At 45.2% G+C, this 230,686-nt stretch carries 170 protein-coding genes, 4 tRNA genes and 1 rRNA gene (1 of these 175 cut by a window edge); 67 read left to right on the forward strand and 108 right to left on the reverse strand.

The genetic code is table 11. The features are described 5' to 3' along the window. The 3 genes from glmS to K1X61_07190 form a co-directional block, all read right to left on the reverse strand. Positions 1-15, reverse strand: partial view of a glutamine--fructose-6-phosphate transaminase (isomerizing) gene (glmS, locus tag K1X61_07180; GenBank protein ID MBX7108410.1) — the 5' portion only. It extends 1,824 nt beyond the left edge of the window; 15 of the gene's 1,839 nt are visible here — the first part of the coding sequence; its start codon is at positions 13-15; its stop codon lies beyond the left edge, outside the window. A gap of 26 nt (positions 16-41) precedes the next feature. Further along, on the reverse strand, positions 42-1,385 hold the full coding sequence (locus tag K1X61_07185; GenBank protein MBX7108411.1) for a DUF4270 domain-containing protein: 1,344 nt from the start codon (positions 1,383-1,385) through the stop codon (positions 42-44). 96 nt (positions 1,386-1,481) lie between these two features. Then, positions 1,482-2,297, reverse strand: coding sequence for a glycogen/starch synthase (locus tag K1X61_07190; GenBank protein MBX7108412.1), 816 nt, complete (start codon positions 2,295-2,297; stop codon positions 1,482-1,484). A 241-nt stretch (positions 2,298-2,538) separates the two neighbouring features. On the opposite strand from K1X61_07190, the gene panC reads away from it, so the two are divergent. Beyond that, positions 2,539-3,384: a pantoate--beta-alanine ligase gene (gene panC, locus K1X61_07195; GenBank protein ID MBX7108413.1), complete on the forward strand. Its 846-nt coding sequence runs from the start codon at positions 2,539-2,541 to the stop codon at positions 3,382-3,384. Positions 3,385-3,513: 129 nt separating this feature from the next. On the opposite strand, the gene K1X61_07200 is transcribed toward panC, so the two are convergent. Then, positions 3,514-5,382, reverse strand: coding sequence for a T9SS type A sorting domain-containing protein (locus K1X61_07200; GenBank protein MBX7108414.1), 1,869 nt, complete (start codon positions 5,380-5,382; stop codon positions 3,514-3,516). A 754-nt stretch (positions 5,383-6,136) separates the two neighbouring features. Between K1X61_07200 and K1X61_07205 the strand changes: the two genes are divergently transcribed. Genes K1X61_07205 through rfaE2 form a run of 3 tightly spaced genes read left to right on the forward strand, consistent with a single transcriptional unit; the run spans position 6,137 to position 7,985 of the window. Continuing rightward, on the forward strand, positions 6,137-6,487 hold the full coding sequence (locus tag K1X61_07205) for an aspartate 1-decarboxylase (protein ID MBX7108415.1): 351 nt from the start codon (positions 6,137-6,139) through the stop codon (positions 6,485-6,487). Then, positions 6,487-7,497, forward strand: a complete 1,011-nt coding sequence (locus K1X61_07210; GenBank protein ID MBX7108416.1) for a flippase-like domain-containing protein — start codon at positions 6,487-6,489, stop codon at positions 7,495-7,497. Before K1X61_07205 ends, K1X61_07210 begins: the two co-directional genes overlap by 1 nt. Next, entirely contained in the window at positions 7,494-7,985 is a 492-nt protein-coding gene (rfaE2, locus tag K1X61_07215; protein MBX7108417.1) for a D-glycero-beta-D-manno-heptose 1-phosphate adenylyltransferase, read from the forward strand. Before K1X61_07210 ends, rfaE2 begins: the two co-directional genes overlap by 4 nt. A 71-nt stretch (positions 7,986-8,056) precedes the next feature. Here rfaE2 and dtd read toward each other — a convergent pair whose 3' ends face one another. From dtd to K1X61_07230, 3 genes are all read right to left on the reverse strand, one after another. Next, the gene (dtd, locus tag K1X61_07220) at positions 8,057-8,509 is read right to left on the reverse strand and encodes a D-tyrosyl-tRNA(Tyr) deacylase (protein ID MBX7108418.1); all 453 of its coding nucleotides are present in this window, start codon (positions 8,507-8,509) and stop codon (positions 8,057-8,059) included. Between the two features lie 98 nt (positions 8,510-8,607). Continuing rightward, the gene (rsgA, locus tag K1X61_07225; GenBank protein MBX7108419.1) at positions 8,608-9,534 is read right to left on the reverse strand and encodes a ribosome small subunit-dependent GTPase A; all 927 of its coding nucleotides are present in this window, start codon (positions 9,532-9,534) and stop codon (positions 8,608-8,610) included. A 128-nt stretch (positions 9,535-9,662) separates the two neighbouring features. Further along, on the reverse strand, positions 9,663-10,496 hold the full coding sequence (locus tag K1X61_07230) for a geranylgeranylglyceryl/heptaprenylglyceryl phosphate synthase (GenBank protein MBX7108420.1): 834 nt from the start codon (positions 10,494-10,496) through the stop codon (positions 9,663-9,665). 163 nt (positions 10,497-10,659) lie between these two features. On the opposite strand from K1X61_07230, the gene K1X61_07235 reads away from it, so the two are divergent. Further along, on the forward strand, positions 10,660-11,205 hold the full coding sequence (locus K1X61_07235; GenBank protein ID MBX7108421.1) for a TetR/AcrR family transcriptional regulator: 546 nt from the start codon (positions 10,660-10,662) through the stop codon (positions 11,203-11,205). Here the strand turns inward: K1X61_07235 and K1X61_07240 are convergent, their stop codons facing one another. The 16 genes from K1X61_07240 to K1X61_07315 form a co-directional block, all read right to left on the reverse strand. Continuing rightward, entirely contained in the window at positions 11,206-12,801 is a 1,596-nt protein-coding gene (locus K1X61_07240) for an amidohydrolase (protein ID MBX7108422.1), read from the reverse strand. Positions 12,802-12,836: 35 nt separating this feature from the next. Then, a complete protein-coding gene (locus K1X61_07245) occupies positions 12,837-14,405 on the reverse strand; it encodes a hypothetical protein (protein ID MBX7108423.1) in 1,569 nt (522 codons plus the stop codon). 68 nt (positions 14,406-14,473) lie between these two features. Continuing rightward, positions 14,474-15,766 (reverse strand): aspartate aminotransferase family protein, encoded by a 1,293-nt coding sequence (locus K1X61_07250; protein ID MBX7108424.1) that lies wholly within the window; start codon positions 15,764-15,766, stop codon positions 14,474-14,476. 108 nt (positions 15,767-15,874) lie between these two features. After that, on the reverse strand, positions 15,875-16,525 hold the full coding sequence (locus tag K1X61_07255; protein MBX7108425.1) for a GNAT family N-acetyltransferase: 651 nt from the start codon (positions 16,523-16,525) through the stop codon (positions 15,875-15,877). A 221-nt stretch (positions 16,526-16,746) separates the two neighbouring features. Further along, positions 16,747-18,105 carry a hypothetical protein gene (locus K1X61_07260; GenBank protein MBX7108426.1) on the reverse strand — a complete coding sequence of 453 codons (1,359 nt, stop codon included), beginning with the start codon at positions 18,103-18,105 and terminating at the stop codon, positions 16,747-16,749. A 75-nt stretch (positions 18,106-18,180) separates the two neighbouring features. Continuing rightward, the gene (locus K1X61_07265; GenBank protein MBX7108427.1) at positions 18,181-19,602 is read right to left on the reverse strand and encodes an NAD-dependent succinate-semialdehyde dehydrogenase; all 1,422 of its coding nucleotides are present in this window, start codon (positions 19,600-19,602) and stop codon (positions 18,181-18,183) included. Between the two features lie 509 nt (positions 19,603-20,111). After that, positions 20,112-20,279, reverse strand: coding sequence for a hypothetical protein (locus K1X61_07270; protein ID MBX7108428.1), 168 nt, complete (start codon positions 20,277-20,279; stop codon positions 20,112-20,114). Positions 20,280-20,328: 49 nt separating this feature from the next. Next, positions 20,329-21,762: a spore maturation protein gene (locus K1X61_07275; GenBank protein MBX7108429.1), complete on the reverse strand. Its 1,434-nt coding sequence runs from the start codon at positions 21,760-21,762 to the stop codon at positions 20,329-20,331. Between the two features lie 104 nt (positions 21,763-21,866). After that, entirely contained in the window at positions 21,867-22,244 is a 378-nt protein-coding gene (locus K1X61_07280) for a nucleotidyltransferase substrate binding protein (GenBank protein MBX7108430.1), read from the reverse strand. Positions 22,245-22,251: 7 nt separating this feature from the next. Next, positions 22,252-22,536: a nucleotidyltransferase domain-containing protein gene (locus K1X61_07285; GenBank protein ID MBX7108431.1), complete on the reverse strand. Its 285-nt coding sequence runs from the start codon at positions 22,534-22,536 to the stop codon at positions 22,252-22,254. 231 nt (positions 22,537-22,767) lie between these two features. After that, the gene (locus K1X61_07290) at positions 22,768-24,123 is read right to left on the reverse strand and encodes an aspartate aminotransferase family protein (GenBank protein ID MBX7108432.1); all 1,356 of its coding nucleotides are present in this window, start codon (positions 24,121-24,123) and stop codon (positions 22,768-22,770) included. A gap of 157 nt (positions 24,124-24,280) precedes the next feature. Further along, entirely contained in the window at positions 24,281-25,642 is a 1,362-nt protein-coding gene (locus tag K1X61_07295; protein MBX7108433.1) for an NAD-dependent succinate-semialdehyde dehydrogenase, read from the reverse strand. A 2-nt stretch (positions 25,643-25,644) separates the two neighbouring features. Beyond that, positions 25,645-27,069: a RagB/SusD family nutrient uptake outer membrane protein gene (locus K1X61_07300; protein MBX7108434.1), complete on the reverse strand. Its 1,425-nt coding sequence runs from the start codon at positions 27,067-27,069 to the stop codon at positions 25,645-25,647. A gap of 45 nt (positions 27,070-27,114) precedes the next feature. Beyond that, positions 27,115-30,213 (reverse strand): TonB-dependent receptor, encoded by a 3,099-nt coding sequence (locus K1X61_07305; protein ID MBX7108435.1) that lies wholly within the window; start codon positions 30,211-30,213, stop codon positions 27,115-27,117. 14 nt (positions 30,214-30,227) lie between these two features. Then, a complete protein-coding gene (locus K1X61_07310; GenBank protein ID MBX7108436.1) occupies positions 30,228-30,719 on the reverse strand; it encodes an Lrp/AsnC family transcriptional regulator in 492 nt (163 codons plus the stop codon). Between the two features lie 545 nt (positions 30,720-31,264). Further along, on the reverse strand, positions 31,265-31,657 hold the full coding sequence (locus K1X61_07315; GenBank protein MBX7108437.1) for a DoxX family protein: 393 nt from the start codon (positions 31,655-31,657) through the stop codon (positions 31,265-31,267). A gap of 384 nt (positions 31,658-32,041) precedes the next feature. Between K1X61_07315 and K1X61_07320 the strand changes: the two genes are divergently transcribed. Further along, positions 32,042-32,115: transfer RNA gene (locus K1X61_07320), tRNA-Ile, on the forward strand. A 111-nt stretch (positions 32,116-32,226) separates the two neighbouring features. After that, on the forward strand, positions 32,227-32,868 hold the full coding sequence (locus tag K1X61_07325; protein ID MBX7108438.1) for an HAD family phosphatase: 642 nt from the start codon (positions 32,227-32,229) through the stop codon (positions 32,866-32,868). 24 nt (positions 32,869-32,892) lie between these two features. Here K1X61_07325 and metF read toward each other — a convergent pair whose 3' ends face one another. From metF to K1X61_07340, 3 genes are all read right to left on the reverse strand, one after another. Next, positions 32,893-33,846 carry a methylenetetrahydrofolate reductase [NAD(P)H] gene (gene metF, locus K1X61_07330; protein ID MBX7108439.1) on the reverse strand — a complete coding sequence of 318 codons (954 nt, stop codon included), beginning with the start codon at positions 33,844-33,846 and terminating at the stop codon, positions 32,893-32,895. Between the two features lie 77 nt (positions 33,847-33,923). Beyond that, positions 33,924-34,310 (reverse strand): Co2+/Mg2+ efflux protein ApaG, encoded by a 387-nt coding sequence (gene apaG / locus K1X61_07335; GenBank protein ID MBX7108440.1) that lies wholly within the window; start codon positions 34,308-34,310, stop codon positions 33,924-33,926. 232 nt (positions 34,311-34,542) lie between these two features. After that, positions 34,543-34,890: a hypothetical protein gene (locus tag K1X61_07340; protein ID MBX7108441.1), complete on the reverse strand. Its 348-nt coding sequence runs from the start codon at positions 34,888-34,890 to the stop codon at positions 34,543-34,545. Positions 34,891-35,011: 121 nt separating this feature from the next. On the opposite strand from K1X61_07340, the gene K1X61_07345 reads away from it, so the two are divergent. Next, positions 35,012-35,890, forward strand: coding sequence for a pyridoxal-phosphate dependent enzyme (locus K1X61_07345; GenBank protein MBX7108442.1), 879 nt, complete (start codon positions 35,012-35,014; stop codon positions 35,888-35,890). A 14-nt stretch (positions 35,891-35,904) separates the two neighbouring features. On the opposite strand, the gene K1X61_07350 is transcribed toward K1X61_07345, so the two are convergent. The 5 genes from K1X61_07350 to K1X61_07370 form a co-directional block, all read right to left on the reverse strand. Beyond that, the gene (locus tag K1X61_07350; GenBank protein ID MBX7108443.1) at positions 35,905-36,549 is read right to left on the reverse strand and encodes a hypothetical protein; all 645 of its coding nucleotides are present in this window, start codon (positions 36,547-36,549) and stop codon (positions 35,905-35,907) included. Between the two features lie 88 nt (positions 36,550-36,637). Continuing rightward, positions 36,638-38,218, reverse strand: a complete 1,581-nt coding sequence (locus K1X61_07355) for a T9SS type A sorting domain-containing protein (protein ID MBX7108444.1) — start codon at positions 38,216-38,218, stop codon at positions 36,638-36,640. A gap of 221 nt (positions 38,219-38,439) precedes the next feature. Continuing rightward, complete coding sequence (locus tag K1X61_07360) at positions 38,440-39,693, reverse strand: OprO/OprP family phosphate-selective porin (protein ID MBX7108445.1); 1,254 nt, start codon at positions 39,691-39,693, stop codon at positions 38,440-38,442. After that, a complete protein-coding gene (locus K1X61_07365; protein MBX7108446.1) occupies positions 39,690-40,088 on the reverse strand; it encodes a Rieske (2Fe-2S) protein in 399 nt (132 codons plus the stop codon). The genes K1X61_07360 and K1X61_07365 overlap by 4 nt, the downstream gene beginning before the upstream one ends. A 44-nt stretch (positions 40,089-40,132) precedes the next feature. Further along, the gene (locus K1X61_07370) at positions 40,133-41,350 is read right to left on the reverse strand and encodes a thiol oxidoreductase (protein MBX7108447.1); all 1,218 of its coding nucleotides are present in this window, start codon (positions 41,348-41,350) and stop codon (positions 40,133-40,135) included. On the opposite strand from K1X61_07370, the gene K1X61_07375 reads away from it, so the two are divergent. Continuing rightward, entirely contained in the window at positions 41,349-41,492 is a 144-nt protein-coding gene (locus K1X61_07375) for a hypothetical protein (protein MBX7108448.1), read from the forward strand. The two genes, K1X61_07370 and K1X61_07375, sit on opposite strands and share 2 nt — an antisense overlap. Here K1X61_07375 and K1X61_07380 read toward each other — a convergent pair. Both K1X61_07380 and thiL read right to left on the reverse strand, forming a co-directional pair. Then, positions 41,476-42,144 (reverse strand): FMN-binding negative transcriptional regulator, encoded by a 669-nt coding sequence (locus K1X61_07380; GenBank protein MBX7108449.1) that lies wholly within the window; start codon positions 42,142-42,144, stop codon positions 41,476-41,478. The two genes, K1X61_07375 and K1X61_07380, sit on opposite strands and share 17 nt — an antisense overlap. 194 nt (positions 42,145-42,338) lie before the next feature. Then, a complete protein-coding gene (gene thiL, locus K1X61_07385; protein MBX7108450.1) occupies positions 42,339-43,382 on the reverse strand; it encodes a thiamine-phosphate kinase in 1,044 nt (347 codons plus the stop codon). 234 nt (positions 43,383-43,616) lie between these two features. Here thiL and K1X61_07390 point away from each other — a divergent pair, with 234 nt between their 5' ends. Next, positions 43,617-44,117 (forward strand): YcxB family protein, encoded by a 501-nt coding sequence (locus K1X61_07390; protein ID MBX7108451.1) that lies wholly within the window; start codon positions 43,617-43,619, stop codon positions 44,115-44,117. 96 nt (positions 44,118-44,213) lie between these two features. Next, positions 44,214-50,270, forward strand: a complete 6,057-nt coding sequence (locus K1X61_07395) for an alpha-2-macroglobulin (protein ID MBX7108452.1) — start codon at positions 44,214-44,216, stop codon at positions 50,268-50,270. A 175-nt stretch (positions 50,271-50,445) separates the two neighbouring features. On the opposite strand, the gene K1X61_07400 is transcribed toward K1X61_07395, so the two are convergent. Continuing rightward, positions 50,446-52,125 carry a peptide MFS transporter gene (locus K1X61_07400; GenBank protein MBX7108453.1) on the reverse strand — a complete coding sequence of 560 codons (1,680 nt, stop codon included), beginning with the start codon at positions 52,123-52,125 and terminating at the stop codon, positions 50,446-50,448. 406 nt (positions 52,126-52,531) lie between these two features. Here K1X61_07400 and K1X61_07405 point away from each other — a divergent pair, with 406 nt between their 5' ends. The 4 genes from K1X61_07405 to K1X61_07420 all read left to right on the forward strand — a co-directional run bounded on the left by K1X61_07405 (position 52,532) and on the right by K1X61_07420 (position 58,124). Next, the gene (locus tag K1X61_07405) at positions 52,532-56,068 is read left to right on the forward strand and encodes a PKD domain-containing protein (protein MBX7108454.1); all 3,537 of its coding nucleotides are present in this window, start codon (positions 52,532-52,534) and stop codon (positions 56,066-56,068) included. 49 nt (positions 56,069-56,117) lie between these two features. Next, positions 56,118-57,131: a PorP/SprF family type IX secretion system membrane protein gene (locus K1X61_07410; GenBank protein ID MBX7108455.1), complete on the forward strand. Its 1,014-nt coding sequence runs from the start codon at positions 56,118-56,120 to the stop codon at positions 57,129-57,131. A gap of 97 nt (positions 57,132-57,228) precedes the next feature. Beyond that, positions 57,229-57,603, forward strand: coding sequence for a hypothetical protein (locus tag K1X61_07415; GenBank protein ID MBX7108456.1), 375 nt, complete (start codon positions 57,229-57,231; stop codon positions 57,601-57,603). Positions 57,604-57,653: 50 nt separating this feature from the next. Further along, positions 57,654-58,124, forward strand: coding sequence for a hypothetical protein (locus tag K1X61_07420; GenBank protein ID MBX7108457.1), 471 nt, complete (start codon positions 57,654-57,656; stop codon positions 58,122-58,124). Between the two features lie 266 nt (positions 58,125-58,390). Here K1X61_07420 and K1X61_07425 read toward each other — a convergent pair whose 3' ends face one another. Both K1X61_07425 and K1X61_07430 read right to left on the reverse strand, forming a co-directional pair. Continuing rightward, positions 58,391-60,847: a ribonucleoside-diphosphate reductase subunit alpha gene (locus tag K1X61_07425; protein ID MBX7108458.1), complete on the reverse strand. Its 2,457-nt coding sequence runs from the start codon at positions 60,845-60,847 to the stop codon at positions 58,391-58,393. Positions 60,848-60,920: 73 nt separating this feature from the next. Beyond that, positions 60,921-61,913: a ribonucleoside-diphosphate reductase small subunit gene (locus tag K1X61_07430; protein MBX7108459.1), complete on the reverse strand. Its 993-nt coding sequence runs from the start codon at positions 61,911-61,913 to the stop codon at positions 60,921-60,923. 694 nt (positions 61,914-62,607) lie between these two features. On the opposite strand from K1X61_07430, the gene gldC reads away from it, so the two are divergent. From gldC to K1X61_07445, 3 genes are all read left to right on the forward strand, one after another. Next, complete coding sequence (gldC, locus tag K1X61_07435; protein ID MBX7108460.1) at positions 62,608-62,973, forward strand: gliding motility protein GldC; 366 nt, start codon at positions 62,608-62,610, stop codon at positions 62,971-62,973. A gap of 99 nt (positions 62,974-63,072) precedes the next feature. Next, positions 63,073-63,336: a hypothetical protein gene (locus tag K1X61_07440; protein ID MBX7108461.1), complete on the forward strand. Its 264-nt coding sequence runs from the start codon at positions 63,073-63,075 to the stop codon at positions 63,334-63,336. Positions 63,337-63,388: 52 nt separating this feature from the next. Further along, complete coding sequence (locus K1X61_07445) at positions 63,389-63,733, forward strand: type II toxin-antitoxin system VapC family toxin (GenBank protein ID MBX7108462.1); 345 nt, start codon at positions 63,389-63,391, stop codon at positions 63,731-63,733. Between the two features lie 63 nt (positions 63,734-63,796). Here the strand turns inward: K1X61_07445 and K1X61_07450 are convergent, their stop codons facing one another. Both K1X61_07450 and nhaD read right to left on the reverse strand, forming a co-directional pair. Next, entirely contained in the window at positions 63,797-64,699 is a 903-nt protein-coding gene (locus K1X61_07450) for a histone deacetylase (protein ID MBX7108463.1), read from the reverse strand. Positions 64,700-64,743: 44 nt separating this feature from the next. Continuing rightward, positions 64,744-66,015: a sodium:proton antiporter NhaD gene (gene nhaD, locus K1X61_07455; protein MBX7108464.1), complete on the reverse strand. Its 1,272-nt coding sequence runs from the start codon at positions 66,013-66,015 to the stop codon at positions 64,744-64,746. Between the two features lie 155 nt (positions 66,016-66,170). Between nhaD and K1X61_07460 the strand changes: the two genes are divergently transcribed. The 4 genes from K1X61_07460 to K1X61_07475 all read left to right on the forward strand — a co-directional run bounded on the left by K1X61_07460 (position 66,171) and on the right by K1X61_07475 (position 71,195). Continuing rightward, positions 66,171-66,911 (forward strand): pirin family protein, encoded by a 741-nt coding sequence (locus K1X61_07460; protein MBX7108465.1) that lies wholly within the window; start codon positions 66,171-66,173, stop codon positions 66,909-66,911. Between the two features lie 181 nt (positions 66,912-67,092). Next, positions 67,093-67,662 carry a sigma-70 family RNA polymerase sigma factor gene (locus K1X61_07465; protein MBX7108466.1) on the forward strand — a complete coding sequence of 190 codons (570 nt, stop codon included), beginning with the start codon at positions 67,093-67,095 and terminating at the stop codon, positions 67,660-67,662. After that, on the forward strand, positions 67,637-69,040 hold the full coding sequence (locus K1X61_07470; GenBank protein ID MBX7108467.1) for a hypothetical protein: 1,404 nt from the start codon (positions 67,637-67,639) through the stop codon (positions 69,038-69,040). The genes K1X61_07465 and K1X61_07470 overlap by 26 nt, the downstream gene beginning before the upstream one ends. A 208-nt stretch (positions 69,041-69,248) precedes the next feature. Continuing rightward, positions 69,249-71,195, forward strand: coding sequence for a KUP/HAK/KT family potassium transporter (locus tag K1X61_07475; GenBank protein ID MBX7108468.1), 1,947 nt, complete (start codon positions 69,249-69,251; stop codon positions 71,193-71,195). A 91-nt stretch (positions 71,196-71,286) separates the two neighbouring features. On the opposite strand, the gene K1X61_07480 is transcribed toward K1X61_07475, so the two are convergent. The 3 genes from K1X61_07480 to K1X61_07490 all read right to left on the reverse strand — a co-directional run bounded on the left by K1X61_07480 (position 71,287) and on the right by K1X61_07490 (position 74,406). Continuing rightward, a complete protein-coding gene (locus tag K1X61_07480) occupies positions 71,287-73,392 on the reverse strand; it encodes a PKD domain-containing protein (protein MBX7108469.1) in 2,106 nt (701 codons plus the stop codon). A 218-nt stretch (positions 73,393-73,610) separates the two neighbouring features. Beyond that, positions 73,611-73,850, reverse strand: coding sequence for a 4a-hydroxytetrahydrobiopterin dehydratase (locus K1X61_07485; protein ID MBX7108470.1), 240 nt, complete (start codon positions 73,848-73,850; stop codon positions 73,611-73,613). Positions 73,851-73,926: 76 nt separating this feature from the next. Continuing rightward, entirely contained in the window at positions 73,927-74,406 is a 480-nt protein-coding gene (locus tag K1X61_07490; protein MBX7108471.1) for an IPExxxVDY family protein, read from the reverse strand. Positions 74,407-74,565: 159 nt separating this feature from the next. On the opposite strand from K1X61_07490, the gene K1X61_07495 reads away from it, so the two are divergent. From K1X61_07495 to rnc, 3 genes are all read left to right on the forward strand, one after another. Further along, entirely contained in the window at positions 74,566-74,805 is a 240-nt protein-coding gene (locus K1X61_07495) for an acyl carrier protein (GenBank protein ID MBX7108472.1), read from the forward strand. A gap of 12 nt (positions 74,806-74,817) precedes the next feature. After that, entirely contained in the window at positions 74,818-76,074 is a 1,257-nt protein-coding gene (gene fabF, locus K1X61_07500; GenBank protein ID MBX7108473.1) for a beta-ketoacyl-ACP synthase II, read from the forward strand. Between the two features lie 72 nt (positions 76,075-76,146). After that, entirely contained in the window at positions 76,147-76,860 is a 714-nt protein-coding gene (gene rnc / locus K1X61_07505; protein MBX7108474.1) for a ribonuclease III, read from the forward strand. Positions 76,861-77,064: 204 nt separating this feature from the next. Here rnc and K1X61_07510 read toward each other — a convergent pair whose 3' ends face one another. The 11 genes from K1X61_07510 to K1X61_07560 all read right to left on the reverse strand — a co-directional run bounded on the left by K1X61_07510 (position 77,065) and on the right by K1X61_07560 (position 85,082). Next, the gene (locus K1X61_07510) at positions 77,065-77,388 is read right to left on the reverse strand and encodes a hypothetical protein (GenBank protein MBX7108475.1); all 324 of its coding nucleotides are present in this window, start codon (positions 77,386-77,388) and stop codon (positions 77,065-77,067) included. 459 nt (positions 77,389-77,847) lie between these two features. Beyond that, complete coding sequence (locus K1X61_07515; protein MBX7108476.1) at positions 77,848-79,911, reverse strand: TIR domain-containing protein; 2,064 nt, start codon at positions 79,909-79,911, stop codon at positions 77,848-77,850. A 377-nt stretch (positions 79,912-80,288) separates the two neighbouring features. Beyond that, entirely contained in the window at positions 80,289-80,741 is a 453-nt protein-coding gene (locus K1X61_07520; protein MBX7108477.1) for an OsmC family protein, read from the reverse strand. 7 nt (positions 80,742-80,748) lie between these two features. Continuing rightward, on the reverse strand, positions 80,749-81,018 hold the full coding sequence (locus K1X61_07525) for a hypothetical protein (protein ID MBX7108478.1): 270 nt from the start codon (positions 81,016-81,018) through the stop codon (positions 80,749-80,751). Then, entirely contained in the window at positions 80,985-81,305 is a 321-nt protein-coding gene (locus K1X61_07530; GenBank protein MBX7108479.1) for a rhodanese-like domain-containing protein, read from the reverse strand. Before K1X61_07530 ends, K1X61_07525 begins: the two co-directional genes overlap by 34 nt. A gap of 10 nt (positions 81,306-81,315) precedes the next feature. Then, positions 81,316-82,014, reverse strand: a complete 699-nt coding sequence (locus tag K1X61_07535) for a peroxiredoxin (GenBank protein MBX7108480.1) — start codon at positions 82,012-82,014, stop codon at positions 81,316-81,318. Between the two features lies 1 nt (position 82,015). Further along, positions 82,016-82,309, reverse strand: coding sequence for a rhodanese-like domain-containing protein (locus K1X61_07540; protein ID MBX7108481.1), 294 nt, complete (start codon positions 82,307-82,309; stop codon positions 82,016-82,018). Positions 82,310-82,337: 28 nt separating this feature from the next. Then, the gene (locus tag K1X61_07545) at positions 82,338-83,714 is read right to left on the reverse strand and encodes an MBL fold metallo-hydrolase (protein ID MBX7108482.1); all 1,377 of its coding nucleotides are present in this window, start codon (positions 83,712-83,714) and stop codon (positions 82,338-82,340) included. 87 nt (positions 83,715-83,801) lie between these two features. Next, the gene (locus K1X61_07550; GenBank protein MBX7108483.1) at positions 83,802-84,176 is read right to left on the reverse strand and encodes a sulfite exporter TauE/SafE family protein; all 375 of its coding nucleotides are present in this window, start codon (positions 84,174-84,176) and stop codon (positions 83,802-83,804) included. Position 84,177: 1 nt separating this feature from the next. Continuing rightward, positions 84,178-84,384, reverse strand: coding sequence for a DUF2892 domain-containing protein (locus tag K1X61_07555; protein MBX7108484.1), 207 nt, complete (start codon positions 84,382-84,384; stop codon positions 84,178-84,180). A gap of 77 nt (positions 84,385-84,461) precedes the next feature. Then, entirely contained in the window at positions 84,462-85,082 is a 621-nt protein-coding gene (locus tag K1X61_07560; protein ID MBX7108485.1) for a Crp/Fnr family transcriptional regulator, read from the reverse strand. Between the two features lie 287 nt (positions 85,083-85,369). Here K1X61_07560 and K1X61_07565 point away from each other — a divergent pair, with 287 nt between their 5' ends. From K1X61_07565 to K1X61_07575, 3 genes are read left to right on the forward strand one after another with little or no spacing between them, the layout of a single operon-like run. Beyond that, entirely contained in the window at positions 85,370-86,449 is a 1,080-nt protein-coding gene (locus tag K1X61_07565) for an efflux RND transporter periplasmic adaptor subunit (protein ID MBX7108486.1), read from the forward strand. Next, positions 86,446-87,705, forward strand: coding sequence for an ABC transporter permease (locus K1X61_07570; GenBank protein MBX7108487.1), 1,260 nt, complete (start codon positions 86,446-86,448; stop codon positions 87,703-87,705). Before K1X61_07565 ends, K1X61_07570 begins: the two co-directional genes overlap by 4 nt. A 1-nt stretch (position 87,706) precedes the next feature. Beyond that, on the forward strand, positions 87,707-88,390 hold the full coding sequence (locus K1X61_07575) for an ABC transporter ATP-binding protein (protein ID MBX7108488.1): 684 nt from the start codon (positions 87,707-87,709) through the stop codon (positions 88,388-88,390). 9 nt (positions 88,391-88,399) lie between these two features. On the opposite strand, the gene K1X61_07580 is transcribed toward K1X61_07575, so the two are convergent. The 14 genes from K1X61_07580 to K1X61_07645 form a co-directional block, all read right to left on the reverse strand. Then, the gene (locus K1X61_07580) at positions 88,400-90,919 is read right to left on the reverse strand and encodes a cation-translocating P-type ATPase (protein MBX7108489.1); all 2,520 of its coding nucleotides are present in this window, start codon (positions 90,917-90,919) and stop codon (positions 88,400-88,402) included. A gap of 336 nt (positions 90,920-91,255) precedes the next feature. Further along, positions 91,256-91,882: a ribonuclease HII gene (locus tag K1X61_07585; GenBank protein ID MBX7108490.1), complete on the reverse strand. Its 627-nt coding sequence runs from the start codon at positions 91,880-91,882 to the stop codon at positions 91,256-91,258. Between the two features lie 281 nt (positions 91,883-92,163). Then, a complete protein-coding gene (locus tag K1X61_07590) occupies positions 92,164-93,111 on the reverse strand; it encodes a lytic transglycosylase domain-containing protein (GenBank protein ID MBX7108491.1) in 948 nt (315 codons plus the stop codon). Beyond that, positions 93,111-93,641, reverse strand: coding sequence for a DUF2480 family protein (locus tag K1X61_07595; protein MBX7108492.1), 531 nt, complete (start codon positions 93,639-93,641; stop codon positions 93,111-93,113). Before K1X61_07595 ends, K1X61_07590 begins: the two co-directional genes overlap by 1 nt. A 91-nt stretch (positions 93,642-93,732) precedes the next feature. Further along, complete coding sequence (locus K1X61_07600) at positions 93,733-95,856, reverse strand: SurA N-terminal domain-containing protein (protein ID MBX7108493.1); 2,124 nt, start codon at positions 95,854-95,856, stop codon at positions 93,733-93,735. A 443-nt stretch (positions 95,857-96,299) separates the two neighbouring features. Continuing rightward, positions 96,300-96,863 carry an LPS export ABC transporter periplasmic protein LptC gene (gene lptC / locus K1X61_07605; protein MBX7108494.1) on the reverse strand — a complete coding sequence of 188 codons (564 nt, stop codon included), beginning with the start codon at positions 96,861-96,863 and terminating at the stop codon, positions 96,300-96,302. A gap of 99 nt (positions 96,864-96,962) precedes the next feature. After that, the gene (locus tag K1X61_07610; protein ID MBX7108495.1) at positions 96,963-98,252 is read right to left on the reverse strand and encodes a hypothetical protein; all 1,290 of its coding nucleotides are present in this window, start codon (positions 98,250-98,252) and stop codon (positions 96,963-96,965) included. Further along, positions 98,239-98,964, reverse strand: a complete 726-nt coding sequence (locus tag K1X61_07615; protein ID MBX7108496.1) for a type III pantothenate kinase — start codon at positions 98,962-98,964, stop codon at positions 98,239-98,241. Before K1X61_07615 ends, K1X61_07610 begins: the two co-directional genes overlap by 14 nt. 220 nt (positions 98,965-99,184) lie before the next feature. Next, on the reverse strand, positions 99,185-100,546 hold the full coding sequence (locus tag K1X61_07620) for a SusD/RagB family nutrient-binding outer membrane lipoprotein (GenBank protein ID MBX7108497.1): 1,362 nt from the start codon (positions 100,544-100,546) through the stop codon (positions 99,185-99,187). Between the two features lie 32 nt (positions 100,547-100,578). Then, positions 100,579-103,842, reverse strand: coding sequence for a SusC/RagA family TonB-linked outer membrane protein (locus K1X61_07625; GenBank protein MBX7108498.1), 3,264 nt, complete (start codon positions 103,840-103,842; stop codon positions 100,579-100,581). 228 nt (positions 103,843-104,070) lie between these two features. Next, entirely contained in the window at positions 104,071-106,176 is a 2,106-nt protein-coding gene (locus tag K1X61_07630) for a thioredoxin family protein (GenBank protein MBX7108499.1), read from the reverse strand. A gap of 96 nt (positions 106,177-106,272) precedes the next feature. Next, positions 106,273-107,007 (reverse strand): phosphoribosylformylglycinamidine synthase subunit PurQ, encoded by a 735-nt coding sequence (gene purQ / locus K1X61_07635; protein MBX7108500.1) that lies wholly within the window; start codon positions 107,005-107,007, stop codon positions 106,273-106,275. Between the two features lie 5 nt (positions 107,008-107,012). Beyond that, positions 107,013-108,020 (reverse strand): hypothetical protein, encoded by a 1,008-nt coding sequence (locus tag K1X61_07640; protein MBX7108501.1) that lies wholly within the window; start codon positions 108,018-108,020, stop codon positions 107,013-107,015. Between the two features lie 12 nt (positions 108,021-108,032). After that, a complete protein-coding gene (locus tag K1X61_07645) occupies positions 108,033-109,493 on the reverse strand; it encodes a hypothetical protein (protein MBX7108502.1) in 1,461 nt (486 codons plus the stop codon). Positions 109,494-109,740: 247 nt separating this feature from the next. Between K1X61_07645 and K1X61_07650 the strand changes: the two genes are divergently transcribed. Continuing rightward, on the forward strand, positions 109,741-110,889 hold the full coding sequence (locus tag K1X61_07650) for an acyloxyacyl hydrolase (GenBank protein MBX7108503.1): 1,149 nt from the start codon (positions 109,741-109,743) through the stop codon (positions 110,887-110,889). Between the two features lie 156 nt (positions 110,890-111,045). Here K1X61_07650 and K1X61_07655 read toward each other — a convergent pair whose 3' ends face one another. Continuing rightward, positions 111,046-111,525: an SRPBCC family protein gene (locus K1X61_07655; GenBank protein MBX7108504.1), complete on the reverse strand. Its 480-nt coding sequence runs from the start codon at positions 111,523-111,525 to the stop codon at positions 111,046-111,048. 388 nt (positions 111,526-111,913) lie between these two features. Continuing rightward, complete coding sequence (locus tag K1X61_07660; protein ID MBX7108505.1) at positions 111,914-114,829, reverse strand: hypothetical protein; 2,916 nt, start codon at positions 114,827-114,829, stop codon at positions 111,914-111,916. Positions 114,830-115,248: 419 nt separating this feature from the next. On the opposite strand from K1X61_07660, the gene modA reads away from it, so the two are divergent. The 6 genes from modA to priA all read left to right on the forward strand — a co-directional run bounded on the left by modA (position 115,249) and on the right by priA (position 121,769). Beyond that, positions 115,249-115,989, forward strand: coding sequence for a molybdate ABC transporter substrate-binding protein (gene modA / locus K1X61_07665; protein MBX7108506.1), 741 nt, complete (start codon positions 115,249-115,251; stop codon positions 115,987-115,989). Between the two features lie 34 nt (positions 115,990-116,023). Beyond that, a complete protein-coding gene (gene modB / locus K1X61_07670; protein ID MBX7108507.1) occupies positions 116,024-116,701 on the forward strand; it encodes a molybdate ABC transporter permease subunit in 678 nt (225 codons plus the stop codon). Beyond that, complete coding sequence (locus tag K1X61_07675; GenBank protein MBX7108508.1) at positions 116,698-117,537, forward strand: ABC transporter ATP-binding protein; 840 nt, start codon at positions 116,698-116,700, stop codon at positions 117,535-117,537. The genes modB and K1X61_07675 overlap by 4 nt, the downstream gene beginning before the upstream one ends. Before the next feature lie 157 nt (positions 117,538-117,694). Further along, a complete protein-coding gene (locus K1X61_07680; protein ID MBX7108509.1) occupies positions 117,695-118,063 on the forward strand; it encodes a diacylglycerol kinase family protein in 369 nt (122 codons plus the stop codon). A 6-nt stretch (positions 118,064-118,069) separates the two neighbouring features. After that, on the forward strand, positions 118,070-119,230 hold the full coding sequence (locus K1X61_07685) for a hypothetical protein (GenBank protein MBX7108510.1): 1,161 nt from the start codon (positions 118,070-118,072) through the stop codon (positions 119,228-119,230). 55 nt (positions 119,231-119,285) lie between these two features. Further along, positions 119,286-121,769 carry a primosomal protein N' gene (gene priA / locus K1X61_07690; GenBank protein MBX7108511.1) on the forward strand — a complete coding sequence of 828 codons (2,484 nt, stop codon included), beginning with the start codon at positions 119,286-119,288 and terminating at the stop codon, positions 121,767-121,769. A 21-nt stretch (positions 121,770-121,790) separates the two neighbouring features. On the opposite strand, the gene K1X61_07695 is transcribed toward priA, so the two are convergent. Together K1X61_07695 and K1X61_07700 are read right to left on the reverse strand one after the other, a co-directional pair. Then, entirely contained in the window at positions 121,791-123,179 is a 1,389-nt protein-coding gene (locus tag K1X61_07695) for a B12-binding domain-containing radical SAM protein (protein ID MBX7108512.1), read from the reverse strand. A 46-nt stretch (positions 123,180-123,225) separates the two neighbouring features. Further along, on the reverse strand, positions 123,226-124,092 hold the full coding sequence (locus K1X61_07700) for a class I SAM-dependent methyltransferase (GenBank protein ID MBX7108513.1): 867 nt from the start codon (positions 124,090-124,092) through the stop codon (positions 123,226-123,228). Between the two features lie 69 nt (positions 124,093-124,161). On the opposite strand from K1X61_07700, the gene prfA reads away from it, so the two are divergent. Next, a complete protein-coding gene (gene prfA, locus K1X61_07705) occupies positions 124,162-125,238 on the forward strand; it encodes a peptide chain release factor 1 (GenBank protein MBX7108514.1) in 1,077 nt (358 codons plus the stop codon). A 330-nt stretch (positions 125,239-125,568) separates the two neighbouring features. On the opposite strand, the gene K1X61_07710 is transcribed toward prfA, so the two are convergent. Beyond that, the gene (locus tag K1X61_07710) at positions 125,569-126,918 is read right to left on the reverse strand and encodes a hypothetical protein (protein ID MBX7108515.1); all 1,350 of its coding nucleotides are present in this window, start codon (positions 126,916-126,918) and stop codon (positions 125,569-125,571) included. Between the two features lie 477 nt (positions 126,919-127,395). Between K1X61_07710 and K1X61_07715 the strand changes: the two genes are divergently transcribed. From K1X61_07715 to K1X61_07730, 4 genes are all read left to right on the forward strand, one after another. Further along, positions 127,396-130,434: a tail fiber domain-containing protein gene (locus K1X61_07715; protein MBX7108516.1), complete on the forward strand. Its 3,039-nt coding sequence runs from the start codon at positions 127,396-127,398 to the stop codon at positions 130,432-130,434. A 62-nt stretch (positions 130,435-130,496) separates the two neighbouring features. Next, positions 130,497-133,964 carry a hypothetical protein gene (locus tag K1X61_07720; protein ID MBX7108517.1) on the forward strand — a complete coding sequence of 1,156 codons (3,468 nt, stop codon included), beginning with the start codon at positions 130,497-130,499 and terminating at the stop codon, positions 133,962-133,964. A gap of 34 nt (positions 133,965-133,998) precedes the next feature. Next, complete coding sequence (locus K1X61_07725) at positions 133,999-135,495, forward strand: T9SS type A sorting domain-containing protein (GenBank protein ID MBX7108518.1); 1,497 nt, start codon at positions 133,999-134,001, stop codon at positions 135,493-135,495. A gap of 2 nt (positions 135,496-135,497) precedes the next feature. Next, entirely contained in the window at positions 135,498-135,755 is a 258-nt protein-coding gene (locus tag K1X61_07730; protein ID MBX7108519.1) for a hypothetical protein, read from the forward strand. Between the two features lie 310 nt (positions 135,756-136,065). On the opposite strand, the gene K1X61_07735 is transcribed toward K1X61_07730, so the two are convergent. Then, positions 136,066-137,238 (reverse strand): T9SS type A sorting domain-containing protein, encoded by a 1,173-nt coding sequence (locus tag K1X61_07735; protein ID MBX7108520.1) that lies wholly within the window; start codon positions 137,236-137,238, stop codon positions 136,066-136,068. Between the two features lie 563 nt (positions 137,239-137,801). Between K1X61_07735 and K1X61_07740 the strand changes: the two genes are divergently transcribed. Continuing rightward, a complete protein-coding gene (locus K1X61_07740) occupies positions 137,802-138,953 on the forward strand; it encodes a P1 family peptidase (GenBank protein ID MBX7108521.1) in 1,152 nt (383 codons plus the stop codon). 115 nt (positions 138,954-139,068) lie between these two features. Next, the gene (locus K1X61_07745) at positions 139,069-141,072 is read left to right on the forward strand and encodes an amidohydrolase family protein (protein MBX7108522.1); all 2,004 of its coding nucleotides are present in this window, start codon (positions 139,069-139,071) and stop codon (positions 141,070-141,072) included. 17 nt (positions 141,073-141,089) lie between these two features. Here the strand turns inward: K1X61_07745 and K1X61_07750 are convergent, their stop codons facing one another. The 3 genes from K1X61_07750 to K1X61_07760 form a co-directional block, all read right to left on the reverse strand. Further along, complete coding sequence (locus tag K1X61_07750; protein MBX7108523.1) at positions 141,090-142,157, reverse strand: ketoacyl-ACP synthase III; 1,068 nt, start codon at positions 142,155-142,157, stop codon at positions 141,090-141,092. A gap of 63 nt (positions 142,158-142,220) precedes the next feature. Next, entirely contained in the window at positions 142,221-143,504 is a 1,284-nt protein-coding gene (locus K1X61_07755; GenBank protein ID MBX7108524.1) for a UDP-N-acetylmuramoyl-tripeptide--D-alanyl-D-alanine ligase, read from the reverse strand. 90 nt (positions 143,505-143,594) lie between these two features. Beyond that, a complete protein-coding gene (locus tag K1X61_07760; GenBank protein ID MBX7108525.1) occupies positions 143,595-145,961 on the reverse strand; it encodes a T9SS type A sorting domain-containing protein in 2,367 nt (788 codons plus the stop codon). Positions 145,962-146,264: 303 nt separating this feature from the next. Between K1X61_07760 and xseA the strand changes: the two genes are divergently transcribed. The 3 genes from xseA to K1X61_07775 all read left to right on the forward strand — a co-directional run bounded on the left by xseA (position 146,265) and on the right by K1X61_07775 (position 167,169). Continuing rightward, complete coding sequence (xseA, locus tag K1X61_07765; GenBank protein ID MBX7108526.1) at positions 146,265-147,488, forward strand: exodeoxyribonuclease VII large subunit; 1,224 nt, start codon at positions 146,265-146,267, stop codon at positions 147,486-147,488. After that, positions 147,466-147,657: an exodeoxyribonuclease VII small subunit gene (gene xseB, locus K1X61_07770; protein MBX7108527.1), complete on the forward strand. Its 192-nt coding sequence runs from the start codon at positions 147,466-147,468 to the stop codon at positions 147,655-147,657. Before xseA ends, xseB begins: the two co-directional genes overlap by 23 nt. A 342-nt stretch (positions 147,658-147,999) precedes the next feature. Further along, positions 148,000-167,169, forward strand: coding sequence for a putative metal-binding motif-containing protein (locus K1X61_07775; GenBank protein ID MBX7108528.1), 19,170 nt, complete (start codon positions 148,000-148,002; stop codon positions 167,167-167,169). Between the two features lie 223 nt (positions 167,170-167,392). Here K1X61_07775 and K1X61_07780 read toward each other — a convergent pair whose 3' ends face one another. From K1X61_07780 to K1X61_07800, 5 genes are all read right to left on the reverse strand, one after another. Continuing rightward, positions 167,393-168,331, reverse strand: a complete 939-nt coding sequence (locus K1X61_07780; protein ID MBX7108529.1) for a hypothetical protein — start codon at positions 168,329-168,331, stop codon at positions 167,393-167,395. 6 nt (positions 168,332-168,337) lie between these two features. Then, complete coding sequence (locus tag K1X61_07785; protein MBX7108530.1) at positions 168,338-169,807, reverse strand: MBOAT family protein; 1,470 nt, start codon at positions 169,805-169,807, stop codon at positions 168,338-168,340. Positions 169,808-169,945: 138 nt separating this feature from the next. Next, entirely contained in the window at positions 169,946-170,035 is a 90-nt protein-coding gene (locus K1X61_07790) for a hypothetical protein (protein MBX7108531.1), read from the reverse strand. 459 nt (positions 170,036-170,494) lie between these two features. After that, positions 170,495-172,921, reverse strand: a complete 2,427-nt coding sequence (locus K1X61_07795; protein ID MBX7108532.1) for a T9SS type A sorting domain-containing protein — start codon at positions 172,919-172,921, stop codon at positions 170,495-170,497. A 699-nt stretch (positions 172,922-173,620) separates the two neighbouring features. Beyond that, positions 173,621-175,147 (reverse strand): 16S ribosomal RNA (locus tag K1X61_07800). A 1,066-nt stretch (positions 175,148-176,213) separates the two neighbouring features. Here K1X61_07800 and K1X61_07805 point away from each other — a divergent pair. Next, positions 176,214-177,449, forward strand: a complete 1,236-nt coding sequence (locus K1X61_07805; GenBank protein MBX7108533.1) for an outer membrane protein assembly factor — start codon at positions 176,214-176,216, stop codon at positions 177,447-177,449. Positions 177,450-177,892: 443 nt separating this feature from the next. Here K1X61_07805 and K1X61_07810 read toward each other — a convergent pair whose 3' ends face one another. The 5 genes from K1X61_07810 to K1X61_07830 form a co-directional block, all read right to left on the reverse strand. Beyond that, positions 177,893-178,354, reverse strand: a complete 462-nt coding sequence (locus K1X61_07810; GenBank protein ID MBX7108534.1) for a hypothetical protein — start codon at positions 178,352-178,354, stop codon at positions 177,893-177,895. 261 nt (positions 178,355-178,615) lie between these two features. Then, positions 178,616-179,422 (reverse strand): hypothetical protein, encoded by an 807-nt coding sequence (locus K1X61_07815; protein MBX7108535.1) that lies wholly within the window; start codon positions 179,420-179,422, stop codon positions 178,616-178,618. Between the two features lie 330 nt (positions 179,423-179,752). Further along, positions 179,753-180,358 (reverse strand): porin family protein, encoded by a 606-nt coding sequence (locus K1X61_07820; GenBank protein MBX7108536.1) that lies wholly within the window; start codon positions 180,356-180,358, stop codon positions 179,753-179,755. A gap of 25 nt (positions 180,359-180,383) precedes the next feature. Next, complete coding sequence (locus tag K1X61_07825; protein MBX7108537.1) at positions 180,384-181,019, reverse strand: DUF4136 domain-containing protein; 636 nt, start codon at positions 181,017-181,019, stop codon at positions 180,384-180,386. 237 nt (positions 181,020-181,256) lie between these two features. Beyond that, positions 181,257-182,066, reverse strand: coding sequence for a hypothetical protein (locus K1X61_07830; GenBank protein ID MBX7108538.1), 810 nt, complete (start codon positions 182,064-182,066; stop codon positions 181,257-181,259). Between the two features lie 230 nt (positions 182,067-182,296). On the opposite strand from K1X61_07830, the gene K1X61_07835 reads away from it, so the two are divergent. Continuing rightward, on the forward strand, positions 182,297-184,723 hold the full coding sequence (locus tag K1X61_07835) for a TonB-dependent receptor (protein ID MBX7108539.1): 2,427 nt from the start codon (positions 182,297-182,299) through the stop codon (positions 184,721-184,723). Between the two features lie 37 nt (positions 184,724-184,760). Here K1X61_07835 and K1X61_07840 read toward each other — a convergent pair whose 3' ends face one another. Continuing rightward, a complete protein-coding gene (locus K1X61_07840) occupies positions 184,761-185,954 on the reverse strand; it encodes a metallophosphoesterase (protein MBX7108540.1) in 1,194 nt (397 codons plus the stop codon). A 261-nt stretch (positions 185,955-186,215) separates the two neighbouring features. On the opposite strand from K1X61_07840, the gene K1X61_07845 reads away from it, so the two are divergent. Further along, positions 186,216-189,491, forward strand: coding sequence for a PDZ domain-containing protein (locus K1X61_07845; protein ID MBX7108541.1), 3,276 nt, complete (start codon positions 186,216-186,218; stop codon positions 189,489-189,491). A 237-nt stretch (positions 189,492-189,728) separates the two neighbouring features. Here K1X61_07845 and K1X61_07850 read toward each other — a convergent pair whose 3' ends face one another. Together K1X61_07850 and K1X61_07855 are read right to left on the reverse strand one after the other, a co-directional pair. Next, the gene (locus K1X61_07850; protein MBX7108542.1) at positions 189,729-190,679 is read right to left on the reverse strand and encodes an EamA family transporter; all 951 of its coding nucleotides are present in this window, start codon (positions 190,677-190,679) and stop codon (positions 189,729-189,731) included. A 71-nt stretch (positions 190,680-190,750) separates the two neighbouring features. Beyond that, entirely contained in the window at positions 190,751-191,083 is a 333-nt protein-coding gene (locus K1X61_07855; GenBank protein MBX7108543.1) for a hypothetical protein, read from the reverse strand. 86 nt (positions 191,084-191,169) lie between these two features. Between K1X61_07855 and K1X61_07860 the strand changes: the two genes are divergently transcribed. From K1X61_07860 to accC, 3 genes are all read left to right on the forward strand, one after another. After that, complete coding sequence (locus tag K1X61_07860) at positions 191,170-192,648, forward strand: PLP-dependent aminotransferase family protein (GenBank protein MBX7108544.1); 1,479 nt, start codon at positions 191,170-191,172, stop codon at positions 192,646-192,648. Between the two features lie 181 nt (positions 192,649-192,829). Next, positions 192,830-193,318, forward strand: a complete 489-nt coding sequence (accB, locus tag K1X61_07865) for an acetyl-CoA carboxylase biotin carboxyl carrier protein (protein ID MBX7108545.1) — start codon at positions 192,830-192,832, stop codon at positions 193,316-193,318. 59 nt (positions 193,319-193,377) lie between these two features. Next, a complete protein-coding gene (gene accC, locus K1X61_07870; protein MBX7108546.1) occupies positions 193,378-194,727 on the forward strand; it encodes an acetyl-CoA carboxylase biotin carboxylase subunit in 1,350 nt (449 codons plus the stop codon). 141 nt (positions 194,728-194,868) lie between these two features. Here the strand turns inward: accC and K1X61_07875 are convergent, their stop codons facing one another. Next, positions 194,869-197,667, reverse strand: coding sequence for an insulinase family protein (locus tag K1X61_07875; GenBank protein MBX7108547.1), 2,799 nt, complete (start codon positions 197,665-197,667; stop codon positions 194,869-194,871). Positions 197,668-197,768: 101 nt separating this feature from the next. On the opposite strand from K1X61_07875, the gene K1X61_07880 reads away from it, so the two are divergent. Next, positions 197,769-199,034 carry a T9SS type A sorting domain-containing protein gene (locus tag K1X61_07880; protein MBX7108548.1) on the forward strand — a complete coding sequence of 422 codons (1,266 nt, stop codon included), beginning with the start codon at positions 197,769-197,771 and terminating at the stop codon, positions 199,032-199,034. Positions 199,035-199,205: 171 nt separating this feature from the next. On the opposite strand, the gene K1X61_07885 is transcribed toward K1X61_07880, so the two are convergent. The 3 genes from K1X61_07885 to K1X61_07895 form a co-directional block, all read right to left on the reverse strand. After that, positions 199,206-200,096: a flavin reductase family protein gene (locus K1X61_07885; protein MBX7108549.1), complete on the reverse strand. Its 891-nt coding sequence runs from the start codon at positions 200,094-200,096 to the stop codon at positions 199,206-199,208. 99 nt (positions 200,097-200,195) lie between these two features. Next, positions 200,196-201,176: a hypothetical protein gene (locus K1X61_07890; GenBank protein MBX7108550.1), complete on the reverse strand. Its 981-nt coding sequence runs from the start codon at positions 201,174-201,176 to the stop codon at positions 200,196-200,198. A 12-nt stretch (positions 201,177-201,188) separates the two neighbouring features. Then, entirely contained in the window at positions 201,189-202,385 is a 1,197-nt protein-coding gene (locus K1X61_07895) for an aspartate aminotransferase family protein (GenBank protein MBX7108551.1), read from the reverse strand. A gap of 163 nt (positions 202,386-202,548) precedes the next feature. Between K1X61_07895 and K1X61_07900 the strand changes: the two genes are divergently transcribed. Further along, the gene (locus K1X61_07900; protein ID MBX7108552.1) at positions 202,549-202,974 is read left to right on the forward strand and encodes a hypothetical protein; all 426 of its coding nucleotides are present in this window, start codon (positions 202,549-202,551) and stop codon (positions 202,972-202,974) included. Between the two features lie 121 nt (positions 202,975-203,095). Further along, positions 203,096-203,168, forward strand: a tRNA-Phe gene (locus K1X61_07905). 279 nt (positions 203,169-203,447) lie between these two features. Here K1X61_07905 and nth read toward each other — a convergent pair. The 3 genes from nth to K1X61_07920 all read right to left on the reverse strand — a co-directional run bounded on the left by nth (position 203,448) and on the right by K1X61_07920 (position 205,357). Beyond that, positions 203,448-204,110, reverse strand: a complete 663-nt coding sequence (gene nth / locus K1X61_07910; protein MBX7108553.1) for an endonuclease III — start codon at positions 204,108-204,110, stop codon at positions 203,448-203,450. A 270-nt stretch (positions 204,111-204,380) separates the two neighbouring features. Next, entirely contained in the window at positions 204,381-204,620 is a 240-nt protein-coding gene (locus K1X61_07915) for a hypothetical protein (GenBank protein MBX7108554.1), read from the reverse strand. A gap of 158 nt (positions 204,621-204,778) precedes the next feature. Next, positions 204,779-205,357 (reverse strand): sigma-70 family RNA polymerase sigma factor, encoded by a 579-nt coding sequence (locus tag K1X61_07920; protein MBX7108555.1) that lies wholly within the window; start codon positions 205,355-205,357, stop codon positions 204,779-204,781. A 419-nt stretch (positions 205,358-205,776) separates the two neighbouring features. Between K1X61_07920 and uvrA the strand changes: the two genes are divergently transcribed. After that, a complete protein-coding gene (gene uvrA / locus K1X61_07925) occupies positions 205,777-208,602 on the forward strand; it encodes an excinuclease ABC subunit UvrA (protein ID MBX7108556.1) in 2,826 nt (941 codons plus the stop codon). A gap of 11 nt (positions 208,603-208,613) precedes the next feature. Here the strand turns inward: uvrA and K1X61_07930 are convergent, their stop codons facing one another. The 5 genes from K1X61_07930 to gltX all read right to left on the reverse strand — a co-directional run bounded on the left by K1X61_07930 (position 208,614) and on the right by gltX (position 212,640). Further along, the gene (locus K1X61_07930; protein MBX7108557.1) at positions 208,614-209,450 is read right to left on the reverse strand and encodes a deoxyribonuclease IV; all 837 of its coding nucleotides are present in this window, start codon (positions 209,448-209,450) and stop codon (positions 208,614-208,616) included. A 53-nt stretch (positions 209,451-209,503) separates the two neighbouring features. After that, positions 209,504-210,283, reverse strand: coding sequence for an enoyl-CoA hydratase/isomerase family protein (locus K1X61_07935; protein MBX7108558.1), 780 nt, complete (start codon positions 210,281-210,283; stop codon positions 209,504-209,506). Between the two features lie 105 nt (positions 210,284-210,388). Then, positions 210,389-210,811 (reverse strand): cobalamin B12-binding domain-containing protein, encoded by a 423-nt coding sequence (locus K1X61_07940; protein MBX7108559.1) that lies wholly within the window; start codon positions 210,809-210,811, stop codon positions 210,389-210,391. A gap of 12 nt (positions 210,812-210,823) precedes the next feature. After that, a complete protein-coding gene (locus K1X61_07945) occupies positions 210,824-211,048 on the reverse strand; it encodes a hypothetical protein (GenBank protein MBX7108560.1) in 225 nt (74 codons plus the stop codon). Positions 211,049-211,101: 53 nt separating this feature from the next. Further along, positions 211,102-212,640: a glutamate--tRNA ligase gene (gltX, locus tag K1X61_07950; protein ID MBX7108561.1), complete on the reverse strand. Its 1,539-nt coding sequence runs from the start codon at positions 212,638-212,640 to the stop codon at positions 211,102-211,104. 288 nt (positions 212,641-212,928) lie between these two features. Here gltX and K1X61_07955 point away from each other — a divergent pair, with 288 nt between their 5' ends. Continuing rightward, on the forward strand, positions 212,929-213,546 hold the full coding sequence (locus K1X61_07955) for a polysaccharide deacetylase family protein (protein ID MBX7108562.1): 618 nt from the start codon (positions 212,929-212,931) through the stop codon (positions 213,544-213,546). On the opposite strand, the gene K1X61_07960 is transcribed toward K1X61_07955, so the two are convergent. After that, complete coding sequence (locus K1X61_07960; GenBank protein MBX7108563.1) at positions 213,547-214,212, reverse strand: DUF3575 domain-containing protein; 666 nt, start codon at positions 214,210-214,212, stop codon at positions 213,547-213,549. Positions 214,213-214,332: 120 nt separating this feature from the next. On the opposite strand from K1X61_07960, the gene K1X61_07965 reads away from it, so the two are divergent. The 8 genes from K1X61_07965 (at position 214,333) to K1X61_08000 (ending at position 220,372) form a co-directional block, all read left to right on the forward strand. Beyond that, entirely contained in the window at positions 214,333-215,103 is a 771-nt protein-coding gene (locus tag K1X61_07965; protein MBX7108564.1) for a TatD family hydrolase, read from the forward strand. A 50-nt stretch (positions 215,104-215,153) separates the two neighbouring features. Next, positions 215,154-215,241 (forward strand) — tRNA-Ser (locus K1X61_07970). 434 nt (positions 215,242-215,675) lie between these two features. Continuing rightward, positions 215,676-217,049, forward strand: coding sequence for a tryptophanase (locus K1X61_07975; protein ID MBX7108565.1), 1,374 nt, complete (start codon positions 215,676-215,678; stop codon positions 217,047-217,049). 158 nt (positions 217,050-217,207) lie between these two features. Next, positions 217,208-217,711, forward strand: a complete 504-nt coding sequence (locus K1X61_07980; GenBank protein ID MBX7108566.1) for a VCBS repeat-containing protein — start codon at positions 217,208-217,210, stop codon at positions 217,709-217,711. Positions 217,712-217,914: 203 nt separating this feature from the next. Next, a tRNA-Ser gene (locus K1X61_07985) sits at positions 217,915-218,001 on the forward strand. A gap of 66 nt (positions 218,002-218,067) precedes the next feature. Continuing rightward, positions 218,068-218,961: an AraC family transcriptional regulator gene (locus K1X61_07990; protein ID MBX7108567.1), complete on the forward strand. Its 894-nt coding sequence runs from the start codon at positions 218,068-218,070 to the stop codon at positions 218,959-218,961. A gap of 88 nt (positions 218,962-219,049) precedes the next feature. Beyond that, a complete protein-coding gene (locus K1X61_07995) occupies positions 219,050-219,766 on the forward strand; it encodes a pirin family protein (GenBank protein MBX7108568.1) in 717 nt (238 codons plus the stop codon). A 66-nt stretch (positions 219,767-219,832) separates the two neighbouring features. Continuing rightward, positions 219,833-220,372, forward strand: coding sequence for a YceI family protein (locus tag K1X61_08000; protein ID MBX7108569.1), 540 nt, complete (start codon positions 219,833-219,835; stop codon positions 220,370-220,372). Positions 220,373-220,572: 200 nt separating this feature from the next. Here K1X61_08000 and K1X61_08005 read toward each other — a convergent pair whose 3' ends face one another. From K1X61_08005 to K1X61_08015, 3 genes are all read right to left on the reverse strand, one after another. Beyond that, complete coding sequence (locus K1X61_08005) at positions 220,573-221,277, reverse strand: hypothetical protein (protein MBX7108570.1); 705 nt, start codon at positions 221,275-221,277, stop codon at positions 220,573-220,575. Between the two features lie 58 nt (positions 221,278-221,335). Beyond that, positions 221,336-222,292 (reverse strand): S1/P1 Nuclease, encoded by a 957-nt coding sequence (locus tag K1X61_08010; GenBank protein ID MBX7108571.1) that lies wholly within the window; start codon positions 222,290-222,292, stop codon positions 221,336-221,338. A gap of 143 nt (positions 222,293-222,435) precedes the next feature. Beyond that, a complete protein-coding gene (locus K1X61_08015; protein MBX7108572.1) occupies positions 222,436-223,035 on the reverse strand; it encodes a DUF502 domain-containing protein in 600 nt (199 codons plus the stop codon). Between the two features lie 272 nt (positions 223,036-223,307). Between K1X61_08015 and K1X61_08020 the strand changes: the two genes are divergently transcribed. Then, positions 223,308-224,462: an acyl-CoA dehydrogenase gene (locus K1X61_08020; protein MBX7108573.1), complete on the forward strand. Its 1,155-nt coding sequence runs from the start codon at positions 223,308-223,310 to the stop codon at positions 224,460-224,462. Positions 224,463-224,474: 12 nt separating this feature from the next. Here K1X61_08020 and radC read toward each other — a convergent pair whose 3' ends face one another. Continuing rightward, positions 224,475-225,185 (reverse strand): DNA repair protein RadC, encoded by a 711-nt coding sequence (gene radC, locus K1X61_08025; GenBank protein MBX7108574.1) that lies wholly within the window; start codon positions 225,183-225,185, stop codon positions 224,475-224,477. Between the two features lie 291 nt (positions 225,186-225,476). After that, positions 225,477-225,731, reverse strand: a complete 255-nt coding sequence (gene rpsT / locus K1X61_08030; protein MBX7108575.1) for a 30S ribosomal protein S20 — start codon at positions 225,729-225,731, stop codon at positions 225,477-225,479. A 133-nt stretch (positions 225,732-225,864) separates the two neighbouring features. Between rpsT and K1X61_08035 the strand changes: the two genes are divergently transcribed. Next, a complete protein-coding gene (locus tag K1X61_08035; GenBank protein ID MBX7108576.1) occupies positions 225,865-226,314 on the forward strand; it encodes a DUF5606 domain-containing protein in 450 nt (149 codons plus the stop codon). Between the two features lie 75 nt (positions 226,315-226,389). Here the strand turns inward: K1X61_08035 and dnaN are convergent, their stop codons facing one another. Further along, a complete protein-coding gene (dnaN, locus tag K1X61_08040) occupies positions 226,390-227,508 on the reverse strand; it encodes a DNA polymerase III subunit beta (protein MBX7108577.1) in 1,119 nt (372 codons plus the stop codon). Positions 227,509-227,672: 164 nt separating this feature from the next. Between dnaN and K1X61_08045 the strand changes: the two genes are divergently transcribed. Beyond that, complete coding sequence (locus K1X61_08045; protein MBX7108578.1) at positions 227,673-229,424, forward strand: amino acid permease; 1,752 nt, start codon at positions 227,673-227,675, stop codon at positions 229,422-229,424. A gap of 141 nt (positions 229,425-229,565) precedes the next feature. On the opposite strand, the gene rlmN is transcribed toward K1X61_08045, so the two are convergent. Continuing rightward, on the reverse strand, positions 229,566-230,606 hold the full coding sequence (gene rlmN / locus K1X61_08050; GenBank protein ID MBX7108579.1) for a 23S rRNA (adenine(2503)-C(2))-methyltransferase RlmN: 1,041 nt from the start codon (positions 230,604-230,606) through the stop codon (positions 229,566-229,568). Positions 230,607-230,686: the final 80 nt, after the last annotated feature.

Raw genomic sequence — 230,686 nt, forward strand, 5'->3', positions numbered from 1 at the left:
GACGATTCCACACATGCTGAGTGAATTTATTTTAAAGGTAGTTATTCGATGGGAGTGTAAATGATATTGAGTTTGGTCTTATACACATCATCCCGGTTGCCGCCGCCCGCCATCAGGCGGTCGGCCGTTTCCTGCGCACTGTTATTAATGAGGAATAGCCCATAATCGGTGATTTTACCATCGATCAGCAATTGTACCTGCTGCGAAATGTTAAACTTGTATTGTGCCACCGTATCGCCGGGCAGGATGCCAAACTCCACCCTATTGCCACCATAGGATGGAAATGCATGATTCACATCATCATTATCCGGAATAGCTTTGATTTTACCCGCACTGTCGAGCGTCACAATCAACAACTGCACCGGCGGTTTGAATACGCTATCGGCCCTGTTGGGATCCAAACGCTGAGAAATCACCAGTTCAGCTTTATTAATGATCACATCATGCAGGTTCAGCAAATTCGGTATGCTCACCCTCGTTCTGATACCTGCCATGGATTGAATAAAAAGAAGACTGTCGCCATCTTGTGTCTCAACCTGCAGATGACTCGCCACCACGGTGCCGGCATAGGCGTGACGGAAATAATTTGTTTTTACTTCACTGGTGCTTACCGGGAAATTGATATTCAGCTTACTCTTGGCCGGTGTGTGCCAGTAGATGCGCAGACCACTCACCGAAGACAGCATGGCCAGATAAAGCATGCTTGCCGCATACGGTGTGGCAACGGTGTCGGGTTGAATGAGCAAACCATGAAAATATTCCTTGAATGCGGAATCAGTGGCCAGGCTGGCCTGCCCTGACTGATCAAGCAGATCCTGTCCGAACCTGTCGGAAAGCCGGATACGAAGGTGTGGAGGGAAGGTTACGCCCAGCACTTCAATACTGTCATTCAATGCCGGCACCAGCAACTGCTTCCTGCCGAGTACTTCCGCACCGGTGGCAAATGATTTATTGGAAAAATAACCGTCATCAGGTTTTGGGCTCATCTTTTCCGTCACTTCATGAACGGTAAATGATTGTGGAACATCAGCATAGCCATAGGTTTTAAAGTAACCCATGGTAAGTACCACTGAATCAATGAACAAAGTATCTGGATTACCAAGGTCAATAGCCGTTGTCGGCAACTGGAATTCGGTGAAGATGGCGGCGTATGATTTTCCAAAGATGGGGTCATACATATTACCAAGCAGGCTGTAAAACTGGCTGCTTGTCACCAGCGAATCCTGGCGCATTGGCGTGGTAACCACTTTAAATGTATCCGTAAAAGTGGCATTGATATCAGAGGAAGGAGGCAGAATGCCCACCCCGATTTCTGTAGTTTTATTGCAGGAAAAGAGTGCAACAGCCGCCAAAAGCAACCAACCCGCTACATTCCTTAACATCATATTCTCGTCCGGTGTCTGTTGGTGATTTGCATAGTAAAGATCAAAGCTATAAGCGCCCAAGAGCGATGCAGTGCAGATAGTGATTATTCAGGACACTCATTTTTTTGTAAGCGATGCATAAAATTCCTGGTAGGCGGCAGGAAATGATTCGCCGTTCATGAACTCCATGACCGGTTTATTTTTCTGTGCTTTCATGAAAGTCTTCAGCGTCTTATCTATCTTTTGATCGCCCAGGATGATGGCATCAGCATGTGCAATGCCGCCCTTATTAAGCCCGGTGAAATCGCCTTTCTTATAAAAGTCAAAGTCTGTCTCCTTAATATCCTTATGTATCAATGCTTTGGTGTTAAACGATTTGCCGAGTGATCCCTCAAAAGGATTATCGTAAACGGAATAAACCACTTTTGAATTGTGAAAGACAGGTTCTTTCTTGTAAACGGTTTTTATATACATAGGAACAAGGCTTGTCATCCAGCCGTGGCAATGAATAATATCAGGCGGCCATCCCCACTTTTTTACGGTTTCCAGCGCACCCTTACAGAAGAAAATCATCCGTTCGGCGTTATCATCATAGAATTTATGATGTTCGTCGGTAAAGTCGTATTTGCGTTTAAAAAAGTCTTCATTATCAAGAAAATACACCTGAAGGCGGGCGCCGGGTAATGAAGCAACTTTGATAATCAGCGGAAAATCATCATCGTCAATAATGATGTTCATACCGGAAAGCCTTACAACTTCATGCAGACGGTGCCTCCTTTCATTAATACTGCCAAATCTGGGCATCAGTACACGCACTTCCATTCCCTGGTTGAGCAGGTGAACAGGTAACTGGTTTGTAATGCGGGCCATCTCTGATAACACCAGGTATGGTTTCATTTCCTGCGTGATGATCAGTACTCTTTTTTTAGTCATCTGGGAATTTTCAATTTGGAAGGAGGTTTCAAGGTTAACCTCTGAAAAACAGTGGGCAAAGATACTAAAAAAAAGCCTGAACTTTTCCAAAAGAGCAGACAAAGGAACGTAAGCACAGTGCCTTGCCGATTAGGAACGAGATCCTTTGCAGTTGTTCATTTGCTGAATGCCGGCACACTGCCCATAAAGATCAGTTGCCTTTAAATGCTATCTTTCGCGCCATCTTCAAAAACTTTAATGCGTGATTCAGTTTAAGACAACGGCTATCTCCGAATATCTGACTTTAGCAAAATCAGCGGGTAAATCAATTGGATTTGTACCTACGATGGGAGCCCTTCATGCCGGTCACCTGTCGCTGATAACACGGGCCAAAGCGGAAAACGACCTGGTAGTATGCAGCATCTTCGTCAATCCCGCGCAGTTTAATGATCCAAAAGACCTTGAAAAATATCCCCGCCCGATTGAAACCGACATTGAGCAGCTTATTAATTCCGGCTGTGACATCCTGTTTCTGCCAGATGTAACCGATGTTTATCCGGATGGCCCCGGCCAACTGATACAATATGACCTTGGCCACCTGGAATCGTTTCTTGAAGGGGCCTCGCGACCCGGACATTTCAATGGGGTGGCCAATGTGGTTGACCGCTTTCTGACAATCGTGCAGCCCGACCGATTGTATCTCGGCCAAAAGGACTTTCAGCAGGTTAAGGTGATTGAGCGGTTGTGCGATGTAAGAGGCTATGCCACGCATATCATCATCTGCCCGACCTTCCGGGAAGAAAACGGGCTGGCCATGAGTTCAAGAAATATCCGGCTCACTCCACAGCAGCGTGATGCAGCATCCATTATCTATCAGACTTTGGTATTTGCTACTGAAAACTACAGGGCCTACACACCGGAATCATTAAAGCAGGCATCGGTCAGCCGCATGCAAGACATGCCAGATACCGATGTAGATTATTTTGAATTCTGTGACAGCCGTTCCTTCCGTATTGTCAACGACTGGAACAATGCACAACATATTGTGGCCGTGACTGCGGTTTTAATCGGCAATGTTCGTTTGCTTGATAATATGATGCTGCAGTAATCAAACGTTCGCTTTCATGACACGCTCGCAGGTTTAACATAACTTACCCATAAATTATCCGCCTGAATGGGGCCTGTTTCCTTTCTGCTGAAAGCAAAAAAATTAGATGGAATGATCTGACTCCGGGCTTTATTTTACGAGCTGTAACTTCCTGGTAAGATATTGCATGCCTGCTGAAAGGCGAAGCATGTAAACGGCGGCCGGCTGATCCGACAAATCAATAATCGCCGTGCTTTGCATTGAAGAATCAGCTTCTCTGCGAAAGACTACCTGGCCAAGAGCATTTACTACTTCTATCGTATAACTGAATGTTAAGAGATTATCCGTCTGAACATGGAAGATCCCAGCTGAAGGATTCGGATAGATATGGATGCCACCATCAGCCATGACATCTTCACTACCCGTTAATGTGACGATTACTGTCGCCGAATTTTTGCAACCGTGCTCTTCGAAGACTATTACCGTATAGTATCCGCTCTGAGTAACTGTGTAGGTCTGACCGGTGGCTCCGGGAATGTCCGTACCGTTAAATTGCCACTGATACGCAGCTGCCGGGCTGCAAGTCAGCAAAGAACCATCCTGTGTTATTATCGGAAAGGGCGGCGTGGCATAAACGGTGATGTAGTCGCTGAGCAGCAGTGTATCTTCTCCGTCGGTATTGGTAGTGACAAGCAATACATCATAACTGCCCGGTGTATCATAACAGATATTGTCAGGGTTTTGCTGGGATGATGTGGGCGGCGATGCTCCCTGAAATTCCCAGTACCATGCTGTTGGGCTATTCAATGACTGATCATAGAAGTTGATGCAGAATTTTTCACAGATATCCGTATCGCTGGCAGCAACGAAGACTTGTTGTACTGGTTCAGTGCCGAAAACATTTTCAATAAATGCGGGAAGCCCGTAAACACAGGTTGCCTGAACGAGATAAAAACCGTAATCGACAAAATTGCAGCCTGTGCCGGCTACATCAGGATCGTTGACGACGGCGAGACTGGAGGAACCGTTTCGGCAGATATAGAGTCTTTTGTCGGGGCCAAGCTGCATCGTCTGCATAGCCGATGAAGAAGAAGTGCCTACTATCGTTTTGCTTGCAATGATTTCAGCCAGTGAACCGGCATCAAGGTCGAACTGAAACAGATTGGAATTATTTTCTTCATCGACGTACAACCGTTTTCCGTTGGGTGAAAAAGCTATGCCATAGACATAAGGAAAGCTGTTGGTGATTGTTCCCAGGTTCATCGCATCCGACACGGTTCCGGTGGAAGCATCAAAATTATAGACTTCGGCCTGATCGAGCCCTGAAAGCACGGTAGCAAGCCGCGATCCGTCAGGCGAAAATTTCATGCAGCCGATGCGGTTGTAGTTGCTGTAAGCTGTGCCCGCAGCTGAATAGACGGGTGATGAAATTCCTGTTTCCGTCAATTCATAACAAACGAAATTTGCACCGTTCCATTCATGTGTGGTAATCCAATAGCCTGTGCCGGCACTGTTTTTTATCACTGCCAGTTTCTCACAGGCCGGAGCATAGAGCAGAATATTTTTTACGGCTGTAACCGCACCAAGGCCTCCATTCTGACTCATATCCACAATGCTGTAACGATAACCATCACTTCCACCACTGAAATATTCACCGGCAGTAAAAATATAATACTGATCACTGTTACCCGGATCCGGAACGATGACAGCGGCTTGGGCACTGGAGGAGGCACCGGTGAGTCCTGTGCCGTTGGCCATCAGTTGATGATCGGCATTCCACACCTTTGCTCCATTGGTATACATAAGGATGCTGCCTGTATTTTTATCGCTGATGGAGGCACAACCTTCCGTTGCATTCATCACTCCATCCGTAAGTGAAACGGCTGCTCCGCTGTTGAAATCAATACCGGCAAAATTTCCGAAATACCAGGTGTTGGCCTCATTTTGCGCCAGGCCGGCAGTATTAATTGCGAGCATGCCAAGCATCATGCTACAAATCATGATCAGTATCCGCTTCATATCGTTGATTGTTTCATGAAAGCTATTTTACAGGGTAATCTGATTAATCCGTATTGAACACCATCACATAGTTGACTGCTGATGCCTCACTTAATGAAAATGCAGTCCGAAGATTTCTAACAGATGGTTTGAAGGGAAAATAAACATTCAGCTCTATATAAGCAACCGTTATCGGAAAAGCCCAACCGGTAATTGCGGTGCCTACAATAGCTCTTTCAAACCAACCTGTCGAATCACGATAAATGATGCCACCAACTCGTGAATCCTATGCATGTTATTTTTCATGGGATCCAACACAGTGAGCTTGCATTTACGTTTTGCTTCAGTCATTTAATTGAATGGCTGACTGCTTGAAACTGCATTGTGATGCTCTTTTTTCATCATGGTGAATGAATAATATTCAATTGCTGTTCACCCGTGAAGGAATCCAGATCAAGGTAATAAATAACATTAAGAGAAAGGCTGAACTTATGCTAAATGTTCAGCCAATCAAAAAAACAGCCCCGGCTCCAAATAAACTTCCATACATAAACAGTTTAGTCATCGACAAAACAAGCACTAAAAAAACTGCAGCGGAGCAATAATGCAAAGAGTGCCATAAAATATGCCTTGCGGACGAAGAGCATGAACTGCTTCAACACTGCCTTATGCAACTGCATCATTGTGCATTTACATGGCAGTTAACAGTGTATCTACGGTAAGCCGATTGCATTGTCCGGCCGTTCGCTGATCAATTTATATCTTTGCACGCGCTATGACCATTGAAGTTGTCAAATCAAAAATTCACCGGGTAAGGGTTACCGAAGCAAATATTGATTATGTAGGCAGCATCACCATAGACGAAGACCTGATGGATGCCAGTAACCTGATAGAGAATGAAAAGGTGCAGGTGGTAAACGTAAACAATGGAGAACGGATAGAAACTTATGTGATAAAGGGTAAACGCGGCTCAGGAACCATTTGTCTCAACGGGCCTGCTGCCAGGAAAGCCATCGTCGGCGACATCGTTATCATCATTTCCTATGGAACCCTTGATTGGGAAGAAGCCAGGTTATTCAAACCATCTATCATTTTTCCTAATGAACAGAACTTATTAAGCCGTTAGTGAAACAGAAATTATTTTCCGCCTTCCGTATCCTTCTTTTCGCAGCCATTGGGGGTTTTCTTTTTTGGCTGGTGATCCGCAATCAGAACCTGGAAGAGATCAGGTTAAAACTGGAGTCAGCCAACTGGTGGTGGCCATTGCTTGCATTAGTGTTTGGATTAGTCAGCAACATCTTCCGTTCTCTTCGATGGAATATGCTGATACATCCGTTGGGCTACAGGCCGAGGCTTGTCAACACCTTCTTTTCACTGATGGCAGGCTACATGGCCAACCTGGCTATTCCGCGTATGGGAGAAGTAACACGCAGCGCCATGCTGAGCAACTATGGTAAAATGCCGATGAATAAATTATTCGGAACGGTAGTGGTTGAACGCGTCATTGATGTGCTTACCATCTTCCTGTTGCTGTTCCTGATCCTGCTCATCGAATTTGAAAAAATGAGCAGTATGGCAACACAATATGTTTTCGGACCTATTGGCGACAAGGTGAATCTGCTGCTTTCACAGGGAATCATCTTCTACCTGCTGGTGGCAGGCATCTTTGCTTTGGTGCTTTTTGTCTCGTGGTTTTATATCGTGCGCATCAAACGGTCGAGGTATTACCTCAAGCTGAAAGATATGATGCGTGGTTTCGCCGACGGCATTAAGACGATAGGCAACCTGAAAAACAGGAACCTATTCCTGTTGTATACCTTCCTCATCTGGTTGATGTACCTATTGATGTCTTATGTGACATTCTTCAGCTTTCCGGCCACAACAACCTTAGGCTGGCTCGCCGCGCTGGCCGTGATGGTATTCGGTGCCTTCGGTTGGGCTGCACCTGTTCAGGGCGGATTCGGCACTTTTCATGTAATTGTAACGCAGACACTCGTACTTTATGGCATCTCCAATAATGATGCATTGGCATACGCCATTCTCAGTCATGCCACACAGGTATTTGGCATGCTGGCTTTTGGATTGCTCGCTTTGGTAATTCTTCCCATCATTAACCGTAAATCTCCCGCCGCATGAATTACCTTCCCGTGATTCAAGAAAAAATTGTCACCATACCCGTGTTAAAGCGGCAAATTGCCGCCTGGCATCTGAAAAGCAAGAAAGTGGTTTTCACCAACGGCTGTTTTGACATCATTCATGCCGGGCATATTCACCTGCTTACCACAGCGCGCACTTATGGAGATATCCTGATTGCAGCGCTGAACAGCGATGCCTCGGTAAGCAAGCTGAAACCCGGACGGCCGGTACAGGATGCGCAATCGCGTGCTCTCATCATGGCATCCTTTGATTTTATAGATGCGGTTATCTTCTTTGATGAAGACACACCTTATGAACTGATTAAAGCACTCGCGCCGGATGTGATTGTGAAAGGTGGTGACTATACTGCCGATACTGTTGTAGGTAAAGATATTGTGGAACAATATGGCGGCCGCGTTGAAATAGTGCCATTCGCAAATGGCTTTTCAACCTCTGCGATTATTACCAGGATAAAAAACCAAAAATAAAACTATTGCCAAAGGTTTAAAACCGGTCTTCAGTAAAATGCCCGATGTGCGGAAGGTGCTGTTGCAGCCATTCAGCTTTTATCGTTCGTATCTATCCAGATAGTAACGGGTCCGTCATTTACCAGTTCAATCTTCATCATGGCACCGAATACGCCTGTTGCTATTTCTTTGCCAAGATCCTTTGCAAACTGCTGCGCTAATTTTTCATAAAGCGGATATGCCTGTTCTGGCCGCGCCGCTTTAATATAGGAAGGCCGGCTACCCTTCTTAACAGCTGCATGCAACGTAAACTGGCTAACCAGCATCAGTGCACCACCGGTTTCCTTCAGGGAAAGATTCATGACACCATGCTCATCATCAAAGATGCGCAGGTTGGTGATTTTCGCTGACAGCCAATTGATCGCTTCATCGCCGTCTGCTGTTTCAATCCCTAATAAAACAAGCAACCCTCCTCCTATTTGTGAATGGATGTTTCCATCAATGTAAACCGTTGCAGCAGCGACACGTTGAATCAATGCTCTCATCAGTTGATCATTTTTAGGGCATGTTTCAGCTGGTAATCTTTTATCTGCCAGCACAGTGTGCATCGAAAGGTAAACTGATTGTCCTGTCGTTGACCTTTTTAATCATAGATTTTTTCATCAGTATTCAATTCATGTATGATGGACAGATAGTTTTCATACCTGCTCATGGCAATGTCGCCTGTCTCCAATGCCACTTTTACGGCACAACCGGGTTCATTGATGTGCAGACAATTATTGAACCTGCATGCATGCATGTGTTTCTCCATTTCTGGAAAATACTGTGCTACTTCCGTTGCTTCAAAGTCAAGTACCCCGAATTCCTTAATGCCGGGCGTGTCGATGATAAAGCCGCCAAATGGCAGTTCAAACATCTCAGCAAAAGTTGTGGTATGCCTGCCCTTCTGATTATAAGATGTTACTGCAGCAGTCTTCAACTGCAGGGCAGGGTCAATTTTGTTGATCAGTGTTGATTTCCCAACGCCTGAATGGCCGGCCAGCAGCGAAATCTTTCCCTTCATCAGCGCACGGACCTGTTCCACGCCCAGATTTTTTTCCGCTGAAGTAGCCACCACCGTAAAACCCGCTTTAGCATAAATAGCTGACAACAACGCTACCTGCTCCTGTTCACTGTCAGTGTAAAGGTCAGTCTTGTTGAAGAGAACAATGGAAGGAATATGATAAGCCGTGGCTGTTACGAGGAAGCGATCAATGAAGCCCGTTGATGTGCGGGGCATGGCAATAGTTGCCATGATAAAAGCCTGGTCTATGTTAGCAGCAATGATATGTTCCGCGGTGCGGTTACGTGCCGATTGGCGAATAATATAATTGCTGCGGGGCAAGACTTCCTGAATAGTGGCATCTCCATCATCCATGTTCACGGCAACGAGGTCGCCAATATTTACCGGCGTGGTTGTTCGCCGGTCAATCAGCCGGAGCTTACCTTTTATGCGGCAGGAAATGATCGTGCCATCATCGAGCCGTACCTGGTACCAACTGCCTGTTGACTTAATGACACGTCCCTGCAAAGCTGAAATGGAATTTTAGCATCATGGGTTAAGAAATTTTTGATCGTACTGCGTCCGGAAAATGATATTAAGTGAAATGGTTCGATCAGAAGATAGACTTCGGATGACCATTAATGATTCGGTGATGGTCAATGGCTGAGGGCCAGGTTATGGACTGCATGCGCCATAGAAAAAATCAGCATCGGATCCTTCTCAATGGCATTGCCAACCACAACTATATCTGCGCCGGCCTTGCAAATATCAGCAGCTGTCGCGGCCGTTCTGATTCCGCCACCGGCAATCAGCGGCACTTCAATATGCTCTCTTACCAGTTGAATCATTGATTCGCTGATGGATTGCATTGCACCGCTTCCCGCATCAAGATAGATGCACTTCATACCGAGCATTTCACCTGCCATGGCAGTACACATGGCAATATCGTCTTTCTGATGTGGTACCGGCAACGTATTGCTGATGTAGGAAACGGTGGTGCCTGCTCCGCCATCAACAAGCACATAGCCGGTGGAGATAATTTCCAGCCCGCTGTTTCTGAGCACCGGCGCAGCGGTGACCTGCTGCCCGATCAACAGGTCCGGATTCCGGCCAGAGATAAGGGAAAGTAACAGGATGGCATCAGCCTTTGCATCAACCTGTGCAGGACTGCCCGGAAAAATAATTACCGGAATTTCACAACAGCTCTTTATTACATCAATACATTCGCCAAGCGTATCATTTAACAGCAGGCTTCCTCCCACAAAAAAGTAATCCACCTTTGCCTTTGCTGCCACATCAATAACAAAGATCAATGATTCCGGTGTCACCTTATCAGGATCAATCAGTACAGCCAACTGTTTCCGCCGCTCCATCCTTGCCGCAAGAAAATGCCCATATATAGAATTTTTATGCTCCACCTGCGAATGATTTTTCAAGTGCGGCAAACCTACACCAATTTGTAAAAACACGGAAGAAAACCGGCAATTCATTCATTTGACTTCAGGGTGGAAGAGGGCACAGGTTTCCTTTAGGACACCTGCCATCTGCATGAATTATTTGTATTTTGCGATTACCGGTTTGAATCTATGCAATAAAAACATCCTTCATTCGCACACTGCCGGAACTTGATACGCTCATGAAAGAAACCTGAATATGGCAAGACTTACAAAAACAGACTGGATCAGAAAAGGAATTAAAGTCTTGAATGATGAGGGATATGATGCCATTAAGATAGAACATCTCTGCATTAAGTTTGGTGTTACGAAAGGTTCCTTCTATCATCATTTTGAAAGCATCAGCGACTATGAAGAAATTCTTTTAAAATACTGGGAAACGGAAACACTCGGACGCATAAAAGAGGTAGTTGACTCGGGACAAACACCAAGAGAACGGCTGAACCTGATGATTAATGAGGTATTCAGTGTATCCGGTAAAACAGAACTATCGCTGCGTGCCTGGGCACTGCATAACCGTACGGTTAGAAAGTATCTTGAAAAGATGGATCATGAGCGTATCGGTGTAACGCGCACCCTATATCTTGCTGTCGGCGTTCCGCCGGAAAAGGCCGGCGAACTTGCAGAGTTTGCCTATACGGCATGGCTCGGCATTCAGTGTTTTTATATCGGTGCTTCGGCCCAGAAAGAGAAGACCATTCGCATGATTAATGAATTGCTGAATGCACCGGTCAAAGGCCTTTGATTACCGTGCATCATTCAGCGAAAATTGGCAGTTGCCATTCACAAATGCCTGCAATACCCGGCAAGTTTGAAGCTCCCTCACCGGTACTTTGCTGATATTTTTGTCGAGCACAATAAAGTCGGCTGACTTCCCGCAAGTTATGCTGCCCCGGTTTTCCTGATCACCATTGGCCAGCGCACTTCCCATCGTATAAGCATAGATGCTTTCATCCATGCTAATTCTTTGCGATGCACCAAGCACTATTCCATCACCATCCATTCGACTATTTGCCGCAATGAGTCCGGTTATAGGATTAAAATCTTTCACCACCGGAGCATCTGTGCTGAATGCAAGGTTAACGGCATGATTCAAAACAGATCTTGCCGGATAAACATCGTCAAGGTATATGTCCGGTAAATACTGCCTGAAATTTTTTCCCAGCTCATAAATAAATACCGGTTGCATTACGGCGCTTACCTGCAATGAATGCATCATACGCAGGTTTGCGGGAGAAGGCAAGCCGAGATGTTCGATACGGTGATGCACCTGCTGTATATTGTCTTTCGCAATTTCGTTGTATACCTCCAGCACCAGGTCAATCGCAGCATCCCCAATTGCATGCGTTGCAATACGAAAACCGGCTGACTGTGCTTTGCACGCAAGCGTCAGAAATGATACCTGATCCAGCCGCAGTAAACCATATTCATTGGTATTGCGGTAATGATGTTTCAGGGCAGCGGTTTTTCCGCTGAGGCCACCATCAGCAAAGAATTTAACGGTATCTACTTTGAGATATGCGGAATGGTAAAGATCCGGTAATGGCAGAGCACCGGAAGCACCATCCGGCAATAGTATGGGAATTGCATTCACCCTTATCTTCAACTCGCCATTGCGATCCATTGACTTATAAACCTCAAGCAAATCAGGCATCACGGCAGGATCGGTAGCGGAAGTGATGCCTGCTTTTAACAGCTCTTCCTGCGCTGCCAATATCATTTTCCTGTATTGATCAGGGTGATAGGGCGGAATCTTACGTGCTATTAATCCTAATGCAGTTTCGGTGAAGTGACCTGCCAGGCTTCCATCAGGCAATAATTTCATCTCACCACCCGGCGGAACGCGCGTTTGTTTTGTAATACCTGCTGCCTGCAACGCAGCAGAATTTACGATAAGCTGATGAGCACAGGTTCTCATTACACTCACCGGCCTGTCGCTGATTACCTCATCCAGGTCTAACCGGCTTGGCATGCGCCGATCCGGAAAAAGGATCTCATTAAAGCCACGCGCCTGAATCCATGGCAGGCCGGGATTGCTTTTTGCGTAGTCAGCCAGCCGCTGTTTCATTTCATCTATGCTCTTTGTGCCACGCAAATCAAGCAGGTAGGTCATCAGGTTGCCCACTTTCCAGATATGAATATGGGCATCATTAAACCCGGGAAGCACAGTTGCTCCCTGCAGGTCGATCAGCCTTGATTGGCCATTCTGCAACCGCAACAACGCTTCATCCTGACCGGAGGCAATGATCTTTCCATCAGCTACCGCAAAGGCCGAAGCGACAGGAATTGAGCGGTCCTGTGTAAGGACATTGGCATTGAAATAAATCTGTTCCGCTGTCATGGGTTGTAAAAGCTGCAGGCCGATCTCAGCATTTTTCAGTTGCCGGCTACTGCTTTATTTTCAATTAACTGGGAAGCTGTTGCCAATCCATTAACACTGATAGTTCTGTTGGGAGCTGCTTTCAATGCAAGTTTGAATTGTGTCATGGCTTCAGCAGGCCTGTTCATTTTCAGCAGCCATTCACCGTACATCTCATTCGATGGCTTAACGATGGAAGGTGGTCCGAAGGAATAGCTGATACTGTTTTCCAATGCTACGGCCTTTCTCAACCAGGTGCCTGTTGCAGCAGTATCGTTCTTCAATTGTGCAGACAATGCCTGTAACTCCATTTCCATCACTTCGGCGTATTGTACGTCGAGCAGGTTAGGGCTATATGCATTAGAGCTGGCACAACTGTGGCCCGAACTGACCTCGACCATTCCTGCCGCTGCCATTCTTTGTTCCTGCATCGCAGAAATAATCGCCGAAAGCTGCTTCTGATCATTGTCGTGAAAAGCCTTTTCCCCGTTCACAAAATTATTCATAGCGCGAAGGCCAATGTTCAGATCATCCGACGCTACATTTATGGAAGCTACCGTTGACTGCCAGTCGTCAGACTCAACGAGGTACGTGCATTTCAAAAGTATCACGTGTTCGCGTGCCCGTGGCGAAGGAAGTGTATCGCAAAACTGCTTCATCTGCTGCACCATCTTTTCCGCTTCTTCATCGCGGTCCTGCTGCAGCAATGCATACAGCAGCCAATGATAGGAATGATATCCGAGGGCATCATTATCCAGCTTTTTCCGCTCCTTCCTTTGCACGCTTGCCGCCCATGCTACTTCATTGGAGCCGATCACTTTATCCCATTGGCCTAATGCCAGGTAAATGTGCGACGGCATGTGCAGTGCATGAGTAGCGGCAGGCGCCACTTTTGCATAAGCATCGGCAGCTTCCAGTGCTTTAGCAGCATGATCGGGATCATCATATGCATGAATGAGATAATGCAACGCACCGGGATGCCTCGGATTTTTATTTAATACAGCCTGCACAATTTTCGCGGCCTTACCATAGACAGCGGTGTCCCTTCCCACCTGTACGGAACCAATTAACGCAATACTGTAAAAGGATGCCACTTCCAGGTTATCAGGATACTTTTCGAAAAGCGAAGACATATAAGCAGCATACTGACTGTCTCTTTCTGCTTTCGTACCTGTTCCGAACAATATATTGACACCTTTGATAAAGTCTTTCTCGATATCAGTTTTTGCTTTTGCCACACGCTGATCAGGTTCAGGTGCAAGCAATTTCAATACAGAATCCGCTTTCGTCTTATCCTGGAAGCGCCAGAGCGAGTGATTATAGGTCATGGCTTCTCCCCAATATGCCATAGCGCATTCCGGGTCCAATGCATGTGCTTTTGAAAAATCATCGGCGGCATCTTCATACTCGAAACTGTGCAAAAGAAGCAGTCCCTGCGTAAAGTAAGGTTGAGCCTGTTCATTTCCGGATACGGAAAACTCAATATCTCCGAGTTGACCTTCCGCAATATCAGTACGGGTTGAACAACCGGCAAAGCATGCTGCGATTGTGATGAGTGTAAAAAATACGAGGTATGGGATTTTCATTTTCAAAATAGTTTTTGTCATTCGAAAATATTTCCGGGGCACGCCGGTCATGTCACATCAACAGTAATTCATTTCAATCTTTTTTCATGTGCACGGCTGATAGCACCTTCGAGCACGCTCAATCCTTCCTGCAACTGGTCATCCGTCATAACGATGGGCGGCAGCAAACGGATACAATTGCTGTATAACCCGGCCCTGATCAGTATCACGCCTTTTGACACGGCATCCCTGATAATCTCCAGCGTCAGTTCGGGATCAGGTTCCAGGCCGTCGCGGTCTTTCACAAATTCTATCAGTTGCATGGCACCTGTGCCACGCACATCACCGATCAACTGATACTTTGATTTCCAGGCGGCCAGGTTTTGTTGTATCAGTTCGCCTACCTCCTTTACTCTTTGCAGGAATGGTGCTGCACTCAGAATCTTGACTGCTTCGATGGCGGCCACGCAGGCAAGCGGATTTCCTCCGTATGTTCCTCCCACGCCACCGAGATGAGGCGCGTCGATGATCTCCGCTTTTCCGGTTACGGCACTGATGGGCATTCCTGCTCCGATAGATTTTGCCATACAGATCAAATCCGGAATAACGCCTGCATGCTCACAGGCAAAGAATTTTCCTGTGCGTGAAGCGCCACATTGTATCTCGTCAAAGATGAGCACGATGCCATGCGCATCGCATGTTGACCGCAACTTTTCGAGGAACCTCTTCGGCATGGCGACAAACCCACCTTCACCCTGAATAGGTTCAATGATGATGGCTGCCACGGCGGATGGGTCGACCTGCGATATGAGCTGCTGATCGAATTGCTGTATACAATAATCTATGTATGCTTCTTCACTCAGCGCTTTTGGCCGCCGGAAAATATTAGGTGCCGGCAATCGATAAATATCACTTACAAACGGCCCGAATCCTTTTTTAAATAATCCATACTTGCTGGTCAGCGACAGAGTAAGCAGTGTTCTGCCGTGGTAAGCTGCTTCGAAGCAAATTACTGCTGAACGCTTTGTATAATACCGCGCCACATTTACTGCATTTTCAACCGCTTCACTTCCCGAATTTGCCAGGATGGTTTTTTTCTGAAAATCGCCAGGTGTTAAACCATTCAGTAATTCTGCCAGTTCCACATAAGGTTCGGGTGTTGCCACCAGCGTGCAGATATGCAGGTATTTTTCCAGTTGCTGTTTCATGGCATTCACCACCTGTTCCGGCCTGTGGCCAACATTCATCATGCCGATTCCACCAGCAAAATCAAGCAATGTGTTTCCGTCAGCATCATGCACGAGTCCTCCTTCTGCACGTTCAATAACCACTTCCGTGGATTTTGCAAGACCTGCCGGCATCGCATTTTTTCTTCGTTCCAAAACCTGTTGACTTTTTGGTCCAGGTACGGGAGTTTTAAGACGGATGTAGTTCATATATGCAGTTGTTACTTTCTTAGCTGCCTGATGCGCCGGTATTGCGTGTAAGATTCAAAGTTCTATACCGGCTTCAAGGACTATCAACGCACCGGCATTACCGCAAGCCGGATCGTGTAAATATTCTTTGATCAACCCTGCTATTTTAAATCCTATTTTTTGCTGAACGGAGACAGTGGGGTCAAACAATTCACCGCTTCTCACCTTTTCATAGTATTCTTCCACCGTCATTTTATTTTTTAGAGTACCGTAACCGTTCAGCATGCCAACTGTTATCTGGCCTTTCAATCCAAACTTCCGCACCGTATGCTGCCGTGCACGATAGAGTGCTTTGGCAATGCCCATCTTGCGAAAAGACGGGTCGACGCTTACGTCAATTCCATACAGCCATTCGCCGTCCTTTTCATGTGTTGTCAGCCATCCGCCTCCCATCACTTCCTGAAAAGTGTGATGCTCCGGATTTTGTATATCGTAATGATAGCGAATAGAAGTGGTGGCGCCTACAACTTGTTCTCCGTACAGTGCTACAAACTGGCCTTCCGGAAAAATCTCCATGTGCTTTATATACTGGTCGGCATGCAGTAATTCATCTTCAGCAAGTGTCGGAAATACTTTTCGCTGAAGCGCTTCCAATGAAACAGCATGTATAAAGCCCGTGTTAATTATCCTGATGCCGCCCGCTAAAATGTCTTCATAGTATTCCATCTACACTTCGGTCAAAGTTTGGTATTATATTTTCACTTCTACTTCAACTGTCACACCTGAGACCACAACGCATATTGTTTTGTCAAATGCGTTAGCGATCAGTTTTACTTTCTTAACGATTATGGCTAATGTGTCGCTGATCCATAGAGATGTGACAATAACAAAGGTAGTATTGCACGATTAAAATTAAATTGAATTCACTGCACACAAGTTCATCCGGTTTACAGGAAAAAACCAAGCGCCAGGTATACCAGCACCGAAATGCCAAAAGCAAGCAGGGCGAACGGCAATTGTGAAAGTGCATGATCGAGGTTATTGGTGTCGGTGCTTTGCCCGGTAAGAATGGTTGCATCGGAATAGAGGCAGGCATTGGCGCCGAAGACACCCGCACTTACCACGGCACCGATATTGATCAGCGGATTGGAACCAAGTGAAACCGATAAGGGAATTATGATTGGAATCGCAACAGCATATACGCCCCACGATGAGCCAGTAGTGAATGAGATAAAAGAAATGGCAACGAACACAAGCATGGGAAGCAATTCTTTACTCACGATTGGTTTCACGCTGTCAATTACATATTGCGTGAGCCCGAGCTGATCACCGGCATCCTTAAGCACATAGCTCATCACCACTAAAGCGAGTGCGTACAGCATACTGTTGAAACCGGTGAATAATGTTTCTGAAAGCTGTTGAAACGAGCCAAGCTTCATGACCAGGTAATACAGGAAGGTGAAAGCCACTGCAATCATTACACCTTTCAGCGCATCGTAATCCAGCGCGACGGTGGCAACCAGCAATACCAACAGTGGTAAGATGAAATACAATGAATGAGGTTGTTTCTCATTTTCAAATAATTCGAGCTTCACAGAAGCAATTTTTTTCCCGGGAGGAATCACTTCTCCTGCAATCACAGCCCGGTCATTGGCCAGCCGCATCTTGCCAAAGAGCGGAACTACTCCCATAATCACCAGCGGAATCAGCAATACGGAAACCCAACTGTATGCTACATAAGGAATCACCTGCCAATACACATGATTGCCCATCCCTTCGGGAGCGAAATCGGCTTTCACGAGGATGGATCCAATGAAGAGCGTCCAGGTTGAAATGGGCACTACGACACACCATGGAGGAGCGGTCGTATTCACGATATAAGCAAGGTATTCTCTCGGAATCTTAAAATGGTCGGTAATCTTTTTCATGGTAATACCGACAGTGAGTGCGCTCAGGTAATCGTCGAGAAAAATAAAAAGTCCGAGGCCCCAGGTGCCAAACAGTGCAGCACGCCTTGTCTTGATGCGCTTAAGCATGTCTTCCCCAAATTTCATCGCTCCACCAGACCGCACCATTAACCCGATCAGCGAACCGTAAAGACCGCATACAAGGATGACCCAAATGGTACTTTCATCCTTCATAACACTGTACAGCGAATCAACAAAGCCTGTGAAAAAGTTTTCGCGCTGCAGAATGATGAAACCGACGATACAGCCAATCAGCAGCGGTTCGAATGATGTGCGCAGCAGGATGGCAAGGATAATTACTACAAGGGGTGGGATGAGTGCCAGTGCGCCGTAGTCCATGTGAGTAGCGAGTAGTGAGTAGTGAGTAGTGAATTAATCGCTGTGGCATTTGCAACTGGTACCTGGGCTCATCGCTTACAAACCGCCTATTGAAATCAGCTTCTTCTCCAGGTATTCATACAATCCTTCGCTGCCGCTTTCATGGCCTATTCCACTTTGCTTCCAGCCGCCGAAAGGCGCTTCCGTGGCATGCGGCGCCCATTCATTTATGCCGATCATTCCGAATTCGAGTTTCTCTGCAAGTAAGATAGCGGTTTTCAGATCATTGGTCCAGATATAAGCAGCGAGTCCGTAAGGTGTATTATTGGCCCGTATGATTACTTCTTCTATGGTATCAAAAGCAACAACAGGCAGCACAGGACCGAAGATCTCTTGGTTGAGAAATTGCAATGTGCCCCTCCTGTCCGCTATTACGGTTGGTTCAATAAAAAATCCTTTGCCCTGTTTATTTCCTCCGGCTATAATCTCAGCACCTTCCTTTTTCGCTTCATTAATTATCGACCATACCATTTCCTGCTGACGCGCATTGATTAACGGGCCCATTTTAGATTGTTCGTCGAGGCCATTGCCGGCAGTGTGTGCTTTTGCAAACCGGCCGGTTGCTTCCACGAATGCATCATAAATTTTCCGGTGCACAAAAAACCTTTGCGGCGTCACGCATACCTGCCCTGCATTCCTGAACTTCGCAACAACTGCCGTTTTCGCCACATGCTCCACGTCAACATCATCCAACACAATAACCGGCGCATTGCCGCCAAGCTCCAGTGCAAGTTTTGTCGCTGTTTTGGAAGCTCCGTCCATTAATATTTTACCGACACGCGTGCTTCCGGTGAATGAAATTTTTTTCAACGCAGGATGATGCAGCATTGCACCGCCCATGGAAGCCGCTTCACCATTCACCAGGTTGGCGACGCCGGACGGAATGCCCGCTTCGTGTAAAGCAGTGAAGAGATTCATGGTTGTAAGCGGCGTATATTCTGAACCTTTGCAAACAATGGTGCAGCCGGCGGCCAATGCCGCGGCACAGGCGCGGGCAGGGTTATAAGCAGGGAAATTCCAGGCGGTGATGATTCCTATTACACCCATCGGCTGATAGATGACAGTCATACGCTTGTCTGTTCGTGCCGATGGAATCACCCTGCCATATGAGCGTTTGCCTTCTTCCGCAAACCATTCAAAAAGATTCGCAGCAACACGCCATTCACCGGTTGCTTCTGCCATCGGCTTACCGGATTCCAGCACCGTCTCCCTGGAAAATTCCTTCAGGTTCTTACGAATGATATCAGCGGTCTTTTTCAGCAGGTCGCCCCGCGTCCAGTTAGACAGATGGCTCCATGATGGAAATGCTTTTTCAGCAACGTCTATTGCAAGATTACAATCCTCTGCATTTCCGAATGGAACGGTTGTAATGATCTCTTCGGTGGCAGGATTTTGCACCGGCCAGGTATTGCCGTTGAGTGCATTGCACCAGTTGCCGTTTATTAATTGCTGCTTCATGCAAGGAAACGTTCTAAGAATAGTTTTGGAGAATAGAAAGGCAATGAAGTGTTGGTGAAGTCCTTCGTGTTACGTGATGATTCATTCAACATTATTCTCCAAACACGAATTGTACCGGACTGCATCCCCGAAATCATTAAACCTGTGAAACAGCATCTTCAATGCTGCATGATACTAGATTCTTTTACATTCAAAATTTTGAGGTGGTTGGAAATTCCCTCAAAGTCGTTTTTAGCTTGCATGGCATTGTATGCCTTTGCAATAAAATAAAACGTATTGGCAATTGAAAGCGAAGCAGTGAAATACTGCAACCTGCCCGACGCTTTAAAAACCTGAACCGCATTAAGAAAGTGCGGTTCCCTTTTCAAATTAAGATCAAGGATTGCATCGGTGTCAAGAAGTACTTTTTCCATCACGAATACTTTTTCAAAAGGCGATCATAACGAGGATCACTTTTGATTTTTGTCGGTTTCTTACCACCGCCCAATTTTTAGATCCATTCCGGAATTTCATTGTCGGATGCATTCCCTTTTTACCGGATGAGGCTGTCTTTTCAAATGCTCTTCCACCATTTTAGAAACACTGGTCTTCCGCTCTTTTGCAATTCTCTTCGCATGTCGCACCACTGCGTCATCCATTCTTAAAGTCAGCTTAGTCTGTATGATTAGAGATTGCACGTCAAACTTACAAAATACTGACGTACCACATGCGTGAGCCGGTGACCGTTTAGAAATAAAGCCGGCAAACCAATATTGCCGTCAGCACACACACCAAATCCACCAGCAGCATGATACCGAGTGTATATCGTGTATTCTTAACACTCACAGAGCCGAAATAGAGTGCCACTACGTAGAAAGTTGTTTCCGCAGCGCCCTGGAACAGGCAGGCAAGCTGACCGGTGAGTGAATCCGCTCCGTAAGTTTTCATAGCATCAAGCATAAAGCCGCGCGAACCGCCTGCGCTGAAGGGACGCATCAGGGCGACGGGTATGGCATTGATGATTTGCGGATCCACCTTAAAAACATTTAAAGTTGCGGTGATGCCATTCATTGCAATGTCCATCAACCCTGCATTACGGAAGATACTGAGGGCTGCGAGCATGGCAATCATGTAAGGCAGAATCCGCACACCGGTTGTAAATCCCTCCTTCGCACCAAGTATGAATGAATCGAAGATATTAGTATTGCCGGCTATGAATACTTTTTCCCTGAAGAAAGCATAAGCTACAATGGCGAGGATGATAAACAGCAAAACGCCATTACTCAGGTTACCGGTGAAATGCATTTTATCAATGCCCTGCAGCTGACTGATGAAATACATCAATCCGCCAATGAGCATACTGATGCCGGCTACCATGGCTATTACGGCACCGCTTAACAAGCTGATGCGCTGTTTGATGCTGACAAACAGCAGCGCTGCAATAGTGCCGACAAATGAAGTGATGATCGTGGGCAACATAATGTCGGCAGGATTGGAGGCATTCATTGCTGCACGGTAACCAATGATGGAAGTGGGAATCAAGGTAAGTCCGGCTGCGTGCAGGCATAGAAACATGATCTGGCTATTCGTAGCTTTCTCTTTTATTGGATTTGATTCCTGCATACTTTCCATAGCTTTTAGTCCGAAAGGTGTTGCCGCAGAATCGAGACCGAGGAAGTTGGCCGCGAAATTCATCGTCATGTAACCATAGGCAGGATGCGCTTTGGGCAGATCGGGAAATATTTTTGAAAACAGCGGCGTCAGCATGCGCGACATTTTTTCTGTGGCTTTTGAATCACTCAATAAATTCATCAACCCACAAAAAAAAGTGAGGTAACCAATCAGCGGCAGCCAGATATCCATGATGGTATTTTTGCAGGTTGGGAAAAGTCCGTCAGCCTTTTGGGTGCCGACACTCACCTCCACGATGCCCGATTTGGCCAGGTGATATAAGGAATCGCCATGCTGATATCCTTCACCGCCCACATTTTTTATCAGGGCAAACAGCAACGGGTCCATTCTCTTCTGATTGGCAGAATCCCTTTCCGCCACTATAGCCGGATCGCCCTGTTTGCCATTGATCATTCCGGTAAACGAATACAGTTTGCCGGTGAGCATCAGGAAGAATGCCCAGCCGATGCTGGCGATGAGGATGATGGTGAAGAAACGGCTGAGTGCCATGGGGGAAAGATCGGAAAAAATCGGAGAGCTGTTTCGCTTTTATGCTTAATGTAAATACCGGCACAAATGGAAAATCCGTTTCTTAAATGCTCAGAAAAGAAAAATTATCCTTTACGGTAGTTCTTTCTGATCACTTTATAGAATTGATAAAGTGATCCTGTATGAGCGGTCTTTATCTTTTGATAAATCTCTCTTGATTGTTCATAGGTATAACAATGCACCAGTTGATTCCTGTCATCAATCATCTGCAGCCAGCTAATCTCCTCTACAATCATTTCATTTTCCTTAGCTGCCTTAAAGCAATCCCGTGGATTTTTACAACTCACCCCAAAATATGCGAGGTGCTCTTTTATCAGTTTCCACGCCAATTCATAGCACAATTCAAACCGCTTGATAGCTCCGTCAATTTCCAACGGTGATTCTGCTTCTTCTACAGCTGCACGCAGATTCCTGATTGCCTTTTCGTAGTCAATAAAAATCAAAGCAGCTTTAGCGTTTATATAATACTATGCCTTGCTTTTGTATACGTTCCTTCAATTGTTCATTTGCAACATCAAAATTTATGATATCCACTGCACCATAAATCTCCGATGTATCAAAAACATGATGTGTGATAACCGCCAGATCGGTGTCGGAATATTTATCAGCTTCACCGGTAGCCTTGGAACCAAACAATATTACCTTATCAGGATGCATGGAGCGTATTACCTGCTTCAGATAGTGTTCAACCTCCGCATACTTCCGAAAAATCTGCCTGGCTTCCTCTGTAATCATCTTTTGACATTTATCAACCAAAGATAGTGTCATTAAACTCAAATTTTTACAGGTTAACCAAGCCTGTGTTATTCCTGCCTGCAACACATTTTATGACCCAAGTATAGCTATGGAAACCATTTACATTTTTTCAACTCAAACGGATAACAGGTGGTAACTATCTATGACTTTCCATTCATAATAGAAAAACTACAGGAGCGTTGAATGATGAACCAGCAAAGCGCAAGTGCATCAGCGGCTCAATTCACTGAAACTCTCTTCAATGATATCCAGTCCTTTGTCCAGATCCTTTGCTTCAATCACCAATGGGCTTAACACCCGCACGACATTGCCATTTACACCTGCACTGATAATGATCAACCCTTTTTCATGGCAACGCTGCAACAGTTTTTTGGTGAACTCGCCATCGGGACGGTGAATGTCGCCATCCGTTGAAATTTCAAATGCCATCATCGCACCTATTCCACGCACATCGGATATATGTGATGGAAATTTCTTCTTTAATACAAGGAAGCGGTCGCGAACGGTTTTTCCCACCTGCATTGCCTTTGCGTTGATATTGATCTCTTTCATGTAATCAATTGTGGCAATAGCCGCAGCACAACTGACAGGATTGCCCATATAGGTTCCGCCGATTGTTCCGGGATTGATGCTGTCGACCACTGAAGTTTTAGCCATCACCGCCCCAATAGGCATACCGCTGCCCATTGATTTTGCCCACGTGGAAATATCGGGTATGACGCCAAAATTCTGATAGGAGGCCCAGGTGCCGGTGCGGCCGAAACCTGTTTGCACCTCATCAATAATCAGCATGATGCCATGTGTATCACATACTTTCCTCAAGCCTTGTATATATTTTTTGGGGACAACATTGAAGCCGCCTTCACCCTGCACGCATTCGATGATTATGGCCGCCACATTTTTTTCCGGAACATAGTAATGGAAGAATTCTTCGAGCTTCTTGAGGTGATAACCGGCAAATTCATCTTCACTCCTGCCGGCACCTTCGTGCGAATAGTCGGGAAATTCCAGCCGGTAAACTTCAGGGGCAAACGGTCCACATCCCATTTTATAGTTCACCTTTGAAGTAAGTGAAGTCGCCATTAAGGTTCTGCCGTGAAAGGCTCCCGTATAACAGATAATAGCCGGCCGGCCAGTCGCCTGCCGCGCAATCTTTATCGCATTCTCCACACTTTCGGCGCCGGAATTGGTGAGCAACACCTTTGTTGAATCGCCATGCGGAAAAAGTTCAATAAGCTTTTCCGCGAGATCGAGATAGAGATTATAGGCGGCCACACCAAAACAGGTATGGATGAATTTCGCCGCCTGTTCCTGAATTGCCTTTACGACTGACGGAGGGCAATGACCAGCATTTAAAACACCGATACCACCGGTAAAATCAATCAGCTCCCGCCCGTCTACATCGGTAACGATTGCGCCGGATGCGCCGGAGATGGTGGATGGCGTGAAGATGCTTAAAGCATTGGGCACCAGTTTTTTTCTGCGCTCAAATACTTCATCGCTTTTACTTTTCTTTTTGAAGATTTCGTAACCTGTATCTTCTTTCCTGGTGGTGATGACTGCCATAACGATTGTTTTTGATAGTAATGAATTTCACTTGTATTGATTCAAAATTACGGTAACCGGTATTCATGGCAACTGACTTTAATCATGAATTGTTCACGGCAGCCTGCATGACTCATGCACTGCCGCGGCCTTCGTCGCATAAATGAAATGCGGTACCTTATTCTTCGATGTAAATAGTCTTGATGTTGGTGAATTCCTTCATACCATAGCCGGAAAGTTCTCTGCCGTATCCTGATTTTTTAATTCCTCCAAAGGGCAAGCGCACATCACTCTTCACCAGTGCATTAATAAATACGCCGCCGGCATCAAGCAACCTTGCGATGTGCGCGCCTCGTTCAAGATCGCGCGTCCAAATGGAAGCGCCGAGTCCGTAGCGGTTCATATTGGCCAGGCTGACGGCTTCCGTTTCATCCTGCGCGGAAATCACTGCGGCTACCGGACCAAACATTTCTTCGTCGAAGGCAGGCACGCCGGGCCTGGCGTTAGTCAGCAAGGTGGGCGCATAGTTATTGCCGCTACGCTTGCCGCCGGTAAGTATTTCCACTCCGCGGCTTACGCATATTTGTTGCTGCTGCTCAAGTTTCTCCGCCAGGTCAATTCGCGCCATCGGCCCCATCTGTGTATCGACGAGCAACTGATTACCCTGCCTGATTCTTTTTGCACCATCATGCAATTCCTGCAGAAATGCATCCTTTATTTTTTTCAGCACAATGAACCGTTTTGAGGCGATACATGACTGGCCGGCGTTCTGCATACGTGATTGCAAAGCAACTTTTGCAGCCCTTGCAATATCCGCATCTTCCAGCACGATCAGCGGATCGCTGCCGCCAAGTTCCAACACTGATTTCTTAATATGTTTACCGGCCAGTGACGCCACAGTGGCGCCGGCGAATTCACTGCCGGTAAGTGTTACGCCCTGAACGATATTGCTTGAAATAATTTTTTCGGTAACATCAGTATCCACGATGAGCGACTGAAACAATCCGGGCGTGGCACCACATGTAATAAAAAGCTGTTCCAATTCCTTTGAACATTGTGAAACATTAGGTGCATGTTTCAACAACACAACATTACCTGCCATCAGCGCCGGCGCCGCGAAGCGGATAACTTGCCAGAAAGGGAAGTTCCACGGCATGATGGCAAACACGGCGCCCACCGGCTGAAAGGTGACAAAACTCTTTTTTGCATCAGCGGCTATCATTTCATCCTGCAGCAAAGCTTCACCATGCGTCGCATAGTACTCACATGCGCCGGCACATTTTTCAATTTCTGAACGGGCTTCCGGCAAAATCTTCCCCATCTCTGTGGAAATCGTCAGCGCAAATTTTTCCTTTTCTGCCCTCAAAAGATCTGCAACCTTCAGCAACAGATCACTCCGTTGAGAAAAGCTGCTTTTTTTCCATGTATCATATGCGGCAGAAGTGCGTGTGATTGCATCATTCAGTTGCGCGTCGGTCATCAGCGGATGCTCCGCAACAACAGACTGATCGAATGGATTAACAGACAGGAAAGTTTTCATGATCAGTAGCCGGGATATTGTTTGATGACACCATTGGTAGCCGTGATCTCTCGCAAGGGTATCGGGAAAACCGGCAGCACATTTTCACCCAGTACTTCCTGAACCTTTTGCAAACGCGCGAGGTCGAAATAGCGATGCCCTTCAAAATTCAATTCTGCTCTGCGTTCATCCTGAACGGCTATCTCATATAATCCGGGCACATCAAAATCATCGGAAGCATACAACGGCAATCCGCGATTTTCGCGCACGATATTGAGGTCATCGAGTCCGCCACCTGCCAGTCCGCGTGCTTCCGCACGGATCAGGTACACTTCCGCGATACGAATGATCAACGCATCATTATCCTGAAAATCTTCACCACGATATTTTTGTGTTCTGCCATCGGGTTCAATGCTCAGGTCGTTGTTTTCAAAATCAACCAAACTGCTGCGCGGATCACCCGGACGGCCTTCAAAAAATGATCTAAGATCTTTATTGGCAAGAAAGAGCACTTCTGAACGGAGGGCATCAGGACGGGAATAAGTGGCAGCATTATACTGGCTTCTGTCCTGGCCATTGAATACCAGTTCAAGCACTGCTTCAGCAGAAAGTTTGGTCGTATAAATCTGGCTGAATGCATCCACATCCATCAGGCTTGCATAACCGGCATTGATAACATCTGTGGCATAGGCATCGGCCTGCGCATAATCCTTTTTGTAGAGATTGACGCGGGCAAGCAAAGCATTCACGGCATTTTTAGTCATGAACTGTGCCCCTTTATAAGCTGGGGGATCCAGCCGGTAATCATCATCGGCAATCAGTCCCAGTGACAAGGTAAGGTCAGCGGTAATTGCATCATATGTCGCTTCCACCGTGCTTCTTCCAACAGCCTCTTCGGGTTGCAGAATTTTCTGAACCACCGGAATTCCATATGTTGAAGACAGATCCCAATGCTCACCAAACATGCGCAACAGATCAAAGTGTGCAAGGGCGCGAATCGCCAACGCTTCGCCCTTTATATCGTTGCGAACTTCATCACTCAAAGCAGGATCCTTTACCAGGTCCACATTGGCGATGATCTGGTTAGCGGTATAGATGGTGTTATAGATGGAAATCCAGGTATTCTGCACATAGATATTTGCGGCGGTAAGCGTTTTGTCGCCCAATTCATTCAGGTCAGGACTGTCATATCCTCCCGTTGATCCGTTATCGCTGTATGCATCCACCATCAGCGGAAAGTATCCGCCGTAGTAATACACATCCTGCAAGGTATTATACAGGCCGATGCGGGCAGACTCCAGCGAGTTGGCATCCTGAAACATATTTTCCTGGGCCACATCATTGGGTGATGTCTGGTCAAGAAATTTCTTACAGGAAGAAGAGCAGATCATGATCAACAAACTGATCATTGTTATCACTGGCAAATAAGGATTACTGATCGTTTTCATGGTATTCATTTTATATAGCTTTTTCATGTCAGGATCTTTGGCAGATTAGAAATTGAAATTGAAACCGACTGTAAATGTTCGAGCCTGCGGATAGGCGGCATAATCCACGCCCGCTGTTTCAGGATGGTCGCCGCCCGTGGAACTGACTTCCGGATCAAATCCTGAGTAACCGCTGATCAGCAAAGGGTTTTGTACCTGTGCATAAACGTGCAGTGAATGATAATGCTTTTCATCCTTCGGGCTGAATGTATATCCGAGGTTGATGGTACGGATGCGGAAATAGGAGGCATCCTCCAGTGTTTGCGAAGAATTCTGGTATACATTCAGGTTGATGAGTGATGCACGGGGAATATCCGTCTGATCTCCGGGATGTTTCCACCGGTCATCCACCACATGCGTATTGTTGGCATATACCTGGTACAGGATATTATTCTCATCCCAGCCTTCATCACTCCATCCTAATGACTCATATTCACCGCGTATCAGGTTATAGACATCATTGCCCGCACTGAAGCTTGTGGCGATGGAAAGATCCCAGTTTTTCCATTCCAGTGATGTATTCAACCCGCCGTATACATCAGGCGTTGCCTTACCTATTACCTGTGCGTCATTGCCGTCAATCGTTCCATCCCCATTTAAGTCTTCATACATCGGGTCGCCTGTTTCAGGATCCACTCCTAAAAACCGGACTCCCCAAAAAGTGCCCAATGCCTGTCCTTCCTGCAGTATATGCGTTGGTGCCAGGTCGTTATAGGCATTTACCAATACGCCATCCGTGCTCAGATCAATGATTTCATTGTGGAGCGTGCTGATGTTAAATCCAATGTCCCACTTGACGGCTTTGTGTATGGGAATGGCATTGAGAGAAAATTCAAATCCCCTGTTCAGCACATTGCCATAATTACGGGTGATGCTGGGGAAACCGGTTGTTCCGGGAATAACATCTTCGCTCAGCAGGTCCGTCTTGTTAGATTTGTAATACTCCATGGCGCCATACATCCTTCCGCCGAAAAATTCAAAGTCGAGACCGAAGTTGAGCATCTTATTGGTTTGCCATTTCAGGTTTTCATCCGCAATATTCCTCGGCGCAAGCCCTGACTGACCATTATATGTTACCGGCGTCCAGAAAGAGATGTACTGAAAATCACCGATCTCCTGATCACCGGTGAGTCCATAGCTTGCCCTGAGTTTGAGGTCGGTGAGCGTGGCATTCTTTGGCCAGAATTCTTCACCCGAAATACGCCAGCCGGCGGAGAATGCCGGAAAAAATCCATATTGATTACTGGGAGAAAAACGGGATGAACCATCAGACCTTGCACTGACAGACAGGAGGTAAATCCCCTTGTAGTCATAGTTTACCCTGCCGAGAAATGATATGAGTGCCCAGTTGGAACCATCATCAATGCCGCCGGTGATGGTGGCGGCGCTGGAAACATTGGTGAGGTTACTGCCTATCGGGAAACCCTGGCCGCTTATATATTGCCGCCGCGAATCCGATTGCTGCATGGTAAATCCACCCACTGCATTTACATGATGCACCTCACTGAAGCTATGATCCCAGGTAAAAATATTTTCTCCCAGCCAGATAGTTTGATTGAAGGTTCCGTTGGTGGCCTTACCTCCCACATTTTCAGCATCCACAGTGATCGGTGAAAAGTAAAGGTCATCGGCAAGGCTGGTATAATCTATTGACCAGGCACTTCTAAATTTCAATTCACTGATAATTTTCCATTCGCCATATAACGTTCCAAGTGCACGGTAACTGTTGGTATAACCCTGGATCTCATGCGCCGATTTCACCGGATTATCCGACAGCCAGGACACCTGGTAATCTTCGAAACCTGCATACGTTCCATCTTCATTGTATACCGGCATTAAAGGCGAAGCGCCAATGGCATTGGTGACAACGCCGGTGTAAACATCATCATTAAAACTTCTGCGGTTGCGTGAATAGGTGAATGAAAAATTCTCACCGTAGGAAAAATGATCATTCACCTGGTGATCAAGGTTTAAACGGGTGTTAAAGCGGTTGTAATAGGATTCGATTACAATGCCCTGCTGTGCGAAGTAGGAAATGCCGGAGTAAAATTTTGTTTTCTCATTTCCTCCGCGGGCTGAAAATTCGACATTGTTGATGGCGGCCGTTCTGAATATTTCATCCATCCAGTTAGTGTTCACGCCGGTGTACCATGTTTCCGGTAATGGATTGGTAAGCAGTGACGGATCGAAGTCGGGACCGAAAACACCATTATCCTGTTCGTAGGCATGTAAATCGTTGGCGCGGGCTTCTTCTTCAAGTGCCACAAACTCATCTGCACTCAGAAAATCCAGTTGATGGGCCACTTGCTGAAAACCGGTGTAATAGTTCAGCCCGAACTGTGTTTTACCTTCAGCGCCCCGCTTGGTAGTAATCAGGATAACGCCATTCGCAGCACGTGCACCATAAATGGCTGCGGAAGAAGCATCTTTCAGAATTTCAATCGAGGCAATATCATCAGGATTGATATCAGAAATGGAAGAAATGCTTTGCCCGTTGCCGGTCACATTTCCCTGCGTATCAAATGAAGTTGCTATACCGGAATTGCTTTCACTTAAAAGGGGAATACCATCTACCACATAGAGTGGATTATTCTGCCCGCGGACACTGACCAGCAAACTGGAGCCCGGCGTTCCGGAAGGATTCGTCACATTCAGGCCGGTAACCTTACCTTGTATGCTTCCGGCAATATTGCCAACCGGCTGATCTTTGAATTGTTTATTTTCGACCGAAGAAACCGCACCGGTGATGTCACTCTTCTTCTGCGTGCCGTACCCTACTACGATCACTTCCTGCAGTTCAAGGTCGGATTTCATCGTTACCATCAGTTCTGTTTTTCCCGGCAGGAAATTCACCTCCTGGCTTTGATAACCAATGTATGTAATCAGTAAGGTACCGGCTGCATCGGGTGCAGTGAGTGCAAATCTGCCGTCCTCATCCGTATTGGCACCGATCGTGGCATGATCCTTCAGGCGAATGGTAACTCCTATCAATGGTTCGCCCTCCGAATCTTTAATCGTTCCGCTAACATTGATTTGTGCCCAAGCAGGCATTTGCAACAGCGTGAGCAATACAATCAGAAGTTGAATGGTTGTATGTTTAATCATGGCGGCAGGGTTTATTATTTCAAGTGTTGGTTTGTTTTGAGTAAGCGGAGGTCGGGTTGTGCAATTTTAAAAACACGGAAATACATGTTGGTAGATGTTTCATCCACCCCTTTAATTTTATGAATTTTCTCATTCATGAGCCAGATGAGGTGTTCATTGTTACGGCACATCACATTCACCTCCAGGTCATAGTTGCCGGATATCATGGCGAGGAAACTGACTTCAGGCAACCTGGCGATTTTCTCTGCCACCGGAATGATCAGGTTGGCCGGACTTACATTGATAAATATATGCGCATAAGCATGAAAACCGATTTTTTCCGGGTCTACTCTTCCTATTACCTGCAATGTTTTCGTTTCAGTGAGCCATTGCACACGGTTGCGGATCGTGCCCACAGAAACTTTCAACTGATCCGCTATATCGGTGAATGACTTCCTGCCATCCTGCTGCAACTGCGACAGAATCCGGAAATCCAGCTGATCAAGCTCTGTATGAGGCGCATCCATATTTATACGACTTGGCGTGTGTAAGCAAAGATTATCAGATTTCAGTAATATTTCAAGCAATCATTGCATATTTTACAAAATATAATTGCAATAATGCATTTTTTGCATTTTTCAGCATTCTTTTCTGACAAACAGGTTTTGCTGATTATTCAATCATTTGTAAAAAAAGAAATCCCGGGTTGTCTTGCCACGGGTTGAAATTGGTGGCAGTTGACTATGCTATGCATTCTTATGCCACCGGTTAAGACCGGAGGCAAGGGATAACGGAGCAGCTGATTTTTGATGGTGTTTCTTTGAATTGAAGTTTTGTTTTTTGCAGCGGATTCGTTGGCAGGAATAATGTCTGAAGGTTTTCGATTGCTGTTGAATGTAGCTACCTGAGAGCAAGGGCAAACATATCATTGCAGCCGATAACACAATACAATCATTTACCGATGTATTGATTCAACGGCAAAATGCCTGCGACAATATGATGTATGAACAAAAAATGGCCTGGCCAAAAAATTCTTGGCGTACTCAGCGATGCAATGCGCTTCGTAAGTGCTTCAGATCTTCTTTCCAAACAACGGAATATCTCCGCGATTCATCCAAAGCAATACAAGGCTGATAACAAATACGGCGATGGCCATTACAAACAGGCGGCCGCCATCATTATAGACATCGATGCCCAGTTTGGTAAGATGAAAAAAGATGGCACCTGTCATCAGTCCGAGTGCCATAGCGGCACCCAGCCAGGTTGTTCGCGGAATAAGCAGCAGCAGGGAAGTAATCAATTCCATCACACCAATACCGATACGTCCCCATGGTTCCATGCCAATGGTGGTGAAAATGTACACCGCTTCAGGATGAGCAGAGAATTTGAAATAGAGCGTTTGCAGCAAAATTACTGCAGCGGTAATCCTGAGTGCCCAGGGAAGCAGTTGATAGCGTTGCGGCATTGTTGCAGAAAAATGATTGGTCCGAAAATTAATACAATTTCATAGTTAATTTCAACCCATCCCTGCAGGAGATAATGCAACTGTGTTAGATGCACCTGCCCTTAGTTTGCTGCAACAGTATTACTGCAACCTTCGCTGACACCATATTGCTTTTGCCTGATTCGAAGGTGATGACTGTCGTATTGATGATACAGTCAATAACTTGTTTTGCATCGCTGCAATGAGTAGTTCATTGTTCAATACATGCAGCAAGAAGATCACTGTCCTTTGCATCAGCCATCGCGGTTGCACCAGGGTCATCATGGTAAATCCTAAGGTCACTTTCAAAAAACAGCAGGCTGACACCTATAAAATTAAGCGGAAGATTATCTTTGCCCCGTTTCAGGGCCTATAGCTCAGTTGGTTAGAGCGTCGGACTCATAATCCGCAGGTCCCAGGTTCAAGTCCTGGTGGGCCCACTCCCTTTTCAAATGAGCAGCCGGAAGTTGTCTTCCGGGAAATTTCCATGCAGGCAGGTCAGTTTTGCATTTTGCTGACAGCCTGTTAATCCTTATTTAAACATAACTCAATTGCCTGCAAACAATATCCGCAATATCATCTTCGATTACGGCGGTGTAATCATTGATCTTGATTTTAAGCGCACTGAGGACGCCTTCATCCGGTTGGGCGTTAAAGACTTCCACCTGCATTTTAACCAGCTAAAGCAATCGGCAGTATTTGATCTGTTTGACAAAGGGAAAATTACGGAGATTGAATTTCACTCCCTGCTTAATGAACAATTGGGTACACGGCTTTCCGGCGAGGAGATTAATGATGCCTGGAATGCCATGCTTGGCGGCATCCCACAGGAGAAACTCCGGCTTTTACTGGATGTACGGCGCACTTTCAGAACCTTCCTGTTAAGCAATACGAATACCATTCACCTGAAGCAGATCACTCAATATATGGTTAAGGCCATGGGAAGGCCGAACCTTGACGGCTATTTCGAAAGAGTATACTATTCATTTGTAGTTGGCCTTCGAAAACCTGACACCGCTATTTTTCTGAAGGTGGCTGAAGAGAACAATCTGGTGCCGGCCGAAACACTTTTTATTGATGACAGCCCGCAACATGTGGAAGGTGCAAAAGCGGCAGGATTACATGCATTGCAATACGATCCCAAAGATGACTTGCGCGCCATACTGGAACAATACCTGCGATGGAAAGGTTAAACGGAGAGCCGGTGATAACCGGTATCAGAAAACTTTGCTTACCACCGCCTTCACCGGTCCAGGGTTACTCATAGTATAGAAATGTATCAGCGGAACCCCGGCCTTTACCAGCTCCTTACATTGTTGAATGCACCATTCAATGCCTATTATTTTCGCCGCCTCATCTGAAGTAGATTTTTGGAGCTGATTAGCCAGCGCTTCCGGAATCTCCACATGAAACAGCCGTGGCAACGTATTCATGTGTTTACGGTTGGTGATAGGCTTGATACCGGGAATGATCGGTACGGTGATGCCGTTAGCCCGGCAACTCTTTACGAACTCAAAAAACCGGCTGTTATCAAAAAACATCTGTGTAATGATGTAATCGGCACCTGCATCCACTTTTTCCTTCAAATACTGAAGATCCATCACCTTATTCGGCGATTCATAATGTTTTTCCGGATAGCCGGCCACGCCGATACAGAAGTCCGTCGGCACCACATCGGTAAGGTCTTCCTGCAGGAAATTGCCATGATTCATGTTCACCGCCTGCCTTAACAGGTCAATCGCATGCTGGTGGCCGCCCGTCTCCGGTTCAAAGGATGTTTCATTTTTATTGGGGTCGCCACGGATTACCAGCACATTATCGATACCGAGGAAGGCGAGGTCAATCAATGCATCTTCCGTTTCCTCCACCGTAAAGCCACCGCAAACAATATGCGGAACGGCATCCACTTTATACCGGTTCACGATTGCCGCGCAAATACCAACAGTGCCCGGGCGTTTGCGGATAATCGTTTTTTCAAACAATCCCTGCGTGTTACGCCTGTAAACATATTCGGCACGATGATAGGTGACATTGATGAAGGGTGGCTTGAATTCCATCAGCGGATCCAGGGTATCATAGATGGAATGAATGCTTTTTCCTTTCATGGGAGGAAGCACTTCGAAGGATACCATGGTGGCATCCGACTTCTTAATATACTCCGTTACTTTCACTGTAGCTGTTTATTGATAAGGTGGGCAAATATACAATGGAAGGCTGCAAACTGTGAGCGGATAAAATACGGTATCCTTTAATTCAGTTTAAAGGGAGCTACGAGCTGAAATTCCGGAATGTTGACTCTGAATTGCCTTCCGTCAATTAATCTTTCCATCAGGTAGGTGCCATGCATATGACCGATTTCCGTTTTGAGGTGGGAACCCGAAACATACTGATGCGATTTGCCAGGTTCGATAATAGGTTGTAATCCTACAACCCCTTCACCTTCCACTTCCCGTGTAACGCCACAGGAATCAAAAATATACCAGTGCCTTCTTAACAATTTAATCGTCTGTTCACTCCCGTTTTCAATGGTGATACGGTAAGCAAACATAAACTCGTTGTTCAGTGGCTGAGAATACTCTTCCTGGTAAAATGTTTCCACCGATATTTTTACGCCTTCGGTGATTTTGGTTATCATGTGAATGCTGTTGATTTGCCATGGTAAAATTAAAAAGTTTTACCACTTCACCAGCAAATGTCAGCAGCTGCAGGGTTATATTTCAAACCAAAGCATGCCAGGTACCGTGAAGATAACCGTCATTAAAACGATTACCAGTTCCACAGCAAGTGCCGCGACAAACTATACGCTGAACAACCATTGACTATACATGCAAGGATACGGAAGGAACAGTACATCGCAAGCAACGATATCAGCGGTCGTCCTTCCAGATCAAAACCTCATTGGTTTTCGTGGAATTAAAATCGGCACATTTGCCATCGCCGGTTCCTGTGATACCGCCATCCGGATGACAAAGCAAATTACATTTGGCGTCGTAAAGCATTCCCATCTGATCGCAACACGGTGCAGTGACGTAATACACCTTGGCACCGTTATATTCATACTCGTAAATAGTGGTAGCTGGCTCCTGCTTGGGTTTGCTTTTGTACTGCTTGATGAGTTTTTGAATGCACTTGGGTACGTTGCAGGTTGCATGATTGGCAAAACCGTGTGCCTGCAGCAGGAAAACACCTGCGATGATGAGTGCCAGTTGTTTCATAAGGTAGAACGTGTTTAGTGTGCATGAAAAAACGCTATCGGAGAATAATGAAATTGCTTAACAATAGCAGCTGCCCTTTTCCGGAAGGAATTATCTTCTGCTAAAATAATAATAAAACCATATGATTTCACCGCTGCAAAAACTTTCGGATCCCTTTTTGGAAGCAAGGCAGCTGCAAGTTTTTATGAAGCGCGATGACCTGTTGCATCCGTTCATCAGTGGCAACAAATGGCGCAAGTTGCAACACAACCTGGCAGCAGCAAAGGCACTCGGGCAGCACACCCTGCTCACTTTTGGCGGCGCCTTTTCCAATCATATTCATGCAGTGGCAGCAGCAGGCAGTGAGTTTGGATTCAGGACCATCGGCATAATACGGGGTGAAAGCGTAATGCCACTCAATGCCACTTTATCATTTGCCGCTGAACATGGTATGCAAATACATTTTATCAGCCGCCATGAATACCGGCAAAAATCGAATGCATCTTTCATCAGTAATCTGCACCGGCAATTCGGCGAATTTTACCTGCTGCCGGAAGGCGGCAGTAATACGCTTGCTGTAAAAGGTTGCGCTGATATTATACAGGAAATCAACTTTAGCTGTGATTACCTCTGTTGCCCGGTGGGAACCGGCGCAACGATGGCCGGCCTGATTGCGGGTGCTCAAGGAAAAGGACGGGTACTTGGATTTTCTGTACTCAAAGGCATAAAGGACCTGGAAGAAAAGATAGCTCACTTCACTTCAGCTTTTTGTGGCATTGAATATTCGAACTGGAGTGTGTATCATGATTATCACTTTGGTGGTTATGCAAAACTTCCCGCAACATTAAAATCCTTTATTGAAGAATTCCGCCAAAGACAGGATATCCTCCTCGATCCTGTCTACACAGGAAAAATGATGTTTGGCATCTATGAACTCGCAGGAAAAAATTTCTTTCCGGCAGGTTCAACCATTATTGCCATACATACGGGCGGGCTGCAGGGATGGAATGGTTTTGTGTAAAAGTAAAAGCAGCGTTATTCTGATTTAATATAATGATAATCCTTTCCTTCTTTCATCAATGGGTTACCGCCAGTGAGGCCATGTTGGGCCGGCGTTAAGATAAAATTACGGAAGAAAACGGTGCCGAGATGCGGTTGAAAAGTAAACTCAAAATAGTTGGCTTTCGGATCTGTTACAGGAAACACCGACAATGAGTCGGAGTAGAATTGATGATACAATGAGATGGTATCGGGCGTTTGTGCGGCAAAGGAGATGATACCATCATTATCTGACTGAAGTTCCTGCACCTTACCATCGCCAGTCACAATGCCACCGATATTGCCAAGAAACATTTTGTTTTTGTCATTCACCTGAACAATTATTTCCTTTTGCCTGCGACGCTCCTGCTTTTCAAGTTTGAAATCAGTGCCCGGCCAGGCCTCAGAATTTAATACGATATTATTGCCCAGTACCTGCCAGGTTCCTTTACCAGTGCGGTCCAGCGCACCATAAGAAAAAAAGAATTCAAACGTCTGATCATCCCGCAGCTGAAAACCGGATGCCACTTCCATCACACCTTCAAGATAATATTCGCCTGCAATGTCCTTTACTTCCATTTGTGCGTAAGCGGTGTTAAAAAATGGCAGTGAAGCGAACAAAATCAGGTATCGGATATGCATAATAACAACACCATTGTTTACAAGCTAATAGCAGATACTTACATCAGTTGGGTCAGTGATCGGTCTTTTCCGGTTTTTCGTTTACCTATTATTGAATCATCAACTTACCATTGGCTACTATCACTTCACCCGACTTCATTTGGTAGCTATAGACGCCGGGAATCCAGTTGCTGCAATCCAACTGCAGCCATGGATCGTTTGACAAGCTACTTGTGATTAATTTTCTTCCCGCCAGGTCAGCAACATCTAAGGTGAGCGCCTGATACTTCAACAAAATTTCATCCGGTATTTTCAGATGTATAGTTGTCGATGCCGGTTGCGGATAAACTTCCAACCGGATCAGCGGATGCCGGATTGATGCAATGCCTACCAATCCTTCCAGCTTAACAGTCCAGAAATCCTTTTTTCCATGATTACCGGTCACATCCATGTCAGCAGATTCGGAATAACCGGCAAGTACAAATCCTTCATCCGATGTCGGCCTCACGGCATAGCAAACATCATTCAAAGCACCACCGAAGTTGCGCTGCCAGTCAACATTGCCGGCTGAATCTGTTTTTATGATCCAATAATCCCATTGTCCGTAATTATCATCCACATCGCCATCAGACGACATTGAATAGCAGGAAAGAACAAGTCCATTTTCACCTATGTTTTCAATACCGGTTGCAACATCTGCCATGGTGCCGCCCATACACTTTGACCATAAAATATTTCCGGAGGCATCGAGTTTGACTAGCCATGCATCATCATCGCCATGATTAAAGATGACATCACCATCCGTTGAACCTGAGTAGCCGGCTACGATGAAAGTGCCATCGCTTAATGCTGTCACTGCATTGGCAGCATCATATCCGCTTCCACCGATGGAGCGCTGCCATTGCAGATTTCCGGTGGCATCTGTTTTAACTACCCACATATCGTAATCGCCGTGATTACCGGTGACATCACCGGCATTGGATTCCGAAAATCCCGCAAGAATATATCCACCGTCAGGGCATGCCCTCACATCTGCGGCTTTTTCATAATCTGGTCCTCCGTAACTTTTCTGCCAGAGCAAGGCACCATTGACATCCGTTTTCACCAGCCAGAAATCGCTGCTGCCATGATTGCCGGTCACATCGCCATCATTCGACTGAGAACCGCCGGCAAGAATCAATCCTCCATCACCAGCAACCCGCACACAGCCGAAATCATCATAGTAATTGCCGCCATAGCATTTCTTCCATTGCACGGTACCAGAGGCGAAGAGCTTAACGATCCAGAAATCATAGTCGCCATGATTGCCGCTTACATCTACATCATTGGAACTTGTGCTACCGCCAACAATATATCCGCCATCCGCTGTTTGGAGAACACTGCTTGCCAGGTCGCTGCCTGTACCACCCAGGTGTTTCTTCCATTGAAAATTCAGCGCAGGATCGAGTTTTGTGACCCAGAAATCATAATTACCACCATGCTGTACTTCCGTTGTTTTCAGCAGGTCGCCGTCGCTGGAAGTGGAACCACCGGCCAGCAGGTATCCGCCATCCTGCGTGGGAATCACATCATATGCGATATCATCCAGCGAACCACCCATCGATCGTTGAAACTGAATGGCAGGTGCCTGCGGATATACGGCAGTTGAAACAGATAAAGCCAGGAGCAATGAAGCTACCCTTCGGTACATAAAGCATTGTTGAAAGGCTAAATTAGGAAATGAAATGATAGCGGCTGCTTCCTATTATATTTCTCCAACGGATGCATGCTATTCACCTTTCTTATGTCATTCCGCCAGGATTGATGATTTTTGAAAAAATGCATTACAGATTTTTCAATGCTGCCAACAAGATGGGTTCATGCGATTGGCCGGCAGCAATATCTTGCCTGCCGTGAGGGAGTGCAGACCTTTTAGAAGTTGGAAGAAATGCCGATGATAAATCCGCCTGTAGTAGCAGGAGGATTGCCTGCTATGTCCTGCTGTTTCATGAAACGATAGTTCCACCGCACTACGGTTTGTGGCGTGGGACGAAAACTGATAGCCGGCATAAGGCTCCAGAGATCATCGGCGATGTTTCTGCCGGTATCTTTAAATGTTCCAATATTCCAGTCAACGTATTCAGCACGCAGCGCTATATAAATAGCAGCATTCTCCCAGCCGAGCATTCGTTTTTTAACAACCGGCTGTACTATATCAATGAATCCGCCACTTTGCCTGGTACCGAACTGTTCAAAATAGTCTTTGGGTACCTGCACGAATACCCAGGCAAATTCACCGGTTACAGCGGTATTCAGTTTGGGAGCCGTGGTATTAAAATCGATACAAACGATGTCACATCTGCGCTTTTCATCGATCATGACACCATCCTGCTGATATTTATTATATACGCCTCCCATCCAGGAAAGGCCCAGTTCACCGACCTTATTATTTCGCACCGCCAGTTTACCGGTTATCATGGGCTCACCGCTGTTACTGGCGGAGAACCTTGCCGGGTTTTCCTTCGCATGCGGAACATACGTTTTGTTGAGGTCATTATCAATAATGGTATTATCCAGGCCGTTCGTCAGGTAAAATTCGTAACCAAACATCCACTGCTGCGAATAACGCTTGCCAAAGAAACCAAATCCAGCATTGCTGAAAGTTGCCGGCAGCATTTGTGTTGATGCGATGGGCCTGTCGGTAAATTCCCATTTAGGTCCGTCATGGTTCTGATTAAAGCCGCCGATGGGATTAATAACTATACCAGCCCGCAGGTTAAACAATGGATGAAATTCAAAATCAAGGGCGGCATATTCAATGCCTATTTCCATAGCGCTGCCTTCCAGCTGTTCGTCTTTGTCATTTTCAAATTCTATCTCCGACAAAAATTTTATCCGTTTGGTGATACTTGATGCGATCATCAGGCTCATCCTGCGGAATTGAAATTCATGTCCGTCCGATACACCGTCGGTGCTGAGATGCTGATAGTTGATCTCTGCATAGCCACCGATTGATACCGGCGTATTGCTGATATGCAGAAACGGGCGGTCATAGATCGCATCCATGTTCATACCTGCTTTGGCAGTATCGGTTGCCACTCTTCTTAACAGCGTTGAATCAATTTGTGAAAATGCCTGTTCAGCGATCAAAGCAAAAACAGCGGCGATGAGAATAAATTTCTTCATGTCAGCAGTATTTTTAACTGTTTATCTTCAATAAGCACCTTGAATGATTTCAGATTTGAAGCGGCCGGCGCACTCTCTACCTTTCCTGTATTACTGAATTCACTACCATGCGCAGGGCATTGCAGTTTGTCGCCAAAAACCTGCAGCTCCGTTCCCTGGTGCGTGCATTGCATCCACAGTGCCGAATAGCTTTCTTCACTGAGGCGGTAAATGCATATTGGAAATTGGAGGGTATTGTTTTGCACCACCAGGTATTTTCTGAATTGCACCTGTCCGTTTTTGATCAGCTGAAATTCAGTCAATGGTACAATTAAAGCATCACCACTGATTGTTCCAGTTATGTAACTGGTTGCGGAACAACTCTCCAGCAGCGATGAAAGTGCGATGCCACTCAAACAGGCCAAGCATGATGTTTTGATGAATTGTCTCCGCTGCATCACTATAATGATTCGAGGAATTTTAAGAGTGCATCTTTGTCAGCCTGCGTGAGCAACTCATACCTGTTCCTGCTTACCTGTGCTTCTCCGCCATGCATCAAAATAGCTTCCTCTATTGAATGCGCTCTTCCATCATGCATGAGGAAAAGATCTCCGCCCTGTGCGTCCCGCGCCAAACCAAGTCCCCACAGTGGTGGCGTCCTCCACTCGGCAGTGGTGGCACTGCCTTCGGTGTATCCATCGTCGAGATCACTGCCCATATCATGCAACAGCAAATCGGTGTAAGGATGAAATTCCTGGTAGGCAAGCGGTTCAACCGGCGAATAACCGGTCTTCAGTGTTTGCTTGTGACAGGCCTCACATCCTGTATTGATGAAGATATTTTTCCCGGCCATCACTTCACCATCCTGCTGATCTCGCTGAAATGGTGTCTGCAATGCCTGCAGGTAAAAGACCGCTGCATTGACACTTTCATCAGTAATTTCAGGGTCGGCAGCCGGCACCGGATCAATGCCTTCCAGGTAATTGAATGGGTCAAAGGGAAGAAAAGATGTGGTTACTCCCATATCCTGATTAAATGCCTGCACGGTCTGCTGATGCAGGTTATAGGTGCTGGCTTTTCTACCAAAACGGCATATATACTTTCCGTCTTTAGTGATAGCATTTTGAAACGGTACTACGTAGGATGGGATATCATTCCAGTTAGGATGTCCGCGTACGCCATCAGGATGATTCGCATTGGCATCGGCCATTGCTATAATATCCGCATCTGAAACAAGTTCCAGGAATCCGATACCGCTGACAATGGGAGCAATGAATTTGGATGCGGTTGCATTGACAGGAATTTGCTCAGCAATATGTCCCTGTACAGCATGATTCTGTAACTGAGGGCCGCCCATGGCTAAGAACTGATTGCCTGTTGCATCAACCTGCCCAAACCTTGTTAGTATGGTGAAAGGGTGGCCGCGATTGTCACCGGTATGGCAGGATGCGCAACTGGTAGCTACGAACACCGGCCCGAGCCCTGTCTCTGTATGATACACCTCGTCAAATTCTGCTGCACCTTCATTAAAGATTTGGTATTGAGTGTAAGTAAGTCCATCAAGCGGAGCATCCAACGCTTCGTCAGCTATAGGTGCCGCAGGTTCCAGCTTACTGCAGGAATATACGATTGCAACAATGGAAATGATGATTGAAATGGCGGAAAACTTCTTGATCATGGGCAAAACATTTTTAACTACGTCGCCTGCAAAGATGAGCATAGTGTATAGTGATCAGGCTATTCAAAAAGGAAAATCTTTCACCCAAACGGGAAAATGGAGCAGCAACCGAAGCACCGGCCCGTTCAGGATAAAAATTTAGTGGCATCCCATGCAGTGCCGGGTGGAAACAGCTTATCCATTCTCTTCTTCATCTCAGCCGCCACCAATGCACTGCTGCCACTTTGTTGTTCCAAACGGCTGATAATATTGCGGTAGCTTTTTTCATCCCTGTTCTGGCTCAGCTTAAACACATGTTCGAACGATTCCACCTTGATTTCAAAAGCCACAATGGCGGGCAGCATTTTGTTAAGGAATTCCGGCGGAAGATTGTCATAGACAGTCGGTGAGCTGTGATCATTACCTTCAAAGCGGAGCGTGAGTTTTTTCAGCAACGATATTAATTCTTCTTCCGGCCGAAAAGATATTTTACCGGCTGCATGAACGCTCATATAATTCCAGGTAGAACCAATAGACGGGTTGGTGTACCATGCTGCGCTGACATAAGCATGCGGACCTGAAAAAACTGCAAGCGCCTGTGGATTCTCCAGTAAAGCTTTGTGATGATCTGTGTTCCGCATAATATGGCCCTGCAGGTAAAGATGGCCGTCGCGTTCTTCCATAAGCACCGGAACCTGTGTTGCCACCGGCCTGCCGGTTAAAAAACTCCCTGTTAAAAATGCAAACGGATAGTCATGCAAAAACTGCAGCAGCACATCCTTGTCTGCTTCTTTAAAATACGGAAGGTTGTACATATCAACTGGTCAATTTTTATGAAGAGATTTATATGCCGCTTAATTTGCCTTTAAAAGCAATCTGATCTTCCTGCAATAGATGAAAACATGAAGGTAAAAACAAGCGGAAAAGATTTTGCAATATCAGCCATCAGCCTTTTACAAGATTGTGAAAGCTAAACTGCCAAGTGCTGCAAATCAGCTTTACAAGGCGATTACCTTTTATTGAAGGCATTCCATCCTTGTGCCGTCAGCGGATGCACATTGTTACCCTTCGTAATCAGCACTGCACCTTTCTCTTTGTCAGTCATGTGGCCAATAACGGAAATATCAGGGTTGTTTTTCACCTTTTCAAAATCAGCAGGCGCAATCGTGCATAACAATTCATAATCTTCACCACCGCTTAATGCACAGGTCACCGGGTCGAGATTGAATTTGAGCGCCATATTATACGTTTCTTCAGCAACCGGAATTTTCGACTCGTACAACATGCAACCGAGCTGCGATGACTCACATAAATGAAGAATCTCTGACGAAAGTCCATCGGAGATATCAATCATGGATGTGGGTTTGAGCTGAAGTGACCTAAAAAGCTCGGTGATATCTTTGCGTGCTTCCGGCTTAAGTTGACGGCCGACTATATAGGATTGATTCTCGAGATCAGGCTGTACTCCGGGATTCTCGAGGTAAACTCTTTTCTCACGTTCCAGCAGCTGTAAACCAACATAAGCGCCTCCCAGGTCGCCGCTTACACACAGCAAATCATTCTCTTTCGCACCGCTTCTCAGCACCACATCTTCCGGATCGGCTTCACCAACTGCGGTAATGCTGATCACCAATCCCTTCAGGCTGGACGATGTATCACCACCTACCAGGTCAACTCCATATTTTGCACACGCTAAATAGATGCCTTCATACAATTCATGGATCGCTTCGAGGGAGAACCGGTTGCTCAATGCAACGGAAACGATGATCTGCCTGGGCGTTGCATTCATCGCATATATATCTGACAGGTTAACTACTACTGATTTATAACCCAGGTGCTTCATCGGCACATACATGAGGTCGAAATGAATGCCTTCTACCAGCATATCGGTGGTGATCACTACCTGTTTTCCTTCCTCAAAAGCAATTACCGCTGCATCATCTCCCACGCCGGTCTTACTTGACTCATTCACCAGTTCAATATTCTTTGTCAGGTAATTGATCAGTCCAAATTCTCCTAATTCACTTATTTCTGTCCGTGCTTCTCCGTTCATATTTTTTTTCGGTGAAGTTAGTGCAAATTAAGAGTGTGTTGGCAGCAGGCTGTTGCAACAATCACATTAAAGCCAGCCCATTGAATATCTGACCAATTGGTTACGGCTTGTTAAATGAATTTTGAGAAATTTGCACTTTCCGGTCAGGCTATTCAATACCTGTCATTGCAACAGCGCGCGATGACCTGCTGAAGCGCCTGTATCCAACCACCAATCACCCGGCTGTTTTTATCCATGCACTTCCGTTTTCAATACTCCCCTGCCATTCTGCAACGTGCTCACTCACTGCACTACAAAAAATTCTTTCTCTTCCAGTCGCGGCTGCCACTGATCATGGGATTCCTGGCTGTATGGGCCGGATTACTGTTGTTCCTCATTCTTGGAAAAGATGGTAACCGTTTCCTGAGTTTTTCATTGTTCCTTTCAGGCCTGCTCGTCATTGGCATCTATTACCGGCTGATGAAGACAACCGGAACCAGGGTGTACAAGCGGCTTAAGGATTATCATGAACCATTTGACATATCGGTAAATGATGAATCCATCCATCTGTCTGTGCATGAAAACACCTATGACATGCCATGGACGGAACTGAAAAAGGCACTCATTGCCACAGACATGATCCTGCTTTATCCATCGGAAAAAATGTTTTACATCTTCCCTAAAGAAAATTTCAGCGAAGGCGATTACGCTGTTTTTGAAACGATGGTCAGGCAAAAGATAGCGGCGATTCATTAGCTTTCCAGTTATGGAATCGCCGGTTTTGCCGCATCTTCAAGCTGCCTCGTTCTATCAAAAGTTGTGGCAATCATTCAAATCTTCACCCGTTCATTTATGCATTACCGTTCACTGCTTCAGTCAACTTCGCAAACTGTATTTATCATCATTGTCCTGTTATTGCTTAACCTGGCATTACTGTTTGCTTTTGGAAACCAATGGAAAACCGTAACACCTGTGATCAGCTATGATACATATGAAAAATTATGGAGGGAAGTGGACGCGCTCGAATCACAGGGACTGACCAAATCGGCTTTGGAAAAAGTAAATACCATCTATTCGATAGCCTTGAAATCGGATAATGCACCACAATTGGTAAAGTCGCTGATCTATACGGTAAAATATAAAGACGTGCTGGAAGAAGGAGAAGGTGAAAAAGCCCTGGAGGCATTTGAAAAGGCCATCAGCGAAAGCAAGTTTCCCGCCAGGAATATTCTTGAATCTGCCGCGGCAGAACTGTACTGGAGCTATTACCAGCAAAATCGCTGGACGTTTGCAGAACGGACACAGCTGTCAGATCAAAACGGGCAAGGAGTGGCAACCTGGGACCTTCCGCATATTGTACAACGGGCTACAGCGTTGTACACCGCATCGTTGCTGCATGCTGACTCTTTACAGCAGACTGCCATCACACCATTTGCTGCGATTTTGGAAGAAGGCAATATGCCGGAATCTTTGCGTCCTACCTTGTATGACTTTCTCGCTCACCGTGCACTGGATTTTTTTACCAATGAAGAAGCTTATGTTACGCTGCCCGCCTATAAGTTTGAAATCACCGGTGAAGAACCCTTCCAGCCCTATGAAAAATTTATCACACTCAACTTTACCACCGTTGATACCACATCCGGAAAATACCAGGCGCTGCTCATTCTGCAACATTTGCTTGCTTTTCACAGTAAAGAAAAAAATACGGCTGCGCTGATTGATGCCGACCTCAAGCGATTTCAGTTGCTGCGATCAAATAGTGTACATGATCTTAAAGATTCTCTTTACCTGAGCGGTTTGCAACAACTGGAAAACCGCTTTTCCAATGATTCGGCAAGTGGTGCTGTTTCTTTTACCATTGCCCAATACTTTGTTGAACACAGCAGCAACTATCAGCCGCCGCGTATCACGGTTGGTCAATTTGACAAGCAAACGGCAATGCGCTACTGTGACAGGGTAATATCAAAATTCCCTGCATCGGCAGCGGCAGATGACTGCCGTGCTTTGCGTTCGGGCATACTGCAGAAAAATATTTCGCTCACCGTCGAAAGCGTGAACCTGCCGGACGAACCTTTCCGCGCCCTGGCTGAATATCAAAACACTGACTCCGTTTATTTCAGGATCATACGCAACACGCCGGCAATGGAAGAACGGGCACAGCAAGCTGATGCGGAGAAAATGATAACGGAATACCTCCGGCAGCCCGTGCTGCAATCGTGGATGCAATCATTTACTGATCCGGGAGATTATCAATCACATGCTGCGGAAATAAAGATACCCGCAATGCCATTGGGCAACTACATCATATTATGCTCTTCCACTGCCGGTTTTTCTTTGCTGGATGGAGGTATTGCTAAAGCCGCTACCACTGTTTCCAACATCGGATATATCACGAAGCGATACAAGGATCATTACAGTGTATATGTTTTGCACCGTGAATCAGGAAAGCCATTGCCCAAGGTGGAGGCAAAGCTTTTATCGCAACAGTATGATCAGCAAAGCCGTAGTTACCGGTTCCGCGAGGAAGGCCGTTATACTACTGATCAACAAGGTTATTTTGAAATTCCTGCAACAACAGGCGGTCGTAATTTCAGGATTGAATTTACAACTGGCGAGGATAAACTTTTGGCAGATGACTATTTCTATCTCTACCGCAACAACGCAGTTAAAGAGAAAATTACCCGCACCATCTTTTTTACAGACCGGTCTGTTTACCGTCCCGGACAGGCAATTCATTTCAAAGGTATCGTGCTCGAAAATGAAAACGATAAGAACATATTGAAATCAAACTTCAGTTCTGTTGTGGAGCTGATAGATGTGAATGGCCAAAAAGTGAGCGCACTCGACCTCGTGACAAATAAATTCGGCAGCTTCCAGGGAACATTCACCGCGCCTGTAAATAGCCTCAATGGCAGCATGAGCATTCGCAATGCATCCGGCAGCGTTGAAGTTTCCGTTGAAGAGTATAAGCGGCCAAGGTTCGAAGTAATGTTTGATACGCTGCAAAGAAGCTGGCGACTGAAGGACACTGTAAAAGTGGTTGCAATGGCAAAATCATTTGCAGGCGCCAACATAGATGGAGCAGCGGTAAGTTACCGTGTCGTGCGGCAAGCCAGGTTTCCAATATGGTACTATGGCCGTAAACGTGTAAGCTCCAGCCAGTATACACAAGCGATGGAGATTAGCAGCGGCACCACCGTTACCGACGCCAGCGGCGCCTTCACCATCTCCTTCCCTGCCATTCCTGATCTGAAAATTCCTGCTGCTGAAAAGCCACAGTTTGATTACCGAGTGATAGCCGAAGTGGCAGACATCATGGGAGAAACACGCAGCGCGGAAACAGTGGTTACCATTGGCTATGTTTCCATCAATGTTGATGCAGCAATTCCTGAAAATGTTTCCGCTGATTCGGTCAGTCAAATTGCGATTAAAAGCGAAAATCTGAATGGTTTCTTTGAACCGGCGCAGGGCACTGTTGTCATCTCGCATTTGGTGCAGCCAGGCAGAATATTCCGCGAAAGGTTGTGGAAACGGCCCGATCAGTTTGTGATGACCAAAGATGTATTCTACCGCCTGTTTCCAGCGGATGTTTACGACAATGAAGATGACTACACAACCTGGGAGAAACAACTTGCCGTATCATCGCAAACTTTCAATACTGCCATTTCAGGATTCATAACGCTGCCGGCAAATCTACCGGCCGGCAAATACGAGCTGGCTTTACAGGCACAGGACCGTTATGGTGAATCTGTCACGGTGAAGAAATATTTTACCGTGTCAGGTGCCAAAGATAAAAACCTTGCCCTGCCGCAGTCGTGCTGGTTTTCAGAATTGCCGAAAGAAGCTGAGGTAGGAAGTATTGTACCGTTTCAGCTTGGCACATCAGAAAAAGATATCCGCGTGATCTTCGAGGTGGAGGCAAAAAATCTGCAGGAACGAAAAATTATCCTGGTGAAGAAAGGCAAGCAATCGCTCTCGCTGCCGGTATCGGAGGAGATGAAGGGCGGTGTGAACATCAATGCCCTCACCATCAGGCATGGAAGAGTGTATTCATTCAGCAGGACCATTAATGTACCTTATACCGATAAGGAACTTAAACTTGAGTTTGAATCTTTCCGCAACAAATTATTACCCGGACAAAGCGAACAGTGGAAAATCAGGATTTCCGGTTACCGCGGAGAAGCTGTGGCTGCAGAAATTGTAGCCTCATTGTATGACGCATCGCTTGATGCCTTCAAACCGCATACATGGCCCTTCAGTATAGAAAATATTTATTACCCCTTTTCCAATTGGGAAGGCGGTAATTGTTTCGGGACGCATAATGCTGAGTTGTATGCTCCCGGCTGGTCAGCTTCTCTTTCTTATCACTCGCCGGTTTACGACCGGCTGAACTGGTTTGGATATAATATGGGATATGACTACCTGCGGCGCTCCGATATTCTTTATGCTATGCCGATGATGGCGGAAAAAGCGGAAGACGGCGACATGGAAAAAAGGAAGGAGGTCGCCGATTCAAATGCCAATGCCGTTCAACCGGGCGGGAAGGCGGCGGAACAACCTGCTTCCCTCATCAGGAAAAATCTGCAGGAGACGGCATTCTTCTTTCCACAACTGCAAACCGACTCCACCGGCGTTGTCATCATCAGCTTCACCATACCCGAAGCCCTTACACGATGGAAACTGCTGGGCTTTGCACACACCACTGACTTGCAGTATGGCATGATCACCAAGGAACTGGTCACGCAGAAAGACTTTATGGTGATTCCGAACGCACCCAGATTTTTCCGCGAAGGCGATCAGCTATCCTTTACCGCTAAGGTTACCAATCTTTCAAACGAAGATCTGAGTGGTACAGCCACCCTGCAACTGTTTGATGCAATCAGCATGCGGCCTGTGGACGCACCATTTGAAAACAGCAATCCTGTAATAAAATTCAGCGCAGCAAAACATCAAAGCAGCGCGTTAACGTGGACAATCAAAATCCCTGAAGGAATAGAAGCTGTTAGCTATAGGGTAATGGCAACATCCGGGCAGCAATCAGATGGTGAAGAAAATATATTACCCGTATTATCGAACCGCATGCTTGTTACGGAAAGTCTGCCATTGAACATCAGCGGTAATCAAAGCAAAAGCTATTCCTTTACTAAACTTCTTCAATCAGGTGCTTCTTCCACCATCAAAAATCACAAGCTCACCCTTGAATTCACCGGTAACCCGGCCTGGTATGCGGTGCAGGCATTACCGTATATGATGGAATATCCTTATCAATGTTCAGAACAAACATTCAACCGATTCTATGCCAATGCGCTGGCAAGCAGTATCGTAAAGAGCACTCCGCGGATACAGCAGGTATTTGATACGTGGAAAAATCTGCCCACTGATGCTTTCCTTTCGAACCTAGAAAAAAACCAGGAGCTGAAAACAATGATGCTGCAGGAAACACCGTGGGTGATGCAGGCAAATGATGAATCTGATAGCAAAAAGAGGATTGCCCTCCTTTTTGAAATGAATAGGATGAGCGGGGAAATGGATGCAGCGTTATCAAAGCTTGAACAATTGCAGATGACCAATGGTGGCTGGTCGTGGTTTGCAGGCGGGCCCGATGATCGTTATATCACACAATATATTGTAACCGGCATAGGCCATTTGCAACGCCTCAACGCCCTGAAGGAAAATGACCGGACGCAACGCATGTTGTCGCTGGCTGTTCCATATCTTGATGAAAGGATAAAGGAAGAATATGAAGAGCTGCTCCGTCATCATGTTAAACCGGATCAGAATAATTTCAGCTATCTCACTGCACAGTATTTGTATGCACGCAGCTTTTTTACCGACATGGCCGTGAGCGCGGCAAACAAAAAGGCTTTCGATTACTATCAGTCGCAGGCACAGCAGTATTGGATGAAGCAAGGCATTTATGCGCAGGGTATGGTGGCACTCGCCCTCTTCAGAATGAATGATAAAAAAACACCTGCTGCCATTATCAGGTCGCTTAAAGAAAACTCCATTACGCAGGAAGAACTCGGTATGTATTGGAAAAGCAACAGTGGCGGTTATTACTGGCACCAGGCACCCATTGAAACACAGGCATTACTCATTGAAGCATTCGATGAAATTACCGGAGATGCCGTTTCGGTTGATAACATGAAAAGCTTCCTACTGAAACAAAAACAAACCAATAACTGGAAAACAACGAAAGCAACAGCCGAAGCCGTCTATGCATTGCTGCTTCGCGGAAGTTCATGGCTGGATGCACAACCTGCCATCACCGTATCGCTTGGCAAAACGATCGTTGACCTGTCATCGCAGTCTTCCGAAGCCGGCACCGGATATTATAAATACAGTTGGCAGGAAAAAGATATTCAACCGCAGATGGGCGAAATAAAAGTGTCGCGCAAAGGGCCGAATGGAATCAGCTGGGGTGCTGTGTACTGGCAGTATTTTGAGCAGCTCGATAAGATCACTCCATCCACGAATGGCATTAGCACACCGCTTTCACTGCAAAAGAAATTATTTATACAACGCAATACGGCTGCCGGCCCCGTACTTGAATCAGTTACCGCAGCAACACGCCTGAAGCCCGGCGACCTGGTAAAGGTGCGCATCGAACTCCATGCAGACCGCGATATGGAGTACGTGCACATGAAAGATCAGCGTGCTGCATGTTTCGAACCCATCAATGTGCTGAGTGATTACAGTTGGCAGGATGGATTGGGATATTATGAAGAGACGAAAGATGCCAGCACCAATTTCTTCTTCAACCATTTACCGAAAGGCACTTATGTATTTGAATATCCATTGCGCGTACAGCTGAAGGGCGATTTTTCCAATGGCATCACTACCGTTCAATGCATGTATGCTCCTGAATTTACAAATCATTCGGAAGGTGTAAGGGTGGTAATAAACTGATTGTGCAGCAAATTGACCGCACTACGACAGTCATTCACCTGTTTTGTTGCCAAAGCAGATCGGGAGGCAGGCAATTGTCCGCTTTATAGCATGCATTGAAGCAAATGCAGTGACTACAAAAAAAATGACGCCTCCTATGAAAGCGTCATTGGCAATAGCATGATAAAGAGAGGGCCTAATCCATTCCTGTCTTTTCCCGCACCACTTCACGCAGCCATTTAACCATGCTGAAAAGAATGACTGCGGCAATCATGGCAGCAACAAACAGGATGAGGAAGTAGTCTTTCTTATCAGGAAACTTATCCCAGAAGGTGGCCATGAGCCCTGATATTTTACCGGCGATGGAATTAATAAGGAACCATGCACCCATCATCAGTGCAGTGAGTCGCGGCGGTGCCAGCTTTGAAACCATCGACAAGCCGATCGGGCTGATCAACAATTCGCCAATGGTGAAGATGGCATAGGTTCCTATCAGCCAAAGCATGTGTGATTTATTCTCGTAAATATTGGTTGACATTACTGCAAACACCATCATCAGCGATGAAAGTCCGGCCACGACCATGCCAATACCAATTTTGGCCGGTGTAGAAGGTTCCTTCTTTCTTTTCCGCAACCATCCGAAAAACCAAACGGCGATAAGCGGTGTAAAAAATACGATGAAAAACGGATTGATAGACTGGAACAATTCAGGTGAGAGCAGTTTTTGTTCTGTCCCTTTTGCGGGCCATTGTTCTTTCGGAAGGTTCAATAGATACTGATCAACCCCTTTTGTCTGAATCGTGTTTCCTTTTTCATCGAGCACGGCCGCAAAATATTGATCTACTTTGGTGACTTGCACAGAGTCGGAAGTTACCGTCTGTAACATGCCAAATGGCTTGGTCCAGGCTACACCTGATTCAGACATACTCCTGTCAGTATAAGTATCAGCCCAAATCGTAAGCGCCGTACTGTTTTGATTATAAATGACCCAAAAAACGATAGATACGGAGAAGAAAGCCAGCAATGCTCCGAGGCCGCGCTTATCTTCCTTAGACGCACGTATCAGCAGTCCGCCATAAAAAATGATGATCGGTACACAGGCAAACATAAATGCATCATTTGATTTTGTGCCGAATATGGTATTACCGAGGATGGCACTGATGTTCCACCCGAGTATACCGGCGAGAATAGCCGGGAGAAAAACAGAAGTCATGATTTTGCTGATCGGCATATCTTCCTTTTGTAATGGCTTTTTGACATCTCCACTCACTATATGCTGATCTTTATAGTTGAGCCCGAAAATGATCAGCGCCAGTATCATACCTACTCCGGCCGCAGCAAATGCATAACCCCATCCGTAGTAGTTACGCAGGTACGCTGCCACGAAGTTGCAGAAGAATGCTCCGATATTAATCCCCATGTAGAATATTCCATAAGCTGCATCCTTTCTTGGTTTCAGCTCCTCTTCCGTATAAATGTTACCCAGCAACGTGGAGATGTTGGGTTTAAAAAATCCGTTGCCTACAATAATAAACAAGAGTGAAATGTACATGGCCAGGTCACCCTGCATCGACATTCCGAGGTAGCCAATTGCCATCAGCGAGCCGCCAATCATAATGGATTTACGGTAGCCGAGAAAACGGTCTGCGATCAGTCCGCCGATGAATGGGGTGAGATACACCAATGCGATGAAGGAACCAACGATGTCTGCAGCGTTGGCATTGTCAAGCCCTTTACCGCCGCTTCCCGTAGGATCGATCAGGTATAAAAGGAATATCCCAACCATCAGGTAATAACCAAAACGTTCCCACATCTCGGTAAAAAATAAAATGTACAGTGCTTTGGGATGTCCCCTTTTAATGGCAGTTTCAGGCATGATTTATTTTTTTGATTGCTGGTAAAAATAGCAGAATTATCGGAAAACCGATCGCAGCAGAAATCACCGGTTCATGACCTTCAGCATGCATGAAAGAGATTACAACCTCCGGCATGCTGTTGGCGAATTATGCATGCTGCCATCAAAGATCTTCGCTGCTTTTTTAATAAACACGGATGTCGCAAAATTATGCAACACTGCTTATACCTGATTGCATCCATGGAAACCTGAACGGGTTGGAGCTATCTCATTCGACAAACATCCTGATTATTGCAGACATTCAAGGGGGCATGCGACAAGCTAAAACCTAATGACACGCTGTTCCGCTCTATGCGGTAATAATGTTCCTCTGCCCGTATGCAACACTTAAATTTCTAAACTGGTCTATTCTTTATAATTTTAGTCAATGAAGTATTTTACATCGCCGGTGGCAACTTGCTGTTTATTCGTGTTACTATCAACACAGCTGCTGCATGCCATGGATTATCCGACATCGGTGACTCCTTCAGGTCAGTTGCGGTTCATAGAAAACAAAAGACAATGGGATGATAAGATACTTTATAACGCCAAAGTATGGGCCGGTGATCTTTTCCTCGAAAAAAACACTTTTACTTATTACTTCTTTAATCCCGATGATCTCAAAAAAGTGCATCATCAGCATGATACGTCCCGGTTCACCATCCATGCACATGCCTTTAAGGAAATATTCGTGGATGCAAATCCTGATGTGATCACCTCAGCTGCTTCCCCTTCTTCCGGCTTTTATAACTATTTCATTGGCAACGATCCTTCCCGCTGGGCCACAGGTGTGAGAGATTATGCACAGGTAACTTATGATGAACTCTATAAAGGCATTGACATGAATGTGTATGCCTTCGGTCCCAACCTGAAATATGACCTGGTGGTTGAACCGTATGCAGATGCCGGGCAAATACAGATACAATATGTGGGTGCCGACCAGCTAACGCTGCAGGGCGGAAATCTGTTGATAAGCACTTCCGTCGGCAATTTCACAGAGCAAAAACCTTATGCATACCAGGTAGTGAATGGATTTAAACATGAAGTCGCCTGCAAGTTTCAACTGAAAGGAGATCTCCTGACTTTCAGCATCAACAAGAATTATGATCACACGCTTCCGCTAATCATCGACCCGACCCTGATTTTCTCCACCTATACCGGCAGTTCAGCTGATAACTTTGGATTTACCGCCACATATGATGCATCCGGCGCCATGTACCTCGGCGGACTGGTGCACAGCGCCGGTTACCCGGTTAGCACAGGCGCCATTCAGATTAACTATGGTGGCGGCATCAATAACACCTCGCAATATGCCAGCGACATGGGCATTACCAAAATCTCAGCGGCAGGCAATGCGATGATCTGGTCAACGTACCTCGGCGGCGGCAGCAATGAAACGCCGCACAGCTTGTTTGTAGATAACAATGGCAACCTGTTGATCTACGGAAGAACCTATTCAAACAACTTTCCTGCCGTTGCAGGTTCATACGATGTAGTCGCCAACGGTGCCGCCGACATCGTGGTATCAAAAATTAATGCTGCCGGTAATGCACTGCTGGCCAGCACTTATATTGGCGGAAGCGGAGATGATGGTGTGAATTATAATGCATCAGAACCGGTGCAGGGAAAGCTGAAAGTGAATTACGGCGATGATGCCCGCGGTGAAATTATTGCCGATGAAAACAACAATGTATATGTTGCCACCTGCACCAGGTCTTCCAACTTCCCGGTAACAGCCGGCGCCTTTCAGCCAGGCAGCGGTGGCGCTCAGGATGGATGCGTATTCAAGCTGAGCGCTGATCTTTCAACCCTCTTATGGTCTTCCTATCTTGGCGGCAATGATGAAGATGCCTGCTATTCACTCGATGTTTACAACAACGAAGTATATACATGCGGCGGAACCATGAGCACCGATTTCCCGTCAACAGCACTCGCTTTGCACAGCAATTACCTGGGTGGCACCTCTGACGGATTTGTGGCGCACATCAATAGTACCGGCACCGCTTTGTTACAATCTTCTTTTATAGGTACACCGTCTGCAGACCAGGTCTATTTTATCAAGCTTGACAAGTCGGCCAATGCTTATTTTTTCGGGCAGACTGCAGGTAACTATCCTGTTTCGGGCGGAGTTTACAGCAATGCCAACAGCGGACAGTTCATTCATAAACTGGATCCAACTTTGGCAACAACTGTTTACTCCACTGTTTTTGGAAACGGCAACGGCGCACCCAATATATCGCCTACCGCATTCCTTGTTGACACATGCGAAAATATTTATATCTCCGGCTGGGGCGGTGATGTATTCAGCGGATGGCCGCAGTTTTCAATGAATATGCTCAACATGCCACTCACCCTGAATGCCATGCAAGCCACTACTGACGGTAATGATTTCTATCTCGCCGTGTTTAAAAAGAATATGACGCAGCTGATGTATGCCACCTACTTCGGAGGTTACAGTGCGCCCGGCAGTGACCTGGCAACAGAACATGTAGATGGCGGCACCAGCAGGTTTGATAAAAACGGAATCGTTTACCAGGCCGTTTGCGCAGGATGCGGCGGAACTTCACTTACACCCACCACCACCGGAGCACTCAGTGAAGTGAACGGCAGCTTCAATTGTAATGAGCTCGGTTTCAAGATGGAGATTAATTTATTTGTCGTTACCGCCGACCTCGCCGCTTTTCCAACAGCCACCGGTTGTGTTCCGCTCAACGTGAGCTTCACCAACAACAGCGTGAATGCTTCGGATTATTTCTGGGATTTTGGCGATGGGTTTACTTCTACCGAAACTACGCCAACACATGTTTTCACCGATACCGGAACATTCCAGGTGATGCTGATAGCAACGGATCCTACGGCCTGTGTGCCGGTGGATACCGCTTACACTACCGTGGTCGTTTACAATACTACCGTGAATGCCAGCTTCAACACAACACTTACCGACTATTGCGACTCATTGAAAGTAGATTTCAATGCTTCCACCACGGGCATCATCACTTCTTTTTTCTGGGATTTTGGAGACGGCACGAGTGCCACCGGTCAAAACACCAGTCATACTTATACTGTGCCCGGCGCGTACACTGCTTCACTCATCGTAAGCGATCCTTTATCCTGCAACCAGTTTGATACCATTGAACAGGTGATTGACTACACGCATGTATTGATTGCGGAACTCAGCAATACTGACTTTTTCGGTTGCCCGCCGTTCACTGTCAATTTCTCAAACACCGGTTACGGTGGTATTACATTCTCATGGGTTTTTGGTGACGGGCAGTCATCGGCTGAGCAGAATCCAACACATACTTATAGTACGCCGGGAACATATGAAGGTATGCTTGTGATCGGCGATCCTGCGGCATGCAATGTTTTTGATACTGCATTTTTCACGGTTACTGTTTTACCTTATCCGCCTGATGCAGCTTTCACGGCCGACCCAACCGTAGTCCAGGATTATGTTTCTGAAGTACATTTCTTCAACCAGTCCACCGGTGCATCATTCTACAACTGGGATTTTGGCGATGGCACCGGCAGCACCGATGAAAATCCGACACATACCTATTTGTTGAGCGGCGATTATCTCGCATGCCTTACGGCCAATAACGATGGTGGCTGCCCTGACCAGGTTTGTACTTTCATCACGGTAAGACTCATTCCGGTGGTGGATGTGCCGAATGCGTTTTCGCCAAATGGTGACGGGCAAAATGATGTACTCTATGTGCGCGGGCAAGATGTAAAAACACTTGGCTTCAAGGTATTTAACCGTTGGGGGGAATTGGTTTTCGAAACGAATAATATCAATAATGGCTGGAATGGTGTGTATAAGGGAGTGTTGCAGGAAATGGAAGTGTATGTGTGGACTTTAACAGCAACATTCAGCGATGGCAAAGCAGCCGTGAAGAGCGGTAATGTAACCTTATTAAGATAAGCATGGCCGGCTTACCATTTACCCAACCGGCTTACCAGCAGAAACCATCATGAAACGCTTCGCTTTCATATTGTTTTTTACATTAACGGTGATGCATTCGCTTCACGCGCAAGACATTCATTTCTCACAGTATTTCTCTACACCACTCACCATCAATCCCTCCTATACCGGTAACTTCACGGGAGATTATCGTGCCGGACTCAATTACCGGCAGCAATGGGGCAGTGTAACGATTCCGTATAAGTCATTTGATTTTTATGGTGACCTGTCATTCAATAAAAATTTCCTGCACCGCAATTATTTTTCAGCAGGTCTATACCTTGTTTCCGATAAAGCCGGCGATGGTGACCTCTCGGTGACGAAGGTGATGGTATCCGGAGCTTATCATATTTCTTTTGATGAGGAAAAAACAAGCCTTTTTTCTCTGGGCTTGCAGGCCGGATTTATCCAGAAATCGGTGAACTTCTCCAAATTCTATTTCGATAATCAATGGGCTGATGCCGGCTTCGACCTCGGATTACCTACCGGTGAAAATTATGCCGCACAGCAAACAAGTTATGCAGATGTGAATGCAGGTGTTTCGTATGCTTACAGCGGCTCAGATAAATTTTCCTTTCATTCAGGCATAGCGCTATATCATTTATTGCGGCCTGTTGAAACATTTTATACAAACAACACCAACCGGCTGGGTATCCGCCCTTCCCTGAATGCAGGTGCTGTCGTCCGCATCAGCGAACAGGTTTATGTCTATCCCAGCTTAATGTATATGTCGCAGAAAAAGGCCCATGAATTTCTTGCCGGAGGCATGGTTGGCTTATCCTTAAATACGGTTTCCGCCAATCAGTTGTTTGCAGGATTATTCGGCCGTGCCGGCGATGCGTTGATTCCTGTCATCGGTTATCAGTATGAACAATGGCGTGCCATGCTGAATTACGATGTTAATACGTCTTCTTTAAAAGCGGCGTCGGGCGGAAAGGGCGCATTTGAACTCTCTATCGTTTACACCGGATGGTATAAAAAACCAACCGGAAACATCATTGATGTGCCGTGCCCGAGATTCTGATGATGACGGCTTCCATCAGCTTCGTTAATGCTGCGAGGCAGTCAGCAATGAAAGGCTCCTTATTTTTGCTTCTGCTCATTCACGAAAATTTCATGCAATGCGGTTCATGCTGAATTCGATGCTGTGCATCTGCATGGCCTGCCTGCTTTTTTCATGCAATAATCAGCCGGCCGGCAATTCCACTGACAGTCAACTGACCGCCATCCATAACGGCATGAGTTATATCGAGGTGTTGGAAACGGCTGGTTTTCCCGATACGGTAATACAGGTAGGTATTACAACAGATACATTTGGCTTGCAGACAAAAACAGAGGAATGGCACTATGGAAATAATCAGCTCGTCGTATTGGTGAATGGAACCGTCAGCAGCATTGACCTCGACTTGCAGGCGACATACCGGCACATTCAGCACATCATTGATTCTGCGAGAGCTGCCGGCGATACTGATCAGTTGATCCGTCCGGAACGCTGAAATGTGGAGCAATCATTTTTTTCTCAGTACAATCATCTTTACATTGTTGCATGACATTCGAATTCCGGGCACATAAACCAGGAGCCTATCAGTGGTTTGCTTTGGCTTTGCTGACCATCATCTTACTGAATGCATGGCTGTTGCAAAGCCTTCATTCCATTTTACTCGACTGGAACAGCCTCATTCAGCAATCGGTCATCCTCGTGGTTCCATGGATTTTGTTCCTCTTTCTGCCATCCGTTATCAGCGGTATGTATATCTATTATTCGCTTGCCGCAAACTACCGGTTCACCATGACTGACTCAGCTTTTTCCATTCAACAGCTCAATTCAAAAAGGGAAACCAAAGGGGCGGTTAAAAGTTTTGGATGGACGGAATTAAAAGAATTCCGGTTCAGTGATTTTGAAGACAATGAATACTTTACTTTGGTTTTTACTGATACGAAAAATAATCTCATCCTTCACCGCGAATCAGGTGCTTTTGAAGAATTTTTCGAAGAGTTAAAGAAGTACATGAACTGACGAAGGATCGGGTTACTTTAGTTGATATGCAGTATATAAATATAATAAATAACATGTAATATTCCTATGAATACCCCTGCGTCCGCTTTGAGAAGCACCGGAACGCTGAATTATCTTATCACAGCTTCCTGTAAAAATAAGTTGCCTGCATTTGCCTTCCGATATTACAGATATTACGGTGACGAAAAAATTTCGCTTTATACCCGTACATAAAAAAAGCGCAGTCTCTCAACCGCGCTTCTGCTAAAAAACAAAAAATACTCACTTCACGATCCGCACATTAAGCAATTGCCATTCTCATCCAGCACACAGGCGTCGCCTTCTTTATAAGTGATTACTTCTGTTTCTACATCATTCTTTACGGCAGCAATCGTTTCTACAGCTGCAGCAGCGGCAGGTGCTGTAGCCGTTGCATACGCTGCCACCGCTTCTTCCGTTTCAGCTTGCGGCAATTCCACATGTTCCTTTTCCACTGTAAACTTCACGGCATCCGTTGCTGCTTTGGTACGTAAATAATACATGCCTGTCTTTAATCCCTTTTCCCAGCCGTAAAAATGCATGGAGGTGATTTTTGACACACTCGGTTCCTGCATGAATAAATTCAGCGACTGCGACTGGCAGATAAACGCGCCGCGGTCGGCTGCCATATCAATCACCACTTTTTGCTTGATCTCCCAAACAGTCTTGTAAATGTCTTTGATCGCTTGCGGAATCTCTGCAATGTTTTGAATGGAACCATTCGCTGCAATCACTTTATTCTTCAAGGCATTGTTCCAGATACCGAGTTTCACTAAGTCTTTCAAAAGATGCTTGTTCACCACAATAAATTCACCCGACAGCACCCTGCGCGTATAAATATTGGATGTATAAGGTTCAAAGCATTCGTTGTTGCCCAGAATCTGTGAAGTGGAAGCTGTTGGCATCGGGGCGAGCAGTAATGAATTTCTTACACCATGCTTTTTCACTTCTGCACGGAGAAAATCCCAGTCCCAGCGATCGCCCGGCGTCACATTCCACATATCAAACTGCATGACGCCTTTCGACATCGGCGAACCCTCATAGGTCTCATAGGTTCCTTCTGCTGCAGCCAGATCTTTCGATGCAGTGACCGCGGCATAATATATCGTTTCAAAAATTTCTTTGTTCAGCCGGATCGCTTCCGGTGAATCAAACGGCATGCGTAACTGGATAAATACATCGGCCAGCCCCTGCACACCAATACCAATCGGGCGGTGACGCAGGTTGGAACGCCTGGCCGCTTCCACCGGGTAAAAGTTACCATCAATGATTTTATTGAGATTGCGGGTTACCACCTTGGTTACCTCGAATAGTTTTTGATGATCAAACGCGCCGTCTTTAATAAAGCGCGACAACGCTATGGAAGCAAGATTGCAGACGGCCACCTCATCAGGCGCTGTATATTCAATGATCTCCGTGCATAAATTGGAACTCTTGATCGTGCCAAGGTTCTGCTGGTTCGATTTTTTGTTGCAGGCATCCTTGTACAACATATACGGTGTGCCGGTTTCAATCTGCGATTGCACAATGGCAAACCAAAGATCCTGCGCTTTCACCATCTTGCGGGCACGGCCTTCTTCTTCATATGTGGTAAAAAGTTTTTCGAATTCCTCACCATACACTTCTGCAAGTCCCGGCGCTTCATTCGGACAGAAGAGCGGCCACATACCATTCTCTTTCACGCGCTTCATGAATAAATCCGGAATCCAGAGCGCATAAAACAAATCACGGGCACGCATCTCTTCCTTGCCATGGTTCTTTTTCAAATCGAGGAACTCAAAAATATCCGCATGCCACGGTTCGAGATAAATTGCAAATGATCCTTTTCTCTTTCCGCCGCCCTGGTCAACATAACGTGCTGTATCATTGAATACACGGAGCATGGGAATGATACCGTTAGAAGTTCCGTTTGTGCCACGGATATAAGATCCGGTTGCACGGATGTTGTGAATGCTCAAACCGATGCCACCCGCCGACTGTGAAATCTGCGCGCAGGAACGCAGCGTATCATAAATGCCTTCAATGCTGTCTTCCTTCATTGTCAGTAAAAAGCACGATGACATTTGTGGTTTCGGTGTGCCGGCATTGAATAAGGTGGGTGTTGCATGCGTAAACCAGCGTTCACTCATCAGGTTATACGTTTCAATCGCCGCTTCAATATCATTGCGGTGAATGCCGATGGCGACGCGCATGAACATATGCTGCGGACGTTCGGCAATACGGCCATCCACCTTCAGCAAATAAGATTTCTCTAATGTCTTAAATCCGAAATAATCGAATTGAAAATCGCGGTCGTAGATGATACTTGAATCCAGCACATCGGTATGCTTCATGATGATCTCAAACACATCCTCAGCAAGCAGTGGAGCCTTTTTTCCGTTTTTGGGATTTACATAGTTGAAGAGATCATACATCGCACCCGAAAATGACTTCTTCGTGTTCTTATGCAGGTTGGAAACAGCAATCCTGGATGCCAGTGATGCATAGTCAGGATGGCGCACCGTCATCGATGCAGCGGTTTCCGCTGCAAGATTATCCAGTTCCGTTGTGGTAACGCCATCATAAATTCCTTCAATTACTTTCTTCGCAACGAGGATGGGTTCAACATGTTCCTGGTCTAATCCATAACAGAGTTTCTCAATACGGGCAGTGATCTTATCGAACTTTACCGTTTCGGTTCTGCCATCTCTTTTTATTACAAACATCTTACAGAAGATTAATTAAAGACAAACAACTAATGACTTTCTCGCGTCCTGCTACTCGTTACTCCCCACTCCCTTAAAAATCCTCCATCAGCGAAAACGCACTGTCACCGGATACTTCCATTTTCTTTTCATTACCCAGCACACCTTTCTTTTGATAATCTCCTACACGCTTCTCGAAGAAGTTGGTTTTGCCCTGCAGCGAAATCATTTCCATGAAATCAAATGGGTTGGAAGCATTGTATAACTTCGGATAACCGAGGGCTACAATCCAGCGGTCGGCCACAAACTCGATGTATTGCTTCATGAGCTTGGCATTCATGCCGATAAGGTCAACCGGCAAAGCATCGCCAATGAATTCCTTTTCTATTTCTACAGCGTCACCGATCATCCCATACACCTGCTCTTTGGAAAGCTTATTTTGAATTTTGCTGTATAACAACGTTGCGAATTCGCAGTGCAATCCCTCATCGCGCGAAATCAGTTCATTCGAAAACGTGAGGCCGGGCATCAGTCCGCGTTTCTTCAACCAGAAAATGGAACAGAAACTACCGCTGAAGAAAATTCCTTCCACGGCAGCAAAAGCAACCAACCTCTCTGTAAATGATCCGTTGGAAATCCATTTCAAAGCCCATTGTGCTTTCTTCTTTACACAATCCACTGTTTCAATAGCATGAAACAAACGGTCCTTCTCTTTCACATCTTTTACATACGTGTCAATCAGCAAGGCATAGGTTTCGGAATGAATATTCTCCATCATAATCTGGAATCCGTAAAAGCAACGTGCTTCCGGAATCTGCACTTCCTCCATAAAATTGGTAGCAAGGTTTTCATTCACGATGCCATCGCTTGCGGCGAAAAAAGCAAGCACATGCGTGATGAAATGTTTTTCGTTTTTAGTAAGAGAATCCCAGTCTTTTAAATCCTGGTAGAGATCAATCTCTTCCGCTGTCCAGAAACTGGCCTCGTGCTTCTTATACATTTCCCAGATGTCGGGATATTTGATCGGCAGTAATACAAAGCGATCTTTATTTTCTCTTAATAACAATTCATCAACTTGTTCTTTCATCAGGTTTATAATGGTTTTTATTGAAGACAGCAATTATTTAGTCCCGGCTTAGCGGGTACATTATCAAAAAAAATGAAGCTTAAAATTTTAGAGGAGTGAATAAATCAACAAACCGCAAACACGAACAACCGGCAGAACTTTGTTATGACAAGATTAATCCTGAATTCGATTTTAATCAAACATCGGACTTCGATTTTATGCACCTGAAAATGTGAATTGTAGTTTTTCCGGATATGACCTGTGGATATGACCGGAAGACATTGCAAAATACCCTTGAAGATCAGCTATTTTGAATGTGGATAGTTTTTGAATCGCGTTTCAGATAACTTCTTATGCTTTAGACTTCTGCTTGTCCGGATTAACTTTTGCCCAAGGTCGGCGTCCTCGCTGATCAAATTGCAAGCAGCTCTGTTCTTTCAATGCATATCATGGAAAAGAAAGTTTTCGACTGCCACAATTGGATGTTGAATATTGAATGTTCATTATTGGATATTGAAAATCAACGCTCAATATTCAACACCCAATATTCAATAATCAATAGTCAATAATCAATAGTCAATATTCAATAATCAATATTCAATAATCAGTAGTCAATAATAAAAGTCAGCTCTTTGATCCGCCGGTATTTCAAACCGGCACACCGGCGTTGAAAGTTTACCCAATAAATCCACACCTTTGCATAAATCTCACCATTATGAGCGACGATCAGCAACTTGCGGCACGCGAAAGCACCATTCAACTTTCTATAGCACTTGATAAAAACAATATACCTGAACAAATCAACTGGCAGGCGACAGACGCAGAACCAGGCAATCATGAATCGAATGCCATGCTGCTCGCATTGTGGGATCACAAAGCAAAAACCGGCATGAGTATCGACATCTGGACGAAAGAAATGACTGTTCCGGAAATGAACCTGTTTTACTATCAGACCTTATTGACCATGAGTGATTCTTTTTTCCGTGCTACAAAAAACAAAGAGTTGAGCGACGACATCAGAAATTTTGCGAAGACATTTATTGAGAAGGTGAAGCAGCTGGAAAAACTCAATGCGGGGTAAGAGTTTACGAGTTGGAAGGGTTATTTACTAACGCCGCCTTTGTCATTCTGATCTCAGTGGAGAATCATCTCTGTGCAATCGTGTTGTTGTTGTAGATAAATGTATATATTTTCTGTATACACTATCAATATGGACTCTACCAAATTATTCAAACGCGGGAATAGCCAGGCGATTCGAATCCCAAAGAAGTTCCCACTGCGCACCCGGGAAGCCTGCATTACGCGTATTGGAAATGCCCTGGTTATTTATCCCGAATACAAAGGCTGGAAGAACTTCTTTGACAGTATTGAAATGTTTACAGCCGATTTCCCGGCAGATATTCCGGATGCGCTGCCGCAGAAAAGAGAAACTGTTTTCAAATGAAATACCTGCTCGACACCAACATTTGCATTGCAGCCTTCCGGCCTGAATTTTTGTGGTTGCGCGAGAAAATAGCAGCACATCCGTTGGTTATATCGGCATTTTGGTTTTCACACTCGCCGAGCTTTATTATGGTGTGCACAAGAGTGAACAACCTTTGAAAAATGAAGCGGTGGTCAAACAATTCCTTTCCGTCTTTCACATTGTACACTTCGATGAAGAAATGAGCGCCTTGAATGAAAAAATAAGATCAGTGCTTGAAAAATCGGGGAAGCCTGTCGGGAATATGGATCTGCTGATTGCAAGTCAAACCCTTTCTCTTAAACTAACATTGATTACCGCCAACGAAAATGAATTCAACAGGATCGCCACATTGAAAATCGAAAATTGGTTGAAATAGAAAATCGCAAATACACCTTTTATCGTTCTGAACGCAGCGAAGAAACTACGTCATCACCATTCATTACCCATAAACTTCCCGCGCCACCCGATACGTATTGCAATGCGCTTCCAGGATATCTTTAATCTCCGGTGAATAACCACCGCCCATTGTCACCACCACCGGAATATTTTTCTTCTTCAAAGTTTCAAATACAAAAGTATCACGACGTTTACATCCTTCCATCGAAACATTCAGTTTACCAAAACGGTCTGTTGCAATAATATCTACACCACTGATAAAAAATGCAAAGTCAGGGTGAAATTGATCAATGATTTCCGGAAGATGCTGCAGCAACAGCAAGAGATATGCTTCATCCTGCATTCCATCCGGCAATTCAATGTCGAGCGTTGACTTTTCCTTCCGCGACGGATAATTATTTTTTCCATGCATGCTGAAAGTAAACAAACGCTTTTCCTCTTCAAATATTTTCGCCGTGCCTTGTCCCTGGTGCACATCAAGGTCAATGATCAGGATCCGCGCTGCCTTATTTCTATGCAACAAATAATTCGCAGCAATCGCGCAATCATTTAATAAACAAAATCCTTCTCCATGATCAGGATAAGCATGATGCGTTCCGCCTGCAATATTTAATGACACGCCATGTTGTTTTGCAAATGCACAGCATTCAACTGTTCCTCCTGCAATAATAAATTCACGTGCCATCAGTTCAGGTGTCTGCGGAAAACCAATCTTCCGCATTTCACCAGCCGTCATCTCCAGGTTCAGCAAACGGTCCATGTATCCGCGCGTATGGGTGAGTGCAGCAATTTCAATATCGAGACTTTCAGGCTGAAAAAAGTTTTCTTCAGATACGGTTCCTTCATGCAGCAACTGAAGTGGTATCAGTTCATATTTGCTGATCGGGAATCGGTGATTAGCCGGCAAGGGCAGCACATATTCAGGAGCAAAAGCGATCTTCAACATATATTGCCTTTGATATAATTCATGATTTCTGATTACAGTGCTGTTCAGTTCAATAATGCAAACAACAGCAGGTAGGTGGCAACGCCGGCAATATATCCGATCAAAGCTGTTATACTGATATTTTTCAGGTACCAGATAAAATCAATTTTCTCCATGCCCATCACCACTACGCCTGCTGCTGAACCAATGATTAATATGCTACCACCGGTTCCCGCACAAAATGCAATCATCTCCCAGATTTTATGATCCAAAGGAAAATCTGACACGCTGTACATTCCCATGGTAGCTGCCACCAACGGCACATTATCAATCACGGATGACAGCAATCCGAAAATGACAACAATCACATCTTTATTGCCAATAGTGCTATCCAGCCACAACGCCGCGTTTTTCAATAAACCGACAGACTCCAGGCCGGAGACAGCCAACAGAATACCAAGAAAAAAAAGAATGCTGGTAAGATCAATCTTAGTAAGCACATTGGAAACCCGCAGGTGGCGACGTTCTTCCATGCCCGAATGCCACAACTCAGTCACCACCCATAAAACGCCAAGAGCCATCAGCATGCCCATATATGGCGGCAGGTGTGTAAGCGTTTTGAAAACCGGCACAGAAATCAATGCGCCGACTCCCAAAAAAAAGATGGCATTTGAAAAAGGCTCAGCAGCGGGCAACCGGTTTTCAAGTGTTCCGTCTCTCAACAATTTTCCCCGCATAAAATAGGATTGGTAAACCAACGGAACCAAAAGACTGACAAGTGATGGTAAAAAAAGTTTCGACATGATTCCGGCAGCACTGATCCTGTCTCCGATCCACAACATGGTGGTGGTCACGTCCCCAATCGGGCTCCAGGCGCCACCAGCGTTCGCGGCAACAATTACCATACTCGCCATGACTAACCGTTCCCTCTTGTCATCCACTAATTTTCTTAACAGCGAAACCATTACGATAGCCGTTGTCAGGTTATCCAAGACCGCAGAAAGAATAAATGTAATGCCACAGATGATCCACAATAATTTTACCCTTGAAGAAGTCTGAATGAGATTGGTGATAATGCGAAAACCTTTGTGTGTATCTATTAACTCCACAATCGTCATGGCGCCCATCAGGAAAAAAAGAATCTCCGCGATGCCGGCGAGATGATGCTTCAGCTCTTCCAGCACTGCTTCATGATCCTGTGAACCAAAAACAATGTATAATGTCCATATCATCACGCCCAGCAATACCGCTGTGCCTGTCTTGTTTATTTTCAGCGGATGCTCAAAGGAGATAACCGCATAGCCGGCTATAAATAAAATTCCTAAAACCAATTCAATCATACGCAGTATGTTGCTTCAAAAATAGCAGAAATTTATACGGAGACACTGATGCCGCAAACTTACCGTCACAAATACCAGATGGAAACAGATGCATATTTATTGCTGAACTTTCGCGGTGTCATTTTGGTTTAAGTCTCGTAAATAAAAAAATCATGAGCATTCAAATCATTCGAAGAGAAGAACAGGCTGACGGACAATTTAACGGCGGTGCCGTCCTGGAAAAAAGGCCGGTTTTTTACCAACAGGACAACACCTTTCCGTATTCCAACCTCTTTTACTGGGCTCATGCATGGAGTGAAAACGGCAGCACTATAGGCCTTCATCCGCACCAGGGATTTGAGATACTGTCATTTGTACTGAAAGGAGAAATCGAACATTACGATACGAAAAACAAGGCATGGCTGAAACTGAAAGCCGGTGATGTACAGATTATCCGCTCGGGAAATGGTATTTCCCATGCTGAAAAACTTTTGCCGGGCTCTGCCATTTTTCAAATCTGGTTTGATCCGGATCTGCAGCAATCAATTAAGAACCCGGCAACCTACAACGATTATTTTCACAACACCTTTCCTGTCCTGCAGGAAAATGGTTTTACCACAACAGTTTTTAAAGGAGCCGATGCACCCATCGAGATGGAAGCGGAAGGTGTTTCCATCCGGCAGCTGAAAGTATCCGAAGGTGATCATGATTTACCTTTATCGGCCGATGCCGTCTATTCCATTTTCGTGCTGGATGGAAAAGTACTTATGGACGGAAATGAACTTATGCAGGATGATTTTGTAAAGATTGAAAACGCCACGTCAGTGAATATTGATACAAAGGGATGTAATCTCTTTATCATTCAAACACCTGGCAGGCCCTCCTATAAAACCTACGTTGAGCTCCATAGCTGACAGATGATCTGCAAAGCGTGAAAATACCGCAAGCCGGTGTTTTGCGACGGCTGCTGCAAGTGACATAGCGTATCGTAACAACTGGTCATTCCCTGCAATTAAATCTTAATTTTGACTTGCAGCATTTATGCCGGTCTGGCTGTCATTACTCCAAAAAACAGCGCTGGCCAAAGTAGTTCACATGAGCCCTGACCTCGAGCTGGTGAATCACTGTCTGAAGGGTGATGCACTGGCTCAGCAACAACTGTACGACCGCTTTGCTCCCCAAATGCTGGGAGTATGCTATCGCTATGTGCAGAACAGTCATGAGGCAGAAGATGTGCTGCAGGAAGGATTCATCCGGGCATTTCGATACCTGAAAGATTTCAGAGGTGAAGGTTCGCTGGAAGGATGGCTAAGGCGCATCATGGTAACCACAGCATTAAACTTTCTCAAAAGGCAAAAAAATTTCAGGGCGGAATTTGAGATAACCGTTGCAAGGGAAGAGACGGCAGCCGAGCTGGATGCATTGGAGAGAATGGAAAATGCCGAACTGATGCAGCTCATTCAGCAGTTGTCGCCGGGTTATCGCGCTGTACTTAATCTGTATGCCATAGAAGGATACTCTCATAAGGAAATCGGGAAGATGCTCAACATTGAGGAAAGTACCTCAAGGTCGCAGTTCGCCCGTGCCAAACATTGGTTACTGAAAAAACTCACACAGTTGCATTCAATAGGATCGGGTAATGAAAGAACAGGAATCGGAAAATAGTTTTGAACACAAGCTCCGCCGGAAAGCGGGAGGCTTCCGCATGAAGCCTTCGGAAGAGGTATGGGAAGTCATTAAATCTTCACTCGGGCAACGGAAACGCAAACGCCGTTTCCTCTGGTTATGGGCTGCGGCCGCAGGCTTGCTGTTAGGAACCGGTTTAACCACATTGTATTTCATGCTGAATGCAACACCGGATGCGCTACCTGTTGCTGTTGATGACTGGAACAAGGATATCGGCAGCCGGCCTGATAAATCTTATACACCCAATCCGCTTCAAAGCGACCATGGCAGCAACAAGACTGCTGCAGCCAAAGCTGATTCACCTGATCAAAATTCGAATGAGATATCCGGCAATAGTAATTTAAGTGCAGACAACCACTTGCAGTCAACAAATCAGGAGAGCACGCCCAGGTTTGATGCATCACCAAATACGCAAGCAATCAACGCCGGTATGCCGGGCAGCGGATCCAATGTTCAGGCAATATCCATGGATCCGGTTGCAAGCCGGGAATACCTGAACACAGCGGATCAGGCAACAGCAAAGATCAATCAGTTCACGGCAACAACCATAGCAGATCCTTATGAAAATGATGACTTGCTTAAAATGGAGGACGTAACTTCAATACACCCCGACATGATTGTTAAATCATCCCGTTTTAGCTTGGGTGCTCAGCTGATTCCGCTGATATCAGATATACGGTATGGAAATCTGAACACGGAAACTGTGGCTAATGCCGATGAGGCATTTGTTGATTCCATCACAAAACTTAAAGCGTCTTCCGGTTCTCCGTTAGTGGGTTTTTCCGCAGGTGTTGATGTGCTATATAACCTCTCAGAAAAATTTTCGCTGGGAGGTGGTGTTTATTTTACCAGGACAGGCGAAAAAAACGCAATCCTTCAGGCAGGAAATGCTGCTTCATTTGCAACTGACACCGCAACTATTGGAACGAGCTCAAATCCTCCGGCAAGCCTTTCCTTTATCCCTCAATCTGAATCGCTGACACATTACAACTGGCTTGATATCAACCTGCAGGGTGAATGGTATTTCATTAATCATGAAAGAAACAAATTCTCATTGTCGGGCGGCGGCGGATTATCTCATTTTATCAGCTATACGTATACGGAAGAAGGAAACAATAAACGGAGTTTGCAAAACAATTCAATTTTCAGCAATGATCAGCAGCCACCTGTATTTCATGCTTATCAGCTTACTGCCTTTTCAGGCATGCAATACCGGCGAATGATCTCAAACCATCTTTCCCTGGTGGCCGGAGTACAATTTCATTATTACCTTTCGAGTATTACCTTAAATGATATCCCTGTTGTAGCACATCCCTACTGGCTGGGTATCAACACGGGCATCACGTATCGTTTCTGAAAGGTCAAATGCCATAGCTTCCTGATATAAGATTTTCAACAAGTGATTTGCTGACATGTTGCTGTCATGCTGTGCAATAATTGATATTTTGCAAGGCATTATTCAACTAGTTTTTCCTTCGTCTTATGATTTGCTTCAAGCGGTTTATTTTTGAAAAAATTCAACACACTTGAGTGCTCCCAAAAAACTTTCCCGGTTATCGGCCGGTATGTTGCTTATTACCATCGGAATTGTATTTGGTGATATCGGCACTTCTCCGTTGTATGTAATGTCTGCCATCATTGGCGACAGGCAAATCAGCAAGGAATTGATCTATGGCGGCGTATCCTGTGTATTCTGGTCGCTCACGCTTATTACTTCCTTCAAGTATATCCTTTTAGTGTTGCGTGCTGACAATAAAGGTGAAGGCGGAGTCTTTGCGCTTTATGCGCTCGTAAGAAAACGGGCAAGATGGCTGGTGATTCCGGCTATTATTGGCGGATCCACATTGCTCGCTGATGGCATGATAACGCCAGCCATTTCGGTATCATCGGCTGTGGAAGGATTGCGCAGCCTGAATAACGAGGTGAATACCGTTCCGATTGTGATATTTATTATCACCATGCTCTTTCTCTTTCAGCGGGCAGGCACACGTGTGGTTGGCAGTTCCTTCGGTCCTATCATGGTCATCTGGTTTGTCATGCTGGGCGTGCTGGGTTTCAGAAAAATTACGGAGCACCTTGAAATTCTTCATGCCTTAAGCCCTGTTTATGCCATACGCCTGCTGGCTGAATATCCCGGCGGATTCTGGTTACTGGGCGCAGTGTTTCTCTGCACTACCGGCGCCGATGCCTTATATTCTGATCTTGGTCATTGCGGAAAAATCAATATCAGGGTTAGCTGGATATTTATTAAGATATGCCTGCTGTTGAATTACTTCGGTCAGGCGGCCTGGCTTATGCAATACCAGGGATTGCGAAGAGACGAGATTCCTATCTCCAATCCTTTTTACGGCATCATGCCGGAATGGTTCCTCCTCATGGGAATTGGTATTGCCACGGTTGCCACCATTATTGCCAGCCAGGCCATGATAACGGGTGCCTTTACACTGATTAATGAAGCCATGCGCCTCAATCTCTGGCCTAAGGTGCGCGTGGTGCATCCGACGGATCAACGCGGGCAACTCTATGTTCCGGCCATTAACTGGATTCTGTATTTCGGTTGCATTGGTGTTGTGATCTTCTTCCAGGAATCGAAATACATGGAGGCGGCTTATGGTCTTGCCATCAACCTGACCATGATCGTAACCACAATATTAATCAGCACCTACGCTTATGTCCGGCGTGGCTCAATAACTATCACACTGGTAATCGCTGTCACTTATATCCTGATAGAGCTGTGCTTCCTGGCAGCTAACCTGATTAAGTTTCCGCATGGCGGATATGTAGCAATGATTGCTGCCTTATCATTTATGATAGTGATGTATGCCTGGTTCAGGGCACGCAGGATCAAAAACCAGTTTTTGGAATTTGATGAAATGAAACAGTTACTGCCAAAGCTCGCTGAACTGAGTGAAGATCAAAGCGTGCCCAAATATGCCTCCCATGTCATTTTCATGACGAGTGCCAATTATCCTTCGCAGATCGAATCGAAGTTTTTCTTTTCCATCTTCAATAAGCAACCGAAGCGCGCCGACACTTACTGGTTTGTGCATGTGGATGTAATTGACGAACCATACACCATGGAATATGAGGTGGAGATGCTGGAAGCTAACCTTGCCTACCGGATTGATTTCCGGCTTGGCTTCCGGATTGAACCCCGCATCAACCTCTTTCTGCGTAAGGTGATTGAAGATATGGTGGCGCGCGGCGAAGTGGATATTACCAGCCGATATGAATCACTCAATAAATACCGCTTGCCCGGCGACTTCCGGTTTGTGGTGCTTGAGAAATTCCTCTCTTTTGAAAATGAATTGCCGTTCCTGCAAAAATTAGTGATGGATATTTATTTTCTGCTGAAAAAGATATCGCTTTCAGAAGGCCGTGAGTTTGGGCTGGATTCCAGCACGGTGACCATTGAAAAAATTCCACTCATTTTGACTCCTCCCCGCGACCTCGTGCTGCGTCGTATTGAAACAGAAACGGAAGAACCGATCATTGATTTATTGAGAAAGTAGTTGATGGAATCAGGTAATCTTAAAGTGTATGGAAGATCAATCATGGAAAATGAATTCCATTGTGAAGAATAGGCTATTCGGCTTAAAATCTTCAACGGATTAAAGTGATATTTCCCTTCATCACTCTGCTCACGCCATTGCTGAACTGAATAGTTACGGCATAGATGTAGGTCCCCATTTCTTCCGGCAAGCCTTCAAATGTGCCGTTCCATGATTCGTCCGGATCAGACGAGCGATAAACCATTTGTCCCCACCGGTTAAAGATCTTCAAATCAAATTCATTGGTTCCATCCGTGATGATCTTGTATTCATCATTGATTCCGTCATTGTTGGGCGTAAAAGCAGTAGGAATGAAAAACGGGCAGGCATTGTCCACAAAAATGGTATCCTTACCCACACAACCATTATTACTCACAAATACGACCACCGTTTCCGGCACAATATTCAGCACGATAGCCTGCGTTTGCTCTCCGGTAGACCAATCATGCTGGTATCCGGGGTTGCCGGCATCCAGCACAATGGATTCACCGATGCAGATACTGGTGTCACTTCCCAGATCAACCAAAGGATAATCATATACTTCAACCGACTCAGCAAAAGTGTCCGGCAGGCAAACCGCATCATGTATTATGAGTGTTACCGTATAAACGCCGCTGCTGCTGTATGCAATGTCCACGGAAGTGGAAGATGTGTCAGTTACGCTGTTTCCAAAATCCCATTCCACGGAGGTTACATCACCTGTCGACACATTGTTGAAGGAAATCGTATCACCGAGACATAGCACATCCGGCTGATAGTTGAATGCGGCCGTTACGCCCTCATTGATGGTCAGGTTCGCCGAAACCGTGTCCAAGCATCCGATACTGTCGGTCACCACCAGGTACACCGTATATAACCCTGCCGCACTGAAAGTAAACACAGGCTCAAACTGATTGGTGGTGGCAGTACCGAATATCCATTTGTACACCAACCCCTGCCCTGTTGATGAATTGAAAAAGGATATTGGAACATTAACGCAATATGGCGGTGGTGAAACGGAAAATCCCGCAACAGGCGGCTCCAGGTAGGTACTGATGCTGATCGTATCCTGGTTGAAACATCCACCGGTATCCGTGATGGCCAAAATCACATCATAAGTACCCGTTCCGGCATACAGGTGCGACGGATTGATGTCTGTTGAAGTATTACCGTCACCAAAATCCCACGACCAGGTAATGGTGGTATCACCGACGGACAGGTCGGTGAATACGAGGGAATCACCAATGCAGGTCTTAATGATCTGGTAGTCAAATTCCGCATCGGCAATTGCTACCGTGAAAGGCATCTTATTGGTATCCGGCAGTTCATTGCCGCAATTATCCAGGATTACATTACCGTCGATTCCCTGCTTAAAGTGTAACAGATAAGATCCGTTTACATTAATTGGTGCGGCAAGTTGTATATCGATCTTGTTGGTAAAGGTTCCGCTCACGCATCCTGCAGATGACGCACCTGTTACGGTTACCGGCGATGGCCCGGTCACAAAAAAATCGCTGCCATCAGCTGCTATGGAGTTGCAGCGTATCTGTTCGGATACAGTCAGATGCAGCACGGAGGGTGGTGTGCAGGGAAACGGGTCTATCGAGACCGGTGCCGGCGGGATGATATCAAAAACCACTGCTGTTCCGCCAAATGATAAGGTATAACCGCCGATAACACCGTCGTGATTGTTGATGACCAGCACGTATGTTTCACCGGCTACCACATTCATTGGCTGGCACTGATTAGGGCCACCGGCGGAGACAGAAATCAGCACATAAGGATTGGATAAACCTGTTGCTCCCTGAATGGCGGAGTAATTGCATCTTACTTCCGGCGCAACACCGCTGACAATATCCGAACACGATGCATTGGTGAGATCGTACACTGCCCAGTCATAATCATCGCTCAGGTTAATCGGTGTAATTTCAAACTCAAGCGTTCCCGAAACATTGACGGTCCAGATGTACCAGACCGAATTTTCTTCCCCCTGTATCAAACAGGAAGAATTGCCAAACAAAAGCTCCTGCGTGCCTTCACCCGTGTAGGAATTGGGTTGAATATACACATTCTGACACACCGGTATAGCACCACTGCAATCCTGTTCCGGCAACTGTGCCTTCACGGATTGGGTGAACAAATACATCACCGGCAGCATGGTATAAATTATTTGCCTCAATGAATGTTATTCGGGTTAACAACAAAAGCAGTCATAGCGCAACTTTCAATTAAAACGGTGATGGACTCAGCGGTACCGCATGATGCCTTGCAGCAGTCGTGGTTTCTCCTGCCGCATTGCTTATCCCAAATCATCTGCACCCATTTCCATTTTGGAGATGCAGCTACCGGTAATGCTGATGTGGTGCTTTTGTATGAATTCAAAATTAACCAAAACAATCACTCGCCCTTGTAAATTTTATCAATAGCACCTGCGAGTTGATAATCCTTATCGGTTACCTGATCTCCTGCATGATGTGTGGAAAGGTGAATTTCCACCTTATTCCACACATTGAACCAGAACGGATGGTGATTCATTTTTTCTGCAGCCAGTGCCACTCTTGCCATAAAACCAAATGCCTCACTGAAATCACGAAACAAAAATGTCCGTTTCAATTTGTTGTCATCTTCTTTCCACATGTCATTTCAAAATTTATGGGTTGGGAAAAACGGGTTGCATAAAGATTACTATCACTTCCGAAAATCAGGCAGGCCTCTATTCTACCATCAGGTTTTCTTTGGATTTCAGGCGCTGAAAATCCAGTTTCACCAACAGTTGCACAATGTGAATCTCCTTCACTTTGGCAAAAATTCCTTCTTCCTGTTCTGCGGATATTTCACCCTTCACCATCAGCAGGTAGTCCACCTGCTTGACCTCGGGCAACAGGAATTCACCTGCATGTTTGTTGGAAAGAACAATCACCTGCCATTTATCCAAAGCATGTTCATACCTGTAAAAGCTAAAGGCCGACGTCTTGTTTTTCTTTTTATGAATGATTTCAAGATCATCGGTACGCTTGAGGTCAAATCCGAGCGCTTTGTTGAGATGCCAGCTTAACTGGTATTCCTTCACCTGTGTAACAATGCCCCAGAGAACGCCGCTAAAATGATCTTCCAGCGTTACAATTCTTTTTTTTGCCAACTGACTGCTGTCTTTAATTTGCTTTCCTGTCTTTCCAAACGTACTTGTTATCATGCAATATTACAAATGACAAAAAGCTCCGGAAATTACCACTTTCCCTATTGGCAGGTTGATGGCAGGCACACATTTTCAGGGTAGAAAATAATTGATGAAAAGATTGCGTATAAAAACTGAAATCCCTTACTTTGCCGAAAATTAAACCACTACTTATTTATGTCAGACATCGCAGCAAGAGTTAAGAAGATCATCATTGACAAATTAGGCGTTGATGAAAGTGAGGTTACGCCGGAAGCTACCTTTACCAATGATCTTGGTGCCGATTCTCTCGACACGGTTGAGTTAATCATGGAATTCGAGAAAGAATTTAATATCTCCATTCCCGACGAGCAGGCTGAAACCATCACTTCTGTTGGCCAGGCCATCGCTTACATCGAGCAGTACGCTAAGTCTTAATCCGCACATTACATGGAATTTAAAAGGGTAGTTGTCACCGGCCTCGGTGCACTTACTCCTTTAGGGAATAGTGTTCCTGAATTTTGGGACAATCTTCGCAAAGGTGTGAGTGGCGGGGGACCTCTGACCTATTTTGATACTTCGAAATTCAAAACCAGGATCGCCTGCCAGCTTAAAAACCTGGATATATACAGTTTCCTGGAAAAGAAAGAAGCGCGTAAGCTGGATCCGTATTCACAGTACGCGCTGATAGCCTCCGAAGAAGCGGTAAAAGACAGCGGACTCGATCTGGCCATAGAAGATAAAACAAGAATTGGCGTTATCTGGGCAACCGGTGTTGGTGGTATCGATTCTTACGCCAAGGCCATGATGGAATATTGTGCCGGCGACGGAACACCCCGTTTCAGCCCATTCCTGATTCCGCTCATTATCCCTGACCTCGCAGCCGGTCATTTATCCATCAAATATGGATTCATGGGGCCGAATATGTCCATCGTTAATGCATGTGCTTCTTCTACCAATTCCATTATCGATGCGCTAACCTATCTGCGTCTCGGTAAGGCAGAGGTGATGCTTACCGGCGGTTCAGAATTCCCGCTTTGTATTCCTGCAGTGGGCGGTTTTTCCTCTATGAAAGCACTGAGTGAAAGAAATGACTCGCCGGAAACCGCTTCACGTCCTTATGATAAAGACCGTGACGGATTTGTGATTGGAGAAGGCGCCGGCGCCCTGGTGCTGGAAGAATATGAACATGCAAAGGCAAGAGGCGCTAAAATATATTGCGAAGTAATCGGTGGCGGAATGTCAGGCGATGCTTATCACATTTCTGCACCGCACCCTGAAGGAATAGGTGTGATGCAGGTGCTCAGGGAAGCATTGAAAGATGCCGGTGACCTTCGGCCGGAAGAAGTGGATTATATTAACACGCACGGCACTTCCACGCCCTTGGGTGACCTGGCTGAATTGAAAGCTATCATCAATGTATTTGGTGAACATGCATATAAAATGAGCATCAGCTCAACCAAATCAATGACAGGCCATATGCTAGGTGCTGCCGGTGCCGCTGAAGCAATTGCCTGCATTGGCGCTATGCAGCATAGCTTTATACCGCCGACCATCAATCACTTTACCGACGACCCTGAAATTGATCCTAAACTTGATCTCACTTTTAATACAGCGAAAACCCGTGAAGTGAATGTTGCCATGAGCAATACTTTCGGATTCGGGGGCCACAACGCATCCTTAATCATGCGAAAGTTAAAAGACTGATAAATTGTTTTTACCTTTTACCCTGGCGGAAATATACAACCGCCGGGGTTTTTCATTTTAAGGCACGCAACGTTGATTCGTCGTCTGTTCTCCGGTAAAAAGGCATTCTATGCACAGGTGAAATCCCTCACTGGTACTTCACCGGCAAATCTTCATTTGTATGAACTGGCCTTTCGTCACAGCTCTTCTGCGAAAGAAGATTATGAGAGCAATGAGCGTTTGGAATTTTTAGGGGATGCTGTGCTTGGCGCTGTTATCGCCGATTACCTTTTCAAAAAATTTCCCTATAAGAATGAAGGATATCTTACCGACATCCGATCGAAAATGGTGAGCCGCAGTCAGCTCAAAACGGTTTCGCATAAAATGGGCATCGACAACTTTCTTTCCTACAGCACCCATGATCCAATGCTGAACAAGAAAGCCCTGACGGGCAATGCTCTCGAGGCACTGGTGGGTGCAGTTTACCTTGATAAAGGATATAAAAGCGCTCAGAAGTTCATCATAAAAAAAATTGTCAAGCCATTTCTTGATATCGGTGAGCTCGAAATCACCGAATTCAATTATAAAAGTAAATTGCTGGAATGGGCACAGAAATCCGGCAAGTCACTTACATTTTCTGTTAAGAATCACACCAGGCACCGCCACCGCGCACTGTATAAAATAGCGGCAGTTATTGATGGAAAAGAATGGGGCGAAGGAGAGGATACCAATAAGAAAAATGCGGAGAAACAAGCCGCCAGAATGGCATTCGAATCACTGCATATTTCCGTTGAAGAATATATTTGAATAGAGAGCAATTACGCCTGCTCGTTATCGCGCTGCTTGAATATCATTCCAATTTATGCCTCTTTTGATTCTTGAAAGCTGTGTCGTAGTCACTTTAAACTGTTTGGCTAAAATGGACAATGATTTACCTTCATTCAGGCGCTTCTTGATCAGCATTACTTTTATTGAGGTGAGTTTGCAGCTCTTTGAATTTTCATTTCTCGGTCATTTCCGGCTGCTTCGCTGCTTCTTCACGTTGGGATTCGTCTTATGATGCATAGTGAGTTCCTCCTGCGTAATCCAGCGGAGATTGCCGGCATGGTTACTCAGTTTGTTGTGAATCAGACGTGTAACCTGCTGATGCAAGGCGGTAGGTCTGTTGCATAAGTACTCCGCTACAAGCCGGTGAACAGGCAGCGTGACATACATGCTACGCTGCTTCATATCCTTCTTAAATTCTTTGCGATACACTTTTTCAAGTCCGTCATAAAGTCCTTGAAGCTCTTTCTCTTCTTTTAAGTAACTCAGGTATTGCTTATCATGTTTCACTTTCGTTTTGATTTTCCTTTTCAGGGGCGAAAGTTTTTTGATGATGAGGACAAGATTTTTTTTTGAGAAATGCAAGGCGCGTTCTGCTTTTACCGGACGTGGTTTGAAAAGCCGCAATCTGATCTGCGATAACCATTCGTCAACGTAACATTCAGCAGTCGCTTGTCAGCCATCATGTTTGATGTATGAACCCTTCCGTGGTCAGACACTTCAAGTTTAAAATCGCTGGTGAAGTCAAAGTCAAACTTTACCGTTTTACATCTTTCTTCTGTAGTGTTTGTCATGCTAATTTCATGCGGTCATCATCATGCATATGGTTAAACCTTCAACCAAATCCGGGAAACAACGGTATCCTGGGCTTGTTTACAGTTCATCCGGTGTCAAGGCATTTTCCTGCATAGCCAAAGCGGATACTGCGATCTGGCAGCCACGGTGTTTTTCGTTTTGCTGGAAACTGTTTTAATCCCTTTTACAAAGCTTCAACCCTTTTAATAACAAGGATACAATAAGCTTAACGTCATAGCTATTAAATAATATTTCATTTTCTGTTGAACTCAGTCCATTGGATAAACCATTGATGCCTTTTGCATTAAAAAAATCTGTTACTGATTCATAATCGATGCCATCTTGCCTGTCCGTAACCTCCTGATGGTAATAGTTTACCAGTTGCTGATAGCGGGCATTCTTTTCCCGGTACGATGCGGTCAATGCCGGCGGCCTTTCACCTCTCACCGCCTGTATAATGACTTCGGCACAACCACCAAATGCACCAATTAGAAAAACAGGTTTGCCCTGCTCCATTGCCAGCAATGCTTCTTCCACAAGGCCGGGATATCTTCCTTTAAAACCTGTCAGCTTTCCGCCCAGGATGATTCTTGCATCAATGTGGTCATTCATTTCCCGGCGCATCGTTGTAAGGCATTGTGCAAAAATGTATTGATCCATCACCGACTCTCCTTTCAATATACGTTCCCAGTCTTCGAGCAAATCTCCTGCAAATAAAGCCGGTGGTGGTATGCGTTTGAATTTCACCTGATCAATCATAGCCGCTTCAACGGCTGGCTGAATGAGTTTATATAAAGGAAACGCAGTGTAGTTGGTCACGCAAGCTTTCTTATCCATGTAATCAGAACGATAAGTCAGGATCATATCTCTCAGCAGGGTAACAAAATTGAAACCTTCGGCATAACTCAGGTCACCACCATAGGCAAGCGAATAACCTGAGGCGAGCAGATATCTTGCCGCCTCCACCATAACATCCTTCAGGTGATCTGTGCTCAATCCGCGCCGTTCCATCATACCCGACTCAGAAATGGATATGCCGATAACAAATTCCCTTCCCGGACTGTCCTGCTGAGTTAATTCACTGATCAGTTGCACAGGCGTGCTGAAGTTTGCCAGTGGCGCAAACTTACGGAGCACCTGAAGCTCTTCACTTCCAATCGGCGGATCAGGATATAGATAACCTGCCGATGGCTGCTGCACATTGTCACCTTCCTCAATGAGGTCCAGCAATTCAGGCGCATTGGCAAGCATTGTGTAATGCACAGCCGCAGAGTTTGATTGATTCATTTCATATGAAAACAAATCGCGCTGATAGCGGTGTCGTAAGGTTTCCAGCAGTACACGAATGATGATATGTTCTATCTGGCCTGAGAAATCCGCAGCACTTTCCGGCGACCACCTGACAACCGGCACATTATTCATATAGGGAAAGCTGCGTGATTCACCTTTCACCAGCGCATCTATCACAACTACCGGCCGCTTGTATTTTTTCGCTTCAAGCACTTCAGCGCGGCACCATTCCCGCGTACTGTACACATCGGTTTGTACAACGAGCAACGTTGCAACATCCACATTTTCTCTAATCACTTTGGCAAATGATTCACCGGGCGGAATATCCGTGGCATCAAAAAATGCCTGGAGACCGGTGAACTCCTGCACCCAGTATCTCAGCAATTTGGTGATTTCAACACCATCGGATTTGGAATGGCTGAGAAATAATTTCAGCCGTGGCGGAGATGATGTTTCATTTGCTGATACCCGTTCAAAACCATGCAGGAGGCGGCAAAACTCATGCGCCAGTGAAATACCCAGGAAACTGCATTGCTCTTCGATCGTTTCCTTTTGAAAAACCCTGATATAATTTTTGCGGTTCAGCATATCATTTACTTTAGCCGCATTTTTTGACAGCGCAACCGGAAACACCCTCAGGTTACCGTCATCCTTATCCAATGCAGTTATTTTGTCGAGATATGCTTTCCATTCTTCGCGATGAATGATCATGCTATCATCCACAAGCACGACAACAGCAATCCGACGGGCCGCCTCCGGATCAATATCCATGGGCATCTCCTCCTCACTGCCCGATTTTCCAATAGAACGGTAGAAGACCGGAATGCCTAAATGGCGGGAGAACGGTTCTTTGAAATTCCGGTTGAACGTGCGGTAAATAAACTCGGCATAGGTTGGCCCTTCCTGAAACAACGGATGCCAGACGATGTAAATGTTAAATGGCCGCATGAAAAAATTTCATCACGAAAATACAAATCATACAGCTTTAAGCTTCATATAAAAAGCAATACCACGATTGTATCCGGCCGCAATTATTTAACCTATCGAGAATATACTTTGCTTCGCGATGATATTAAACATCATATCAACGTATCGATTTCGCATATTTCATTTAATAAGCTAATCCAAACTGCACAATTTAGCTTGTTGAATTGCTGACCATAAAAAAGAATAAGCACTTTCCGGAATTTGCTCAACAATCAAAGGCCGGTAAAATACTGTCTTCAAGGCGAACGCATTAACCGAAACCAATATCGGCTATGAATACCGTCAATATCTCTCAGACTGTAACGGAACGCAACACTCAACTGTTCTGCGCGACAACCCTAAACATAGGATCCAAGTTGCTGCGTTACAACATGCGTGATCAGTGTTACTTTCGACTTGATAGAATTGGAGATAAGGCAGGCAGCTTCCGCTTTCTGAAGAATCCTTTCTGCCTTTTCCCTGTCGGCATCCTGCAGTATCACCAGTACTGGTTCCAGTATTATTTCAGTCATAATAAACCTTCCTTCCGGCTTCTCGAGTTTCCCTTTCGCACTGCAGGTGAAACTCACAAATTCCAGTTTTGAATTTTCTGCTATTGCCAGGAAGGTAGTCATGAAACAACTGCTTACGGAGGCAGTCATAAGATGCTCCGGCGACCAGATTCCAGCTATCCCTTTCGCGAACTGAGGTGGTGTAGCCACTTCTATCGCGCTGTTTAATTCCGGCGAAGAAAGCTTTCCTTTTCTCTCTTCCAGCCAATCAATGTCTACATTAAAATAATGCGCTTCCATTTTCATTTTATTTTACTTCGTTACCTGATCTATTTTCCATAATACGGTCATTTGATCGTGCAGCAGGCAATGCACAACCCTCACTCCCGCAACAGCCTGTATTCGTAAATGCCTGAAACAGAAAGAACACTGCTACGATGCCTGCAAAACTGTCTTGTAATGACACTGCCTGCACTCCAAGCAGGATGCCGAAGCCGAGACGAAACCATCGCATAAAGTGCCATCCGTTCCACCAGGAAGTGTTCATGATCTGATCTTGTTTTGCAAGCTGTGCCATCCGCCTCCATTGAAAACCTGTGAATATCCTTTCGCATGCAGTATACTCTTTGCAGATGAACTGCGCATACCCGATGCGCAACAGGTGATGATAGGACGGTTTTTGTCTTTTAACTTCCCGGAACTGCTGCTTAGCTGATCAACCGGAATGTTGATGGAACCCTTGATGTGGCCAGTCGCATATTCTTGTTTGCTTCGGACATCCAGGATAATAGCACCCTGATTCACCAGTTCTGCGTAGTTGACTGCAGGACCCAGTCCTAAAATTTTTTTTAATGTGCTTAGCATGCTGCCCTTTTTAGTTGTTTGAGATTTTATCAATTGACAATGGTTTGGTACAGAAAAACCAATCGTAACAGTGCATCTCCTTATTCTCTTCCATTCTTTCCTTTGCCACACCACATGAACCAGCCGGTGGAACAATCACATCCTCACCGGGCTTCCAGTCGGCAGGTGTGGCGATACTGAATTTATCAGCCGTCTGCATGGCAATCAATGCACGCTTCAGTTCATCAAAATTTCTTCCTAGCGAAAGCGGATAATAAATTATTGCCCTGATTATTCCCTTTGGATCAATAAAAAAGACAGCCCTCACGGCTTTCGTAGAACTCTCGCCCGGCTGAATCATCCCATATTTCTTCGCAATTTCCATTGTTATATCTTCGATCAAGGGAAATTTCACTTCAATATGCTTCATGTCTTTATACACAATCTTCTCTTTAATCGTTCGCAGCCATGCAATATGACTGTACAAGCCATCAATTGACAGTCCTACAAGCTGACAATTAAGTGCATTAAATTCACTTTCCCTGTTGGCAAAAGTCATGAATTCTGAAGTGCATACCGGCGTAAAATCAGCAGGATGACTGAAGAGAATGACCCATTTGCCGCTATAGTCTGTCGGAAAATTAATCTCGCCTTGTGTGGTTACCGCTTTAAATGCAGGTGCCGTTTCACCGATTCGTGGCATGGCCGCTATTGTTTCAACTGTTTCCATTTTATAACGCTTTTTCTCTTTGTGATACAATTTGACTGATGTTGAACCAAGAACCTGCATTGTAAGCTTCGATGCCCAGTTGCGAGAGGTATTGTTGCGCCTGTCCGCTTCTGTTACCGGATGCGCAACAGAGTAACAACGGCGACTTCAGATTGGCAATCTCTGTTAACCTCACCGGAAATTCCTGCAGGGGAATATTGATGGAATCCAATGCACTGCCGTTCCCGAATTCCACACTGCTCCTTACATCAACTATGGTTCCCAATCTCTTTTGGATAATCTCTTTAATGTTCATTTATTAAAATGGTTTGTTTATGGTGTTATCAGCTGATTACAGCATGCAATTGAGGCTGAAATAATTTTACCGCATCACTTAAATCAAAAACAGGCGTTTTGCCTCCGGCTGCTGCCTGTATGATGCTGCTGCCGGCCGCACTCCTGTAACCGCCGGCACAATGCACGAGGATCGGCTTATCCACCGGTATTTCACCGGCTCTTTCACGCAATTCATATAAAGGGATATGCAGGGTATTGCCGAAGATCTCTTTCATTTCTTTCTCCCCTTTATTCCTTATATCCACAATGGTATATTCATCCAGGTGTTCCAGCAGGTTACTGCTGTCAAATACCGGTGCATCAACGTCGCCATAATCGGAAGTGAAGGCCAGCAGAATCTGTTTCTCATACCCGATTCTGGCAATCCGTTCGATCAGTTGATTCAGCACTGTATCATTTTCAGCCACCAGGTAAAACTTTTCACCGGGGCTGATGATACTTCCCAGCCAGGTTTCAAATTTGACATCATTCATCAGGTTAATGGCATGTTTCAGATGTGCCTTCTTGAACTGCAGGTGCGGACGTGTGTCAATAATTGTTACTTGCGGATCTAATGAATCAGCGCAGGATTTGCAGGTAACAGGCGACCTTTTTTCCACTTGCAGCACGCTTTCAGCGAAAGTAGCAGCACCGGCAAGATTTACAGCCACGTCATAAGGAAAGTATTTAGGAATAAATGGCTGATCAGTCAGCAACTCCTTCACAAACACTTCCTCACTCATCTGTTGCAGGCTCCAGTTGCTCATTTTTTCGGCACCAATACTGCTGCTTTTTTGCCTGCTTAAGGCTTTGCCGCATAAACTTCCGGCACCATGCGCAGGATAAACCAGCACATCATCCGGCAGTTGCATGATTTTGCTTTGCAGCGAATGAAACATCTGTTTAGCCAACTCAGTTCTTGAGGCTGTTATGGCACCAGCCAGTTCCCGCAAGTCGGGCCTGCCGCAATCACCGATAAACAATGTGTCACCGGTGAATACAGCATGCTGCCTGCCGGCTTCATCAAATGCAACGATGCTGATACTGTCAGGAGAATGACCGGGTGTATTCATTGCCTTCAGTGTGATGCCACCCAACAGTATGGCGTCGCCGTCATCAAACGACTGATGCATATAAGTTGCATCAGCCAGTTTACTTACATAAATAGCAGCGCCGGTTGATTGCCTGATCTCCAGGTGACTGCTCACAAAATCTGCATGCGGATGCGTTTCAATGACAGCGGTGATTTTCGCATGGTGTTCCCTGGCAAAATCATAATATGGCTGCGGGTTGCGCGATGGATCAACCACTGCCATTTCACCCCTGCTTACAATAGCATAGGAGAAATGTGCGAGGTTTTTATCTTCAAATTGTCTGATTTCCATTTTTGAGTTTTATAAGTTTTGATGATGCAAAGTTAGATCCGCGTAGTTTCTCTGTCTGCTACTTTTGTTACAGAGCCTGCAAAGTATTCAGTGTTTGTCAAGGAACAACATCTTGACGGAGATGACGATCAGCATCACAGCAAATACCTTTTTCAGTATTTCTTGCGGCACCTGTGTGGCAAATCTTGCCCCAAGGTAGCCGCCGACGAAAAAGAAAACGGCCATGATGAGGGCTGATTTAACATCAACAAATCCGTTTTGATAATATTTATAAGCAGCCAGCGCGCCGACAGGCAATACCATCATCACTAAAGCAGTGCCCTGTGCCAGCTGCTGTGAGTATCCTAAGAGCATTACCAGTGCAGGAATGATGATAATGGCACCGCCGAGACCAAGCAAGCCGCTCAGAAGTCCGGCCGCTATACCAATCAAGGCGATAACTACAGCTTGTTGGACAATCATCTTATTGCTTTTTTTTGCGTGTAGAAAGTCCAAGTACATAATATAACGGGCAGAAGTTGATCAGCGAGGTCAGCAATAATACTGCTCCGATGATGATCAAAATAATAGCGGTGGTACCACTGATCAGGTTGGTAAAATACAAGGCGGCTACAACTACCGCTACAAGGATCCTGACAATTCTGTCAGCATTTGAAACATTGGACTTCATGGGTTCGGTTTTTTGTGGTGAAGAATCAATTACACCACAAAAGTCGAACAGCTATCCGTCGCGTTCAGCAACAAATGTTACACAAGCGAAATTTTATTTCTGCCCAGCTTCAGGATGCCTTCATCTTCCAGTTGTTTCAGCAGCCTGGAAACTACTACCCTCGCAGTGCCCAGCTCATGCGCCAGCTGCTCATGTGTCAGGTAAAGTGTTTTACTTTGGGTGAGCTCACACTTTGCCCTGATAAAGTTTAACAGCCGCTCATCCATTTTCTTAAAAGCAACAGCATTCACCACCTCCAGCAGCTCTTCGAACCGTTTATGATACAAGCGGAAGATATAGTCCAGCCATTCCGGATATTCCCTGATCAGCAAACCCACCTTATCTATTGGCAGCAACAGCACGTCGGTTTCTTCTTCCGCCACGGCTTTTACCTTGCTTGTGTCATGATGTATGCCTCCCAGGAAAGACATGATACAGCTTTCTCCGGATCGGATATAATAAAGCAGAATTTCCCTGTCGTCGTCATCTGCTCGCATTACCCTTACACTTCCGCTGGTAACGATGGGAATGGATTTTATATAAGCATTCTCGCTCAAGATCACTTCTCCTTCTGCAAATGTTTTGGGGATGCTGAATGCAGCAATCTTTTTACTTATTTCAGGAAACGACTTAAATTCTGCAAGGTTATCCAGTTCCATGGTAAGTCAGTTTTTTGTGTTGATAATACGTATTGCAATCGAATAATATTCCGGCAATAATAATCACTAATAATGTCATTGCCATAGCTTGTCACATTGGAAGATTGCAAATAAGACACGTTCAGGAAATGCAATCCATGTTTTAGGAGGCTACATTGAAAGGCAAATCATCTTAAGGATGCAGCCCTATGAGGGATTACCACAAAAGAAAATAAAAGGAGTATAAAAATGTGCCCTGCCAAATCCAGCGCTTAATCGCATTACGCTTATCCTTATCTTTGCCCTTCATGACCAGGTCATTTATTTTTATCATCCTGATAAGTGTTCTTTCGTGTAATCACAAAGAAGAAAAAATAAAGCCTACCATCGCCTCCATTACATCCTCCGTATATGCTTCCGGTATTGTTAAAAGCAAGAATCAGTACCAGGTGTTTCCTACCGTCAGTGGCATAATCAGTGATGTATGGATAACGGAGGGCGATACGGTTGCTGCCGGAACTGCATTAATGGCCATATCCAGTGAAATGCAGCGGCTAAGCACGGAAAATGCAGCGCTCGCCGCAGCCTATTCTGACTATAATGCCAACCAGGGAAAGCTGAATGAGGCCGGCCAGGTGACTGAACTCGCTGCAAGCAAAATGAAGCTCGATTCATCGCTGTACTACCGGCAGCTGGCATTGTGGAAGCAGGATATCGGAACAAAAGCCGAACTGGAGCAACGGGAACTCGCTTATAAGAATTCGAAAACCGCATACCTTTCCGCAGTTGAAAAATACAATGACCTTAAACGCCAGCTTGACTTTGCTTCCGCGCAATCGAAAAAAAATCTTTTGATCTCGAGCAAACTGCAAAGCGACTATACCATAAAAAGTGAAATCGATGGCATCGTTTACGACCTTAAAATAACAAAGGGAGATATCGCGACACCGCAAATACCGGTAGCTGTAATTGGAGATGCAGACAATTTTATTCTCGAAATGCAGGTAGATGAAAATGATATCCTGCGAATCCGCACCGGGTTAACCGTGCTGGTGATGATGGACAGCTACCACGACAGTGTTTTTGAAGCCGTTATCACCAGGATCATACCATTGATGAATGAACGCAGCAAAACATTTTTGGTGGAAGCGGCATTCAAAGAGGATCCCGGAATACTATATCCGAATCTCACATTTGAGGCAAATATCGTGGTTGAAAAAAAGGAAAAAGCCATGTTGATTCCAAGAAATTATCTGTTAAATGATTCCATCGCGATACGCAGCAATGGCGAACAGGTAAAAGTAAAAACCGGCATTAAAGATTTCAGGAATATCGAAATTCTGTCCGGCCTGCATGAAGACGAGGAACTCATCAAACCTGCAGAATGAAACCACTGCTCATAACAAGAATTTCCTTTGCACTCCTGATGGCACGCTGGAAACAAACCCTCGTAGCGGCCATTGGTGTTACCTTCAGCATTACCATGTTCATCAGCCTCCTGAGTTTCATGTCGGGACTGAACCATCTGCTCGACGGACTCATCATAAACAGGACACCGCATATCAGGTTATACAATGAAATCCAGCCATCAAAGTATCAGCCTATTGAACGGTCGGAGAAGTACCGCCACTATTATAACTTTATTAGTTCGATCAAACCAAAGACGGAACGGCTGGAGATTCATAACAATACAGCCATCATGCATGCGCTGAATAATGATAGCAGGGTTTCAGGCATTGCACCGAAAATCACAGCACCGGTGATATACAATGTTGGCCCTATTGATCTCACCGGCGTAATCAACGGCATTGATGTGGAAGCTGAAAACAGGTTGTTCCTGTTTCATGAGTATGTAACCACCGGTAACTACATTGATCTTAAGAATATTCCGAACAGTATTATTCTGGGAAAAGGCGCTGCGGAAAAAATGATGGCCGGCATTGGCGATGTGATACAGGTAACCACTACAAGGGGTGAGCGTATACGACTGAAAGTGGTGGGATATTTTCAATCCGGCATCAGGGATATCGATAATGTGCAAAGCTACGCATCCATCACAACGGTGCAGAAGCTGATGGGTGAAGCCGGCAGTTTTATTACCGACATACAGGTAAAACTGAAGGATATTCAACTGGCACCGCAGATGGCGAAAGAGTATGCCGGTTTATTTGAGATTGATGCGCTGGATATCAAAAAAGCGAATGCACAATTTGAAACCGGCAGTTTTATCAGAACACTGATTTCTTATTCAGTGGGGATCACGCTGTTGATTGTTGCAGGCTTTGGCATTTACAATATCCTCAACATGATGATTTATGAAAAAATGGATTCCATTGCCATTTTAAAAGCTACAGGATTTTCAGGCAGTGATGTTAATATGATTTTTATCGTAATTGCATTGAGCATTGGTGTTTTCGGTGGTGCATTAGGACTGATATTCGGGTACGGGCTTTCTGCATTGATTGATCAGGTACCTTTCAATACGGAAGCATTACCTACAACAAAAACTTATCCTGTTGACTATAATATTATGTTTTACATCATCGGCGGATTATTTTCATTGATAACTACGTACCTCGCAGGTTATTTCCCATCTCGGAAGGCCAGCAGGATAGATCCTGTAATCATCATCAGGGGGAAGTAAGATGGCGCAGCACATACTGGAAGTAAACCGGGTTTCGAAATATTTTCATGATCCTGTGAAAATGCAGGTGCTTCGTGATGTCAGCTTTTCTGTTAAGCCAGGCGAATTTGTATCCATCACCGGCAAATCGGGTTGCGGGAAATCGACACTACTGTATATCATTTCCACCATGGACACCGATTTTGAAGGTGAGCTGTTTATCGAAGGCAACAATATGAGAAACCTGAAAGAATCAGCATTGGCGCGTGTTCGAAATGAAAAGATCGGCTTTGTGTTTCAGTTTCATTATTTGCTGAATGAATTTTCCGTTCTGAAAAATGTAATGCTGCCCGGCATGAAGCTCGGGAAATTCCCTGAAGAGCAAATTGAACAAATGGCCTATGAAAAACTCAGGATACTCGGCATTGAGCAGGAAGCGCATAAAAAACCTAATCAGCTTTCAGGCGGTCAGAAGCAACGTGTGGCTATAGCCCGCGCACTGATCAATGATCCTGTCATAATTATGGGCGATGAACCGACAGGTAACCTCGATAAAACGAACAGTGAAATTGTATTTAATATTTTTAGGGAACTATCGGAAAATTACAACCAATCAATGCTCATTGTAACACATGACATTGAGTTTGCGCAACGGACAAACCGTATTATTGAAATGGAAGACGGGAAGATTGTTGCGGTGTCGTGAATCAACCAGTCATGGCAAACTATACTGCCTCTTTTGCCTTATGCGCTTTCCCCATTTTACCAACTCGAACCAGGTAACCGACAGGAACCCAACTCCGGCACTCATGATCAGCAGGTTGGTACCGGGCCATTCGAAACCGAAGAAATCTGACAACGGCTTGACACCGAGCAGCAGGCCAGCTATCAATGTTGTGACAAAAGTGATGAGCAAGACGAGGTGGTTGCGATACTGCAGCGTGGTTATCATCGAGTAATAAAACGAACGGTTTACCAGTGTAAGAAAGATATTAGCGGTAATCAGTGCAGTGAAGACCATGCTTCTTGTGAGTGCTTCACTATATCCATGGTAAACTGCCAGCTGATATACTATTAATGTGCCGGCTGTTATGATTAACCCCTGCAGAATACTGGTAGCCAGTTCCGACCAGTTGAAAAATGTGGTGGTGAAAGACCGTGGCTTCTGCAGCATCAGGTTTTTCTCTATCGGCTCATTCTCATAAATTATAGAACAGGTTGGCCCCATAATCAACTCCATGAAGATGATATGGATTGGGGAAAAGATATTGGGAAACTTCCATCCCAAGGCCAATGGTATGAAAACTGTAAGTATGATGGGAATGTGAATAGAAATGATGTATTGTATCGCCTTTTTGAGGTTGCTGTAGATTCTCCTGCCCATAGCCACTGCATCTACCATCTTCGACAGGTCATCTTCCATCAAAACCAATGATGCTGTCTCCTTCGCCAGTTCAGCTCCTCTCCTTCCCATGGCTATTCCGATGTGTGCAGCTTTTAAGGCAGGTCCATCATTCACACCATCACCTGTCATGGCCACTATTTCATGGCTGGCCTTCAATGCGGTAATCACTTTCAGCTTCGCATCCGGGAACATACGCGTAAATATGCTGATACGACTGATCGCTTCCATCATTTCATGATCCTTCATTTTCATCAATTCCTCACCATTCAGGCTTGCCTCGCAGCCTGCCAGCCCGATTTGCCTGGCAATAGACATCGTAGTGGCGGCATTGTCACCGGTAAGGATCTTGACACGGATACCGGCAGCATAGAAATCTTTGATGACGCTATCCATCATTTCTCGGGGTGGATCATAGAAGGCAATAAGGCCTTTAAACTGGAATTTAAATTCCTGCTGTGTCTGCGGGAATTGATCACCTGAAAATTGCGCTTCCGCTACTCCTAAAACACGGTATCCGTTTGCCGTCATACTGCTCAATGCTGCCGTCACTTCATTCAAAAGGGAATCAGGCAAACCGGAAACCTTAAAGATGGCTTCAGGTGCACCCTTTGCGGCAATGATCCTGTTGCCCTGTTCATCTTCAAAAAGATGAGTCATCATCGGCGGGACACCGGAAAGCGGATATTCATGGCGCAACCTGTAAGTCGGGCGTTCATCAAGGGTAACAGTTTTCAGATACGCATCATGTAATGCCACCTCCATTGGATCAAAAGGTATTGGTTCGCTTGCCCACATAGCCAGCCTGATAAGTTGCTTATCATGTTCATCAGTGATTTTGTCCGGTGCAGATATTTTTCCCCCTGCTAAAGAAAATATTTTCGCCAGGCTCATTCGGTTTTCTGTGATGGTGCCCGTTTTATCAGTGCAGATCACCGTCGCGCTTCCAAGCGTTTCCACTGTTTTCATCTGCTTTACTACAATACCCATTTTCATCAACCGCCATGCACCCAATGCCATAAAAGTGGTGAATGCCACCGGTATTTCTTCGGGAAGAATACTCATGGCCAGCGTGAGTGCCCGCAGCAGGCTTTCAATGATATTTTGGGTATTAAAAAAGTTGATCGCCCAGACAACCAGGAACACAATAGTGCCTGCTATCACCATTTTCTTTACAAAATTTCCGATCTGGAATTCAAGCGGTGTCTGTTCTGCCTTGATAGACTCAACACTCTTCCCTATTTTTCCCAGCCTCGTTTCATTTCCGATTGCTGTAACCGTGGCGATGGCAAGGCCGGAAGAAACGGTGGTACCACGGTAAACAAAATGATCATCCGTCGAATGGTCCTTATATACCGGCATTGATTCACCTGTCAGAACAGACTCATTCACCGAAAAATCGTTGGAATGAATGATGATACCATCTGCCGGCACTGCTGTTCCCTCCTCCACCATCATGCAGTCACCAATAACCAGTTCTTCTGCTTTTATCTCTTCAACGGCGGCGTTCCTTATCACCCTGCACACAGGCGCCGTGAAACTTTTTAGTTTATGCAATGCTCTCCTGCTTCTGGAATCCTGATATAGTGATATAGTAGCTACCAACACAATAGCAGCAGCCAGGAAAATTCCATCTCCCGTATTGCTACTGATGAAGTAGATACCCGATGCCAGCAAGAGCAGGATCACCATCGGTTCCCTCACCAGGCTCTTAAAGGCATGCAGCCAAACGCTCTCCCTTTTAAAGTATAAGCTGTTAGTGCCATGCTTTTCCCGGGCCTGAGCTATTTGTTCACTATTCAATCCCGGTATATCAAAATTAATCCTGGTCATACTTATTGCTAAATCTCAATACCAATTAACGTATAAGCCGAATAATCCAATCAAGAACACATCAATGTGTCAATCAGATTAGCATCTCCTGGCCAATTTCCCTGATCATCTGCATGGCTGGTTTCCTGCATGCGTTTTCCATGAAACCCAACTGCCCGGAAAGTTTTCAATTTACGATTATTGAAATTCATTATAACAGTAACAATAACTGATGGAAAACTGTCCTTGGTTTTCTGTAGCCGTAAACGGGTGCTGTTTTGGAACACAGCAGCACAAAATTGCATCATTGAGAAGCAGGCATTATGCAAATAAACAGAACAATAAACGCCGGTTAAATCAGGCCTGCGGATCCGGCATAAACAATACGGTCTGCCTTGCCTGCGGCTTCTGCATCCTGAAGGATTGCCGGTGATGAACAGTTGTACCATGCGCGGCTATGGCTTCGCGATGAGAGAAAGTTGGATAACCCTTGTTTTGATCCCATCCGTAATGAGGATATTTTTCATGCAGCCTGATCATATAATCATCACGATAAGTTTTGGCAAGTACGGATGCCGCTGCAATAGCGGAATAAATGCTATCCCCTTTTATGATACAATGATGAGGTATCTGCCGGTATTTCCTAAATCGGTTACCGTCTATCAGTATCAGTGAAGGTTGTGTTTCAAGAAGTGACAGCGCTTTATGCATAGCGAGAATGGAAGCCCGAAGGATATTTATTCTGTCAATTATCAAAGGTGAGGTATGAGCAACAGCGAAGGCTATTGCCTCTTGTTCTATAACCGGACGCAGGGCATACCTGCGTTCTTCACTCATCTGCTTTGAATCATTCAACCAGGGATGATAAAACCCGGCCGGCAGAATAACTGCAGCAGCGAAAACCGGCCCGGCTAAGCAACCGCGACCAGCTTCATCGCAGCCTGCTTCCGTTTCAGCTTCCTGAAAATGATTTTTCAGCTTCATGACAAAGTACAATTCGGAAGCAGAAAATTATGGTAATGAAACTGATTACAAAAGCCGGATGAACAGAAACTTTACACAGGCGTGTAATGATTTCACAGGCAAGATCATGTAAGCATGCAAAATAATAAAGTTGCAACCAGTACAAAGAGTGAAAACTCCCTGGAAGCTATCTTAAAACTGGCAATCAATGCGGCCATGCCGCATTTTTTCCGGCATCTGTCAATGAATTGAAAAGATCCTGTAACAAGTTGAGGATGACGCCACTTACTTTGAGATAGCTTCTAATTAATTTCAGGAATCTTCAGGTCATAACGCCGGCCTTCCTTATTGGTAAGAGTGTAGCCAATCAGCCAGGGATTCATCAATCGGAGCATTTTGTAATTGGTCCCCTGTTCTTTGGCAAATGCAGTCAGATTCTTAATGGAACTGTCTACCGGAACAGTCCTATACGAATAGGGAGCATAAAGGTCATCTGACTCGAGAAAAAAACCATACTTTCTTGGATTACTCAGTACTTCCTTCATGGCAAGAATCCTATAGATATATCTGCCTGTTTCGCGATTTAGATAGAGATCGTAATAGTTCTTTGAGTCTTGCTTTTCTGAGATACCGGCCAACCCGTCGATACCCATATTGAAAGAAGCGGCGGCCATGGTCCAGTTACCAAACTTTGCTTTGGCTTCAAGCAGATATTTACAGGCTGCTTCTGTTGATTTCTCGTAGTTCATTCTCTCATCCACTTCATCATTAATGGTCAGGTTGTACTTCAATCCTGTTGGCTTCATAAATTGCCATAACCCGACAGCACCACTCGGCGAAGTGGCATTATACTGCAACCCGCTTTCCGCAACACATAAATAAACAAAATCATGTGGTACTCCATTCTTTTCCAGGATTGGTTCAATGATTTGGATGACCTGGTTAAACTGCTTCATGATATAAAGCGTTTGAGAATGCCAGTACATATTCACCAGCAACTCACGGTCAATCCGCTCCCGGATATCTTCATCTGTTAACGGAACCGGCTCGCCGGCAAAGTCCATTTGTTCCGGTACCTTGAGCGGATAAATTTTATTATCAAAGGGTGACCTGACTTCCTCATACCGGTACTTAATATCATCGGGCGCATTCTCAATTTTCTGGGATCCGAGGGTAAAAAAAATGCCCAGTCCCACAGTGATTAAAGTCAACACCTGGGCCACTCGCTTTAAGATGCGTTCGAGCTTCATTATGAAGGGATTGGACCTGATTTTTGCTTGTAAAGCGGTACGTTTGAACATGCTTCGCCATACATCAAACTTCTTGCCACAGGCCTAAGCTTCCGGGTGATTGCCAGGTATGCGGAGACAGGCACCGGTTTATCGCTGCAGCCTTTTATTATAACACGCTGATCCTTAAACACTTCCACATCCAATCCAGCGATAGTTTCTTCATAAATTTTTGATTCCATTTCTTCGACTGAGCAGAAATAAAATCTATTAGCCAGCGGTTCAAGATACACGCCGGCTAACATATAAGCCCACACCGGAATAATGGCGTCTGCCGAACAGAAAACAGCAACATTTTTACCTCTGTACTTTCCCCAGTCAAATGACTTCAAAGCTTCTCGATAGTCCTTTTCTTTGAGAATAAGTCCCATAAAAAGGAAGTCCTTCAGATCGAAGGCCTCTTTAGGCTGTTGCGGAAAATACTCTTCCAGATCCAGCGTAATAAGTCCGCTGTCAGCCACACGGTTTACCAGTTTTTCGGTTGATTCCATAGTTGTGCAAAGTTAAGACCAGCAACAACAAAAACACCCGGGATAGTTCATTTACTTCGACTACCCAGCCATCATGCGTCAGATGGAGGAACTAAAAGAACTTATAGCGCTCATCATCAATCTCTACAGATTTCTTAAGTGCTTCAGACACACCATATTGAATGCGGGGCTGAATAGTGCTGAGCAACTGTTGCTTGAATGAATTATAGTCTGCCACCGGTTCCGGTTTGGTAAGTGTTTCCACTTTAACCACAAAAACGCCCTGCTCACCCGGAATAGGTCCGGAAATGGTGTTTTCTTTCAGGGAAAAAATAGTACCGATCACTTTAGGTTCATAACCGAGGTTTTCAGCATAAGCATTTGAAAACAGAACATTGGCTGAATTCTTGGGCACCTGGTTTTCTTTTGCGGCAATAGATTCCAGTGTGGCATTCAGTGCATTGGCTGCAGATAGTCGTGTGCTTATCTCCGCTGCCTTTTTCTCTTTGCGCACCGCCATCTCCAATTGAGGACGTGCATCTTCCAACTTCATTGTTCCTTCCTCCTTTATGCCTGTAAGAACAGCAACCACGTAGCTGTTATCAAGTGTAAAAACAGGTGATACTTCATTCAGCGCAGCCTGATACGCCCATTTAATAACCTCTCTGGCAGCGCTGAGACCCGGCAATTGAAAGGCATTCTTCTGAATGGAAGGCGCAACTTGTTTATTCAAAAGCTGCTCTTCAGCGGACTTTTCAAACAAATCTTTAGTTTGGTTGGCACTGGCGAATACAGTAGCTCTGTCAAAGATCATTTTATCAGTAGCAGAACTTGCTTCCAGCGGGCGGGTAATGAAATCCACCTGAACGGCGGGCCGTACATTTCTCAATTCTTCAATCTGTACAATATGGTATCCGAATTCAGTTCTCACAATCTTTGATGCTCCCTGCTGCCCCTGTAAAAAAAGAAAATCATTGAAAGCCTTCACCGTTTTACCCTGTGCAATCATGCCCAGTTCACCACCATTTGGAGCAGAGCCCTGGTCTTCGCTGAATTTAGCAGCCAGTGAGTCAAAAGAACTACCACTCTGCAAAGCAGCATAGATGCTGTCAATTTTCTTTCTTGCCACGGCAGTATCAGCACCCTGTTCAACTCTTACCAGGATGTGCCGTGCTTTTACTGAATCCGCTACCGGACGCCTGTCGACCAATTTCGCAATCCGATATGCACTGTTTTCAAAGTATGGCCCGATCAATGTTCCCACCGGCACTTTAAACAAGGTATCCATAGCATATACGGAAGTAACCTTCTCCTGTGCATAGTAAAACTTATCCAGCCCGTTGTCGGCATTCAGCTTCAGCAGGTTGGTATCACCGGGTGCAGCAGCCAGGCTGGCATAAATCTCATTAATATCCTTCATCACGCGTGCCGTATCATCCTTTGACGGCACCACCGGAAAATTCACATATTCAATCTGCCGGCTTTCATCTTGTTTGAATCTTTCTTTGTTCTTATTGAGGTAAGCCTGCAACTCATCATCTGTAACCTTCACAGTTGAATCAACGATGGTGGCATAAGGAATCATCACAAACTGCACAGCGGCGCGTGTGTTCTTCTCGTTGTAATCAGCTTCCGCCAGCCATTTGGGAATATAAATGGCTTTGGCTATCAGGTTTTGATATTTGGTCTGAATACGGTTTTCCTTTTGTGCTTTTTCAAAGGCAACCCACCTTGCCCGGCGTTCACCTTCCTGCTCACCTTCCGCAGTCTGGTCGAGATTCTGCACATAGTTTCTTACCGCAGCAGGGTCGAAAATTCCTGTCTGCGGATTAGTAAATGCCTGTTTGATTTCAGGAACAGGATCGTTGCCAAAAAACATATCCTTGAGCTCATCCTGCGAAACACCAAGGCCCAGTTTGCGGTATTCAGCGCCATTAACCTGTTCATTAATAAGTTGATTCCAGGTTTGTTCGCGAAGCGAAAACATCGTATTATCATCAATATTCGGCTGATTGGTTTGCAGCTTATAGTTAGCGATGCCTTCTTCCACTTTATTGGCAAACTCCTGGTAATGGATTTTTTGTCCGTCAATTACACCAACCACATCTCGACTTCCTTTCAATAATGATGAGTTGGAATTAAGCGCTGTTTCCAACACAAATACTGCAAGCGCTAACCCTATTACAATCGCTATGATTGGTCCCAGTTTGTTCCTGATACTTCCAATAAGTGCCATTCCTGAAAATCCTATTTTTAAAGGACTGCAAAATAAGGGGTTTGAGGGCGAAAATCCAAATGAAACCGGCGGCAATCCGTTATGGCTGAAGTCTATGCATTTACAAGACATACAATCCGCTGATTTTATGCATTGCCGTCCGTATAAATCTGATTGGATAATATTTTCGTTCAAGATGACGCGTGATCGTGTCTGCTACAAAAGCCCGCACGTATAGCTGCAGGTATTGCCGGTATTCATTCTATTTTTCTTCTTCAAATCTGTATTGCGAATGATCTACGGTACCAAGTTGCTTGAATAGCCGGATGATATGCTTAATTATCAGGGATGATCAACTACATCAAATTGCCAAGTTTTAGCCATGCGATCTTTCAATGAAGAAATAAGGGTTAGGACAAACTGCGGCTAACATCAGTTTGAAAATCTTTGGCAGGAAGAAAAGATTATTGCGGGACTGCACTATCCTGCAGCCTGATAGTACCCCTGATTTTTCTGATCTTATAGTTGCTTAAATCCTGGTTGGACTCAAATCCGTCTCCAAAAATAATTTCATCACGCGTGGTGATCTTGACAAATTTGTCAGATGAAATTCGCTGAGATTTTTGGTTCCAGATCAGTTCCTCTGTATTCAGTTTGTCTCCTTTCACACTGATGGCTTCCACGTTGTTACGCACCTTCATCTCATCTGATTTTTCATAGGAAATTCCATAGCCGGCAGTGAGCTGACTTTCCACTTTTGCCTCTTCATTATAAAAAAGAACCTTCAGTCCGTCCGGTAATTCTGTATAAGGTTCTTTTACACGAAACCTAAGCATGGTTGGCGCCGTCAGTTTTGCCTTGATATGTCCAAGATTGCTGTACAGCACTTCAATATCTTTTCCTGATTCTGATGATGCTTCATAGGGTGAAGTCAGCTGGTTAACCTCCTTCATATCATTTTCGCAAGAATAATCAGCGAAACAGGCAATGAGTAACAAAATGAGTTGTGTTGAAACAACACGAAGCATAGACTGCTATTTAAATGAAAGGTACAACTTCGAAGAGCAAGTTTACCTGAGAGTAACAGAAAGATATTTGAACTTTTGTGGTATCGACCGGGGAAGTCATCAGTCAAACTTTCTCTTCTGAAACCACTTATCATTAAAGGTAAACCCTGCGGTAAAACGAAACAGCGAGGCTGCAACCGGATTATCTTCGAGGAAACCGATATGCTGCCATTCTATTGCCAGCGAGACTTGCGAAAAGGAACGGCGTAGGGGTAATCCGGCACCGGCAGAAGCCGTGAACTGACGGATCTTATTATCGTTGATATCTACATAATTCTGACCATAAGAAATACCTGCCCGATAAGCAATAACTTTCCAATATTGCTGATACGATTTATAGTCCGGGATGAATTCACTGCCAACACTGAACTTCCAGGTATCGGATGTCTCATCTGTTTCTCCGAACGATTTAAAATCACTCCACATCGTGTACTTAAAATTTGCACCTATGGAATAGTGATACTGCTTTGAGAATATGGCACCGGCAGAGAAAGCGCCGGGAATCGTTACTTCTCCCTTTTCGTCGAGGGCGCTGTAAATAGTGTCAAGCGGATTTACGGAAGTGATGCTGTTTCCTGCATCATCAGTGTAGGTGAAACGATCATAGATAAGATCCCGCCTGGCCCTGATATCAGTTTGCAAATTTCCGGCAATTCCCAGGTCAAGAAAGTAAAGCTTCTCCTTTCCAAAACCAATCCTGTACTGAACGCCGCCATCAAAAAGAAAATCGCCCAGTTTCCGGAATTCCTGCCTGCGGGTATTGAATGCGTTAAGTGTTTCAGGAAAAGCAAGGATATCAGTGTAATCGATGGTACCAAAGAGGTAAGAAGCATTGATACCAAAAGACAGGGATTTATACTTGTAACCACCTCCCAGGTAAAACCTGTATAAACCGCCATCACCCTGAAAAAGATTAAATGACCTTCCAAACGCTTCACTGCTGTCATTCTCCTGCGTGATGGAATAACTGACCCTGCTGTAAGGGCTGATGCCGATACTGATACCTGCTTTGTTTTTTATTAATGGAAAACCCATTGCCAGGTTTGCCACACTGCCATCGGCAAATGAAACTGCCGTGTCAACCGTATTCAGCCGCAGCAGGCTTACAAAAGCTGCAGCATCCAATGTGGCCAGTTTAATATCACTATAGGAAGCCGGATTAGCAAAGTTAATACTGAAAGGACTGTGATATGCTGCAGACAATCCACCCCAGGCCCGCAGGTTGGTAAATTCAGGGTCGTACAAGCTACCCAATCCATATTTCGAATAGGGCAGATTCTGCGCAAATAAAAGCACGGGAAAAGCTGAGATCGCCAACCATAAAAGAACCGGCTTCTTAATCAGGTTCATTCAGGGCAAGTATTTTGTTAAGGCCATAAAGCACCAGGTTGGGGACGGCAAATATCTTACTTTTAGACATCGTTTCAAATATAGGTGCATCACCTCCCGTGAGTACAACCCTGATACCTTTGTACGTTTTCTTATAGGCAGCAATAAATCCCATCATTTCATAGTAAGCACCCTGTACCACACCGGTTAATATTGCAGTCGAAGTGCTTTTACCGAATAAATCATGTGAAAACTGCTTGCGCACTAACGGCAACCTGTCGGTAAAAGTATGCAGCGCTTTCAACCTCATTTCCAGCCCCGGTGAAATACTGCCACCATAATAAGCCGCATGCGCCGTTATCACGTCATATGTAATACATGTGCCGGCATTGATGACCAGCACGTGCTTGCCCGGGAGAATTAAGTTGGCACCCGCCATACCGGCCAGCCGGTCCATGCCAAGGCTTCCCGGTGTTTCGTACTGATTGCTGATGGGCAGCACAGTAGATGGGTTAAGTTTAACAAAGTGATATGACTTTTTAAGATAGGCTTCTACAGGACCTGAGTCATTTACCACGGAAGATACGATAGCACCGCGGATCTTAAATTTTTTGAGGAGCACCTGCAACTTACGGATTGAAAAATTTGCATGTGATTCAAAGTGAATCATATCACCCATTTCAAATACTGCCGCTTTCACCAGTGTATTGCCAAAATCAATCGCAAGGTTCATATTTACCAGGGTATCATTTTATTGTTTACTATTTGCTATATATATGCTGACGCTTGTGGTATCATCCTGCCTGTCTGAACCGCCTGTATGTTACTTTGCCGGTTGATGGTATCAAAGACTGTTGCTGAAATTCGCTTCTCATCAGCGGATTTAACCCTGCAAAACAAAAAAACCTGCCTGGTTACAAGCAGGTTTTTTTGCAATTATTTTATTCCGTCAACTATTGATTCCACCACAATTCAGGACTGAACATGGTTGAATTCACATCAGGAATACTGCTGTTATACAACCGCTCATTGGTAGGGTAAATGAAACGGGTTGGTATTGCAGCGCCGGCATTCGGTGTAAGTGCCGGTGTACCGGTACGGCGCAAATCCACCCATGATTCTGGATGGAGGAAATTAGCCACCCATTTCTCATAAATGATATGTGCAATCATTGCATTCATATCACCCGACAAAGTTCCATTGGCAGCGATATAGGTAGCGGCATCTTCGGCAGCAACACCATAGAAATCCATGCTGCTTTGAATAGCCTCCGTGAAAGCGGTTTGTGCACCAGCGTTATCACCGGTGCGTAATTTAGCTTCCGCCTCAATGAATTTGCGTTCAAATTCTGTCATCAGAATTACAGGTGAATTATCAGCAGCGAAGAAAGGACCCAGGTAACCGGGACCCCAATAATCGCCGTTAACATCAATGTAGACACCATAACGGGGATCTTCCTTAGCACTCATCTGCTGCAGGCATGCTCCGTCATAAATAATATCATCACGCTGTTCGATATACTGATATGCCGGGCCAGGTCCTGCTGATGAGAAAGGATACAATGCATCAGCAAGTGCACCACCGGCATTTATTTCAGCCAGAGCATTTGCAGCCGCATTCGCATCCTTCTTGGTCAGGTGCAGATAGTAACGTGCTTTCAAAGCATGTGCAAATGAAACCCATGCATCAAGATCACCATTGTAGATAAAATCATCTGTACCCGGGGCTTCCACGTCATCGCCCAGCAAGTCTGCATCGCCCAGGATACTGATAGCCTCATCCAGCAATTGCTGAACAGAACCGTAGAGAGCTTCCTGTGAATCATAGGATGGCGTAAGATTGGTGTTGCCAAGGAAAGCGTTAGTGTAAGGAACATCTCCCCACACATCCGTTGACATGCCAATCGTATAGGCCATCAGGATACGGGAAACCGCATCATAGGCATCATAATGACCGGCAGTACCTTCTGCAGCGTTTATTGCTATGATGCTGTGAAAGTTTGACATTGTAGCAGCATACAGGTTATTCCAGAGATTATTAAAATCTTCCTCAGAAAAGGAATATTGATTATAAGAAAAGAACTGACGGCTTCCACCTGTAACATATTGCGTCATGATACTGGTAAAGCGCGAAAGATCACCACCCTGTGCATATGCGAGGTTTCCCTCAGCACCCGGTAGAAGCACCCTGGGGATAACGGTAGACGGTGAATTTGGATTATCATTCACTCCTTCCAGGAATCCTTTTTTGCAGGACTCTGAAGCAACGATTGTAGTTGCCAGCAGAAGAATTATGAAAATTTTATAGTATCTCATTGTTCAGAAATTTAAGTGATGAAATGAGTGGATTACAGGGTCAGTCTCAGGTTAAGGCCAAAGCTTCTAACGCCCGGCATATTGAAATAATCCATTCCCTGGCTGTGATTAGCACCTGTCAGACTGGTTTCAGGATCTACACCTTTGTAATCAGTTGACAACCACAAGTTGCGACCAACGAGTGAAACGTCGATTGAAGCAATCGGCGTTTTCTCCAATACCTTAGGCGCTATTGTATAGGTGAGTGCAACTTCTCTCAGTTTAATGTAGGATCCATCCTCAATGAATTGCTCTGTAACCGGACCAAAACCGCTGCCAAGACCTGTATACCATCCCTGGTCAAGAGGCACCTGAATAGTGTTGGCCTGACCGTCAGAAAGTACACCTTCAAAAACTGTCATCTCACCACGGGATTCGGTTTCAGCAGACATACCAAAGTTATTCAGTGCGCCGCGGGTACCGTTCCACATATCACCACCCTGCCGAACATCCATTAACACACTTAATGAGAGACCTTTCCATGCTACATTGGTACTGATACCAGCAATCCAGTCAGGATTCACATCACCGATAACACCAACCTGTGCATCGGGGAGCGGATAACCATAGGTAGGATTCTCACTGCCATCTGACAGGAACTGAACGTCATCAATCAGGATATTACCATTATCATCACGCAACCAACGGCCACCATAAATTGATCCGTACGGTTCGCCAACGATAGCGTATATAGCGGAACCTTCAAAACCACCGAGGAATAATTCATTTACACCATTTGCCAGTTCAAGCACTTCACTTTTGTTGGTGCTCCAGTTCGCACCGATATCCCATCTCCAGTCTTTGGTTTTCACCGGAGTGAGCGTGAGTGCAACTTCGAATCCTTTGTTCTCGATAGAACCGGAATTCAGGTATTGCTGCTGATAACCGGTAGAGCCGGCGATAGGTGCAGGAATGATCTGATCAACTGATTTTGATTGGTAATAAGTAACATCAAGACCTATCCTGTTATTGATAAACCGCAGGTCAGCACCCACTTCAAATGAAGTTACTTTTTCGGGTTTCAAAGCAGGGTTACCCAATGTAGCAGAATTAGAGTAAGCTGTGGTAGAGTTACCGTTAGCATCTGGCAATGGGAATGCAATACCTGCTGTCCAACCATCGTTTGCGGTTGTCTGTGCATAATAATTTTCCAGTGCGTACAATGGTGCATCGTGTCCAACCTGTGCTACTGACAAACGAAGTTTTCCATACGGGAATATCTTGTTGTTGCTCAGCCCAAGCGATTCGGTAAACACCCAGGAAAGTGATGCTGAAGGGTAGAAGAAAGAATTATTATCCGAAGGCAGTGTAGATGAATGGTCATTTCTGCCGGTCAGGGTAAGATACAAGCTATTGGCATAGCCCAGATCCAGTGATCCATAAAATCCATAAATCCTGTAACGTGACTCGTACTCACGGGAGAGTACATTGGCAGCATTGGAGAAGTTATAGAAATCGGGAATCACCAGGTTATCACCCTGAACATAAATATCCTGCTTGTATTGACTCAGCGCATTAAATCCGAGTGTGAGTGAGCCGCTGAACTTATCAGAAAACTGTTTGGAAGCTGTTCCCAACAGATCATTATTAACCTGACGATAGAAATAATCACGTTCATAAATCTGGCCATCCGGCACAGCGCGGGAATTAATTGCAAAAACCTGGTTACGGCGATCTGAATAGAAATCAATACCCATTCTTTCCGTGATTTTCAACCAGGCCCATGGGGAATATCCTACTTCACCATATCCGTACATGCGGTTAACATCATCATTGAACGGATTCTGATTGATCGTCCAATAGGGATTATCGTATCCCACACCGCCGCGATAGTTTCTTTGTGATCCGTCATCTAAAATATACGCTGATGGATCTGCCGGATCATCCGATCCGTTGGAGTTATCGAAGGAAATTGGAGTACGGAGCAGATCAAGCATCAGACCAGAAAGGTTAGATCCTTGCTGCACCCTGCGACCGCCGGATTTAACAAAGGTCATTGAACCGGCAGTGGTAAATTTCTCAGAAATCTTCATTTCGCCAGACAGGGTTCCGCTGTAGCGCTGGAAGTCAGATAATGGCACTACGCCTTTTTGGTTAAGGCTTCCGAAGGAAACCCTGAAGCCGCCCTTGTCACCTCCGCCGGACAATGAAAGGTTATTTTCCATTGTACTGCCGGTACGGTAGAACTGATCAACGTTATCGTAAGGCGTAAAAGGTATAGCAGAAGTATTGTTAGCCGCTGCTGTCTGACCAATCAATTGTCCGTATTGATTATAGGCTGTTGGTTGAGTAGGATCCCAGAAAAGTGTGTCTGCCAAAGCGCCCCAGGAAGTGGAGGTAGTGGATTCATAATTTCTAAGATTGCCACCGGTACCTTTTACATATTTATTCTGAAGTTCAGGCACCTTATTCACCTGCTCCATTGTGTAGGTACTGCTGAAAGTGGCATGTAATCCTTTACCCGCTCCCTCTGCGCCCCCTCTTTTGGTGGTGATAATGATTGCACCGTTGGATGCCCGCAAGCCATACAAAGCTGCAGCAGCAGGGCCTTTCAGTACTGTGATGGAAGCAATATCATCGGGATTTACGTCAATAGCCCTGTTGGAATTATTGACACTTTCCAGCAGGTTATTGTTGATCAGAGCGCCTTCATTGTCCGGATTACCGGAAGCATTGTAAGCGTTATCAACCGGAATACCGTCAATTACAAATAGCGGAGAATTATCGCCGGTAATGGAAGTGGCGCCGCGGAGTTGCAGAAATACAGAACTTCCGGGAGTTCCCGAAGAGTTAATTACCTGAAGACCGGCAACTTTGCCTGACAACGCCGACAGCGTATTGTTGGCACCGGCTTCCGTCAGTTTGGCACCGCTTACATCCTGAACGGAATAACCAAGCGATTTCTTTTCGGATGAGATACCAACGGCAGTTACCACGACCTCTTCCAAACCAAGAACGTCTTCCTCGAGGTCAACATTCATAATATTGGAAGCGCCGATGCCAACTTCCTTGGATTTGTAACCAAGGTATTTGAATACCAGGGTTGTGGCATTGGAAGGAACGGACAGCGAATAATTGCCATCTACATCTGTGTAGGTACCTATGGTAGATCCCTTCACGAGAACAGATGAACCAATAATCGCTTCCCCGTTATTGTCCTTTACAGTTCCGGTAATCAACCGGTTCTGCGCAAAAGAAGCTTGCCATGTCATTACTAACACAAGCATCGCAAGCATTAAGCGGATAGCTTTTGTCATAGGGTTTAAGTTTGGTGAATGAAAAAAGATGGTCGTAAATGTATGTAAAATACCTTCACTGAAGTTTGTTCTGACTGTGAATTATAAACACCACTTCATGAAAGTGTTAATTTGGACGAACCAAATTGAGAAATAGACGAAACGGCTATAATAAAGGTTGTATGGCTGAAACTGTTTTTTATCGTCACAGAAAAAATAGGCAGAACAGGTTGTTCGGTTTACCCTCTTTTACCTTGATGTCAGCAGATTATTGCGGGTCCTGAATTCCCTGATTCCATCATCCAGGAATTTAACATAAGTTGCTACATCGGCTGTGTAGGCGCGTGGTGAAGTGAGTAATTTGCCTTCATTATCAAGTAATACATAGTAAGGCTGAGCGCCTATACCATAATTTGAATATTGAAGGTCGAAATTACGGTCTCCCAAGGTAACCACTTGTTTATCAAGCGCCTTAGAGAAGTATTGCTGTGCCTCGGGTAATTCAAATTTATCATCTACATAGAGCGAAACGGTGACATAATCGTTTTTCAGTCTTTTAAGTACTTCAGGGTCGGGCCATACCGTCTTTTCCATTTTGCGACAGTTGACACAGCCCCAACCAGTAAAATCCACAAACAGCGGCTTTTTCAACTCCTTCGCCCTGGCAAGTGCTTCATCATATTCAAAGTACAGGTCGAGGCCCAGCGGGGCTTCGAACAATGAAGCATATTTTTTGGCAGTATGAGGTTGATTGCCTGTTTCCGATACAGCCTGACTGTTTAATGAGGCATCAATACTGAACTCAGAATAATTTGGCAGGAAGCCGCTCAGCGGTTTCAGTGGAGCGCCCCAAAGCCCGGGCACCATGTATAAAGCAAAGGCAAGACTTAACAAGGCAAAGAGCAACCTTGGTACGGAAATATGTGTTTCTTGCCCGTCAAGCGCCAGCCGGATTTTGCCGAGCAGGTACATACCGAGCACGAGGAAAATGATGATCCAAACGGACAAGAAAATATCGCGCGACAGCAGATTCCAGTGGTAAGCCATATCCACTTTAGAGAGATAGATAAAACTTAATGCCAGCTCAATAAAACCAAATGACACCTTGATGGTATTCATCCAGCCGCCTGACTTTGGTAGCTTTTTCAAACCTGACGGAAACCAGGCAAAAAGTCCAAACGGCAAACCTAAGGCAAGGCCAAATGCTGTGAAGCCAATCAGGGGCTTCATAAATTCACCATCCCTCGATACAATGGAAATGAGGTTAGCCACAAATGGCAGTGTACATGAAAATGACACCAGCACCAGCGAGAATGCCATAAAGAAAATACCAATCAATCCACCTTTGTCAGACAGCGACTCCGATTTATTGATCCAGCTGGATGGCACCCTGATTTCAAAAACGCCCAGGAATGACAAACCGAATAAGAAAAACAGAACGAAAAAGAGCATGTTGAAAAACCAGCCTGTGGACAGCTCATTGAGTTTTTGCTCATTGGTAAACAAAGAAACAAGGATACCCAGCAATACAAATATTACAATGATGGAAAAGCCGTAGAGGAATGCATTCATGCGACCCTGCTTCCTGCTTTTGTTTTGTTTCAGAAAGAAACTGATAGTAAGCGGAATCACCGGCCAGACACAAGGCATCAGCAATGCGATTAATCCATAGCCGAATCCGGCAAGGAATGTCTGCCAGTAACTCATCATCCTTACGTCTTCTGCATCATCGTCCGGATTTATTGTGCCGGCATTAGCTGAAAGGCTAGAATCAACAGCAGCTACTGCAGCGGAGGTTATTGCAGAAGTTGCACCTGGCATGTCGCTGCGCGCAGTATCCGGCGAAGTAACTTCCTTCGCTGCACTGCCTGTTGCTCCGGCAGTATCAGGCGCCGGCATACCGGATAGTTTAAACTCAAATGGCTGATCAGTGGGAGGTTCGCAGGATTTATCATCGCAGGTCATGAAGTTAACCGATCCCTTCACGACAACTTCCGGAGCGGTAATTTTTACCCTTTGGGTGAATACCGCATTGTCTTCGAACCAAATCAGCTTCATGTTATCAAACAATGGCTCGATTGCCTCTTTACGGTTGCCTGTTTCCTTCACCTTGCCCACGAGAACATAATCCTTTGACTTTTCAAAAGAAAAGGTGGTTGGTATAGGACCGTCTTCTGCAATAAACTGGCTGTACAGATGATTGCCAGCGTCAATTTTAGCGTTAATGAGCAGATCGAACTGATCACTGCTGACCTTTTTAACTGTAAAACTCCATTGTACGTTTGGATTGGTGTATTGTGCATAGCTGTTGAAAACAATACCGGCCATCAGCAACAACCACAACAAACTTTTCATTACAGCAATTTTAGGTTTAGGGCAAAAATCGGTTATTCATTAATTATTGATGGGAAAACGCCTCCTGCCATCAATGTCTCATTTCATTGCAAGATTTCAGCGTAAAAGATTATCCATCACATCCACCTCCACAGCATCCGCAAAACGGATAAATGACTCAAACAGCAATCTTCCATCCGTATTGCCAAGGATATCTTCCGATGCACGTTCAGGATGCGGCATCATGCCAAAGACATTTCTTGCCTGGTTGCATATTCCTGCAATATTTAACAGTGCGCCATTGGGATTGGCGGCATCATTCACCTGTCCGTTTTCATCACAATACTGAAAAATAATCTGTTTGTTCTTCTGTAGGCCGGCCAGTGTTTTCTGATCAGCATAAAAACGCCCTTCCGCATGGGCGATAGGAATTTTATAGGCACTTCCGGTCTGCAGCGCACTGGTAACCGCGGTGTCTGTTACCGCCGGAGTGATGAATACATTCTTACAGATGAATTGGCGGCCGATGTTACGCAGCAAGGCCCCGGGAAGCAAGCCTGCTTCGCAAAGTATCTGAAAGCCATTACAGATGCCCCAGACAAATCCGCCACTATTGGCAAATTCCACCACGGCATTCATCACCGGCGAGAAACGGGCAATGGCACCTGAACGGAGGTAATCACCATAGGAAAAACCACCGGGTAACATAATACAATCGTTCAGGGCAAGGTCAGGCAGCGATTTGTCTTTGTGCCATATCACCTTCACTTCCTGTTGCAAAACATTTTCCAGCACGTGTATCAAATCGCGGTCGCAATTGGAGCCCGGAAAAACTACGACACCAAACTTCATGTATATTAAATTGCGTGATTAAATAGATAGTAAAACTGAAAAAAGAGAATGGTCAAAATTAAGCATAAATGCAGGACTTCAACAACAACCTTCCGGCGGAACTCTGCAAAGAAAAATGCAAATGCCAGCCCGGCGGGAATGGTAAGCCATACAAAATGAAATAATTCACCCTGAAACTGCACCAGCAGAGAGAGCACACCCACTACAAAAAACCAAACTACCACAATGAGATAGTTGCGTACCTGCACCACCATGCGGAAAAGATTAGCCTGGATATAGAAAGCACTCCAGGTAATGATTGCCAAAACCGGAATACCGATGGCCAGTATTCTTGCATTCCGCGCCATCCCCTGCGCATTAAATTTCAATTCTGCAATAACCAATGAATGAAGGAATTCAGGAAGCTGATCAACCCAGAAAAAGTAGACACCGATGAAATAGTAGGGCAATAAAAGGCCAATAACAGCAATGAGATATTCCCGTATACTAAATGGTCTCAAAACCATAAGTGCAGCCAATACAAAAAGAAAGAATACAACATAAGGGAAGAAGAACAAGGAAGCTATAGCGATCAAGAATGCCGTGTCAAAAACCGGCGCCGTAACTCTCTCCTTTTTGTACCAGGCAAAAATTTTAGCCAGCGCCAGCAGTAAAAACGTATTAGCAATCAATGCTGAAGACAGCAACGTAAACTCGACAAAAAGAGACGAGACCAGGATGAATGAGAATGCGGGAAGGTAGGATGACTTTGCCAGGATGCGGTAATAATTCACCAGGTGATTAAAATACAATGCCTGGAAAAATACGAGCAGTGTGCTGATGACATGGAAAATAAAGTTGCGGTTGACAGCAAAGGCAGCAATGGCCTGATAGGTAAAGCGGCTGAGGAGGTTGGCATTTCCGGGCACTTCGAAAAGCACAGGTTCAATGATCAGTACCATCCTGAGCATGACCGTGTACAGCAGCAACATAAAGATGACGGCGGGATGATACGAACGGAAGATGCTGACCAAGTGGGAGGTATTTTAAAAGACGATTTTAACGAACTGAAGGTAATTTCTTTTTAAACTTGGTACTACCACTTCATTAGGTGCAACCTGCCTGGCCGATTGCGGAATGATGAGGACGCCCTTGCGGTCGGCATTAAAAACTTCGGTATGCTGTTGTTTACCGCTTGCATCAATATTATAACCACCCACACTGGTTTGTCCATTCTGCACATCATTATAAATAAAATGCAGAACAGAAGGTGATATGATTGTTGCGAATGATGAATAATAGCCGCCATCGCCTTCTGTTGCCTGTTTTTTATGGAGTATCTGCTTCCAGTTGAGTGTGCCATCGATTTTGAAAGAAAAAACCGCCAATTCGTCGTAATGATAATAGTTTACCGTGAAGCCGGAACTGATGCCAAAGCTGCCATATCCGGAATTGTTATACGATTCTGATGAGACAGAAATGGCCTCCGTAATCAGGAGCGCACCGCCGTCGCGGGTTACGATCAATTCGCGCGGCTGAAAGTCAAAGAAGCCGTCGTTTTTCCGGGGAGGGTTATTGCCGGTAAGCTGTGAAATGAAATCGGTATTGTGCGGTTCAAACCGCATCGTTTTCACTGAATCATTCTCCTGACAGATAAAAAAATAAGCGCCTTCCGATTCAACGCCGGCGCTACTTGCATAAAGGCCTGCCATCAGCAGGTTGCCCGTTACAAGATCAATCTTCGCCTTGCAGGTGGTGAGGTAACGGTTTTTCTCGAAGAAACTGAATTCTTTCAACTGCTGGCCATTGCCGTTGATACGAAAAACATGCAGGCCGGAATAAATGAAGTCGTTGTTATAGTTTCTCGCATAGTTTTCCCCCACTACTATGGCTGCATTTCCCTGTGTATCCACAGCCGCCTCAATCAGTACCGGCGACTCCATCGATTTTATTTTCCAACTGGCAGTCCATTTCCTTTGCAAATGATAGTTAACACAACGGGCATGCAGGACGTCGGTAGTGTTGAATGCGGCATCTTCATAATAGATCAGTATGGCTGATTTGTCGGCATTAAAGGCGAAGCGCAGATCCGGTGCCGCATTCACCAGTGTTTTATTAATGGTATCAATAATAATAGCCGGCTGTGATGATTCAAGTTTCACATTTGACCTGAAGGCTTTCAGCAGCGTAACATTTTTGACAATGATGGTATAAAAGAAAATGATAGAATCATTGTACAGGACGATTTGTTCCAGCTTACTGTTCTTTTCCTTCTTGGGCGTACTTTTTTTCCAACGCAGCTGCATATTATCATAAAATGCCATCATCTCATCGGTGTTGCGGCCAACGGTGCGCACGATGGTGCCTTCCAGTGTTTTTCCCAATACATCCACCCTTGCATATCCTGTAGTAACTTTTTGCGGTGCGGAAAATGAAATCTCCTGTGCGCGGGAAGTCAGCGGCAAAAGCCACAACATCAGACAGACAAAATAAATTTTGTGATTCATGTACACCGGATTCTCCCGTTTAGCAATGCGGCGGCTGAAAGTTCGGAGTGCTAATATAAAACACATCAAATCGAAATGAGGCAGACAGGTTGATGAAAGACCTGCTATTTATTATTTCAAGGTGACAAAATACTATCAATGCACCGTATCTGCAGCCTTTCATGTTCCGCCCTTACAGCAGGAAAATCAACATCATATATGATTCATGCTGTTACGAAGACGATCCGATTCAACCTATATTTGGCCAATGCACCTGCTGAAATCATTGCCGGCAGCAATTGCCCTGTTATTGCTTTGGCCCACTTGCCTTTTCGCACAGCGTGATGCAACAGCGGACAGTTCATCAATGCTTAAAGGATGGGGATTTGCGCCAACCTATTCTTACGGCAGGGTGATCAAGCATACGCCTAATTTCAAACCGGAAATAAAAGGCCCATCCAACGCATTTGAACTTAATTTTTCCAGGCAAATGAATGGCCGAAGTGAATGGCAGCAGCTTTATCATTATCCGCTTACCGGTGTCGCTTTCTCTTACACTGACTATGGCAATGATGAGGTACTTGGCCACGGCATTTCCATTCTTCCAAATATTGATATACCAATTCTGCGGGGCAACCGGTTGATGCTCCGGCTGAGAATCGGTACAGGTATCGCATTTTTATCAGAGCACTACGATTACAATGACAACCCGACCAACAATGTAATTGCCTCCACGCTGAATAATGTCACTTCTCTGAGTTTAGGCGGAAGCTGGCATTTTACCCAACACTTTTCGCTGATGGCAGGTGGTTCGCTGACACATTTTTCTTCAGGTGCCGTGCAGACGCCTAACCTGGGCATCAACATCAAAGCAGTAAATGCAGGCATACGCTATGAACCGGCCCCATATCAAAAAGCTGAATTGATTAAAAGAACATTGACGCCTGCATCAAAGAGAACCCTGTTCAATGTTACCGCCGGCCTTGGATTCCAGGAACAGCTACCGCCACAGGGCCCGGTGTATCATGTTTACCAGTTTCAATTCTCCGCCGGCAAAATGATTGCCCGGTGGAACAAATTTTCCGCAGGGATTATGGCAACGTACAAAGAAGCAGCTAACAGTTTTATCAAACAGGAAGAGATTTATGCGGACCAGTTTTTTATTCATTCCTGCGCCGTATCGGGCTTCATCAAAGATGATTTTGTTTTTGGTTTCGCCGGCATTTCCGTGCTGGCCGGTTATAACTTTTACAAGCCATCGCCGCTGGAATATGGATTTTACCAAAAGCTGGGTGTACCCATTTACCTGCCGCCATTTGGAAAATCGAAGCACCAGCAATTTTCTATAGGTGTTTATGTAACTGCCGGAGAGTTTACCGCAGACTATGTTTCCGTGGATACAGGCTTTGAATTTTAAAGCTGCAACGGTATTTCACCAGAGATGGTTGATTCCGGAAAAGCGCTACAACAGATTGCACATGCTTCACTATGGCTTGCAGGAAGTCATTCCGAATCTTTTCCGAATTGTTGTACGGCGGAATCAAATATTGAAAAATCAAAGCTGAAAATTTCTCTATACACTTACGGGCTGCCTGCCGAACAACGACTGCATTTTTGTTTTCCTGAAAGCAAAAATTTCCTGCACACGATTCTCCACGATAATACTGTTGACGATATCTCCCAAAAACCAGCCGTGCACCTTCCATTGAACCTTATCTGTCATTTTTACTCCTTCGGGCACCGCTTCGAAAAAATGTTCATGATGCCAGTAAGCGAATGGCCCGCGCCTTTGTTCATCAATAAAATAACGGTTATGCACAGCAGCCGTAATCTCCGTCGTCCAGTTAAGCGGAATACCAAAAAGCGGGCTGACCTGGTAATGAATCAGCATGCCGGCATATATTTTATCGCCGGGTTTAAAGTCGGAGAGAATCTTAAAATTCATATCCGGTGGTGTGATGCTGCCAAGGTTCAGCGGCGAAGAGAAAAAATCCCATGCTTCCGCTAATGAGGTTTCCAATACCTGAACCTTTTCTATTGAATGCAGACTCATAATTACGTTTAGATTTAAATCGTTAAAACAATGTGCGAAGTTTTTCAATCCCTGCTTTGCGGCATGCCGGGTATATTACAACTTCCTTGCAAAAATCTGCCGGCTTTGTGCAAGCCATGTGTAAAGGTGATGGCGCTATCAGGGCCGTTCTCATATTGACATGATCAGTGCAGGGAAGCGAATTGAAATGGCTTTGCATGATTTTTTTCTGCTTATGGCGACACAAGAGGGCGCTCCCATTATTACATGATTGCGATGCTATTTCATTTACCCCAAAAGATTAATCATGGAAAGTAAATCACGATCATTCACTGACCGTATTTCTCTGTGCATCTTCCCATAACAGGGAAAATCATAAAAGGTTTTTGATAAAAACTTATCCCTGCGGTTATTCGGGTTTTTCGATGGTCAGCATACCTTCTGATTTCACACCATTGGCATCTATGCTGTATCTGTATTTTCCCGGTTTTAAATAATACTGTCCATTATCGGCTTTCTTCAGTTTTACCTTTTCCTCTTCTTCCTTAAGGTCCTTATTGAGCAGATTTTCATAGGCTGTCAGCTGTGCAGAATCAATGGAAAAATCATACTGAAAATAATTCAAACCCTTCTGCCCCTGGAGGTTCAGTTGGTTCAGCACGAGACTGCTGTCTGCAAAAAGAGTGATGTTAACCTTCGCGGATTTGTTGAGATAAACGGGAATTTTCAGCTGTGGATCCGGAATTGTATCCCAATAAAACTCTTTATGGCCCCAGCTACCATTGTAGCTAACCGGTCCGATGGCGAAAGCATACAGTGATTTCTGGAGAATTGAATCGCGCAATTGTTCTAATTCCTTCACAGAAGCAATGTAGATGGAACGGCCATGTGTTCCCAGTATCAGGTCATGTGCCTGTGGCTGAATCACGAGATCATGCACAGCCACAGACGGCAGTTTGCCACTCATGCGCATAAAGGTCTTCCCACGATCAAGTGAAACATAACAGCCATGATCCGTTCCGACATAGAGAATATTTTCATTAACAGGATCTTCTTTTATCACATTCACGGGTTCAGCAGGAAGATCGGTGCCGATCTTTGTCCAATTGGCACCATAATCTTCGGAGGAATAGAGATAGGCATTAAAATCATCCCAGCGGTAACCACTCAGCGAAGCATATACGCGTGATTCTTTAAAGGCGGATGCCTGTACCCTGCTCACCCATAAGTCTTGTGGCAGTTTGTCTGAAATCTTCGTCCATGTATTACCGCCATCCTTTGTAACATAGATCAAACCATCATCGCTGCCTGTATAGATCAACCCGAATTTCATCACTGACTCATGCAATGTGGTGATGGTTCCATAGGGCACATCGCCTTTCTTACCGCCTTTCGTGAGGTCGGGCGAAATCGGTTTAAAGTCATTTCCTTTGTTCAGTGAACGAAACAACTTATTGGCGCCGAAGTAAACGATGTCGCTATTATGCGCGGAAAGCTGAATAGGTGATTGCCAGTTCCACCTGTAAGGCCGCTCCCCGAGTTCATGGGATGGAGTGATATAATCTGAACGGCCCGTCACCGTGTTTACCCTGAAATAGTTGCCAAACTGATAACCCGTGTACACCTCCTTATTTTCCCTGATATCAACGGCCACCTGCATACCATCGCCACCCATAATTTCTTTGAACGGATAAACGCCGGTCTGATGCCAATCGCTGGAGTTCACATTGCTGCTGCTGCCGAACCATACGCCGTTATCCTGCAGTCCGCCATAAACATTATACGGTTTTTCGGTATCATAGTTTACTGAATAAAACTGACCAACAGGCGGAGTGTTGCATTTCATCCAGGTATTTCCATCATCATACGATACGTTAACGCCGCCATCGTTGCCATTGATCAGATGTCCCTTCTTTTCAGGATTGATCCATAATGCATGATGGTCGACATGCACGTTCTCGCGGTTGATGTTGCGGAAAGTCTTGCCGCCATCGTCTGAAGCGAGCACGACGAAACCAACGAGATACACTTTATCCGGATTATTTTTTTCCACTCTCACCTGGGCGAAGTAATAGCCATACGTGTAAAAAAGCTCGTCCATAAAATCCGCGTAAGGCTTCACCCAGGTTTTACCGCCATCTTCCGAGCGATACAGTTCCGCTCCTATCACATCCGTTTCAAAGAGCAGCGAGTTGGCATCATCGAGATATTCCACCAGGGTTTGTGGAGTAATTGTGGCGTTCTTTACCAACATAAAAATGGTATCAGCCGTATACTTTTCCGGGAAATTCTCATCGCGCAGAAAATGCTCCACTTTTCTTTTCGGTAACTGCTGGAAAGTTACCGCACTCATGGTTCGAAGCATGTCTTTGGTAAGCACGGTCGTGTCTTCGTCTTTTTTCTTTTCGCGCCTGAATTGATTATCAAGAAAAGCGTAGAGGACGGTATGACCATTTTTGATGCCGGCAGCCAGGCCAATTCTTCCCACACCCTCACCTTTCGGAAAAATGTTGCTGCCATCAGTAATCAGCTGCCACGTCATTCCCGCATCCGTGCTCTTATAGATGCCTGATGAAGGGCCACTCTCCTGGAAATTCCATGCACGGCGGTTGCGGTCCCAGGCCGCAGCGTAAATAATTTTTTTATCGAAAGGATCGGCGATGATATCAATACAACCTGTGTGATCATTAATGTAAAGTACCTGTTTCCAAGTGGCACCGCCATCGGTGGTTTTATAAATTCCCCGTTCTTTGTTATCGGAATACAAGTGTCCAAGCACAGCCACGTAGGCAATGCCGACATCATCCGGATCGAGCAAGATGCGGCCGATGTGGTGACTTTCGGGCAGACCAACATTAAGCCACGACTTACCTCCGTCCATGCTCTTGAATATACCTGCGCCGGCGTAAGAAGAACGGCTTGAATTATTTTCACCGGTGCCCACCCAAATCACCCCGTGCTTCCAATCCACGGCGATGTCGCCGATGGTCATCACAGCTTCCTGGTCGAAGAGCGGCGTAAACGACAAGCCATTATTGATAGTATGCCAAAGCCCTCCGGAAGCATAGGCCACATAAAATTCGGAGGGATCAGCAGGATTAGCATCAATATCTGTAACGCGACCACTCATGATGGTGGGTCCGATATTACGGAACTCCACTTGTGTTACTAATGAGTTTTCGAGTAGTAATGCCCGCTTCGTTGTGGATTGCAACCTGGCCTCTGCCGGTGTAAAGGGTGGCACAGCAGGCGACGTCACTGTCTTTTTTTTCTGGGCAAAAGACAAAGAAGGAATCAACAGGCAGAGCAACAGTAAATTTTTCATGGTGAAAAGTATGTACGGAGTTGAAAATACAAGAAAAGAATTACACGGCTATAAAAGTAAGAGGAAAGAGCAGCATAACCCTGTTTTGATTTTACCGGAAACCGCTTATGCTGTATGATGCATTGGCAGGTGTTTTAGAAACTATCTCAAAATACCTGGAGTCATCCTGTCCCTATTGATCAGGATCTCCTCAATTCGTCGACAGATGCCGAAATAAATCCGGCATGACTACATTGATTGCCTGTTTTGAGATAGCTGCTAAAAAAATAATCAGCAGCAGCATGAGCAACAGTAGCTCACACCAGACAAATAACTGCAATAGAATTGTGAAATGTCTCATGTGCTATCTTTGAAGAGATTAAGACTACACCTTCCCAATAAAAAAATGAAATGACAAGCTTATTAACCGAATATTCTTAATGATTGCATTACTGAATTCCGTGGCTGCTATTCATGCAGCAGCACCGCCCACCGTGGTGGTGGCAGCTGCCTCCGACTTTCAATTCGCACTGGATTCCATTTTAGTAAACTTTAAGAAAGCCAACCAGGGCATACAGGTTAAAACAGTATATGGATCTTCAGGTAAATTAACCGAGCAGATTTCCAATGATGCACCATTCGACCTTTTCTTTTCCGCAGATATCAGCTATCCGAAAAAACTAAGGGAGACCGGGTTTGCCATTTCGGAACCGTCCGTTTATGGCGTTGGCAGTATTGTGATCTGGTGCAATCAACTTGATCCTTCCCAAGACAAGATGAATTCATTGCTTCATCCTTCCATCCATAAAATTTCCATCGCAGATCCTTCTCATGCGCCATACGGTCAGCGTGCAGATGAATGCATGCGTTTTTATAAAATTTACGACCAGGTAAAAGACAAACTGGTTTTTGGTGAGAACATATCACAGGCTGCACAATACATAACAAGCGGTGCGGCTGATATCGGCATCATTGCCCTTTCCCTGGCATTGTCGCCCGCAATGCAGCAAACTGGCGGAAAATATTACGTCATCCCGCAGGAAAGCTACAGCAAACTGGAGCAGGCATTTGTATTGCTGAAGCATTCGCAGGGTAATACGGCTGCCACTGCTTTGACAGATTACATAGCTTCTCCCGCATCAGCCGCCATCATCAGGCATTTTGGCTTCAGGGAAAAATAATTTTAACATTACTACAGGTCATAACATTTTTCCGATGATTGATTTTTCTCCATTCTGGCTCACGGCCAAACTTGCATTTATCACCACGCTGTTGCTGCTGTTTATTTCTGTTCCGATTGCCAACTGGCTGGCATATGGAAAATCGAAATTGAAGACAGTGACGGAAGCACTGGTAAGCATGCCATTAGTATTACCGCCATCGGTTCTCGGCTTTTACCTGTTGCTTGCCTTCAGCCCGCAAAACGGTTTCGGAAAATGGCTGGATCAGTATTTCGACATACGGCTCGTGTTTACTTTTCCCGGATTGGTAGTGTGTTCCGTTATCTACAGCTTACCGTTTATGGTTCATCCTATTCAGTCCGGCTTAAAAAATATTCCTATTTCAATACGCGAGGCATCACTCACGTTGGGCAAATCAAAATTTACCACGTTGCTGCGTGTATTGCTGCCCAACATCAGGCCTTCAGTAATTACCGGTATTGTGCTCACCTTCGCCCATACCATCGGCGAATTTGGCGTGGTACTGATGGTCGGTGGCAGTATTCCGGAACAGACGAAAGTAATCTCCATCGCTGTTTACGATGAAGTTCAGTCCATGAATTACCATACAGCCAATATCTACGCTTTTATTCTTTTTGCCTTTTCCTTTCTCATCCTCCAGATGGTTTACCTCATTAATAACCGGTCGGGAGAGGTAAGTCCGTTACGATGATAAAATTTTCCGCTACAAAAGAACTGCATACCGCTGACGGAATGATCCCTTTGCAGGTCGACCTTACCATTGCAAAGGGAACCATTGCCGCTTTATATGGTCCATCCGGTGCCGGAAAAACCACCCTTTTGCGTCTCATAGCCGGACTGACGACAGCGAATAAAATATACCTCGAAGCAGAGGGACAATTATGGAACGATTCCGTGAATCATTTTTTTTTGCCGGTGGAAAAAAGATCTATCGGCTTTGTGTTCCAGGATTTTGCCCTATTCCCGCATCTTACCCTGCGCGAGAATATTGCCTTTGGACTTCCACACAAAAGTGATCAGGCGCTGGTGGATGAACTGTTGCAGACACTGGAATTGGAGGCCCTGCAAAAAAGCAAACCGTCGCAGCTTTCGGGCGGACAAAAGCAACGGGTAGCGCTTGCAAGGGCGGTGGCGAGGAAACCAAAACTGTTGCTACTGGACGAACCGCTCTCAGCATTGGATGATGCCATCCGTGGAAAGCTACAGGAATATATTCTGCACATACACCGTGCATTCGGACTGACTACTATCCTCGTCAGTCATCATATCGGGGAAATTACCAAACTGGCCGATGTTGTCTACTGCCTGGAGAAGGGTAACATCACACGCTTTGGAAAACCGGATGACCTGTTTCACCCTGCTGATGACAAGTTTGACATAAATGGTGAGATAATTTCTATCGAAGAAAATGAACTGCGTTACGTAGTACATATTCTTAGCGACGGACAATTGCTGAAAGTGATGGCAACAAAACAGGAGATCGCATTACTGAGCACCGGACAGAAGTTGCAACGCTCAGGAAACTGAATTTTGCCATTTTTCACTGCTGTATTGCAGTTAGCAGGCTATTCTTTTTTTTCCGACGGATCGCATTATTTTTTTGATACTGCTGCTGCATCATCATTTGATTTTTTCATACGTATACACATCAAAGTTGTAAATCTGCTTTCTTTGTTAAAAAAAGATGGAACAGGCTTTCAAGAGCAGGAATCTCTTCAGAAAAATTCGTACTGCGTTTAATGGCATGGTAATTCCATATAAAACGGAAGTGAGCATCAGGATACAAACTTCCCTCGTGCTGGCAGCTGCTGTATTGGGTATTTACCTGCACCTGAGCAGGACTGACTGGATTTTTCTGATTGCCGCCGCCGCCCTGTTACTGATTACAGAATGCCTGAATACCGCCGTGGAAAAACTCGTCGATTTTGTTTCCCCGGGCTATCACGAACTGGCCGGCAAAGTAAAGGATATTGCTGCCGGAGCGGTTTTCCTGGCTGGCACCGCTGCAGCATTGATTGCCTTCTTTATTTTTCTTCCTTACTTCAACACCTAACTTACCATGCGTCTTATTGCCGTTACCGATCAGGTTAGTGAAAAAAGATTTTTGGAAGTGCCTGTTTCAATTTATAAACATGATGCAAACTGGGTGCGGCCACTCGACAATGACATTAAAGCAGTATTCGATCCGGCTAAAAACAAATTGCTGAAAACAGGCGCCGCCATGCGCTGGATTTTAGTAAATGAAGCCGGTGTGCGGATTGGCAGGATAGCTGCTTTTGTAAATGAAAAAACAGCGAGAACATCTGAATACGTGACAGGCGGCATCGGTTTCTTTGAATGCATCAATGATCAGCGTGCCGCCAATGTCCTGTTCGATGCAGCCCGTGAATGGTTAGCTGCAAGAGGTATGGAAGCCATGGATGGCCCCATCAATTTCGGCGACCGTTCATCATGGTGGGGATTGATGGTGGAAGGATTTGCACCTCCGTCTTACCAGATGAATTACAACCTGCCCTACTATATACAGCTATTTGAGAACTATGGTTTTCAGACTTACTTTAATCAACTAGTCTTCAGATATAACATCGAGGATGAAGTGCCGGAACTCTTCAGGGCAAAAGCTGAACGGATATTTAAAAGCCCGGCTTTCAGGTTTGAACATATCCGTAAAAAGCAGCTGGAGAAATATGCCGCAGACCTGACAAAGGTTTACAATGAAGCGTGGGTTAAGATGGGACACTTCAACCCCGTGACCAATGAGCAGACACTCGGTATGATTAAAAAGATGCTGCCTGTTATGGATGAAAGACTGATCTGGTTTGGTTACTATAAGGACAGGCCGATCGCATTCTTTGTGATGCTGCCTGAGATAAACCAGGTAATCCGTTATCTGAACGGCCGGCTCGACTGGTATGGCAAGTTAAAGTTTGCATATTACCGCTGGCGCGGCGTCATTGATAAGATGTCGGGAATTTTGTTTGGTGTGGTGCCTGACTTCCAGGGAAAGGGAATAGACGGCGCATTGATTGTTGCTACGGGAAAGGTGGTGCAGCCACTAAAAAAATATAAGACACTCGAGATGAACTGGATCGGTGATTTCAATCCAAAGATGATCCGCATGGTGGAAAACCTGGGCACCACGGTATCCAAGCGTTACCGCACCTACCGTAAAATTTTTGATCCATCAAAGCCGTTTAGCAGGGCGCCGATGCTCGATTGAACTTCAATATGAAACAACACTGATTATTTTAAGCAGCGATGGCTGCCTGTTTATTATGCTCCAGGAATATTCGAATGATATCGTTGCCTATGCTGAAGTGATTCTTCCTTTATCGCTGCACATCAACTACACCTATGGTATTCCGGCCGCGCTGCAATCCGATGTTTCGATAGGAAAACGCGTAGAGATTCAGTTCGGGCAGCGGAAAATTTATGCCGGCATTGTCAAGCGGATTCACCATGATAAACCGGAACCATATAGTATCAAACCCATCCTCTCTGTATTGGATGAAGCTGCCATCGTTACGGAAGTTCAGCTGAAGTTCTGGGAATGGATGGCAGGCTACTACCTCTGCACCGAAGGGGATGTGATGAATGCAGCCTTGCCCGGCGGATTTAAACTGGAAAGTGAAACGATCATCATGCTGCATCCTGCGTTTGATGGAAACTACACCCATCTATCCGACAAAGAATACCTGGTGGCAGAAGCCTTGCATGTGCAAAAGGAGTTGTCTATAGAAGAGATCGGTAAAATCCTGCGGCAGAAAACCGTTTATCCTTTGGTGCAATCACTGCTGAGAAAAAATGTGGTGCTGGTGAAAGAACAACTGCTCAAGCGTTACAAACCGAAAACAGCAACCTATATCCGCATTAATCCATTCTACGAAAAGGATGATCAGCTACGGCCCATCTTTGATGAACTGGAAAAAAAAGCGCCAAAGCAACTCGCATTGCTGATGGCGTATACACACCTCAGTAACCTGCAAGGCACACGCTATAAAGAAATCCTGAAAAGTGACCTCCTGGAAAAAGCGAAATCCGATCACGCTGCCCTGCAGGCTTTGCTGAAAAAAAATATTCTGCTGCAGCAACAGAAAGAAACAGGAAGAATCAATGATTCGGATGCCGAAAAAGTCACTTTCGAACTGACAGCGGCACAGCAAACTGCCTTGGATGCATGCTCGGTTCAGGCGACGCAAAAGCATGTTACGCTGTTGCATGGCGTTACGGGCAGCGGAAAGACGAATGTGTATATCCGCCTGATGGAAGATGCGATTGCGGAAGGTAAGCAGGTGCTGTACCTCTTGCCTGAAATTGCGCTCACCACGCAAATAATAGAACGGTTGCGCGGCCAGTTCGGTAAAAAAATTGGTATCTACCATTCCCGTTTTAATCAGCAGGAACGTGTGGAGATTTGGAATAAGCTATTGCTTGGCGAATACCAGGCAGTGCTCGGCGCGCGTTCCGCTTTATTTCTTCCGTTTAACCATCTCGGGCTGGTAATTGTGGACGAAGAACACGACTCATCCTACAAACAAAATGATCCTGCACCGCGCTATAATGGTCGTGATGCGGCCATCCTTTTAGCAGGTTTACACGGTGCCAAAGTTTTTCTCGGCAGTGCCACGCCTTCGCTGGAGAGCTACCAACACACTGCCTCGGGGAAATTCGGGCTGGTGGAACTGAACGAACGGTATGCCGGCCTTGAGATGCCGGAAATCATGCTCGCCGATGTGAAAGAAGCAAAAAAGAAAAAACAACTGCACGGGCACTTTACCACGATGCTGCTGGAGGAACTGAAAACTACCATTGACCAAAAGGAACAGGCGATACTTTTTCAAAACCGGCGCGGTTATGCTCCCTACATGGAATGTGAAACTTGCGGCTGGACAGCTATGTGCCCGAACTGTGATGTGCATCTCACCTATCATAAATTCCAGCATGAATTAAAATGCCACTATTGCGGACATCGTAAAAATTCATTCGCACAGTGCCCGGCCTGCGGCAGCAGCCTGCTGAAGATTACCGGTTTCGGAACAGAGAAAATTGAAGACGACCTGAAAGTCCTGTTGCCCGGCGTAGCTGTGGCGCGACTGGATTATGATGCCGTGAAAAGCAAAAACGGTTATCAGAAAATCATCGGCGACTTCGAACGCAACAAAACAAAAGTACTGGTAGGCACGCAGATGGTGACGAAGGGTCTTGACTTTGCAAATGTGTCACTGGTGGGAATACTGAATGCCGATCAGCTCTTGAACAACATAGATTTCCGGTCGGCGGAACGCGGCTTTCAGCTTATGTCGCAGGTAAGTGGCAGGCCGGGCAGAAAAAACAAACGGGGCCGGGTGATCATTCAAACCGGCAACATCAACAACACCTTGCTGCCGTTCATCATCCACCATGACTATCGCGGCTTTTACCTGGAAGAAATCAGGCACCGGCAAAAATTTCAATATCCACCCTTCACGCGTTTGATTCAGCTAACCTTCAAACACAAGGATAAAAAGACAGTGTGGGAAGCAGGCCAACTGGTGGCTAATGGCCTTCAGAAAGATTTGCAGAAAAGATTACTCGGACCGGCAGAACCACCGGTTGCCCGTATTAAAAATCAATACCTGGTACAGATTCTTATCAAGCTCGAAAGGCAAAGCGCAATGATTGAGCATATCAAAATAAGAATACGGGAAGCGCTGCGGCAGCTGGAGGAATCCGGCAGATACCGTTCAGTGCATGTTATTACCGATGTGGATCCTTATTGACAAAACGGAGATAGCCTGCCATCAGCTTCGCATCATTTCCCACCTCATCAGTACTCTGGCTGCAAGCGATTTTATTTTGTATTTCATTATGCTTTTTGCATCGCCGTTTATCCGGTTAACCGCCATCTCATTGTAGATCCAGCGAACGGCATAGTCGTAATATTTACGAGAATAGGTACGCTTAAAATCAATCTGCCGGTCGGTGGAAGATTCCCACGGCAACTGCTCCATCATCTTTGATTCCACCTCTTCATACAATGGCGTGCCCTTTATCGGATAAGCAACGGTGATTGTATACTGATCAGGATCTGATTGTTTTAAATGTGCCAGCGTCTGCCGTATATCTTCATCCGTTTCCCCGGGGTAACCTACCATGATAAACGTGCCTGCCTGGATGCCGTGCTTTTTCGCTGACTGAATCATTTCGCGCACCTGCAGCACATCCACTCTCCTGTCCATGGCATCAATCACCTTTTGCGAGCCGCTTTCCGCACCGATCCAGACACGGAAGCATCCGCTCTCCTTCAGCAATTGTATCACGGCTTCATTCATTCTGTCGCTGCGCGTGATGCATTCGTAACGGATTTTCAGCTGCTGCCTTCGCAGCGCATCAACAAATTCATGGAGCCATTTGTGACTGATGGTAAACACATCATCCACAAACCAAATGGTATCAGCCGTATAGTTTTTCTGTATTAAAGCCAGTTCCTCCACCACCTGTTCCGCATTCCTTCTGCGGTAGGTCTGGCCATACACAGCCCGGCTGCACCATCTGCAGGTGTAAGGACATCCGCGCATCGTACTCACTGAGATGGCACTCTCGCCATGCCTGTTTTTCCAGGCATCGAAATACAACTGCAGATTCACTTTTTTGCGATTTGGAAAAGGCAACGCTTCCATGTTGCGCAGATTCATCCGCGGTGCAGAACGGATGATGCTGCCGTTTTCATCCATGAATGCTATACCCTGAATATCTTTTAATTTAAATCCGGAATCGCCGTTGTAATACTGTGCAAGCTCCAGCATGGTTTGTTCACCTTCACCCAATACCAAAACTGTGGCGCCTGCATTAATAAAACCCGTGACATGATTGCGCACCTCCGGCCCGCCAAGAATTATCTTTGAATGCTTTAATGCTTCCTGCTCTTTAATAAACCGAATGATGTGCAGCACATTCAGCTTCGTCATCAGGTTGGTATAGATGCCGATGAGGTCAGGTTGCCGGGCAAGCAGCTGCTGCTTCAATTCACTGACAGCGGAGAAAGTGGAATCAAAAATAAAATTATCATAGCCATATTCTTCAAGGTAAGAAGAGATATAGAGTATTCCCAGCGGCACATACGGTTTCATGATCTCCTGCTCTTTGGGATCATCTCCGATAAAGTAGCCGTGCGTGAGGAAAATGGTCAAGTGCAGAAGATGGTGAAAAGTCAGTTGATCGTGATAAATGGTAAAGCTAATTTTTCTTCCTCAGTGAGATATAAAAGTGATCGGCATAGTTGCTGAAAGCTGAAAATGAAAGTAAGGGCTCAAGTCTGTTCAATGCCGACAGCCACGATTTTCTTTTTGTGAAAAACGGCTGAAGGTAGGATGGCGGCAGAACGATGCCGACTGGTTTCACCGCAGTGCATGTAAATAAAGATGCAGCCATGCGCCTGATTGCTGAAGGTGCATAATACCAGGCAGGCATCTGCTGTTTTCCGAGTGGAACATCAAGTGGCGCAGTGTTGTTTCTCCGGTATGCTTCCTGCTTCTTCCCCTTCAGCAAAAAATAACAGCGTTCCCATACACATTTTCTCCCCATGATCACCGCTATAAATCTTCCGCCGGGCTTCAGCAAAAGGTCAGCATCCTGCAGCAAGGTGCTGATAGCTGCAGGCGGAATGCAGTTCAACCCGCCGAAATCGGAAAAAACAAGATCAAAGGAATGCGGCGCAAATGCATCTTTCAAATCACGGAAGGCAAGCTGCCTGGTTTGAACTGTACCCTTATATGAATGTCCTTTTGTTTTTTCATCCGCCAAAGCAATCATCATAGCTGATACATCGGTGGCTATAACATGGTGGCCGCCGGCCGCGAACCAGAGCGCATCCTCGCCGGTGCCACAGTTTATTTCCAGCACCTGCAGCGCTTTTCCGTTTATTTCCTGCCGGAAAAAATGGTGTACGCGTTCCCGTTGCAGTTTCCCGACAGGTGAATACGAAAATGCTGCATCGTATGCCGCTGCTGCCTGGTCGAAGGCGGCCATGGACAATGCTTCATGTTGATTGGGCTGCGACAAGAAGGTGCGGATCAGTTGGTTAAAAATAACGCAGGCCGACAAATAAATGACTGTTTGGCTAACTTTGCCACAGAAATTTTTCCTCTTACCTACTGAAGTCGCTAAAAGCAAATGATTGATAAACTGCAAGCCATCAAAGACCGTTGGCTCAACATACAGGAAGAACTGAATGATCCGATGGTGGTGAACAATCAACGCCGCTATGCGCAGCTCAACCGTGATTACAAAGAACTCGAGAAAGTGGTGGAGGCCTATGAAAAATACAAACTGCTGCTGAGCAATATTGACAACAACCGCCATTTGCTGAATACGGAGAAAGACGCCGATTTCCGCGATCTGGCAAAATCGGAACTCGAACAGCAGGAAGAAGAAAAGCTGAAGCTCGAAGATACCATCCGGCAGTTGCTGATACCCAAAGATCCGCAGGATGAACGCAATGCCGTGCTGGAAATACGCGCCGGCACCGGTGGTGATGAAGCCAGTTTATTTGCAGGTGACCTTTACCGGATGTATGTAAGGTACTGCGAGTCGAAACGATGGAAGGTGGCAGTGATTTCAGAAAGCGAGGGTACGAAAGGCGGATACAAAGAAGTGATTCTGGAAGTGACCGGAGACAATGTTTATGGCACATTGAAATTTGAATCCGGTGTGCACCGGGTACAAAGGGTACCGGAAACGGAAGCACAGGGCCGTGTACATACTTCCGCGGCCTCCGTGGCAGTATTACCTGAGGCGGATGAAGTGGATGTGGAAGTGCGTGATGCTGATGTGAAGATGGAAACAGCACGCAGCGGCGGTGCAGGCGGACAGAACGTGAATAAGGTGGAAACGAAGGTCATCCTCACGCATATTCCAACCGGTGTGGTTGTGATGTGCCAGACGGAAAGATCGCAGCTCGGCAACCGCGAAAAGGCGATGACCATGTTGCGTACCCGGTTATATGATGAAGCATTGCGCAAACACAATGCGGAGATTGCAGGCAAAAGAAAAACCATGGTTTCCACCGGCGACCGTTCTGCCAAAGTGCGCACCTACAATTATCCGCAGGCCCGTGTCACCGACCACCGCATCGGCATGACCATCTACACCTTGCCAGATTTCATGAATGGCAACATACAGGAGATGATTGATGCACTGCAGCTGGCGGAGAATGCGGAAAAGCTGAAGGAAGGGAGTATCACTGTGTGATTGAAAATCCGGTTTGCCAGGTGCGTTTCTTATTAAATTAGTTAGTGTCTGCTGTCAAATACCTGGCTTTGCCGCCAAGTCGTTGTTTGGCTCTTTCAATTGCACTGGCTGAAATGTCCAGCACCGAACTTTTTTCAAAACCTTCGTCAATAAGATAGTCAACAAGTTTGCTGTCGCCTCCGCTAATGTCAATAATGCCGGCTGACTTTGGTAAATTCTAACTGTGAACAAAGTCCAAAGATGTTTTTGGTAACTCTTGTGTCCAACTTACTTCGTGGGGTTGTTTAGTGGTGTAACCATTTTCCCAATGTTCTTTTCTTGATTCCATTTTTAATTGTTTGGCAATTGATAATCAATGCCAAAATTTTTAGCGTATTCTTCCATTGGCTCTAATCCGATTTTCGCTCTGCGAATGTTTACATTTTTTTCATCTTCTATCGGATAAAATTTCCAACCGCCTGTCTCTTTATCAGGAACAAGCTGCGAACCGTAAATCTGTTTTTTGTTTTCTCTCATCAAAACTCTGTCTTGCAAATATGCCAAGTCAACTGACCGTGATTCGTCATCGGCAACTGATTGCATCAGCATCGGTAAATATTTTTTTTGTTTCTCAATTGGTGCATGTTGAATAACTATGTAACAAACATAGTTGCTTGCTGCGCCGAAAATACTTCGGTCTAACCATCCATATTTATTAATGAGCGCTTCCACTACAATTTGGTTTGTGCTGTCAATATAACCCATGAATTGCGATGAATCGCCTCTTGCCCGTGTCTTTTGGTCCCGGTCAAAAATTGCTTTGAGTTGTTTATGAATGGCGGCTGTGTCAATCTTTTCCTGATAATTGAAAACCATTTTTGCAGGTGTCATGTATCGCGTGTAATACGCACCTGTGTATGGTGCATTTGATTTTGCAGAATACAGATAGAGGTAATCGGGAAAAGGAAGTATGGTGTCATACGCTGATTCAGGCGATTCAAGATACTTCAACTCTAAACCTTTTCCGAAGTTGGCGTTGCATGTTCCCTTTGCATAATAATTATTGAGCGAACAAATTGTCTTTGCATCAAGATTCAATTCTTTGTCCTTTCGCAAGTAAGTAATCATTTTGTCCGGTTGGTTGCTATTGTGAGCATTACCGCTAATAGTTATCATTTTCCATGTGGGATGCAGCAAGTATTGTTTTTTAATTTTTGAAAACATGATACTGTCTCTTGAATACATTTCTTCTTTCCCTTTGTTGATGTCATAAAAGAAAATCTGAACTTTCGGATTGTCATTTAACCTGGCAATAATATTAGCCCATGCAAAAGATGCTCTGCCATCTTGCTGTGGTGGGTTTGCAAAGAATTGAGATTTATAAATACTGCTGTCGGTATGCAATGAATTATAGCGTTGCATTTGCTCTGGCAAAATTTCTAAACCAACCTGAACGCTGTCGCCTTTGCTTGTAAAAAGTTTTGCAAGTCCTGTTACAAGTTGTGCAGGTTTGTTTGTGCCGTGCATTTCGCCAACCATTACAATTTGAAAAGATGAAAGCATTTTGTAAACACTGTCAGAAAGTTGTTCGGGATTATCAACTTTCACCGCACCATTTAGCAAAAGTGCAGCAGCATCTTGTCCGCTTGCACTCAAAAATGTCAGCGTCAAAGTGAGCAGTAAAATTATATTTCTTATCATGTCTGTTTGATGTTAGCACCCTGTTGGTTCGGAGCGGTTAAGGTTGCCGGCAACGCATCATAGCTTGGCGAAGTTTTGAAAAAGGTGGATACTGTTCGTCAAAAAAATGCAACAAACAGATAAACTTTTCTCCCGCTTTCCCCTGTTGCATTTTTTTAGCTTGCACACACTTCATTAGAAGCACCACACTTTGATTAACCAACAGGCCCCCCTTTTTGAAATTTTGCTAAACACCCATGTAAATCTACTCGACTCCGCCTGCAAACAGTTACTTTAGAAAGAAAATATATGCAGCAAGCCAACCCTACTTGCGTTCCGCAATTGTTTATCGGCATGCACATCCACAAAAGGATAGATTACTTAGCCCTACAATAAAAATTGGAACAGTTACAAATATCTATCATATCTTACTTCTTTACTTGTCTTCCCGCAGCAATTATCAGCATTTCATCACCTCAAAACCAACCTCCCATGAAAATGATGATTACACTCCGCGCCATTTTGTTCATTCTGTTCGCCACCACTTTACTGAAGGCACAAACAAATACTTTTCCGGCGAGTGGTGCAGCGGGAATCGGAACGATTACTCCTGACGGCTCTTCATTGCTGGATATTTCTTCCACCACCAAGGGCGCGCTTGTTCCAAGAATGACAAAAGCACAACGCGATGCAATAACCACTCCTGCTACAGGATTGTTGATTTTTCAAACCAACAGCACGGCAGGATTTTATTATTATACCGGTACGAAATGGACAACCGTAGCCAATACCTTCTCTGCTGGAACAGGCATTTCTATCGCCGGCGGAACTGTTACTAATACATTGCCTGATCAAACGGTTACCATAGCCGGTGCAGGCAGTGTTTCAGTAACCGGCACTTATCCTTCCTTTACAATTACAGGTACAGGTGGTGCCGAAACTGATCCTGAAGTCGGCAGCAGTACGATTAATAAAGTTCCAAAATGGAATGGAACAACATTAACGGATGGTCTCCTCTTTGATGATGGTAATAATATTGGAATTGGAACAACCACTCCCTTATACAAGCTGGATGTGAGTGGTGATGCATCGATTAACAGTGTGAAAATAGGAAGAGGCAATGGAGGACAATCAGGCAATACGGTAATGGGCACCCAAACGCTGAATGTTAACAGCGCAGGAGACTTCAATACCGCCATTGGTTACCAGGCCCTTAAATCCAATAGCACAGGAGGACTCAATACAGCCAATGGTTATCAGGCGCTGCTCAGTAATACGGTTGGAACACTCAATACCGCAGTGGGCAGTTTTTCCTTAACTGCTAATACGATCGGAAACAGTAACAATGCTTTAGGAGAATATGCGCTTGGCGGTAATACCAATGGTTCGTTCAACAATGCAATAGGAAATAACGCTGCGCAGGCAAATACTACCGGAAACAGTAATACTGCCATTGGCGATAATGCTCTGAATGCAAACACCACAGGAAGTAATAATACAGCAATAGGAGCTGGGGCAAATGTTTCATTAGTTAATCTCTCCAATGCAACGGCCATTGGAGCCAATGCCATTGTTAGTGCAAGCAATGCACTGGTGCTTGGAAATAGTGCCAACATCGGTATAGGCACATCCACTCCGACTTCCCGGATGCATATTAAATCCTTCGGCAATTCAACTACCCCTATTTATGTGGAAAAAAGCAATGCAACTACTCCGCTTTTTACGGTTGAACAAGGAGGTGTTGGAAATGGAAACGCATCACTATATAATGGCAGTGGTGATAAAAAAGTTAACCTTGCAACCAGTGGTGACAGTTACCTTAATGGCGGAAGCTTAGGCATCGGCAACACAGCCCCTGCCGCTACACTTGATGTAACAGGAACATTTAAACTTGCGGATGGTACACAATCTGCCGGCAGGGTGCTAACCTCTGATGCAACTGGCAAAGCATCATGGGTAAATGCAAATACACTGAGTATATGGTCAACAACAGGCAATACAGGAACCTCAGCAGGAACTAACTTTATAGGAACCACTGATGCAGTTGACTTAGTAATAAAAGCCAACAATTACGAAACAGGTAAATTCTTTTCAAACCCACCCACTACAGCAGGCATTGTGTCTCCAACAAGCAGGTTTAATCTCACAAGACAGGGAACTCCGGCAAATAAATGGGATATGGTAGCGTCATTCAAATTAGGCAGTTATGCCACAGGTATCAATGCCAGTACACAGTTTGATATTTGTTTAAACAATGGGGCAACCACCAGTCCAAATGTAACAGTAATGACCTTACTCGGCAATGGTAATGTTGGTATTGGAACAGCTGCTCCTGCCTCCCGGCTCCATATAAAGGCGAGCGGTACAGGTACAAATCCTTTTGTGATTCAGCATCACAGCGCATTGACAAATATTTTCTCATTTTCTGAAACAGCCAATGATGCCGGGCTTCTAAGTATTTTCAAAACTTCCGGTGCTACTGAAACTGTTAGGTTTGATGCTGATGGAAGCAGCTTTCTTCTTGGCGGTAATTTCGGAATAGGAACAAGTACCCCAGCAATACCATTGTCTGTGATAGGATCAACGGATGGTGGAAATAATAATGTTGGTAATTATATCGCTTTTATTCAAAACACTCATTCAAATGGCGGTGCCATTATGACTGATGTTCTTGACAATGCGAATGGTTCACGGTACATTCAATTCCGGGTTAATGCAACCGAAGTCGGTTGCTTATATGGCAACGGATCCAATCAAACCTTGCTCTTTTCTTCTTCAGATCAACGGTTGAAGAAAAACATTAGAAATACTACCATGGGATTGAATACCGTAATGCAAATGAAGGTAAGAGATTATGAATGGAAAGCGGATGGGCAAACAGTGAATGCAGGTTTTGTGGCTCAGGAATTATATGATGTATATCCTCAGGCTGTGTTAAAAGGCGACGAAGGCGAGTTAGATAGTAAAGAAGGAGGCACCTGGATGGTGAACTATGCCGGCATTACCCCGTTGCTGACAAAAGCTATTCAGGAACTTAACGGCAAAGTGGATGAAGTGAAAGCTGATGTTCAGCAATCGTTGATTGATCCTTCAGTAGTGAGCAGCTTCCAGAATCAACTCAATCAAAAAGATCAGCTGATTGCTGATCAGCAGGCGCAAATCAATGTACTAAGCAGCAAGCTGGATGAGGTGATGAATAAGATGACAAATTTTGAGCAATCGCTTTCTCAGTGTTGCAGTGCTAATAAATCTACAGGTGATGTTACAAATATTGATTTACCTAAACTCGAACAAAACGTTCCTAATCCGTTTATGCAATCAAGTATCATCAGGTTCTACATTCCTTCCTCGGCTAAAACGGCGGAACTCGTAATCACCGATCTTACCGGTGCTTCAATTGAAGTATTCAGTAACCTGAAGAATGGTTTTGGAACCGTGAATGTTGATTATAGCTTATTGTCATCGGGCACTTACCAATATTCATTGTTGATTGACGGTCAGGTGATTGATACCAAGCAGATGATTCTTAGCAAATAAATACTTGTGTTAACCAGCTGTGCGATCGCTTCCTGTGAAATCCTATGTAAAACATCAATGAAATGAAAAAACAAACCATTCAATTAATAGTCTTGGTATTGTGCAGTATGCTTGCTGGAATTACTGTTCATGCACAGGCACCGCAGGCTTTTCCCTATCAGGCAGTAGCTCATGATAGTGTCGGCAATTTGATAGCCGATCAAAACATCTCTCTTCGCTTCAGCATATTGGATGGAAGCAATGCAGGACCGGTTGTTTATCAGGAAACACAAAGTGTTACCACCACCTCATTGGGATTGTTTAGCCTGAATATCGGCCAGGGAACAGTGGTAAGCGGGGCCTTCAGCAACATTAACTGGGGAAACGGAGCTAAATATCTGCAGGTAGAAATGGATGCTTCCGGGGGAACAAACTATTTGCTGATGGGCACCTCGCAACTCCTCAGTGTTCCCTATGCAATCTATTCGAATGCTGCCGGCAGCTCAAACGGAGCAGGACTTGCTGATGGTACAGCAGAAGGAAATACTCCCTATTGGGATGGCACTTCCTGGGTTACTTCTTCCTCCAATATTTACAATAATGGAAGTAATGTGGGCATCGGTGTTGCAACTCCTGAATTTAAATTGCATGTAAGCGATGATGCTTCATTCAATAATGTTAGAGTTGGAACAGGGAATGGAAGCAGCAATGTAAAAACCAATACTGCTATTGGTTTTGAAGTGCTCAGGAACAATACAATCGGCAACTATAATACTGCGGGCGGCTACTATTCACTTTCTAATAATACGACCGGAAATTTTAATACTGCATTTGGCGACTATACGCTCTTTAACAATACAACAGGAAATGCAAATACTGCGGTCGGAAACTATTCCCTGTTCTCCAATACCGGTTATAACAACACGGCGCTGGGTAACTACTCTTTGTTCAGCAATACTACCGGAGGGTCTAATACTGCCATTGGAAATTATTCCATGTTTACGAATACCACCGGAAGCAATAATACGGTGATCGGCTACCAGGCCGACCTGCTTTCACCTGATCTGATCAATGCCACAGCGATAGGCGCCAATACTATTGTTAATAAAAGCAACACGTTGATTCTTGGCAATAATGCGAATGTTGGTATTGGAACTTCTGAACCAACCTTTAAACTTGAAGTTACTGCTGATGCATCCGTCAATTCAGTCAGAGTAGGAAGAGGAGGAGGCAACATTGATCATAATACTGCAGTTGGTACACTTGCGCTCGATTCCAATACTACCGGCACACTCAATACAGCAATTGGCTACCAATCTCTTTTTTCAAATACTACGGGAAGTTTTAACACCGCCGTGGGTTGGTCAGCGCTTTTTTCGAATACCGGTGGGAATAGTAATACGGCACTTGGTGAATATTCTCTTGCATCTAATACAGTGGGAGAAAATAATATAGCAATCGGTAAAAATGCTGCTCAAAGCAATACCACAGGAAGCAGCAACACAGTAATAGGATCAAAAGCGTTTCTTAGTAATACTACCGGAAGTGAAAATGTCGCAATAGGAAAAGATGCCTTTCAGGGCAATACTACCGGTTCATTTAATACCGCAATTGGAAACAGTGCACTCTTGATGAACAGCACCGGAAATCTGAATACGGCAATTGGCTGGAATGCCCTGCAATTAAACACTGCCGGAACAGTTAACACTGCTTTAGGTGAATATGCTCTTTCCAATAACACAACCGGAGAAAACAATGTTGCTATTGGAGCTGCTGCATTAAGTGCAAATACTACCGGCAGCGATAACATTGCATTAGGTAAAAGCGCCAATGTTGGCTCAGGCAATCTCACCAATGCCATTGCTATAGGTAATGATGCGATGGTAAGCACGAGCAACAGCATGGTGCTTGGGAATGGCGTAAATGTGGGTATTGGAACCAGCTCACCCGCTTATCAACTTCATATTAAAGCACCTTCTCTTGCCAACGCTCCTTTTAGAATTGACAGGTCTGATGCAACTCCTTTGTTTGATATCAGTACAGATGCCCAACAAGGCTATATTAATTTGTATGACCCCCAGGGAAATGCTGATGTCTCGCTGACTACGGGGAGCACTGGCAGTAATAACAGCTGGATAAGCGGCAATCTGGGAATTGGTACTACCTCCCCTGATTCCAAACTTGATGTTGCCGGCGATGCAATCATCGAAGGCAGTGCAACTATTCAAGCCGGTGCAATTATTCAAGGCGGTACAACTATTGAAGGCGATCTTACACTTAATACAGGCGATGAAGGGCAGGTTAAAATTGTAAGTACCAATAGTACAGTTAACCAGGGTAATCCCGGATCTTACCCTTTATACGTTACAGGCGCGAAAGCAGGAATTTTGATAAAGGTAGATGAAGCTGACCCGGCTATGGCCAATAACTTCATCACCTTCTGGGACAATCACCCAAGTGCTGTTGGTGCAATTGAAGGCCAGACTGCCGATGAGATTCATAATAGCTGGACATATGCTTTCTGGCAGACTGCCCAGTCTTTGGAGTTTGCGCTCAGCATAGCTGCAGTAGTAGCCGATAATCTTGGTGTTGATGATTTTGATATGGCATTAATTGATGCTGCTCAAATTGGTGATCTTGCAGGTAATTGGGGCGCAGAAGCATTACAGTTAGAAATTGAACAGGGTGTTTCCTATACGTCCGGCAGTGCTGATTATGCTGAATGGCTGCCACGCGCCTCTGTTGCAGAACAACTGGCTCCCGGCGATATCGTTGGAGTGGTTGGCGGGAAAATTTCCAAAAAAACAACAGGAATAAATCAACTGATGGCGATCTCTTCTGCTCCCATGGTTTTGGGTAATGTGCCTGAGAAGGGAAAAGAAAAGGATTATGAAAAAGTGGCATTTATGGGGCAGGTTCCTGTGAAAGTTAAAGGCATTGTAAATATTGGCGATTACATTATTGCCTCAGGTAACAATGATGGAATTGGCATTGCAGTGAGTGAAGAAAAAATGACGGCGGAAGATTATACCAGCATGGTCGGCATTGCCTGGTCAGAAAGCAAGATGACAAACGGAGTTTCATTTATAAATACAGTGGTAAGTGCAAACAATAATGTGCTTGCTCCGCGCATGGCGCAAATGCAAAGAGAACGGGATGAACTGAAAAACCAGATGGATGCTGTGGTGAGTTATCTCCAATCGAAAGACCCAGATTTTAAAATGCCCCTGATAACGAGAACTGAGACGCAACACCAAATTGTCGAAGCGCAGGATTTCACGCAGCGTGATTTGCAGAAATATTCCTCCGGTTATGAGTATATGAAAGAAATGGTAAAAAAGAATCCGGAGGCGGTACATGCAATTCTTGCGCATGCCAGCACAGAAATTACGAAACGAGGAGTCGAGATTAACAGGGTTCCTAAAATGAAAAGTATACTGGCAGATGAAAATAGTTTTCTTGCGGAATATCAAAGTAGTCTTTCAACTTACATGGAGCTGATCTCGCAGCAAAAAGAAAAAGCGGATGGAAATCTTTTAAACAAGAATTAAGCAGTTCAAGGCAATATCACGCTAAAATTTTTTTATGAAATATTGTGCTTCATTCATGCTGCTGGTGGTGTTTAGTATGCTCTCATTAGTAAGCGCGGCGCAATCACTCAGCCGCGATGTATTGTCAACTAATGGCGGCAATCAAACCGCCGGAGGTATTTCATTATCATGGACGCTTGGCGAAACGATTACTCCCACGCTAACGGCCGGCAACAGTATATTAACGCAGGGCTTTGAGCAATCCGCATGTTTGATTCAGACGGAATGGATTTCACCAAACCCCATTTGCGCCGGAAATACGGTTGTTGTTTCATTTAATGCTTCGGGTATAATCGGCAGTGGAAATATTTTCACGGCAGAATTATCTGATCTGAATGGAAGCTTTTATTCGCCAACGATAATCGGAAGCATTGAAAGTAACAGCAGCGGCACAGTAAATGCAGTAATTCCTGAAAACACGGTTGCCGGCACGCATTATCGCATTCGCGTGGTTGCAGATAAACCAAAGGTAGTTGGCAGCGACAATGGAACAGATATCATCCTTCAACAATTAACTAACTGGTATCTTGATGCAGATGGAGATCATTATTATACCGGAGATGGAATTGTGCAATGCACCCATCCAGGAACAGGATTTACCGCAACAGATTTAACAGGCGGAAATGATTGCAATGATTCAGATAATATAGTGAATCCCGGAATGACAGATGTGTGCAACGGGATAGATGATAATTGCAATGATGCGGTTGATGAAAATATGATGGCAGCAACGATAACAATGTTAAGTAGACGTGATGACTGCAAAGGTGTTTCCATTGTTCTTGCTGCAAATGGTGGTGCCGGCATCAGCTACCAATGGAAAAAAGAGGGCATAGAAATTCCGGGCGCCACCGGTGCACATTATAATATAGGAAAGGGAGGAAACTACAGTGTTGAGGAGGCCAATGATTTCGGCTGCCACGCAACAGCTGAACCCATAAGCATCAACCTGAATCCATCACATCATGCTATAATTACGCCTCAGGGATCGCTTGACATTTGTGTAACCGGAAGTGTAGTGCTGCAAGCAAATGGCGGAAGCGGATTCCTTTACCAATGGAGTAAAGGATATCAAAGTATTGCCGGAGCCACCAATAAAAATTATACGGCTGTAATGGCTGCAAAATACACTGTGGATGTAACCAATACGGACAGTTGCACCAAAACTTCAGCGCCGGTAGAAGTTGTAAAATCCTGCAGGCTGGATGAAAGCATGAATGAAACAGCGCCTGCCAAATTGCTTGTTTACCCTAATCCGGCGAATGGTGCATTTGCAATTGAGCTGCATGATGCAACTGAAATTTCCGCAACTGTTGAAATTCAGTTATTCAATGTATTGGGTCAATCAGTTTACCTGAATCGAAAACAAATGAACAACGGATTGCTTCAAGCAGAGGTGACATTCAATGAAGTTTTTTCTGCAGGGACCTACCTGGTGAAAGTGACCGTGAATGATAAAGTTTATAAGGAGCAGCTGGTTTATCAACAGTAATTTTGTCCACGGGCGACCGTTCTGCCAAAGTGCGCACCTGCAATTATCCGCAGGCCCGTGTCACCGGCCACCGCATCGGCATGACCAACTATGCCTTGCCAGATTTCATCATTGGCAACATACAGGAGATATTTGATGCACTGCAGCTGGCGGAGAAGCTGAAGGAAGGGAGTATGGTTAATCGCTCTGAACGGTTCAGAAAAAAACCAACTCGCACTCGTTTGCAGACAAGATCTGAGGGAGGGGAACGATTGCGCTAATCAAGGTATCCTGTAACAACATAAGGGAGAAAGAGATTATCAGAAGATGTCTTTCGCTGAATCAGCTCCGCATCAAGCTACCCCTTTTTTCTCCTGAATAATCAATTGCCAAACTATAGCAGTAATCCTGAGACTCGCGGACAAAGCCTGCTTCAACGGTATTATAGTCAGTGGTATACCTGCTTCAGATGTACACCGGCGCCGGATGGGGATTGTCCATTGGTAGCATTGCCCGGGCCAATTAAAGCGGGCAAAATGATTCTTGTGATTATTTTAATTCTTAATTTTTTTTAAAAGGTTTGAATTGAATCTATTTTTCAATTACCAATTTTTTCGTCACCATAAAATCAGGTGTTTGAATGTGTATAGCATATACGCCCGTGGCAAAATCATTTGTGAACACTTCTGTCTTTTGGGTATCACTTGCCGTTGTTGCGTAAATTATTTTTCCGGTGATGTCAACGATTGTTATTATCACTTTTTTGTTGTTGTTCCCTAAAGCGATAGTGAGATGACTGCTGGCAGGATTGGGAAAAATTTGCACGGTAGCCAGGTTGTCAATAACAGGAACAGACGATATTCCACAATCAGTACTGTAACTTGCAGCAGCATCTTTAAAAAAAGTAACTCCATTATAACTATTTGCATTGGCTACATTATCCACCTGGATGCAGGTGAGGCCGGGGTTTACTTCGGCATCTAAAGTTAAATTCGCGTTATTCCCGTTTTGTATATTCAGACTTGTAAATTGATTGTGCGAGCATGTCAAATTGGTAAGTGCAGCATTAGCCGCTACATTTAAACTTGTTAATTGATTGTAAGCACACCCAAGATAAGTAAGTGCAGTATTAGCTGTAACATTTAAACTTGTCAATTGATTGGTGTAACAAGCCAAAGTAGTTAGTGCAGTATTGGCCGTTACATCTAAACTTGATAAATTATTGATTTCACACTGCAAGGAAGTAAGTGCTGTATTAGCAGATACATTTAAACTTGTTAAATTATTATCACTGCAATTCAAATCAGTAAGCGCAGTATTAGCTGCCACATTTAAACTTGCTATGTTATTGTTTTCGCAATTCAGGTAAGTAAGTGCAGTATTATTAGAAACATTTAAATTCGATAATGAAAGGCCCCAACAACTCAGATAAGTAAGTGCTGTATTAGCCGTTACATTCAAACTGTATATATACAGATGGCCGGAACAATTTAAACCGGTAAGTGCTGTAAATGCCTCAATGCCTGTTAAGTTCTGTATCAAAGGCTGATAGGGAATAGCCTGAACATTCAAAAACCCATTGAAAGCAGCGGCTTCATCAACTTGTATTTCCCCATCACCGTTGGTGTTTATTGCAGGATTGTTTACAAGCTTTGCTTTAAACGCAGCATCAGGAATATTTACATTTTGTGCATTGGCGTTTGAAGAAAACATCATTGTAGTAATGATGATTGAATAAATCCTCTTCTGTAGTAGTCTTTTCATTTTGTTAATTTTTAAATGATTGAACAGAATTTATTCTTACACCACAGGTTGTTTTCGTTGCAATAAAATCTGCTGATTGAATTTGCACAATATAACCGCCTTCATACTCTCACAAGTTTTGGCAGCGCTGTGCGGCAAGGAAGACTTGTGGCTGTGAATACCACTTCCAAAGCCCTCAATCTCTATTAAGCCTTTTCCCCGGCATAATCTGCAACACTGCAATATAGATAATCTTCAGCCCGGAAAACAATTCCTGCTTCAACCGGATTTTAATGAATATAACCTACTTTTTATTCTATCATGGCAGTTGCAATCAATTCGATCGGATGATTATCCTGCTGCCAGAATTGTAATTCTTTATTGTTTGGATTTGCCAATCCGGCTTTGCGAAAGCCACGTAAGGTGAAATGTGACGCAGAACAGGGACACAGATGCATGACTCAAACAATCGTTCTGATGCCGGATGGTGAAAGACCGGCAGGAGACTTCATGATTCCTTCCTTTTCTGCCCGTTTCAAGAGACCTAAGTATTATCTTACTCCATTGATTTTAACTGATATTACATGAAATGTCTGCTGATCATTTTCATTTGCCTGTCGCACCTGCTGGCCATGGCACAGCCTGATTTGCGTGCCCGTGACCTCGGCATTCCCTTCGATGGCACGCCCGGAAAATACAATGCCATCACCGACGTGCCCGGTGTGCTGGTGGGTTACAAAACGCTGATCTCAGGATCAGGAAAACTGGTTGCAGGCAAGGGGCCGGTACGTACTGGTGTCACAGTGATACTGCCGAAAGGAAAAACCAATGACGGTTATCCTGCTGCCTGGTTCTCACTGAATGGCGACGGGGAGATGACGGGCCTGCCTTACATCGAAGACTATGGAATGGGTTATGGGCCCATTGGCATCACCAATACAAACAGTGTCGGAACGGTGAAGGATGCCATCGGCTCCTGGAGTGTGAACCATTTCTCTCAGGGTGAGTTTGTAGATTATTCGTTCGGCCTGCCGGTAGCAGCAGAAACCTGGGACGGAGGATTGAATGACATTAACGGCTTTCATGTAAAAGCAGAACATGTCTGGCAGGCACTCGACAGCGCAAAAAGCGGCATGATTAAAGAAGGCAATGTGGGCGGCGGAACAGGCATGGTTTGTTATGAGTTTAAAGGCGGCAGCGGAACAGCTTCCAGGATGTTCACCATTGATTCGGTGAACTATACATTGGGCGTTTTTGTGCAGGCGAATTTTGGCGGAAGGGAAGAGCTGACCATTACCGGAGTTCCGGTCGGAAAAGAAATCACAGACCTGCTTCCTGTGTATGATGAGACCGGAAGAAAGGATGGTTCCATCATCGTGATTGTTGGAACCAATGCGCCTTTATTGCCAGGACAATTAAAGCAGGTTGCCAAAAGAGTCACGCATGGCATTGCCAGAACAGGAACGTATTCGCACAATGGTTCAGGAGAAATTTTTCTTGCATTTTCCACAGCAACACCACAATACAATAAAGAAAATACAGCAGAAAGCTGGAAAGTAATTCCGAAATGGGAATTGGATCCTGTCTACAAAGCAACAGTGGAAGCAACGGAAGAGGCTATCATTAATGCATTGGTAGCTGCTGAAGACATGGAGGGAATCAATGGAAATAAGGTATATGCCATTCCGCATGAAAGGTTGAAGGAGATGATGAAGAAATACAACAGGCTGAGGTGAAGTGATTGCGGAATCAGGATGAGAATGAGAATGGCTTAATTTTCTGAAATTGATGCCGTTTATTACTATGATACTACATTACAGATGAAAAAACCATTTTTAAACACTTTATCACATGAAAATAAAATCCTGCCTGCTGTTGCTTCCTGCTCTCCTGCTTAGCATCATTTCTGCTGCACAAAACACAGATACTCTTTTTTATTCAGCTGTGAAGGGTGGAGAAATTTGCGGCATTCAAAAAATTTGGATGAAGAGCGACCAGGAATATCACTTCTTCTATAAATACAATGACCGTGGACGCGGTGACAGCGTATTCTCACAAATCAATACGAATGCTGACGGACATATAATCAAAGTCTCTGTTGAAGGAATAGATTATTTTAAGAATGCTTACCGGGAATCGTATGTTGTCCAGGGTGACTCGGCCATTTCTCAGGTGAATACTGATAGAAATGCCGAGCCCTTTAACAACGAAATTTATTTCGGACAGGCATCGCCCGGGTTTATTGAACCTGTTGTTAAATTTTTATTGCGTCAGCCTAAGCAAAAGGCAACTGCTTTTGGTGGAGGCACGCTCCAGCTGATGCCATTGATTGAAAAAAAAGTTTCCGTAAACGGCAAAACAATCACTTTGTATTTGTGTGAATTGTATTTCAATGAAAACACACCTCCTTTTTACGCATGGCTCAATAAAGACAAGCATTTCTTCGCAAATGTGAATGATTGGTTTTCTACCATTCAGCGCGGTTATGAATCGTTGACTGACACGCTGAATACACTGCAGGAAATACAGTCTAAAGGCTATTATGCAAAACAAATGAAGGCCTTGTCAGAACCATTGCCTCTTCAATTTGCAGTGACCAATGTCCGGCTGTACGATGCTGAACATGCAGTGATGCAGGAAGGAATGACGGTAGTAGTCAGCAATGGAAAGGTTGCTCAGATTGGCAAGTCATCCGAAGTAAAGGTTTCTGAGAATTACAAGCAGATGGATGGCACCGGTAAAACACTGTTGCCCGGATTGTGGGACATGCATGGGCATTATGATAAATCAGAAGGATTGAATTACCTCGCGGGCGGAGTTACCCATGTACGTGATATGGGAAACAGCAATAACCTGTTGCTAACGCGGGATGCCATTGCAAAAAATGAAGTGCTGGGACCTGATATCAGTTATGTTTCCGGCTTCATTGACCAGGCAGGTCCTTTCCAGGGACCAACAGGTGCGATTGTTAAAAATTTGGATGAAGGACTAAGGGCCGTCGATGATTATGCAGAAAAAGGTTTTGGCCAGATTAAGCTCTACAGCTCTATTGATCCAAAGTGGGTTGCTCCGCTTGCTGCGGAGGCACACAAACGTGGTCTGCGCGTTGCTGGTCACATTCCTTCCTTTATGACGGCATCAAAGGCAATACAGGACGGCTACAATGAAATCACACATATGAATATGGTGATGCTGAATTTTATGGGGGATACTATTGATACCAGGTCACGAAAGAGATTTTTGGTAGTTGCTGACAGAGCAAAAGATCTGGATCTCAACAGCAAAGGAGTGACCTCATTCATTTCATTGATGAAAGAAAAAAACATCTCACTGGATCCCACCATGAATGTATTCGCGGAGATGTTTACCATTTTCCCCGGCGATACAAATGAAGTGATCAAACCCATCATCAGTTGGATGCCTGTGGATCAGCAACAGGGATTAGAAGCGAAATCAAGCCTGGGTTCTTTGGAAAAAAAGTCAACCTATCTCGCCTCCTTTCAAAACATGATGCAGCTATTGAAAAAATTTTATGACAGTGGCATTCTTATCGTAAGTGGAACGGATGGCGGTGAAGCCTTTGCATTGGCACATGAACTGGAATTGTATGTTCAGGCAGGCATTCCTCCTTTAAATGCATTGCAATGTGCCACTTTTAATGCCGCAAAAAATTGCAGGATGCTGAATCAATACGGAACAATTGAAGCAGGAAAAACTGCAGATATGATTTTGGTTGATGGGAATCCGGGAACAAATATCAGTGACATTCGTCGGGTGAAGTGGGTGGTGAAGAATAATCAGATGTATGATCCGAAAAAATTATTCGAATCAATTGGGTGGAGTTATTTTTATTAAGATGGAGTGCAACAACTTCAAACACGATATAACAACGCATTGATATGCATGCCGGCACCTACCGATGCCATCAGCACCAAATCGCCGGGTTGCAGCCGGTGTTCTTGCAGTGTTCCTTTCCGTATCATATCAAACAGCGTGATGACGGTAGCCACGGAGCTGTTACCCAGTTTATGAATACTCATGGGCATGATCTGTTCAGGCAACTGGTGAATACCATACAATGAATACAGCCGTTCGATGATGGCATGATCCATCTTTTCATTGGCCTGGTGTATCAGTACCTTTTTCAGCTGCGAAACATGGATGCCCGCTTTATCGAGGCATTGCTTCATCGCCAGCGGAACATGCAATAAAGCATATTCATAAATTTTTCGTCCTTTCATCTTTATATACCGTACGGCAGGATCTGCGCCCGGCAGGTTCGATTTGCCAAGAAAAAGGTAATACGCTTCGTCGTTGGTATGGCTTTGCACGGCGTAGGAAAGGATGCCGCTGCCACCACTCTCCTCTTTCGATTCTACCACGGAAGCGCCGGCACCGTCCGCAAAAATCATGGAGTCGCGGTCGTTCTGATCAAGCACGCGTGAGAGTGTTTCCGTACCAATCACCAGGCAGCGCTTCGCGGCGCCGGCCTGTATGGCAATGTGTGCCTGAATGACGCCCTGCAACCATCCCGGGCAACCGAACAGGATATCATACGCCACGCAATCCGGTTGCTGAATACGCAGCAAGTGCTTTATGCGCGCAGAAAGTCCGGGCAATATGTCTGTCTGAATGGTGCCCGACCGCACGTCACCGAAATTGTGCGCTGCTATAATCTGGTCGAGTTCTTCGCCGGAGCAACCTGCATCCTGCAGTGCCAGCTTAGCCGCGATGGCCCCGATATCGGAGGCCTGTAAATCGTCTGTAACATACCGCCGCTCTTCGATGCCGGTAATATCTTTGAATTTACGCACGATCACATTGCCCGGCTGTGGCAGCGCTTTTTGATTTTCATCATAGAAAGTATGCGCGGCGAAATCCGCATTCGTAACGATTTGCTCCGGAATGTAACTGCCGGTGCCGGTGAAAACAGTTGACATGTGATTGTATCGCTTTTAAGATTTTCAGAAGAATGCGAGCCGCTGATGCATGCAATCAATCCGTTAAACTACCAGATTCTCAAGTCCGATTAACCTGGAGCCTTTTAACAAAACGTAACAACCGGAAAAGTGCTGTTGCTGAAACCAGCTTTTTAAATCATTTACCGTATCGAAATGAAGCATTTCATGGGCGGATTGTCCCAGTGCTTTGCCAAATTCTTTTCCCACCAGCACTACATTCATGAATTTTTCAGCATCAATATTTTCCAGCATGCTGCGGTGTTCCTGCAGGCTGAATGCACCCAGCTCCAGCATGTCGCCCAAAATCAGGATTTTATTTTCCACGGGCATCTGCGTAAAGTTTAACAGTGCTGCCTGCATACTGGATGGATTCGCATTGTAAGCATCCAGGATAAATGTATTGCCATCCTTTTGTAACAACTGCGACCGGTTGTTGGAAGGTACATAAGCAGCAATTGATTGCTGCAATGCTTCCTTTGCAATGCCAAAGTATGATCCTGCTGCTACGGCAGCCATGACGTTGTCGAAGTTATAGCGACCGATGAGTTGTGTTTCCAGTTCATAGCCTTCCTGCTCCAGGCTTATTTTCAGAAATGGAAAAACAGCAGTTATTTTTCCTTGATACGTGGCATCCTTACTTTCACCATACGTTACGCGGCGTAGGTCAGCGCTGTCTTCCATCAGATCGGGCTGATCTGCACTTACAAAGGCAGTTCCGTTATGCAGCCGCAAATAATCGTACAGTTCCCCGTTTCCTTTTCTCACGCCATCGAGGCTTCCATATCCTTCGAGGTGATCTTTGCCATTGTTGGTGATGAGGCCGCAGTCGGGTGCCCCGATTTCACAAAGCCGTTTAGTTTCGCCTGCATGATTGGCGCCCATTTCCACCACGGCTATTTCAGTGCCTGCGGGAATGGAAAGCAGTGTCAGCGCCACGCCGATGTGATTGTTTAGGTTTCCTTGCGTAGCAAAAACCCTGTACCGGTTTTGCAGTACCCGTGAGATTATCTCTTTGGTAGTTGTTTTTCCATTACTGCCACATACCGCCAGTACCTTGAGCTGCAACACTTGCCGGTGGTGACGAGCCAGTTGCTGCAGGACGGTTAAAGCATTCTCCACCACAACTATCCGTGCATCATGGGCAAAATGCGGTTCATCTGCGATAACAAGCAATGCGCCATTGCGTAATGCTTCTTCGGCAAACAGATTGCCATTGAAGTTTTCCCCTTTCAGCGCAAAAAAAATTTTGCCATGATCAATCTTCCGGGTATCGGTGGATACGCCTGTCGACAGCAGGAATTGCCGGTAGAGAGCTGCGATCTGCATGCTTCAAAAGTAATGGATGCGGATAAACTAAAAGCAAAAAAAGAAGCCGCCTCGGTTGAAGCGGCTTCCTTGTCAATCAGCAATAACTTATCAGTGTGCAATCACAAATTGCTTCCGCAATGCCGTACCGTTGTGCATCACTTCGGCGATATACGTGCCATTGGTAAATGCCTGCACATCGAGGTTGAAGAGGTTATCACCTTCCAATGCGAGCACATCAGCTGTATACATTCTTTGCCCAAGCAGGTTGTACACACTGATCTGAGCATCGCCCTTGCCTTCACCGGTAAACTGAAGTGTCATGTTATCCGCAACAGGATTGGGATACACCTGTAAATCAGTCTTAACAGTCAGCAATTCCTGGGCACCCTCTTCAAAACGGAAGGCAGTGCTGCTGGTCAGGATTTTCATGGTATAGCAGGCCGTATTGCTGTAGGCGCCGCTGTATCCATACACCTGAATCTTGTAAGTGCCAACGGTTGATGTATTGTAGATAATCGTTTCGCTGGTAGTGCCGCCATTTTGCGAAGTCTTCACATTCGTGCCGCTCGGATTATAGAGCTTGATGTCATAATCGGCAGGCAGCGTGGTGAGCGTTATTTTGATATTTTTATTGGTAGTGGTATTGGCGAATGAATACCAGTCAAGGTCAGATGCGGTGCTGATCTGTGAAGAAATGTCAACACCCACCGATACAGGTTTGGCTGTAGCGCTGGTATTATTGGATTCGTAGGTTTCCACGCATCCGCCACCGCTTCCGGCTTGTATGTTAAGGGAGTAATCTTCCACTTCCCCTTCGGCAAATGATTCACAGGAAGTGGGTGCCGCGCCATATTTCATGCTCACTCTCATGCGAGTGGTAGCGGTGGAAGCTGTAGCCGGTATCGTGATGGTAGCGGTATTATTACCCGCTGCAGATGAAGAGAAGGATGCGGCAGTTTCACCGGCATCGGTGAAATCCCCGTCGGCATTCCAGTCGCAGAAAACAGCCCACTGTTCCGCATAGGTGCTTCCGGAAAACCCGGCGCTGGTAGTAATAGTGTATGCCGAACCTTTATTGACAACAGCCACTGAAGCACTGCCATTGTAGTAACCTCCTGCATCAGCACCCGATGTTCTGGAGATGCTGCCGAATGTTACGAGGTCGATGTATTCATAGGTCTGACTGATACCATTGGATGCGCAATAAGTGGTGCCGCCGGAAGACAGGGTAGTAAAAGACGATGCTGTGGAGTAAGCGGAACTGCCACTTGCACAAACAGCCTGTACCTGGTAATTGTAAACGGTGCTGGCTGTAAGGCCGGTCAGCGCTTTAGAAGTTGTGGTGGAAGTGGTGGTTGTCCAGGTCGAACTGCTGGAGAGTTTATATTGCACGTTGTAACTCGTTGCTCCACTTACAGCTGACCAGCTTACCGTTGCCGATGAGCTGGTGATGGAAGAAGCGCTCAGCCCGGAAGGTGTACCACAGGAAGTGCTGGGTGGTGTGCATCCGGATGAAGTGGTGAGTGAAAGACGGGCACCACCGGTGGCAAACAATGCCTGCATTCTTGCCTTCTGACCGGCAGTAAACATGTTCATGCAGCCATCATCCGTATAATCCATGTAATTCATAAACATATCGCCATTGGGGCCATTGCTGCAGGACACCGTCGGGAAAACAGGGCAACCGTAATTCTCATCTGCCTGGTTGGGTGTATCGGAAACATTATCTGTTCCGGTGCAGGCAGTGCCGTCGTCACCCCAGATATGATAGAGGTTCAGCCAATGGCCAACTTCATGCGTAAGCGTTCTGCCATAGTTATAGGGTGAAGCAGTGCCGGGTTGTGCAAGGCTGCCGACAGAGGAATACAATACCACCACACCATCTGTGGCAGCAGCACCACCCGGAAACTGTGCATAGCCCAGCAATCCGCCACCGAGGTTCACCGACCAGAGATTCAGATAAGAACCGGCAGGCCAGGCATCATCACCACCGGTGCTGTTATGCTTGGCGTTATCATTGGAAGAAAAGGAAGTTGCCGTTGTTGACTTGCGAACGATACCGGTAGTTGCAGCTCCATTCGGATCGCGCTGTGCCAGGCAGAACTGCACTTCGCAGTTGGCGGCTGTGGATTGCCAGACGGAGGGCGTGTTACCGGCATCTGTGTTGAGTCGTGCATAGTCGGCATTCAGCTGATTGATTTGCGCCTGTATCTGCGCATCAGAAATATTCTGTGCTGTGGTATTGTACAATACATGCACGACTACCGGAATGGTCACTACCGTCCGTGTTTCACCGCCATTAGCAGCAATATAAGACTGTGTGGCATTTTCAATGTCCTGCATGCGGAGCGCAAGATTGGGATCCTGCTGCTGCAGCCAGTGGAGATGATCCATGGTACCGCAATTCCGTTGCTGAGCGAACAAGCCGCCGGCCATCAACAATAAGATGGCCATGGAGAAGGAGAATTTTCTCATGTGTAAGTGGATTTGTTGGGTTAGAGAATGTTATGAGAAAGGTAGCTAAATATAACTAACCACCTAATTTTTAACGATATATTTTTTTATTAATCAGGGTTTATGATTTACCGGGCAACTGGCTACGCGCGGTATTGCTGTTGCCGGTTGCTTCAGCGTATGCAGATACCTCCCTGAATCCGGAGATATTGCAGGGATAGAAAAATTATCATTTTCATTTCACCTTCCGGCAGCCATGACAGGAGCATCCCCTGATTGACCATTCACCTTGAGCACCGGCTTTAATTTATTTATTTTTGAATCATGCCCGTCCTCATGCGACTTTCAGCATTGGTGAATGAGATACAGGAAACGCTGGAAGACCGTTTCGAAGGCACTTCATTTTGGGTGAATGCCGAGATTACCGATGTAAAAAAATATCCCGACAAAAGGTGGTGTTTTATCAAGTTCATCGAAAAGGAAGGAAATACAATAACTACAGAAATCAAAGGCGTTTTCTGGGGCGGCACTTACCACCACATCGAACTTTTTGAACAACAGACAAGGCAGCTTTTTGCCAACGGCCTGCTGATCAGTTGCCGTGTTCGTGTACGTTTTCATAAGCGTTATGGCCTCACGCTGGAGGTGCTGGAAATCGATACCTCCTTTGCCCTTGGCAAACTGGCCATGGACCGCGAGGCCGTGCTACAGCGGCTGGTGAAAGAAAACCCGGAGCATATCCGGCTGGAAGACGGCCAATACATAACGAAAAACAATATGCTGCCACTGCCCGTGGTGATACAGCGCATTGCACTGATCGCTGCAAAAAATTCGGATGGTGAAAGGGACTTCCTGCAGGAGTTGAAGAACAACAGGTATGGCTATTCATTTGAAATCCGTGAATACAACGTGCAGATACAGGGTGAGCAGGCCAGCGAAATGATGTGTAGTCAGTTGCAGCAAATTGGCGGTTCAGCCCGTTCCTATGATGTAGTGGTGATTGTACGGGGCGGCGGATCAGAAACAGATTTCAAACCATTCGACAACTACGAACTGGCCAAAGCGGTTGCCACCTTTCCAATCCCTATACTGACGGGTATAGGTCACGACAGAAACATCAGCATCACCGACCTCATGGCACAGGCCAGTAAAACACCTACGAAAGCAGCAGCATCTATTGTAGACCACAACCTGAATTTTGAGCAGGATATGCTCAACTTAAAAGAGCGTTTTTTCTCGGCTTTGAATCAAATGCTGCAGGTGAATAACCAGCAACTTGCCCTGATCAAAACAGCAGTGAAACAGGCAACAGCAAACTATCTCAGGAACCGCAAGACAGAACTGAAGGCTATGGAAAGGCTGGTAAAAAATTTAAGCCCTTCCATGCTGCTTGCCAAAGGATTTGCAGTGGTGGTGCAGGATGAAAAGATTATTTCGGATCCGCAGCAGATTAATGTTCATGCTTCCATAAAAACGATTCTGAAATCCACGATTATTCACAGTAACGTCACTGACAAAACGCCCTATGAAAACGAACCTGAGCTATAGCAGCGCCTATGCCGTCCTCGAAAAACTGGTAGCGCAGATGGAATCCGATGAAATACAGGTAGACGAACTTGCGGAAAAAGTAAAGCAGGCTCATGAGCTGATCGCCTTCTGCGAAAAAAAACTGCGCTCGGTAGAGAAAGAAGTGAAGAAAACTGAATCCGGGCCATAATTGAACATTTGCAGGCCTGTCTTAATGCTGATAAAGATTTTTATGCTCATCAGGATTGCCATAATCAACTGAAAAAACCAATGGCAGCATTACCAATATTGACCATGCATTCCTGAGGAATTTATGCAGCTAAAAAATGCATGCCGAAACTAAAATCCTTAAAGGTATTTTAACGTATATTAGGCTTTGGATAAGAAGGAACGGAAGCATAGATTTGCCATCTTATTCAAAAGTTATTCAATGCAGGCTTTTCACGGTAATTCATTTGCATTCCTCAACACCATTTCGTTCACGGTCTGCGATGGCATGCAGGGTTAACCATTAACTAAAATTCCATTATTCATGTTGAAGTTTACATATTCAAGGGGCGTGCTGCCTTTTGTTTTGGGTCTGATTACGCTTTTCATTTCCGGTTCTTTGATGGCACAGGTTGATCCATTATCTATCCTGTGGCAAAGGCCGGTTGGCGGAAACCTGCAGGATGAAATACGTGATCTGAAACGAACACCCGACGGAGGCTGCGTCATCACCGGATTCAGCAAATCAACGGATGGAGACGTTGCCATCAATAAAGGCGATGATGACCTTTTGGTGGCAAAGATGGATGCCTTTGGCAACATACAATGGCTTAAAACCTATGGAGGCAACGGGCAGGAATGGGGAAGACATATTGAACTAACCAGTGATGGCGGATACATCATTGCCGGCCATGCTACCTCACTCGGCGACTATCTCGATGTTACTGGCAACCATGGCGGATTTGATTACTGGGTTGTAAAGGTAGGCAGCCAGGGCGAACTGCAATGGCAAAAAACACTGGGCGGATCACTGCTTGACCTTGGCTACAGTGTTCAGCAGACTGCTGATGGTGGCTACATCGCTTTTGGCGGCGTTAAGTCAATGGATGGAAACGTAACCGGAAAGACAACAGAAGATGCCGATTACTGGCTGGTAAGGTTAGATGTGAATGGTAACATATTGTGGCAGAGAAATATCGGCGGATCAAAACATGAGGAAGGCAGTTCGGTGGAGATCACTTCAGATCACGGTTTTATTATCTCCGGCTTCACAGATTCCAACGATAAAGATGCAACGGGCAACCATGGTGAAGATGACGCTTATATCGTAAAAACGGATTCGCTGGGGAATATTGAATGGGCGCGCTGTTATGGCGGCAGCCTGGAAGATGCGGCACGTGCAGCCATTGAAACAACGGACGGCGGTTTCGTCTTTGCCGGTTATACCAATTCTGAAGATGGTGATGTAGAAACCAAGCATGATGATCAGGATATATGGGTGGTGAAGCTCGATACTGCCGGGAATATCATCTGGGAAAAAGCATTTGGAGGCGGCTCGCTGGAATACGCTTATTCCATTGAAGAAAACATAGATCATACCGGTTACCTCGTTGCCGGCCACACCGGCTCTGACGGCGGTAATATTACCGGCAACCATGGCTTGTATGACATCTGGGCTTTTGAAGTTGACCTTGATGGAAAGCTGATCTGGCAACGGGCCATCGGTGGCACCGATAATGATTATGGCAGAAGTATCACGCAATCAGCCAACGGAGATTATTTCGTAGCCGGCTATACCAGCTCGTATGACGGTGAAGTGTCGGGCAAATATGCAGGCGAAGACGGCTGGGTGATCCGGCTGAAGGGTGATTGCTTTAATCAAACCTATTTCCAGGATGCCGATGGAGACGGCTTTGGCAATCCGTCCACGGCTACCAACACCTGTATATTAACTCCCGGTTTTATTCTGAATGCCGGCGATTGTAATGATGCCGATGCAGCCGTTTATCCGAATGCTGCTGAAGTCTGCAACGGCCATGATGATGACTGCGATGCACTGTCTGATGAAGGAGTACAAACCACCTATTACCTCGATGCGGATAGCGACGGGTTCGGTAATCCTTCTGCCACCATTGCAGCATGTTCGATTGTACCTTCCGGCTATACCATCAATAACACGGATTGTAACGATGGCAGCAATGCCGTCAGGCCAACAGCCACCGAAACCTGCAACAGCATAGATGACAATTGCAATGGTTCCATTGATGAACCGATGAAAGCATATAGCTATACGAATGACCTGGCAGGAATACCTGCCGGCATTTCCGTGAATGCTACTGCCACCAACCTCACAAGGGTGAACGGTGCATTGACCATTTCAATTTGTGAAAACGGATTTTCTTCCAAGAGTTTCTCCACCGGCAATGCCTTTAATAATGCTTTGCCAGCAGTACAGTTTACGGTCACGCCTGCAGCCGGTTACCAGTTGCAACTCTCTTCCTTTACGGCCGACCTGCGAAGAAACAGCAACGGCCCTGCCAAGGTCAGGTTTGCCTATAGTATAAACGGAGGCAGCACATGGATTGACCAGGGCACTGATTTCAGTGTAAATAACAGTGCCTGCGGTGTTGGTTTCACCTCCTCCTGGGATTTTGCTGATTTCATTTCCTCGCAGCCAATGATAGTGAGGATGTATGGCTACAATGCTGCTGCAGCGAGTGGTGTGCTGCAAGTGCTGAATGTAACGCTGAATGGTACGGTCTGCCTGATGTTTGACGATGACCATGACGGATATATCGCATCACTGGATTGCAACGATGCCAATCCCGCCATTCATCCGAATGCCGCAGAGAAATGCAATGGCATTGATGAAAACTGCAACACACAGATTGATGAAGGTGTTAAAATTACATTTTACGCAGATGCGGATAATGATGGTTATGGAAATCCTGCTGTGAGCTCGCCTGCCTGTGCGGCTCCGGGAGGAACAGTGCAGAACAATGAAGATTGTAACGATAATAATCAGGCTATCCATCCCGGTGTTGCGGAAATATGCAATGGAATTGATGAAGACTGTGATACACAGATTGATGACGGAGTGCAGACTGTCTTTTATGCTGATGCAGATAACGATACCTATGGCAGTCCGCTTGCGACGACGCTTGCATGTTCACTACCTTCCGGTTACGTTATCAATAACATTGATTGCAACGACGCAAATACTTCCATTCATCCGAATGCTGCGGAAACATGCAACGGCTTGGATGATAACTGCGATGCAGCAATTGATGAACCGGTCAGGATATATGACTATGTCAGTAATACGTCCGGCGTTCCGGAATCAATCAGCTTTGTTTCAGTAGGATCCAATCTGAAACCGGTAAATGGTGCTGGTATTGCCAGCGGTACCTCGGCCTGCCTGACGGGATATTCGGTGAAAAATTTTTCCACTGCCACCGCTTTCAGTAATACGCTTTCGGCTGTTGAATTTACTATCACCCAGAATGCAGGATATCAGGTGAATGGCACTTCCTTTTCGGTGGACCTGAGGAGAAGCGGAGCAGGGCCTGCAAAAGTACGCTTGGCATACAGTACCAATGGAGGAAGCAGCTGGACCGATGAGGGAATTGATCATGATTTGTCCAATGCCCTTTGCGGAAACATGACCAGCCTGAACTGGGACTTTGCCGATTTCGCGACTGGCCAGCCAGTTACAGTAAGAATTTACGGGTACAATGCATCTGCCATTTCAGGTGTTCTGCAGGTGATGAATGCGCGGCTGACCGGTAATATCTGCCAGATCCTCGACGCTGATAATGACACCTATAATACCATTGTTGACTGCAATGATGCCAATGCAACGATTCATCCCAATGCAACGGAAGTATGCAATACTCTGGATGATGACTGTAACGGACAAATTGATGAAGGCGTAAAAATTACTTTTTATGCCGATGCAGATAATGATGCCTATGGCAATAATGCCGTAACAACACAGGCTTGTACACCGCCGGCAGGTTATGTGTCATTCAACACCGATTGTAACGACGCGATAGCCACTGTTTACCCTGGTGCACCAGAACAATGCAATGCCATTGATGATGACTGCGATACACAGACAGATGAAGGAGCAAGTGCAACATTTTATATGGATGCTGACAACGACCTGTATGGCAATGCAGCAGTGAAAGTGGTAACCTGTCCGGCGCCGCCGGGTTATGTGAGTGATCACACGGATTGCAACGATAATGAAGCAGCGATTCATCCTGATGCGGCAGAATCCTGCAATCTTATTGATGATGATTGTGACGGTGTAAACGATGACGGGGTGCAGACGACATTTTATGCGGATAACGACCTCGACTCTTTCGGCAATCCCGCCGTTACCACAGCAGCATGTATTGTGCCCGCAGGATTCGTCGGTAATAACAGTGACTGCAATGATGCAAATGCCGGCATACAACCCAATACACCCGAAACATGTAATGGCATTGACGACAATTGTAATGGTGCATATGATGAAGCGGTGCAGGTTTATCACTATACCGATAATGTGTCAGGTATTCCGGCTACGGTAGATGCAAAAGCTACGGCCTCTAACTTGTCTTTGGTTAACGGCGCTTTAACAACCATCCAATGCCCGACAGGCCTTTCGGCCAAAAATTTTACAAGCGCAACGACATTCGGCGATACCCTGCCGGCTATTGAATTCAGCTTCCTGGCCAATAGCGGATTCCAGCTTGGTGCAACATCAGTATCTGCAGCACTCAGAAGAAGCAGTAGCGGACCCACACAGATTCGTTTTGCTTACAGCCTCGATAACGGCAATACATGGATCGATGAAGGCATCAATCACAGTGTAGCTAATGCTGCCTGCGGAACAACGAATAACACCATCTGGGACTTCGATGATTTCATTACCATTCAAACCGTGAGGTTCCGGATATACGCTTTCAATGCAGCTTCCACAGGGGGCGTGTTGCAGCTGCTGAATGTAAACCTCGATGGTAATATCTGCCCGCTTGCCGATGATGATGGTGACGGATATAATGCTTCCATTGATTGTGACGATAACAACCCGACAACACATCCTGGCGCAGCCGAAATCTGCAATGGTATTGATGACAACTGCAATATTGATATCGATGAAGGTGCCACTATCATTTTTTATGCGGATGCAGATAATGATGGTTACGGTAACCCGTCATCCACCACACTGGCCTGCAATGCTTCCACCGGATTTGTAGCCGACAATACCGACTGCAATGATGCCAGCGCTGTCATTCATCCTAATGCATCCGAAATATGCAATGGGCTCGATGAAAACTGCAATGCGGAGGTTGATGAAGGCGCCAAGACAACTTTCTTTGCTGACGCTGATAATGACACCTATGGAAATCCGCTTGCCACTACATTAGCCTGCACGTTGCCTTCCGGATATGTTACCAACAATGCGGATTGCAATGATGCCAATGCACTTATCAAACCGGGCGCTGCTGAGATCTGCAATTACGTTGATGACAATTGCAATACGGCTATTGATGAAGAAGTGATGATCTTCACTTATACCAACAGCACCTCAGGATCACCTTCCTTTGTATCCGTTCAAGCAACGGCTACCAATCTTACCGGAGTTAACAATGCTGCCGTTACTACCGGCTGTTCAACGGGTTTGATGCTGCAGAACTTCACGAATGCTTCTTCTTACAATACCAATTTACCTGCTGTAGAATTCACTCTTTCTCCACAATCCGGTTACCAGGTTCAACCGTCTTTTTTCTCTGTTGATCTCAGAAAAAACGGAAGCGGTCCTGCATTCGTTCGTTTTGCCTATAGCATCAATGGCGGCAGTTCCTGGATTGACCAGGGTATTGATCAAAGTGTGCTGAATGGCAATTGCGCCGGCACCACCCATTTTACTTGGGACATCAATGACTTTAGCAGTACCGTGCCTGTAAAATTCCGGATCTATGGTTTCAAAGCCAATAGCCTGACAGGCGTGCTGCAGGTACTTAACCTGAACATCAACGGTAATGTATGCCCTATCACTGTAGATGCCGATTTGGATGGCTATACCAATGTTATTGATTGCAATGACAACAATTCCGCAATCAATCCCGGCGCTACCGAAGTATGTAATGGGCTCGACGACAATTGCAATACACAGATTGATGAAGGTGTAAAAACAACATTCTATGCAGATGCTGATAATGACACCTATGGCAATCCGGCAATAATGACTGACGCCTGTACCAAGCCTTCCGGATATGCGGCAAACAATACAGATTGCAATGACAATAATGCAGTCATCAATCCGGCAGCAGCAGAAATCTGCAATGCGATAGATGATAATTGCAACACATTAACTGATGAAGGGGTGAGCTTGTTATGCTTTGCAGATGCCGACAATGATGGTTATGGCAATGCAGCAGTATCGAATTCCGTTTGCGTGCTGCCTTCCGGATACGTCCTTAATAGCACCGACTGCAACGATAGCAACGGTGCCATCAATCCTGCTGTAAGGGAAACATGTAACACCATAGATGATGATTGTGATGCACTCACCGATGAGTCCGCCACCATCTATCAGTTTACCGACAATACCACAGGCATACCTGCTTATGCAGATCTGCATGCAACAATCACCAATTTTGCTATGGTGAATGGAGCTATATCAGCTTCCGGCTGTGCCAATGGTTTCTCAGTAAAAAACTTCACCTCCACCACCACCTTCAGCACTTCGCTGCCGGCAATAGAGTTCACCATCCAACCTGTTTCAGGCTATCGTACTGAAGCAACTTCTTTTTCAGCAGAACTGAGAAGAAATGGTGGCGGGCCTTCTAAAGTGCGGTTTGCTTACAGCACCAACGGCGGCAGCACCTGGATTGACCAGGGCATCAACCAGGCTTTGCTGAACAAGGAATGCGGCGTGATGACTCCGTCATCCTGGGATTTCGCTGATTTCACAGCCACAGAAAAGATCATGTTCCGGATTTATGGCTTCGATGCCTCTTCCACTACCGGTTCATTGCAACTGCTCAATGTCAATTTCTATGGCAACATATGCCAGGTGATCACCGACAATGACGGTGACGGATATAATTCCACCGTTGATTGTAATGACCTCAATCCTGCTATTTATCCCGGTGCAGCTGAAATCTGCAATGCACTCGATGATGATTGTGATACACAAATTGATGAAGGCCTGCAGGCAACTTATTATGCCGACAGCGATCATGATAACTTCGGCAATGCCGCCATCAGCACCGTTGCCTGTGCACCTCCTTCCGGATACGTGGCAGATCTCACCGATTGCAATGACAACAATACTGCTGTTCATCCGGGTGCGATTGAAATCTGCAACACCCTTGATGATAATTGTGACACGCAGGTGGATGAAGGTGTCATTCTCACTTTTTATGCAGACAGTGATAATGATTTATATGGCAACAGTGCTGTATCGGTGACCGGATGCGTTGCTCCTTCAGGATATGTATCTGCCAATAGTGATTGCAATGATGCCAATGTAGCGGTTAATCCTGGTGCAGCAGAAACCTGTAACGGGCTGGATGATAACTGTAATGGAACCGCTGATGAAGCCACTAAAATTTATAATTATACGAATACCAACAACGGAGTTCCGTCATCTTTCGATATCCATACAACCGTCACCAACCTTACGTGTGTAAACACAGCCATTGTTGCCAATACATGCCCGACAGGATATACAACAAAAAATTACCCGTCAACCACGACTTTCTCCACCTCGCTGCCGGCCGTTGAATTCACCATTACACCGGCAAGCGGATATAAGATTGATGCCGCCTCATTTGGCGCCGATATCAGACGAAGCAGTGCCGGTCCGGTTTCACTCAGATTCGCTTACAGCAAGGATGGCGGCAACTCCTGGATTGACCAGGGCATCAATCAGGCTGCTCCTAATTCAGGATGCGGAACTACAATCACAACGGCTTGGGACTTTACCGATTTCAGCATTTACCAGCCTGTAAAATTCAGAATTTATGGATTTAATGCTTCCGGAACGTCAGGCGCATTGCAGTTACTCAATGTGTATGTGCTGGGTAAAGTCTGTGTGATTGTTGATGCAGATGGCGATGGCTATGAATCTGCCATCGATTGTAATGATATAAACCCTGCTGTATTTCCGGGTGCGACAGAAACCTGCAATAATACCGATGACAACTGCGACGGACAGACAGATGAAAATGTCAAATTAACTTTTTATGCTGATGCTGATCTTGATACCTATGGCAATGCTGCCGTAACAATACTGGCCTGTGCCCAGGGCGCAGGTATTGTTTCCAACAGTGATGATTGCAATGACAGCAATGCCGCCATCAATCCTGCGCAGGCGGAAACCTGCAATAATGCGGATGACAACTGCGATGGCATAACGGATGAACCAATACAGGCCTATCATTATACTACGAACACTTCCGGCATACCTGCATCTTACGCTTCACATGCTGTAGTAACAAACCTGCTGCCTGTTAACACCGCTTCGGTTGCCACCGGTTCAGGTGCGTGCCTGACAGGCATTTCTGTCAAAGGATTTGCAAACAGCCCTGCTTTTAACACGGCACTTCCTGCCTTACAATTTTTTATTACACCGGATGCAGGTTACCAGGTGAATGCAAGCAGTCTTTCTATCGAAGGCAGAAGAAATGCCAGCGGCCCGGCATCACTCCGGCTTGCCTACAGCACAGATGGCGGCAATACATGGACAGATCAGGGCTTTGACCTGTCGCTGTCAAACACAGATTGTGGTATTATGACCAGTGCAAACTGGGACTTCAATGATTTTTCAGCATACCAGCAAATCATCTTCCGGATTTATGGATTCAATGCATCCTCCACTTCAGGAATACTTCAATTACTGAATGTAAACCTGATAGGCAATGTTTGTTTGATACCCGATTTTGATAACGATGGCTATAATGCACTGACAGACTGCAACGATGCCAATGCCGGCATTTATCCAAATGCCGTGGAAGTATGCAATAACCTGGATGATGATTGTGATACAGAGATTGATGAGGGCGTGAAGATTACCTTCTTCGCTGATGCCGATAACGACACTTATGGTGATGCCGGTGTCACTGTGCAGGCTTGCACCGCACCCTTAGGTTATGTTGCCAACAATACCGACTGCAATGATGCCAATGCTTCCATCAATCCGTCAGTAGTTGAGATTTGCAATGGGCTTGATGATAACTGCGATTCGCAGACCGATGAGAATGTAAAATCCACTTTTTACGCTGATGCTGATAACGATACTTTCGGGAATCCATCCGTTACAACAGCTTCCTGTATCGCGCCTTCCGGTTATGTATCGAACAACACGGATTGTAATGATGCCAATGCAAACATTAAACCTACGGCCACGGAAACCTGCAACAATGTAGATGATAACTGTAACGGATTTACGGATGAATCCATAAAAATTTACAATTATGCAGACAACACATCCGGCGTTCCATTTTTTGTTTCGCCGCACAGCACCGGAACAAGCCTCACCCGTGTGAATGGCGCATCTTCTGCAGGCACTGCTGCCTGCGCGACAGGATTTTCTTCGAAGTTTTTCACTACACCCACAATTTTCGATACTTCCTTACCCGCCGTTGAATTCACCATCACACCGTCGGCCGGATACAGTGTCTCTGCCGAATCATTAACTGCAGAACTGAGAAGAAGCTCAAGCGGCCCTGCCAGTGTCCGACTCGCCTACAGCATTAATGGTGGTGCAAGCTGGTTCGATCAGGGAATAAATCAATCCCTTGCCAATACTGCATGTGGTGCGATGACCAATGTCAGCTGGGATTTTGCGGATTTCTCAACAGGAAGTGCCCTCAAATTCAGGATCTATGGTTTCAATGCATCTTCTACCTCAGGTATACTACAGCTTTTGAATGTAACAATCAATGGAAAAGTTTGCACCGTTGCCGATGCTGATGGAGATGGATTTCTTGCAGGCGCTGATTGCAATGATAACAACCCTGCCATTCATCCCGGTGCGACGGAACTTTGCAACACTGTAGATGATGATTGCGATACGCAGATTGACGAAGGCGTGAAGATCACATTCTATGCCGATGCCGATAATGACACTTATGGGAATATTTCCGTCACAACGCAGGCTTGCACCGCTCCTTCGGGTTATGTTGCAAACAGTTTGGATTGTAACGATGCCAATGCTACCGTTAAGCCTTCAGCAACTGAAATCTGTAACAGTGTAGATGATGATTGCGATACACAGATTGATGAAGGTGTGAAGCTCACTTTCTATGCCGATGCTGATAATGACACTTACGGTAATGCTGCTGTCACTACGCAGGCTTGCACTGCTCCTTCGGGTTATGTGGCAAACAGTTTAGATTGTAACGATGCCAATGCAAGTATCAAACCTTCCGCAACAGAGATCTGTAACACTGTAGATGATGATTGCGATACACAGATTGATGAAGGCGTGAAGATCACATTCTATGCCGATGCCGATAATGACACTTATGGGAATATTTCCGTCACAACTCAGGCTTGTACTGTTCCTTCGGGTTATGTGGCAAACAGTTTAGATTGTAATGATGCTAATGCTGCTGTCAAACCTTCGGCCACGGAAATCTGTAACACTGTAGATGATGATTGCGATACACAGATTGATGAAGGCGTGAAGATCACCTTCTATGCTGATGCTGATAATGACACTTACGGCAATGTTGCTGTCACTACGCAGGCTTGTACGGCTCCTTCCGGTTACGTGGCAAACAGTTTGGATTGTAACGATGCCAATGCTGCCGTTAAGCCTTCAGCAACTGAAATCTGTAACAGCGTAGATGATAATTGTAACACACAGATTGATGAAGGTGTGAAGCTCACCTTCTATGCTGATGCTGATAATGACACTTACGGCAATGTTGCTGTCACTACGCAGGCTTGTACGGCTCCTTCCGGTTACGTTTCAAATAGTACTGACTGCAATGATGCCAACGCTGCTGTCAAACCTTCGGCCACGGAGATCTGTAACACTGTAGATGATGATTGCGATACACAGATTGATGAAGGTGTGAAGATCACCTTCTATGCTGATGCTGATAATGACACTTACGGTAATGTTGCTGTCACCACACAGGCTTGCACGACTCCTTCGGGCTATGTAGCTAACAGTACTGACTGCAATGATGCTAATGCTGCCGTTAAGCCTTCAGCAACTGAAATCTGTAACAGCGTAGATGATAATTGTAACACACAGATTGATGAAGGTGTGAAGCTCACTTTCTATGCCGATGCTGATAATGACACTTATGGTAATGTTGCTGTCACTACACTGGCTTGTTCCGCTCCTTCCGGTTACGTAGCTAACAGCACTGACTGCAATGATGCCAATACCGGTATCAATCCGGGTATTACCGAAATGTGTAACAGTATTGATGATAACTGCAACACGCAGATTGATGAGTCCATTAAGGTCTACAACTACACGGATAACACTGCCGGTATTCCTTTATCATTCGCCTCCAATGCAACGGCCGGCAATCTCACACGTGTTAACGGGGCAGCTGTGCCTGCAGGGTCAGGCACATGCCCTACCGGATTTTCAACCAAAAACTTCCCCGTTACCACCACCTTTGCCTCATCCTTACCGGCCATTGAGTTCACCCTCACGCCGGCCAGCGGCTTCAGGGTGGAAGCTCAGTCTTTCTCAGCTAACCTGAGGAGAAGTTCCGGAGGGCCCGCTTCCATCCGATTTGCCTATAGCATCAATGGTGGCACCACCTGGATTGATCAGGGTTCCAATCAGTCCGTTGCCACTTCCGTTTGCGGTACCATGACGGCAGCCGCCTGGGATTTCAATGACTTCTCTTCTCAGCAACCCGTGAAGTTCAGGGTTTATGGTTTCAATGCTTCTGCTACTTCTGGAGTGCTTCAGTTGATCAATGTAACCCTCAATGGCAGAGTTTGCCCGGTAACCGATATCGATGGTGATGGCTTTGATGTAAGTGTTGACTGTAACGATAACAATCCTGCCATTCATCCCGGAGCAACAGAAGTATGCAACAGCACCGATGACAACTGCGACACACAGATTGATGAAGGTGTGAAGATCACTTTCTATGCCGATGCTGATAATGACACTTATGGTAATGCTGCTGTCACTACGCAGGCTTGTTCGGCTCCTTCCGGTTTCGTGGCTAACAGTTTAGATTGTAACGATGCCAATGCAAGTATCAAACCTTCGGCGACGGAGATCTGTAACACTGTAGATGATGATTGCGATACACAGATTGATGAAGGCGTGAAGCTTACCTTCTACGCTGATGCCGATAATGACACTTACGGTAATGCTGCTGTCACCACGCAGGCTTGTACGGCTCCTAACGGTTACGTTTCAAATAGTACTGACTGCAATGATGCTAATGCTGCCGTTAAGCCTTCAGCAACTGAAATCTGTAACAGCGTAGATGATAATTGTAACACACAGATTGATGAAGGTGTGAAGCTTACCTTCTATGCTGATGCTGATAATGACACTTATGGTAATATCGCTGTCACAACTCAGGCTTGTACTGCTCCTTCCGGTTACGTGGCCAACAGCACAGACTGCAATGATGCCAATGCTTCTATTAAGCCTTCTGCAACAGAGATCTGTAATACTGTAGATGATGATTGCGATACGCAGATTGACGAAGGCGTGAAGATCACATTCTATGCCGATGCCGATAATGACACTTATGGGAATATTTCCGTCACAACTCAGGCTTGTACCGCTCCTTCGGGTTATGTGGCAAACAGTTTAGATTGTAATGATGCCAATGCTGCCGTTAAGCCTTCGGCGACAGAGATCTGTAACACTGTTGATGATGATTGTGATACACAGATTGATGAAGGTGTGAAGCTTACCTTCTATGCTGATGCTGATAATGACACTTATGGTAATATCGCTGTCACAACTCAGGCTTGTACTGCTCCTTCCGGTTACGTGGCAAACAGTTTGGATTGTAACGATGCCAATGCTGCCGTTAAGCCTTCAGCAACTGAAATCTGTAACAGTGTGGATGATGATTGTGATACACAGATTGATGAAGGTGTGAAGCTTACCTTCTATGCTGATGCCGATAATGACACATATGGTAATGCTGCTGTCACTACGCAGGCTTGTTCGGCTCCTAACGGTTACGTTTCAAATAGTACTGACTGCAATGATGCTAATGCTGCCGTTAAGCCTTCAGCAACTGAAATCTGTAACAGTGTGGATGATGATTGCGATACACAGATTGATGAAGGCGTGAAGCTTACCTTCTATGCTGATGCTGATAATGACACTTATGGTAATGCTGCTGTCACTACGCAGGCTTGTACGGCTCCTTCCGGTTTCGTGGCTAACAGTTTAGATTGTAATGATGCTAGTGCTGCTGTCAAACCTTCGGCAATAGAGATCTGTAACACTGTAGATGATGATTGTGATACACAGATTGATGAAGGTGTGAAGATCACTTTCTATGCCGATGCTGATAATGACACTTATGGTAATGTTGCTGTCACTACGCAGGCTTGTACTGCTCCTTCGGGATATGTAGCAAACAGTTTGGATTGTAACGATGCCAATGCTGCCGTTAAGCCTTCAGCAACTGAAATCTGTAACAGTGTGGATGATGATTGCGATACACAGATTGATGAAGGCGTGAAGCTTACCTTCTACGCTGATGCCGATAATGACACTTACGGTAATGTTGCTGTCACCACACAGGCTTGTACGGCTCCTTCGGGCTATGTAGCTAACAGTACTGACTGCAATGATGCTAATGCAAGTATAAAACCTTCCGCAACGGAGATCTGTAATACTGTAGATGATGATTGCGATACACAGATTGATGAAGGTGTGAAGATCACTTTCTATGCCGATGCTGATAATGACACTTATGGTAATGCTGCTGTCACTACGCAGGCTTGTACGGCTCCTTCCGGTTACGTAGCTAACAGCACTGACTGCAATGATGCCAATGCCGGTATCAATCCGGGTATTACCGAAATGTGTAACAGTATTGATGATAACTGCAACACGCAGATTGATGAGTCCATTAAGGTCTACAACTATACGGATAACACTGCCGGTATTCCTTTATCATTCGCCTCCAATGCAACAGCAAGCAATCTTATCCGAATCAACTCAGCTGATGTCAGCACTACCTGCCCCTCAGGGTTTTCTTCTAAAAACTTCACGCCTGCTCTTGTTTTTAGTAACACTTTGCCGGCAGTGGAATTTACCATCACCCCAACACCCGGTTACAAAATAGAAGCAGCTTCCTTCACAGCTGAATTAAGAAGAAGTGGAAGCGGGCCCGCTTCCATCCGTTTTGCTTATAGCCGGGATAATGGTTCCACCTGGACCGACCAGGGTGCTAATCAATCACTGACCAGCAAAAGCTGCGGACTGATGACGCCGGCTTCCTGGGACTTTGCCGATTTCACTGCTACTTCCTCGCTCCGATTCAGGATCTATGGCTTTAATGCTTCGGCAACCACCGGTATTCTGCAATTGATCAATGTAACCCTCAATGGCAGAGTTTGCCCGGTAACCGATATCGATGGTGATGGCTTTGATGTAAGTGCTGACTGCAACGATAACAATCCTGCCATTCATCCAGGAGCAACAGAAGTATGCAACAGCACCGATGACAACTGCGACACACAGATAGATGAAGGCGTGAAGATCACCTTCTATGCCGATGCCGATAATGACACTTACGGTAATGCTGCTGTCACTACGCAGGCTTGTACGGCTCCTTCGGGATATGTAGCAAACAGTTTAGATTGTAATGATGCTAATGCTGCCGTTAAGCCTTCTGCAACAGAGATCTGTAACAGCGTGGACGATGATTGCGATACACAGATTGATGAAGGTGTGAAGCTTACCTTCTATGCTGATGCTGATAATGACACTTATGGTAATGCTGCTGTCACTACGCAGGCTTGTACGTCTCCTTCGGGCTATGTGGCAAACAGTTTTGATTGTAATGATGCTAATGCTGCTGTCAAACCTTCGGCGACGGAGATCTGTAATACTGTAGATGATGATTGCGATACACAGATTGATGAAGGTGTGAAGCTCACCTTCTATGCTGATGCTGATAATGACACTTATGGTAATGCTGCTGTCACTACGCAGGCTTGTACGGCTCCTTCGGGCTATGTGGCAAACAGTTTTGATTGTAATGATGCTAATGCTTCAGTCAAACCTTCGGCGACGGAGATCTGTAATACTGTAGATGATGATTGCGATACACAGATTGATGAAGGTGTGAAGCTCACCTTCTATGCCGATGCCGATAATGACACTTATGGAAATGTTGCTGTCACTACGCAGGCTTGCACTGCTCCTTCGGGATATGTAGCAAACAGTTTGGATTGTAACGATGCCAATGCTGCCGTTAAGCCTTCTGCAACAGAGATCTGTAATACTGTAGATGATGATTGCGATACACAGATTGATGAAGGTGTGAAGCTCACCTTCTATGCCGATGCCGATAATGACAGTTACGGTGATGTTGCCGTCACTACGCAGGCTTGTACTGCTCCTTCCGGTTACGTTACTAACAGTTTAGATTGTAATGATGCTAATGCTGCCGTTAAGCCTTCAGCAACAGAGATCTGTAACAGTGTGGATGATAATTGTAACACACAGATTGATGAAGGTGTGAAGATCACCTTCTATGCAGATGCTGATAATGACACTTACGGTAATGTTGCTGTCACCACATTGGCTTGCAATGTACCATATGGTTATGTGGCCAACAGCTTAGATTGTAACGATGCAGATGCGTCAATCAAACCTTCCGCAACCGAAATCTGCAACAGCGTGGATGACGATTGTAACACACAGATTGATGATGGTGTGAAGATCACCTTCTATGCTGATGCCGATAATGACACTTTCGGTGATGTTGCCGTCACTACGCAGGCTTGTACGGCTCCTTCGGGTTTCGTGGCTAACAGTTTAGATTGCAATGATGCTAATGCTGCTGTCAAACCTTCCGCAACGGAGATCTGTAACACTGTTGATGATGATTGTGATACACAGATTGATGAAGGTGTGAAGCTTACCTTCTATGCTGATGCTGATAATGATACTTATGGCAATGCTGCTGTCACTACGCAGGCTTGCAACATGCCTTATGGTTATGTTGCCAACAGCTTAGACTGTAACGATGCAGATGCCTCAATCAAACCTTTGGCGACGGAGATCTGTAACAGCGTGGACGATGATTGTGATACACAGATTGACGAAGGTGTGAAGATCACCTTCTATGCAGATGCCGATAATGACACTTACGGTGATGTTGCTGTCACCACATTGGCTTGCAATGTACCATATGGTTATGTGGCCAACAGCTTAGATTGTAACGATGCAGATGCCTCAATCAAACCTTCCGCAACCGAAATCTGCAACAGCGTGGATGACGATTGTAACACACAGATTGATGATGGTGTGAAGATCACCTTCTATGCCGATGCTGATAATGACACTTATGGCAATGTCACAGTCACCACACAGGCTTGTTCCGCTCCTTCCGGTTACGTGGCCAACAGCACAGACTGCAATGATGCCAATGCCGGTATCAATCCGGGTATTACCGAAATGTGTAACAGTATTGATGATAACTGTGACACACAGATTGATGAAGGTGTGAAGTTCACCTTCTATGCTGATGCTGATAATGACACTTACGGTGATGTTGCTGTCACCACATTGGCTTGCAATGTACCATATGGTTATGTGGCCAACAGCTTAGATTGTAACGATGCAGATGCCTCAATCAAACCTTCCGCAACCGAAATCTGCAACAGCGTGGATGATGATTGTAACACACAGATTGATGATGGTGTGAAGATCACCTTCTATGCTGATGCCGATAACGACACTTTCGGTGATGTTGCCGTCACAACACAGGCTTGCAACGTGCCTTATGGTTACGTTGCCAACAGCTCCGACTGTAACGATGCAAATGCCTCAATCAAACCTTCCGCAACCGAAATCTGCAACAGCGTGGATGATAATTGTGATACACAGATTGATGAAGGTGTGAAGCTCACTTTCTATGCCGATGCTGATAATGACACTTATGGCAATGTCGCAGTCACCACACAGGCTTGTTCCGCTCCTTCCGGTTACGTGGCCAACAGCACAGACTGCAATGATGCCAATGCCGGTATCAATCCGGGTATTACCGAAATGTGTAACAGTATTGATGATAACTGTGACACACAGATTGATGAAGGTGTGAAGCTCACTTTCTATGCCGATGCTGATAATGACACTTATGGCAATGTCGCAGTCACCACACAGGCTTGTTCCGCTCCTTCCGGTTACGTGGCCAACAGCACAGACTGCAATGATGCCAATGCCGGTATCAATCCGGGTATTACCGAAATGTGTAACAGTATTGATGATAACTGTGACACACAGATTGATGAAGGTGTGAAGTTCACCTTCTATGCTGATGCTGATAATGACACTTACGGTGATGTTGCTGTCACCACATTGGCTTGCAATGTACCATATGGTTATGTGGCCAACAGCTTAGATTGTAACGATGCAGATGCCTCAATCAAACCTTCCGCAACCGAAATCTGCAACAGCGTGGATGATGATTGTAACACACAGATTGATGATGATGTGAAGATCACCTTCTATGCTGATGCCGATAATGACACTTTCGGTGATGTTGCCGTCACAACACAGGCTTGCAACGTGCCTTATGGTTATGCTTCTAACAGCTTAGATTGTAATGACGCAGATGCAAGTATTAAACCTTCTGCATCCGAGATTTGCAACAGTGTTGATGACAATTGCAATGGTGAGACGGATGAACCAATACAGCTCTTTGTTTACACGGATGATATTTCCGGCAGCCCTCAGTTTGTTGCTGCGCAATCAACCGCCGGCAATCTGATATTTGTCAATGGTGCTGGCATTGCAACAGGATGTCCAACCGGATTTTCAGCCAAGAATTTTCCATCGAATACAGTATTCAGCACCGCTTATCCTGGAATAGAATTCACGATTACTCCGCAGACGGGATATGTGGTGGCTGCAGGTTCCTTCAGTGCAGCTTTAAGAAGAAATGGTATTGGCCCTGCGAACGTCCGTTTTGCCTATACGGTTGATGGCGGAAATACATGGGTAGATCAGGGCACAGATATCTCGCTGGAGAATACTGATTGCGGACTTACCACAAATGCCAATTGGGACTTCGGCAATTTCTCTTCCGCACAACCTGTAACTTTCCGGATCTATGGATTCAATGCATCATCCGGCACCGGCGTATTGCAAGTGCTGAACATAACACTGTCAGGAAACATATGCCCCGCTACCGATGCAGATAACGATGGCTATGATGTCTTCTTTGATTGTGATGATCATAACAATATGATTAATCCCGGATTGCAGGATATCTGCAATGGAATAGATGATAATTGTAATACCCTGATTGACGAGGATGTGCACGTGTTTCATTACACCGATAACATTTCAGGAATCCCTCAGTCTGTTACGCAGCATGCCACCGGCAGCAACCTGTCACTGGTTAATAATTCTATACTTGCACCGGGATGTCCCACCGGCTTTTCTTCAAAAGATTATACTGCTGCCACCGTTTTCGATACAACATTGCCGGCTGTTCAATTCACAATCACCAGTGAGGCAGGATTTCAGCTGGAGGCAGGTTCACTCTCAGCAGATGTAAGAAGAAATGGAATTGGCCCTGCTTCTCTGCGTTTTGCATTCAGCACCGATAACGGTAGTAGCTGGATTGACAATAGCAGCGATTATTCAGTAAGCAATTCGGATTGCGGCATAACAACACCGATCCTTTGGGACTTTGCGGATTTTACAACCACTCAAACACTGGTGTGCAGGATTTATGGTTTCAACGCATCATCAACAGGCGGCGTACTGCAACTGCTTAATGTAAACTTCAATGGCAAGGTCTGTCCGCTGCCGGATAATGATCTGGATGGCTTCAACTCTGCGGTCGATTGCGATGACAATAATTTCAATGTAAATCCGGATGCAACAGAACTTTGCAATGGCATTGATGATGATTGTGACATGGTGACGGATGAAAATTCCATAGCAGCAGGCATCACGCCACTGGGCAGTCTTGACATCTGCGGAACAGGTTCTGTTGAATTACAGGCGGATGCCGGTGCAGGCTACACCTATCAGTGGTATCGCAACGATTCAATAGTTGCCGGAGCAACCGGTCAAAACTATACTGCTACGATAACCGGTGCTTACAGTGTTCTTATTACCAATCAAAGCAATTGCAGTAATACCTCCCCAGTAACCGCTGTCATTTACAATTGCCGCCTGAATGATGATACCGAGCATTTTGGCAATGCAACACTGTACCTGTATCCAAATCCTTCCAGCGGAAATTTTGTTGTCGAGATCAGGGACGCTGAAACAGAGGTTGGTCTTAATTCAGGAAATAATTTGTGCAATATCTGGGTAACCAATGCCTTTGGGCAAAGTGTTTACAGTGAATCGGTGCCGATCACAGATAATTTATTGAAAAAAGAAATCATACTGCCTGATGCAATTGCAGCAGGATGCTATATTGTGCATATCATCATAAAAAATGAAAGGGACGAAGCCCACAGTTTGCAATGGAACAGCAGGCTGATTATACAGCAGTAACCCATTCCTGTAACCGGTGATGCAGCTGATAATTGCATCACCGGTTATGCATTTCACCTTCTGAATGGCAGGATCTTTCGTATTGTCTTAATGCCCGAAACTGCCGCACCCCATGCGATGAATGTTGCTGCATATTCCATCACATCATGGCGGGTCCCATTCCACTGCGCATGAATTTTAAATTTCCAACCTGATTCATTATATCAGCCTTCCATGCTTGTTATCATTCGGTAATAAAAGGCTGTTGAACCAGCCATTCCATGAGTTGCTTTGATCCGGTATCATTCAGGTGATTCTCATCCATAAAATGAACAGGGTTGGAAAAAATTTCATTTGGAGGAATTAAAACCGGTCCGAACTTCTGGTAATACGGCAATTCGCGCGGTGCTTGTTGCGAATGATTATAGGAAGGCAGATATAAAAAACAAACCGCTATATCCTGTGTTTTTGCCAGTGCAACTATTTCAGCAATGTAATGACGCGGAAAATTCAGTTTCAGCGCGCGTAGTACCGAGGAGCCTGTATTGTTCACAGAAGGAGAATCGGGAACTTCCTGATTTGCCGGCAGGCTACTCGTTGATGAACCATAACCATAAATGGAGGCCGGATTTCCCTGACCGAAAGCTGAAGCCGGTCTAACCTTTAAAAATGATTTTACAAATTCCACCCGCATCTGCAACCCTTTCCATGAATCGCTGAAATATCTTGGGTTAACAAACACTGGTCTGAGCAAATCCGCTGACGATGCAATGTATCCGAAGTCAAGATGACTGAACGGTTCTTCATCTTCACGGACTTCCAGTACCAGCTTTTTAATTCTTTTCGCCGACATCAGGTCTTTCACAATGGCAAAATCCATATTACGGCCAAAGCGGCAATAGCCAAGATTAACAACATGCACCGGCTTTGATGCGTTGCCGGATATCGCAGTTTCGATCAGGGAATCTGCTATTGCGTGAATGGTTCTTGATGATCCGATAAAGGCAATGTCAACCGCTGCAGTGTCATGCATTCTGGCATAAATCCAGTCAGAATGATTATAACAGTCACTCTTGATAAAATGATAGGCGAATTGCTTATCGGCGGGAATGACAAAAAGAAATATGATGCTGGCCATCGGTAACAACATGAAGAGTAAAAGATTGATAGCGAGCTTTTGCATGGCTGTTCAGAATTGAAAGTATATAAATGCAGGGGCTGATTCATAGACACCAAAAACAACAATCATGGCGATCAGCACATAGTAAATTGACCAGCGGATCGCTTTTGGCAATAATGACTGAAGTAACGGAACCTGCTTTGATTCAATCATCCATTCTGCCATCATAAACAGCATAACTAAAGCGATCAGGAACTGCGGTAAAAGAGGGTGCAGTTGCTGACCGGCAAGTTGCTGCCACAGCGCAAGAAAATCGGATGAAAAATCTGCGGGATGAAAACGCAATGATGTTACTATACGTGTGGCTGCTGCTATGTCACCGGCTCTGAAAAAAATCCAGGCAAAACTTACAAGGTTGAAAGTGATGAATACACTCAGAATGCTCTTTAACATTCGCCAGGAACGAAGCCCGTTGAATTGACTGAAACGGTTCCTTATCGTAAGGGTAAATCTTTCTGTTAATAAGAAGAGACCATGTAACAAACCCCATATTACAAAAGTCCAGTTAGCACCATGCCATAGTCCGGAAACCAAAAAGACAATGAGAATATTCATCGTCCACCGCAATGTTGAAACTTTGTTTCCTCCCAGTGGAATGTACAGGTAATCCCTGAACCATGTTGAAAGGGAGATATGCCATCGGCCCCAGAATTCCGTAAAGGACCTGGCAAAATACGGCTGATGAAAATTTTTCGTCAGCCGGAAGCCCATCACTTTGGCAGCACCAATTGCAATGTCAGAGTATCCTGAAAAATCACCGTAAATCTGCAGCGCGAAAAACCAGGTGGCCAGCAACAGCAAATTTCCATTGTAGTCCTGGGGATGATGGTAAACCTCATTTACATACATTGCCAGGTTATCGGCTATCACCATTTTTTTAAAAAAGCCCCAAAGCATCTGCTTCAGGCCTAAGGTGATACGTCCGTATTCTATTGTATGCTTTTCATAAAACTGGTGCAACAAATTTTGAGGCCGCTCTATTGGTCCAGCCACCAGTTGCGGATAAAACATCACATACAAAGCATACATGCCGATATGCTTTTCAGGATGTTGTCTTCCGCGGTACACCTCCACTACATAACTCAAACTTTGGAAGGTGTGAAAAGAAAGTCCAATCGGCAAGGCAAGCCTGAGAGCTTCGACGGAATAGTTCCAGTGAAAAAAACCGGCCGCCACCTTTATGTTATCATTAAAGAAATTAAAATACTTAAAGATGAAAAGTGCGAGGCAGGTGGAAAGGATACTCGGCAGCAGATAAAGCTTCCTGCGATTTGTATCTGCTCCCGCAATCAGCCTGGCTGCTGTATAATCAACGATGATCAGTCCGCATAAGATGAGCAGGTAAGCAGGGATAAAAAAACTGTAAAACACACAGCTTGCCACTAAAAGCAGGAACCACCGGAACTGATGCGGGACAATAAAGTAGAGCAGCGTGACTACAGGAAAGAAAACAAAAAAAGAGACAGAATTAAATGCCATATTTTCCTTACGCGAATGCCCGGTAGGATCAAATGTAAAATTTTAACCGGCGTATTTATGGCAATACGTTTCATCCTATTGCAATCAACCATCTAAATACTATTCTTTAACTACTTTCACCGCCCTGGATAATTTATGCTACTGCTCCAGTATGATAAAATAAATGCCATTTGGCAAATAGGATAAGTCCAATTCTTGGTTTAATCCGGTTACTGGGGATGAAACCACCAATTTCCCCGTCAAATCATATGCAAAAGCAGTGACGTGGCAAGAAAGGTTGCCGGGTTCAATTGAGCTGATATCACTATAAGCTATATCAAAATACTTATAGTCATTCCGAACTTGTTTCAGGATCTCTTCAATTCATTGTCAGATGCTGAAATTTATCCGGCATGACCGCATTGATTGCCTGTTTTGAGATAACTTCCGAATAAATTTGGAAATATTATCGGATGACTACATACATTTTTCAGGAGCATATTACCAATTGCATCATTCCAAAAAAGTCTTTGATAAAAAGGCCTTGAATATATTTTAGTACAAAAAATAAAGCTTCCGTGCCGCACCAATTGTGACATTGTCGTTCGAATTAAAACATAGAAAAGGTCACGCTTTATTATGCAAAGCGTGACCTGATGCGGTGAGTATTATTTCCCGGGATAATCCGGAATGATTATGATTGCTTGGTTACCGGGTAATAAAAAGTTTTTCAACCTGACGCTTTCCATCAATCATTACCTGGCAGTAATAAGCACCTGCAGGAAGTTTCTTTGCGTCGAATGTTAATTGATAGGAGCCCGTAAGCTGTATTTCATTGTTAACGAGCCTGCTTATTTCCCTGCCTGATTGATCGAATATAGCAACCGTCACGGCGGAGGGAGCAACTATTTGATAAGCAATGGAAGTCTGCTGATCAAAAGGATTCGGATAGATCACTAAGCCGTCAGACTGCAGATAGTTGATATCCACGGCGGCAGAAGCATCTTTAGGAACCTCCTGATTGAGGTCAATGAGTGTATTGCCGGTATTGATGGTTGTCAGGAGGTCTGTCAGGCCATTGTTTTGTCCAAATACATCAACACCACCCACCACATGACCGCCGGCTGATTGCTCAACCGTTATCGTTGAAATGTAAGGTGTCTTGTTGTAACCCGTTATCGTGAGCGTGAGTGGATCATCATTCGTAAGGGCATTGAAAGAAAGATAGGCAATACCGCCGGATACTTTTGCTGTGGCAAGAATAGTTCCATTTACCGTTAATGCAGCTAAAGCATTCTCTTCATCACACGAAACAGTGAAGGAGCCCGATGAAGGTGCAATGGTTGGATCATGCAAAACGGTCATGGCTGTAGGCTGTGCCGTTCGCACTACTACAGAAGGGTCACCGAAGATCACCCAGGTGTCAGTCATTTCAATACCGTTGTTGCCATATTTATCATTCATGCTGAAGCAACCGTTAATGGATAATCCGCCATAGGTCCTGTTGATCTTATCGGCATAACTTTCAGTCAGTATCAGGTTGATCTCATCCTGTGCTTCCATGGGTTCGGCCCAGGCCTGCAGGATCGTAGACATAAAAGAGGATAAAGCTCCGGTCGGCTGGCCATTGCTGGTAGCGCGGGCCCACGCTTCTGCAAAACAGGTACTGGTCCTGAAATTACCTACAGAACATCCCACGATCCAGACAAAGGGCCATTTGGTTGTATTGGTAAGCGTATTCACATCACTGTTATTAAATCCGGTAGTACCCAAACTGGTGGTGCTGCCGTGGCCTGTATATTGAATAATACCGGCACCTGCGTTCACCAGGTCTCGCAGATTATTATCCGATGGATTGCCCGGTGCATCTACATTTCCGTGTGTACCGTCAAATAGTTCGGCAACTTCATTGTAGGTATAGTCCAACAGTTGTGTGCGGATCAGGTCTTCATGCTGATAATCGGCTTCGCCATCATCGCCGATACCGGCGCCTTCATTGGAAGCCATGCAAATACCTTTCGCAAAATAGCTGTCATCAACCGGTGTTTTTTCATAAGCTATCGTGCGGTTAACCTGCGTGATAACCTCAGCTTCTGTCTGTGCGGAGAAACGCCCGACAAAAATTTCCTGGTAATGATCATTACCTGAAATAAATCCATAGTCATTGTCAGAGTCGCCGGCATTGGTGCTGCTGGTCTTTACCTGTGCATCATCTCCTACGAGCAGCAGGAATGTCAGTCCATTGGTGTTATAATAATTTGCGACATAGTTTTTTATAGCTGTTTTACTGTTGCCGATTGTGGCAATATCCACCATCTCCGTTGGCAACCCTCTTTGTCTTTTCCAGTCAACAAAGGGCTGCATTTCATCCATAAAACTGCCATAGCTGATGATCAGCATGTTACCTTCTTCTTCCAAATGATCGTAACGGGTATCGCTGCCATAATTCAGAAAATGACTGGTATAAACATTTTCAAATTCCCTCGCAATCTTATCACTCATATAGTTACGCTCCAGTGCATTGATGACCTTACCTTTATTCTTGGGGGAAACAGTAACCGTAATTTCAGAATAAACCCGCAGTGTTTTGGTAACAGGATTATACTGGAAAGGATAAACGATAACCGTCTGACCCCTGAAATCCCTCAGAATATACGGATCTCTCATTTCCGCGATGTCTTCCGGGAAGAAAGCATCTTCCTGGTATGCCGTAGCATATTCATAGGGAATCGCTGATGGTATTACATCTCTTTTTAAAGACCCTTTGGATGGCGCTACCAGAACATTTTCAATGTCTGTATAGCTGCTGCCACTTATTGTCAGCTGCATGTTTTTATCGTCCGGAATAATAATGCTGGCAGTAAGTTTCGGAAGGTCGGGATAACCTTTCTTTAGCATGGGTGTTCCATCATCGAGGGTAATCACAAATGCTTCTCCGGTTGGTGTGCTGACTGGTTTTTGCACCATAGCGCCGGGACTGAACTTGATTACCGTAGTTTCTCCATTATCGGAAATAAGGGAGATATCAGTCTTTAGGCCGGTAACGGGTTGTGAGAAAGAAATTTTCGGACCTGTGAGAAAAAGCAGTGTTGTGCAAATTGACAGCAATGCCTTGAAAGTAATATTTCGTTTCATAGTTTAAGTTTTTAATGGTTTATGAATGGTGCGTAAAGACAAACTAAGTTACGCAATAAAGCTGAAGTTGCAACACTCAAGGTTTCTGGAGTGGTCTGGCTAAGCCGGATGATGCGGCCTTAACGATGGGCGGGAAAAACTCTCGCTTAATAAGATGTTTGTCCACGGTCGGCATCAGGCCGACTGAACTTTATATGCACCATTTGCTTTGTCAGGAAAAAAACCAACCATTTACATGGTCAGGGTTTCAAATCTTGAAGTAAGGAAGTAACAACTTACAAGCAGGTAAGTGAATTATTGTACCGACATATTCAGGAACGTTGCTCTAAAAAGAGGTATTCCAGTCGCAACTCTTAATACGGTTAACTTGCAATGCTTGATCCAAGTGCAACTATGAAAACGCTAATTGCAGAAAACCTGCTTTCTGCAAATAAGGAAAATCATACTTGCAGTTGAGAATTATCTTATCAGGTGAGAGGTTGGTTGCCAATTATTTTGAATGAGGAAATGGCCCAAAATCCATGACCTTATTTATCCTGTGGATATTAAATAACCCATGCTGCCACCCCAACATTGCTTTGTCCAAAAAACAAAACCCCAACCATTTGCATGGTCAGGGTTTTAAATCTTGAAGTAAGGAAGTAACAACTTACCAGCAGGTAAGTATTTGTCCCGACCAAAGTCGGGAACTTGCTCTAAAAAGGAGGTATTCCAGCCGCACCTTCCGATACGGCTACCTTGTTATGACTTAGCCCCAGTTACCGGTTTTACCTTGAACGACTCCTTACGGTTATCGTCTTCAGGTACACCCGGCTTCCATGGCTTGACAGGCGGTGTGTACAAGGTCCGGGAACGTATTCACCGCGCCATTGCTGATGCGCGATTACTAGCGATTCCAGCTTCATGAAGTCGAGTTGCAGACTTCAATCTGAACTGAGACGGGCTTTTTGGGATTAGCTCCTTGTCGCCAAGTGGCAACCCATTGTACCCGCCATTGTAGCACGTGTGTAGCCCTGGACATAAAGGCCGTGATGACTTGACGTCGTCCCCTCCTTCCTCACTGCTTACGCAGGCAGTTCCACTAGAGTCCCCGGCATTACCCGATGGCAACTAGTGATGGGGGTTGCGCTCGTTGCGGGACTTAACCCAACACCTCACGGCACGAGCTGACGACAGCCATGCAGCACCTTGCAAACAGTCCCTTGCGGGAAAGACACCTTTCGGCATCGGTCTGAATGCATTCTAGCCCAGGTAAGGTTCCTCGCGTACCATCGAATTGAACCACATGCTCCACCGCTTGTGCGGACCCCCGTCAATTCCTTTGAGTTTCAACCTTGCGGTCGTACTCCCCAGGTGGATTACTTAATGCTTTTGCATAGACCCGTACAGTGTATCGCACAGATCGAGTAATCATCGTTTAGGGCGTGGACTACCAGGGTATCTAATCCTGTTTGATCCCCACGCTTTCGTGCCTCAGCGTCAATGTCAGTTTAGCGAGCTGCCTTCGCAATTGGTGTTCTGTGTCATATCTAAGCATTTCACCGCTACACGACACATTCCGCCCACCTCAACTGAATTCAAGACCAATAGTATCAATGGCAGTTTCCCGGTTAAGCCGGGAGATTTCACCACTGACTTAAAGGCCCGCCTACGCACCCTTTAAACCCAGTAAATCCGGATAACGCTTGCACCCTCCGTATTACCGCGGCTGCTGGCACGGAGTTAGCCGGTGCTTATTCCTCTGGTACCGTCAAGCCCCGTAGAAACGGGGTGTTTCTTCCCAGATAAAAGCAGTTTACAACCCAGAGGGCCTTCATCCTGCACGCGGCATGGCTGGTTCAGGCTTTCGCCCATTGACCAATATTCCTTACTGCTGCCTCCCGTAGGAGTCGGGCCCGTATCTCAGTGCCCGTGTGACTGGTCGTGCTCTCACACCAGTTACTGATCGTCGCCTTGGTAGGCCGTTACCCTACCAACTAGCTAATCAGACGCACACCCATCTCTTACCACCGGAGTTTTAATCTTTGTGTGATGCCACACCAAGATTTTATGGGGAATTAGCCCCGATTTCTCGGAGTTGTGCCCCAGTAAGAGGGAGGTTGTGTACGTGTTCCTCACCCGTCTGCCACTCGTCAGCATGTATTGCTACACCTGTTACCGTTCGACTTGCATGTATTAAGCCTGCCGCTAGCGTTCATCCTGAGCCAGGATCAAACTCTCCGTTGTAAAAAAACTTGAGTTAATTCTAGCTTAAAACACTTACCTTTTTGTTGCTGGCTAATTGTTATCTTCCAATACTTCAAAGAACATTATCCCAATGATTCCGGGACTTGCAAACGGATGAGAATTGCTCCTCAGCGATTTGATAAAAATATTTATTCAGAACTGTTTTTAGGGAGTGCTTTTTCAAAAGCGGGACACAAAGGTAAAGGGAAAAATTGAAAATGCAACCCGTGCTTAAAAATAATTTAACCGCTATCAATATTCATAGTCCTTATATATTGTAAATCAACGGGTTAATCGAATTTATCGTGGATAAAATATTATGGATGTTGTTGATGCAGGTTGCATTTCAGCCGCTGAATATGCCCTGATACGCATTTCGTGATTGCCTTTACCATCCAGACACTTTACCCGGCGCTGCTCCTTTATGTTCTTTAACCAATACGTGATAGTCAAACAAGCAGCTACCTCAAAACAGGCAATCAAGCAGCTAACTCAAAACTGGCAATCAATGCGGTCATGCCGAATTTATTTCGGCATCTGTCAATGAATTGAAGAGATCCTGATACAAGTTCAGGATGACTCCAGGTATTTTGATATAGTTTCTGATAATATCAGATCCGCTCATACCCGCTTTGCCTGCTCTGACATGGTAATATATTCCGTCCCGCTTTGAGCAATAAAAAGGCAACCCGGTACCAACATCAGTTTCACTTCAATTGCTTCATGAAAATCCTTCGCTGTCTTGCTGTTATTTCTGCAAATTTCCCGGCTTTAGCTTATCCCCATATTTGTTGAATTAATCTGCGAAGTGAAATAGATTACAACAGGAAAAAATATGGAATAGCAATTCAACTAAGCCTGAAGTTTTCCAATTCAAGCATGATAGATGTGTTTTTCTACCTTTGTTTAGATCACCCTATCAATTCAGGTATTCACTGAAGGAAATTTCACGCTTACTTCAAATATCATGAAATATACATATCCGGCTTACAGATATTGTCCGCACGCTTGTCTGCTAAACAGGAGAAGTCCCTTATTTAGGTTAATGATTTGCTGCATTTTCACCATGATTGTTGCTATTACCATGATTACAGCACCGGCATATGCTCAGCATAATGCTGATTCCATAAACTGTCCTGTTAAAGATATCGGTGACCTGTTGAGAAAAGATACGATGGCCAATTCAAAGCCGCCTAAAAACTATTACCTATTTGGAGCACCGGTGATAGGCTCCTCACCTGCCACGGGATTTATTATTGGTTTGGCCGGACAGATCACGTTTAAAGGAAAAAATCCGCTGGATAAGTATTCTGTTGTAAATGCCAACTTTCAATACACTACTAAAAATCAGATTCTGTTCCAGGTGAAAAACAACCTGCTGCTTGCGCAAAACAAACTGATTCTCTCCGGTGATATGCGCATATTCATCTATTCGCAACCAACTTACGGACTGGGTACCGATGCGCTGAATGCCGAATCAACCGGTAACGGCATTATCATAGGAAATGAAAGCGTTGAGCCGGATTCAATCGCTGAGAATATGTTTTATAATTATTACAAACTTCATCAGCTGGCAGCCTATAACATAAAAGGCATCTTCTACCTGGGCGCAGGCCTCAACTTCGATATCTATCAAAAAATATCAGTAGATTATCCATTGCTCTCCGGGAAAGATACTTCCTTTCATACTGCTTACAGCTTATTGCATGGCTATGACTCTACCAATTATGCGCTCAATGGAATCAGCGCCCATGCAATCATTGATACACGCGATAACCAGATCAATGCAACCAAGGGCATCTATATGAATCTGAGCTATCAGTTTGAACCGAATTTTTCCAAACAACAGAAAAGCAGTTCTGTATTTTCTGCTGAACTGCGTTATTTCAAAACTGTGAATGTGATGCATAAACATCATACCATTGCATGGTGGGCCATGGGAACATTTACAACAAGCGCTCTACCCTACCTCTCTTTACCGGCCCTGGGCTGGGACCAGCGAAGCAGAAGCGGAAGGGGTTATGCGCAGGGGACCTTCCGTGGACAAAATTTCGTCTATGGCGAAATCGAATACCGCTTCCCCATTACCTGCAATGAAGTGCTTGGTGGAGTGTTGTTCATCAATGGCACTACAGCCAGTGATAAGGACAGGGAAGTTAAGCTGTTCAGATTTATTCAACCGGCTTTTGGCATCGGCTTGCGGATAAACATGGATAAAGCATCACGTACGAATCTCGTACTTGATTATGGGATCGGTAAAAAATCAAACGGATTCTATCTGAATGCAGGTGAAACTTATTAGAAGCTATGAAAGCATGCATACCGGCAGATGGACAACATACTGGAACAATGATCCGGAAGACAGGTAAAATTAATGACCGGCCTTCACCATGTTGTTGCCAAAAATTAACACCTACCGCAAATAATAATGGCACAATACCCGTCTTTGATACAAGACTTAACCAAAAGCTATAAGTTAAGCCGGAAGACACTGAATAAAATGCATTATGTGGAACGAAAGATTTTATGCTTTCAGGTTTATATCAGATGCATCGGAAGAAGATGAAATAATTTCAGAGCTAACTCCATTTATTTGCCTTACCATATCAAACTGGAATAGCATAGACATAATGAAAATCCATAAAAAAAGCCGTTCATTTGAAGAACGGCTTTCTCTGAATAGCTTAATGTTCTGTATGAAGATTACCGGGTTTCCCCGTTAATTAATTGCTCCATAACTGCAAACTATTTGCCTCCGGTGAAAGGAATTGCATCCAGTAATTTAAACTGTGTGGCGGCATCGATATAGGCCTCAAACTGCAACCATGACAGCGCTATTTTACCCCCAAGCTGCTTTTTGATCTGCGCATAGTACTTCTTTTCTATGGAAGATTCTGTTGCCTGATTTTCAAAATAGTTTTTACCGAAAACATCCGCCTGCTCATTCGTCAGCGTGCTGTATTGTGCGGCATAGTTCTTCATATTCTGAAAACGCGCATCAGCCAGTTTGCTTCTTTCTGCTTCGTAGTTGCCATAGATCGGCCAGAACTTAGCGGCATCTGCATCGCTGAGCTTCAGGTAGTTCATGAGCAATGTCTTGCGGTCAGACTTGTATTCCGATTTCAGGTATTCAAATTCATTCTGTTGCGCCATGGAAACCGATACATAAGCAGTCAACAGGGTAAAAAATAAAATTGTCTTTTTCATATTGAGTTTTTTTTCGCGACAAAATTAACTATGGAATGCATTCATTCCAACATTTTCTTTTATTAAGTAAAACCGGGAAATAATTCCGTGGAAAATAACTGGTAGCTGCATTAAATAGATCAGCGAAACGGTATGCCTTACAAAACAAAAGCAGCACTAGAATATTAAATAACGGACATAGACAAACTTAACCTCTGCGACCATGAAACAGCATTACTTCCGGAAGCCGTGCTGTATAAATTCACTCACATGCAAACTATATTAAAACCGGAAGCCTGCACTTACAGAATAACGGAATCCTGCAAAGAACAGGTTGGCACGACCATTTGTATCCACTTCTCCGGTATCTGCCAGTTCACCGACAACCGGAATATTGTCAACAAGATACTCGTAAAGATCCTGCAGGTATTCATTTTCCTGATTGACATCAAACTGTCCGTCCAAGGACAACACTGCGCCGTAGAGTGCTAAAGCAGGTCCAAAAAGATTCATATCAATGGTCAGCCTGTCGCGTATTACAAACTGATAGCCCATATTAATACCGGCCTGCAATATTTTGAGTTTACCGGTGAATTCAAGTGTACCCGTGGCAAACGAGGTATCCGGAAATGAAACTGAACGTTTGTTGGTGAAAGAACTGAAATCAATAAACGGCCCCCAGTACAGCCCATGCGGCGCAGCATATTCATTTTCCTTCTTGAAATAAAAACGGTAATCAGCCCCAACGGTATAGCCACTGCGCTTAATGCCTGACTCAAAATTGATACTGTCCGGATCACGTGTTTTCAGCAATTGCGGGAAAGTAATATAGCCGGCCTTCAGCGATACTGTCTGAAATTCGCGGAGTGACCTTTCATACGTAAAAATGGCTGAAGGGGCAAATGTGACATTAGAGGTCAGGCTTAACTTGATGTTATTGGGATATTGTAACTTTTGTGTGCTGTCAGGTTTGGAATTTTGCTCTGTGTTGTTGACCGGAACAACCAAAGGTGCTGACGATTGTGCAAACGCCACTGCGATAAAACAACATAGTGCAAGGGCAAGGCTGGAAAAGTGAATATATTTCATATCAGGAAAATTTTGATAAATGTAAGTATAGTAACAATGAAAAAAAATGAGCACTCCGATGGGGTAAAACGATCCACTTCACGCCTCCGGTACAATTGTCCGGCTATAGAACCCTTACTCCAAAGGTCCGTTTGGAATAGTTAACAATGCTGCATAAAACCTATTCATGAAGTCATTGAGCAGAACAAAACCAATCACGGAGTGAAGGATAAAAGGATTAGCAGGCAGGCTCCTCTTTCACAATTGCCTGATATTTAATAACCAAGCCATTGATGTAAATCGGCTTAATTGCTGCTATTTCAACAGGGTTGAAAAATATCCGACACACACTTATTTCCAGCTGATACCCACCCTGAAACCCACGTAACTGAGATCCTTAATAAGTTCTTCATAGTCATACGTGGTATAGTTGAGATAGGCACTGACATTTCCACTAACATGCGAACCGGGTTGTGTAAACCGCAATCCAACTTCAGGTGATATGGAAAATGGCCACTTATTGGTAGCAGTGATCACATAATCGATTACATACGACTCCAGGTCAATACTGTTTACACCCAGTCCCAGTCCGACAAAAGGCCTAACCCTTTTCATTGGGTCGCCAAACGCATACTCGCCCGCTACATGCATGGTCCAGTTGCGGTTGTAGTTATAAAATGTTCCGGTAACCGACGTTTCATGGTTAACTTCATAAGTAGCATCAGATTTTTTCTGGTACCAACTGTTATAACCAAGATCAAAACCCGCAGAGAGATTATCAGTGAAGCGGTAACGGTACTGACCATTCATTCCTCGAAACTGGTAGCTTGAAATGTAATCCGTAACAGAACCCACCGGCAGATTCATGTCATAATTTAAGGTGAACTCCGACTGGGAAAATCCAGCAGTTGTACCCAAACATATGATGCTGATGAAAACAACAATTATCTTTTTCATAAGGTGATATTGAAAGATGAGATTTTTAGTTTGTTTGGAGATATGGTGATTGAGCAAATGCAGCATCTATACCTTTCAATGCTTTCGACACATTGAAGTTAGGATCTGATGACGAAAGTGCATAAACAATGGAAGTCCAGGGAATCGGCAGATACCCGAGATCACCATCAATGGCATGCCTGCGATCCACCATATCAATCACCAATGAACCCGACTTATAAGTTGACACGGTCGGGTAGGTAGGATAATACCACCAGCCGCAATTCCAGCCCCAGTAATAGCAATCCCAGTAACCATAGCCGTAACCCGGGTAGTAAACAATATTGAGGTTCTCAGTGGCTGTCATATTAAAAACCAGGTCGGGATCAGCTGTTTTATCCACTTGCTGATAACCACGGCTATTCATCTGACTCACCACCGCAGCAATTAACTGCTGTGAATATTGTGCATTGATCGGGTCCACCGTTGAATCGGAGCCTAAAAAATAAACGGCATCCGGTACACTGTAGGTATGGAAGACACCAAAGTCAACAGTAGAGTCACGACTGCTGATAGTTGCAACATCCTCATACAATTCCGAATCGGAAGGATAAGGTAAAATACACGAATTAAACGTCAGTATGACTGACAGCAGGCTTCCGGCAATAACTAAACGTTTCATAATGCTATATTTTCTTACAAAGTTAGACAACATAAGACTAAAAAAAAAACGACTGCAGAAATGCTAAGATTCCAAACGCGAATCAAAAACATGGCAAATCATATCTAGTCAATCACGATAGCTGTCATTTGAATTCCTAAGCATGGGACTGCATTAAAATATCAGCATGCTTTAGTTCGGAAAGACGCAGGTCACCTTCTTTCGTAAGGATATATCCATTATTGCCCTAAGCAAGCTTCAATCAGTAAACATGCCGCGCAGTTCCACCATGGCACTCTGTCCAACATCGGCGTTGATCAGTCCGCGCATCGGCCGCCCGATATCCAGCGTAACATAAATTACCAGCGAAGTCAGCAATGCAAAACCACAGATGATAATCCAGTCCTTTTTCCGGATGACTGTACTGCTGAAACCAGCAACAAAGGTGACGGTCAATGCAAGGATGAAAAGTGCAATAATGATAATATCCGGAATATGCGCTTTAAGGGTTGATTCGCGCGTAGTGGTGATGTCAATCATGGCATTGAGTGCCGGAATCATCTGATTGGAAGGAATCAGCATGTTGGGCTGCTTAGACATATCGGCCGCTCGTTTCCAGATGCCGGATGACAGCATTGCACTTTCATTTTTGGATTGAATCATCTTATCAAGATTACGCCCTGCCTCATAAAAACGAATTCGCGCCTCCACATAGGCTTTGAAATCTTTTCTGAATTCCAGCCTGATGGAGTCAGGATACAGATCGGAACGAAGTACAACGGTGCCAATATCATTGGCTTCCTGCACCATTACATTCCTGTAATTATCATACCTGTTGCCGGACATGCCAAACGTGATGGCAAGGATAAATCCAAATAACCCGAACAAGCCTGCTTCAAGGCTGCCAAATCCTGATTTCTCATCCGTATTCCCGGAAGACGCTGCTGTCTCATTTCTTCGCCAGAACTTCCCGCTCAGGTTGCCAAGCCATACAAATACAATCATCAGCACAAAGAGCAGCACAGACAACTCCCAGGCTTCAGTACGCAAAATAAATGATACTGCCATCTTATTACCGGTTTTATGTGAGTAAAGTTGAAAGTTAAATATTTCCCTTGCGGATTTATGTTGCTCCCGCCTGAATTTATTTTTCAGTTCCACCGATGCGCATCATTTTCAAAAAAAAAATTCTGTATGATGTAACTTTTTATTACCGTCATACGACCTATACACAATACTTAACACGGGAAAGGTCAGCCATCTTCCACTTACGAGTTCCCGCCAATAACTCAACAATCATGAAAACACTCTTAGCGTTAATGGGATTCCTATGCCTGCAAAGCATCCTGGCTGCAAACGCCGCAACTATCACAGGGCAGGTTTATGATCAGCTGCACCAGCCGGTTGAATTCGCCACTGTTACATTGTTGAATGCAGCAGACAGTTCGCTGATCAAAGGTGAATTCACTGATGCATCGGGCAGTTTTGCATTTGATCAGCTCCACGAGGGAAATTATGCACTGCGTATAACCAACCTGGGTTTTGAAAATGTTACACTTGACAGCATTACCATTGATAGTGCAAGTGCTGCTGTGAATCTTGGCAGCATATCACTGTCAATGTTGTCGAAAGAACTGACCGGCGTAACTGTTTCCGCTCAGAAACCATTGATTCAGCATGAACATGACAAGATGATATTAAATGTGGAAGGCAGCGCTGTCGCCTCCGGCGGCAGTGTGCTGGATGCACTGGAAAAAGCGCCCGGCGTAATCGTAAGTCAGGATGGAAAACTGAGTCTTCGCGGCAAGCAAGGCGTGCTGGTTATGATTGATGACAAACCTACCTATCTGTCTGCCGAACAACTGGCGAACCAGTTAAAGGCAATGCCGGCTGAAAGCATTTCAAAAATTGAAGTGATCACCAATCCATCTGCCCGATATGATGCCGAGGGCAATGCAGGCATTATTAACATCGTGACCAGGAAAAACAGGAACCTCGGATTAAATGGTTCCGTGACAGCAGGCATTGAAAAATCACAGGAATGGAGCCCTGAAGCGGGCATTAATCTCAATTACCGCATGAAAAGCGTGAATCTGTTCGGAAGCTACAACTATAGTGACTACCATCAATATCAGACACTGGATGTGCTGCGTAATTTCTCGGAAGCAGATGGGCAATCTTCCGTAACCGAAAATAGCGTAATGCAAAATGCCTATCTGGATAACAGTTATAAAGCAGGGATGGATTATTTCATCAACGACAGGCATACGATTGGTTTCGTGGCCAGTGGATATGCGGATAAATACACGACTACAAATAACACCGCTGCCACCATCAACAACAGCACTGGTATTTATGACCCGGGGTCGCATACTCACGGAGATATCAAAAATCTATCGGATAACTTTTCTTTCAACCTCAACTATGATGGAAAGCTCGATACATCCGGCACTGTACTCTCGGCGGATGCCGACTATTCTCATTTTAACAGTAAAGGAGATGATTATTATGAAACAGTATATTTTAATGAAGATGGCAGTGAAACGGATAATCCACTTTACTATCATACACAAAGTCCTGGTGTGATTGATATTCGCTCGGCAAAAGTTGATCTTTCCCATCCATTCCGTCATGGCTGGAATATGGAAGCCGGTGTAAAAGCCAGCGCTGTAAAAAATGATAATGAAGAAATCTTCACTGTAAAGCAAAACAGTGATTGGATAATTGACAGCTCCAAGACCAATCATTTTATCTATACAGAAAATGTATATGCCGGATACCTGCAACTGAGCAAGACCATAAAAAAGACAAGCATCTCGGCCGGGCTCAGAAGTGAGCTCACGCATTCAACAGGCAATTCTGAAACACTGAATGAAAACTTCGAACGTGACTATATACAACTTTTTCCTTCCATCAATGTAAGTCATGAAATCAATGATAACCATTCCGTTTCTGTTTCCTACAGCCGCCGCATTGACCGGCCGGATTATGATCAGCTTAATCCATTTCTCTTTTTTCTGGATCCTTATCTATACCAGCAGGGAAACCCTAACCTTAGACCACAGCTTACCAACTCATTGGAATTATCTTATTTATTCAAGCAGAACTATAACCTGATATTAAGCTACAGCCGCACCAGTGATGAAATACAGGAACAATTTTACCAGGTGGATTCTACCAAAACCATCGTGCTGCTTTCCGAGAATTTCGGATCCAATACTACCTATGCTTCCACCGTTTATGCGCAGCTGCAACCGTTCACATGGTGGAGTTTAACACCGGTTTTAACGGCATTTTACCAGGACCTTGAAACAAAATACCTTGAAACCGATTTTCACAATACCCATTTAGGTTGCCAGGTAAACATTCAAAACAGCTTTACCCTTCCTAAAGGATTCAGCCTTGAGCTGTCAGCGCAGTATCAGTCGCCGGTAATTTTCAGCATCGCTTCCATAGAAGCAAATGGCGATGTGTCAATGGGTATTAAAAAGACATTGTGGGATGGAAAAGCGAGCGTGAAACTGAATGCACGTGACATCTTTAATACCAACAATATCAAGGGCGAAATTGTTTATGCCAACATTAATTCGTCCTTCGCGCAAAACAATGATCAGCAACGGTTTGGCATCAATTTCACCTATCGGTTCGGCGCTTCGCAGGAATCACAGCGCAGACGGCAAAGCGCTATTGATGAAGAGGTGAACCGTGTAAAACGTGGAGGATAGGTGTGCAATTTATACTGGCTGAGCGGAGAAAAGTGAATTAATCCGGAAAGCTGAAGTCGGTAAGTTGAGCGGGAGTAACCGTCTGATTCAGCTCTTCTTTCCATATAAGTACACGGAAAGTATTGTCATCGAAGTATTCAATACGAAAAAATCCTTTCGAATTGAATTCACCATGCATTTCAAGCACGGATGTGTTGCGTTCCGGTTTCACCTTCCTGAATTCACTGCAATCCTTTTCATTCGTGCATTTGCTTCCTGCACCACTCACCAGCTGTACATAATTCGGAAGCCGGAAATATTGCAGGTTGTGATCATGCCCTGCGGCAAAAATCAGTTTATCCGCCGAATACTTATTACAGATGGTATCTAACCGTTTACGCAGGTAATCATATTGCCTGTTGCCGATATGCTGAAACCGAAGTCTTGCAGCAGGCGCCACAATAAATTTTGCACTGTGCTTGCCATAGGTATAAATCGGATGGTGCTGTGCGATCAGTATGAATTCATTCTGCCGTTTTGCACGATGTACAATCGTATCCAACTCCGACAGGTAACCATCCAAAACATGCCTTCTTTCTTTACGGTTACCTGCATCAACTCCCTCCATCGCGGAACCATGTGCATGAAGCCACCATTGAGAATCGATAAAAACCAACCGTATCTTAATTCCTTCGGCCGCACGGATTAAAGTATCATCCGGACCGAATGCATACTTAGGATAATATCCGCCATGTTTCAGTTTCCCGCTGCTGAAATAATCCTCAAAAGACTTTCTCTCGTTTACAACAAATTGTTGTCCCCTTCGCTGTCCGCGCTGCCAGTCATGATTTCCCGGGATCATAAATACACTGCCATCATAATTCTCCAGTCCTTCCAGTTGACTGGCCAATTTCTGTTGATTCACTTCCAACGTTTTACCATTCACCTCATCACAACAAACTTTCGGAATCTTCTCATATCTAACTTTGCCGCCTTGCTCATTCGCAGGAGCCCAACCGCAGGGATAAACATTGTCGCCCAAAAATATGACTGCACTGTTTGACCGGTACTGCTCTGTATTCAACTCCTGCCTGAGGTGTTGAAGTGTCCTGGTATGAGCCGTATCATCAATAGTGTACTCGCCAGCATCTCCGATTAAGAAGAGAGAAAATACCCGCTGAGGCGACTGCGCACAGATGAAACTGTTTATGAATAGAAAACATAAGCACAGCAAGAATTTTGACCGTTTCATTTACCGGCATAGCCCGGTTTTCCTGAAGTACATCCGGACAGTGCAGAACAAAGCTGTATAAATAAATCCTGAATAAAAACCCGCCGGCAACTAACTGTTTGCATTTTAATTGTCACAAGGGCGATTTGTTGAACTGCTTAAATGAGGTCACTGCATCATGGCGCTGATAAGGGTTGTCGGCGAAAACATGTCAGATGTCGAAAAAGTCATCTCATTCATCCACCTTCTTTCGTACTTTTCGGATTCTAAACCCTTAATTCCATGATAACCCGTTGCCTCTCAGTTCTTGCCTTAACCATTACTGCATTCAGCTATTCATTTGCACAGGATGCTGTTGAAGAAAGAATATTCCGGTTTCCTGCAGTTCACGATAACAGGATCACTTTTTCATATGCCGGTGATCTTTATACAGTTTCGAAATCGGGCGGCGTTGCACGCAAATTAACAAGCGACATCGGGTATGAAATGTTTGCCCGTTATTCACCTGATGGTAAAAACATTGCTTTCACCGGCCAGTTCGATGGCAATACGGAAGTATATGTGATTCCGTCAAATGGCGGAATTCCCAAACGGCTTACCTATACTGCTACGCTTGGCCGTGATGATCTTTCGGATCGCATGGGCCCAAACAATATCGTGATGACATGGAAAGACAATGACCATATTGTTTATCGTTCTCGCAAGCAATCATTCAACGCATTTAAGGGGCAGCTTTTCATGGCTGATATTAATGGTGGACTGTCAGAGGAACTTCCGTTTTCCGTGGCAGGATTCTGTTCATATTCTCCCGATGGAAAAAAGATGGCCATGAACCGGATTTTCCGCGAATTCAGAACCTGGAAATATTACCAGGGCGGAATGGCAGACGATGTATGGATCTATAATACTGAAAACAGGCAATGGGAAAACATCACTAATAATGTTTCGCAGGACATGCAGCCAATGTGGGCCGGTGATAAAATCTATTTTCTCAGCGACCGCGACCGTACCATGAATCTCTTTGTTTATGACATCAACACGAAACAGGTACGCAAGGTGACAAACTATACAGATTACGATATCAAGTTTCCATCACTGGGCGACAGGGATATTATTTTCGAAAAAGGCGGACTGCTCTATTTACTGAATCTGCAGAACGAACAGGTTACACCGGTGAAAATTGAGATTGACAATGATCAGAACTGGAGCCGTGATGAGCTGGTGGATGCTTCTAAGTTTATTGAAGGATGGGACCTTGCGCCAGACGGTAACCGCATGCTGTTTATTGCGCGTGGCGACATTTTTACGGTGCCGGCAGAATCGGGCATTACACGAAATATCACACAATCTTCTACAGCGCATGACCGTGATGCCGTATGGAGCCCCGATGCCAGATGGATTGCCTATATCAGTGATGTAAGCGGAGAAGATGAAATATACATACGTGCGCAGAATGGAACGGGTGAACCTGTCCGTATCACCACCGCAGGCGATGTCTATAAATACCACCTGATGTGGAGCCCTGACAGCAAAAAAATAATGTGGAGCGACAGGAAGCAGCGACTGCAGTATGTGGATATCGATTCCAAAATCATTACTGAACTGGAATCATCCAATGTTGGTGAATACAACTATTATGACTGGTCGCCGGACAGTAAATGGATCTGTTATGTGCGGCCCGAATGGCAAACCAACAGCAGAATTTTTCTCTATAATCTTTCCACCAAAACCGCCACGGCTGTCACTGACAACTGGTATAACTCCTACGAACCCACCTTCACCAAAGACGGTAAATATCTCGTGCTGATTTCGGATCGCGATTTCAATCCAACGTTCAGCAACATCGAATTCCAGATTGCCTATGAAAACATGAGCAAGCTTTACCTGGTAACGTTATCAAAAGAAACGCCATCGCCATTTGCACCTGAAAACAATGAGGTGAAAGGGGAAGAAAAAGCTAAAGAAGAAACCACCGGTGACGCGAAATCAAAGCCGGATAAATCCAAAAAAGCACCGGAAGCAGTGGCATCCAATGATGTTAAGATTGATCTGGATGGTATCAGTAGCCGGCTGGTGGCATTGCCCGTAGAAGCGGCTCAGTATTTTAATATACAATCGGCGGAAGGCAATATCTACTACCTGCACTCGAAATCTGGTGAGCAGGAATCCACACTATCTGTCTTTAAATTCAAGGATAAAAAAGAAGATGCACTGGGTGCTTACGATAACTTTCAGATATCGGCTGACAAGAAAAAGATGGTAGTGGCAAAAGGGCACAGCTATTCCATCATTGATTTACCCATGGGAAAAATACAGGCGGATAAATCGGTAAAACTATCAGACATGAAAGTGATGGTGAATCACCGGCAGGAATACCAGGAGATTTTCAATGAAACGTGGCGGCAGATGCGTGATTTCTTCTATGTCTCCAATATGCACGGGCTTGACTGGAATGTCATCAAGTCAAAGTATGGTTCCCTGGTGCCTTATGTCAATCATCGCGCTGACCTGACTTACCTGCTGGGTGAAATGGTGGGAGAACTCAGCATCGGGCATTCCTATGTTGGTGGTGGCGACAAACCAGAACCGGAACGTATAAAGACAGGATTACTGGGTGCCAAGCTCACAAAAGATGCATCCGGTTATTATAAGATTACCAGCATTCTGCAAGGTGCCAACTGGAGTGATGAGTTGCGTTCCCCGCTTACGGAAGTGGGCGTGAATGCAAAAGCAGGCGATTACATCATAGCAGTGAATGGCATGCCAACCAATGGCATGAATGATATCTATGCCTCGCTGGTGGATATGGCCGGCAAACAGGTTGAGCTTACCTTAAACACCAAAGCAGCGGCCGACGGCGGCAGAAAAGTGATTGTTGTGCCTTTGAGTGATGAAAGCGCATTGTATTATTACAATTGGGTAGAGAGAAATATTCATTATGTGGATTCTGTATCCAACGGGAAAGTGGGTTACCTCCACATCCCGAATATGGGACAAGATGGGTTAAATGAATTCATCAAACATTATTATCCCCAACTGAACAAAAAGGCCTTAATTGTGGATGACAGGGGCAATGGCGGCGGATTTGTTTCTTCACTCGTGGCACAACGGCTTTCACTCGACCTGGTTTATTTTAACATGGCAAGGAATCAGATCGGTTCACCTGATCCCACGATGTTGCTCGGCCCCAAGTTGTTGCTGACAGATGAATATTCCGCTTCCGATGGTGATATTATTTCTTATCGGTTCCATAAGCTGAAAATTGGCCCTGTGGTCGGCAAGAGAAGCTGGGGTGGTGTAGTGGGTATACGCGGCACCCTTCCCATAATGGATGGCGGATTTCTCAATCGCCCTGAATTCGCGCCTTATGATTCTACCGGTTGGCTTATCGAAGGCCATGGAGTAGATCCTGATATTGTTGTGGATCAGGATCCGGCCATGGCATATGCCGGCATTGATCAGCAGTTGAATAAAGGACTGGAAGTAATTATGGATATGCTGAAAACGCAGGAAAAAACCGTTCCGGCAGTGCCCGCCCCAAAGGATAAATCAAAATAATCAGTAAGGCAGATTACTCAGGATGTTAATTGTGCATGCGTTGACTGGATTTTGCTGCCCGTCAACGCATGTTTTTTAAATGGACATTGTCGCGAAGTGCAATTCATACGCGTAAGGCTGACTGGTACTTTTTTACAGGAAATACTTTATGCCAGCCTCAGAACTTTATGCTAAATCTTAAGTTGAAATATCCTTTTGATATAACGCCGGTACGAATATTTTTCTCTGCTAATACAATTACCAAAACTTAAACAGTACTGGCACCATCCTCAACCTCTTGATCAGTACGGGCTGATCCCTTTTTTCTTTGAATCCTGCATTCACCAGGTAAACACCGGCAATTGTAATTATCATAGCAAGTAATGTGTAGAAACCGAATTTTTCATGGAGCAGCAGGTAGCCGAACAACACAGCCACCACGGGATTTATATAAGCATATAGCGAAACAACAGTGGAAGGCAGGTGCGACAATGCAAACAGGTAAGCACCATAGCTGAATATCGAACCTATCAGGGCCAGATAAATCAACGCCATCCATCCGCTGACAGTTGGGTGAAACGCAGTGGCTTCACCTGCAAAAAGGCCTGCAACAGATAAGATAATACCTGCTATCAGCATTTGAAGACCTGCGGCAAACATAAACGGCGTGTTCCATCTTAACTTTTTGGAATACACTGTTCCATACGACCAGGCGATGTTGCCGAACAGCAAGAACGCAAGACTCAACAACAGTGCGGGATTGGAAAGATCGCCAAGGTTATCGTAGAAGATCATTACCAACCCGCCGAAACCGATGAATAAGCCGGCAATAATCAGCGAATTAACCTTTTCAGATTTAGACAATAACAGGTTAATCAGCACCACCCAAATAGGTATCGCCGAACAAATCAAAGCTGCAAGCCCGCTGGAGATGTGTTGTTCAGCATGTACCACGCTGCTGTTTCCAATCACAAAAAACAAAAGACTGATCAGCAATATATGCTTCCATTCCTGCATAGAGGGCAGTGGGGTCTTTTTGAGCAAAAAGTATAGGCTTACCAATCCGCCGGCCAGCAGAAAGCGCACACCTGCAAAAAGAAAAGGAGGCATGCTCAGTACGCCAATCCTGATGGCAAGATAGGTGGTACCCCAAAAGAAGCAAACGGAGGCAAGGGCAGCGTATGCTTTCACTGATGATGCTGACTGCATGAGCTATGAAATAAAAATGTCAGGGAAATTAATAAAAGACTATGGTAAGCGGTGGAAAATCCACTGTGCATCTATTGAACCGGCAAGCGGCTTTTCAGCGTGCTGTCAATCTGATTTGCATTAACAGCCGGAAGGGAATTACCCAACTGTTCGCTTTCCATTTGCACTTGCTCCAGCATGTACACCAGGTTGCCCAGTTTAATCGTAACGATTTTTTCCAGTGAAGGAACCTTCGCGATTACAGCATGCGATTCGCATTGAAGGTAATCCAGCTGCTGCTGTGCACTCATAGCCACTAACTGCACTTTGGAAGTGTCGGGGTAACAGCAGTCATTTTCTGCACCGAACGAAAACTGACTTGTTACTAAGAGCAACAAAAACAACAATGATTTCAGGGTTTTCATAACTGTTGATTTAAATTACGATACAAAGCTATATCTTTGTTGGACTATCAAAGCATACCAGTTTTAATAAATCAAATAGTCCAGTTATGTTTTCCCTCAGTGCCGTTATCGATATCGACAAGACCTGCAGCACGCCGGTATACCTGCAAATAGCCAATAAGATGATCGTACAGATCAAAAAGGGCATTTTGAAACCCGGATCCAAATTGCCCGGCACGAGGGAACTCGCCAAGACGCTGGAAGTGCACCGGCAGACCATTGTTGCAGCACTCGATGAACTGGATGCACAGGGCTGGATTGAAATTGTTCCGTACAGTGGCACTTACATTAAAGAGTCGATGCCGGAGGTGCGCGGCAAAAAGCTGGTCAACCGCGACGGGCAGCCATTAGGATTCGCAAGGCATACCGGTTTTGCAGTTGCAAAGAACAAATTTCTCCCTGCGCCACATTTTGTGAAGCCCTACTATCTTGAAATAAATGAAGGCTACCCTGACGTCCGTATCGCGCCGGTAGAAGCCTTATCGAGAACTTACCGTAACCTTTTGCAGAAAGAACATTATAAAAAATACCTGAGCTATGCCGGCACGCATGGCAATATTGATTTGAGAAAAGCCCTTTCAGAGCACCTCCGTGAAACAAGAGGCATACAGGCATCATTTGAAAATATTCTGCTTACCAGGGGCAGCATGATGGCATTATACCTTGCCTTTCATACTATCGTGAAGCATGGTGATGTAGTTGTGGTAGGTGAAACCAACTACTATTCAGCCACAGCGATGTTTAAAAATATTGGCGCGAAACTGATTACCGTTCCGGTGGATGAAAATGGTATGGTGGTGGATGCACTGGCAAAGATTTGTAAGAAATCAAAAGTAAGGGCCGTATTTATCACACCACATCACCACAATCCCACCACTGTTTCGTTAAAGGCAGAACGCCGCATGCAATTGCTTTGCCTTGCCGAAGAACATAAATTCGCCGTGCTGGAAGATGACTATGACTTCGATTATCATTACGACAGCGGGCCGGTGCTTCCGCTCGCCAGTGCGGATACACATGGCATGGTAGTGTATATGGGCTCATTGAGTAAAAGCCTGGCTCCGGCATTCCGCGTCGGTTTTGTGGTGGCACCGGAAAACCTGATCGAAGAAATGGCGAGGCTCCGGAGAGTAATCGATTTGCAGGGTGATACCGTGCTGGAAAAAGCGATCGCTGAATTATTTGCGGAAGGGGAAATACAACGCCACCAGAAAAAGGCAACCAAGGTTTACCATGCCCGTCGTGATTATTTTGCCGCATTGTTGCGCAACAGGTTTCCGGACGTTATCAACTTTCACGTACCGTCGGGAGGAATGGCCATCTGGGCGCAATTCAATCCGGCATTTGATCTGCAGGACATTTCTAAAAAAGCGCGAGAGCGGGAATTATTTCTTTCATCCGGGCGCTATTTCAATCCCGAAAATAAAAACCTGAATGCTACACGGATGGGGTTTGCATCGCTTGACTTCGATGAAATGGAAGAAGCAGTTGATATCCTGGAGAAAGTTATACGGAACAAAAAATAAAAAGGAGCACTTTCATCATGCGTTTATCAATGAAATTAAAGCTGACCTCAGAATGAGTTGCTCTCATTCGGCTTTTACTACCCATTTTCCGATAAATGGCTATCTTTCGCATCGTGGCAGATTAAAATATTGCGTTCACCTTGCAGGTCTGCCTTCTTAAAAAACCCTAACCCATTTCGAAATGGATTTAAAAGAAATTCAGGAACTTATTAAGCTCCTCAACAAATCAAATATTTCTGAGATCCGCATTGAGCGCGATAATTTCAAAATCATGATTCGTACACAGGATCAGAACGGGCCGGTTCAGTATGTGCGCCAGGAAGTTGTAAACGCACCACAGGCACCCGCAGTTGTGCCGGTTGCACCGGTTGCTGCCCCGAAGGAAATAACTTCCGCGCCGGTTGCTGATGCCGCTCCTGAAAAACCCGGGCAGATTGTCATTAAATCACCTATGATCGGCACCTTCTACCGTTCTTCTTCACCTGACAAACCATCATTTGTAAATGTGGGTGATGAAATCAAGCCCGGCACGGTGTTGTGCATCGTTGAAGCCATGAAACTCTTCAATGAAATTGAATCAGAATACACAGGCCGAATCGTCAAAGTGCTGTTGGAAAATGCCAAGCCTGTGGAATATGATCAGCCTTTATTCCTGATTGAACCGCTCTGAGATGAAAAGACCAGCGAAAGCCGGATTTTCATTGCATCACCTCCTCTAAAAAATAATCTGTGGCCAAAAACAGACCATTAAGTAAGATACTGATAGCGAACCGCGGTGAGATCGCATTGCGCGTTATCCGCACCTGCCGTGAAATGGGAATAAAAACAGTCAGCGTCTACTCAACAGCCGACCGAGAATCTTTACACGTGAAGTTTGCCGATGAGGCCGTATGTATCGGCCCTCCACCGGGTAAAGAGTCATACCTTAATATGGCAAAGATTATGGCGGCCGCAGAGATTACCGGTGCCGATGCCATTCATCCGGGTTATGGATTTTTGTCGGAGAATGAAAAGTTCGCGGAAATATGCGGGCAGTACGGCATTAAATTTATCGGGCCCACACCGCATCAGATCTCGATGATGGGTGATAAGATTACTGCAAAAGATACCATGAAGAAAGCCGGTGTACCGGTTATTCCGGGTTCTGAAGGGTTGGTGACGGATCTGAAAGAAGGAAAGAAGACAGCAAAGAAAATAGGTTACCCTGTAATACTGAAGGCTACCGCCGGCGGCGGTGGAAAAGGAATGCGGATTGTATGGTCGGAAGAGGAATATGAAAATGCCTTTAACATGGCACGCACGGAAGCCGGTGCTTCTTTTGGAAATGATGGCGTGTATCTTGAGAAATATGTAGAAGAACCACGTCATATTGAGATACAGGTGGCAGGCGATCAATATGGAAAAGCCTGTCATTTGTCGGAGAGAGATTGTTCCATTCAGCGCCGTCATCAAAAATTATTGGAAGAAAGCCCTTCCCCTTTCGTAACACAGCAGCTGCGTGAAAAAATGGGTGCTGCTGCCATCAAAGCCTGTAAGGCAATACGGTATGAAGGTGTGGGTACGGTGGAATTCCTGGTTGACAAGCACCGTAATTTTTACTTCATGGAGATGAATACACGCATACAGGTAGAACACCCGGTGACAGAAGAAGTAATCAATTATGATCTCATCAAGGAACAAATCAAGATTGCAGCAGGTGAACCGATTTCCGGTAAGAACTATTTTCCCACCATGCATGCGATTGAATGCCGCATTAATGCGGAAGACCCGCACAACGACTTCAGGCCGAGCCCGGGAAAAATAACGACACTGCATACACCCGGAGGCCACGGCGTCCGTATTGATTCCCATATTTACGATGGTTACACCGTTACGCCATTTTATGATTCATTGATTGCAAAAATTATTACCGTAGCACAAACACGCATAGAAGCCATTGCGACTATGGAGCGAGCGCTTAGCGAATATGTGATTGAAGGCGTAAAAACCACAATACCATTTCATCTTGCCCTGATGAAAGACCATAATTTCAGGGATGGGAATTTCAACACTTCATTCCTGCAGGGATTTAAATTTTAAAATTCTTCTGTTACAGCAGATATAAGACCCTTGAAAGGCTCTTTTTTTTACTCTGACTGTTTAAAGGCATAGTCTGCTGGAAACAAACAATTCTATACCTGAGATACTGAGATATTATTGCGGCATGACCTGCGCAAGCAACTAATCAGCCGGATATAATATGAATTGGGCTGTATTGTCGCCATTGAAGTACTGTGCAGTGAGTCGCTTAAAATCGGCGGAAGACAGTCTATCAACCTGCTGATGATAGGCATCCAGTTCAAGCACATTTTCTTTATTCATCTCACTTTGAATTATGGCACTGAGCCAGAAACTGTTCTGCTTAAGATTCAATTCCCTTTCCTTCCATAACTGCTCCTTGACTTTCAGCAGATCGTCGGCATTACATCCGTTTCTTTTTACGGAATCTATCACTGCCAGCGCCGCGCTGATCAATTGCTCCACGCGGCCAGGCGCACAGCCAAAAGACAATGACAACTGGTAACGCCCTTCCGGATAATGCCTCAGCGACGGCGTTACACTCACACCATACACGCCACTCATATCTTCACGCATGGTTTCACGCAACTTCAGATTGATCAAACGCAGCAGCGCATTCACTTCATTGCGATTTGCACGGTTGTAATCGAAAAGGCCGTGGAAAATTATCCGTACCGCACTTTTTGGTTCACTGCCGATCCTCACTGTTTTTTCCAGCCTGCCCGCCGGAGGAACGATGTGGAGATTATGGTAGGTTGCGGCGCTGTTACCACGGTCAATTCCTCCCAGATACATTTCAATCAACGGACGAATTTTTTCAGGATCAAAATTACCGACGAGCACGAAAGTCCAGCCGGCCGCCGCAGAAAACAGTTCCCTGTAAATTTCAAAGGCGCGGTTGAAATCAACCTGTTGCAGTTTTTCAGCATCTACCGGTTGAAAACGAAAATTATGCTGACTCATCACTGCCTGAATCGTGTCGCGGAAAGTAGCTTCAGGGCTTGCATGCTGATGTTGCAAAAAAGCGAGATCCTGCGCAATAGCCGATTGAAAAGCCACACTGTCTTTGCGCGGTGAGGTAAAATACAGGTAAACAAGTTGCAACATTGTTTCAAGGTCTGTTGCAGATGCATTTCCATTTACTGATTGCTGCAACTCGCTGACTGATGGCGAAACAGTCACCACTTTATCGCTCAGGAATTTTTCAAGTGTTACGGCATCATAACTCCCGACACCGGAGTGAGAGATGATGCCGGCAGCGTAAACAGCGGACATGTAATCCTGATCCTCATAAATGGATGTGCCGCCCCAGCTGTATCCATTCAGCAATACTTCATCATTTTTGAAATCCGTTGGCTTCAGGATAACCTTTACTCCGTTGGCAAGCTCCCATTGTGTGATGTTGTAGGAAGGTATTTTATGCTCCATCATCACTTTCGAAGGCATGGGCGGCACATCAATCAGGGCTTTGTCCATTGCCTTATCAATATATGGTTCCAGTTGCCTGCTTTTACTATCCATAAAGATTTTGCGGATGCGATCTTCAGCAGGCAGCATGATGCCTTCCTTTTGCGGCTGCGTAATACCAATCACACAGTTCGTTCCGTTGCTGATCCATTTTTTCGCTACTGCATTTACATCATCCACCACCATGCCATCGAAGAGCGTTTTTCTAATCTTGTATTCCCATTCTATGCCGGGGGCCGGTTCCTTGTTCAGGAACAGCCTCACATATTCTGATGTGAAGTTGCGCGACTCTGTCTTTTCCCTTTCATTATAGGCGCGTTCGGCATTCCGCAGAATTTCCTTTTTCGCCCGTTCAAACTCCGAAACGGTAAATCCGTAACGGAGAATGCGCTCATTTTCATCGAGCAAAGCGGCAAGCCCGCGTTCAACACCGTTATCCTTCACAATGGCAAAACTGCCGAAGGCCGATTTAGACCTCACCAGGGAACCAAATGAAGAACTGCCATATGTGAAAGGAGGATCAGCCTGCTGCACTATTTCACTCAGCCGGTGATCGCTCATTGTCAGATAAACTTCCGACAGCAAAGCATTGCGATAGTCTTCAATGGTATTTAATATTTGTTTTGGCAGCTTGTATTCCAAAGAAACGGCAGTATAGGTCGCCTCTTTGTCTGTAGCGATGCTGACCAGCAATTGCTCATGATCAGGCACCGGATAAACGACACGTTCCTTTGCTTTTAACGGATTCACCATTGCAGAAAAATTTTCCCGGATGAGCGTTTCAACTTTAACAGGATCAAAATCGCCGACAGCAACCACAGCCATCAGGTCGGGACGATACCAGCTTTTATAAAAATTCCGCAAAGTGTCGTATGGCGCATTTTCAATGATGTCCTTTTTCCCGATAGGTAAACGTACGGCATACCTTGAATCATAAAAAAGTACAGGGTAATACTGGCGCTGCATTCTTTCAGCGGCCCCCTGTCCCAGCCGCCATTCTTCTACCACCACACCGCGTTCTTTATCTATTTCATCATCCTCAAATGATACAGCATGCGCCCAATCCTGCAAAACCTGAATGCCTTTTAAAAAAATTTTTTCCGTATCGGTAGGGATCTGCAACATGTACACTGTTTCATCAAAACTTGTGTAAGCATTCAGGTCGGCCCCGAAGCGCATGCCGGTGCGTTCCAGAAAATCCACCAGCTCACTCTTTTTGAAATTTGCCGTTCCGTTAAATGCCATATGTTCGCAGAAATGAGCCAGTCCCTGCTGCTGTTCTGATTCAAGCACAGATCCTGCATTCACTACCAGCCGGAGTTCAGCACGATGTTCAGGTTTACTGTTCTTCCGGATATAATAAGTGAGGCCATTGGAGAGCACGCCTGTTCTGACGGCCGGATCAACCGGAATTATTGTTTGGAGATCGTATTGCTGGCCGGCAGCAGCGAGGCACAGCAGGCACACCAATAACAAAGTTTGAAAAAACCGCATCCGTTTAAATTTTGCACTAAGCTAATCGGTTCATTGCGAATTCATATCTTTAATAATCAGTTCTACAAACGTTGCAGGACACCATTTAAATCCGTGGCAAAATGAAAATAAAGCTGCTTCTACTTTCCATCGCGGCCTTCCTGCAATTGATGGCAACGAGTCAATCTTTTGGACAAGTTTTAACAGATTGGGAAGATATCAAAACCGGTGGACCGCAGCTGCCTGTTTATGTACCACCACCGGCAGTTTACCACGATGGCATGCGCGCGGTTTCGTTTACCATCAGCTATAATGGCTTCACCGGTGAGGCGCAGGCAGCTTTTCAATATGCGTCAACGATCTGGTCGGTATTGCTGAATTCAACCGTACCGATAAAAGTGAATGCATGGTTCGTGCCATTGCCCGCCGGTTTACTGGGTATCACGCTTCCAAATGGCAGAAAGAATTTTGCGGGAGCACCACAACCGGATGTGTGGTATGCCACTTCCCTGGCCAACGCAATTGCCGGAACCGAATTAAACAGCGGTGAAGCCGATTTCGATCTTTACCTGAACAACACCATCAACTGGTACTACGGAATCGATGGAAATGGCCCGGGAAACAAATATGATTTTGTTTCCATTGTGCTGCACGAAATGTGTCACGGTTTAGGATTTGTCGGCTTGGCAAAAACTGATGGGACTACCGGCTCCTTTGGCCTGTTGCAAGCATCAGACTTCGCCCCTATTGTAACCTCATTCCCGTGGCCTGCGCTTGACACTCTACCAGGCATATATGATACGAAGCTCGAAGATGCTACCGGTACGCCGTTGACTTCTCTTTCCAATCCTTCAAGCGGACTGAATACAGTATTTACAGGCAACCAGGTATATTTTAACGGAGACCTTGCCATATTGCTAAATGGAGGAGTGAAGCCTAGAATGTACGCTCCTGCTGTATTTGCACTGGGTTCCAGTCTGCTTCACCTCAATGAATCAACTTACCCTGCCGGCAACATCAATGAACTGATGACACCATTTGCCGGCACTGCCAATGCAGTACACGATCCGGGACCGATCGTCATGGGAATTTTACAAGACATAGGCTGGAGCATCAATTATAATGTTGGTATCGGAAATATGATGGAGGAGAAAAAAATGATTGCAGTTTTTCCCAATCCTGTACATCAGCTGATGCATCTGCAGCTCCCTCAGGAAAGCAACGTTTTTAATATGCATATAGAATTATGGGATATCTATGGCAAATGCAGGATGCGGCAGGAAAATTTACCTGATGCTATTGATGTATCTGATCTTCCGGCAGGGCATTATCTGCTCCTGGCAATAGATGGAGATAATACGTATCAGGTGAAATTTACAAAGGACTGAAAGTGTAGTAATCAACTCTGCTCAAACACGAATCTTGGATTGCTGAACAGCGCAGGATTCGGTAATGGTGCGAAAAATAGTTGGTGATTTTAGCAATGAAAAATTCACTTTCAAGCATTGCAGTGAATACAGTGATGCATGCTTCATCAACAGTAATTTTGTGGCCAGGCGCTATGTTGCCAGCAGCACCTTCCATGCAGCCGGCAGGTTTCCTTCCTCCAGGAATTGCCGGGCCAGCAGATGCCGGTGATACTCCAGTGATTCTTCATCATTGCTGAATCGTTCATTCAATTCATCTGCAGCATCCTTTATATCTACGGAAGCCAGCTCATCTTTGCCGGGGATCCGTTCAGCGTTTCCCAATTGGCCGAGATTGTTGCCAGTAAGCACTTTACTTAACCGGATGAAGCCGGGCAGCTGATCAATGCCAATAGCGGGTTTTGTATTCGGTTTATGCACTTCAAATAATGCAGCACCCGAAGCGCGAACATAAAAGTCGCCTCCGAGCCGTGCAACCAGGTCTATTTTATGCTGATCAATGCGTGATTGATCATTCAATACCGATTCGTTGATGTGCATCAATAAGATTTCGCAAATGATCAGATTTGCTGCACCACCCTGATCGCCCATTGGTTTCACTTCAATTACGCTGCATTCAAATTGCACCGGCGATTCTTTAACACGAAAAGGTTTTATTCTTTCAGATGGAATAGCCGTAAAACCAGCTTTTTCAAATTCATTTACTCCTCTTTCAAACTCAACACTGGATAAGGAAGTCTGATGTACCATGTCATAATTCACGGTATTAATCACCACTTCCGGCACTTCCAGCACATTGTCGAGGGTATGCTTGGTGGTATTATCACGAACACGGCGCGCAGGAGAAAAGACAAGAACCGGCGGATTGCTTCCAAAAGCATTAAAAAAACTGAATGGTGCGAGATTAGGTTTCCCTTCCCTGTCCACCGTGCTTGCAAAAGCAATGGGCCGCGGTGCTATGGAAGATAACATGTAAGCATGCAGCTGGGCGACAGAAATATCCTTTGGATTTATGGTTATCATACTGTGTAAATTGAAGTTAGCTGAATGAATTTTTGTGTATGATCTGAAATTCTGTTTTTTTGGAACGGGTAGCCTCCATGTAATGATTGCTACAACGCATCATTCAAGAAATCTGTAAATACTGCCGCCTTCACCGCACAGATAACCACCGTCCTTTGTCAAAAAAATGCCATGCAAATCAATGGCTGGCGCATTGGCTACATGTTCCCAGTTTGCTCCGGCATCTGTTGTCTTTAAAAAACAACCCTTCTCCCCGATGACATACCCCGTGGTGGCATTCCTGAAAACAATCTGTTCAAGGTGCCAGGTGTCCTGCAAGAGGTTATTCCCGTTCCGGAGCATCTCCCATGTATTGCCTCCGTCTTCTGTCTTAATTATAGTTCCTTCATAGCCTGCCGAATAGCCTGTCATCGGATCAGTGAAAACAACGGATTGAAAAAAATCGCCCTTCGCCGTCGTGAGTTGCCATACAGCGCCACCATCAGTAGTTTTGAAAATTGCTCCGTATCCGGCAACAAAACCGGTTAGTTCATCGGTAAAAAAGAGGCTGCGGAATTCCTGCGGAAAGGTATCAATCTGCCAATGGTTTCCGCCATCGGAGGTGGAATAGATATATCCCGTTTTGTATCCGTCACCTCCACAACAAAATGCTTTTTGTGGCGTCAGTATCAATACATCATGCAAGGGCTGATAACGGGGCGACTGATACAGACTCCAGTATTCTCCGGCATTAGTGGTTTTATAAATCTTGCCATCGACGCCAACGGTGAAGCCGGTATCAGCAGCATAAAAATCCTGCTTGTATAAAGCTTTTCCGAGGTGCTCACCTTGTGAAAACCAGGTGTTACCCCTGTCGGTGGTCTTTAGTATATTCCCTTCTACGTAACGTTCCCCGCCGCAGGCATAACCTGTTGAGTCATTCACAAAATAAATATCCCTCAGATCTTTGGATATACCTGAATGCAACTCAGTAAATATGAATGTGGCAGCTTCCTTCCGGCACGATGAATGAATGATAGAAAGTATTCCGAAGAAGAAAATTGTAACTGCACAGTTTCGAAAGCGTGGAAGAAAATTCATGCTGCACTTGCCTTATGATTCACTAATTGCTTTATCAATAGCCTGTACTATCAGGTTACACGCCAAAACTATTTCTGCATCGGAGATGGTTAATGGTGGTGCCAGGCGCAGGCAGTGCCCGGCAAATAAAAACCAGTCGGTGATTATGCCGGCTGCAATACAGTTTGCGATCACTTTTTTGCAAAATTGCTCATCACTGAATTCAACTGCCATCAGCAAGCCCGCACTTCTGAATGCCTTGATGGCAGCATGTACCAATTGCTTTTCAAACAGGCTCCGGCGGTGTTCCACACCGTTCATCAGGTTTTCGTTCAGCAGCACTTCCAGGGCTGCCTTACCTGCTGCGCAGGAAACCGGATGACCGCCGAATGTGGTGAGATGACCAAGAACAGGATCATGTGTCAGCACCTGCATATTTGAAGCAGATGATATAAATGCACCTAAAGGCATTCCACCGCCAAAAGCTTTTGCCGTCAACAGTATATCAGGAATAACACCGTAATGTTCGAAACAGAACAAGGAACCTGTACGGCCCATACCGGTCTGTATTTCATCAAATATCAAGAGCGCTCCGGTTTCATCGCATCGCGATCTGACACGTTGCAGAAAATCATCTGTTGGAAGCACCACGCCTGCTTCTGCCTGCACTGGCTCCATTACCAAGGCGGCAGTGTCGGCAGTAATAAACTCAAGGCCTTTCCGGTCATTAAACTGCAGTATTATGTTGCCCGGCAACAGTGGCCTGTAAGCCTGTTTCCAATATTCACTTCCCATGATGCTGAGCGCACCGTGTGTATGCCCATGATAACTGTTTCGAAACGAAATAAAAGAAGATCTTCCGGTCAGCCGTTTAGCAAGTTTCATGGCACCTTCTGTTGCTTCGGTGCCCGAGTTGGTGAAATAGACTGCATTCAGTTGTTCCGGCAGTTTTGACACAATCAGGCTGGCATAATGCACTTGCGGCGACTGCACATATTCGCCATACACCATCAGGTGCAGGTGCTTTTTCAATTGTTCATCTATCGCTGCGAGCACAGCGGGATGACGATGACCAATGCTGCTTACACTGATGCCGGAGATAAGGTCAATGTACGCTTTGCCATGAATGTCGTACAGGTAAATTCCCTCGGCTCTGTCAATCTCCAGCATCATCGGTACATCAGAAGTCTGTGCAAGATGCCTGAGAAACAGTTGGCGGTTGGAAAGCATGGAATCGGAAAAGGATGATTTATTGACAGCAAAATACGCCGATTAATAATTTACTTCCATTTTTGCGGATGCAAAATGCAATCTATTGAAAAACCTCGTGAAGACACTCCATTTCATTAGCTGCCCAATAATCAAAGAAAAAAATAGCCGGCATCTGCTGCTTGTGAGCCTGCGTCAGAAAGTGTGGAACCCTGTTTTTCTGACAGGAACCATCACCTTTATCTGCTCCATGCTTTTCAGGGGATTTCTGGACGCATCCATTGCAGTTTGGCCCCTTGCATTTTCAACGATCCTGCTGTTTTCCGGTATATGGATTTTATCCTCCAACGGCTTGCTGGTATTTGATATGGCTGATTCCAATTGCTACTGCATCTATAAGCACCTTGGTTACCTGCAGAAAAGCTATGCTTATCCGATAACTTCTATTGATAAAATTTTACTGGAGAAAACGAACTTAGGCCGGTTCAGCGTGCTATTGATAAAAGATGATGGTTCCAGGGTAAAAGTTATGGTATCGGCGGATGAACAACAGTTGCTTAATGCGGCGCGTGAAATTTCCGGGTTTCTCAGGATTCCATTGGATGCTTAAACAAAAATGCATGCTGTGGTAATATTACTGCCGCTGAATTTTGCTTTTTTGCCAAAACGATTACTTTTGCAGTCCTTTCAAAAATTCGGGCGTTTGATGTTAGCGGTGGCTGCAAAAATTTGGTGGGGTAGCTCAGTTGGTAGAGCAACGGACTGAAAATCCGTGTGTCGCCAGTTCAACTCTGGCCCTCACCACATGCTGGTTTAAAAGCGTTTCTGAAAAGAAGCGCTTTTTTATTTTGAAGCTATCTCAAAATACCTGGAGTTATCCTGTCCCGATTAATCAGGATCAGGATCTCTTCAATTCATTGACAGATGAAGAAATAAATCCGGCATGACCGCATTGATTGCTCATTTTGAGATAGCTTCTAATTATATGAGCTGAGCATCCCGACTTTTAAAACGAGTTGATGGAATATTGACATCGATGCTTGCATTTTCCAGGATGGCTGATTCCTTTTTATGCGACTAACTTCAGCTTTCCGATTGTATTTTCCCCTTCTGTTGCTTTTCATAATAACTACAATACTGAGATATTCCGCAGGCATTGCACTTCGGGGTACGGGCAAGGCATACGTACCTTCCATGCAATATTAACCAATGATGAGCGAGAGAGATTTTATCTTTCGGGATGTGCTTTATGAGTTGCATTTCAGCCTGTTGGGGATTTTTTGCCCTTTTAGTCAGTCCCAATCGTGCCGAGACTCTGAAAACATGCGTATCAACGGCCATCTTAGGCTGATTGAAAATACAGGATGCAATCACATTAGCTGTTTTGCGTCCGACGCCCGGCAGTTGCTGAAGCAGGTCAACGTCGGCCGGCACTTCACCGTTGAATTTTTCCATGAGCATGCGTGCCATGCCGGCCAGGTGCCTGGATTTATTATTGGGATAACTTATGCTCTTAATAAACGGGTAGACCTCTGTTTCATTTGAACCGGCAAGCGAAGCCGGATCAGGGAAACGCCTGAAGAAGGCAGGTGTGGTCTGATTAACCCGCTTATCCGTGCATTGAGCCGAAAGAATCACGGCGACCAGCAACTGATACGGCGAATCATATTCGAGTTCTGTTGCAGCATCAGGAGCATGTAATTCGAAGTAAGCCAGCACACCGGCATAACGTTCCTTTAAAGTCATGATCAAAGGTAAGCCCTGCCTGTGAGGATAATAAATTTAGACTCCGGTAATTCAATCGGTAAATCCTATAATGCTATCATGAAAAACTGCAATGGGTTGGCCCGATATGGCTGAAAAAGCAATTGATTCATAAAACAAACTGCACTTCAACGGTAGCGATAAACCCGGCTAAATTTTGAGATGTACAATGTGGGTTAAGCAGGATGAACCTGTGATTCAGAAAGTCAGCTGCGTGGTTATGCCAAACCCTGATTTACCGGCAATTACTTATCAGACAGGACTTGCCTCATGCGCTGTTTCCCTGCTGAAATCAAGAATGATATTCACTGATGATTCGGCGGGTTCCAAATCAACGGTATCCAGCAAATTGAAGGTTTCCGTGAATTGCTGTAAAAGCCGTGCAGCAGAAGAATCCTCTTTTATCCATTGCCTGATGGCAATTTCTTCCTGTGGACTGGTTTCCCTGTAAAGAAATCGGAGGAGGTCATTAGGTGTAAAGTTGTTTGTCATAGGCATCTTTAGGTTACGTCCTGTTTTGAAAAGAACACCTAAACAACGCCAAACTTTCAGCATATTGTATATGCAGGGCTAATTTTTTCCGTCATCCGGTATTGCTGACCTTTCTCCTGACAGGCGAAGGTTACCGGCTCCGTAGCGGAGCATTTCCGCTATAAAGCAATCTGCTTTTCTTTTTGAAGCTTACGCAAATTGATCAGTGCATAACGCATGCGGCCCAGAGCAGTGTTGATACTCACATTCGTAATATCGGCTATCTCTTTAAAGCTTAAATCGGCGTAATGACGAAGAATGACCACTTCTTTTTGTTCAGCCGGCAAATGATCCACCATTTCCCGCACTTTCTGATGCGACTGCTGCCGTATCATCATCTTTTCCGGGTTACCATCTGAAAATTGCAGCACATTAAAGATGTCAAACCCATCCGGTGTGGTGATTTGCGGAGTACGCCTGGTTTTCCTGTAATAATCAATACACAGGTTATGCGCAATACGCATTACCCAGGGTAAGAACTTCCCTTCTTCCTGGTATTGCTGCGCTCTTAACTTTTTCACCACTTTGATAAAGGTATCCTGGAAGAGGTCTTCCGCCAGGTATTGATCACGTACAAACATGAAAATGGAAGTGAATACTTTACTTTTGTGCCGCCTGATTAAAATTTCAAGCGCTTGTTCATTGCCATGCATGTACTGAAGCACAAGGGCTTCATCATTAAGAACCTGAGTTTGCATCTCTACAGTGTTTGATCTCCGGCTGAGCGGAGTTGTTAAAAATGGCAGCAGTTCTTCATTGAAAACGGCTGAAAAAATCAAAACGTGTAGAGGTCAGGCCAGTAGGATCTGCTATTTAGTTGAATAATCTGTTTGCCATCCGGTAAGAAGACAAACAATCCGTTTATTGAATGTTAAAATGTATTCCAATTGATTCAGATTCCCGGTTAACAGGCAATACCGCAGGAACATAATCCACGGCAATGCGTTGTTTCACATATCACTGCTCATGAGATTTGATAATGGCAGCGATGCTAACTAAGAATGACTGAATGAATTGGTGTAAAATTGCAACTGATAAAAATCCCTTGTTTTAGTAGTGTAAAACCTGTTGCGATAGAAGATGTAGTTTTAAATTAAAAGGTTGCTTTATTTCAACGATGAGTCAAATATCAAATATAAGTTTGGAAAAACCAAATGTGAAAGGGTCAGAAAAATTAATTTTTATAAAAGGCGCCCGCACCCACAATCTGAAAAACATAGATGTCGGCATACCTAGAAACAAACTGGTGGTAATTACCGGCGTTTCAGGATCCGGTAAATCGTCACTCACCATTGATACATTGTATGCGGAAGGCCAACGCAGGTATGTGGAATCACTGTCGGCATATGCAAGGCAGTTTCTGATGCGGATGAACAAGCCGGACGTGGATTATATAAAAGGCATTTGCCCTGCAATTGCCATTGAACAACGTGTCGGCACGCGCACTTCCCGGTCCACAGTAGGTTCTCTCACCGAAATTTTTGAATACCTGCGCATCCTGTATGCAAGAGTAGGAAAAACGATTTCACCAGTTTCAGGAAAAGAAGTAATCAAGCATGATGTGAGCGATGTGGTGAACTATGTGAATACCCTGCGTAATGGCACCCTTGTTTATGTTGCTATTCCATTCCGGAAAATACATCACCGCAGCGTGAAAGAAGAACTGAATGTACTCCTGCAAAAAGGCTTTACACGTTTGAAAATGGATAGCGAGGTGGTGAAAGTAGAAGATTTCCTTGCGGGGTTAAAAGCAAAGGATGAAGCAAAAGTTGCAGAAAAAATCAATATTATCATTGACCGCATTGCCTGGAAAAAAGAGGACAAGGACAACCAGATACGATTAGCTGATTCTGTGCAAACGGCTTTCTTTGAAAGTGAAGGTGACTGCATAATTTATACAGAAGAAGCAGGCGCCATTCCGTTTTCAAACCGGTTTGAGCTGGATGGGATGCAGTTTGAAGAACCCACTCCCCAGTTTTTCAGTTTCAATAATCCGTTTGGTGCCTGCAAAACCTGTGAAGGCTTCGGATCTGTTATTGGTATTGATGAAGACCTTGTGATTCCCAACAAGAATTTATCAGTGTATGAAGGCGCCATTGCCTGCTGGAAAGGTGAAAAGATGAGTGAATGGAATGAGGAAGTCATTAAATATGCCCGCAAATCTGATTTTCCCATTCACCGGCCGTACAAAGATCTGTCTGAAAAGCAAAAACAGCTGTTATGGGAAGGCAACCAATATTTTCACGGGCTCAACGAATTCTTTAAATACCTCGAAACGCAAACCTATAAGATACAATACCGCGTAATGCTTTCACGCTTTCGGGGCAAAACATCCTGTCCTGATTGCAAAGGTTCAAGGTTACGAAAAGATGCTTCCTATGTTAAAGTAGGTGGTGCTTCCATTATTGATATCGTGCTCCTGCCGGTTGCGGATGTGTTTCATCACTTCAGGAACCTGAAATTGTCACCTAAAGAGTATGCCGTATCTAAAAGAATTTTGCTCGAAATCAACAACCGCCTGCAGCTCATGATGGAAGTCGGCCTCGGCTACCTCACTTTAAACAGGCTCTCTTCAACCCTCTCCGGCGGAGAGACGCAACGCATTCATCTTACCCGAACGCTGGGAAGCAACCTGACCAGCTCGCTGTATATTCTTGACGAGCCCAGTGTCGGCCTCCACCCTCGCGATACAGATCAGCTTGTTAAGGTATTACATAAACTGCGCGACCTCGGTAATACGGTTATAGTGGTGGAGCATGAAGAAGAAATCATGCGCAACAGTGATCACATCATTGACATGGGGCCGCTTGCCGGTATATATGGCGGAGAGGTGATTTATAACGGGAGCTATCAGGATATCTTTCAAGACAGCGAAAGCCTGACAGGTAAATACCTTTCCGGCGAGCTGTCCATTCCTGTTCCTGCTCAACGACGCAAGTGGATCAATTCATTGCAGCTGACCGGCGCAGCTGAACACAATCTGAAATACATCAATGTAACATTTCCATTGCAGGTTATCACCGTTGTCAGCGGTGTCAGCGGCTCCGGTAAAACAACGCTCGTCAAAAAGATTCTCTATCCTGCATTACAAAAACTTATCGGAGGTTACGGTGAAAAAGCAGGCCTCTTTGAGCAACTCACCGGTGACTACAAGATGATTTCACAAGTAGAAATGGTGGATCAAAATCCATTGGGAAAGTCGTCACGCTCCAATCCTGTAACCTATATCAAAGCTTACGATGCCATACGCGATTTATATGCCGATCAGCGGGCAGCAAAAATCAAAGGACTGAAGCCGAAGCATTTTTCTTTTAATGTGGAAGGCGGCCGGTGTGAGGTATGCAAAGGCGAAGGTGAAATTATCGTGGAGATGCAATTCCTGGCAGATGTGCACCTGCTGTGTGAAGAATGCGGCGGTAAACGCTTTAAGGAGGAGGTGCTGGAAGTGAACTACAAAGAAAAAAATATTGCTGATGTTCTCTCCATGAGCGTTACGGAAGCAATCGAATTTTTTTGGGAAGAAGAAGATATCGTCAAGCGTTTGCAACCGCTCGCTGACGTGGGGTTGGGTTACGTTAAACTGGGACAGTCATCCAGCACACTCAGCGGCGGCGAAGCACAACGGGTTAAGCTTGCATCATTCCTTGGAAAGGGAAATTCGTCAAAACCGGTGCTGTTTATTTTTGATGAACCCACAACCGGACTTCACTTCCATGACATCAGCAAACTGCTGCGGTCATTCGAGATGCTGATTGAAAATAATCACACCGTCCTGATTATTGAGCATAATATGGAAGTAATAAAATGCGCGGATTATGTGATTGATCTCGGACCGGAAGGCGGCCTGCAGGGCGGGAACCTGGTCTACCAGGGCACACCGGAAGGACTGGCGGCGGTCAAACAATCCTGGACAGGCCGGTTTCTGAAAAAGCACCTACGGTAAATGCATGCAGCTCAACCGGCGAGTTTCCGCAACAGCTTTAAATTCTTCTCATCCCACTGATCCTCTTTTGGTGTTTCAATCACCTTCGGTATATGATGGAAATTTCTCATGATATATTGAAACGGGATCAATCCCAACCTGCCTTTGCCTATATGTTCATGACGATCGAGATGTGAGCCAAGATCTCCTTTGCTATCGTTCAGATGAAAGGCGCACAATTTTTCAAGGCTGCAGGTTTTATCAAAAGAAGTGATGGAGTCTTCTATGCCGTTTTTAGTCCTGATATCAAAACCCGCAGCAAAGGCATGGCAGGTATCCAGGCAAAAGCCTATACGCGGGCTGGAGACTTCAGCTGCAATAAATTGCAAATTTTCGAAAGTTCCTCCCACACTGCTGCCTTGTGCAGCCGTGTTTTCCAGCGCAATCTTTACCTGGCTGTCGGGTGTGCTTTCAATTACCTGCTGAAGTCCTTTGGCAATGCGCAGCATCGCTGCTTCCAATGATTGCGATCCTGCTGCGCCCGGATGCAATACACAAAAGGAAAGGCCAAGTTGCGTACAGCGGATTACTTCTTCTGTAAGTGCATCGACTGCTTTTGCATGGGCACTGTCATCCGCGGCTGCAAGGTTTATGAGGTAGGAACAATGCGAGAAGACTGATTTTACTTTTGATACCCTGAAAGCCTGGCAAAAGTGCAGTTGCTCCACTTCCGTGACCGGTTTGGCTTTCCATTGCCTTTGGTTGCGGGTAAATATCTGGAACGTATCAATCCCCAGGTGTTCCGCTTCTGTAAAGGCATTTTCCAGGCCTCCTGCAACTGAACAATGCACTCCAAGCAGCAAATTCATTCCCATCGTTCAACAAGAATAAGTGATACAAAGTAAAGTGAGCAACCGGCCGTTTATTTCCCTTTAAACACAGGAGACCGTTTTTCCAGAAATGCCGCTGTTCCCTCTTTGAAATCTTCGGTATTGATACATTTGGAAAATTCGTCAATCTCCAGTTCAAAACCATCTTCCTCTTTGCTGTAGTAAGCGTTAGCACAGGCAATCAACTGATCGATTACCAACGGTGATTTTGTAATTATTTTGCTGAGTATTGCACTGCACTTTTGCATTAATTCAGACTGTGCTACCACATAGTTCACTAATCCGAATTGCAATGCTTCCGCTGCCGAAATCATGTCGGCTGTAAGGAGCAATTCCAAACCCTTCGCCTTCCCAATATAACGGATCAACCTTTGCGTGCCGCCATATCCCGGAATCAGTCCGAGGTTGATTTCAGGCTGACCGAACTTCGCATTCTCACTGGCAATCCGGAAATGGCAAGCCATAGCCAGTTCACAGCCACCACCCAATGCGAAACCGTTAACGGCTGCCACAACAGGTTTGGGGGAGGCTTCTATTTTATTAAAAACACGGTGCCCATTGGCAGACATCGCCTTAGCCTGTTCAGGGGTGAGTGAAGTGAACTCCGAGATATCGGCACCGGCCACAAACGCTTTGGTACCTGCTCCGGTTATGATCACGCCAAGGATAGCATCCTTGTCATACACATCAGTAAACAATGTATCAAGTTCATCAATCACCTCGCGGTTAAGTGCATTTAATTTCTCAGGCCTGTTGATAGTGATAATGAGCACACCATCCTTCATTTCTGTAAGCAAATGTTTGAATATCATAACTGATGAAATTGTGTAAAAAATGTTTGACACTTTAGAATGTGACAGCAATTTGATCCTGCTTATTTTGCATGTAAGCCCAGCTATCATCGATGGCAACCTCCATCAGAAATCACGATGGCTTTTCACCCAATCTTTAATGTATCCGGAGATTTCCTGCGTGGAAGTGCCCGGAGGAAACAACTTACCTACTCCCATTTCATGCAAAGCATTCATGTCTTCTTCCGGTATAATGCCTCCGCCGGTCAGCAACACATCATGCATTTCCTTTCCCTTCATCAGGTTAATGATTTTTGGAAATACGGTCATATGAGCGCCTGAAAGAATAGAGATACCAATAACATCCACATCCTCCTGCAGGGCCGCATTGACCACCATTTCTGGCGTCTGTCTTAAACCGGTATAAATCACCTCCATGCCAGCATCACGCAAGGAAGATGCGATAACCTTTGCGCCGCGATCATGGCCGTCAAGACCAACCTTGGCAACCAGCACCCTTACCGGGCGATCTGCATGATGAGTTGACATATTCATTTTATTTTATTTGCCCCGCTGCTTTCCTTTTTTCGGGTCGCTGCTGTTACGACGATCATGCTGTTTCTTCTCCTCGAGTTTCCTGTCCACCACTTTTCGGTCGAGGAAATCATTCAGCTTATCAATTGCCACATTGGCAACAACCTCCCCAAATTCATTCACACTGATGGCAAGTCCTTTCAATTCAGGATCAACCTGCGCTTCGCTTTTCCTGTTTGCTTTTCGTTTCATGATTTAAGAGCGTGTTACCATTATGTTTTAGCAAATCAAAAATTAATCCTTCATTAAACGATAGTCAGCAGTTCATCAAATTTTACTACAGCCTTCCTCATTCTTGTGATCGTTTCTTCCCTGCCGAGTAATGATACAATCTCAAATACGGCCGGGCCATTTTTTGTTCCGATTAACATGACTCTTAAAACGGGTAACAGGTCGCCCCCTTTCAGGTTATTTTGTTTTAAGAAAGCTTGCAAAAAAGCGTCTGTAGATTGCATGGAGAAATCGCTTTGTTTCGCCAGTTCCTGCTCTAATAATTCAAGGTTTCCGGCTACCTGATTATTCCATTTTGATTTCACAACCTGCAGATCAAATTCGCCGGGCGGAATAAAAAACACTGCCGCCTGCTGCCACAGCTCATTTATCAGGGTGCATCGCATTCTGATCACCTCACATACACTTTCAACATAAGCCTGTGAAACGGATATCTTATGATTTTCCAGTTCCGGCTGTATATAAGCAGACAGTTCGCGGCCGGATTTCTGTTTCATGTATTCATGATTGAACCACTTCGCTTTCTCAAAATCAAATTTTGCCCCCGCCTTATGAATGCGCTCAACAGAAAAGTCATTGATCAGTTCATCAAGTGTCATCACTTCCCTGTTTCCGGGTGATGCCCAGCCAAGCAATGCCAGCATATTGGTAAAAGCATCCGGAAAAAATCCGCGCTCACGAAAACCCAATGAGTGCTCACCGGATGAAGGATCCTGCCAGTTGATCGGAAACACTGGAAATCCCAGTCTGTCACCATCTCGTTTGCTTAGCTTGCCATTTCCATCAGGTCGCAAAATCAATGGCAGGTGAGCGAAGGCCGGACGCTGTTCTTCCCATCCAAAAAAACGGTAAAGGAGGTAATGCAAAGGAGCCGACGGCAACCATTCTTCTCCCCGAATAACATGTGTAATTTTCATCAGATAGTCATCCACCACGTTTGCCAGGTGATAAGTAGGCATGCCATCGCTTTTAAACAGCACCTTATCATCCAACTGGCTTGTATTCACAGCGATCTCGCCCCGGATCAGGTCATTGAACCGGAGTTCTTCATTGGCGGGCATCTTAATGCGAATCACATAATGATCCCCGCGCTCCAGGCGCTGCTTAACCTCTGCCGCAGACAATGTCAGTGAATTTATCATGGCATCGCGTGTAACAGCATCGTACTGCAAGGAGGAACTGCCGGCAGCTTTCAATCGCTCCCGCATGGCTTCAAGTTCTGCTGCAGTGTCGAATGCATAGTAGGCATGCCCTGATGCTATCAGCTGTTCGGCAAACGGGTAATACAGATGCTTTCGCTCCGATTGCCTGTAAGGTCCAAATGGGCCGCCGCTGACCGGTCCTTCATCTGCCACAAGGCCGCACCAACTTAGTGCCTCCAGCATATAATCCTCCGCTCCTTTAACAAGTCGATTCTGATCAGTGTCCTCCACGCGGATAATAAAGGTGCCCTGATGTTGCCTGGCAAAAAGAAAATTATACAAAGCAGTGCGAACGCCACCGATATGCAGTGGCCCTGTAGGACTTGGCGCAAACCTTACTCTTACAGACATTTCAAAGATTTCATGCTTGCAAAAATAGCCGAATTATCACAAAAACTTAGCCGTCGGCAGAGGCAAGTACGGCAAGAAACCGTTCCCGGCCAATCAGAACATGTGGATGGGTAAAATAAAGTTAAGCAGGTTATATCTTGCCTTAGAAGATATTAGTCACATGCATTATTCCCTGCGCCTGCAACCTTTTTATCAATGCGGTCATCTTGAAATAAGTTTTACGGAAGTAAAATAATCGTTCGCTTCGTTCGTCAAAACACGTATTAAAAACAAGCCGTCCAATTGGGAATGTATTTTATCAAAACGCCTGAGATACTTAAACGTCTGTATCCGCGGCAGGTATGGAGTTATCCGGAAACACAACAGAAGCTTTACCTGACTTTCGATGATGGCCCTACACCTACTATTACAGATTGGACCCTGAAGGAATTGAAGAAATTTGGCGCTAAAGCCACCTTTTTCCTCGTCGGACAAAATGCGGAACGTTACCCCGAGATCATTTCGACGATTAAAAAAGATGGGCATGCTATCGGAAATCACACCTATAAGCATTTGAATGGCTGGTCAACCAGCACCAATACTTATATTAAAGATATTCTTAAATGTAACGAAATCGTTTCGAGCCGGCTATTCAGGCCTCCTTACGGTCGCATCACCAAGTCGCAGACAAGCATTATGCTGAACCGTTATAAAGTGATCATGTGGGATGTATTGAGCGGCGATTTCGACCGCACTATCACCAAAGAACGGTGCCTGAAAAATGTGCTGGAGAATACGCAGCCGGGTTCTATCATCGTGTTTCATGATAGTGTGAAAGCGGCTGACCGCATGCAATATGCATTGCCGCGTGTGCTGGAGTATTATTCAGAGAGAAACTTCTCCTTCGCTCCCTTAATTGTGAACTGATTATTTAAGCAATATTCCAATATCAAAACCTGCAGCAAACGTCAGGGGAATTTCCGGCACTTGAATATGGCTGTATTTATGGCTTTCATCAAATGAATCAGGGTATCCATAGGAAGGTGCAGTGGTGTCATAATGATAGAAGGAAGTGCCATAGCCCGCACCTGCATGCAAATCGAGGGTAACTATTCTCGCCAGCACCCACTGCTTTCCCAGATTCAGCATCAGTGCGATGGAGTTGTTGGTACCACGTTCCGTAGTGTAAGTACCATTCTGCGAATTATAGTTATCGTAATCAAAGCCGAAACCACTGTAAATAAACTCCGGCTTAAAATAGGCGCCCTGAAAATCGTTATAACGCTTCATTCCATCCAGGAGATAATCAGGGGCGAAATAAAGCCGCGGGCCTGCTTTGATGAACAGTCCTTTGGCGTGGTTCCCATCTTCAATAAGACTGATGCCTATGATCCCCAGGTTACCTTCCAGTGTGATATTATTGGCCAGTACCTGCTCATAACCAAAGGTGATATTTCCTGTTAGGGGAGAAAAAAAATCCATTTTAATGACTCTGTTTTTTATTACCGGAGAAGGAACCGTTTCCATCTGTGCATTCGCAATCTGAGTTCCGAAGTACAGGAAAGTCAGCAGCAGGAAGATTAATCTTTTCATAGTTGTAACGATTAACTAACCGTACAAAGATACGTTGAATAGCGCTGCCAGCCAATAACGACTCCCTGCCAGCTGAGTTATTCAGGCATATATTTGCGCAGGAATCAAGCTAACCCGAACATGGTAGATACCCATTGTCACCTTTACCTTCCGGAATTTGATGCAGACCATGAAGCCATGATGCAAAGAGCATTTGATAAAAACATTGATACCTTCTTGCTTCCGAATGTAGAAGCAGCCACTATTCCAAGCATGCTTAACCTGGTGGAAAAATATCCGCATTCATGCTTTCCGATGATGGGCCTGCATCCTTGTTCAGTTAAAGAAAACTGGAAAGAGGAAGTCGCCGCTATTCACGAGTACCTGTTTGACAGGCCTTCAATCAAATTTTATGGCATTGGCGAAACAGGCCTCGACTATTACTGGTCTAAAGAATTCCTATCACAACAAAAGGAGAATTTTCAACTGCATATTGATTGGGCAAAAGAGCTTTCACTGCCTGTCATTATTCACAGCCGCGAATCGACGGATGATTGCATTGAGATGATTCGCAAAAACAAATCTGAAAGACTGCGCGGCATCTTTCATTGTTTCTCCGGCAATGCTGAACAGGCAACGCAGATCACCGGGCTTGGGTTTTACCTGGGAATTGGCGGTGTTGTAACATTTAAGAACGGAGGACTCGACAGCGTATTGAACATGATTGAGCTTGATTACATTGTGCTGGAAACAGATGCTCCTTATCTCGCTCCGGTTCCTCACCGCGGAAAACGGAATGAAAGCAGTTACCTGCCCCTGATTGCCGAAAAGATTGCCGCCATCAAAAAAGTGTCGGCCGATGAAGTGGCTGCCATCACCACTTCCAATGCAAAACATCTCTTTATGTATTGATTTTGATCAACAAGCAAATTTTATGACCTTTGCGTCCCGCTCAAAAAAAAGGAGAGGTGTCCGAGTGGTTGAAGGAGCACGCCTGGAAAGTGTGTATACTCCTAAAGGGTATCGCGGGTTCGAATCCCGCCCTCTCCGCATATCTTAATTTGTCACACAACCAGGTGTAATGGCAAGCAGCAGTTGAACCTGATGCCATCCGCGCCTTTTCCAAACGAGGCCACGGACCATTCGAACGATGCTTTTCGATGCTAAACTAAAGATCTCATCTGCCAGGGATCGTATCGTTTATTTGTTTTACTGAATATCAGGTATGTCATCACCGGTTGTTGGAGAAATCCTTCCGAAACCCGAGAGATCAGCATTGAAAATGGCGAAGTCCACAGCAATGACCTTTTGCAAAGCAAAATGTGGGTTAATTTGTTCATCTGCATATTTCAATGATATAAATCATATTGAGGCGTAACTGTCATCAGTATCAGCAGCATCCTTTCACTATTATTTTCGCCGGTCCGGATCACCATGGCATTGCATGCAATAGTAAAATCATTTTTCCTGCTAACACTTCCAAGATGACGAAAACAATCATTGAACCATTCAGAATCAAAACCGTAGAGCCGATTACACTTACCACCAAATCGCAACGGCAGCGGTTGCTTTCATCGGCACATTACAATCCTTTCCTCCTTCATTCAAAAGATGTAATCATTGACCTGCTTACTGACAGCGGCACGTCTGCAATGAGCATCCACCAGTGGGCAGGCATCATGCTGGGCGATGAATCTTATGCCGGAGCGGGCAGCTGGCTGAAACTGCAACAGTCGATTCATGACCTAACCGGCATGCCGCATATACTTCCCACCCATCAGGGCAGGGCGGCAGAGCGGATTCTCTACGGTCAGCTTGGTGGTAAAGGAAAGATCTTTATTGCCAACACGCATTTTGATACAACACGCGCCAATATTGAATTTACCGGTGCCACTGCCATCGATTGCCTCACACCGGAGGCAAAAGATCTTAATTCGGAATTTCATTTCAAGGGTAATCTTGACACGGATCAGCTTAAAAAACTGATCAGGCAGCATGGCAGGAAAAACATTGCTGCCATAATTCTCACCGTCACGAATAATACGGGTGGCGGTCAACCGGTTTCCATGAGTAATGCCATGGAAGTGAGAAAAATCTGTGATGAACACGGATTAATGCTGGTGCTTGATATGTGCCGTATTGCCGAAAACAGCTACTTCATACATCACTTTGAAAAAGGATATTCGGCCCAATCCTATGAAGATATAGCACGGCTGATGTGTCGCCTTGCCGATGCCTGTGTGATGAGCGCCAAAAAGGACGGGCTCGCCAACATGGGTGGATTCCTTGCCATCAAAGATGATAAGGTGGCAACCGCTTGCACAAACCTGCTGATCATTACAGAAGGTTTCACGACGTATGGCGGACTTTCGGGCCGCGATATGGAAGCTATAGCTGTTGGGCTGAAAGAAGTTTTTGAACCCGGCTATCTGAAATACAGGATTGAAAGCACGAAGTACCTTGGCAACCATTTATATGAGAAAGGAATACCATTGATGCATCCGATCGGCGGACATGCCGTATATATTGATGCCAAAGAGTTCTATCATCATATTCCTGTTGAACAATACCCGGGGCAGGCACTCGTGTGTGAATTATTTCTTGCAGGTGGCATCCGGTGCGTGGAAATCGGCAGTGTTATGTTTGGCAAGTACAATACAAAAGGAAAATTAGTGCCTGCCACGCAGGAACTTGTCAGGCTGGCAATTCCCAGAAGAGTGTATACACAAAGTCATATTGATTATGTAATTGAAGTGTTTGATGAAGTTTACAAAAACAGGAGCCATGCCAGGGGCTTGCGTATCACCTATGAACCGAAGTTCCTGCGACATTTCACAGCGGAATTCGAAAGAATGTGAACCGTGAAAAAACCGGCAACAGCCCACTTGCATCTCGCCGGCAAAACCTTAAAAGAAGGGAATGGAAATTTGAAGACACTCTATTGCCTGTACGTGGAAATCTAAATTTCCGCAAAACGGATCTTTGGATTTATTTTTGCCGGTCAGAAAAAAATATCATGAAAAAAATTGCGTCCGTATTGCTCATACTGCTATTCGCCATCCGTGTTTCATCAGGACAAGAGATCATTAAAGGTGTCACCAATACCGTTTCACTTGTCAAAAAAAGCGCTAAGCTGCCGTCCATTAAAAACAAGGATGGCTCCACCATTGTACTCTCCTATAAAGAGCCCGACGGATTAAAAGTTATGATGGGCAAAAACGGGAAAAATTTTCCACTATGCGATCCCTTTCCCAATGCACTGATGGTGCAGGTGGCGGAAGCCGATATTGATAATGATGGCAAGCTGGAAATTCTCGTTGGTGCACGCACCTCTGCCGAATCAGTAGAAATAAAAATCTATAAAAAGCCTGAATTTGAAACGCTCTATAAGATCTGGTCATCATTCACCGGAGTGCAGTCGTTTGAATTTCCGGGCGATGGTACCGTAAAACTTTATGATATGAATGGCAAGTCAGGCTTATTTAAGATTAGTGCCGAGGGTAAGCTGACGGAGATATAGCCGAACGCCGCTTCATCTTTTTCCCGGTTCAACTGTTCTTAAGCTTAAACTGCTGTGCAGCAATTGCTCGCCAAAGTGTAACTACTGAGTTGCACCTCTTTATTCATGCATAGCGGCATACTTATCCATTCTAAAATTTCCCAGCAGAAAGATCGAGCGCCACTGCCCGACAGCATCCGGAATTATTTGATACTTTCGCCCACGGAGAGATGCCAGAGTGGTTGAATGGGACGGTCTCGAAAACCGTTTACCGACTTGTCGGTACGAGGGTTCGAATCCCTCTCTCTCCGCTATATCCATCTTACAACCCGCTATTCTTATTTTAGCATTATCATAAGCAGTTTGCCCGGTAAACAATGAAAAATTCCCGTGCTAAAATTCCGCAGCTGGCACTTCTATCCGGCGATAAGCCGGTAAATTTTTTATGCAAGACCATGCAGCAGGTTGAGGAGGAAGAAAATGAGCACCTTCATATTCCGCACCGGCATCATTACTATACGATCATCTGGATTGAAAAAGCAGCAGGCACGCACCATATTGATTTCAAGTCGTATCCCGTACGCAATCAAACGATCTACTTTATCGGGCCTGAACAGGTTCATCTGCTGCAGATAAAACCGCATCCGAAAGGAAGAGTGTTTCTTTTTACGCCTGAATTCCTTGAAATCCATGGCATTCCGCCGCAATTTCTTTCCGGGCTGGGATTGTTTTTTGCCTGTGATGAATTCACGCCAATCCGGTTGAAGCAGTCGCAAATTCCACTACTGAAAAACTATGCAGATCAGATCTTCCTTGAATCTGAAAAGGATGAATACCTGCAACAGGAAGCCATCGCCACCTGGTTAAAACTTTTTCTGATTGCCTGTAAACGCTCGAAAGCTGAGATGGCTGCTTTGGATGCGCCTCCGCAAAATGCAAGGTCAAAGACAGTGAGGGAATTCAAAAGCCTGCTGGAGAAAAAATTTGCAGCGCAGCACAAAGTGCACTACTATGCAAGTGAACTCCACCTTACACCCAACTATCTCAATGAAGTGCTCCGGCAGGAAACCGGACAATCCGCCAAAGACCTGATTCAAAACCGTATTATACTGGAAGCCAGGCGGCTGGCCACCTACTCGGAAAACTCTTTAAAGGAAACAGCCTATCAGCTGGGCTTCGATGATCCTTCTCATTTCAGCAAGTTTTTCCGGAATTGCACCAGGACCGGCTATAGCAATTTCAGGCAGCAAATCCGTAAAATATACCTGTAAGACAATGGTTTTTACATCGCCGGCTCCCAATAAGGGCCGACCTTTGTGCCGTTAATTGCTTCATCTAAAAATTCAGGGGATAATCATTATGGCAACAATCATTCTTCATGAAGCCGGTACACGCGGCCATGCAAACCACGGCTGGCTTGATTCTCACCACACTTTCAGCTTTGCCGGCTATCAAAATGCAGAACGTATTCATTTCGGCGCACTTCGCGTGATGAACGATGACATCGTAAAAGCTGGCACCGGATTCGGAAAGCACCCTCATGATAATATGGAGATCGTTTCCATTCCGCTGAAAGGTGCGCTGGAACACCGTGATACGACGGGCAGGCATGCCATTATCCGCTCAGGCGATGTACAGATCATGAGTGCCGGCTCGGGCATTGCTCATTCAGAAATGAATGCATCAAAATCGGAAGATGTGAACTTCCTGCAGATTTGGGTGTTTCCTAAGCTCCGTGATATTGCACCACGTTACGGTCAGCTGACGTTTGATGCAGCCGGCAGGGTGAATAACTGGCAGGTAGTGGTTTCGCCAGAAGAAACCCCGGAAAGGCTATGGATAAACCAGGATGCCTGGTTTGTGCTGGGCGACTGGGACAAGGGAAGAGAAACCACTTACAGCATCCATAAAAAGGGCAATGGCGTTTATGTATTTAACATCAGCGGAGGGGTAACAGTGAACGGACAGTTGTTGAAGGCACGGGATGGGGCAGGCATCAGCGGTGTTGAGGAAATTGCAATACAGGTACAGGAAAAGGCACAACTGCTGATGATAGAAGTGCCGATGAAGTTCTAACCTGAATCATTCAGGAGAAGTTTGCTCACCTATTTTTTAACCAATAAATCTAAAACAACAACCAGCATGGCAACAGTTAAATGGGCCCTTGATACTTCCCACTCTCAACTCCAGTTTAAAGTAAGGCACATGATGCTTACTACGGTGACCGGCGAATTCAAAAAGTTCGATATACAGGTGGATACCGAAGGCAATGATTTCGGAACAGCGAAGATTAACGTCAGCGTCGACATCGACTCCATCACTTCCGGCGCCGAACAACGTGATGTTCATCTTAAATCAGATGATTTCTTTAATGCGGAAAAATTCCCGCAGATGACCTTTAAAGGTGAGTCGCTGATGCATGTCGGAGATGATCACTGGATTCTGAACGGAGATCTCACCATCCGCGACATCACGAAAAAAGTATCTTTTGAAGTTCTTTACATGGGCATGATTGATGACCCATGGGGCAACAAGAAGGTAGGATTTGAAGTGAATGGTAAAGTGCAGCGCAAAGAGTTTGGGCTCTTATGGAACGTTGTGACGGAAGCCGGTGGTGTGGTGGCAAGTGATGATGTGCGCATACATGGCAATGTGCAATTCATCAGGCAGAAAGAGGCATAATGACATTAACCCGGATATTTCCATTGAAGTATCCGGGTTAATAATTTTTAGCTCCTTCAGCATAAAAGCATGTTAATCCATGAAAGTTTTCATCCGGCAGTTATTCAACTTTCTATCCTTACATCTTATGCGGCTGATTTTGAAAAACCACGGTAGTATTTTACAGAGTGCACGCATGAAATAATTTGCGAAGCCGCCTGTTAATCAATTCCTGCCTGTTTGGATTTCAGACCTTCGATCATCTGCTGCTCTAATTCCAATTCTTCTTTCTTCGTGTCCTGGCTCAGGCGATTGGCTTTCTGATCAATCACAGCCTGATTTATTATCAATTGGCAATCACGAATTTTTTTGGAGTAGGCGGAATCCTGCCGCACAAGATTGTCAAAGTCTCTCATTTTTGCATCCAGGACTCTCTGCGCCGCGGTAATCTCTATACCTACAGCAGCCACTGCTTCGTCGCGCGCAAATTTCCGCACAATACTTTCGGCTGATTTATATTTGTCGGGCTGCCCTGCGGAAGATATGAAAGCACCTCCAAGATCAAAGAAAACCTTCAGGTCAACGCCGCCTGCTTTCTGCTCAACCTGTGCATATACATCAACCAGGTTATTGCCGAATACTTTGATCTCCGCATTGTCGAAGAAATACTCACTTTTCCTGGCATCACCCTTCACATTGTAATTCTTCATATACTTCAGCAGGTCACGCTCGACATCTTCTTTTGATGCGCCAGGTATGTAGACCTGCAGGCAATTATTTACACCCAGTGACATCCTTTCCTTTGATTCCTTCACTTCAATTACAATTTTTTCAACAGGCGCGGCTGCAGCCTTATCGGTTTCCTGCGCCAGCACGATCCTTACTGTCATCAGCAAGGTTGCAAATACCATCAGAAGCTGTTTCATACAAGCATGATTTCACGGTTTACTTTTCAGAACACAATTTATCATTAACAAGGATCACTTATTGATCGTCATGTTCGCGGCCATATATCTTTCCATCCCGCCACGCCCTGTCCATCTCTTCCAGTTCCTGTTGTTCATCGGGCGACACCGGCACTTCCTTCAAATCGTTTAAATTGGGTTTCCCTGCATTTACCCAGGCAGTATACCAGAAGCTTCCGACAGCCAGGATGGCGGCTCTCATTTTACGTTCCTGCATATCATTCAGCTGTTGTTGGTAAGCAGCGGCAAATTCTTTTGAATAGGTCCGCACTGTGGTTTCTCCCTTTTGCTCAAATGCGTATTTGGTGTCGGCATTAAACTGCCGGGATAATTCCTTTTCCATCGTTAGCACTGAATCTACCTGCAGGCTGCTGTTGAGCACAACGTTCCACATATACTCGGATGGCGATTTGATATACTCCGCCTTTCCAACAAAGTAATCGTAGTCATCTCCAAATAGCTCCGGAATGCGCGATTCCCAGAATCCATGAATGCCAACTTGATCGGTGAGCTGTCCGTTATAATTATGCGTACAATGCAACGGTACGTGTGCATCAGCGATGTAGTGTCCGATATCGGCGGAATAATGCAGTATTTTATACTTGTTCTTTTCCTTAAACGCTTCTGTTAACCGGCTCATCATCAGTGGCACATACCATGGCACAATACCATGCATCGTTAAAAAGTCTTCCCCATACTTTGACACCGCATCATTCCAACGGCGCGGCAGGCTGTCGTACGGATATGTTCCATACATGTCAAGATCAATGTAGTGCCGCGGGGCTTCGTCGGGATTGCTGTACCGTCGTTTGTCAGGGTCGACAGCATGTACGGTGATGTATTCAATATTGGATTTGTACAGTGATAACATCTGCGGTGGCAGCGTAAATACCGCAATCCGGTTAATTCTCTGGTGACCCCAGAATCCCCACGAGAGAACGGCGGAATTGGCTATAATCAAAACAGCCAGCGTCATGAATGCTATTACTGTAAACTTGCGCACTATCGTACCAATGAATTTAACGAACAATATTATTGAACGGGCCACTTACCAATGCACTGCTGCAATATGTTATTCAACTTTGTTTCAAATTTAAATCAATCCAATTGATTCCTGTTTCAGTCAGTCTCCGGCTTATATTTTTTACCACTTTCAATTCCTGTAATGCCACCTGAGACAATAAACTTCAGCGCTTCAGTTGCTTCAAATGAATCCAGCACCGTAATGTTTTCCTTAGGTACAAGGTATAGGTTTCCTGAAAAATTATAAGAATGCGGAAAGTACACGGCCGACATTCCGCTGATACCAATCTCGGCCAGGTCTTCTTTAGTGATGAAACCCAGCTTCTGGATTCCGGTATCTTTAAAAAAAGTAACCATGACCGGCTGCGTGAATGATTTTTTGTTTCCGGCAAAAGCTTTAAATAAATCTTTTATCGAATTGTAAATCACTTTGGCAAAAGGCGTTCTTGAAAAAATACTTTCAATAAAATCCATGACCGGATTGAACAAAAAAATGGAGGAGATCAAACCAACCATTGTAACAGTGGTGAGAATAATCAAAAGTCCTAACCCCGGAAATAAGCCGGGGATCAACCCATCGAGCCAACGAATCAGGTATACAATCGTATAAACAGTTATCACGATCGGTGAAACGAAGAGCAATCCGCGGAAGAAGTAATTCGTAAGCTGCCGCATCCATTTTGGATAGTTTTTCATAAGTGGTTGGTTTGCGTCATGAAGATCAATGTTGTTTGCCGTAAAGATTTCAGGACTTTGCCGTCAAAAATAGCCGTAATGCATGAATTGAATGGCTTTGACACTGAAAAGCAGTGTTATTAAAAGTATTATCCTGTCACATAAAATGCATGCACTCCAATGGTAATCTCGTAAATGCAGATTGCTCTATTAAAGTCTCCGCTTACCGGACAAGGATAAAAGTCTTTAGCGAAAGATTTCTATTTTTACCACCATTCAGAAAAACATAGCCGATGAATTTCCAATTGACCGAAGAGCACCTGATGATTCAGAAAGCAGCACGTGATTTTGCACAGCAGCAATTGTTGCCCGGTGTGATTGAGCGTGATGAGAAACAAAAATTTCCGTTAGAGCAGGTGCAGCAACTCGCTGAACTTGGATTTATGGGCATGATGGTATCCGATGAATACGGGGGTAGTGGCCTCGATACCATTTCCTATGTCACTGCCATGGAAGAAATTTCCAAAGTAGATGCCTCTGCATCGGTTTGCATGTCGGTCAATAATTCGCTGGTATGCTGGGGACTGGAGACGTATGGTTCTGAAGCACAAAAACAGCAATACCTGGTGCCATTGGCTCGCGGCATGAAAGAGGGTGCTCTTTATCTTGGTGCCTTTTGCCTTTCAGAACCGGAAGCCGGCAGTGATGCCACTTCACAACGCACCACTGCAATAGATATGGGCGATCACTACCTGCTGAATGGCACTAAAAACTGGATTACAAATGGCAACACGGCTTCCGTTTATCTTGTTATTGCGCAGACTGACGTGGCAAAAGGAAGTCGCGGCATCAATGCCTTTATAGTGGAAAAAGCATGGCCGGGAGTAACGGTGGGTGCAAAAGAAAACAAGTTAGGTATACGGGGAAGTGACACGCACTCTATCATGTTCCAGGATGTGAAGGTTCCGAAAGAGAACAGGATTGGAGAAGATGGTTTCGGATTCCGCTTCGCAATGAAAACACTGGCGGGCGGCAGAATCGGTATTGCTTCGCAGGCATTGGGCATCGCTTCCGGTGCTTACGAACTGGCACTTGCCTATTCCAAACAACGGAAGGCCTTTGGTAAAGAAATTTCACAACACCAGGCTATTCAGTTCAAGCTGGCTGACATGGCCACAGAAATTGAAGCTGCACGGTTGCTTATCCTTAAATCTGCCTGGGAGAAGGATCAACATCTTGACTATACCTTATCAGGAAGCATAGCCAAAGTATTTGCTTCAGAAGTGGCGATGAAAACGACGGTGGAAGCGGTACAGATTCACGGCGGTTACGGATATGTGAAGGAATACCATGTGGAAAGACTGATGCGCGACGCTAAAATCACACAGATTTATGAAGGAACGAGTGAAGTGCAACGCATCGTTATATCGCGCTCCATTCTTAAATAAACCTTCACCGCATCACATCATGCCTTCATCTGCGAAACTGTAATAGCTGCCATCGCCGATGATCAGGTGATCAAATACAGTGATTTCAAGTGTCTTTCCTGCCTCCTTCATTTTTTTAGTCAGCTCAATATCGGCCTGGCTGGGCTGCAGGTTACCGGAAGGATGATTGTGAGAAAGTATCAGCGACGTGGCATCGGCCTTGATAGCTACATTAAATATCTTTCTCGGGTCGGCCACCGTTCCGGTTAAGCCGCCTTCGCTGATGCGTTCTGCTCCTATCACTTTGTTGGCCCGGTTTAATAGTAAAATCCAGAATTCTTCATACATGAAATCTGCCATCTTCGGATAAAGGATATCGAATGCATCACGGCTTGAGGTAATTTTTTCCTTTTCCTTTACCGCCGACATCTGTCGCCTTCTTCCCAGTTCCAGCGCCGCAACAATAGTAATTGCTTTGGTGGCTCCCAAACCCTGAATGCCCATAGCCAGTATCTCATGAACACCTAACTTACTCAGTGCGGCGAGGTCGTAGTTTGACCGCCTCAGTAGTTCCATAGAGATATCCACGGCAGTTTTGTCGCGGGAACCGGTACGCAGTAAAATCGCAATCAGTTCTGATTCGGTGAGTGTATGCCGGCCTTTAATCATCAGCTTTTCCCGTGGCCGGTCTTCTTCTGCCCAACTCCTGATACCTGCAGGTTCGGGATATAATCCCGCATGCATTCCTTCCTTTTTTGCCATAGTATATAAGATATAAGAATGGAAAAGGTAATGATTTTTTCAGAATTGCAGCGAGGCCGTTGATAAAGGAAAATAATTTATTCCTGCTTCCTGCTTTAAATGAAATAGCCCCTCATAATAAATAAATAGCTGCCTGCTGCTTTGCTGAACTTGCAGTGTGATTAGATCACCGGTGATTAAGCCGGCGATGGATTTCCGGGCAACAGGAGTTGATATAAAAAGAACAGAGGTGCAACTGTTCAGCTACACCTCTGCATCTTACGAAAACAAAGTTTATTTCAATCCATTCATCCGCTTCATCAGCCCTGACTTGAGGTTATCTGCTTTCTTTTTATGGATGATATTACGTTTTGCCAGCTTATCAATCATAGCTACGGTATCTGGAAGTAATTTTTTTGCCTCTTCCTTGGTATCCACAGCACGCAAATCCCTTACGGCATTCCTGGTTGTTTTGCCAAAATAGCGGTTATGTTCCCTTCTTTTCTTTGCCTGGCGATCGGCTTTTTTCGCATTCCTGGTATTTGCCATTGAACTTTACTTTTAATTTTTGAGGACGCAAAGATAACCCAATCCGCTTATTTACAAAATCAAATCCTGCATTATTTCAATTGCCGGACGCGGTTTTATCACTACTTTTGAGACGCAAAAAAAACGATACTTCATGGAGTTTAAAGACATCCTGTCCATCAGTGGCCTTCCCGGCCTTCATTCATTAATTTCCACGAAGGGAAACGGCATTGTGGTAAAATCCCTGGAAGATGGCAAAACACAATTCGTTTCGTCGCGCATTCATGGTATTTCATCGCTTGATAACATATCCGTTTACAGGAGCCAGGACGAAACAATCAGCCTGAGAAATGTATTGGCTGAGATGCATAAGCAGGAAAGCACGCTGCCACTTCCCGACCCAAAATCAGATCCTGAAACGCTGAAAAACTATTTCAGGCAAATCATTCCCGATTATGATGAAGAAAGGGTGCACTTCAGTGATATGAAAAAGATGATTAAGTGGCACCAGTTGCTCAGGCAGCATGATTCCATTCCAAGTGCAGAAGAGCCGGAAATTGCTGATACCGCCGAAGATAAAAGCGGTAAGGAAGCAGAAGCGTGAATATTTCCACTACATCGCTTAACTGCGCATTATTAGCAATGAGCGCTTATTTGCTTCAGGCAGGAATTCAGCCTATCAACTGTTGGCCATAATCGGCATTACCAGCATCAAAAGGTCTTCGTTATCCTTTTTATTTACCGGAGTCATGATGCATGCACGGGAAGGAGTTGAAAATTCAAACTGAACCTCTTCCTCATTCATGGAAGCAATCATGTCGATGACAAATTTCGCATTGAAGGCAATCTCCAGGTCTTCGCCATCATACTGACAGGTAAGTGTTTCATTCCCTTCATTGGAAAAATCTATGTCGCGCGTGTTGATACTCAGTTCACTGCCGCTCATTTTCAACGTAGCCTGATGTGTTGTTTTGTTGGACAATACCACCAACCTGCGCAATGAACTCAGCAGATCACCGGAATTGATCGTGAGTTTATTAGGGTTCTCCGTCGGAATTACAGCCATATAATCGGGATAACGTGCATCAATCAGGCGGCAGATAAGTTTCACATAACCGAAATTAAAAAAGGCATTCGAGCTGTTGTAAGAGATCTTCACCTGCGTTTCTTCGGCAGGCAATGCATTCCCAAGTAATTGCAGGGCTTTTTTCGGAACAATGAAAGACGTTGATTTCACTGCCTTTGCATCCAGTCGCTTGTACCGTACCAAACGGTGTGCATCCGTTGCCACGAAAGTGATGCCTTCCGGCGAAAGTTCGAAGTTGACACCGGTCATTGCAGGCCTCATATCATCGGCGCCTACTGCAAACAATGTTTTACCGATGGCATTGGCAATAACTGATGAGGGCAATTTGATTTCCTTTGTTTCTTCAGGAACAGGTATCCTGGGAAAATCATCGCCATTCTCGCCGGTCAGCCTGTACTTTCCTTTATCGGAAGTTATCTCAATGGCGAGGCTATCATCGTTTATAGTGAAAGTCAGCGGTTGCTCGGGAAGTGTCTTCAATATATCCATCAGTAATTTGGCCGGAATGGCAATCTTTCCTTCTTCATTGGCTTCCACATCAAGCGATGAACTCATGGATGTTTCCAGGTCAGTGGAAAAGACCGTCAGCTTGCTTTCCCTAATGTCGAAAAGAAAATCTTCCAGAATCGGAAGCACCGTGTTTGAACTCACCACACCTGCTATCAGTTGCAATTGTTTAAGCAATGAACCTGACGACACTATAAATTTCATACGATCCTGATTTTTTTAAAGACCCGCAAGATAATGATTTTAGAAAAATGGTATAATTAAGTAGTTAACAGCTTGTGGACATCAGTCTGAACAACTTCCGCTGATTGCTTATAATTTGTCCTCACCATTTTTTTTCTCATTTTGTACTCCATAAAAACATTTTCATGAATCTGAATCAGCTCTTCCGGCGAAAATCTGTGGATTATATATTGAAACAAGTGAAGGCCGGAGAAAGCGATGCCGATCACGTCTCCTTATCAAAACATCTCGGCGTACGCGATCTCACTGCATTCGGTATTGCAGCCATCATTGGTGCCGGCGTTTTCAGCACAATCGGCAATGCAAGTTTTAACGGTGGCCCGGGCGTGGTGTTGTTATTTATTTTCACTGCTTTTGCCTGCGGATTTGCAGCTTTTGCCTATGCAGAATTCGCTTCACTCGTACCGGTGTCGGGCAGTGCATACACGTACTCTTATGTTGCTTTCGGTGAACTGGTAGCCTGGTTTATCGGATGGGCTTTAATTATGGAATATGCCGTTGGTAATGTGGTGGTGGCTGTATCATGGTCTGACTATTTCACCGGTCTCCTCGATAAGATAACCATTCCCTTTCTCGGCATTCAGGGCATTCACGTTCCCGAATGGGCAAGCATCGATTACCTTTCAGCGCAGAGTGGATTTAAAGCGGCAGCGGCGGAAATGGCTGCAGGCAGAGGCCTTCATGAGCTGAATACTGCGCAGCAGACAGCCTACCTCGCCTGGACACAAGCACCCTTACTGGGCAGCTTCCACCTGATTGCAGATCTGCCGGCAATAGCAATCGTTTTGCTGATCACTGCACTCATCTACCGTGGCATTAAAGAAACCCGTAACGCAAGTAACATTATGGTCGCCATCAAGCTCACCATCGTGCTGCTTGTGATTGCCATCGGTGTCTTTTATGTCAATACCGATAACTGGAACCCATTTCTGCCCAATGGCATTGTCGGTGTATTGTCCGGCGTTTCCGCAGTTTTTTTCGCCTATATTGGTTTTGATGCCATTTCTACAACGGCAGAAGAATGTGTGAACCCTGAGCGGGACCTGCCAAAGAGCATCATGTATTCCATCATCATCTGCACGATCCTGTATGTGGCCATAGCGCTGGTATTAACAGGCATGGTAAGTTACGATCAGCTGGCAGTGGGTGATCCGCTGGCTTTTGTTTTTGAAAAAGTAAACCTTAACTGGATATCCGGTGTAATTGCCATCAGTGCTGTTGTAGCGATGGCCAGCGTTTTGCTGGTGTTTCAGATGGGGCAACCCAGGATCTGGATGAGTATGAGCCGCGATGGTTTACTTCCTGATAAGTTCGCCACGGTGCACCGCAGGTTTAAAACACCCTCCTTCTCTACCATTGTAACCATGCTGGTAGTCGTGATACCAATACTGGTTATTCCAACCAATATCGTTTTGGATCTCACCTCTATGGGCACCTTATTTGCCTTTGTGCTCGTTTGCGGAGGCGTGCTGAGAATGCAAATTGATCCGGATGCACCTAAGGGCAAGTTTAAAACACCTTACATCAACGCGAAGTACATTTTGCCAATATTGCTGGCAGTGTCTGTGTACCTGGTATTCACGCAGGCCACCGGCTGGAAAAATCAGATGCTTGATTTTTCCGGGTGGGATGTTATTGCTTCCAATTTTCCCATGTGGCTCTTCGTGCTGCTTTGCTTCGCCCTGAGTTATTTCTCATTTACCCATAGCCTCTCCCTGATACCGGTGCTGGGTTTGATATTCTGTTTCTATATGATGGCGCAAATACATTATGTAAGCTGGATCGGCTTCGTGATATGGCTGGTGATAGGATTGGCTATCTACTTTTCTTATGGCTTTTATCACAGCCGGCTGCATATATTAGGTAAGCAAAGTTGATTTGCTGAAGTGTGAAGAAAATGACATCAGCAGCATGGCTGTAAAATTATCTGCAGCGACTCAATTTGCACATTGACAGATAACCTCATTCCTGATATACTGTGCAAGCTATCGGTAACGTCCTGGATAAAATTAAAGGCACTATTTATTTGCCAGTTGCCCGCAGGCTGCATCAATGTCTTTGCCCCTGCTTCGCCGGATAGTGGCAATGACACCATGGTTATTGAGAAAATCACAGAAATGCTGCGCTCTGTCGTCAGCAGCGCGCCGGAATGGAACATTTTCCACCTTATTGTATTCAATGAGGTTTACCCTGGCAGGTATACGTTCACAGATCTTCGCCAGTTGACGTGCATCCTCCACATAATCATTGAAATGATCGAGTAATATATATTCAAAAGAAATGCGGTTACCCGTTTTCGTGGCGAAATAGTGAAGCGCCTCAATGAGTGACTCAAGATCATTGGTTTCATTAATCGGCATGATCTCGTTGCGTTTCGTATCATTGGCAGCATGCAGCGAAAGCGCCAGCCGGAAACGCACCTCATCATCGCCTAATTTGCGGATCATCTTTGCAATACCGGCTGTTGAAACAGTAATTCTCCTGGGAGACATGCCCAATCCTTCCGGCGATGATATCTTCTCCACTGCTTTCATCACCTCGGCGTAATTTAAAAGGGGTTCACCCATGCCCATGAAAACGATATTCGTAAGGCCCCGGCCATGCACCGATAATGCTTCCCTGTTGATGAGCACTACCTGGTCAAATATTTCATCAAAATTCAAATTGCGCTTACGTCCCATTTTGCCCGTTGCACAAAACTTACAGGTGAGTGAACAACCAACCTGCGAAGAAACACAGGCTGTGAGGCGGTCAGTAGCCGGTATCAGCACGCCTTCAATAAAATAACCTTCATAAGTTTTGAAGCGCATCTTCACCGTTCCGTCTCTGCTCTGTTGCTTTTCATCAGCTGACAATGAGTTGATCACAAAATCATCGTTCAGTTTACTGCGCAGTTCTTTTGAGAGGTTTGTCATCTCCTCAAATGACCCTGCTCCTTTCTGCCAGAGCCATTCATAGATTTGTCTGGCGCGAAAAGTTTTCTCGCCTGCATTTTCGAGATATGACTTAATATCCGCTAAACTCAGGGTGCGGAAATCTTTTTGTGCTGACGCAATCATGGATTAAAGATAAGGAAATAGGTACTGGAATAACGGTACTCTTCCGTGAGCAGAGAAAATCCGGATTAGCAAGTTAGTGC

This window comes from Chitinophagales bacterium (assembly GCA_019694975.1).
Classification (GTDB): Bacteria; Bacteroidota; Bacteroidia; order Chitinophagales; family UBA10324; genus JACCZZ01.

Excerpts from the sequence above, each read along its gene's own strand:
- K1X61_07185 (MBX7108411.1), bottom strand. The coding sequence starts at position 1,385 with ATGATGTTAAGGAATGTAGCGGGTTGGTTGCTTTTGGCGGCTGTTGCA.
- K1X61_07190 (MBX7108412.1), bottom strand. The coding sequence starts at position 2,297 with ATGACTAAAAAAAGAGTACTGATCATCACGCAGGAAATGAAACCATAC.
- K1X61_07200 (MBX7108414.1), bottom strand. The coding sequence starts at position 5,382 with ATGAAGCGGATACTGATCATGATTTGTAGCATGATGCTTGGCATGCTC.
- K1X61_07205 (MBX7108415.1), top strand. The coding sequence starts at position 6,137 with ATGACCATTGAAGTTGTCAAATCAAAAATTCACCGGGTAAGGGTTACC.
- rfaE2 (MBX7108417.1), top strand. The coding sequence starts at position 7,494 with ATGAATTACCTTCCCGTGATTCAAGAAAAAATTGTCACCATACCCGTG.
- dtd (MBX7108418.1), bottom strand. The coding sequence starts at position 8,509 with ATGAGAGCATTGATTCAACGTGTCGCTGCTGCAACGGTTTACATTGAT.
- K1X61_07230 (MBX7108420.1), bottom strand. The coding sequence starts at position 10,496 with ATGAATTGCCGGTTTTCTTCCGTGTTTTTACAAATTGGTGTAGGTTTG.
- K1X61_07235 (MBX7108421.1), top strand. The coding sequence starts at position 10,660 with ATGGCAAGACTTACAAAAACAGACTGGATCAGAAAAGGAATTAAAGTC.
- K1X61_07240 (MBX7108422.1), bottom strand. The coding sequence starts at position 12,801 with ATGACAGCGGAACAGATTTATTTCAATGCCAATGTCCTTACACAGGAC.
- K1X61_07245 (MBX7108423.1), bottom strand. The coding sequence starts at position 14,405 with ATGAAAATCCCATACCTCGTATTTTTTACACTCATCACAATCGCAGCA.
- K1X61_07255 (MBX7108425.1), bottom strand. The coding sequence starts at position 16,525 with ATGGAATACTATGAAGACATTTTAGCGGGCGGCATCAGGATAATTAAC.
- K1X61_07260 (MBX7108426.1), bottom strand. The coding sequence starts at position 18,105 with ATGGACTACGGCGCACTGGCACTCATCCCACCCCTTGTAGTAATTATC.
- K1X61_07265 (MBX7108427.1), bottom strand. The coding sequence starts at position 19,602 with ATGAAGCAGCAATTAATAAACGGCAACTGGTGCAATGCACTCAACGGC.
- K1X61_07275 (MBX7108429.1), bottom strand. The coding sequence starts at position 21,762 with ATGGCACTCAGCCGTTTCTTCACCATCATCCTCATCGCCAGCATCGGC.
- K1X61_07285 (MBX7108431.1), bottom strand. The coding sequence starts at position 22,536 with ATGATTACAGAGGAAGCCAGGCAGATTTTTCGGAAGTATGCGGAGGTT.
- K1X61_07290 (MBX7108432.1), bottom strand. The coding sequence starts at position 24,123 with ATGGCAGTCATCACCACCAGGAAAGAAGATACAGGTTACGAAATCTTC.
- K1X61_07295 (MBX7108433.1), bottom strand. The coding sequence starts at position 25,642 with ATGAAAACTTTCCTGTCTGTTAATCCATTCGATCAGTCTGTTGTTGCG.
- K1X61_07300 (MBX7108434.1), bottom strand. The coding sequence starts at position 27,069 with ATGAAAACGATCAGTAATCCTTATTTGCCAGTGATAACAATGATCAGT.
- K1X61_07305 (MBX7108435.1), bottom strand. The coding sequence starts at position 30,213 with ATGATTAAACATACAACCATTCAACTTCTGATTGTATTGCTCACGCTG.
- K1X61_07310 (MBX7108436.1), bottom strand. The coding sequence starts at position 30,719 with ATGGATGCGCCTCATACAGAGCTTGATCAGCTGGATTTCCGGATTCTG.
- K1X61_07315 (MBX7108437.1), bottom strand. The coding sequence starts at position 31,657 with ATGCCGCAACGCTATCAACTGCTTCCCTGGGCACTCAGGATTACCGCT.
- apaG (MBX7108440.1), bottom strand. The coding sequence starts at position 34,310 with ATGATAACCAAAATCACCGAAGGCGTAAAAATATCGGTGGAAACATTT.
- K1X61_07340 (MBX7108441.1), bottom strand. The coding sequence starts at position 34,890 with ATGAAACAACTGGCACTCATCATCGCAGGTGTTTTCCTGCTGCAGGCA.
- K1X61_07345 (MBX7108442.1), top strand. The coding sequence starts at position 35,012 with ATGATTTCACCGCTGCAAAAACTTTCGGATCCCTTTTTGGAAGCAAGG.
- K1X61_07350 (MBX7108443.1), bottom strand. The coding sequence starts at position 36,549 with ATGCATATCCGATACCTGATTTTGTTCGCTTCACTGCCATTTTTTAAC.
- K1X61_07355 (MBX7108444.1), bottom strand. The coding sequence starts at position 38,218 with ATGTACCGAAGGGTAGCTTCATTGCTCCTGGCTTTATCTGTTTCAACT.
- K1X61_07360 (MBX7108445.1), bottom strand. The coding sequence starts at position 39,693 with ATGAAGAAATTTATTCTCATCGCCGCTGTTTTTGCTTTGATCGCTGAA.
- K1X61_07375 (MBX7108448.1), top strand. The coding sequence starts at position 41,349 with ATGGGCAAAACATTTTTAACTACGTCGCCTGCAAAGATGAGCATAGTG.
- K1X61_07370 (MBX7108447.1), bottom strand. The coding sequence starts at position 41,350 with ATGATCAAGAAGTTTTCCGCCATTTCAATCATCATTTCCATTGTTGCA.
- K1X61_07380 (MBX7108449.1), bottom strand. The coding sequence starts at position 42,144 with ATGTACAACCTTCCGTATTTTAAAGAAGCAGACAAGGATGTGCTGCTG.
- thiL (MBX7108450.1), bottom strand. The coding sequence starts at position 43,382 with ATGAACGGAGAAGCACGGACAGAAATAAGTGAATTAGGAGAATTTGGA.
- K1X61_07390 (MBX7108451.1), top strand. The coding sequence starts at position 43,617 with ATGCACTTCCGTTTTCAATACTCCCCTGCCATTCTGCAACGTGCTCAC.
- K1X61_07395 (MBX7108452.1), top strand. The coding sequence starts at position 44,214 with ATGCATTACCGTTCACTGCTTCAGTCAACTTCGCAAACTGTATTTATC.
- K1X61_07400 (MBX7108453.1), bottom strand. The coding sequence starts at position 52,125 with ATGCCTGAAACTGCCATTAAAAGGGGACATCCCAAAGCACTGTACATT.
- K1X61_07405 (MBX7108454.1), top strand. The coding sequence starts at position 52,532 with ATGAAGTATTTTACATCGCCGGTGGCAACTTGCTGTTTATTCGTGTTA.
- K1X61_07410 (MBX7108455.1), top strand. The coding sequence starts at position 56,118 with ATGAAACGCTTCGCTTTCATATTGTTTTTTACATTAACGGTGATGCAT.
- K1X61_07415 (MBX7108456.1), top strand. The coding sequence starts at position 57,229 with ATGCGGTTCATGCTGAATTCGATGCTGTGCATCTGCATGGCCTGCCTG.
- K1X61_07420 (MBX7108457.1), top strand. The coding sequence starts at position 57,654 with ATGACATTCGAATTCCGGGCACATAAACCAGGAGCCTATCAGTGGTTT.
- K1X61_07425 (MBX7108458.1), bottom strand. The coding sequence starts at position 60,847 with ATGTTTGTAATAAAAAGAGATGGCAGAACCGAAACGGTAAAGTTCGAT.
- K1X61_07430 (MBX7108459.1), bottom strand. The coding sequence starts at position 61,913 with ATGAAAGAACAAGTTGATGAATTGTTATTAAGAGAAAATAAAGATCGC.
- gldC (MBX7108460.1), top strand. The coding sequence starts at position 62,608 with ATGAGCGACGATCAGCAACTTGCGGCACGCGAAAGCACCATTCAACTT.
- K1X61_07440 (MBX7108461.1), top strand. The coding sequence starts at position 63,073 with ATGTATATATTTTCTGTATACACTATCAATATGGACTCTACCAAATTA.
- K1X61_07450 (MBX7108463.1), bottom strand. The coding sequence starts at position 64,699 with ATGTTGAAGATCGCTTTTGCTCCTGAATATGTGCTGCCCTTGCCGGCT.
- K1X61_07460 (MBX7108465.1), top strand. The coding sequence starts at position 66,171 with ATGAGCATTCAAATCATTCGAAGAGAAGAACAGGCTGACGGACAATTT.
- K1X61_07465 (MBX7108466.1), top strand. The coding sequence starts at position 67,093 with ATGAGCCCTGACCTCGAGCTGGTGAATCACTGTCTGAAGGGTGATGCA.
- K1X61_07470 (MBX7108467.1), top strand. The coding sequence starts at position 67,637 with ATGAAAGAACAGGAATCGGAAAATAGTTTTGAACACAAGCTCCGCCGG.
- K1X61_07475 (MBX7108468.1), top strand. The coding sequence starts at position 69,249 with ATGTTGCTTATTACCATCGGAATTGTATTTGGTGATATCGGCACTTCT.
- K1X61_07485 (MBX7108470.1), bottom strand. The coding sequence starts at position 73,850 with ATGTGGAAAGAAGATGACAACAAATTGAAACGGACATTTTTGTTTCGT.
- K1X61_07490 (MBX7108471.1), bottom strand. The coding sequence starts at position 74,406 with ATGATAACAAGTACGTTTGGAAAGACAGGAAAGCAAATTAAAGACAGC.
- K1X61_07495 (MBX7108472.1), top strand. The coding sequence starts at position 74,566 with ATGTCAGACATCGCAGCAAGAGTTAAGAAGATCATCATTGACAAATTA.
- fabF (MBX7108473.1), top strand. The coding sequence starts at position 74,818 with ATGGAATTTAAAAGGGTAGTTGTCACCGGCCTCGGTGCACTTACTCCT.
- K1X61_07515 (MBX7108476.1), bottom strand. The coding sequence starts at position 79,911 with ATGCGGCCATTTAACATTTACATCGTCTGGCATCCGTTGTTTCAGGAA.
- K1X61_07520 (MBX7108477.1), bottom strand. The coding sequence starts at position 80,741 with ATGGAAGCGCATTATTTTAATGTAGACATTGATTGGCTGGAAGAGAGA.
- K1X61_07525 (MBX7108478.1), bottom strand. The coding sequence starts at position 81,018 with ATGGCACAGCTTGCAAAACAAGATCAGATCATGAACACTTCCTGGTGG.
- K1X61_07530 (MBX7108479.1), bottom strand. The coding sequence starts at position 81,305 with ATGCTAAGCACATTAAAAAAAATTTTAGGACTGGGTCCTGCAGTCAAC.
- K1X61_07535 (MBX7108480.1), bottom strand. The coding sequence starts at position 82,014 with ATGGAAACAGTTGAAACAATAGCGGCCATGCCACGAATCGGTGAAACG.
- K1X61_07540 (MBX7108481.1), bottom strand. The coding sequence starts at position 82,309 with ATGAACATTAAAGAGATTATCCAAAAGAGATTGGGAACCATAGTTGAT.
- K1X61_07545 (MBX7108482.1), bottom strand. The coding sequence starts at position 83,714 with ATGGAAATCAGACAATTTGAAGATAAAAACCTCGCACATTTCTCCTAT.
- K1X61_07550 (MBX7108483.1), bottom strand. The coding sequence starts at position 84,176 with ATGATTGTCCAACAAGCTGTAGTTATCGCCTTGATTGGTATAGCGGCC.
- K1X61_07555 (MBX7108484.1), bottom strand. The coding sequence starts at position 84,384 with ATGAAGTCCAATGTTTCAAATGCTGACAGAATTGTCAGGATCCTTGTA.
- K1X61_07560 (MBX7108485.1), bottom strand. The coding sequence starts at position 85,082 with ATGGAACTGGATAACCTTGCAGAATTTAAGTCGTTTCCTGAAATAAGT.
- K1X61_07565 (MBX7108486.1), top strand. The coding sequence starts at position 85,370 with ATGACCAGGTCATTTATTTTTATCATCCTGATAAGTGTTCTTTCGTGT.
- K1X61_07570 (MBX7108487.1), top strand. The coding sequence starts at position 86,446 with ATGAAACCACTGCTCATAACAAGAATTTCCTTTGCACTCCTGATGGCA.
- K1X61_07575 (MBX7108488.1), top strand. The coding sequence starts at position 87,707 with ATGGCGCAGCACATACTGGAAGTAAACCGGGTTTCGAAATATTTTCAT.
- K1X61_07580 (MBX7108489.1), bottom strand. The coding sequence starts at position 90,919 with ATGACCAGGATTAATTTTGATATACCGGGATTGAATAGTGAACAAATA.
- K1X61_07585 (MBX7108490.1), bottom strand. The coding sequence starts at position 91,882 with ATGAAGCTGAAAAATCATTTTCAGGAAGCTGAAACGGAAGCAGGCTGC.
- K1X61_07590 (MBX7108491.1), bottom strand. The coding sequence starts at position 93,111 with ATGAAGCTCGAACGCATCTTAAAGCGAGTGGCCCAGGTGTTGACTTTA.
- K1X61_07595 (MBX7108492.1), bottom strand. The coding sequence starts at position 93,641 with ATGGAATCAACCGAAAAACTGGTAAACCGTGTGGCTGACAGCGGACTT.
- K1X61_07600 (MBX7108493.1), bottom strand. The coding sequence starts at position 95,856 with ATGGCACTTATTGGAAGTATCAGGAACAAACTGGGACCAATCATAGCG.
- lptC (MBX7108494.1), bottom strand. The coding sequence starts at position 96,863 with ATGCTTCGTGTTGTTTCAACACAACTCATTTTGTTACTCATTGCCTGT.
- K1X61_07610 (MBX7108495.1), bottom strand. The coding sequence starts at position 98,252 with ATGAACCTGATTAAGAAGCCGGTTCTTTTATGGTTGGCGATCTCAGCT.
- K1X61_07615 (MBX7108496.1), bottom strand. The coding sequence starts at position 98,964 with ATGAACCTTGCGATTGATTTTGGCAATACACTGGTGAAAGCGGCAGTA.
- K1X61_07620 (MBX7108497.1), bottom strand. The coding sequence starts at position 100,546 with ATGAGATACTATAAAATTTTCATAATTCTTCTGCTGGCAACTACAATC.
- K1X61_07625 (MBX7108498.1), bottom strand. The coding sequence starts at position 103,842 with ATGACAAAAGCTATCCGCTTAATGCTTGCGATGCTTGTGTTAGTAATG.
- K1X61_07630 (MBX7108499.1), bottom strand. The coding sequence starts at position 106,176 with ATGAAAAGTTTGTTGTGGTTGTTGCTGATGGCCGGTATTGTTTTCAAC.
- purQ (MBX7108500.1), bottom strand. The coding sequence starts at position 107,007 with ATGAAGTTTGGTGTCGTAGTTTTTCCGGGCTCCAATTGCGACCGCGAT.
- K1X61_07645 (MBX7108502.1), bottom strand. The coding sequence starts at position 109,493 with ATGAATCACAAAATTTATTTTGTCTGTCTGATGTTGTGGCTTTTGCCG.
- K1X61_07650 (MBX7108503.1), top strand. The coding sequence starts at position 109,741 with ATGCACCTGCTGAAATCATTGCCGGCAGCAATTGCCCTGTTATTGCTT.
- K1X61_07655 (MBX7108504.1), bottom strand. The coding sequence starts at position 111,525 with ATGAGTCTGCATTCAATAGAAAAGGTTCAGGTATTGGAAACCTCATTA.
- K1X61_07660 (MBX7108505.1), bottom strand. The coding sequence starts at position 114,829 with ATGAAAAATTTACTGTTGCTCTGCCTGTTGATTCCTTCTTTGTCTTTT.
- modA (MBX7108506.1), top strand. The coding sequence starts at position 115,249 with ATGATTGCATTACTGAATTCCGTGGCTGCTATTCATGCAGCAGCACCG.
- modB (MBX7108507.1), top strand. The coding sequence starts at position 116,024 with ATGATTGATTTTTCTCCATTCTGGCTCACGGCCAAACTTGCATTTATC.
- K1X61_07675 (MBX7108508.1), top strand. The coding sequence starts at position 116,698 with ATGATAAAATTTTCCGCTACAAAAGAACTGCATACCGCTGACGGAATG.
- K1X61_07680 (MBX7108509.1), top strand. The coding sequence starts at position 117,695 with ATGGAACAGGCTTTCAAGAGCAGGAATCTCTTCAGAAAAATTCGTACT.
- K1X61_07685 (MBX7108510.1), top strand. The coding sequence starts at position 118,070 with ATGCGTCTTATTGCCGTTACCGATCAGGTTAGTGAAAAAAGATTTTTG.
- priA (MBX7108511.1), top strand. The coding sequence starts at position 119,286 with ATGCTCCAGGAATATTCGAATGATATCGTTGCCTATGCTGAAGTGATT.
- prfA (MBX7108514.1), top strand. The coding sequence starts at position 124,162 with ATGATTGATAAACTGCAAGCCATCAAAGACCGTTGGCTCAACATACAG.
- K1X61_07710 (MBX7108515.1), bottom strand. The coding sequence starts at position 126,918 with ATGATAAGAAATATAATTTTACTGCTCACTTTGACGCTGACATTTTTG.
- K1X61_07715 (MBX7108516.1), top strand. The coding sequence starts at position 127,396 with ATGATGATTACACTCCGCGCCATTTTGTTCATTCTGTTCGCCACCACT.
- K1X61_07720 (MBX7108517.1), top strand. The coding sequence starts at position 130,497 with ATGAAAAAACAAACCATTCAATTAATAGTCTTGGTATTGTGCAGTATG.
- K1X61_07725 (MBX7108518.1), top strand. The coding sequence starts at position 133,999 with ATGAAATATTGTGCTTCATTCATGCTGCTGGTGGTGTTTAGTATGCTC.
- K1X61_07735 (MBX7108520.1), bottom strand. The coding sequence starts at position 137,238 with ATGAAAAGACTACTACAGAAGAGGATTTATTCAATCATCATTACTACA.
- K1X61_07740 (MBX7108521.1), top strand. The coding sequence starts at position 137,802 with ATGAAATGTCTGCTGATCATTTTCATTTGCCTGTCGCACCTGCTGGCC.
- K1X61_07745 (MBX7108522.1), top strand. The coding sequence starts at position 139,069 with ATGAAAATAAAATCCTGCCTGCTGTTGCTTCCTGCTCTCCTGCTTAGC.
- K1X61_07750 (MBX7108523.1), bottom strand. The coding sequence starts at position 142,157 with ATGTCAACTGTTTTCACCGGCACCGGCAGTTACATTCCGGAGCAAATC.
- K1X61_07755 (MBX7108524.1), bottom strand. The coding sequence starts at position 143,504 with ATGCAGATCGCAGCTCTCTACCGGCAATTCCTGCTGTCGACAGGCGTA.
- K1X61_07760 (MBX7108525.1), bottom strand. The coding sequence starts at position 145,961 with ATGAGAAAATTCTCCTTCTCCATGGCCATCTTATTGTTGATGGCCGGC.
- xseA (MBX7108526.1), top strand. The coding sequence starts at position 146,265 with ATGCCCGTCCTCATGCGACTTTCAGCATTGGTGAATGAGATACAGGAA.
- xseB (MBX7108527.1), top strand. The coding sequence starts at position 147,466 with ATGAAAACGAACCTGAGCTATAGCAGCGCCTATGCCGTCCTCGAAAAA.
- K1X61_07775 (MBX7108528.1), top strand. The coding sequence starts at position 148,000 with ATGTTGAAGTTTACATATTCAAGGGGCGTGCTGCCTTTTGTTTTGGGT.
- K1X61_07780 (MBX7108529.1), bottom strand. The coding sequence starts at position 168,331 with ATGCAAAAGCTCGCTATCAATCTTTTACTCTTCATGTTGTTACCGATG.
- K1X61_07785 (MBX7108530.1), bottom strand. The coding sequence starts at position 169,807 with ATGGCATTTAATTCTGTCTCTTTTTTTGTTTTCTTTCCTGTAGTCACG.
- K1X61_07795 (MBX7108532.1), bottom strand. The coding sequence starts at position 172,921 with ATGAAACGAAATATTACTTTCAAGGCATTGCTGTCAATTTGCACAACA.
- K1X61_07805 (MBX7108533.1), top strand. The coding sequence starts at position 176,214 with ATGATTGTTGCTATTACCATGATTACAGCACCGGCATATGCTCAGCAT.
- K1X61_07810 (MBX7108534.1), bottom strand. The coding sequence starts at position 178,354 with ATGAAAAAGACAATTTTATTTTTTACCCTGTTGACTGCTTATGTATCG.
- K1X61_07815 (MBX7108535.1), bottom strand. The coding sequence starts at position 179,422 with ATGAAATATATTCACTTTTCCAGCCTTGCCCTTGCACTATGTTGTTTT.
- K1X61_07820 (MBX7108536.1), bottom strand. The coding sequence starts at position 180,358 with ATGAAAAAGATAATTGTTGTTTTCATCAGCATCATATGTTTGGGTACA.
- K1X61_07825 (MBX7108537.1), bottom strand. The coding sequence starts at position 181,019 with ATGAAACGTTTAGTTATTGCCGGAAGCCTGCTGTCAGTCATACTGACG.
- K1X61_07830 (MBX7108538.1), bottom strand. The coding sequence starts at position 182,066 with ATGGCAGTATCATTTATTTTGCGTACTGAAGCCTGGGAGTTGTCTGTG.
- K1X61_07835 (MBX7108539.1), top strand. The coding sequence starts at position 182,297 with ATGAAAACACTCTTAGCGTTAATGGGATTCCTATGCCTGCAAAGCATC.
- K1X61_07840 (MBX7108540.1), bottom strand. The coding sequence starts at position 185,954 with ATGAAACGGTCAAAATTCTTGCTGTGCTTATGTTTTCTATTCATAAAC.
- K1X61_07845 (MBX7108541.1), top strand. The coding sequence starts at position 186,216 with ATGATAACCCGTTGCCTCTCAGTTCTTGCCTTAACCATTACTGCATTC.
- K1X61_07850 (MBX7108542.1), bottom strand. The coding sequence starts at position 190,679 with ATGCAGTCAGCATCATCAGTGAAAGCATACGCTGCCCTTGCCTCCGTT.
- K1X61_07855 (MBX7108543.1), bottom strand. The coding sequence starts at position 191,083 with ATGAAAACCCTGAAATCATTGTTGTTTTTGTTGCTCTTAGTAACAAGT.
- K1X61_07860 (MBX7108544.1), top strand. The coding sequence starts at position 191,170 with ATGTTTTCCCTCAGTGCCGTTATCGATATCGACAAGACCTGCAGCACG.
- accB (MBX7108545.1), top strand. The coding sequence starts at position 192,830 with ATGGATTTAAAAGAAATTCAGGAACTTATTAAGCTCCTCAACAAATCA.
- K1X61_07875 (MBX7108547.1), bottom strand. The coding sequence starts at position 197,667 with ATGCGGTTTTTTCAAACTTTGTTATTGGTGTGCCTGCTGTGCCTCGCT.
- K1X61_07880 (MBX7108548.1), top strand. The coding sequence starts at position 197,769 with ATGAAAATAAAGCTGCTTCTACTTTCCATCGCGGCCTTCCTGCAATTG.
- K1X61_07885 (MBX7108549.1), bottom strand. The coding sequence starts at position 200,096 with ATGATAACCATAAATCCAAAGGATATTTCTGTCGCCCAGCTGCATGCT.
- K1X61_07890 (MBX7108550.1), bottom strand. The coding sequence starts at position 201,176 with ATGAATTTTCTTCCACGCTTTCGAAACTGTGCAGTTACAATTTTCTTC.
- K1X61_07895 (MBX7108551.1), bottom strand. The coding sequence starts at position 202,385 with ATGCTTTCCAACCGCCAACTGTTTCTCAGGCATCTTGCACAGACTTCT.
- nth (MBX7108553.1), bottom strand. The coding sequence starts at position 204,110 with ATGACTTTAAAGGAACGTTATGCCGGTGTGCTGGCTTACTTCGAATTA.
- K1X61_07915 (MBX7108554.1), bottom strand. The coding sequence starts at position 204,620 with ATGACAAACAACTTTACACCTAATGACCTCCTCCGATTTCTTTACAGG.
- K1X61_07920 (MBX7108555.1), bottom strand. The coding sequence starts at position 205,357 with ATGCAAACTCAGGTTCTTAATGATGAAGCCCTTGTGCTTCAGTACATG.
- uvrA (MBX7108556.1), top strand. The coding sequence starts at position 205,777 with ATGAGTCAAATATCAAATATAAGTTTGGAAAAACCAAATGTGAAAGGG.
- K1X61_07930 (MBX7108557.1), bottom strand. The coding sequence starts at position 209,450 with ATGAATTTGCTGCTTGGAGTGCATTGTTCAGTTGCAGGAGGCCTGGAA.
- K1X61_07935 (MBX7108558.1), bottom strand. The coding sequence starts at position 210,283 with ATGATATTCAAACATTTGCTTACAGAAATGAAGGATGGTGTGCTCATT.
- K1X61_07940 (MBX7108559.1), bottom strand. The coding sequence starts at position 210,811 with ATGTCAACTCATCATGCAGATCGCCCGGTAAGGGTGCTGGTTGCCAAG.
- K1X61_07945 (MBX7108560.1), bottom strand. The coding sequence starts at position 211,048 with ATGAAACGAAAAGCAAACAGGAAAAGCGAAGCGCAGGTTGATCCTGAA.
- gltX (MBX7108561.1), bottom strand. The coding sequence starts at position 212,640 with ATGTCTGTAAGAGTAAGGTTTGCGCCAAGTCCTACAGGGCCACTGCAT.
- K1X61_07955 (MBX7108562.1), top strand. The coding sequence starts at position 212,929 with ATGTATTTTATCAAAACGCCTGAGATACTTAAACGTCTGTATCCGCGG.
- K1X61_07960 (MBX7108563.1), bottom strand. The coding sequence starts at position 214,212 with ATGAAAAGATTAATCTTCCTGCTGCTGACTTTCCTGTACTTCGGAACT.
- K1X61_07965 (MBX7108564.1), top strand. The coding sequence starts at position 214,333 with ATGGTAGATACCCATTGTCACCTTTACCTTCCGGAATTTGATGCAGAC.
- K1X61_07975 (MBX7108565.1), top strand. The coding sequence starts at position 215,676 with ATGACGAAAACAATCATTGAACCATTCAGAATCAAAACCGTAGAGCCG.
- K1X61_07980 (MBX7108566.1), top strand. The coding sequence starts at position 217,208 with ATGAAAAAAATTGCGTCCGTATTGCTCATACTGCTATTCGCCATCCGT.
- K1X61_07990 (MBX7108567.1), top strand. The coding sequence starts at position 218,068 with ATGAAAAATTCCCGTGCTAAAATTCCGCAGCTGGCACTTCTATCCGGC.
- K1X61_07995 (MBX7108568.1), top strand. The coding sequence starts at position 219,050 with ATGGCAACAATCATTCTTCATGAAGCCGGTACACGCGGCCATGCAAAC.
- K1X61_08000 (MBX7108569.1), top strand. The coding sequence starts at position 219,833 with ATGGCAACAGTTAAATGGGCCCTTGATACTTCCCACTCTCAACTCCAG.
- K1X61_08005 (MBX7108570.1), bottom strand. The coding sequence starts at position 221,277 with ATGAAACAGCTTCTGATGGTATTTGCAACCTTGCTGATGACAGTAAGG.
- K1X61_08010 (MBX7108571.1), bottom strand. The coding sequence starts at position 222,292 with ATGACGCTGGCTGTTTTGATTATAGCCAATTCCGCCGTTCTCTCGTGG.
- K1X61_08015 (MBX7108572.1), bottom strand. The coding sequence starts at position 223,035 with ATGAAAAACTATCCAAAATGGATGCGGCAGCTTACGAATTACTTCTTC.
- K1X61_08020 (MBX7108573.1), top strand. The coding sequence starts at position 223,308 with ATGAATTTCCAATTGACCGAAGAGCACCTGATGATTCAGAAAGCAGCA.
- radC (MBX7108574.1), bottom strand. The coding sequence starts at position 225,185 with ATGCATGCGGGATTATATCCCGAACCTGCAGGTATCAGGAGTTGGGCA.
- rpsT (MBX7108575.1), bottom strand. The coding sequence starts at position 225,731 with ATGGCAAATACCAGGAATGCGAAAAAAGCCGATCGCCAGGCAAAGAAA.
- K1X61_08035 (MBX7108576.1), top strand. The coding sequence starts at position 225,865 with ATGGAGTTTAAAGACATCCTGTCCATCAGTGGCCTTCCCGGCCTTCAT.
- dnaN (MBX7108577.1), bottom strand. The coding sequence starts at position 227,508 with ATGAAATTTATAGTGTCGTCAGGTTCATTGCTTAAACAATTGCAACTG.
- K1X61_08045 (MBX7108578.1), top strand. The coding sequence starts at position 227,673 with ATGAATCTGAATCAGCTCTTCCGGCGAAAATCTGTGGATTATATATTG.
- rlmN (MBX7108579.1), bottom strand. The coding sequence starts at position 230,606 with ATGATTGCGTCAGCACAAAAAGATTTCCGCACCCTGAGTTTAGCGGAT.